The sequence below is a fragment of the Cellulomonas cellasea genome, assembly GCF_006538745.1.
In the GTDB taxonomy this organism is placed as follows: Bacteria; Actinomycetota; Actinomycetes; order Actinomycetales; family Cellulomonadaceae; genus Cellulomonas_A; species Cellulomonas_A cellasea.
In genome coordinates this window covers 55,105-268,421 of the sequence record NZ_BJLR01000013.1, presented here as the reverse complement: position 1 = coordinate 268,421, position 213,317 = coordinate 55,105, and the positions used below count along the sequence as shown (strand labels likewise).

General features: G+C 73.2%; 171 protein-coding genes, 3 tRNA genes and 1 pseudogene (1 of these 175 running past the window's edge). 86 read left to right on the top strand and 89 right to left on the bottom strand.

Going from position 1 to position 213,317, the window contains the following annotated elements:
* Positions 1 to 681, bottom strand: a 681-nt coding sequence (locus CCE01nite_RS06860) for a VWA domain-containing protein (RefSeq protein ID WP_246056354.1), incomplete at its 3' end; no start/stop codon positions are given.
* A 391-nt stretch (positions 682 to 1,072) separates the two neighbouring features.
* Between CCE01nite_RS06860 and CCE01nite_RS06855 the strand changes: the two genes are divergently transcribed.
* From CCE01nite_RS06855 to CCE01nite_RS06840, 4 genes are all read left to right on the top strand, one after another.
* Positions 1,073 to 2,179, top strand: a complete 1,107-nt coding sequence (locus CCE01nite_RS06855) for a phosphotransferase family protein (RefSeq protein ID WP_052103594.1) — start codon at positions 1,073 to 1,075, stop codon at positions 2,177 to 2,179.
* 11 nt (positions 2,180 to 2,190) lie between these two features.
* Positions 2,191 to 3,402 carry an acyl-CoA dehydrogenase family protein gene (locus CCE01nite_RS06850; protein WP_034626246.1) on the top strand — a complete coding sequence of 404 codons (1,212 nt, stop codon included), beginning with the start codon at positions 2,191 to 2,193 and terminating at the stop codon, positions 3,400 to 3,402.
* Positions 3,403 to 3,464: 62 nt separating this feature from the next.
* On the top strand, positions 3,465 to 5,069 hold the full coding sequence (locus CCE01nite_RS06845) for a long-chain-fatty-acid--CoA ligase (RefSeq protein WP_052103596.1): 1,605 nt from the start codon (positions 3,465 to 3,467) through the stop codon (positions 5,067 to 5,069).
* A gap of 28 nt (positions 5,070 to 5,097) precedes the next feature.
* Entirely contained in the window at positions 5,098 to 5,451 is a 354-nt protein-coding gene (locus tag CCE01nite_RS06840; protein WP_034626248.1) for a hypothetical protein, read from the top strand.
* Here CCE01nite_RS06840 and CCE01nite_RS06835 read toward each other — a convergent pair.
* Entirely contained in the window at positions 5,420 to 6,382 is a 963-nt protein-coding gene (locus CCE01nite_RS06835; protein ID WP_246056353.1) for a nucleotidyl transferase AbiEii/AbiGii toxin family protein, read from the bottom strand. The two genes, CCE01nite_RS06840 and CCE01nite_RS06835, sit on opposite strands and share 32 nt — an antisense overlap.
* Positions 6,379 to 7,446 carry a type IV toxin-antitoxin system AbiEi family antitoxin domain-containing protein gene (locus CCE01nite_RS06830; RefSeq protein WP_170223947.1) on the bottom strand — a complete coding sequence of 356 codons (1,068 nt, stop codon included), beginning with the start codon at positions 7,444 to 7,446 and terminating at the stop codon, positions 6,379 to 6,381. The genes CCE01nite_RS06835 and CCE01nite_RS06830 overlap by 4 nt, the downstream gene beginning before the upstream one ends.
* A 395-nt stretch (positions 7,447 to 7,841) precedes the next feature.
* On the opposite strand from CCE01nite_RS06830, the gene CCE01nite_RS06825 reads away from it, so the two are divergent.
* The 3 genes from CCE01nite_RS06825 (at position 7,842) to CCE01nite_RS21255 (ending at position 10,772) form a co-directional block, all read left to right on the top strand.
* Positions 7,842 to 9,047: a DUF418 domain-containing protein gene (locus CCE01nite_RS06825; RefSeq protein WP_084142498.1), complete on the top strand. Its 1,206-nt coding sequence runs from the start codon at positions 7,842 to 7,844 to the stop codon at positions 9,045 to 9,047.
* A 109-nt stretch (positions 9,048 to 9,156) separates the two neighbouring features.
* Positions 9,157 to 10,401, top strand: a complete 1,245-nt coding sequence (locus tag CCE01nite_RS06820; protein ID WP_052103601.1) for a low temperature requirement protein A — start codon at positions 9,157 to 9,159, stop codon at positions 10,399 to 10,401.
* Between the two features lie 5 nt (positions 10,402 to 10,406).
* Positions 10,407 to 10,772: a DUF2568 domain-containing protein gene (locus CCE01nite_RS21255; protein ID WP_170223946.1), complete on the top strand. Its 366-nt coding sequence runs from the start codon at positions 10,407 to 10,409 to the stop codon at positions 10,770 to 10,772.
* A 3-nt stretch (positions 10,773 to 10,775) separates the two neighbouring features.
* Here CCE01nite_RS21255 and CCE01nite_RS06810 read toward each other — a convergent pair whose 3' ends face one another.
* Positions 10,776 to 13,958 carry an efflux RND transporter permease subunit gene (locus CCE01nite_RS06810; RefSeq protein ID WP_052103609.1) on the bottom strand — a complete coding sequence of 1,061 codons (3,183 nt, stop codon included), beginning with the start codon at positions 13,956 to 13,958 and terminating at the stop codon, positions 10,776 to 10,778.
* A 150-nt stretch (positions 13,959 to 14,108) separates the two neighbouring features.
* Between CCE01nite_RS06810 and CCE01nite_RS06805 the strand changes: the two genes are divergently transcribed.
* Positions 14,109 to 14,576 carry a MarR family winged helix-turn-helix transcriptional regulator gene (locus CCE01nite_RS06805; RefSeq protein WP_052103614.1) on the top strand — a complete coding sequence of 156 codons (468 nt, stop codon included), beginning with the start codon at positions 14,109 to 14,111 and terminating at the stop codon, positions 14,574 to 14,576.
* Between the two features lie 68 nt (positions 14,577 to 14,644).
* Here CCE01nite_RS06805 and CCE01nite_RS06800 read toward each other — a convergent pair whose 3' ends face one another.
* The gene (locus CCE01nite_RS06800) at positions 14,645 to 15,769 is read right to left on the bottom strand and encodes a hypothetical protein (protein WP_141372106.1); all 1,125 of its coding nucleotides are present in this window, start codon (positions 15,767 to 15,769) and stop codon (positions 14,645 to 14,647) included.
* A gap of 79 nt (positions 15,770 to 15,848) precedes the next feature.
* A complete protein-coding gene (locus tag CCE01nite_RS06795) occupies positions 15,849 to 16,700 on the bottom strand; it encodes a helix-turn-helix transcriptional regulator (protein WP_034626250.1) in 852 nt (283 codons plus the stop codon).
* A 101-nt stretch (positions 16,701 to 16,801) separates the two neighbouring features.
* Between CCE01nite_RS06795 and CCE01nite_RS06790 the strand changes: the two genes are divergently transcribed.
* A complete protein-coding gene (locus CCE01nite_RS06790) occupies positions 16,802 to 17,584 on the top strand; it encodes an SDR family oxidoreductase (protein ID WP_034626253.1) in 783 nt (260 codons plus the stop codon).
* Positions 17,585 to 17,742: 158 nt separating this feature from the next.
* On the opposite strand, the gene CCE01nite_RS06785 is transcribed toward CCE01nite_RS06790, so the two are convergent.
* From CCE01nite_RS06785 to CCE01nite_RS06745, 9 genes are all read right to left on the bottom strand, one after another.
* Positions 17,743 to 18,363 (bottom strand): dihydrofolate reductase family protein, encoded by a 621-nt coding sequence (locus CCE01nite_RS06785; RefSeq protein ID WP_034626255.1) that lies wholly within the window; start codon positions 18,361 to 18,363, stop codon positions 17,743 to 17,745.
* Positions 18,364 to 18,566: 203 nt separating this feature from the next.
* The gene (locus tag CCE01nite_RS22365) at positions 18,567 to 20,549 is read right to left on the bottom strand and encodes a sigma-70 family RNA polymerase sigma factor (RefSeq protein ID WP_141372105.1); all 1,983 of its coding nucleotides are present in this window, start codon (positions 20,547 to 20,549) and stop codon (positions 18,567 to 18,569) included.
* A 182-nt stretch (positions 20,550 to 20,731) separates the two neighbouring features.
* On the bottom strand, positions 20,732 to 20,965 hold the full coding sequence (locus CCE01nite_RS06775) for a hypothetical protein (protein WP_141372104.1): 234 nt from the start codon (positions 20,963 to 20,965) through the stop codon (positions 20,732 to 20,734).
* A 47-nt stretch (positions 20,966 to 21,012) separates the two neighbouring features.
* Positions 21,013 to 23,142, bottom strand: coding sequence for a putative bifunctional diguanylate cyclase/phosphodiesterase (locus CCE01nite_RS06770; protein ID WP_141372103.1), 2,130 nt, complete (start codon positions 23,140 to 23,142; stop codon positions 21,013 to 21,015).
* Between the two features lie 239 nt (positions 23,143 to 23,381).
* Positions 23,382 to 24,680, bottom strand: coding sequence for an ABC transporter substrate-binding protein (locus CCE01nite_RS06765; RefSeq protein ID WP_141372102.1), 1,299 nt, complete (start codon positions 24,678 to 24,680; stop codon positions 23,382 to 23,384).
* Positions 24,681 to 24,685: 5 nt separating this feature from the next.
* Positions 24,686 to 25,858 carry an ABC transporter permease subunit gene (locus CCE01nite_RS06760; RefSeq protein WP_141372101.1) on the bottom strand — a complete coding sequence of 391 codons (1,173 nt, stop codon included), beginning with the start codon at positions 25,856 to 25,858 and terminating at the stop codon, positions 24,686 to 24,688.
* Positions 25,855 to 26,733 carry a branched-chain amino acid ABC transporter permease gene (locus tag CCE01nite_RS06755; protein WP_141372100.1) on the bottom strand — a complete coding sequence of 293 codons (879 nt, stop codon included), beginning with the start codon at positions 26,731 to 26,733 and terminating at the stop codon, positions 25,855 to 25,857. Before CCE01nite_RS06755 ends, CCE01nite_RS06760 begins: the two co-directional genes overlap by 4 nt.
* Complete coding sequence (locus tag CCE01nite_RS06750) at positions 26,733 to 27,449, bottom strand: ABC transporter ATP-binding protein (RefSeq protein WP_141372099.1); 717 nt, start codon at positions 27,447 to 27,449, stop codon at positions 26,733 to 26,735. The genes CCE01nite_RS06755 and CCE01nite_RS06750 overlap by 1 nt, the downstream gene beginning before the upstream one ends.
* Positions 27,446 to 28,318, bottom strand: a complete 873-nt coding sequence (locus CCE01nite_RS06745; protein ID WP_246056352.1) for an ABC transporter ATP-binding protein — start codon at positions 28,316 to 28,318, stop codon at positions 27,446 to 27,448. Before CCE01nite_RS06745 ends, CCE01nite_RS06750 begins: the two co-directional genes overlap by 4 nt.
* Positions 28,319 to 28,454: 136 nt before the next feature.
* Between CCE01nite_RS06745 and CCE01nite_RS21250 the strand changes: the two genes are divergently transcribed.
* Positions 28,455 to 28,937, top strand: coding sequence for a hypothetical protein (locus tag CCE01nite_RS21250; RefSeq protein ID WP_034634790.1), 483 nt, complete (start codon positions 28,455 to 28,457; stop codon positions 28,935 to 28,937).
* A gap of 144 nt (positions 28,938 to 29,081) precedes the next feature.
* Here the strand turns inward: CCE01nite_RS21250 and CCE01nite_RS06735 are convergent, their stop codons facing one another.
* Genes CCE01nite_RS06735 through CCE01nite_RS06720 form a run of 4 tightly spaced genes read right to left on the bottom strand, consistent with a single transcriptional unit; the run spans position 29,082 to position 32,222 of the window.
* Positions 29,082 to 29,813 carry a glucose 1-dehydrogenase gene (locus CCE01nite_RS06735; protein ID WP_034634788.1) on the bottom strand — a complete coding sequence of 244 codons (732 nt, stop codon included), beginning with the start codon at positions 29,811 to 29,813 and terminating at the stop codon, positions 29,082 to 29,084.
* Between the two features lie 30 nt (positions 29,814 to 29,843).
* On the bottom strand, positions 29,844 to 30,824 hold the full coding sequence (locus CCE01nite_RS06730) for an NADPH:quinone oxidoreductase family protein (RefSeq protein ID WP_034634786.1): 981 nt from the start codon (positions 30,822 to 30,824) through the stop codon (positions 29,844 to 29,846).
* A 5-nt stretch (positions 30,825 to 30,829) separates the two neighbouring features.
* Complete coding sequence (locus tag CCE01nite_RS06725) at positions 30,830 to 31,459, bottom strand: TetR/AcrR family transcriptional regulator (RefSeq protein WP_052104476.1); 630 nt, start codon at positions 31,457 to 31,459, stop codon at positions 30,830 to 30,832.
* 10 nt (positions 31,460 to 31,469) lie between these two features.
* Positions 31,470 to 32,222, bottom strand: a complete 753-nt coding sequence (locus tag CCE01nite_RS06720) for an SDR family oxidoreductase (RefSeq protein ID WP_034634784.1) — start codon at positions 32,220 to 32,222, stop codon at positions 31,470 to 31,472.
* A 373-nt stretch (positions 32,223 to 32,595) separates the two neighbouring features.
* Between CCE01nite_RS06720 and CCE01nite_RS06715 the strand changes: the two genes are divergently transcribed.
* Both CCE01nite_RS06715 and CCE01nite_RS06710 read left to right on the top strand, forming a co-directional pair.
* Positions 32,596 to 33,474 (top strand): oxygenase MpaB family protein, encoded by an 879-nt coding sequence (locus CCE01nite_RS06715; RefSeq protein ID WP_052104475.1) that lies wholly within the window; start codon positions 32,596 to 32,598, stop codon positions 33,472 to 33,474.
* 376 nt (positions 33,475 to 33,850) lie between these two features.
* Positions 33,851 to 35,146 (top strand): alkaline phosphatase, encoded by a 1,296-nt coding sequence (locus CCE01nite_RS06710; RefSeq protein ID WP_084142965.1) that lies wholly within the window; start codon positions 33,851 to 33,853, stop codon positions 35,144 to 35,146.
* Positions 35,147 to 35,158: 12 nt separating this feature from the next.
* Here CCE01nite_RS06710 and CCE01nite_RS06705 read toward each other — a convergent pair whose 3' ends face one another.
* From CCE01nite_RS06705 to CCE01nite_RS06680, 5 genes are all read right to left on the bottom strand, one after another.
* On the bottom strand, positions 35,159 to 36,799 hold the full coding sequence (locus CCE01nite_RS06705; protein WP_052104474.1) for an outer membrane protein assembly factor BamB family protein: 1,641 nt from the start codon (positions 36,797 to 36,799) through the stop codon (positions 35,159 to 35,161).
* An 81-nt stretch (positions 36,800 to 36,880) separates the two neighbouring features.
* On the bottom strand, positions 36,881 to 38,428 hold the full coding sequence (locus CCE01nite_RS06700; RefSeq protein WP_141372098.1) for an outer membrane protein assembly factor BamB family protein: 1,548 nt from the start codon (positions 38,426 to 38,428) through the stop codon (positions 36,881 to 36,883).
* A 170-nt stretch (positions 38,429 to 38,598) separates the two neighbouring features.
* Positions 38,599 to 41,349: a beta-glucosidase gene (locus tag CCE01nite_RS06695; RefSeq protein ID WP_141372097.1), complete on the bottom strand. Its 2,751-nt coding sequence runs from the start codon at positions 41,347 to 41,349 to the stop codon at positions 38,599 to 38,601.
* A 199-nt stretch (positions 41,350 to 41,548) separates the two neighbouring features.
* Positions 41,549 to 42,466 (bottom strand): hypothetical protein, encoded by a 918-nt coding sequence (locus CCE01nite_RS06690; RefSeq protein WP_170223945.1) that lies wholly within the window; start codon positions 42,464 to 42,466, stop codon positions 41,549 to 41,551.
* 152 nt (positions 42,467 to 42,618) lie between these two features.
* Positions 42,619 to 43,020 (bottom strand): SRPBCC family protein, encoded by a 402-nt coding sequence (locus tag CCE01nite_RS06680; protein ID WP_141372094.1) that lies wholly within the window; start codon positions 43,018 to 43,020, stop codon positions 42,619 to 42,621.
* A gap of 206 nt (positions 43,021 to 43,226) precedes the next feature.
* Between CCE01nite_RS06680 and CCE01nite_RS06675 the strand changes: the two genes are divergently transcribed.
* Positions 43,227 to 44,789, top strand: a complete 1,563-nt coding sequence (locus CCE01nite_RS06675) for a cellulose binding domain-containing protein (protein WP_174774682.1) — start codon at positions 43,227 to 43,229, stop codon at positions 44,787 to 44,789.
* Between the two features lie 130 nt (positions 44,790 to 44,919).
* Here the strand turns inward: CCE01nite_RS06675 and CCE01nite_RS06670 are convergent, their stop codons facing one another.
* The 3 genes from CCE01nite_RS06670 to CCE01nite_RS06660 all read right to left on the bottom strand — a co-directional run bounded on the left by CCE01nite_RS06670 (position 44,920) and on the right by CCE01nite_RS06660 (position 47,018).
* Entirely contained in the window at positions 44,920 to 45,285 is a 366-nt protein-coding gene (locus CCE01nite_RS06670; RefSeq protein WP_141372093.1) for a hypothetical protein, read from the bottom strand.
* Between the two features lies 1 nt (position 45,286).
* Positions 45,287 to 45,886: a hypothetical protein gene (locus CCE01nite_RS06665; RefSeq protein ID WP_034632820.1), complete on the bottom strand. Its 600-nt coding sequence runs from the start codon at positions 45,884 to 45,886 to the stop codon at positions 45,287 to 45,289.
* 82 nt (positions 45,887 to 45,968) lie between these two features.
* Positions 45,969 to 47,018: a spore photoproduct lyase family protein gene (locus tag CCE01nite_RS06660; protein ID WP_034632843.1), complete on the bottom strand. Its 1,050-nt coding sequence runs from the start codon at positions 47,016 to 47,018 to the stop codon at positions 45,969 to 45,971.
* Positions 47,019 to 47,184: 166 nt separating this feature from the next.
* Between CCE01nite_RS06660 and CCE01nite_RS22040 the strand changes: the two genes are divergently transcribed.
* The gene (locus CCE01nite_RS22040) at positions 47,185 to 47,589 is read left to right on the top strand and encodes a hypothetical protein (RefSeq protein ID WP_052104311.1); all 405 of its coding nucleotides are present in this window, start codon (positions 47,185 to 47,187) and stop codon (positions 47,587 to 47,589) included.
* A gap of 15 nt (positions 47,590 to 47,604) precedes the next feature.
* On the opposite strand, the gene CCE01nite_RS06655 is transcribed toward CCE01nite_RS22040, so the two are convergent.
* The gene (locus CCE01nite_RS06655; protein ID WP_034632837.1) at positions 47,605 to 48,486 is read right to left on the bottom strand and encodes an oxidoreductase; all 882 of its coding nucleotides are present in this window, start codon (positions 48,484 to 48,486) and stop codon (positions 47,605 to 47,607) included.
* Between the two features lie 189 nt (positions 48,487 to 48,675).
* Here CCE01nite_RS06655 and CCE01nite_RS06650 point away from each other — a divergent pair, with 189 nt between their 5' ends.
* Complete coding sequence (locus tag CCE01nite_RS06650) at positions 48,676 to 49,551, top strand: helix-turn-helix transcriptional regulator (RefSeq protein ID WP_034632817.1); 876 nt, start codon at positions 48,676 to 48,678, stop codon at positions 49,549 to 49,551.
* A gap of 123 nt (positions 49,552 to 49,674) precedes the next feature.
* Here CCE01nite_RS06650 and CCE01nite_RS06645 read toward each other — a convergent pair whose 3' ends face one another.
* Both CCE01nite_RS06645 and CCE01nite_RS06640 read right to left on the bottom strand, forming a co-directional pair.
* On the bottom strand, positions 49,675 to 50,154 hold the full coding sequence (locus CCE01nite_RS06645) for a hypothetical protein (protein ID WP_034632813.1): 480 nt from the start codon (positions 50,152 to 50,154) through the stop codon (positions 49,675 to 49,677).
* Positions 50,155 to 50,550: 396 nt separating this feature from the next.
* Positions 50,551 to 51,183: a magnetosome magnetite crystal formation protein family gene (locus tag CCE01nite_RS06640; protein ID WP_034632810.1), complete on the bottom strand. Its 633-nt coding sequence runs from the start codon at positions 51,181 to 51,183 to the stop codon at positions 50,551 to 50,553.
* A 248-nt stretch (positions 51,184 to 51,431) separates the two neighbouring features.
* Here CCE01nite_RS06640 and CCE01nite_RS06635 point away from each other — a divergent pair, with 248 nt between their 5' ends.
* Genes CCE01nite_RS06635 through CCE01nite_RS06625 form a run of 3 tightly spaced genes read left to right on the top strand, consistent with a single transcriptional unit; the run spans position 51,432 to position 53,932 of the window.
* Entirely contained in the window at positions 51,432 to 52,346 is a 915-nt protein-coding gene (locus tag CCE01nite_RS06635) for an ABC transporter ATP-binding protein (RefSeq protein ID WP_084142841.1), read from the top strand.
* Positions 52,347 to 52,348: 2 nt separating this feature from the next.
* Positions 52,349 to 53,113 (top strand): ABC transporter permease, encoded by a 765-nt coding sequence (locus tag CCE01nite_RS06630; protein ID WP_034632807.1) that lies wholly within the window; start codon positions 52,349 to 52,351, stop codon positions 53,111 to 53,113.
* Positions 53,114 to 53,128: 15 nt separating this feature from the next.
* The gene (locus CCE01nite_RS06625; protein WP_034632805.1) at positions 53,129 to 53,932 is read left to right on the top strand and encodes a MerR family transcriptional regulator; all 804 of its coding nucleotides are present in this window, start codon (positions 53,129 to 53,131) and stop codon (positions 53,930 to 53,932) included.
* Here the strand turns inward: CCE01nite_RS06625 and CCE01nite_RS06620 are convergent.
* Positions 53,895 to 54,527, bottom strand: a complete 633-nt coding sequence (locus CCE01nite_RS06620; RefSeq protein ID WP_084142840.1) for a VanZ family protein — start codon at positions 54,525 to 54,527, stop codon at positions 53,895 to 53,897. The two genes, CCE01nite_RS06625 and CCE01nite_RS06620, sit on opposite strands and share 38 nt — an antisense overlap.
* Positions 54,528 to 54,673: 146 nt before the next feature.
* Here CCE01nite_RS06620 and CCE01nite_RS06615 point away from each other — a divergent pair, with 146 nt between their 5' ends.
* Both CCE01nite_RS06615 and CCE01nite_RS06610 read left to right on the top strand, forming a co-directional pair.
* Positions 54,674 to 55,360 (top strand): response regulator transcription factor, encoded by a 687-nt coding sequence (locus CCE01nite_RS06615; protein ID WP_034632802.1) that lies wholly within the window; start codon positions 54,674 to 54,676, stop codon positions 55,358 to 55,360.
* Positions 55,353 to 56,435 (top strand): sensor histidine kinase, encoded by a 1,083-nt coding sequence (locus CCE01nite_RS06610; RefSeq protein WP_034632799.1) that lies wholly within the window; start codon positions 55,353 to 55,355, stop codon positions 56,433 to 56,435. Before CCE01nite_RS06615 ends, CCE01nite_RS06610 begins: the two co-directional genes overlap by 8 nt.
* A 58-nt stretch (positions 56,436 to 56,493) precedes the next feature.
* Here the strand turns inward: CCE01nite_RS06610 and CCE01nite_RS06605 are convergent, their stop codons facing one another.
* Entirely contained in the window at positions 56,494 to 57,780 is a 1,287-nt protein-coding gene (locus CCE01nite_RS06605) for a glycoside hydrolase family 3 N-terminal domain-containing protein (RefSeq protein WP_084142839.1), read from the bottom strand.
* 138 nt (positions 57,781 to 57,918) lie between these two features.
* Positions 57,919 to 58,509: an SUKH-4 family immunity protein gene (locus CCE01nite_RS06600; protein WP_034632795.1), complete on the bottom strand. Its 591-nt coding sequence runs from the start codon at positions 58,507 to 58,509 to the stop codon at positions 57,919 to 57,921.
* Between the two features lie 124 nt (positions 58,510 to 58,633).
* Between CCE01nite_RS06600 and CCE01nite_RS06595 the strand changes: the two genes are divergently transcribed.
* From CCE01nite_RS06595 to CCE01nite_RS06580, 4 genes are all read left to right on the top strand, one after another.
* Positions 58,634 to 59,713, top strand: a complete 1,080-nt coding sequence (locus CCE01nite_RS06595; protein WP_034632792.1) for a lytic polysaccharide monooxygenase — start codon at positions 58,634 to 58,636, stop codon at positions 59,711 to 59,713.
* Between the two features lie 179 nt (positions 59,714 to 59,892).
* Positions 59,893 to 60,903: a serine hydrolase domain-containing protein gene (locus tag CCE01nite_RS06590; RefSeq protein WP_034632790.1), complete on the top strand. Its 1,011-nt coding sequence runs from the start codon at positions 59,893 to 59,895 to the stop codon at positions 60,901 to 60,903.
* Between the two features lie 65 nt (positions 60,904 to 60,968).
* Entirely contained in the window at positions 60,969 to 61,310 is a 342-nt protein-coding gene (locus CCE01nite_RS06585) for an ArsR/SmtB family transcription factor (protein ID WP_034632787.1), read from the top strand.
* A gap of 3 nt (positions 61,311 to 61,313) precedes the next feature.
* The gene (locus tag CCE01nite_RS06580; protein WP_034632781.1) at positions 61,314 to 61,802 is read left to right on the top strand and encodes an SRPBCC family protein; all 489 of its coding nucleotides are present in this window, start codon (positions 61,314 to 61,316) and stop codon (positions 61,800 to 61,802) included.
* Positions 61,803 to 61,862: 60 nt separating this feature from the next.
* Here CCE01nite_RS06580 and CCE01nite_RS06575 read toward each other — a convergent pair whose 3' ends face one another.
* A complete protein-coding gene (locus CCE01nite_RS06575; RefSeq protein WP_170223943.1) occupies positions 61,863 to 63,023 on the bottom strand; it encodes an ALF repeat-containing protein in 1,161 nt (386 codons plus the stop codon).
* 285 nt (positions 63,024 to 63,308) lie between these two features.
* Between CCE01nite_RS06575 and CCE01nite_RS06570 the strand changes: the two genes are divergently transcribed.
* Positions 63,309 to 65,429: a family 43 glycosylhydrolase gene (locus CCE01nite_RS06570; protein WP_034634768.1), complete on the top strand. Its 2,121-nt coding sequence runs from the start codon at positions 63,309 to 63,311 to the stop codon at positions 65,427 to 65,429.
* A 135-nt stretch (positions 65,430 to 65,564) separates the two neighbouring features.
* Complete coding sequence (locus tag CCE01nite_RS06565) at positions 65,565 to 67,244, top strand: glycoside hydrolase family 27 protein (RefSeq protein ID WP_052104473.1); 1,680 nt, start codon at positions 65,565 to 65,567, stop codon at positions 67,242 to 67,244.
* Between the two features lie 133 nt (positions 67,245 to 67,377).
* Here CCE01nite_RS06565 and CCE01nite_RS06560 read toward each other — a convergent pair whose 3' ends face one another.
* Positions 67,378 to 67,851 carry a MarR family winged helix-turn-helix transcriptional regulator gene (locus tag CCE01nite_RS06560; protein WP_034634770.1) on the bottom strand — a complete coding sequence of 158 codons (474 nt, stop codon included), beginning with the start codon at positions 67,849 to 67,851 and terminating at the stop codon, positions 67,378 to 67,380.
* Between the two features lie 64 nt (positions 67,852 to 67,915).
* Here CCE01nite_RS06560 and CCE01nite_RS06555 point away from each other — a divergent pair, with 64 nt between their 5' ends.
* On the top strand, positions 67,916 to 68,830 hold the full coding sequence (locus tag CCE01nite_RS06555) for an alpha/beta fold hydrolase (protein WP_246056350.1): 915 nt from the start codon (positions 67,916 to 67,918) through the stop codon (positions 68,828 to 68,830).
* A gap of 130 nt (positions 68,831 to 68,960) precedes the next feature.
* On the opposite strand, the gene CCE01nite_RS06550 is transcribed toward CCE01nite_RS06555, so the two are convergent.
* Both CCE01nite_RS06550 and CCE01nite_RS06545 read right to left on the bottom strand, forming a co-directional pair.
* Entirely contained in the window at positions 68,961 to 69,683 is a 723-nt protein-coding gene (locus CCE01nite_RS06550; RefSeq protein WP_034634772.1) for a dienelactone hydrolase family protein, read from the bottom strand.
* Positions 69,684 to 69,965: 282 nt separating this feature from the next.
* Complete coding sequence (locus CCE01nite_RS06545) at positions 69,966 to 71,171, bottom strand: saccharopine dehydrogenase family protein (protein ID WP_034634774.1); 1,206 nt, start codon at positions 71,169 to 71,171, stop codon at positions 69,966 to 69,968.
* Between the two features lie 201 nt (positions 71,172 to 71,372).
* Between CCE01nite_RS06545 and CCE01nite_RS06540 the strand changes: the two genes are divergently transcribed.
* Positions 71,373 to 73,544: an ATP-binding protein gene (locus tag CCE01nite_RS06540; RefSeq protein WP_170223942.1), complete on the top strand. Its 2,172-nt coding sequence runs from the start codon at positions 71,373 to 71,375 to the stop codon at positions 73,542 to 73,544.
* On the opposite strand, the gene CCE01nite_RS06535 is transcribed toward CCE01nite_RS06540, so the two are convergent.
* Together CCE01nite_RS06535 and CCE01nite_RS06530 are read right to left on the bottom strand one after the other, a co-directional pair.
* Complete coding sequence (locus tag CCE01nite_RS06535) at positions 73,541 to 74,146, bottom strand: response regulator transcription factor (RefSeq protein ID WP_034624388.1); 606 nt, start codon at positions 74,144 to 74,146, stop codon at positions 73,541 to 73,543. The genes CCE01nite_RS06540 and CCE01nite_RS06535 overlap by 4 nt on opposite strands.
* The gene (locus CCE01nite_RS06530; protein WP_211254490.1) at positions 74,143 to 75,399 is read right to left on the bottom strand and encodes a sensor histidine kinase; all 1,257 of its coding nucleotides are present in this window, start codon (positions 75,397 to 75,399) and stop codon (positions 74,143 to 74,145) included. Before CCE01nite_RS06530 ends, CCE01nite_RS06535 begins: the two co-directional genes overlap by 4 nt.
* Before the next feature lie 109 nt (positions 75,400 to 75,508).
* Between CCE01nite_RS06530 and CCE01nite_RS06525 the strand changes: the two genes are divergently transcribed.
* On the top strand, positions 75,509 to 76,525 hold the full coding sequence (locus CCE01nite_RS06525; protein WP_141372090.1) for a hypothetical protein: 1,017 nt from the start codon (positions 75,509 to 75,511) through the stop codon (positions 76,523 to 76,525).
* A 69-nt stretch (positions 76,526 to 76,594) separates the two neighbouring features.
* On the opposite strand, the gene CCE01nite_RS06520 is transcribed toward CCE01nite_RS06525, so the two are convergent.
* The 6 genes from CCE01nite_RS06520 to CCE01nite_RS06495 all read right to left on the bottom strand — a co-directional run bounded on the left by CCE01nite_RS06520 (position 76,595) and on the right by CCE01nite_RS06495 (position 84,700).
* The gene (locus tag CCE01nite_RS06520) at positions 76,595 to 79,270 is read right to left on the bottom strand and encodes a glycoside hydrolase family 32 protein (RefSeq protein ID WP_052103294.1); all 2,676 of its coding nucleotides are present in this window, start codon (positions 79,268 to 79,270) and stop codon (positions 76,595 to 76,597) included.
* Between the two features lie 4 nt (positions 79,271 to 79,274).
* Entirely contained in the window at positions 79,275 to 80,267 is a 993-nt protein-coding gene (locus tag CCE01nite_RS06515) for a glycoside hydrolase family protein (RefSeq protein WP_052103296.1), read from the bottom strand.
* A 3-nt stretch (positions 80,268 to 80,270) separates the two neighbouring features.
* Positions 80,271 to 81,239, bottom strand: a complete 969-nt coding sequence (locus CCE01nite_RS06510; protein WP_084142390.1) for a carbohydrate ABC transporter permease — start codon at positions 81,237 to 81,239, stop codon at positions 80,271 to 80,273.
* Between the two features lies 1 nt (position 81,240).
* Positions 81,241 to 82,206, bottom strand: coding sequence for a carbohydrate ABC transporter permease (locus CCE01nite_RS06505; RefSeq protein WP_084142391.1), 966 nt, complete (start codon positions 82,204 to 82,206; stop codon positions 81,241 to 81,243).
* 64 nt (positions 82,207 to 82,270) lie between these two features.
* Positions 82,271 to 83,575 carry a sugar ABC transporter substrate-binding protein gene (locus tag CCE01nite_RS06500; RefSeq protein ID WP_034624389.1) on the bottom strand — a complete coding sequence of 435 codons (1,305 nt, stop codon included), beginning with the start codon at positions 83,573 to 83,575 and terminating at the stop codon, positions 82,271 to 82,273.
* A gap of 93 nt (positions 83,576 to 83,668) precedes the next feature.
* A complete protein-coding gene (locus CCE01nite_RS06495; RefSeq protein ID WP_034624391.1) occupies positions 83,669 to 84,700 on the bottom strand; it encodes a LacI family DNA-binding transcriptional regulator in 1,032 nt (343 codons plus the stop codon).
* Between the two features lie 264 nt (positions 84,701 to 84,964).
* Here CCE01nite_RS06495 and CCE01nite_RS06490 point away from each other — a divergent pair, with 264 nt between their 5' ends.
* Positions 84,965 to 86,335 carry an FAD-binding oxidoreductase gene (locus CCE01nite_RS06490; RefSeq protein ID WP_034624394.1) on the top strand — a complete coding sequence of 457 codons (1,371 nt, stop codon included), beginning with the start codon at positions 84,965 to 84,967 and terminating at the stop codon, positions 86,333 to 86,335.
* Here CCE01nite_RS06490 and CCE01nite_RS06485 read toward each other — a convergent pair.
* Entirely contained in the window at positions 86,322 to 87,182 is an 861-nt protein-coding gene (locus CCE01nite_RS06485; RefSeq protein WP_084142392.1) for a Gmad2 immunoglobulin-like domain-containing protein, read from the bottom strand. The genes CCE01nite_RS06490 and CCE01nite_RS06485 overlap by 14 nt on opposite strands.
* Before the next feature lie 446 nt (positions 87,183 to 87,628).
* Here CCE01nite_RS06485 and CCE01nite_RS06480 point away from each other — a divergent pair, with 446 nt between their 5' ends.
* Positions 87,629 to 88,228: a hypothetical protein gene (locus tag CCE01nite_RS06480; RefSeq protein ID WP_034624401.1), complete on the top strand. Its 600-nt coding sequence runs from the start codon at positions 87,629 to 87,631 to the stop codon at positions 88,226 to 88,228.
* Positions 88,229 to 88,409: 181 nt separating this feature from the next.
* Here CCE01nite_RS06480 and CCE01nite_RS06475 read toward each other — a convergent pair whose 3' ends face one another.
* Positions 88,410 to 89,384, bottom strand: a complete 975-nt coding sequence (locus CCE01nite_RS06475) for a helix-turn-helix domain-containing protein (protein WP_034624404.1) — start codon at positions 89,382 to 89,384, stop codon at positions 88,410 to 88,412.
* Between the two features lie 302 nt (positions 89,385 to 89,686).
* On the opposite strand from CCE01nite_RS06475, the gene CCE01nite_RS06470 reads away from it, so the two are divergent.
* Positions 89,687 to 90,499 (top strand): alpha/beta hydrolase, encoded by an 813-nt coding sequence (locus CCE01nite_RS06470; protein WP_034624407.1) that lies wholly within the window; start codon positions 89,687 to 89,689, stop codon positions 90,497 to 90,499.
* 140 nt (positions 90,500 to 90,639) lie between these two features.
* Here CCE01nite_RS06470 and CCE01nite_RS06465 read toward each other — a convergent pair whose 3' ends face one another.
* The gene (locus tag CCE01nite_RS06465) at positions 90,640 to 91,197 is read right to left on the bottom strand and encodes a TetR/AcrR family transcriptional regulator (protein WP_034624410.1); all 558 of its coding nucleotides are present in this window, start codon (positions 91,195 to 91,197) and stop codon (positions 90,640 to 90,642) included.
* Between the two features lie 105 nt (positions 91,198 to 91,302).
* Here CCE01nite_RS06465 and CCE01nite_RS06460 point away from each other — a divergent pair, with 105 nt between their 5' ends.
* On the top strand, positions 91,303 to 92,250 hold the full coding sequence (locus CCE01nite_RS06460; protein ID WP_034624412.1) for a ketopantoate reductase family protein: 948 nt from the start codon (positions 91,303 to 91,305) through the stop codon (positions 92,248 to 92,250).
* Between the two features lie 109 nt (positions 92,251 to 92,359).
* On the top strand, positions 92,360 to 93,541 hold the full coding sequence (locus tag CCE01nite_RS06455; protein WP_034624414.1) for a hypothetical protein: 1,182 nt from the start codon (positions 92,360 to 92,362) through the stop codon (positions 93,539 to 93,541).
* 40 nt (positions 93,542 to 93,581) lie between these two features.
* Here CCE01nite_RS06455 and CCE01nite_RS06450 read toward each other — a convergent pair whose 3' ends face one another.
* Positions 93,582 to 94,217: a hypothetical protein gene (locus CCE01nite_RS06450; protein ID WP_170223941.1), complete on the bottom strand. Its 636-nt coding sequence runs from the start codon at positions 94,215 to 94,217 to the stop codon at positions 93,582 to 93,584.
* A gap of 123 nt (positions 94,218 to 94,340) precedes the next feature.
* On the opposite strand from CCE01nite_RS06450, the gene CCE01nite_RS06445 reads away from it, so the two are divergent.
* Positions 94,341 to 95,096: a polyamine aminopropyltransferase gene (locus CCE01nite_RS06445; protein ID WP_034624418.1), complete on the top strand. Its 756-nt coding sequence runs from the start codon at positions 94,341 to 94,343 to the stop codon at positions 95,094 to 95,096.
* A 91-nt stretch (positions 95,097 to 95,187) separates the two neighbouring features.
* Here the strand turns inward: CCE01nite_RS06445 and CCE01nite_RS06440 are convergent, their stop codons facing one another.
* Both CCE01nite_RS06440 and CCE01nite_RS06435 read right to left on the bottom strand, forming a co-directional pair.
* On the bottom strand, positions 95,188 to 95,772 hold the full coding sequence (locus CCE01nite_RS06440) for a hypothetical protein (RefSeq protein WP_141372089.1): 585 nt from the start codon (positions 95,770 to 95,772) through the stop codon (positions 95,188 to 95,190).
* Positions 95,773 to 95,822: 50 nt separating this feature from the next.
* Positions 95,823 to 96,911 (bottom strand): OmpA family protein, encoded by a 1,089-nt coding sequence (locus CCE01nite_RS06435; protein ID WP_141372088.1) that lies wholly within the window; start codon positions 96,909 to 96,911, stop codon positions 95,823 to 95,825.
* 443 nt (positions 96,912 to 97,354) lie between these two features.
* Here CCE01nite_RS06435 and CCE01nite_RS06430 point away from each other — a divergent pair, with 443 nt between their 5' ends.
* From CCE01nite_RS06430 to CCE01nite_RS06375, 12 genes are all read left to right on the top strand, one after another.
* The gene (locus tag CCE01nite_RS06430; protein WP_141372087.1) at positions 97,355 to 101,605 is read left to right on the top strand and encodes a 3-keto-alpha-glucoside-1,2-lyase-like domain-containing protein; all 4,251 of its coding nucleotides are present in this window, start codon (positions 97,355 to 97,357) and stop codon (positions 101,603 to 101,605) included.
* A gap of 60 nt (positions 101,606 to 101,665) precedes the next feature.
* Positions 101,666 to 103,102, top strand: coding sequence for a DUF1996 domain-containing protein (locus tag CCE01nite_RS06425; RefSeq protein WP_084142393.1), 1,437 nt, complete (start codon positions 101,666 to 101,668; stop codon positions 103,100 to 103,102).
* Positions 103,103 to 103,247: 145 nt separating this feature from the next.
* A complete protein-coding gene (locus CCE01nite_RS06420; RefSeq protein ID WP_052103300.1) occupies positions 103,248 to 104,708 on the top strand; it encodes a DUF5956 family protein in 1,461 nt (486 codons plus the stop codon).
* A 398-nt stretch (positions 104,709 to 105,106) separates the two neighbouring features.
* Entirely contained in the window at positions 105,107 to 105,988 is an 882-nt protein-coding gene (locus CCE01nite_RS06415; protein ID WP_052103302.1) for a glycosyltransferase, read from the top strand.
* Positions 105,985 to 107,400, top strand: a complete 1,416-nt coding sequence (locus CCE01nite_RS06410) for an FAD-dependent oxidoreductase (protein ID WP_034624425.1) — start codon at positions 105,985 to 105,987, stop codon at positions 107,398 to 107,400. Before CCE01nite_RS06415 ends, CCE01nite_RS06410 begins: the two co-directional genes overlap by 4 nt.
* Positions 107,401 to 107,411: 11 nt before the next feature.
* Positions 107,412 to 108,233, top strand: a complete 822-nt coding sequence (locus CCE01nite_RS06405; protein WP_034624429.1) for a glycosyltransferase family 2 protein — start codon at positions 107,412 to 107,414, stop codon at positions 108,231 to 108,233.
* Positions 108,230 to 109,885: an FAD/NAD(P)-binding protein gene (locus CCE01nite_RS06400; protein WP_034624432.1), complete on the top strand. Its 1,656-nt coding sequence runs from the start codon at positions 108,230 to 108,232 to the stop codon at positions 109,883 to 109,885. Before CCE01nite_RS06405 ends, CCE01nite_RS06400 begins: the two co-directional genes overlap by 4 nt.
* Positions 109,886 to 109,908: 23 nt before the next feature.
* Positions 109,909 to 110,775 carry a polysaccharide deacetylase family protein gene (locus tag CCE01nite_RS06395; protein WP_169743969.1) on the top strand — a complete coding sequence of 289 codons (867 nt, stop codon included), beginning with the start codon at positions 109,909 to 109,911 and terminating at the stop codon, positions 110,773 to 110,775.
* On the top strand, positions 110,772 to 111,941 hold the full coding sequence (locus CCE01nite_RS06390; RefSeq protein WP_034624435.1) for an MFS transporter: 1,170 nt from the start codon (positions 110,772 to 110,774) through the stop codon (positions 111,939 to 111,941). The genes CCE01nite_RS06395 and CCE01nite_RS06390 overlap by 4 nt, the downstream gene beginning before the upstream one ends.
* A 64-nt stretch (positions 111,942 to 112,005) precedes the next feature.
* Complete coding sequence (locus tag CCE01nite_RS06385) at positions 112,006 to 112,491, top strand: RidA family protein (protein WP_246056349.1); 486 nt, start codon at positions 112,006 to 112,008, stop codon at positions 112,489 to 112,491.
* A gap of 468 nt (positions 112,492 to 112,959) precedes the next feature.
* The gene (locus tag CCE01nite_RS06380; protein WP_034624438.1) at positions 112,960 to 113,493 is read left to right on the top strand and encodes an RNA polymerase sigma factor; all 534 of its coding nucleotides are present in this window, start codon (positions 112,960 to 112,962) and stop codon (positions 113,491 to 113,493) included.
* Positions 113,490 to 114,752, top strand: a complete 1,263-nt coding sequence (locus CCE01nite_RS06375) for a hypothetical protein (RefSeq protein WP_034624440.1) — start codon at positions 113,490 to 113,492, stop codon at positions 114,750 to 114,752. Before CCE01nite_RS06380 ends, CCE01nite_RS06375 begins: the two co-directional genes overlap by 4 nt.
* Positions 114,753 to 115,298: 546 nt before the next feature.
* Here CCE01nite_RS06375 and CCE01nite_RS06370 read toward each other — a convergent pair.
* Both CCE01nite_RS06370 and CCE01nite_RS06365 read right to left on the bottom strand, forming a co-directional pair.
* On the bottom strand, positions 115,299 to 116,063 hold the full coding sequence (locus tag CCE01nite_RS06370; protein WP_034624442.1) for an SDR family NAD(P)-dependent oxidoreductase: 765 nt from the start codon (positions 116,061 to 116,063) through the stop codon (positions 115,299 to 115,301).
* A 43-nt stretch (positions 116,064 to 116,106) separates the two neighbouring features.
* Positions 116,107 to 116,952 carry an SDR family NAD(P)-dependent oxidoreductase gene (locus CCE01nite_RS06365; protein ID WP_034624444.1) on the bottom strand — a complete coding sequence of 282 codons (846 nt, stop codon included), beginning with the start codon at positions 116,950 to 116,952 and terminating at the stop codon, positions 116,107 to 116,109.
* 157 nt (positions 116,953 to 117,109) lie between these two features.
* On the opposite strand from CCE01nite_RS06365, the gene CCE01nite_RS06360 reads away from it, so the two are divergent.
* On the top strand, positions 117,110 to 118,039 hold the full coding sequence (locus CCE01nite_RS06360) for a helix-turn-helix transcriptional regulator (RefSeq protein WP_034624446.1): 930 nt from the start codon (positions 117,110 to 117,112) through the stop codon (positions 118,037 to 118,039).
* Between the two features lie 242 nt (positions 118,040 to 118,281).
* Here the strand turns inward: CCE01nite_RS06360 and CCE01nite_RS06355 are convergent, their stop codons facing one another.
* Entirely contained in the window at positions 118,282 to 119,250 is a 969-nt protein-coding gene (locus tag CCE01nite_RS06355; protein WP_034624448.1) for a zinc-binding dehydrogenase, read from the bottom strand.
* Positions 119,251 to 119,300: 50 nt separating this feature from the next.
* The gene (locus CCE01nite_RS06350; RefSeq protein ID WP_034624451.1) at positions 119,301 to 120,044 is read right to left on the bottom strand and encodes an NADPH-dependent F420 reductase; all 744 of its coding nucleotides are present in this window, start codon (positions 120,042 to 120,044) and stop codon (positions 119,301 to 119,303) included.
* 111 nt (positions 120,045 to 120,155) lie between these two features.
* On the opposite strand from CCE01nite_RS06350, the gene CCE01nite_RS06345 reads away from it, so the two are divergent.
* Positions 120,156 to 120,737: a TetR/AcrR family transcriptional regulator gene (locus CCE01nite_RS06345; protein ID WP_034624514.1), complete on the top strand. Its 582-nt coding sequence runs from the start codon at positions 120,156 to 120,158 to the stop codon at positions 120,735 to 120,737.
* Positions 120,738 to 120,917: 180 nt separating this feature from the next.
* On the opposite strand, the gene dnaB is transcribed toward CCE01nite_RS06345, so the two are convergent.
* On the bottom strand, positions 120,918 to 123,323 hold the full coding sequence (gene dnaB, locus CCE01nite_RS06340) for a replicative DNA helicase (RefSeq protein WP_052103304.1): 2,406 nt from the start codon (positions 123,321 to 123,323) through the stop codon (positions 120,918 to 120,920).
* A 345-nt stretch (positions 123,324 to 123,668) separates the two neighbouring features.
* Between dnaB and CCE01nite_RS06335 the strand changes: the two genes are divergently transcribed.
* Positions 123,669 to 124,991, top strand: a complete 1,323-nt coding sequence (locus tag CCE01nite_RS06335; RefSeq protein ID WP_034624453.1) for an MATE family efflux transporter — start codon at positions 123,669 to 123,671, stop codon at positions 124,989 to 124,991.
* Between the two features lie 125 nt (positions 124,992 to 125,116).
* On the opposite strand, the gene rplI is transcribed toward CCE01nite_RS06335, so the two are convergent.
* The 5 genes from rplI to CCE01nite_RS06310 form a co-directional block, all read right to left on the bottom strand.
* Entirely contained in the window at positions 125,117 to 125,566 is a 450-nt protein-coding gene (gene rplI / locus CCE01nite_RS06330; protein ID WP_034624455.1) for a 50S ribosomal protein L9, read from the bottom strand.
* A gap of 16 nt (positions 125,567 to 125,582) precedes the next feature.
* On the bottom strand, positions 125,583 to 125,819 hold the full coding sequence (gene rpsR, locus CCE01nite_RS06325) for a 30S ribosomal protein S18 (RefSeq protein ID WP_034624459.1): 237 nt from the start codon (positions 125,817 to 125,819) through the stop codon (positions 125,583 to 125,585).
* A 113-nt stretch (positions 125,820 to 125,932) separates the two neighbouring features.
* Entirely contained in the window at positions 125,933 to 126,469 is a 537-nt protein-coding gene (locus CCE01nite_RS06320; RefSeq protein WP_034624462.1) for a single-stranded DNA-binding protein, read from the bottom strand.
* Positions 126,470 to 126,561: 92 nt separating this feature from the next.
* The gene (gene rpsF, locus CCE01nite_RS06315) at positions 126,562 to 126,855 is read right to left on the bottom strand and encodes a 30S ribosomal protein S6 (protein WP_034624464.1); all 294 of its coding nucleotides are present in this window, start codon (positions 126,853 to 126,855) and stop codon (positions 126,562 to 126,564) included.
* Positions 126,856 to 127,228: 373 nt separating this feature from the next.
* Positions 127,229 to 129,724, bottom strand: a complete 2,496-nt coding sequence (locus CCE01nite_RS06310) for a penicillin-binding protein (protein WP_034624465.1) — start codon at positions 129,722 to 129,724, stop codon at positions 127,229 to 127,231.
* A gap of 373 nt (positions 129,725 to 130,097) precedes the next feature.
* On the opposite strand from CCE01nite_RS06310, the gene CCE01nite_RS06305 reads away from it, so the two are divergent.
* The 5 genes from CCE01nite_RS06305 (at position 130,098) to CCE01nite_RS06285 (ending at position 136,087) form a co-directional block, all read left to right on the top strand.
* Positions 130,098 to 130,757 (top strand): PadR family transcriptional regulator, encoded by a 660-nt coding sequence (locus tag CCE01nite_RS06305; RefSeq protein ID WP_034624518.1) that lies wholly within the window; start codon positions 130,098 to 130,100, stop codon positions 130,755 to 130,757.
* Positions 130,754 to 131,848, top strand: a complete 1,095-nt coding sequence (locus tag CCE01nite_RS06300) for an inositol-3-phosphate synthase (protein ID WP_034624467.1) — start codon at positions 130,754 to 130,756, stop codon at positions 131,846 to 131,848. The genes CCE01nite_RS06305 and CCE01nite_RS06300 overlap by 4 nt, the downstream gene beginning before the upstream one ends.
* A 187-nt stretch (positions 131,849 to 132,035) precedes the next feature.
* Entirely contained in the window at positions 132,036 to 132,554 is a 519-nt protein-coding gene (locus CCE01nite_RS06295; RefSeq protein WP_141372086.1) for a hypothetical protein, read from the top strand.
* 65 nt (positions 132,555 to 132,619) lie between these two features.
* The gene (locus CCE01nite_RS06290) at positions 132,620 to 133,942 is read left to right on the top strand and encodes an MFS transporter (RefSeq protein WP_034624471.1); all 1,323 of its coding nucleotides are present in this window, start codon (positions 132,620 to 132,622) and stop codon (positions 133,940 to 133,942) included.
* 9 nt (positions 133,943 to 133,951) lie between these two features.
* Positions 133,952 to 136,087: a SpoIIE family protein phosphatase gene (locus CCE01nite_RS06285; RefSeq protein WP_246056348.1), complete on the top strand. Its 2,136-nt coding sequence runs from the start codon at positions 133,952 to 133,954 to the stop codon at positions 136,085 to 136,087.
* A 91-nt stretch (positions 136,088 to 136,178) separates the two neighbouring features.
* Here CCE01nite_RS06285 and CCE01nite_RS06280 read toward each other — a convergent pair whose 3' ends face one another.
* Positions 136,179 to 137,663 (bottom strand): CCA tRNA nucleotidyltransferase, encoded by a 1,485-nt coding sequence (locus CCE01nite_RS06280; protein ID WP_034624476.1) that lies wholly within the window; start codon positions 137,661 to 137,663, stop codon positions 136,179 to 136,181.
* Positions 137,664 to 137,808: 145 nt separating this feature from the next.
* Between CCE01nite_RS06280 and CCE01nite_RS06275 the strand changes: the two genes are divergently transcribed.
* From CCE01nite_RS06275 to CCE01nite_RS06240, 8 genes are all read left to right on the top strand, one after another.
* Positions 137,809 to 138,354, top strand: coding sequence for an NUDIX hydrolase (locus CCE01nite_RS06275; RefSeq protein ID WP_084142399.1), 546 nt, complete (start codon positions 137,809 to 137,811; stop codon positions 138,352 to 138,354).
* Positions 138,351 to 140,618 (top strand): DUF6049 family protein, encoded by a 2,268-nt coding sequence (locus CCE01nite_RS06270; protein WP_034624480.1) that lies wholly within the window; start codon positions 138,351 to 138,353, stop codon positions 140,616 to 140,618. The genes CCE01nite_RS06275 and CCE01nite_RS06270 overlap by 4 nt, the downstream gene beginning before the upstream one ends.
* A complete protein-coding gene (murJ, locus tag CCE01nite_RS06265; protein ID WP_034624484.1) occupies positions 140,615 to 142,249 on the top strand; it encodes a murein biosynthesis integral membrane protein MurJ in 1,635 nt (544 codons plus the stop codon). The genes CCE01nite_RS06270 and murJ overlap by 4 nt, the downstream gene beginning before the upstream one ends.
* A gap of 61 nt (positions 142,250 to 142,310) precedes the next feature.
* The gene (locus CCE01nite_RS06260; protein ID WP_141372085.1) at positions 142,311 to 144,245 is read left to right on the top strand and encodes a protein kinase family protein; all 1,935 of its coding nucleotides are present in this window, start codon (positions 142,311 to 142,313) and stop codon (positions 144,243 to 144,245) included.
* A 154-nt stretch (positions 144,246 to 144,399) separates the two neighbouring features.
* Positions 144,400 to 145,395 (top strand): thioredoxin-disulfide reductase, encoded by a 996-nt coding sequence (gene trxB / locus CCE01nite_RS06255; RefSeq protein WP_034626512.1) that lies wholly within the window; start codon positions 144,400 to 144,402, stop codon positions 145,393 to 145,395.
* Positions 145,395 to 145,868 (top strand): thioredoxin, encoded by a 474-nt coding sequence (trxA, locus tag CCE01nite_RS06250; RefSeq protein ID WP_084142511.1) that lies wholly within the window; start codon positions 145,395 to 145,397, stop codon positions 145,866 to 145,868. The genes trxB and trxA overlap by 1 nt, the downstream gene beginning before the upstream one ends.
* Before the next feature lie 382 nt (positions 145,869 to 146,250).
* Positions 146,251 to 147,591: an aminotransferase-like domain-containing protein gene (locus CCE01nite_RS06245; RefSeq protein ID WP_034626510.1), complete on the top strand. Its 1,341-nt coding sequence runs from the start codon at positions 146,251 to 146,253 to the stop codon at positions 147,589 to 147,591.
* 334 nt (positions 147,592 to 147,925) lie between these two features.
* Positions 147,926 to 148,927 carry a D-alanine--D-alanine ligase family protein gene (locus CCE01nite_RS06240; protein WP_141372113.1) on the top strand — a complete coding sequence of 334 codons (1,002 nt, stop codon included), beginning with the start codon at positions 147,926 to 147,928 and terminating at the stop codon, positions 148,925 to 148,927.
* A 1,150-nt stretch (positions 148,928 to 150,077) separates the two neighbouring features.
* On the opposite strand, the gene CCE01nite_RS06235 is transcribed toward CCE01nite_RS06240, so the two are convergent.
* The 8 genes from CCE01nite_RS06235 to rpmH form a co-directional block, all read right to left on the bottom strand.
* Positions 150,078 to 151,364 (bottom strand): ParB/RepB/Spo0J family partition protein, encoded by a 1,287-nt coding sequence (locus CCE01nite_RS06235; RefSeq protein ID WP_034626508.1) that lies wholly within the window; start codon positions 151,362 to 151,364, stop codon positions 150,078 to 150,080.
* On the bottom strand, positions 151,361 to 153,610 hold the full coding sequence (locus CCE01nite_RS22595) for an AAA family ATPase (RefSeq protein WP_371861019.1): 2,250 nt from the start codon (positions 153,608 to 153,610) through the stop codon (positions 151,361 to 151,363). Before CCE01nite_RS22595 ends, CCE01nite_RS06235 begins: the two co-directional genes overlap by 4 nt.
* Entirely contained in the window at positions 153,558 to 154,238 is a 681-nt protein-coding gene (rsmG, locus tag CCE01nite_RS06225; protein WP_034626506.1) for a 16S rRNA (guanine(527)-N(7))-methyltransferase RsmG, read from the bottom strand. The genes CCE01nite_RS22595 and rsmG overlap by 53 nt, the downstream gene beginning before the upstream one ends.
* A gap of 3,055 nt (positions 154,239 to 157,293) precedes the next feature.
* A complete protein-coding gene (locus CCE01nite_RS06220) occupies positions 157,294 to 157,818 on the bottom strand; it encodes a Jag family protein (protein ID WP_034626504.1) in 525 nt (174 codons plus the stop codon).
* 40 nt (positions 157,819 to 157,858) lie between these two features.
* Positions 157,859 to 159,004 (bottom strand): membrane protein insertase YidC, encoded by a 1,146-nt coding sequence (gene yidC / locus CCE01nite_RS06215; RefSeq protein WP_034626500.1) that lies wholly within the window; start codon positions 159,002 to 159,004, stop codon positions 157,859 to 157,861.
* Positions 159,005 to 159,027: 23 nt separating this feature from the next.
* Positions 159,028 to 159,333, bottom strand: coding sequence for a membrane protein insertion efficiency factor YidD (gene yidD, locus CCE01nite_RS06210; protein WP_034626496.1), 306 nt, complete (start codon positions 159,331 to 159,333; stop codon positions 159,028 to 159,030).
* A 10-nt stretch (positions 159,334 to 159,343) separates the two neighbouring features.
* Positions 159,344 to 159,685 carry a ribonuclease P protein component gene (gene rnpA, locus CCE01nite_RS06205; protein ID WP_246056357.1) on the bottom strand — a complete coding sequence of 114 codons (342 nt, stop codon included), beginning with the start codon at positions 159,683 to 159,685 and terminating at the stop codon, positions 159,344 to 159,346.
* A gap of 31 nt (positions 159,686 to 159,716) precedes the next feature.
* Entirely contained in the window at positions 159,717 to 159,854 is a 138-nt protein-coding gene (gene rpmH, locus CCE01nite_RS06200; RefSeq protein ID WP_034225701.1) for a 50S ribosomal protein L34, read from the bottom strand.
* A gap of 655 nt (positions 159,855 to 160,509) precedes the next feature.
* Between rpmH and dnaA the strand changes: the two genes are divergently transcribed.
* The 12 genes and pseudogenes from dnaA to CCE01nite_RS06145 all read left to right on the top strand — a co-directional run bounded on the left by dnaA (position 160,510) and on the right by CCE01nite_RS06145 (position 174,455).
* Positions 160,510 to 161,967: a chromosomal replication initiator protein DnaA gene (gene dnaA, locus CCE01nite_RS06195; RefSeq protein WP_034626490.1), complete on the top strand. Its 1,458-nt coding sequence runs from the start codon at positions 160,510 to 160,512 to the stop codon at positions 161,965 to 161,967.
* Between the two features lie 844 nt (positions 161,968 to 162,811).
* The gene (dnaN, locus tag CCE01nite_RS06190; RefSeq protein WP_034626487.1) at positions 162,812 to 163,942 is read left to right on the top strand and encodes a DNA polymerase III subunit beta; all 1,131 of its coding nucleotides are present in this window, start codon (positions 162,812 to 162,814) and stop codon (positions 163,940 to 163,942) included.
* A 128-nt stretch (positions 163,943 to 164,070) separates the two neighbouring features.
* Positions 164,071 to 165,009 (top strand): annotated as a pseudogene (gene gnd / locus CCE01nite_RS06185) (phosphogluconate dehydrogenase (NAD(+)-dependent, decarboxylating)); the annotation flags it as partial.
* A 9-nt stretch (positions 165,010 to 165,018) separates the two neighbouring features.
* The gene (gene recF / locus CCE01nite_RS06180; protein ID WP_034626481.1) at positions 165,019 to 166,344 is read left to right on the top strand and encodes a DNA replication/repair protein RecF; all 1,326 of its coding nucleotides are present in this window, start codon (positions 165,019 to 165,021) and stop codon (positions 166,342 to 166,344) included.
* Positions 166,334 to 167,164, top strand: a complete 831-nt coding sequence (locus CCE01nite_RS22495; RefSeq protein ID WP_307722721.1) for a DciA family protein — start codon at positions 166,334 to 166,336, stop codon at positions 167,162 to 167,164. Before recF ends, CCE01nite_RS22495 begins: the two co-directional genes overlap by 11 nt.
* Positions 167,165 to 167,360: 196 nt before the next feature.
* Entirely contained in the window at positions 167,361 to 169,433 is a 2,073-nt protein-coding gene (gene gyrB, locus CCE01nite_RS06170; RefSeq protein ID WP_034626478.1) for a DNA topoisomerase (ATP-hydrolyzing) subunit B, read from the top strand.
* 87 nt (positions 169,434 to 169,520) lie between these two features.
* The gene (gyrA, locus tag CCE01nite_RS06165) at positions 169,521 to 172,133 is read left to right on the top strand and encodes a DNA gyrase subunit A (RefSeq protein ID WP_034626475.1); all 2,613 of its coding nucleotides are present in this window, start codon (positions 169,521 to 169,523) and stop codon (positions 172,131 to 172,133) included.
* A complete protein-coding gene (locus CCE01nite_RS06160) occupies positions 172,130 to 172,960 on the top strand; it encodes a DUF3566 domain-containing protein (protein ID WP_034626473.1) in 831 nt (276 codons plus the stop codon). The genes gyrA and CCE01nite_RS06160 overlap by 4 nt, the downstream gene beginning before the upstream one ends.
* 78 nt (positions 172,961 to 173,038) lie before the next feature.
* Positions 173,039 to 173,112 (top strand) — tRNA-Ile (locus CCE01nite_RS06155).
* 21 nt (positions 173,113 to 173,133) lie between these two features.
* Positions 173,134 to 173,253 (top strand): DLW-39 family protein, encoded by a 120-nt coding sequence (locus tag CCE01nite_RS21760; protein ID WP_211254522.1) that lies wholly within the window; start codon positions 173,134 to 173,136, stop codon positions 173,251 to 173,253.
* 44 nt (positions 173,254 to 173,297) lie between these two features.
* A tRNA-Ala gene (locus CCE01nite_RS06150) sits at positions 173,298 to 173,370 on the top strand.
* A 233-nt stretch (positions 173,371 to 173,603) separates the two neighbouring features.
* Complete coding sequence (locus CCE01nite_RS06145; RefSeq protein ID WP_052103652.1) at positions 173,604 to 174,455, top strand: neutral zinc metallopeptidase; 852 nt, start codon at positions 173,604 to 173,606, stop codon at positions 174,453 to 174,455.
* A gap of 154 nt (positions 174,456 to 174,609) precedes the next feature.
* On the opposite strand, the gene CCE01nite_RS06140 is transcribed toward CCE01nite_RS06145, so the two are convergent.
* The 3 genes from CCE01nite_RS06140 to CCE01nite_RS06130 all read right to left on the bottom strand — a co-directional run bounded on the left by CCE01nite_RS06140 (position 174,610) and on the right by CCE01nite_RS06130 (position 179,887).
* Positions 174,610 to 175,386, bottom strand: a complete 777-nt coding sequence (locus CCE01nite_RS06140) for a hypothetical protein (RefSeq protein WP_034626470.1) — start codon at positions 175,384 to 175,386, stop codon at positions 174,610 to 174,612.
* 230 nt (positions 175,387 to 175,616) lie between these two features.
* Complete coding sequence (locus tag CCE01nite_RS06135; protein ID WP_034626467.1) at positions 175,617 to 178,574, bottom strand: glycoside hydrolase family 9 protein; 2,958 nt, start codon at positions 178,572 to 178,574, stop codon at positions 175,617 to 175,619.
* 389 nt (positions 178,575 to 178,963) lie between these two features.
* Positions 178,964 to 179,887: a hypothetical protein gene (locus tag CCE01nite_RS06130; protein ID WP_174774681.1), complete on the bottom strand. Its 924-nt coding sequence runs from the start codon at positions 179,885 to 179,887 to the stop codon at positions 178,964 to 178,966.
* Positions 179,888 to 180,151: 264 nt separating this feature from the next.
* Between CCE01nite_RS06130 and CCE01nite_RS06125 the strand changes: the two genes are divergently transcribed.
* Both CCE01nite_RS06125 and CCE01nite_RS06120 read left to right on the top strand, forming a co-directional pair.
* Positions 180,152 to 180,691, top strand: coding sequence for a peptidylprolyl isomerase (locus tag CCE01nite_RS06125; RefSeq protein WP_034626517.1), 540 nt, complete (start codon positions 180,152 to 180,154; stop codon positions 180,689 to 180,691).
* A 17-nt stretch (positions 180,692 to 180,708) separates the two neighbouring features.
* The gene (locus CCE01nite_RS06120; RefSeq protein ID WP_052103648.1) at positions 180,709 to 181,572 is read left to right on the top strand and encodes a rhomboid family intramembrane serine protease; all 864 of its coding nucleotides are present in this window, start codon (positions 180,709 to 180,711) and stop codon (positions 181,570 to 181,572) included.
* A gap of 261 nt (positions 181,573 to 181,833) precedes the next feature.
* On the opposite strand, the gene CCE01nite_RS06115 is transcribed toward CCE01nite_RS06120, so the two are convergent.
* A complete protein-coding gene (locus CCE01nite_RS06115; RefSeq protein ID WP_034626463.1) occupies positions 181,834 to 182,079 on the bottom strand; it encodes a cell division protein CrgA in 246 nt (81 codons plus the stop codon).
* A gap of 101 nt (positions 182,080 to 182,180) precedes the next feature.
* Between CCE01nite_RS06115 and CCE01nite_RS06110 the strand changes: the two genes are divergently transcribed.
* The 4 genes from CCE01nite_RS06110 to CCE01nite_RS06100 are packed head-to-tail and all read left to right on the top strand — an operon-like array spanning position 182,181 to position 184,598.
* Positions 182,181 to 183,002: a DUF881 domain-containing protein gene (locus tag CCE01nite_RS06110; RefSeq protein WP_052103646.1), complete on the top strand. Its 822-nt coding sequence runs from the start codon at positions 182,181 to 182,183 to the stop codon at positions 183,000 to 183,002.
* Positions 182,999 to 183,805: a class E sortase gene (locus CCE01nite_RS06105; protein ID WP_034626461.1), complete on the top strand. Its 807-nt coding sequence runs from the start codon at positions 182,999 to 183,001 to the stop codon at positions 183,803 to 183,805. Before CCE01nite_RS06110 ends, CCE01nite_RS06105 begins: the two co-directional genes overlap by 4 nt.
* Positions 183,802 to 183,966, top strand: a complete 165-nt coding sequence (locus CCE01nite_RS21240; RefSeq protein WP_157464167.1) for a hypothetical protein — start codon at positions 183,802 to 183,804, stop codon at positions 183,964 to 183,966. Before CCE01nite_RS06105 ends, CCE01nite_RS21240 begins: the two co-directional genes overlap by 4 nt.
* Positions 183,963 to 184,598 carry an aminodeoxychorismate/anthranilate synthase component II gene (locus CCE01nite_RS06100; RefSeq protein WP_034626457.1) on the top strand — a complete coding sequence of 212 codons (636 nt, stop codon included), beginning with the start codon at positions 183,963 to 183,965 and terminating at the stop codon, positions 184,596 to 184,598. The genes CCE01nite_RS21240 and CCE01nite_RS06100 overlap by 4 nt, the downstream gene beginning before the upstream one ends.
* Positions 184,599 to 184,713: 115 nt before the next feature.
* Here CCE01nite_RS06100 and pknB read toward each other — a convergent pair whose 3' ends face one another.
* The 7 genes from pknB to CCE01nite_RS06065 are packed head-to-tail and all read right to left on the bottom strand — an operon-like array spanning position 184,714 to position 193,767.
* Positions 184,714 to 186,735, bottom strand: a complete 2,022-nt coding sequence (gene pknB, locus CCE01nite_RS06095) for a Stk1 family PASTA domain-containing Ser/Thr kinase (RefSeq protein WP_034626455.1) — start codon at positions 186,733 to 186,735, stop codon at positions 184,714 to 184,716.
* Positions 186,735 to 188,258 (bottom strand): serine/threonine-protein kinase, encoded by a 1,524-nt coding sequence (locus CCE01nite_RS06090; RefSeq protein ID WP_141372083.1) that lies wholly within the window; start codon positions 188,256 to 188,258, stop codon positions 186,735 to 186,737. Before CCE01nite_RS06090 ends, pknB begins: the two co-directional genes overlap by 1 nt.
* The gene (locus tag CCE01nite_RS06085) at positions 188,255 to 189,715 is read right to left on the bottom strand and encodes a peptidoglycan D,D-transpeptidase FtsI family protein (protein ID WP_034624609.1); all 1,461 of its coding nucleotides are present in this window, start codon (positions 189,713 to 189,715) and stop codon (positions 188,255 to 188,257) included. Before CCE01nite_RS06085 ends, CCE01nite_RS06090 begins: the two co-directional genes overlap by 4 nt.
* Positions 189,715 to 191,208, bottom strand: coding sequence for an FtsW/RodA/SpoVE family cell cycle protein (locus tag CCE01nite_RS06080; protein ID WP_034624605.1), 1,494 nt, complete (start codon positions 191,206 to 191,208; stop codon positions 189,715 to 189,717). Before CCE01nite_RS06080 ends, CCE01nite_RS06085 begins: the two co-directional genes overlap by 1 nt.
* Positions 191,208 to 192,518, bottom strand: coding sequence for a Stp1/IreP family PP2C-type Ser/Thr phosphatase (locus CCE01nite_RS22360; RefSeq protein ID WP_052103337.1), 1,311 nt, complete (start codon positions 192,516 to 192,518; stop codon positions 191,208 to 191,210). The genes CCE01nite_RS06080 and CCE01nite_RS22360 overlap by 1 nt, the downstream gene beginning before the upstream one ends.
* Before the next feature lie 7 nt (positions 192,519 to 192,525).
* Positions 192,526 to 193,047 (bottom strand): FHA domain-containing protein FhaB/FipA, encoded by a 522-nt coding sequence (locus tag CCE01nite_RS06070; RefSeq protein ID WP_034624603.1) that lies wholly within the window; start codon positions 193,045 to 193,047, stop codon positions 192,526 to 192,528.
* A 9-nt stretch (positions 193,048 to 193,056) separates the two neighbouring features.
* Complete coding sequence (locus CCE01nite_RS06065; protein WP_034624601.1) at positions 193,057 to 193,767, bottom strand: FHA domain-containing protein; 711 nt, start codon at positions 193,765 to 193,767, stop codon at positions 193,057 to 193,059.
* Positions 193,768 to 194,192: 425 nt separating this feature from the next.
* Between CCE01nite_RS06065 and CCE01nite_RS06060 the strand changes: the two genes are divergently transcribed.
* Both CCE01nite_RS06060 and CCE01nite_RS06055 read left to right on the top strand, forming a co-directional pair.
* Positions 194,193 to 194,275, top strand: a tRNA-Leu gene (locus CCE01nite_RS06060).
* 393 nt (positions 194,276 to 194,668) lie between these two features.
* Entirely contained in the window at positions 194,669 to 195,034 is a 366-nt protein-coding gene (locus CCE01nite_RS06055; protein WP_034624599.1) for a VOC family protein, read from the top strand.
* A 481-nt stretch (positions 195,035 to 195,515) separates the two neighbouring features.
* Here the strand turns inward: CCE01nite_RS06055 and drmB are convergent, their stop codons facing one another.
* From drmB to CCE01nite_RS06035, 4 genes are all read right to left on the bottom strand, one after another.
* Positions 195,516 to 197,324, bottom strand: coding sequence for an MrfA Zn-binding domain-containing protein (drmB, locus tag CCE01nite_RS06050; RefSeq protein ID WP_034624596.1), 1,809 nt, complete (start codon positions 197,322 to 197,324; stop codon positions 195,516 to 195,518).
* Positions 197,321 to 200,506 (bottom strand): helicase-related protein, encoded by a 3,186-nt coding sequence (locus CCE01nite_RS06045; protein ID WP_034624594.1) that lies wholly within the window; start codon positions 200,504 to 200,506, stop codon positions 197,321 to 197,323. The genes drmB and CCE01nite_RS06045 overlap by 4 nt, the downstream gene beginning before the upstream one ends.
* Complete coding sequence (locus tag CCE01nite_RS06040) at positions 200,503 to 205,260, bottom strand: DEAD/DEAH box helicase (RefSeq protein WP_141372082.1); 4,758 nt, start codon at positions 205,258 to 205,260, stop codon at positions 200,503 to 200,505. The genes CCE01nite_RS06045 and CCE01nite_RS06040 overlap by 4 nt, the downstream gene beginning before the upstream one ends.
* 1,096 nt (positions 205,261 to 206,356) lie before the next feature.
* Entirely contained in the window at positions 206,357 to 206,764 is a 408-nt protein-coding gene (locus CCE01nite_RS06035) for a very short patch repair endonuclease (RefSeq protein ID WP_034624634.1), read from the bottom strand.
* Between the two features lie 48 nt (positions 206,765 to 206,812).
* Between CCE01nite_RS06035 and CCE01nite_RS06030 the strand changes: the two genes are divergently transcribed.
* A complete protein-coding gene (locus CCE01nite_RS06030) occupies positions 206,813 to 207,736 on the top strand; it encodes a NaeI family type II restriction endonuclease (RefSeq protein WP_034624589.1) in 924 nt (307 codons plus the stop codon).
* Here CCE01nite_RS06030 and CCE01nite_RS06025 read toward each other — a convergent pair.
* Positions 207,699 to 208,865, bottom strand: coding sequence for a DNA cytosine methyltransferase (locus tag CCE01nite_RS06025; protein ID WP_211254495.1), 1,167 nt, complete (start codon positions 208,863 to 208,865; stop codon positions 207,699 to 207,701). The two genes, CCE01nite_RS06030 and CCE01nite_RS06025, sit on opposite strands and share 38 nt — an antisense overlap.
* A 924-nt stretch (positions 208,866 to 209,789) precedes the next feature.
* Positions 209,790 to 210,473: a M15 family metallopeptidase gene (locus tag CCE01nite_RS06020; protein WP_084142404.1), complete on the bottom strand. Its 684-nt coding sequence runs from the start codon at positions 210,471 to 210,473 to the stop codon at positions 209,790 to 209,792.
* Between the two features lie 116 nt (positions 210,474 to 210,589).
* Here CCE01nite_RS06020 and CCE01nite_RS06015 point away from each other — a divergent pair, with 116 nt between their 5' ends.
* The gene (locus tag CCE01nite_RS06015) at positions 210,590 to 211,258 is read left to right on the top strand and encodes a response regulator transcription factor (protein ID WP_034624585.1); all 669 of its coding nucleotides are present in this window, start codon (positions 210,590 to 210,592) and stop codon (positions 211,256 to 211,258) included.
* A 190-nt stretch (positions 211,259 to 211,448) separates the two neighbouring features.
* Positions 211,449 to 212,654, top strand: coding sequence for a sensor histidine kinase (locus CCE01nite_RS06010; RefSeq protein ID WP_052103335.1), 1,206 nt, complete (start codon positions 211,449 to 211,451; stop codon positions 212,652 to 212,654).
* Positions 212,655 to 212,757: 103 nt separating this feature from the next.
* Here the strand turns inward: CCE01nite_RS06010 and CCE01nite_RS06005 are convergent, their stop codons facing one another.
* Both CCE01nite_RS06005 and CCE01nite_RS06000 read right to left on the bottom strand, forming a co-directional pair.
* Positions 212,758 to 213,174 (bottom strand): hypothetical protein, encoded by a 417-nt coding sequence (locus tag CCE01nite_RS06005; protein WP_141372081.1) that lies wholly within the window; start codon positions 213,172 to 213,174, stop codon positions 212,758 to 212,760.
* Between the two features lie 38 nt (positions 213,175 to 213,212).
* Positions 213,213 to 213,317: the 3' portion of a hypothetical protein gene (locus CCE01nite_RS06000; RefSeq protein ID WP_141372080.1), read on the bottom strand. 222 nt of this gene lie beyond the right edge of the window; the window shows 105 of its 327 coding nt (coding positions 223–327); the start codon falls outside the window, past its right edge — the gene reads right to left on this strand; the stop codon is at positions 213,213 to 213,215.

Here is a 213,317-nt window from a genome sequence, read left to right as displayed (position 1 = left end):
CCCCCCCCCGGTGGACCCGCCGGCCTCGAGCCCGTCCAGGATCCCCACGAGCTCCTCGCGCCGGTCCCCGGGCACGGAGTCGGCGAGCACCTGCTCGTTGCCGGCGTAGGTCACGATCGAGACGGTGTCGTCCTCGTCGAGCTGCTCGACGAGCAGCTCGAACGAGTCGGCCAGCAGCGGCAGCTTGTTCGGCTCGTCCATCGAGCCGGACACGTCGAGCAGGAACACGACGTTGTTGCCCCGGCTGGTGGGCGTCGCGGCCGTGGCCTGCACACCGATCATGGCCAGCTGGTGGCCGGGCGCCCACGGCGCGTCCGCGACCTGGGTGGTGACCGTGAACGGGTCCGCAGCGCCCGGCTCCGGGGCCGGGTAGTCGTAGTCGAAGTAGTTGACGAGCTCCTCGATCCGGACCCCCTCCGGTGCGACCCCCTGACGCAGCTGGCGGCGCAGGTTGCTGTACGACGCGGTGTCGACGTCGGAGGCGAAGGTCGACAGGGGGCTCGTCGTCACGTCCTGGAACGGCTGCTCCGGGGAGTCGTCGTACTCCTCCTGGTCGTCCACCGGGGCGTCACGCCACTCCTCGGGAGGGACGGCGCCCTCGAAGGCGAGCTCCGGTCCGTAGGCGTCGCTGCTCGCGCCGTCCGCGCCGCAGGCAGCGAGCGCACCGACGACCGCGACCATGACCGCAGCGGAGAAGGCGCGGGTCGGCTTCCTCGTGCACCTGGTCGCTCGGGCGGGCCGTTCCGTGCGATTTCGGGATACCGGAAATGTACGGACGCGCATTCTGTCTCCTCTGTCGCTCGAGGACTGAAGCGTGACGTTCTCGCAGGTGGGTGGCCAGCACGGGACGGTCACACGAACGTCCCGTTCGGGTAACGGAGGTCCCGGTCGGATAACAGACGTCCCATTTCTGGTGACGGAAATCCCGTTCAGGTCACAGAAGGCCCGTGCGGGTAACGATGTGGGTTCGCCGGCACGCGGAGTCGGACGTGCGCTCCGTCATACCGACTGTCCGGTATGCTGCTCGGACCGTGGGCACCGACGCCCGCCCGAGCCGCGGAGGTGGTCGCCGGTGACCCAGCCCGTCCCGGACGCGCCCGCCGCCGTCCACACCCCGGTCCGCCCCGCCGCCGCACCGCCGCTCCCCGGGCTCGACGTCACCCGCCTCGACGCCTGGCTCCGCCGCACGCACCCCGACCTCGCGACCGACGAGCCCCTGCGCGCGACCCTGTTCGCCGGCGGCCGCAGCAACCTCACCTACCGGGTCGACGGCGCGCGCGTCCCGCTCGTGCTGCGCCGCCCGCCGCTCGGCCACGTGCAGGAGACCGCGCACGACATGGCCCGCGAGCACCGCGTGATCCACGCGCTCGGCGGCACCCGCGTCCCCGTGCCCGCGACCGTGGACCTCGTCGACGACGCCGACGGCAGCGCCGGGACCGGGACGCCCTTCTTCGTCATGGAGCGGGTCGACGGCGAGGCGATCTCCGACCCCGCGCAGAACGCCGCCTACTCCCCCGCCGAGCTCCGGGCCGTGAGCCTCGAGCTCGCGGAGCTGCTCGCCGAGCTGCACGCGCTCGACCCCGGCTCAGTCGGGCTCGCCGACCTCGGCCGCCCCGACGGCTACCTCGGTCGCCAGCTGCACCGCTGGGGTCGGCAGTACGACGGCTCACGCTCGCGCGACCTCCCCGCGCTCGACGCGCTCCAGGAGCGCCTGCGCGAGCACGTGCCCGAGACGGTCCGGACGGGGCTCGTGCACGGGGACTACCGGCTCGACAACGCGCTCGTCTCCCGGGCGGGCGGCGTGCACGTCGCCGCCGTGCTGGACTGGGAGATGGCCACCCTGGGCGACGCCGCCGTCGACCTCGGGATGCTCGGGCTGTACTGGGACATCCGCCGGATCGCGCCGCCCGACGGCCTGACCGCGAGCGCCGTCGACCCCGCCGCGGGCTACCCGGACTTCGCCGAGCTCGCCGACGCGTACGCCGCCCGGCTCGGCTCGTCGGTCCCGGACCTGTCCTGGTACCGCGCGTTCGCCGCGTACAAGCTCGCGGTGATCCTCGAGGGCGTGCACTTCCGGTTCCGCGCCGGCGAGACCGTGGGCGAGGGCTTCGACGCGATCGGCGCGATGGTCCTCCCGTTGGCCGGCGAGGGCCTCGCGCGCCTCGACGGCGCGAGCTGAGGGGGACGGACGTGGACTTCGCGTACGACGAGCGGACCCGGGACGTCCTGGCGCGCACGCGCACGTTCCTCGACGAGCACGTCCTGCCCGCCGAGCCGGTGCTCGACGCGCAGGTCGCCGCGACGCCGGGCGAGTGGGGCCTGCGCCCGGTGGTCCGCGAGCTCCAGGAGGTCGCCCGGGCACAGGGCCTGTGGAACCTGTTCCTGCCGGGGCCGCGCGGCGCCGGGCTGACGAACCTCCAGTACGCCCCCGTCGCCGAGGCGCTCGGTCGCAGCCCGCGCCTGGGCCCGGTCGCGACGAACTGCGCCGCGCCGGACACCGGCAACATGGAGCTCCTCGCCGAGTTCGGCACCCCCGAGCAGCAGGAGCGCTGGCTCGACCCGCTGCTCGCCGCGGAGACCCGCTCGGCGTTCTGCATGACCGAGCCCGGAGCCGCGTCGTCGGACGCGACGCAGATCGCGACGCGCATCCGCCGCGACGGCGACCACCTCGTCATCACGGGCCACAAGTGGTGGTCGACGGGCGCGATGAACCCGGGCGCGAGCCTGCTCGTCGTCATGGGCGCGACCGACCCCGACGCCCCGCGGCACCGGCAGCAGAGCATGGTGCTCGTCCCGCGCGACACCCCGGGCGTGCGCATCGTGCGGCCGCTGACGGTGCTCGGCTACGACGACCGGGACCACGGCGGGCACGCCGAGATCGCGTTCGAGGACGTGCGGGTCCCCGCGTCGGCGCTGCTCGGCGGCGAGGGCGACGGGTTCGCGATCGCGCAGGCGCGGCTCGGACCCGGGCGCATCCACCACTGCATGCGCGCGCTCGGCATGGCGGAGCGCGCGCTCGACCTGGTCCGCGAGCGCGCCGCGTCCCGCTCGCCGTTCGGCCGGCCGCTCGCCGAGCAGGGCGTCGTCCGGGAGTGGGCCGCGGAGTCGCGCATCCAGGTCGAGGCGCTGCGCCTGCTCGTGCTCAAGACGGCCTGGCTCATGGACACCGTCGGCAACCGCGCGGCGATGACCGAGATCCAGGCGATCAAGATCGCGGTCCCGCGCGCGGTGCAGCAGGTCGTGGACCGCGCGATCCAGGTCTTCGGCGCGGCCGGGCTCTCCGACGACCAGCCCCTCGCCGCGATGTACGCCGCGGCGCGCTCGCTGCGGATCGCCGACGGGCCCGACGAGGTCCACCTCTCCTCGCTCGGGAAGGCGGAGCTCCGACCCCGACCGGCATGACCGTCACCGCTCACCTGCACCGCTCGCCCCGCCGAAGTCACCGCACGCGAAGGGACCCCGAGATGACCGCCGAGCTCGACCCGATCCTCACCGGCCCCGGCCACGGCACGCTGTCCGTCGCCGCGATCCTCGCCGAGACCGCCCGCCGCCACCCCGACCGGGTCGCGTTCCACGTCGGCGACGCCGCGCTGACGTACGGCCCGCTGTGGGACCGCACCCGGGCCTACGCCGGGGCGCTGCGCGCACGCGGCGTCGGTCCGGGCGACCGCGTCGCCATGCTGGTCCCGAACGTGCCCGACTTCGCGCGCGTCTACTACGCGGTCCTGTCGCTGGGCGCGGTCGTCGTGCCCGTGCACCTGCTGTTCAAGGCCCAGGAGATCGAGTACGTGCTGGGCGACAGCGACGCGACGCTGCTCGTCGCCGCGGCCCCGATGCTCGGCGAGGCGCTGCCCGCTGCGGCGGCGGCCGGGGTCCCCGTCGTGACCGTCCTGGTGCCCGACGCGCACGTCGCCGCCGTCCCCGCGCCGCGCCTGGAGGACGAGGCCGACGCCGCCGACCCGGTCCGCACGTACGCGTCGGTCAACCCGCTCGCCCCGGCCACCGTCCTGTACACGAGCGGCACCACAGGCCGCCCCAAGGGCGCGGTCGCGTCGCACCTGGCCCTCGTCGAGCAGGTGCACGTCACGCTGCTCGACACCGCGGACATCCGGCCCGACGACGTCGTCTTCGGCGGCCTGCCGTTCTTCCACACGTTCGGCCAGTCCGCCGTGCTCAACACCGCGTTCCGCCGCGGCGCCGCGATCGTGCTGCTCCCCCGGTTCGACGCCGACGAGGCGCTCGCGCTGCTGGTCAAGCACCGCGCGACGGTGTTCACGGCCGTCCCGACGATGTTCCTCGGCATGGTGCAGGCCGCCGCCCGGACGACGGACCGGCCCCCGCTCAAGTACGCCGTCTCGGGCGGCGCCGCGCTGCCGGTCGCGCTGCTCGAGGCCTTCGCGCGCGAGTTCGGCGCCGAGGTGCACGAGGGCTACGGGCTGACCGAGACCGCGCCGACGGTGTCGTTCAACTACGTCGGGGAGCCCATCCGGCCCGGCACCGTCGGGCGGCCGCTGTGGGGCGTCGACGTGGAGATCGCCGACTCCGAGGTCGAGGGCCGCATCGAGCTGCTCGGCCCCGGCGAGCTCGGCGAGGTCGTCGTGCGCGGCCACAACCTGTTCAAGGGCTACCTCGGCAACCCGGAGGCGACCGCCGCGGCCGTCGTCGACGGCTGGTTCCGGACCGGCGACCTCGGCACCGTCGACGCCGAGGGCATCGTCACGATCGTCGACCGCAAGAAGGACATGATCGTCCGCAACGGCTACAACGTGTACCCGAGCGAGGTCGAGGACGCGATGGTGCGCCACCCCGCCGTCGCGCAGGCCGCGGTGTTCGGCGTCGAGGACGAGGCGCACGGCCAGGAGGTCCACGCCGCCGTCGTGCTCATGCCCGGCCGCACGGCGACCGCGCAGGAGATCGTCGACTTCACGCGCGAGCGGATCGCCGCCTACAAGTACCCGCGCGTCGTGCACCTCGTCGAGACGCTCCCGCTCGGCGGCTCGGGCAAGGTGCTCAAGCGCGAGCTCGTCGCGCAGTACTCGACGCCGGCCGGGGAGCGCGTCCCGGGCTGACCGCCGGGCCGGGCAGCCGTATGACGCCGTGACGTGGGATGCGCTCGAGCAGCAGATCAGGAAGGTCCTGGACAACGCTGAGCCGGCTGTCGCAGCGCTGGTGAGCGAGACCTTGTCGTGGGCGTCGGAACGAGACGTGCGCGTCAAGCGCAACAAGGCTATTCACGACGAATGGCCACTCACCGCGGAGGACGGGCTCTGGGTCACGCGGTTCAACAAGCGCTCCGGCGGGTTGACCGTGGTGGGCTCGCAGGAGCAGGCGTTCGGCGTGCTCGCGGAGACTGCGGAGCAACTCTCAGAGCTCGCCGGCAGGCTCGACGCCATCACTCGGTCGGTTGCGCGGTCACGGGTCACTCCTGCAGGGAGGGAGCTACCGAAGTGAGGGACGCCTCTGCGCTCTGCCGCCAGGCGAGGTCAGCCGCGATCCAGTGCTGCCCCGCGGCGGTCCCGTCGAGCGCGGGTGCCAGGAACCCTCCGACGAGCGCGGCCGCGTCAGCGAACGTGGTGAAGCCTGCGACCACGGGTGCATTACGGGCTTCGGGCGGGTAGCGACGTTCCCAGTCGGCTGGGGGCTCGAACACGGGGGCGCCCGGCAGGCCCCGGTGGGTCCACTCGCCATGGATGGCGGTGATGAGGGCTGACCCGTCGACGTCCTGGGAGCGGGCGAACACCACGAGGTCCACGAGGTCACGTGGTCGGCTGGACGAAGCGGCTCCGCGGGCGCCGTACGTGCCCATCGTCGCGCAGAGCTTGTCGGCGATGTGGTCGACCACCGGATACAGGCGCAGGGCAGGCGCCTCGATCCCTCGTACGTCGAGCACAAGGTCGGTGCGGATCTCCGGCGTCGTCGTCATGAGGGACCCCGTGACCAGGTCCACCCCGAAGCTCTGCTTCTTCGCGACCCCGACGTAGGCGTCGAAGTTGACCCGGCACCCGGCGACGCCGGGTTGCCCTGCACCTCCGAGGCTCCTCTCGACCTTCGTGACGACGAACCGGAAGTGGTCACCCAGGTCGGTGGCCGCGACGGCGCGGAGCGCTTGCACGGCCGCGTCGAGGTCAGCGAGCTCGTGGAGCAGGTCGACGTCGTTCGTGGTCCTGGCGTCGTGCACCCGAGCGAGCATCGCGGTGCCGCCCTTGAAGCACCCACGGGCCGGCGGGGTCGTGTGGAAGACGCGAGCGAGGAAGCGCCCGAACACGAACCGGCGGACGAGGGCGGCGCCGTCCACCCCGGTGTCCTTCGCGGTCACCTTCGCTCGTGAGGTCACCGCCGCCCACATGGCGGCGCCGGTCGCATACCCGTCGGTGGTCGTCACGTCGCACCGCCGGACCCTTCGGAGCGCGACGCGGCCTCTTCTGCTGCCTGGGTTGCCTGCCGGCCGACGTCGGATCCCAGCCACTGCTGCGCCGCTTTCACGGCAGGGGACTGGGTCGCCTGGAGCACCGAGCGGAACGCCGGAGTGTTCGTGATCGCGAGTGCGGACTGCAGCTGCGGACTGACGGCAGCCGCGATCTGGTCGTGGAGCGGCTTGAGGGTGATGTTGAAGAGCTCGGTCATCCCGAGGATCTTCCCGACGTCGATGCCGGCGAAGGTGTTGGCGGCGATCTTGTCCAGGCCGAACAGGCGGGCCGTGTCGATCTCCGGCATGAAGGACGCGGCGAGGTCGCTGAGAGCGCTGGCCCGTCCGGCGGCGACCAGCTCTCTTCCCTCGGCGCTGTCGGCGAGCATGCGAACGAGAGCAGTCCGACTGAGGCCGACGAGGTCGAGGAGATGCTCGACGAGCGCGCGCCCGTCCGGCTGGTCGTACCGGCGTGCTACCGGTTCGACCTGCTCGGTGAGGTCGTCCAGGTCGATGACGCCCCGACGTGCACCTTGGCCGACGATCTGTGCGACGTGGTCGAGGTCGTGGCCGTCGCGCAGGAGGTCGGCGACGGTCCGCTCCTCGGTCGTGGTGGGGAGGCCGTCGACGAGCGTGACGTCAGCGTCGGTGAGGGGCAGCCGGTGCAGGCGGACACCGCGCCGGGACTGCTTGCGGTGGGGGAGCGTGAGCTCGGGGGTGTCGTCGAGAAGGTCACCGAGCCCGTGCAGCCCTGCGGCGGACGTGTGCGAGGCGACCCCAGCCGCGACCGGGTCGGCGAGCCGTTCCTCTGCTGTGCGGGCCGGGTCGAGCGCGAGCCATGCCGCTCGCAGGGTCCGGTGCTCCGTGGGGGCGGCCGTGGTGGCGTACACACCGCGGTCGACGCGCTCGAGGACGCCTGCGTCGGCTAGACGCGCGAGCTGCAGCCGAGTGATCCCTTCGCGCTCGGCTTGGGCGGTGGTGACGAGCCCCCACTGCGCGCCTGCGATCTGAGAGACACTCGCCAGCACCTGGATGGTCACAGCCATACTTCGATTGTATCGCGCAGACGATACGAGTGAAGTAATAGCCGCGGCCCGCAGGACCCTGGGATGCTGCATTTGTCTCGACTGGGCGATACAAACGCAGCATCTGGTCAGCATCGCGACCTCTGAGCACCGCCGGGGTTGGCCCAACGCGCCGGCCTCAGAGTCATGTCGATCATGCCAGCGCGACGGTCGCCACCGTTCGCATCCGCGGTAGGCGTGCGCTGTCGACCGCCGACACCCTCGGGGGCCCTGGCGCCGGAGAGGTAGGCACCTCCGTCCGTCGACCTGGGTACGGCGCACCCCAGGCGTCATCAGAAGGACCGACGACCGGCAGCGGCCCGTCGCGACAGGGTCGTCGTGCCCGACACCCGGACCCCGGAGGTCTCCCGATGCCCACCGCCGTCGCCGTCCCCACGACCGCGCCCGCCCGGATCACGTCCCTGGACGTGCTGCGCGGCGTCGCGATCCTGGGCACGTTCGCCTCGAACGCCTGGCTGTTCGCCCACCCCGGGGGGCCCACCGCCTGGTTCGCCGAGGGCCCCTCGCCGGACGTCGTCGAGACGGCGCTCCGGACGCTCGCCAACGGCAAGTTCCTCGCCCTGCTGACGCTGCTGTTCGGCGTCGGCATCGAGCTGCAGTACCGCTCGGCGGTGCGCCGCGGCGCGCGCTGGCCGGGGCGGTACCCGGTGCGCGCGGCGATCCTGTTCGTCGAAGGGCTCGTGCACTACGTGCTCGTGTTCGAGTTCGACGTGCTCATGGGGTACGCCGTCGCGTCGCTGCTGGTGGCGTACCTCGTGGGGCGCAGCGACCGGGTGGTGCACGCGTGGATGGCGGTGGTCAGCGGGGTCTACCTCCTCGGCATCGCGGGCGTCACGGCGCTGCTGCTCGCGGTGCCGGGCGGGCCGGAGGTGCCGGAGCCGGCCGCGGTGTCCACGGCGAGCTGGTGGGCGCAGGTCCTCGTGCGCCTCGACGGCGCCGGGCTCTACCGCATCGAGCTCGTGCTGATCGTGCCGTCCGCCACGGTGCTGTTCCTCCTCGGGTCGCGGTTGGTGCGGGCGGGCGCGCTCGACGACACCCCGGCCGGCGCGCGGATCCGCCGACGCCTGATGCTGCTCGGCTTCGGGGTCGGTGCACCGCTGAACGGGCTGACCGCGTTCGCCGGCCCGGCCTGGCTGCTCGTCGACCGGTACGTCCTCCCCCCGCTGATCGCCCTCGGCCTGCTCGGGCTGATCACCGGCATCGTCCTGCGCAGCCGCGGTGGTGCACCGCGCCGCGCGGTCGCTGCCGTCGGCCGCACCGCGCTGTCCTGCTACGTGCTCCAGAACGTGCTGGCGAGCGTCCTCTGCTACGACTGGGGCCTCGGGCTGGCCACCCGGTTCGCCGACGCGCGGCCCTGGTGGGTCGTCGGCCTGTGGGCCGCGGTGTCGCTCGCGCTCGTGCTGTGCGCGAGCCTCTGGCTGCGGCGCTTCGAGCGCGGACCGCTCGAGCTGGTCGTGCAGCGGGTCTACGCCCGGCCGGCGCGGCTGGCGCCGTCACCCGCGCCGTCACCCGCCGGAGCGGGGCTCGCGGACGCGGTCCGGCAGAAGCACCGCTGACCGGTCGCCGCGCGCACCGGCAGCGTCCTCGGGGGTGATGCCCGACGTCCCGGCACCGCTACGTTGGGTCCGATTCGTCCCGATCCCCCCGAGGAAGACGGTGACCCGGATGGTCGAGGCAACGGCGCAGTCCGGCTGGTCGAGGTTCGCGCGGGTCCGCGGGACCGGCCCGGGCCACGGTGTCACGACGCTCGAGCTGTTCTTCGACCTGGTGTTCGTGTTCGGGTTCGTCCAGGTCACCCAGCTGCTGAGCGCCGACCCCACGGCGACCGGCGCCCTGCGCGGCCTCGTCGTGTTCGCGCTGCTGTGGTGGGTGTGGTGCTCGTACGCGTGGCTCGGCAACCAGGCGCAGGCCGACGAGGGCACCGTGCGCCTGACGATGCTGCTCGCGACCGGCGTCATGTTCGTCATGGCGCTGACCATCCCCGAGTCGTTCGTGGACCTGCCCGGAGGGCTCTTCGGGCCGCTCGTCTTCGCGGGCTGCTTCGCCGCCGTCCGGCTGCTCCACCTCGCGAGCTACCTCGTCGCAGCCGGGGACGACGCGGTCCTGCGCCGGCAGATCCTCACGACCGCGGTCCCCGTCGTCCTCGCGAGCGGGCTGCTCGCCGTCGGTGCGGCGCTCGGGCCGCCCGCGCAGACCTGGGTCTGGGCGCTGGCGCTCGTCGTCGACTACGTCGGGATCTGGGTGACGAACACCGCGGGCTGGCGCCTGCACAGCGCACGGCACTTCGCCGAGCGGTTCGGCCTCGTCGTCATCGTCGCCCTCGGCGAGTCGCTCGTGTCCATCGGCGTGGGCGTCGCGGAGCACGCCGTCTCGTGGCCGGTCATCGTCGGCTCGGCGTTCGGCATCACGGTCGTCGTCGCGATGTGGTGGCTGTACTTCGACGTCGCGACCCACGTCGGCGAGCACGCGCTCACGCACGCCGACGACGTGGGGCGCAGCCGGCTGGCGGCGGACGCCTACACGTACCTCCACTTCCCGATCGTCGGCTCCGTGCTGTTCGTGGCGCTCGGCCTGAAGAAGGCGATGAGCTACGTCTCGGACCCGGAGCACCACACGCTCACCGAGCCGCTGAGCGGGATGCCGCTGCTCAGCCTGTACGTGGGGGCGGCCGTCTACGTGGTCGGCCACGCCGCCTTCCTGCGGCGCACCGGAGGCCGCTGGGCGGTCCCGCACCTGGTCGCGGCCGCCGTCGTGCTGGCGCTGCTCCCGCTCGCGGCGCGCCTGCCCGCGCTCGCGGCGATGGCGCTCGTCGCGGTGGTCCTCGTCGGGCTCGTCGTGGTCGACCTCGCGAACCTCGGGCAGCGGCGCGACCAGATCCGCCACGGCCACGCGCCGGCTCCGGCGGACTGATCCCGGTGCCCGCGCCGAGGTCTCCCTCACCTGCCGACGTCGGCGCCCTCGCGGTGGCGGCGTTCGCGGGCGAGCTCGTCCTGCTCGTGCTCGTCGCCGTGTCCGGCTGGCGTGCAGGCGGCGGTGGGCTGCCGTCGGCTCTGCTCTCGGTGGCCCTCGTCGCAGCGGTCGTGACGGTCTGGGGGCTGTGGGTCGCGCCCCGCAGCCCGCGTCGGCTCGGCCGGTGGGGCCGCTGGGCGGTCGTCAGCGCCCTCGTGCTCGCGAACGTCGTGCTCGCGGCCGCGACGGAGGGGCCGGTCGTCCCGGCCGTCCTCCTCGCCGGGCCGATGTCGTGGCTCTTCAGCCGCCCGGAGCGCACCGAGCCCGCCTGAGCGCTACTCCCGCGCCCCCACGGTCGCGTCGGGCGCCGCCTCGTCCGACGCGGCCGCCGGGACGGCGTGCCGCCCCTGCCGCCGCGCCGCCCGCCGGTCCGCGCGCCGCTCCTTGCGCCGCTCGACGAGCACGTACAGCGCGGGGACGACGAGCAGCGTGAGCAGCGTCGAGGAGAGGAGCCCGCCGATCACGACGAGCGCGAGCGGCTTGCTGATGAACGCCCCGCCGCCCGTGAGCCCGAGGGCCATGGGCGTCAGCGCGAACACCGTCGCGAGCGCGGTCATGACGATCGGGCGCAGGCGCTTGCGGGCGCCCTCGCGCACGGCGTCGTCGAGCGACCGGCCGCGCTCGCGGTACTGGTTGATGAGGTCGATGAGCACGATCGCGTTCGACACGACGATGCCGACCAGCATCAGGGCCCCGATCAGCGCCGGGACGCCGAGCGGCGTGTCGCTGACCAGCAGCGCGACGATCGCACCGGTCGCGGCGAACGGCACCGAGACCAGCAGGATCAGCGGCTGCACGAGCGAGCCGAACGTCGCGACCATGACGACGTAGACGATCGCGATGGCGACGAGCAGCGCGAGCCCGAGGTCGGCGAACGCGTCCTGCTGCTGGCTCGCGACGCCCCCGACCTCGACGTCGACGCCCGCCGGGAGGTCGAGCCCGTCGACCGCGGCCTGGAGCTCACGGGTGAGCGAGCCGACGTCCTGCGTCGCCGGCGTGACCCGGACCGTCGCGGACCGCTCGCCGTCGACGCGCGTGACCGACGTCGGGACCCGCACGGCCTCGACCGCCGCGACGTCGGTCAGCGGCACGAGGCCCTGGGCCGACGGGACGACGAGCGCCTCGATCTCGGCGCGCGTCGCGGGCGCGGCTCCGGACGACACGACGACCTCGAGCGGGCCGTCGCCCAGGTCGAGCTCGCCGATCGGGCGCGCGGGGTTCATCGCCGCGGCGACCACGCCCGAGACGACGGTCTCCGAGAGCCCGAGCCCGGCGGCCGCCTCGCGGTCGACCGTGACCTGCAGGACCTCCTGCTCGCCGGCGAGGTCGTTCGCGACCTCGGCGGCGCCCTCGACGTCGCGGACCGCCTCGTGCACGGACTCCGCGGCCGCCGCGAGGTCGTCGCGGTCGGTCGCCCGGACGGCGATGTCGACCGTCGACGAGCCGAACCCGCCCTCGCTGCCCGCGACGTTGATCGCGGTCACGGGCGCCGCGACGAGCCCCTCGACGGCCGCGCGGACGTCGTCCTGCGCGGCCACGCCGTCGGCGTCGCCGTCGAGCGTGATCGCGAACGACGCGGACGGGGAGGTGCCGCCGCCGCTGAACGCCGCCGTCGCCGCGTCGCCGGTGCCGACGGTCGTCTGGACGCTCTCGATCGCGTCGACCCCGGCCAGGGCGTCCTCGACCTCGCGCGCCGCCGCGTCCTGCGCCGCGAGCGACGTGCCGACCTCGAACCGCTGCGTGACGGTGACGGTGTCCTGGCCGCTGTCGCCGATGAAGTTGGTCTCGAGGCGCGGCACGAGGCCGAGCGTCCCGACGAGCACGACGACGGCGACGCCGATCGTGACCCAGGGGCGGCGCAGCGCCGCGGCGAGCGACGGGACGTACGCGCGCTGCCACAGCCCCCGGCGCTCCTTCGCCTCGGCGGCCTCGCGCGCGCTCGCGGCGCCCACGTCCGTGCCGTCGACCCCGCCGTCGGCCGGTCGCGGCGAACGCACGAACCAGTACGCGAGCACCGGGACGATCGTGAGCGCGACGAGCAGTGACGCGAGCATCGCGATGGCCACGGTCACGGCGAACGGCTGGAACAGCTCGCCGACCATGCCGCCGACGAGCGCGATGGGCAGGAACACCGCGACGGTCGAGATGGTCGACGCGGCGATGGCGCCACCGACCTCGCGCACCGCGGTGAGGATCGCGGCGGTCTTCTCCTCGCCGTAGGACAGGTGCCGCTTGATGTTCTCGATGACGACGATCGCGTCGTCGACCACGCGCCCGATCGAGATCGTCAGGGCGCCGAGCGTGAGGATGTTGAGGCTGTACCCGGTCGCGTTCATGACGATGAACGTCACCGCGAGGGACAGCGGGATCGACACCGCGGAGACGAGCGTCGAGCGCAGCGACGCGAGGAACACGAGGATGACGACGACCGCGAACACGAGCCCGAGCCCGCCCTCGGTCGCGAGCCCCTCGATGGACTCCTCGATGAACGGCGCCTGGTCGAACACGACCGCGGTGCGCACGCCCTCGGCCTCGAGCGCGGGGCCCAGGTCCGCGAGCGCGTTCTGCACCGCGTGGGAGACGTCGACGGTGTTGCCGTCGGGGGTCTTGGTGATCGCGACGCCGAGCGCCGGGGAGCCGTCGAGCCGCGAGTACGACGTCGCGGCCTCGGGGGTCACCGTGACGGTGGCGACGTCGCCGAGCGTGCCGGCGCCGAGCGGGAGGGCCTCGAGGTCCTCGACGGACCCCAGCCGCGCGCCGGCCTGCACCGAGTAGGTCCGGTCGCCCTCGGTGAGCGTGCCGACGGGCAGGACGACGCCATAGTCGGCAAGCAGGTCGGCGACGGCGGTCGGGTCGACGCCCGCGACGGCGACGCGCGCGGCGTCGAGCTCGACGAGCACCTGGTCGGCGGTGCCGCCCGTGACGGCGACCGTGCGGACGCCTTCGATGTCCTCGAGCGCGGGGACGACGACGGTCTCGATCGTCGCGGCGAGCGCGCTCGTCCCGGACTCGCCGCCCGCGTCGGACGCCGCGGCGAGCTGGATCACGGGCAGGTCGTCGAGCGAGCCGGTGATGACGGTCGGCTCGACGTCCTCGGGGAGCTGGGTCTGCAGGCGCGAGATGGCGGTCTGCAGGCGCTGCGTCACGGCGTCCAGGTCGGTGCCGTACTCGAGCTCGATGGTGGTCAGGCCCAGCCCGGTCGAGGCGGTCGACGTGATCGCCTCGATGTCCGGGACCGCGCGGACGGCCGCCTCCACGGGCTCGATCACGCCCTGCTCGACGACCTCGGGTGAGGACCCCGGGTAGACCGAGACGACGACCGCGACGGGCAGCTGCAGCGAGGGGATGAGCTCCTGCTTGAGCTGGCCGACGCCGAGCACCCCGAAGACCGCGATGGCGAACGTCGCGAGCGCGACGACGGCGCGGTTCGCCAGGGACAGTCGAGCGAGACGGGACACGGGGGCCTCCGGGTCAGGGCGCAGCGGGCGGCTGCGGGGACGGCACGGCACGACGGACGGGTACGGGTGGCACTCGACCGCGCGGCATCCTCGGCGCGGTCGTTAGCCTAACGCGAAGGATCATCCCGGTGTTCCCGTAGCCTTCGGCCCATGACCGACGACCCGCGCGCGCACCTCGTGGAGCAGTTCGCGCAGGCGCACGCCGCGCTCGACGACGCGTTCCTCACCTCCCGCCTGCGCCCGCTGCTCGAGACCACGCTGACCGTCCAGCAGCTGCGCGCGCTCGGCCTCGTCGCGACCGGCGCCGCGACGACGACCCACGCGCTCGCCGAGGCGCTCGACGTCTCCGCCGCGACCGTCTCCGGCGTCGTCGACCGGCTCGTCGGCGCGGGCATGGTCGAGCGGCACGCCGACCCGCACGACGGCCGCGTCCGGGTGCTCGCCCCGACCGACGCCGGCACCGCGACGCTCCGCCACCTGCTGACCCTGCCGATGGACGCCGAGCTCCAGGTCCTCGCCGCGCTCGACGTCGACGACCTGGCGGCGCTCGTCCGCGGGATGTGGGCGCTCGCCGACGCGGCCCGCCGCTGCGTCCCGCAGGCCCCGCCCACCGCCTGACCCGCGTCCGACCGGGGCGCTCGCCCGGCGTCCGACCCTCCCGGCCGGCCGGCGATCCGGCCGCTCGCTCAGCGCTCACCGTCTCCCGGCCTGTCGGCGAGCACGTCGAGGCCCAGCCGCGTCGCGACCCCGCCGGCCAACCAGGCGAAGGCGTCGCTGGTGGGGTCGAGGTCCGCGCGGACCGCGTCCCGCCACTCGGGCCGGACGAGCACGTCGAGGTACTGCCGGGCGAGCACGGCCCGCTGCTCGGCGGTGCAGCTGCCGCCCTCCCTCCGGGGCTCGGCCGCCAGGTGGTCGGCGATCGCCGCGGCCTCGCAGTACCGGTCGACGGACGGGGCCTGCCGCGCGAGGTGAGCGGCGTGCGCGGCCAGGACGGCGGGAGCCGGCGGGTAGTGCTCCAGGGTGAGGCCCATGCCGCTGCAGCCGGCCATGATCCGCAGGAGCCGGCCGGTGTGGTCGATCAGGGCGTCGTCGACGTCCCCGCCGGTGATCGCCTCGTGCAGGTGCGCGGTGGTGGCGACCTCGCCGGCGAAGTAGCCGTTCAGGTAGTCGCCGTCGCACGAGCGGCGCAGCAGCCACGCCCGGGCGGCGGAGGACAGACCGTTGCGGCACAGCGCCTCGACGACGTACACCCGACCCCAGCCGGCGGCCCGTTCGGCCAACCACAGCAGCGCGTCGCCACCTCCTCGGCGGCGTCGCAGCGCTTCCGCAGCCAAGGGCCCGAACACGTTCGAGAGCAGGCCGATGGTCTGGATCAGGGGGATGTCGTCCTCGGCCCAGTCCGTCGCCAGGAGGGCGAGGCCCACGACGGCGGCGTTGCGGTCGGTGCTGTTCCGCACCAGCCAGCGGCCGGTCTGCTGCACCCGCTCCCGGTCCGCGCGCAGCGCCGCCGCGGCGACGTGGTCGTTGCGGTGGAGGGGGACGACGAGGTCGCGGAGGGCGTCGACGAGCTCGCTCGCGTGCGCGTCCGGGCGAGCGAAGTGGGCGTCGAGGACCGAGGCGACCTCGACGCCGTCGGCACGAGGGTCCCTCGTCCTTCGGGGGCGTTGCTGCGCCCGGTGACGCTCGTCGACCGGGAACGGCTCGCCGTCGCGCGGGAGGGGGCGGTCCGGGTTCTGCTCGTGCAGCCGCCGTGCGTGCTCGTACAGGGTGATCGGGGATCCGAGCGGTCGGGGCTCGGTCGGGGCGCTCACCGGCGGACGGAGGACTCGATTCCGTGGGTCATGGCCGCGATGCTGTCACTCCCCGGAGCACCCCGGCAAGGCGGCGCTGCTACCCCGCGCCGCCCGCGAACTCCTGCGTCCCGAGCACCCGGAGCAGCCGGAGCTTGCCCTCGGCCTCGCTGCGCGGCGCCGCGGTCAGCACGAGCAGGGTCTGCGAGCCGTCCTCGGTGAACAGCGCCTGGCAGTCCACCTCGATCGGCCCGACCTCCGGGTGGACCAGCACCTTGTGGTCCTCGAACCGGCGCGCGACCTCGTGCGCCTCCCACAGCCGCGCGAACTCGGGGCTCCGGCGGAGCAGCTCGCGCACGAGCTCGCCGGCCGGGGAGCCGGCCCCGGTCACCCCGTACGTCACCCGCAGCGACGCGACCTGCGCACGGCCCTGCCGGTCCCGGTCGCCCTCGGGGTAGTGCAGGCGCTCGGTGTCCGGGTGCACGAACCAGCGGTAGATCGCGCTCCGCTCCCAGCCGGTCAGGCCGTCGACGTCGCCGAGCAGGGCCCGCGCGAGGTCGTTCTGCACGAGCGTGCGCCCGAGAGCATCGAGCACGAGGGCCGGGGTGTCGGTGAGCCGGTCGAGCACGCGCAGCAGGCCGGGCGCCACGTAGTCCTCGGTCGCCGCACGGTCCGGCGGGCTGTGCCCCGCAACCCGGTACAGGTAGTCGCGCTCGTCGGGCGTGAGCCGCAGCGCCCGCGCGAGAGCGGCGAGGATCTGCGTGCTGGGCTGCGGTGCGCGCCGCTGCTCGAGGCGGGCGTAGTAGTCCGTCGACATCACCGCGAGCTGCGCGACCTCCTCGCGGCGCAGACCCGGGGCCCGGCGGCGCACGCCGGGGCCGAGGCCGACGTCACCGGGCCGGAGCGCCTCCCGGTGCCGCAGCAGGAAGTCGGCCAGGGCGTCGCGGTCCATCCGTGCAGTATCGACGCGGCGGCCGTGCCCCAGCCAGGGATCGCGGGTCCCCCGACGAGCGCTCCCTGGTGGGCCCGGGGCGCCCGGCGAAGACTCGGGTCATGGACATCACCGGAAACACCGTCTTCATCCCCGGCGCGACCAGCGGGATCGGCCTCGCCCTCGCGCTCGCCCTGCGGGCCAAGGGCAACGAGGTGATCATCGGCGGCCGCCGCACCGAGCTGCTCGCCGAGATCACCGCGGAGCACCCCGACCTGCACGCCTACGTCATCGACACCACGGACCCCGAGAGCGTCGCGACCGTCGCCCGGCAGGTCGTCGCCGAGCACCCCGACCTCAACGTGCTCATCCCGATGGCCGGGATCATGCGGGTCGAGGACTGGACGCACCCGGCGGGCTTCCTCGCGTCCGCGGAGCAGACCGTCACCACGAACCTGCTCGGCCCGATCCGGCTCATCGGCGCGTTCGTCGAGCACCTGCTCACGCGCCCGGCCGCGACGATCATGACCGTCTCCTCGGGCCTCGCGTTCACGCCGCTGCGGGCGACGCCGAGCTACAACGCGAGCAAGGCCGCGATCCACATGCTCAGCGAGTCGCTGCGGCTCCAGCTCGCCGGCACGAGCGTCCGCGTCGTCGAGCTCGAGCCGCCGGCGGTCGCGACGGACCTCCTGCCCGGGCAACGGGACAGCGCCATCGCGATGCCGCTCGACGAGTTCGTCGCGGAGGTGCTGCACCTCGTCGAGACGCAGCCCGACGCGACCGAGATCCAGGTCGAGAACGTCAAGTTCCTCCGCTACGGCGAGGCCCGGGGCGACTACGACCAGGTTGTCGCGGCGATCAACGCGCACGACCCGCACGGCAAGGCGGACGCCGGGGCGGCGTGACGCGGCGGCGGGACGCTCGACGGCTCGGCCGGGTGTGCGCGCACGCCCGGCCGAGCGTCCCGCGCCCTGAGCCACCCCGCCCCTGAGCCGCCCCCGGCGCGGTCCCGCGCCGGGCCGCCGCCCGAGCCGTCGCGCCGCGGCGTCCTCGAACGCTCCCGTCAGCTCTCGGCGCCGCCCGGGACCTTGTCCGTCACGTCCTCGTACTTCGCCGCGGCGGGCAGCTCGGCGGGCGCGTAGACCAGCCGCACGACGCCCGTCGGGAACACGTCCGAGCTCAGCAGGCGCAGCGGGTAGATCGCGTCGCCCTCGTCGAACAGGCGCTCGCCCTTGCGCGCGGCGACGGGGTGCACGAGCAGGCGCAGCTCGTCGACCAGGCCGGCCGCGAGGAGCTGCCGCACGACCGACACCGACCCCGGGATGACGACCTTGCCGACGCCCGGCTCGGCCTTGAGCGCGGTCACGGCCTCGACGAGGTCGCCCTGGACCTTCTCGACGTTGCGCCACCCGAGGTCGTGGCTGCCGCGCGTCGCGACGACCTTGCGGGTGTCGCCGAGCGTCTTCGCGAACCCCGCGTCCTCTCCGCCGGCGGCCTCCCGGTCGGGCCACGCGCCCGCGAAGCTGTCGTAGGTGACCCGGCCGAGGAGCAGCACGTCGGCACCCTCGTAGTCCTCGCCCACGGCGGCACCCATGCGCTCGTCGAAGTACGGGAAGTGCCACGCGGGGTCGATCTCCACGACGCCGTCGAGCGCGCTGAACAGGGTCGAGACGATGGTCGCCATCCGGGGTTCCTCCAGGTCACCTCGCGCCCGCACCGTGCGGACGCTCCCCCCATCAGACCGGACCGAGCGGCCGTCCTCATCGGTCGGGCCACGATCCGGTCGTCGGACGTGGGAGTGGGCGCCAACGCCGCCCGTCACGGGAGCGGCGCGGGTCGACCCCGCCGGTCATGCGACGGGTGAGGGCGCGCGGCTCCCGCCCGCCCTCAGCCCGCCGCGCGGTACGCCCGCCCGGCCTCGGTCGGCGTCGCGGCGTCGGTGTAGAGCCCGAACGCCGCGCTGTCCCCGACGGCCGGCAGCCCGAACCACGCGTACCGCTCGACGTAGGGCCGCGCCTCCATGCCGGCGGTCGAGCCCTCGATGAACGCGGCGAGCTGCGGCCCCGACGGGTAGCGCGGGCTGCCGCCGAAGTTCATCAGCCCGTACTCGGTGACCCAGACGGGCAGCCCGTAGCGCTCGTGCACGGCGTCGACGTACCCCAGGAAGTGCCCGACGGCGGCGTCGCTGAAGTCGGAGCCGTACCAGTGCAGCGTGATGAAGTCGACGCGCCGGCCCTCCGCGCGCGCGCCGGTCATGAACCGGTCGAGCCAGCCGCCCGGGGTGTCGCCGCCCCACGCGACCGCGGGGCTGCCGAGCCGCATGCCGGTGGCCTCGAGCCGAGGCCAGGCCGCGAGCGCCTCCTCGACGCTCATGGCCGACTGCTCCGCGAGGTCCGGCTCGTTGAAGCCCAGCAGCGTCGTGCCCTCGGACGCGGCCCGCGCGAGCGTCGCGTCGGTCACCGAGTCGCGCCCCCAGATCATCGGCACGAACTCGACGCCGTCCGGCCCGGGCATGCTCGCGTTCGACTCGGACCAGTTGTAGTACCAGCCCGCGCCGACGTCGCCGAGCGCCCCGCTGATGCCGTCGAACTGCCAGGTCGCGACGCCCTTCTTGGCCGACGCGGCGGCGACGGGCGCCGGCTCGGGGGCGGGCGGGTCGGGCTGCTCGACGGGCGGGGCCGGGGCCTCGACGGGCGGCTCGAGGACCGCGGGCGGGACGAGCGCGGGGTCGGGTGCGGGTGCGGTCGGCGTGGGCGCCGGCGCCGGGTCGCCCGGCACGGGGGTCGAGGTCGCCGCGACCACGGTCTCGGGGGCCGGCTCGCGCTGCCCGACGGCCACCGCGGTGCCGACCCCGGCGACGGCGGACGTGGTGAGCGCCGCCACGAGCACGCCGCGCCCGACGCGCGTCCCTGCGGCGATGGCGAGCTTGCCGGCGAGCCCGTGGCCCGACGCCGCGTGCGCCCCGGCGTTCGTCCCGGCGTGCCCGAGCGCGCCGCCCGCGGTCTGCCCGGGGACGTGCGCGAGCGCCGTGGCGTCGACCGGCGTCAGCACGGGTGCGACACCCGGTGCGACGGCGGGCAGGCCCGGGACCAGCCCGTCCCGCAGCGCCGCCAGCGCGAGCGGCACGGGGACGAGCCCGAGCCCCACGAGCAGCCGGTCGGCGGCGACGAGACCGTGCCACGCGGGCGCGCACTGCGGGCACTCGCGGGTGTGCCGCGCGACCCGCTTGCGCCACAGCGGCGCCGGGCGCCCGTCCCACCCGGCGGTGACCACGAGCAGGTCGGCGCACGGCGGCGTCGCGGCGAGGGCCCGGACCACGACGCGTGCGGTCTCGAGCTGACCCTTCATGCGTTGGACGCGGACGGCGGCGTGCGCCCGCGTCACGTCGAGCGCGTCGACGATCTCGTCGCGCGTGAGCTCGCCCGAGGCCTCGAGCCACCACAGCGACAGCAGCTCGCGGTCGTCCTCGTCGAGCCAGCGCGTCGCCTCCGCGGTCTCGCGGCGCTGGCCCGAGAGCTCGAGCCGCACGATCGCGAGGTCGGTGAAGTCGGCACCGGGGTCGCCGTCGGCCCCGTCGTCGGGCAGCGCGCCGGGGGCCGCCCCCTGCACGCGGTGCCGCTCGCGCACCTGCCGGACGGCGATCGCGACGAGCCACGACCGGAACGCCTCGGGGTCGCGCAGGTCACCGAGCCCCCGCAGCGCACGCAGCATCGTCTCCTGCACCACGTCGTCGACGTCCGCGTGCCCGCGCAGGGCCCGGCCGACGACGGAGTACACGAGCGGCAGGTACCCGGCGACGAGCCGGTCGACCGCGTCGGGGTCGCCGGCGCGCGCGGCGACGACCGTCGCGGTGTCCGGGGTGGGCTGCATGGCGGGGGACCTCTCCGTGGGGGCAGTCGATCATCGCGCGGGCCGGCGCGTGCACCGCCCACACGGAGGGAGACCACCCGGACGGGGGCGGATAACGGAAACGTCGTGCGGGTCGGTCTGCGCCGGTCCGCCGGGCCGGGGCCGGTCCTCTCCGGTCGTCCGGGCCCGTTCACGCCCCGCGGTCACCCCTCCTGCGGCACCGGCCCGTCGTCCTCCGCGCCCGTCCCGCGCCACGTCTGCCCGGCCAGCACGAGCAGCCACGCGCCCCCCGCCACGGCTCCCCACGACACGAGGCGCACCCCGCCCCACGTGAGGAAGCCGAGGAGGTCGTGCCCCCACTGCCCCTGCTGCGGCCGCCAGTACGCCAGCACCGTCGCGAGGAGCACCAGCAGCACTCCCCCGGCTCCCAGAACCACGGCCCGAACCCTGTTCCGTCCCCCTGTCATGCGCGCGAGTAGGCCGGTCAGCGCCACGACAGCGGGAACCGGCTCTCCCACGAGACGGACTCCGCGGGCTCGGGCCGGGCGAGCAGGAACCCGGTCGCGGCGTCGGCCCCCACGCCGGTGATCGCGTCGAGCTGCTCGGGGGTCTCGATGCCCTCCGCGATGACGTGCGCGCCGATCGAGTGGGCCAGGCGAACGATGCCGTCGACGACGGCCCGGCCCTTGGGGGTGCCGGTCGCGGTGACGAACGAGCGGTCGACCTTGATGACGTCGACGGGGGCCTGCGCGAGGCGTGAGAGCGAGCTGTAGCCGGTCCCGAAGTCGTCGATCGCGACGGCGACCCCGAGGCGGCGGACGGCCTCGAGGTGCGCGACGAGCCGGCTGTCGTCCATCGCCTGCTCGGTGACCTCGATGCCGAGGCGGTCGGCGGCGACGCCCGCCTCGTCGAGCCGCCGCGCGAGGAGGTCGGCCAGGCCGGGCAGCGCGAGCTGGCGCGGGGAGACGTTGACCCACACGCGCACGCCGGGCCGGTCGGACCAGCGGGCGATCTGCTCGACAGCGCGGGCCACGACCTGCGCCCCGAGCGCCACGATGAGCCCGGACTCCTCGGCCACGGGGATGAACGCGGCCGGGGGCACCAGGCCAGGACCGGGGCCGCTCCACCGCGCGAGCGCCTCGACGTGCGCGACGCCGGGGTGGGGCCCGAGCTCGAACGCCGGCTGGTAGTGCAGCACGAGACCGTCACCGGCGGTGAGCCCGCGCCGCAGCTCGAGCTCGGTCTCGACGCGCTGGACGGTCTGCTGGTGGAGGACCTCGTCGAACCACGTGAACCCGTCGCGCCCGCCGGCCTTGACCCGGTGCAGCGCGGCGTCGGCCTCGCGCAGCAGCGTGTCGATCTCGTCGGCCCTGGTCGCGTGCGCGAGCCCGATGCTCGTGGTGACCGGCAGGAGGGTGCTGCCGATGACGACGGGGTCGTCGCCGGACTCGACGATCCGGCGCGCGAGCGTCTCGGCCGCCGAGGCCGACGCCCCGGGGAGGACGACGACGAACTCGTCGCCGCCGAACCGCGCGAGCAGGTCCCGAGGGCCGATGAGCTCGCGCAGGCGGTCCGCGACGGCGCTGAGCACCTGGTCGCCGGCGACGTGGCCGAGCGTGTCGTTCACGAGCTTGAACCGGTCCAGGTCGATGAACAGCAGCACCAGCCCGGGGTCCGCGGACGCCGGGCCGTCGCCGAGCCGGCGGACCTCGCGCAGCAGCCCCCACCGGTTGAGCAGGCCGGTCACCGTGTCGTGCGTGGCGTGCTCGGTCAGCACGCGCTGCGCCTCCTCCGCCGCCGCGCGCGCCTCCTCGGCCGCGGCGCGGGCCGCCTGCTGCCGGATCAGCAGCTCCTCACGCTCCCGCTGCGCGGCGTGCCGCTCGACGATGTCCCGGAAGTACACGCACATGCCGCCGCTCGGGAGCCGGTGACCGCGCACCTCGCAGCGGATCTGGAGCGGCCCGTAGGAGCCCTCGAACTCGACGGGCTCGCCGGTCGCCATGACGTGCCGGTAGGACGTCTCGAGCGGCGAGCCGAGGAGCTGGGGGAAGACCTCCCAGAAGACGCGGCCGAGCACGTCGGCGCGCTCGACGCCCATGATCCGCTCTCCGTGCCGGTTGACGTAGGAGAACCGCCAGTCCTCGTCGAGCGCGAAGTAGCCCTCGCTGATCGTCTCGAGCAGGTCGATGACCGTGGTCGCGGCGCGGTGCACGTTCTCTGCCCGCGCGACGACCTCGGCGACGCGCGAGAGGTCCCGGAACAGCACGATCGCGGTGTCCTGGGACACGACGGCCGACGACAGGTCGACCGGGAACGTGGAGCCGTCGGCCCGGCGGGCGCGCAGCTCGCCCTGGAAGTACCCGTCGGCGTTGCGGGTCGCGATGGCCCTCTCCCAGCGCGAATCCTCCGGGTCGATCACGCCCGCGCGCCCGACCCGACGGAGCTCGGCCTCGGAGCGTCCGAGCATCCGGCAGGCCGCCGGGTTCGCGGTGAGGATGCCACCCGCCGGGTTCGTCAGGAGGAAGCCGTCACCGCTGCGCTCGTACAGCGCGGTGTACGCGGCGGCGTGCACGTGCCACGCCGGCGCACCCGCGCGCTCGTCGCTCCCGTCCACGGCAACGCCGGACACGTGACCCCCCAGTCATGTCCTCGGCGCGCCGGCCCCCCGGAACCGCGCCCCCGCGCGGGCGTCGCCTCGACGCCCCACGGCCGCAGGTGCGAGACCCCCGGCCCTCCAAGGATGCAGCACGCGAGCGCGGGACGTCCGCCGCAGCCGGTCCAGGGGCTGCGGCGGACGCCCGCCCGCCGGTCGGCTCGGGGCGCTCGGCGCGCTCCCGGGCACCCCGCGCCGGGTCAGGGCTGCGGGACGCCCTCGTCCTCGAGCGGCACCGGCTCGCCGTCGTGCGCGACGACCGGGCCGTCGCCGGTGTCGGTCGTCCAGGCGCTGCCGACGTAGTCCTGCATCCCGCCGTCGACCATGGTGATCCCGACGCCCCCGAACGCCTTGTGGCTGTCGGCCGAGAACTGCAGGGGCAGGATCCCGTTGCCGACGACGTCCCCGGACTCGAGCGCCTCGACGAGGCTCTCGCGCGTGGGGTCCTCGCCGGCCCGGGCCAGCGCCTCCGCGAACGTGTAGGCCACGGACATCCCGTAGACCGTGTTGCCCGTGAACGGCGCGCCGTCGTTGTACTCGTCGTTGACGCGGCGGAACAGCTCGACCCACGGGTCGTCGGCGCTGAACGGCAGGTAGTTCGTGCTGACGAAGCCCTGCAGCAGGGCCGGGCCGACGTCCTCGCCGAGGTAGCCGAGGAGCGTCGGGTAGTCGCCGCCCGAGGACGACGAGAGCCACTGCGCGCGGTAGCCCATCTTCGCGGCGGTCCCGAGCGCGAGCGCGGTGAAGCCGTTGACGGTCGCGAGGAAGTTCACGGTGCAGCCCGCGGCCTGCATCGCGCCGACCTGCGCGGTGACGTCCTGGTTCGAGACCGAGTAGGTCTGCGTGCTCGCGAGCTCCCCGAGGACGGTCGTCAGGCCCGTGGTGAAGTCGGTGCCGAAGTCGTCGTCCTGCCCGAGCACGCAGAACACCGCGTCGTCGTAGGTCTCCTGCGCGTGGTGGGCGAGGACCTTGGCCTCGGTGACGTAGTCGGCGTTGAACGCGAACGTCCACGGGTACGCCTCGGGGTCGTCCCACGCCGGGCTGCCCGACGCGACGAACAGGTCCGGCACGCCGTTCTCGTTGAGGTAGTCGACGACCGAGCCGTGCGTGGGCGTGCCGAGGCCGTTGACGAGCGCGAGCACCCCGTCCTCCTGCACGAGCTCCCGGACGACGGTCTGGGTGGTCGCCGGGTTGTAGGCGTCGTCCTTGACGACGTACTCGATCGTGCGGCCGTGGATGCCGCCCTGGTCGTTGAGGTAGTCGAAGTACGCGGAGGCGGCCGCGGAGATCGACGCGTAGCCGGCGGCGGCCGGGCCGGTCAGCGGCGTGTGCGTGCCGATCGTGACGGTCTCCCCGGCGACGCCGGGCGAGGCGGCGGGCGTGCTGCACGCCGTGAGCGACACGACCGCGACGAGCGCAAGGGTGCCGGCGGTGCGGGCCACGTGTGTGCGGGCCAGGTGCGTGCGCGCGGGGCGCGTGCGGGTGCGGAGCTGCGACATCGTCGTCATCCCTCGGTCGGTGTGCGGACGGGTTCTCTGGGGGTGCTGGGGGTGGGGGTCGGGGTCGCCGGGCGGGCGGGGGCGGACGGGTCGCCGGTCGGGGGTGCGGCGGCCGCACCCCCTCGGGAGGGACGGGTACGACGGCGGCCACCGGCGCCACCGGCGGCGCGACGGGCCCGGCGCCGGGCACGGGCGGCCGTGAGCGCGCCGGCGAGCCCGCCGGGTGCGCCCGCGACGAGCGCGATGAGCAGCACCCCGAACACGAGCGACGCGAGCGTCCCGTCGAGCCGCTGGACGACGGCGTCGGGCAGCGGGAGGGCGTCGGTCACGGTCCCGACGAGCCAGGGCAGGAGCACCACGAGCACCGCACCGAGCGCGGCGCCGAGCAGGCTCCCGAGGCCGCCGACGACGACCGCGACGAGCAGCAGCAGCGACAGCCCGAGCGGGAACGCCCCGGGCGAGACCGACTGCGTGACGAACACGAGCACCGAGCCGCCGAGCCCGGCCGTCACGGCGCTCGCCACGAACGCGAGCACCTTGACCCGCGCCGGCGCGATCCCGGCGAGCGCCGCGGCGACCTCGTCGTCCCGCACCGCGCGCATCCGCAGCCCGGCGCGGCCGTCGCGCAGCAGCACGAGCCCGGTGACGGCGACCGCCGCGACGGCGAGCGCGACCCACGCCTGCCACTGCTCGAGCGCGATCAGGCTGCGGAGCGGGGCGGGCACGCCGTCGAACGCGGTCCGCACGCCGCGGTCCCCCTGCAGCGCGGGCACGCTCGCCGCGACCGCGGGCACGGCGACGACGAGCGTGAGCGTGAGCCCGGCGAGGTACGGGCCGTGCAGCCGCGCCCCTGCGAGCCCGAGCAGCAGCCCGACGACGCCGGACACCACGACGGCCCCGACGATCCCGCCGAGGAAGCGGCCGACGCCGTCGACCCCCGCGCCGGTCAGCGCGTTCACGGTCAGCGCGTACCCGTAGCCGCCCGCGGCCATGAGCGCGGCGTGCCCGAGCGAGAGCTGCCCGCTGAGCCCGACGAGGACCGTGAGCCCGGCGGTCGCGCACAGGTACGCGGCGACGAGGGCCAGCTGGTAGTTGCGGAACGGGTCGAGCAGGAACGTCGCCCCGATCGCGAGCACGAGCCCGCCCGCGGCGAGCAGCAGCGTCCGGCGGGCGTTCACGCGCGCCTCGCCTCGGCCTGGGCGAACAGCCCCGACGGTCGCAGCAGCAGGACAGCCGCGAGCAGCCCGAGCACCGCGACCGGCGCGAGCGTCGCCCCGAGGTACCCGGTCACGACGCTCGTCACGACCCCGACCGTGAGCCCGCCGAGCAGCGCGCCGCCCGGCGAGTCGAGCCCGCCGACGACGGCGACGGTGAACGCCGAGACGAACAGCATGTCCGCCGCGTGCGGGTTGAGGCCGAGCTCGTTCGGCACGGCCAGCAGCGCGGCGAGCGACGCGGCCGACGCGGCGAGCACCCAGCCGACGGTCCGCATCCGCGCGACCCGCACGCCGAGCAGCCGGGACACCTCGGGCTCGAACGCCGCCGCGCGCAGCTGCAGCCCGAGCGACGTCTTCACGAACAGCAGCCGCAGCGCCCCGAGCAGCCCGAGCGCGACGACCACGACGAACAGGTCGTAGGGCGAGAGCAGCGGCACGCCGCCGACCTGCAGCGGGCGGTCGCTGAACGGCGGCTGCACGGGCTCGTGCTCCTGCCCGAACACGATGCCGAGCAGCGACTGCAGCACCACTACGAGCCCGATCGCGAGGATCACGCCCGAGAGCGGCGAGCGCGCCGACGCGAACCGCAGCACCCCGCGCTCGACGACGAACCCGAGCAGCCCGCCGGCGACGACGGTCGCGACGAGCCCCCACCACCAGCTCCCGGTGGCCCCGGTGACGGCGACGCCGACGTAGACGCCGACGACCGCCATCGCGCCCGCGGCGAAGTTGACGATCCGTGTGGCGCGCCAGATCAGCACGAGCGAGAGCGCGAACAGCGCGAGCACCGTGCCGCGGGCGACGCCGGTGCCGAGCAGGAACACGAGCCGGTCCATCAGAACCCCAGGTAGGCGTGTCGGAGGGTCTCGTCCTGCGCGAGCGCGGCCGCTGGGCGGTCCGCGACGACCTCGCCGAGCCCGAGGACGACGCCGCGGTCGGCGACGGACAGCGCGCCCGCGACGTTCTGCTCGGCGAGCAGCACGGTGAGGCCGGTGCGGTCGCACAGCTCGCGCAGGACCCGCATGATCTGCGCGACGACGAGCGGGGCGAGCCCGAGCGACGGCTCGTCGAGCAGCAGCACCCGCGGGCGGGCGACGAGCGCGCGGGCGATCGCGAGCATCTGCCGCTCGCCGCCCGAGAGCTGGTGGCCGAGGCTCGTGCGGCGCCGGGCGAGCGGCTCGAACAGCTCCTCCATCTCGGCGAGCGCCGCGCGCAGGTCCGCGGGGTCGCCCCGCCACAGCCCGCCGAGGCGCAGGTTCTCCTCGATGGTGAGCTCGGTGATGACGCCGCGCCCCTCCGGCACCTGAGCCAGCCCGGCACGCACGCGGTCCTCGACGCCGACGCGGGCGAGGTCGCGCCCGTGCAGGTGCACGGTCCCCGCGGTCGGCGTGAGCAGCCCCGACACGGTCCGCAGCAGCGTCGTCTTGCCCGCGCCGTTCCCGCCGACGAGCGCGACGACCGAGCCCTCGTCGACCTCGAACGAGACCCCGTGCAGCACGGGCGCCCCGCCGTGCCCGACGACGAGCCCGCGCAGGGCCAGCGCCGCGGTCACCGGGCCGTCACCTCGATCCCGAGGTACGCCGCCGTGACGGCCGGGTCGCGCCGGACGGCGTCGGGGCGCCCGTCGGCGATGACCCGCCCGAAGTCGAGCACGACCACCCGGTCGCACAGCTCCATGACGAAGTCGACGTGGTGCTCGACGAGCAGGACCGCGCAGCCCGTGGCGGCGACCCGGCGGACGGTCGCGTCGAGCTCGGCGATGTCGGCTGCACCCAGGCCGCCCGCGGGCTCGTCGAGCAGCAGCAGGCGGGGCTCGGCGACGAGGGCGCGGGCGAGCGCGACCCGCTTCTGCTCGGGGTAGGGCAGGGCGCCGACGGGGAGCGCGGCGCGGTCGGCGAGGTCGAGGTCGGCGAGGGCGCGCAGGGCGCGGCCGGCGGTGTCGTCGCGTCGGTCGGGGGTGCGGGCGTCGCGCTGGTCGGCGGTGCGGGCGTCGCCCGGGTCGGCGGTGCGGGCGGCGCCGGACCGGGGGGCGCGGGCCGGACCGTCGGGGCCGTGCGCGTGCGCCCCGCCGCGGGTCGCGAGCGCCCCGACCTCGACGTTCTCGAGCACGGTCAGGCCGGGGAACAGCCCGAGCCCCTGGAGCGTCCGGGCGACCCCCGCGGGCGCGAGGCCGGACGGGGTGCGCGGCGCGGGGCGGCCCGCGACCGTGACGGTCCCCGCGGTGGGCCGGACGAGCCCGCAGACCGCGTTGAACACCGTCGTCTTGCCCGCGCCGTTGGGCCCGATGAGCCCGACGACCTGGCCGTCCGCGACGTCGAGGTCCACGTCGGTGAGGGCGGCGAGCCCGCCGAAGCGCACGGTGAGGCCGCGCACCTGCAGTCGCATCGCACCCGCGTGGGCGGGCGTCTCCTGTCCGGGCATCGGCACTCCGTCGTGTCGGCGTGGCCCGACTGTACAACGGAAACCGACTAGACGGTATGTCCCCGATGGACCGTTTCCGAACCGTGACGCGACCGGCCCGCGCGTCGGTACGCTCGCGCCGACGACAGGAGCCGAGATGGACCGCCGCGAGCTCGCACCACACCTCGACGCGATGCTCGCCGCCCTGTCACCGGCGAGGTGGGTGCTCGTCGCCGGCACGCTGCTCGTCGCCGTGGCGCTCGTCGTGCCCGCGCTGCGGCTCGCTCGTGCGGGAGGCCGGCGTGGGGCGCTCGGCCGGGCCCTCGTCGCCGGGACCGCCGTCGCCGCGGTCGCGCTCGCCGCGTCGCTCGCCTGGTCGCAGCGCCGGGCGCAGGCCGCCGCCGCCGACGCGAGCTCCGCCGTCGTGACGTGGGTCGAGCGCACCGAGGGACTCCGCGTCACGGGCCCGTTCCGGGGCTGCGCCAACGACGTCCCGCCGCCGCACGCGCACCCCTGCCTGTCCGCGCTCGCGGTCGACGACCGGGGCGCCGAGCACCGGGTCGGGTTCCGCTGGTACCGGCTGCCGGACGGCGCCCTCGACGTCCAGGTCGAGGTGGACGGGGCGGCACCCCCGGGGTGAGCGGGCCGGGGCGGACCGGCGGACCGGGCCGGGCCGGGCCGCCCGGATCGGGGCGGGCCAGCCGGGCGGACTCCGTGCGGACTGTCGGCCAAGCCGGGCCGACTACCTTCGAACCGTCGGCCGAGCGGGGCCGGCCGGGTCGGTTCAGGCGTGCGGGACGCCCGCGATCATCCCGCCGTCGACCACGAGCTCCGTGCCCGTCACGTACGCGGACGCGTCGCCCGCGAGGAACAGCACGGCACCGACCAGGTCGGCGGGCACCGCGGGCCGCCCGAGCGGGATGCGCTGGAGCGTCACGTCGAGCCGCTCGGTCATCGGGGTCAGCACGAAGCCGGGGTGCACCGAGTTGACCCGGATGCCGTCCGCGCCGAGCTCGACCGCGAGCGACTTGGTCAGCCCCCGCACGCCGAACTTCGACGCCACGTAGCCGTGCAGGCCCGCGTCGCCGCGCATCCCCTCGACCGAAGAGATGTTGACGATCGAGCCCCTCCCGGCCGCCTTCATGACGGGCACGACCGCGCGTACGCCGAGGTAGGTGCCCGTGAGGTTGACCGCGATGACCGCGTCCCACTTCTCGCGCCCGTACCGCTCGATCCGCCCGGCGTTGGCGATGCCGGCGTTGTTGACCAGGACGTCGACCCCGCCGAGGCCGACGGCGACCTCGACCGCGGCGGCCCAGTCCTCCTCGGACGTGACGTCGAGGTGCACGAACCGCACGCGCTCCCCGAGCTCGTCCGCGAGCGCCGTGCCCTCGTCGTCGAGCAGGTCGCCGACGACGACCGTCGCCCCGCGCTCGTGCAGCGCGCGCACGTACGCGGCGCCGAGGCCGCGCGCCCCGCCGGAGACGAGGGCCACCCGTCCGTCGAGCTCGGTCATCGTCGTCTCCTCGCGGTCCGTGGTGGTCGGTCAGTCCCCGACGCGGACCACGAGCCGGCCCGTCGTGCCCCCGCCGGCGAGCCGGGACACCGCCTCGTCGGCCGACTCGAACGGCACCACGTCGCTGACCTGCGGCGACACCGCTCCACGGGCCGCGAGCGCCGTCAGCTCCTCGTGCGCGGCGGCCACGAGCTCGGGCCGGACGCGTGCGTACAGCCCCCAGTGCAGGCCGTGCACGGTGTAGTTCTTCACGAGCAGGTGCCCCGCGCGGACGTCCTGGATCGACCCGCCCGCGAAGCCGACGACGACGATCCGCCCCTCGAACGCGACGCACCGGGTCGACGCCGCGAACGCGTCCCCGCCGACCGGGTCGTAGACCACGTCGGCTCCCGCTCCCCCGGTCTCGGCGCGGACCACCTCGGCGACGTCCTGCGTGGACCGGTCCACGACGACGTCGGCGCCGGCCGCGCGCGCCGCGTCGGCCTTGGCTGCGCTGCCGACCACGCCGATCACGCGCGCCCCGGCCGCCGCCCCGAGCTGGACCGCGGCGGTGCCGACCCCGCCCGCGGCGGCGTGCACGAGCAGCGTCTCGCCGGACCGCAGCCCGGCCCGGCGGTGCAGCCCGAACCAGCCGGTCTGGTAGGCGATGGTGAACGCGGCGGCCTGGGCGTCGTCGAGCGCGTCCGGCGCCGGGAAGACCTCGGTCGCGTCGAGCACCGCGAGCTCCGCGAGCACCCCGATGCGCGAGCCGGTCACGCGCTGCCCGACGGCGACGTGCGTGACCCCCGCGCCGACCGCGAGCACCTCGCCGCACAGCTCGATGCCCGGCACGAACGGCAGCGGCGGGCGCACCTGGTACTCCCCGCGGGCGAGGAGCACGTCGGGGAAGTTGACCGCGACCGCGCGCACCCGCACGAGCACCTGCCCGTCGCCGGGCACCGGGTCGGGCAGGTCGACGAGCCGCAGGACGTCGGCCGGCTCGCCGTGGGCCGTCACGTGCCAGGCGCGCACGCCGGTCAGCCCTCGGCCGAGGCGGTCGACCCTGCGGCGGACGCGAGCGCCGACGCGGACGACGCCGCGATCGACACCAGGAACAGGTCGGTGAGCTGGTGAGCGAGCACGGTCTTGTCCTCCGGACCCTCGGGCTTGTACCAGTGCGACAGGTAGTGCACGTCGGAGAAGAAGTGCGCCACGAGCACCGCGACGGGGATGTCGGTGCGGTAGAGCCCCTCGGCCTGACCGCGCTCGACGATGCCCGCGAACGTGTCGTGGTACGCCCGGCGGCGCCGGGTGACCTCCTGCTGCCGCGGCGCGGAGAGCATGTGCGCGCTGCGGAAGAACACGGTGCCCTCGAGCAGGAAGTCGACGGAGGTCTCGATCACGTCGACGCACACGGCGCGCAGCGTCTCGGCCGTCGGCTCCCCGCGCGCGACGATCGCGGTCAGCCGCTCGGTCTGCAGCGACAGCAGCCGCTCGTAGATGCCGAAGAGCAGGTCGTCCTTCGACTGGAAGTAGTGGTACAGCGCGCCCTTGGTGACGCCCGCGGCCTCGACGACCTGCTGCACGGAGGTGTTGGCGTACCCCTGGGACGCGAAGAGCTCGACCGCCGCCCGGGTCACGTCGTCCACGACGCTCGTCTGCTTCATGCCGACATCCTCACCCCATCGGCGCCACGGAGGCGCCCCCGTCGACCACGAGCGTCTGCCCCGTCACCCAGGCGGCGTCGCCGGACAGCAGGAACGCGGCGGGACCGGCGACGTCGACGGGATCGCCGAGCCGCCCGAGCGGGTAGCGCGCGGCGACCTCGGCCTCCCGGCCCTCGTAGAGCGCGGCGCCGAGCTTGGTGCGGACGACGGCCGGGGCCACGGCGTTGACGCGGACCCGGGGCGCGAGCTCGACGGCGAGCTGCGCGGTGAGGTTCATGAGCGCGGCCTTCGAGACCCCGTAGAACGCGATGCCGGGGCTCGCGGAGAGCCCGGCGACCGACGCGGTGCTGAGCACCGACGCGCCCTCGCCCGACCCCAGCCCGGCGGCGACGGCGTCGCGCGTCCACTCGAGGGCCGCGACGACGTTGACGGCGAGGATCTTGTGGATCGCGGCCGGCTCGATCTCGAGCGCCGGGCCGTAGACCGGGTTGATGCCGGCGTTGTTGACGAGGTGGTCGATCCGGCCGAACCGCTCGACCGTCGCGGCGATCGTGGCGGCGCGGTGCTCCGGGTCGTCGGCCTTGCCCGCGACGCCGAGCGCCCGGTCGGCCCCGAGCGCGGCGACGGCCTCGTCGAGCGACTCCTGCTTGCGGCCGGTCAGCACGACCGACGCCCCCTCGGCGACGAGCCGCTCGGCGATCGCGAACCCGATCCCCCGGCTCGCGCCGGTGACCAGGGCGACCCTGCCCTCGAACCGCTGCATCGGTGCCCTTCCCGTCGCCGTCGCCACGGACAGACCGACCAGACGGTATGTCCGTGGCGAGAGTACACGACCGCAGTCACATCTGGCCGTGCAGATGCCCGAGGACCCGCTCGGCGCAGGGAGGCAGCCCGCTGAGCGGAGTCGCGCGCAGACGTCGCCTGACCGCCGAGCTCCGACCGTCCGGCCTTTGCAGCGCCCCTCGTCCACGCTCTCCGCACACGACCCACTCCCCTCGCTCGTCGCGCACCCGCGGGCCCGCCCGAGGGCCGACGTAGGGTGACGACCGGGCGCCGGACGGACGACGCCGCAGTCACGGGGGAGGCCGCGTGGGACGGACGAGCGCGCACGAGCGGAGACGCGGCGAGGAGCGCCCGTGCCGCCGCTGAGCACCTTCTTCCCCGCCGCACCCGAGCGCGGGCGGCCGGGCGACCCCGGGCTGTTCGGCCCCGGCTCCGCGGCGTGGCGCATCGGGCGTGAGCGGGTCCTGCTCGCCTCCGGCCCGGCCGCGCTGCTGCTCCAGGTGGCGCACCCGCTCGTCGCCGCCGGCGTCGCGGCGCACAGCGACTTCACCGGGGACCCGCTGACCCGGCTGCGGGGCACGCTCGACGCCGTCCTGACGGTGACGTTCGGGGACAGCGTGCAGGTGCGCGACGCCGCGCGGCACGTCGCCCTCCGCCACCGCGTCGTCCAGGGGACCCTGCCCGTCGCGACCGGTTCACTGCCTGCGGGCACGCCCTACCGCGCCGCGGACCGCGACCTCGGGCTGTGGGTGTTCGCGACCCTCGTGTGGACGTCCGTCGAGGTGACCGACGGCTTCGCGCGCCCGGTGAGCGGCGCGGAGCGGGACGCGTACTACCGGGACATGCGCCGCGTCGGGCACCACTTCGGCGTGCCCGACGCCGTGCTGCCCGACGACTACGCCGCGCTCGAGCGGTACGTCGAGGACCAGGTCGCGCACGTGCTCGCCGTCGGGCCGACCGCGTCCCGGCTCGCCGAGCAGATCCTGTCCCCCGACCCGCCGCTCGTCGCCGCGCCGGCCCGTCCGCTGCCCGCGCTGCTCGCCGCCGGCGTGCTGCCCGAGGCCGTGCGCGACGCGTACGGGCTCCCGTGGCGCCAGCGCGAGCGCCTCGTGTTCCGCGCCGCCCAGCACGCGACGCGGCGTGCGCTGCCGTTGCTCCCGGCGCGTCCCCGGTTCTGGCCGCACTACCTCGTCGCGACCGACCGCGTGCAGCCGGGCGACGACCGGACGTAGGGCAGGCGCCCGAGCGACGCGGCGTCGTCCCCGACCGGACGGCAGGCCAGGACCCCTCGCGAGGCCGTCGCGTCTCGCTGCGCCCGGCCGCGCCGGTGCAGCACGCCTCCCGAACGGGCACCGTCCACCCGCCCCGCCCGCAACGGTTGACCCCGGGCGCGCCGCGGGGTTGTGATCGAACCCAGGCCGCGCCGGTGCAGAGCCGCACCCGCGCGACCGCTCGTCGTGCCGTCGCCGCGCCCCGCGGGGAAGCAGCCCCCGCCGTGTCCAGCCGCGCCCCCGGCCGACCGACCGGCTCCGCAGGAGCCCTCGCGCGGCGGCCCGGCCGCCGCGCACACCACGGTGGACGGCGCAGGACGGCGGAAGGGTGCAGACGATGGCGACGAGGGGACGGGTGCTCGCGGGCGCCGCAGGGACGGCGGTGCTCGCGGTCGGGCTGGCGTCCGGGAGTCCGGGGGCCGCGACGGACCGCGGCTACCCCGGGCACGGCGACCAGCGGGTGCGGAACGTGATCCTCATGGTCGGTGACGGCCTGAGCATCGCGGCCCGCGACGCGACGCGGCTGGCGACCGTCGGGCAGGACGGGCAGCTCGCGATGGACACGCTCCGGTACGCGGGGTGGACCTACACCGACTCGGCGGACCCCGAGGACGCGGTGACCGACTCCGCGGCGGCCGCGACGGCGTTCGCCACCGGGGTGCGGACCTACAACGGGGCGGTCTCGGTCGACCTCGACGGCAACCCCGTGACGACCCTGCTCGAGCGCGCGAAGGCGCTGCGCAAGGCGACCGGCCTGGTCACGACCTCGCAGGTCACGGACGCGACGCCCGCGGCGTTCGGGGCGCACGTGCCGAACCGCTCGGACCAGTCCGAGATCGCGCGGCAGTACCTCGAGGAGTCGCGGCCCGACGTGATCCTCGGCGGCGGCGAGGACTGGTGGTACCCCGTGGGCGACGAGGGCGTGTTCGCGCCCGTGCCCGACGACGACCCGGCCGAGATCAGCAAGAGCACGATCGGCAACCTCGTCGAGCGCGCCCAGGACACCGGCTACACCTACGTGAGCTCGGCCGAGGAGCTCGCCGCCACGGACGCCGACCGCATCCTCGGGCTGTTCGCGAACGAGGAGATGTTCCAGCAGGAGCCCGAGGGGCAGGGCGACGTGTACGAGCCGCTCGTGCCGCTGGTGGACATGACCGCGAAGGCCCTCGACGTGCTGTCCCGCGACCGGCACGGCTTCTTCCTCGTCGTCGAGGAGGAGGCGATCGACGAGTTCGCGCACCAGAACAACGCGGAGCGCACGATCCAGGCCGGGCAGTCGCTCGACGAGACGGTGGCCCTCGCCCAGGAGTTCGCGGCGCACCACCGCGGGACGCTCGTGCTCGTCGTCGGCGACCACGAGACCGGCGGGCTGCACATCGAGAACGTCGACGCGGACGACGAGTCGGGCGACCCGGAGAACCCGAGCGCGGACGTCACGCAGAGCCTCGAGGACGGCCCGTTCGCGATCGCCGGGAGCGACCTGGAGTTCACGGTCGACTGGACCACCGGCAGCCACACCGGCGCCGCGACGCCGCTCACCGCGGAGGGCCCCGGCGCCGAGCGGCTCGCCCGGGCGCAGCACGCGACCGACGCGCACGACGTCGTCGCGGACCTCCTGCGCAGGCGGTGGTAGACCCCGGCGACGTCAGCCCAGCACGGACCAGTCGTCGTCCCCGTCGTTCAGGCCCACGACGTGCCCGCCGAGCGCGTGGGCTGTGCTGACGCTCGGGGGGAGCCCGGCCGCCCACAGCGGCCGCCCGTCGGCCAGCGCGTAGGCCTGCATCGTCGGCGCCTCGCCCGCCCGCTGACCGACGACCGCGAGCACGCGGCCGTCGGTCAGCAGCTGGGGGTTGGGCAGCGCCGCGAACCGGGGCGTGCGCGGGGTGCGCGCGGTGCTCCACAGCGTCGTGCCGTCGCTCAGGTCGACCGCGACGACGCCGGTGTCGACCGCCGCGACGTACAGCCTCCCGTCGAGGACGACCGCCTCCGAGAGGGGGAGGTCGGGGCGTGACCAGCGCGTGCGCCCGGTGCGCGTGTCCCATGCGTCGACGCCGCGCGTGTGGTCCGGCACGAGCAGCAGGTCGGGCTCGGAGCCGTCGTCGAGCCCGACCTGCAGCGGGAACCCGCCGGGCAGAGCCGTCCGGGTGCCGCCGTCGCGCAGGAGGTACGTCGTGCCGCCGCCGAGCCCGTGCCGCAGGACGTGCCCGCGGGCGCTGGTCACGAGCGTCCCGTCCGAGGCCTCGCTCTCCACCGTGCCCGCGCGCTCGTCCTCGGCGGTCCCCTCGCCCTCGCGCACGTCCGAGCCTGCGTGGGTCACCCGGACCGTCCCGAGGTCCTCGGCCGTGGGGCGGAAGGTCGCCACGACCGTCCCGTCGGCGTCGACGCGCGCGCCGCCCGCTCCCGCCTGGACGAGCACCACGTCCCCGACGCGCCCGAGCTGCGGCGCTCCCGTCCCGAGCACCGTCGCCCGGTCGCCGGAGGCCGTCCCGGGCTCGGTCTCGGTGGTCCACGCGACGTCACCGGACCTCGCGTCGCTGCCCCGGACCACGATGCTGTCGTCGTCCCGGACGCGGGCGGTCACGACGAGGTCGCCGAGCACCGCCATCCCCGTGCCGACCTCGTCGGGCGCCCGGCGCACGACCTCCCCGGTCGCCGCGTCGAGCACGACGAGCTCGGCGCGGTCGGCGGGCAGCGGGCCGTCGAGCAGCTCGCCCGGCTCGGCGGGGCGGTGCGCGGACGGGACGAGGCACACGAGCAGCGCGGGCCCCTCCTCGACCAGGTCGCACGGGACCCACACCGGGCCGGCCTCGACGCGGACGACGGGCTCGGGCTCACCGAGGGGGACCGCCCACGCGCGCTCGCCGGTGCGCGGGTCGAGCGCCACGGCCGTCGGCGTGCCCGCCTCGTCGAACCAGGCGCCGAGCCGCAGCCCGTCGACCTCGTGGTCCGCCCACAGCACGGTTACCTCGGCCTGGTCGGCACGCCACAGGACCTCCAGGTCCGGGGACAGCGGCGCGACGACGCCCGGGACGTCCGCGAACCGCGCGTAGAGCGCACGCTCGCGGGCGTCGAGCACGGCCTGGGTGCCCACGAGCCCCGCGGCGAGCGCGACGCCGGCGGCGACGACCGTGCGCGTGCGAACACGCCGGCGCGGCGACGGGGTGGTGACGGGCGCCGCCGGGGCGGATGCGTCAGGGTCGGACGCGGGAGGGGCGGACGCGGGACCGCCGGACGCGTCGGGCCCCTCCTCGACGAGCTCGACCTCGATGCGCGGCTCCCGGCCCACGGCGTCCCCCCTGCGTCGGTGCCGCGCCTCGACGCGTCGGCGACCCGGCCCACAGGCTCTCACCCGCGGGCACCGGGCACGTCAGCCCAGCACCGCTCGCTCCGGGGCGCCGCGTCCCCAGCCGATGACCACGCGGCCGGCCACGAGCACGCTCTGGACGTCCCCCGGCAGCTCGGCCGTCCACGCCAGCCGACCGTCGGAGAGCGTGAACGCCAGCACCACGGGCGGCCCGCTCACGCGCTGGCCGACGACCCCCAGCACGCGTCCGTCGGTCAGGAGGCTCACCGTCGACGACACCGCGAGCGACGACCCGGCGGGCGGCGCCTCGCTCCTCCAGCGCGTCGTCCCGTCGGCCGGGTCGAGCGCGACCGCGCCGCCGGCGTTCGCGACGTAGAGCGTGCCGTCGAGCATCGCCGCGCCGGAGTACGGCACGTCGGGCCGCGACCAGCGCAGGCGTGAGGTGCGGGCGTCCCAGCCGTCGAGGCCGTCGCCCGAGCGGCTCGGGAGGAGCAGCAGGTCCGGTTCGGTCCCGTCGTCGACGGAGAGCTGGTGCGGCGACCCGGCAGGCAGGGCGGTGCTGGTGCCGTCGTCGGCGAGCAGCTCGCCGGCGCCGCGACCGTCCGAGTGGCGCAGGACGTGGCCCCGCGCGACGGTGAGCGCCGCGTCCTCGTCCCCGTCCGTCACGGGCGCGTAGGTCGCCTCGACGGTCCCGTCGGCCGCGAGCCGGACGCCGCCGTCCCCGGCGTGCACGAGCACCGCGTCGCCGACCGGTGTGACGGCGGGCGCGCCGTCGCCGCCCAGCTCCGCGTCGGACGGCGTGGCGGTCCCGGGCGGGGTGGTGTGCGTCCACGCCTCGTCCCCCGAGCGGGCGTCGAGCGTCCGCACCGCGATGCTCGCGTCCGGCTCGACGCGGGCCGTGACCACGACGTCCCCGAGCGCGAGCAGCGTGGTGCCGACCTCCTCGGGGGCGCGGCGCACCACCGCGCCGTCGGACGCGTCGAGCACCACGAGCTCGGCGCGGCCCGGGACCGGAGCCGGCTCGTCGCCCTCGACCGACCCCTCGCGGGGCGTCGCCGGGCCGTACGCCGAGCCGACGAGGCACACGAGCAGCCCGTCGGACACGTCGCACGGCACCCGAGGCAGGATCAGGGTGTCGGCCAGCACGGGGTCCGCGTCGCCGAGGGGGACCGACCACACGATGTCGCCGGTCCGCGGGTCGAGGGCGACCGCCGACGGCGCGCCCGACTCGTCGAACCTGGCCCCGACCCCCAGGCCGCCGGCCTCCTGCAGCCCGCTCCACAGCACGTCCATCTGCTCGGGCCGGGGGCGCCACAGCACGCCGAGGTCCGGGGAGAGCGGCGCCACGACCCCGGGCACGTCGGCGAAGCGCGCGTCGGCCGCACGCTCGCGCGCGTCGAGCACGGCCTGCGTCCCGGCGAGCCCGGCCACCACGACGAGCACGCCGGCGACGAGCGTCCGGGGGCGCAACCAGGACGGCCGCCCGGCGCGGCGGGGGCGCGGCGCACGCGCGCCCTCGACGGACGCGCCGTCGGCGTCGGGCGGGGGCCCGAGAGCGTCGGACGGCGCGCCCTCGACCAGCTCGACCTCGACGTGCGGCTCCCGGCTCACGGCTCCCCCTCCGGCGCGGCAGCCCGGCGCGTCGGTGCGCCGGCGGTCCCGCCCGCACAGGCTCTCACCTGCGGCAGGACGTGCGGGACGCGTTCCGGGGTGCAGGACGGCCCGGCGCGCGCCGAGGGCGGCCGCCGCGACGTGCGACGACCGCCCCTCGACGGCCTGGCTCACGGCAGCAGCGCGCTGCCCCCGATCCGCAGCGAGCCGGTCAGCCGGACGTCCGTCGACGACGAGCCGACGTAGACCGGGATCGTGCCGCGCGGCGTCTGCCACCGGTCACGGTCGACGTCCCAGTACGACACCGACTCCGGGCTCAGCGTCACGGTGACCTGGCGCCGCTCCCCCGGCTGCAGGGTCACGGTCTCCCAGCCCGCGAGCACCTTCGGGGAGCTCTCGACCCGGCGGGTCGGCAGGTTGCCGACGTAGACCTGCACGGTCTCGGTGCCCGCGACGGTCCCGGTGTTGCGGACCGCGACGCGCACCCGCAGCTGCGCGCCGTCCCCGTCCTGCCCGCCGCCCGCGTTGATGCTCGTGCGCAGGTTGCGGTAGTCGAACGTCGTGTAGGACAGGCCGTGGCCGAACGGGTACTGCGGCTCGATGTCGAACTCCTCGTAGCCGCGGTAGCCGACGTAGATGCCCTCGGAGAACTGCTGGTCGAGCCCGTCGCCCGGGAACTGCTCGGGCGCGCTGACCGGCGTGCTCTCCTCGTCCACGGGCATCGTGACCGGCAGCTTCCCGGACGGGTTGACGTCGCCGAACAGGATGCCCGCGAGGGCGTTGCCCTGCTCCTGGCCGCCGAACCACGAGTGCACGATCGCCGGCACGCCGTCCTCCCAGTCGGACGTCTGGACGGCACCCCCGGTCGCGAGCACCACGACCGTGCGCGGGTTCGCCGCGGCGACCTGGCGGATGAGCTCGACCTGGCCGTTGGGCAGGTCGAGGTCCGGCTTGTCGCCGCCCTCGCTCGAGTAGTCGCGCACGACGACGACCGCCGCCTGCGAGCTGCGGGCGAGCGCCGCCGCCTCGAGCGCCTGCGGTGCGACGACCCCCTCGGGCGTCGTCCACCCGAGCTGGAAGACCGCACCGGCGTCGGTCCCGCCGGGGCCGTTGTTGACGAACTCGACGCGGAGGTCGCGTGCGACACCCGCCTCGAGGTCGACCGCGGCCGTCGTGGTCGTCGGCGCCGAGGAGCCTGACGGGGTCGCGGTGAGGACCGCCACGTCGTCGAGGTAGACCACGGCGCTGCCGGTGGTGGTGACCGCGAGCTCGTACGTCCCGGTCGTCGGCGCCGTGAGCTCACCCGTCCACCGGATCGAGGCCCCCATGTCGCGGGTCTGCACCGGGAAGTCCGGGGACTGCGAGTTGAAGCCCTCGAACAGGAAGAACCCGGCGTTGATCGCGGCGTACGGGTCGGTGCGGTCTGCGATGGTCTCGCCGGAGAAGTCCTGCGTGGAGAAGTACTCGGCGCGCAGGCCGGCGCCGTCGCCGAGCGCGGACGTGAGGAAGTCCGACGGGATCGGGTCGGGGCCCGGGATGAGCGACGCGGACGTGACGGGGTCGGCGCCCGCGACGTGCCGCACGTCGACCCCGGCGGCGACGCGGTCCTGGATGCCCTGCAGCGGGCTGACCGTGTAGGTGGGCTTCACGAGCGAGCTGCCCCCACCGGCGACGACCGAGTCGGCGTCCGCCCCGATCACCGCGATGGAGCCGACCGAGTCGGTCAGCGGCAGCGCGCCGCCGTCGTTCTTGAGCAGCACCATCGCGCGCTCGGCGACGAGCCGGGCGAACGCGCCGTGCTCCGCCTCGGGCAGCGGCTCGATCACCGGCGGGTGGTCGAACAGCCCCAGGCCGAACATCGGCCGCAGGATGCGCAGCACCGCGTCGTCCACGCGCGACTCGGGGACCTGCCCGGAGCGCACCGCGTCGAGCAGCGGACCGCAGAAGTAGCAGGTCCCGGGTCCGACGTCGGGGGTCGTGTTGCCCGGCATCTCCTGGTCGAGGCCCGCGTTCGCCGCCTGCACGGTGCTGTGGGTGGCGCCGTAGTCGCTCATGACCCAGCCCTGGAAGTCGAGCTGCTCCTTGAGGATCTGGTTGAGCAGCTCGTCGCTCTCGCACGCCCACACGCCGTTGACCTTGTTGAACGCGCACATCGCCGAGCCGGGGCGGCCCTGCTCGATGCCGATCGCGAACGGCCGCGTGTAGATCTCCTGGAGCGCGCGCTCCTCGACGACCGCGTTGCCGCCGGACAGGCGGTTCGTCTCCTGCGTGTAGACGTTGTAGTGCTTGATGTCCGCGACGACCGGGTGGGACTGGATGCCCCGGATGACCCCCGCGCCCATGGTCCCGGACAGCAGCGGGTCCTCCCCGAGCGCCTCGAACGCCCGCCCGGCCTGTGCGACGCGCGCGATGTCGACCGCGGGCGAGAGCAGCACGTTGTGCCCCGTGCGGAACGCCTCGTCGCCCTCGACGTCGCCGTACTGCTGCGCGAGGTCCCGGTCCCACGTCGCCGCGAGCGCGATCGGCGCGGGGAGCTGGGTGGCCTCCTGGTCGTTCACGTCCGGGTTGGCGATCCGCACGCCGGCGGGGCCGTCGGCCATGGTGAGCGCCGGGATGCCGAGGCGCTCGATCGGGCCGTTGTAGAACCCGTAGTAGTTGTTCAGCTCGCCGTGCATCATGTTGACCTTCTCGTCCAAGGTCATCTGACGCAGCAGGTCACGGGCCCGCTCGGTGTCCTCCTCGGACTCGTCCCACCACCACGTCGTGGGGAACGACTGCGGCTGGAGCCGCTCGGCGGTTGCGGCCTCGCGGTCGAGGTCGGGGGTGGCCGCGGACGCGGCTCCGGCGGAGACGACGAGGGCCGCCGCGGACAGGGTGACGACGACGCGCAGGCGCGCGGAACTGACTCGTGCAGGTGGCATGGACACACTCCCTCGGGTGCCGCCGCGGGAGCGTCGGGGCTCCGTTGCCCCGTTGCGTGGGACCCCGCGGCCCGGTCCAGTAGTTCACCCGTTCGGGCTAACGTCAAGGGACAAGTCGGGCACGTGACCAAGTTCGCGCCGGGCCGCGGAGCACCCCTCCGGAGTACCTCGGGAGCGGCTGTGCGGCCGCGTGCGAGGGTCAGCGGACGGCGGCGGAGCGCCCATGACGGACGCCGCCGGGGGCGCCCACGGACGCGGCGGGGACCGACGCGAGCGTGGCGGCCGAGGGCCGGGGCGCCCGCGCGTCGTCGTACACCCGGGGAGTGAGCCGGGTCGCGGCGCGCGGACCCAGGACCAGCCCGAGACCGAGACCGCGGAGCACGGCCGCGACGTCGTCGGCGTGCAGGGAGCCGTGACGCTCGAGCACGAGGTGCAGCCGGCCGTGCGACCGCTCGGCGCGGTGCAGCGCGAGGATCGTGGTCGACACGGGCACGTGCCGCGGGAACCGGGCCCGTGCGGCCGCGTCGTCCGCGTGCTCGAGGACGACGAGCCCGGACCCGTCCGGCCCGCCCAGCTCGGCGCGCAGCCCGTCCCCGCGCCAGTGCGCGGGTGCGTCCGGCGCGCCGGTGACGTGGTGCGACCGGTTGGCCGACGTGACGACCAGCGGTGCCCCGCCGACCGCGGCGTCGGCGGCCGCGAGGAACACCTGCGACGGGCACGCGTCGCCCGGCACGATCACCTGGGTCGTCGTCGTCCCGCGGTCCGGCGCGGTCAGCCCCGCGGGGACGTGCGCCGCGGCGGGCCCGCGGAACCCGAACGGGCCGAGCGCCCCGAACGCGTCGACGAGCTCGCGCACCAGGGCCGCGGGCACGGATGCCGGCAGCGCCGCGAGGTCGAACGCGTCGAGGACGCGCCCGGTCGGCGCGGTGACGCTGCCGGTCTGGCCGGGCGGACGGCCCTTGAGCGCGTTGAGCCGGCGGACCGCGTCACCGCGTGCGGTCAGCGCGTAGATCCCCCCGAAGCCGTGCGCGACGGGCAGCCCCGCGGCGAGCAGCGCGGCTGCGTGGTGGGCGTCGTCGGGGCGGTCGAGGACGAGGCGGACGGGGTCGTCGGGCACGGGGGCCTCCTGGGGTCGAGCAGGAGGACCACCCGGGGACCGGGCAGATACCGGCGCCGCGCGGGCGGCCGTGGAGCTGACCGACACCTGCCAGCACGCCACCGACGTCGGCGACGTCCACGGTCCGCGCCTGACGGAGCAGCAGCCGCAGGTCAGTCCCGCGCGCCCTCGAGGACCTGCCGGAGCTGCTCGAGGTCCTGGCGCACCGCCGCCACGTCGCGCTCGAGGTCCGCGTCGGACATGACCGGCGACCGGCGGACGGTGAAGACGACCTCGCAGCCGTCGCCGTCCGCGAGCGCCCGCAGCGGGACGTGCACGATCTCCCCGGAGGGCGTCACGACGTCGTGGTCGAGGACCCCGAGGTCGTTGGGCGGCGTGAACGTGATCTGCGCGCGCCCGCCGGGCGTCTCGACGAACCACCGGCCGTCCTCCTCGACGACGTCCCCGCCCAGGCCGGGCGCCCACCGGGGCAGGTTCGCCGGGTCGGAGACGAACGCGTAGACGTCGGGCACGGACCGGTCGATGTGCACGCTGAGGTGCCGGGACTCCGTCATGCGCCGATCGTGCCCCTGGGCACCCACGCGCGTCGACGCCCCGCGAGGACCGGGTGCCGGCGACGGCGTCCCGACTCGATCATCGAAACGCTTCGCATGTACGCGGCAGCCCCCTGACCAGGTACGAAGGGAACCCCGAGCGGCGCACCGGCGCCCGGATCACGAGCCGCGCGCGGGCTGCCCTCCGCGCGCCGAGAGGAGACGACGTGCGCCCTGCACGTGCCACCGTCGCGCTGACGGCCCTGCTGGCCCTGTGGGGCACGGCCGCGCTGCTCCCCGGGTCGGCCGTCGCCGCCCCGACCGTCGCGCCGTCGCCCGACGTCCGGACGACCACCCACACCGCCGGCCGGGTCACGCCCCGCGACGGCGCGCTGGCGTTCAGCTGGCCCGGCGTCTACCTCGAGGGCCGCTTCCGCGGCACCGGCGTCGGGATCGTGCTCGACGACCCGGCCGCCGACTACGACGTCGCGATCGACGGGCGCACCGTCCAGACGCTCCGGGCGCCGGTCACCGGGACCCGCTGGATCGAGGGGCTCACGGACGGCACGCACACCGTGCGGGTCGTGAAGCGCAGCGAGAGCCCGTGGGCGACGAGCACGTTCGGCGGCTTCGTCGCCGCACCCGGCGGCCAGGTCCTGACGGCGCCGGGCGACCGCGAGCTGCAGCTCGAGTTCCTCGGCGACTCCTACACCGCGGGCTACGGCAACGAGTCGACCACCCGCGAGTGCACCGGCGACCAGGTCAACCGGACGACCAACGCCGACCTCAGCTTCGGGGCGATCGCCGCACGCGGGCTCGGCGCCGACTACCAGCTCAACGCGTTCTCGGGCCGCGGGATGGTCCGCAACTACGGCGGCGGCGAGGCCGGCACGAGCTACCGCACGTACGCCGACCGCGCGCTCCTGGCCACGGGGGGCGACGTGTGGGACCGGCCCGCCGGCTGGACGCCCGAGGCCGTCGTGATCGGGCTCGGCATCAACGACTTCTCGACGCCCGTCGGCTCGGGCGAGCAGTGGACCACCGAGTCGCTGCGCACCGCGTACGTCACCGCGTACCACGGCTTCCTCGACAAGCTGCGGGCGGCGTACGGCCCCGACACGTTCCTCGTCGTGAGCGCGACCCCGTCGGGCGGCAGCGCGCAGGCCGAGCTCACCGAGCAGGTCGTCCGCGAGCGCAACGCGCGCGGGGACGACCGGGTGCGCCGCTGGTTCTACGGCGCCCAGGGCCTCGACTACCTCGGCTGCCACTGGCACCCTTCGCTCGCCGACCACCGGGTGATCGCGCGGGAGCTGACGACGTTCCTCGGCACGCTCCCGCTCGGCGGCGGCCCCACGCCCACGCCCACGCCCACGCCCACGCCGACGCCGACCCCCACGCCCACCCCGTCGGTCACGCCCACGCCCACGCCGACGCCGACCCCCACGCCCACCCCGTCGGTCACGCCCACGCCCACCCCGACTCCGACCACCGCACCCGGCGGGTGCACCGCGACCCTCACGGTCGGCTCGGCGTGGCCCGGCGGATACCAGGCGTCGGTGCAGGTCACGGCCGGTCGCGCCGTGATCAGCCGGTGGGGGACGACGTTCGCGCTGCCGTCGGGCGGCTCGGTCGCGACCTCCTGGTCGAGCGACCTCACGACGTCGGGCGGCACCGTGACCGCGCGGAACGCGGGCTGGAACGGCGCGCTCGGCGCGGGTGCGTCGACGAGCTTCGGCTTCATCGGCACGGGCGCGGCGCCGACCGGTCCGGTGACGTGCACGGCCGGCTGACGCCCCGCCGCACCTGAGCGGGCCAGACGTGCGGCCGCCGGCCCGACGCCCTCGTGGCGCGGGCCCGCGGTCGCACGTCCGGCGTGTGGTGCCGCTCGGGCGTCGTCGCCGCGACCCCGGCGCCGCCGGCTCACGCCCCCGGCAGCATCCGCAGCACGGACTCCCCGACCGACCCGAGCCACCCGCCGATCGTGCGCAGCGGCGTCACGAGCGCCGCGCCGGCGGTCGCGAGCGCACCGGCGCGCTCGAGCGTCCCGGTGAGCCGCTCGGTCGCCCGGGCGACGCGCTGCGGGTCCGGGGCGCCGGGCGCGAGGCCGTCCTCGATCTCGTCGACGTCGGCCCGCACGGCTGCGGACGTCGCGGGGTCGAGCGCGAGGCCCGTCACCGCCGCACGCAGCTCGCTCGCGGCGCGCCGCGGGTCCGGGGAGCCCTGCAGGTAGACGTCGCGGTCGGCGTTGATGATGACCTTGGCCTTCTGGTCGCGCACGTTCACCATGTCAGCGGCCTCCCCACGCGGACGTCTCGTCCCACCACGGCGGCCGCACCGGCGGCGGCTCCGGGTGCTCGCGGTCGACCCGGTGCCGCTTGGCCGTCGCGACGACGTGCAGCACGCCCCCGACGATCATCACGAGCACGCCGAGCGCCGCGAGCCCCCAGCCGAGCAGGCCGAGCGGCACGCCGAGGACCGGTGGGCCGAACGGCGACGTCATGTCGGGGAACGTCGTGTCGGGGAGCGTCGTCAGGTCCGTGAACGTCGTCAGGTCCGGGTACGTCGTCGGGCCCGAGGACACCTGCTCCAGGGCCTGCGCGCCGTCGGCCAGGAAGCGGAGGATCCCGTAGGCGAACGCGCCGAAGCCGACGAGGAACATCGTGAAGCCGACGCCCACGAGCCCGCGGGCGCGCGTCCGGGTGGCGGCCACGTCGCGCAGGAAGCTGCGGCGCTGCTGCACGACGGTGTGGACGTACTGGCGGTAGCTCTGGTCCAGGTAGGCGTCGCGGTCGGCGTTGAGGATGTAGCCGGCCGACTGGTCGCGGATCCCCGGGCCGGGCGGGTACGCCGGCGGGGGTGGTCGGCGCCTGTCGCTGGGCTGGGTCATGGTCGTGCCCCTCCTCCCGGTCGTGCTGACGGGAGGAGGACGTGCGTCGCGAGCCGCTGATACGGGATTCGCGGAGGGTGGGTCAGAACGCGTACCGCACCCGGCACGACGGGAGCCGCTCGGCGATCAGGTCCGTGAGCGCCGCGACGTACCGGCCCTTGTCGCCCGTGCGGTAGCGCACGTTCCAGCCGCCCGTCTCCGAGCGCTTGGGCTGCTGCAGGTCCGGCCGCCACAGCACCTGCTCGGCCTTGGGGTGCCAGCCGAGGTTGACCTCGTGGAGCGCCTGGTTGTGCGTGAGCATGATGACCTCGCACGCGAGCTGGGCCTTGGCCTTGGCGCCGATCCCGGCCTCGACCTGGTCGAGCAGCTCGGCCCAGTCGGCGAGCCAGCCGTCGTGCACGATCACGGGGCTGAAGTTGAGGTGCACCTCGTACCCGGCCTCGACGAAGTCGTCGATCGCGGCGATCCGCTCGGCGACCCGCGAGGTCCGGACGTCGACGAGGCGCGCGACCCGGTCGGGCATGAGCGAGAACCGCACGCGTGTGCGGCCGCGCGGGTCCCAGTCGAGCAGGTCGCGGTTCACGTGCTTCGTCGCGAACGACGCCTTCGCGGTCGGCAGGCCGCGGAACAGGTCGACGAGGTCGCGCACGTTGTCGCTGACGGTCGCGTCGACCGAGCAGTCGCTGTTCTCCCCGATGTCGTAGACCCACGCCTGCGGGTCGCACTGGTTCGGCTCGGCCTTGACGCCCTGCCGGGCGACGTGGCGCGCGAGGTACCCGGTGATCCGGTCGATGTTCGCGAACACCGTGATCGGGTTGCTGTAGCCCTTGCGCCGGGGGACGTAGCAGTACGCGCACGCCATCGCGCAGCCGTTCGCGGTCGAGGGCGCGACGAAGTCCGACGAGCGCCCGTTCGGCCTCGCGGCGAGCGACTTCTTGACCCCGAGGACGAGCGCCTCGGTCTTGATCCGCACCCAGCGGTCGACGTTGGCCTCGTCGCCGTGCAGCTCCGGGATGTTCCAGTGCGAGGCGACCTCGACGCGCTCGGCGTCGGGCCAGCGCGCGAGCACCTCGCGCCCGCGGGGCAGCTCGGCGGCCTCGGGCTCGACGTAGATCCGACGGACGTCGAGCAGCGGGCGCGGGCGGGACGGGGTCGGTGTCGCGGCGGGTGCCGCCGGCGGGGCCGCTGCGGCGGTGCGGGCGGGGGCGTCGGGGCGGTGAGCGGACGGGGTCGGTGTCGTCACACCGGTACAACGCCCCGAGGTCTGCGGGGCGTCCGCGCACCGGCCCCTCAGGGGTGTGAACCCCGTCACCGGCGCCCGGGCGCGCTGCTCCGGATCACCCGCGAAAACCCGTGCCCGCGGGCTGCGCGTCGGCCACACTCCCTCCGGTGAGCAGGTCACCCGCGCGAGCCCCCGACGACGTGCGGGCGGAGCTGCCTGGCTGCAGGCCCGGACCCCGCCGGACCACCACGACAAGCAGCTGGACCTCGGCATCCGGCGGGACCTCGTCGGCTCCGCGGACCGGGTGCTCCTCGTCGACGACTGGGTGGCCACCGGGGGCCAGGCCCTCGGTGCACGAGCCCTCGTGGAGCAGGCGGACGCGACGTGGCTCGGGCTGGCGGTGCTGGTCGACGGCCTGACCGAGCCCGCGGTCCGGCGCCGGCTCGGCGTGCGGTCGCTGCTCCACATCCGCGAGCTGTGACCGCGCGCCTCGCGCTCAGAGGTACCGCACCCCCGTGAGCCGCTCGGCGGCCTCCCACAGCCCGCGTCCCAGCGCCGGGTCCGCCGCCTCGCGCCCGAGCCGCGCCTCGGCGACCTGGCCGCGCGTCTCCCACGGTCCCGCCGGGCCGAAGAACTGCCCGCCGCGCACCCCCGGCGCGGTCGCGGCGTGCAGCTGCGGCAGCGCGCCCTGCTCGACCCGCTGGGTCACGAGCAGGCCCGCCGCGGCGATCAGCCGCCCGAGCCGGGGCCGGTGCTCCCACGCGCGCGGGGTCAGGTTGGTGCGCGTCAGGCCGGGGTGCGCGAGCACGCTCGCGACCGGCGACCCGGCCGCGCGCAGCCGGCGGTCGAGCTCGAGGCCGAACAGCGTCGTCGCGAGCTTCGACCGGCCGTACGCGGGTGCGGGCCGGTAGTCGCGCTCGTACTGGAGGTCGTCGAGATCGAGGTGCGCCGTCCTGTGGGTGATCGAGCTGAGGCTCACGACCCGCGCACCCCGCCCCGCCGTGAGGGCGTCGAGCAGCAGCCCGGTGAGGGCGAAGTGGCCCAGCATGTTGGTCGCGAGCTGCAGCTCGAAGCCGTCGACGGACGTGCGGCGTGGCCCGAGCAGCACCGCCCCGGCGTTGTTGACGAGCAGGTCGATCGCCGGGTGGTCCGCGACGAGCCCCGCGGCGAACGTGCGCACCGAGTCGAGGGACGCGAGGTCGACCTCGCGCACCTCGACGTCGCCGGCCATCCGGCGCGCGACCTCGTGCCCGGCGGCGGTGCGGCGGACGGCGAGCACGACGCGGGCGCCGTGGCGCGCGAGCTCGGTGGCGGTGACGAGGCCGAGACCCGAGGTGGCTCCCGTCACGACGGCGACGCGGCCGTGCTGGTCGGGCATGCGGTCAGGCGTGCGGTCGGGCCCAGGGTGGGGTGTGCGGTCGGCGGTCGGTGCGGTCATGTGCTGCTCCCGGTGCGGTCGTGGTGGGACCGCCGACGCTAGGAGCGGCGCGCGCGGGTTCCGTCGTCCCCGGCTCCCTAGGTCTGCGAGACCTCCCCTGCCCGTACGGACAGGTCGCACACTGGCGGGATGACCCAGCCGCACGCCCGCGAGCTCGGCGACTTCCTGCGCGCCCGCCGCGGCCGGCTCCAGCCGCGCGACGTGGGCCTCGAGCCGGGCGGGCGGCGCAAGGTCACCGGGCTGCGGCGCGAGGAGCTCGCGCTGCTGGCGGGGCTGAGCACCGACTACTACCAGCGCATGGAGCAGGGCCGCGAGGTGCGGCCGTCGGACGACGTCCTCGACGCCCTGGCGGGAGCGCTCGCGCTGGACGACGAGGAGCGCCGGCACCTGTTCGCCCTGGCCCGGGCCGCGCGCCGGCCGGTGGCGCCGCGCGTCGACCACGGCCCCGAGCAGGTGCCCGAGGGCACGCGCCGGCTGCTGCGCGCCCTGGCCACCCCGGCGCTCGTGCTGGGCCGGCACCTCGACCTGCTCGACTGGAACGCCCACGCGGAGGCGCTGCTCGGCGACCCCGCCGGGCTCCCGGCCGACCGGCTCAACATGCTCCTGCTCATGTTCGACGACACGCGCACCGGCGACCGCACGTGCGCCGACTGGGAGCGGCAGGCGCTCGACTACATCGGGATGATGCACGCCGCCGTGGCGGCCGACCCGACCCACCCGCGCGCGACGGCGGTGGTCGGCGAGCTGACGATCCGCAGCGCCGAGTTCCGGCGGCTGTGGGCCCGGCACGACGTGCGGGAGTCGGTCAGCGGGACCAAGACGTTCCGGCTGCCCGAGGTCGGCGACGTCGTCCTGCACTGGGACACGTACCCGCTGCCGGGCAGCCCCGGGCCGGTGGTGCTGGTGTTCACCGCGGAACCCGGCAGCGCGGACGCGGACCGCCTCGACCTGCTGGCGTCCCTGCACGCGACCCGCTCGGCGCACCCGAGGAAGCACGTGCCCTAGCGGCCCGACGAGCAGGCACGCGCGCCGGCGGTCCGGCGAGCAGGCACGTGCCCTGGCCGCTCGACCTCGAGGCGGGTGACCGGCTGAGGCCACCGGACCGGCGGGCGGGCGGGCGGCCCGACCTCAGGCCGGTGGGTGGTCGGCCGGGAACCGGCGGGCGTGCTCGGCGGCGACCTTCCGGACCTCGTCCGCGAAGGCACCGGCGTAGGCGCCGAACCCCTTGTCCGGCTCGGCCATGAGGTCGTCGAGCACCTGCCGCAGCGGGGCGTGCCCGTACCCGGAGACGACCATCGTGCGGAACAGCCCGCTCCACAGGTCCCCGCACTCGCGCGGCGCGAGCTGCGGCACGAACCACTCGTCGAAGGCGTGGTGCCAGTAGCTCTCGCGGGCGAGCCGCAGCGGTGCGCCGGGGTCGTCCGCGCCCCGGAGGTCCCCGAGCTCGCGGTAGATGTCCCGGAACCCGTCGCGGAGGTTGAGGAAGATCGCCACCCGCGCGATCTCGCGGGACCGTCGGTCGCTCCGGACGGCCACGGCCACGGCGACGAGCGCCGTGAGCGCCGACAGGCCACCGGACGCCGCGGCGACGACCTCGACGACCGTCATGACCGGCTCCCCTCCCCCCGCAGCACCGCTGCGTGCGTCGCCCGGCGGTCAGCGCCGCGCAAGCAGCGCCGGGCGGTCAGCGCCGGGTGGCGCGGCGCCCGTGCGGCGATCCTCGTCGCCGCGCACCGCCGCCGCACGCACCGTCGGGCACGCGTGCGGCCCTCCCCCGGTGTCCCTTCGGGCAGGCCGGACGACGTCGCGTCGCGCGCGCCGGAGCGCCACGTTGCGGAGTGCCGGAAGCGTCGGGCCGGGGGCGTGGCGTCGGGCCAGCAGCGTGTGGTCGGGCCACCAGCGTTGGCCCGGGCCAGCAGCGTGAGGTCGGGCCAGCAGCGTGGGCCCGGGCCGGGAGCCTGGGCGGGGCCTGGGCCTGGGCGCAGGCCGGGGCGCGAGGTCGGGTTAGGAGCGGGGCTCCGCGGCGCGGAAGAACGGGATCGCCGGCGGCGCGTAGACCTGGCCGCGAGCCGTGCGCGTCAGGCCGAGGACCGTGACCACGAGGTGCGCGACGCTGAGCACGAGCACGGGCGTGAGGAACAGGACCTGCCACGGCGTCGCGTCCGGGTCGGGCGTCTCGGGCTGGGTCGCGACGATCACGGCCACCGTCAGGGCGACGCTCAGGACGACACCGAGCGCGTACGTGAGCCCCCAGTTCGCGGCCCGGCGGGCGTTCTCGGCGGCGAGCGCCGACCGCCGCCGCTGACCGGGGTAGACCGCGGCCATGGCGATCCCGGCGATCACCGCGCTGACGACCGGGATGGGCAGCCACGCGAGCAGGCCCACGAGGTAGGAGGTCCGCCCGGTCGCCCTCGGGTCGCCGTGCCCCGGGTGCCCGTAGCCGGGCGCGCCGGGGCCGGAGGGGGCAGAGCCGGGCACCGGGGGGCCGGGCACCGCGGCACCGGGCGCGAGGATGCCCGCGTCGCGCAGCGCGACGTCGGCCTCCTCGGCCGAGTACCCCTGCCGCAGCAGCTCGTCGCGGAGCTGCTGCTCCTCGCGGGTGGGCGGACGGGACGGCGAGCTGGGCTGGTCGGTCACGCCGCGGAGCCTAACCACACACTCGCGTGCGCGCGGCGAGCGCCCGCGCCCGGGAGGCCCGGGTCGAGGGCGCTGAGCCGCCGACGCACGTCGCCGGGCACCACGCGGGCACCCGCATCCGGCGCTCCGGGAGAACTTCGTGATCCGTCCCGCACGGCCCTTGACCTTGACGCAGGGTCAACCCTCGACGCTGGTCGCACAGGCCCCCACCGGGGGCGCGGAGCACGACGGAAGGGCGGCGGACAGCCATGTCCCCAGAACGCAAGAAGGTGGTCCACGCGGTCGAGCGCACCGCGGCGGCGGGCGGCGGGCGGTCCACGTCGGCCCGGCCGGCAGACGGTCCGGCGATCCGCGTCGCGGATCTGCACAAGGCGTACGGCGACCACGCGGTGCTGCGGGGCGTCGACCTCGAGGTGGCGCGCGGCAGCATCGTCGCGCTGCTCGGGTCCAACGGGGCGGGCAAGACGACGCTCGTGCGGATCCTCGCGACGCTGCTGCGCGCCGACGCCGGCACGGCCGTCGTGCACGGCTTCGACGTCGCGACGCAGGCGGCGCAGGTGCGCGGGTCGTTCAGCCTGACCGGTCAGTTCGCGGCCGTCGACGAGATCCTCAGCGGGCGCGAGAACCTCGTGCTCGTCGCGCGGCTGCGGCACCAGGACGACCCGGCCGCCGTCGCGGACGAGCTGCTCACCCGCTTCGGGCTCACCGAGGCCGCGGCCCGCCGGGTCGCCACGTACTCCGGCGGCATGCGCCGGCGGCTCGACATCGCGATGAGCCTCATCGGCGACCCGCCGGTGATCTTCCTCGACGAGCCGACGACGGGGCTCGACCCCGAGGCGCGCGTCGAGGTCTGGCAGTCCGTGCGGCGGCTCGCGGAGGGCGGCACCACGGTGCTGCTCACGACGCAGTACCTCGAGGAGGCCGAGCAGCTCGCCGACCGCATCGCGATCCTGCACGAGGGCCGGATCATCGCGGACGGGACGCTCGCCGAGCTCAAGCGGCTGCTCCCGCCGGCCCGGGTCGAGTACGTCGAGAAGCAGCCGACGCTCGAGGAGGTCTTCCTCGCGGTCGTCGGGAACGGCACCACCCACGGCACCACCCACGACGGCGCCCCGCGCGCCGCGACCGACCCGACCGGCACCACGAGCCCCCGGAGGAGCTGACCATGACCACCACCCACGTCCTCGCGGACACCGCCGTCCTCACCGGGCGCACGCTGCGGCACGTCACGCGCAGCATCGACACGATCGTCACGACCGCGGTCACGCCGATCGCGATGCTGCTGCTGTTCGTCTACGTCCTCGGCGGCGCGATCCGGACCGGTTCCGAGTCGTACGTGACGTACCTGCTGCCGGGCATCCTCGTGATCACGATCGCGTCGGGCGTCGCGTACACCGCGTTCCGGCTGTTCACGGACGTGAAGAGCGGGATGTTCGAGCGGTTCCAGTCGATGCCGATCGCGCGGTCGGGGGCCCTGTGGGCGCACGTCCTGACGTCGCTCGTCGCGAACCTGATCTCGCTCGCGCTCGTCGTCGGCGTCGCGCTGCTCATCGGGTTCCGCTCCGGGGCGGACGTCCTCGCGTGGCTCGCCGTCGTCGGCATCCTCGTCGTGCTCACGCTCGCCCTGACCTGGGTCGCCGTGATCGCTGGGCTGACCGCGTCGTCGGTCGAGGGCGCCAGCGCGTTCTCCTACCCGCTGATCTTCGTGCCGTTCATCAGCTCGGCGTTCGTGCCGACCGAGTCGATGCCCGGACCGGTCCGCTGGTTCGCGGAGAACCAGCCCGTGACGTCGATCGTCGACACGATCCGTGCGCTGCTCGCGCAGGAGCCGGTCGGCACCGACATCGTGGTCGCGCTCGCGTGGTGCGTCGGGGTGCTCCTCGTGGCGCAGCTGGCCGCGATGGCGACCTACCGCCGCAGGGCCGCCTGAGGCAGCCTGGGTCCCGTGCTCACGATCAGCCAGCTCGCCTCGTACGCCGGGGTCACGGTCCGGGCGGTGCGCCACTACCACCAGATCGGGCTGCTGCCCGAGCCGGCACGGGACCGGTCGGGCTACCGCACGTACGACGCCGCGGCGGTGGTCCGGCTCATCCGGATCCACACCCTGGCCGACTCGGGCGTCCCCCTGGCGCGGGTCCAGGAGCTCCTCGACGCCGGGCCGGACGAGTTCGCGGCGGGGGTCCGGGCGATCGACCGGGAGCTGCGGGCCGAGGTCCGGCGGCTGCAGGCGACCCGGCAGCGGCTCACGAGGCTCGCCGCCGGGGACCACCTGGCGCTCCCGCCGTGCGTCGTCGACTACCTCGACCGGGTGCGCGCGCTGGGGGTCGACGAGGCGTACGTCGAGCTGGAGCGCGACAGCTGGATCATGGTCGCCGCCCAGGTGCCCGACCAGATCGACGCGATCATGGCCCTGAAGAACGTCGAGCTCGACGACCCCGACATGGTGCGGTTCTACCAGCTCATCGGCGGCGCCCTCGACTGGTCCCCGGACGACCCGCGGGTCGTCGAGGTCGCCGACGTCCTGGAGCGCCTCATGGTCCGCGCGGTCGCGGAGGGCAACGTCGGGGCCGACGACTTCGACGACCAGTTCGTCGACTTCCTCGACTCGACGATGCGCACGGCCGCGCCTGCTGCCCAGCGGCTCGTCGAGATCCTGCGCGAGCGCGGCTGGGGCGGCTGGACCCGCATCGAGCGCGTGCCCGCGGACCGGCTCACCCCGTCGCCGGCGGGACCCGGTCCGCTGCCGTAGCCGCGCCGCGGGTGCGCGGGGGCAGGTCGTCCTCCCCCGGCGGGCCGAAGCGCATCGGGGACGCGATGACCGCCGCACCCGCGAGCAGCGCGAGCACGGTCCCGGCCGCGCAGACCCGCACCAGCACGGCGCCGGTCCTCGCCCCGAGCCGGCGCCGGGCCCGGGTCAGCACGCCGAGTCCGGCCAGGCCCCCGGCGGTGTTGACGACGAGGTCCGTCACGTCGGCGCTGCCGACGGCCAGGGCGTACTGCGCGACCTCCAGGCCCACGCTCGTCGCGGCGACGACGCCGGCGACCCGCCACCACCGCCACGCGGGCGCGAGCAGCCCGAGGTACAGGCCGAGCGGCACGAAGATCAGCGCGTTGAGCACGACCTCGGGGGGCTCGCTCGGGCCTGCGTCGGCTGTGGCGGCGAACGGGACCAGCTTGAGCACGCGCATGGCGTCCGCTCCCACCCACGGGACCTCGAGCTTCCACAGCACGGTCCAGGCGAGCAGGACGAGGTAGACGCCGAACAGGGCGACCAGCGCGACGGGGACGGTCCGCGCCGGTGCGGACGTGCCGTCGTGGTGGGCCCGCGAGGTGGTGGTCGTCATGAGGTGGTGGGTGTCCGTCCTGGTCGAGAGGCGTGCGCCGGTCGCGTCGCCCCGGCGGCCCCGCCAGGCAACCCGGCCGCGTGTTGCCCGGGGGTTCGCGGATCCGCATACGCCCGCGATACGGGCCCGCTCGTAGCATCGAGGGTGTGCGCGTGCTGATCGTGGAGGACGAGCCGTACCTGGCCGAGGCCGTCCGCGACGCCCTGCGCCTCGAGGCGATCGCCGCGGACGTCGCCGGCGACGGGGACGCCGCCCTCGAGCTGCTCGCCGTGCACGCGTACGACGTCGCCGTGCTCGACCGCGACATCCCCGGGCCGTCGGGCGACGAGGTCGCCGCGCGGATCGTCGCCTCGGGCAGCGGCACCGCCATCCTCATGCTCACCGCCGCGGACCGGCTCGACGACAAGGCGTCGGGATTCGAGCTCGGGGCCGACGACTACCTCACCAAACCCTTCGAGCTGCGGGAGCTCGTGCTCCGGCTCCGGGCGCTCGACCGCCGGCGCACCCGACCGCGGCCGCCGGTGCGCGAGCTCGCCGGCCTGCGCGTGGACCCGTTCCGCCGGGAGGTCTACCGCGACGGCCGCTACGTCGCGCTCACCCGCAAGCAGTTCGCGGTGCTCGACGTCCTCGTCGCCGCCGAGGGCGGGGTCATCAGCGCCGAGGAGCTCCTCGCGCGCGCGTGGGACGAGAACGCCGACCCGTTCACCAACGCCGTGCGCATCACGGTGTCGACGCTGCGCAAGCGGCTCGGCGCGCCCTGGATCGTCGCGACCGTGCCCGGCGTGGGGTACCGGATCGACACCCCGCCGCCCGGCGGCCCAGGCGATGGCTAGGGCGCCCGGACCGAGCGTGCGCCTGCAGCTCACGCTCAGCTACGCCGGCTTCCTCGTGCTGGCCGGTGCCGTGCTGCTCACGCTCGTCTGGCTGTTCCTGCGCGTGCCCACGTTCCGGGCGATCGGCGGCTTCGCGCCGTCCCACCCGATGCTGCTGCGCGAGTTCCTCCCGGCCGCCGGCGTCGTGCTGACGTTCCTGCTCGTCGTCGGGCTCGTGGGCGGGTGGCTGCTCGCCGGGCGGATGCTGGCTCCGCTGGCCCGGATCACCGCGGCGACCCGCCGGGCCGCGGGCGGCTCGCTGTCCCACCGGATCGCGCTCGAGGGACGCCAGGACGAGCTGCGCGAGCTCGCCGACGCGTTCGACGCGATGCTCGCGCAGGTCGAGGAGCAGGTCGCCGAGCAGCGCAGGTTCGCCGCCAACGCCTCCCACGAGCTGCGCACGCCGCTCGCCGTCTCGCAGGCGCTCCTCGAGGTGGCCCGCGACGACCCCGGCCAGGACACCGGCGAGCTCCTGGACCGGCTCCGCGCCGTCAACGGCCGGGCGATCGACCTCACCGAGGCGCTCCTGCTGCTCAGCCGCGCCGACCAGCGCTCGTTCGCCCGCGAGCGCGTCGACCTCTCGCTCCTGGCCGAGCAGGCCGCCGAGACGCTCCTGCCCCTCGCCGAGCAGCGCGGCATCACCCTGGAGACGTCCGGCGACGTCGCCCCGACGGTCGGCTCGCCGGCGCTGCTGCTGCAGCTCACGACGAACCTCGTGCACAACGCGATCGTCCACAACCTCCCCCACGGCGGCAGCGTCGAGGTCCGCACCACGGCGCGTCCGGGCTGGACGACGCTCACGGTCGAGAGCACCGGGGACCTGCTCGAGCCGGGCGTCGTCGCGACGCTCACCGAGCCGTTCCAGCGCGGCACGGGCCGAGTCCGGGCCGACGACGCGGGCGTGGGCCTCGGCCTCGCGATCGTCGCGAGCATCGCGCGCGCCCACGGCGGCGGGCTCGTCCTCAGCCCGCGCGCCGCGGGCGGGCTGCGGGTCGCGGTGCGGCTGCCGTCGGCGCCGGGCGCGACGGCGGCGTGACGCGCGACCCCACGACCGGTGCCGGACGACGGCGCCCAGCCCTCGGCCGGCCCGGGTGTCAGAACCGTGAGACAGCCGGGAGCTCGACGTCGAGGCAGGACATCGCTACCGGGTCCCCGCCCGCGAGCGCCGTGACCCGCGCGGCGGCCTCGGAGAGCCGCGCCTCGGGGAGCCGGCCGGTGCGCACCGCGTCGACGAGCGCGTCCCGCATCGCCGCCGCGTGGCGCCCGTCGGTCGTGAGCACGGCGTCCGCACCGGCGCCGACGGCCTCGACCGCGGCCACCGGGAAGTCCCACCGCAGGTTGACCGCGCCCATGCCGACCGAGTCGGTGATCGCGACGCCCTCGAAGCCCATGTCCCGCAGCAGCGCGTAGGCGCGCGGGCTCAGGGACGCCGGCCGGTCGGGGTCCAGCGCCGCGTACTGCAGGTGGTTGAGCATGATCACGGGCGCCCCCGCGTCGATCGCGCGCTGGAACGGCAGCAGGTCGGTCGCCGCGAGCTCGTCGACGGTCGCGGTCACGAGCGAGGACGTCTCGTGCGAGTCGACCGTCGAGCGCCCGTGCCCGGGGAAGTGCTTCATGGTCGGCGTGACGCCCGCGTCGGCGAGGCCCGCGGCGTACGCGAGCCCGTAGTCGGCGGCCGCGGCCGGGTCCGCGCTGAACGACCGGTCGCCGATGACTCCCCCGGCCGGGCCGGCGTCGAGGTCGAGCACGGGTGCCAGGTCGAGATCGACGCCGACCCCCGCGAGCGCCGCCCCGGTCTCGGCGGCACGGGCGCGCACGGCCTCGGGGGTCTCGCGCTGCGCCATGCGCCGCGGCGACGGGCCCTCGCCGACGACGTCCCGCATGAGCGCGACGCGGCCGGACTCCTCGTCGGTCGAGACGAGCAGCGGCCGGCCCGCGGCGGTGCGCAGCCCGGCCGACAGGGCCGCGACCTGCGTCGCCGTGCCGACGTTGCTCTCGGAGAGGAACACGCCGCCGACGCCGAGGCCGACGACCTCCTGCGCGAGCGGGTCGGCGGCGGTTCGCACGCCGGGCAGCCCGACGACGAGGGTCGCCGCGGCGCGCTGCTCGAGCGGCGCGGGGGTGCAGGTCGGCGTGGGCTCGGGGGTCGGCGTCGGCGACGGCGACGCAGCGACCGGGTCGGAAGCCGAGGTCACGACGGGTGCGTCGGTGCGGTCGGCGAGCGCGGCCGCGCCCACGGAGCCCGCCCCGAGGCAGGCGACCGCGAGGCCCGCGAGCGCCACGGCCCGCACGCGACCGGCCCACCGGGAGGGACGCGCGTGCCGCGGCGCGGCGTTGCCGGGGACCGGGACCGGTCCTGCGGGGGTGGGGGGTGGCGTCACCGGGGCAGGCTATGTCGGGCTCCGGCGGGCGGCCTCCCGAGCGGAGCACCGTCACCTGCGCGGGTGGGCACACCACCCGATCGTGCGCGGGTTCGTCGCGCAGGGGTTCGTCAGGCAGGGTTCGTCACACAGCGGTCGTCAGATCATGAGGAGCTCGTCCACGACCCCCGGCCACCACCAGCCGTCGGCGAGCGCCTGCGGGTCGGCTCGGCGCATGGTCTCCCGCTGCTCCGCCACGAGCGCCTCGTACGCGCCGCGACTCACCAGGCCGCTGTCCACCGCGTCCATCCGCTCCTGCACCGCGTCCACGCACACCAGGAACCGGAGGTACCGCTCGAGGTCCGTGTTGACGGCCGTCAGCTCACCGCTCTCGTGCCAGGCGAGCACACGCTCGTCCGGCACGACGAGCAGGGCATGCTCGTCGTTCCACACCCGGCCCACGAGCACCGCCCCCGCCGCCTCGGGAGGCAGCGCACCCGGGGCACGCGACGGGCTCGCCGCCGTGAACAGGACGGGCACGCCGTCGGGCAGCCCGAGCTCGCGCAGCACGCGGCTCGCCACCGGGGGCAGCCCCAGTGCGCTCACCACCGGGTCCGGGTAGGTCGTGAGCCGCGGCCCGGGCCACTGCCGCTCGAGCTCGTCGCGCGTGACCCGGGACGCCGCCTCCTGATTGCCGTCCATCTGCGTCTCCCCCACCTGCGTCTCACCCCCGAGGAAGAGCCGGAACATGCGGGACACCGTGCCGCGGGCCGGCGCGGGGCCTCGAGTGCCGAAGCGTTTCATCGCTTGCCGCGTCCTGCCGCCGGTCACAGGGTGCTCGTACGTTCGCTCAGCCCTGTCCCGGAGGGGGACCATGTCACGCTCACCATTCCGCCGCATCGCCGCGGCCGCGAGCACGCTCGCGCTCGGTGCCGCCCTCGTGGCCGGCGCCGCCGTCCTCGCCTCGCCGGCCTCGGCCCACGGCGCCGTGTCCGACCCGCCCACCCGCATCTACGGGTGCTGGGACCGCTGGAAGTCCAACCACGCGGACCCCGCGATGCAGACGCAGGACCCCGCATGCTGGGACGCCTGGCGGGCGAACCCGAACGCCATGTGGAACTGGAACGGCATCTTCCGTGAGGGCGTCGCGGGCCGGCACGAGCAGGTCATCCCCGACGGCAAGCTCTGCTCGGCGGGCAACCCGATCTACGCGGCCGCCGACACCCCCGGTGCCTGGCGCACGACCCCGAAGCCGTACGACTTCCGGCTCACCGTGACCGACCCGTCCAACCACGGCGCCGACTACCTCAAGATCTACGTGACCAAGCAGGGGTACGACGCCACGACCGAGCCGCTCACGTGGTCGGACCTCGAGCTCGTCAAGACGACCGGCCGGTACGGCACCACGAGCCCGTACGTCACGGACGTGAGCATCCCGCGCGACCGCCGCGGCCACCACGTGGTCTACACGATCTGGCAGGCCAGCCACCTCGACCAGCCGTACTACCAGTGCAGCGACGTGACGTTCGGCGGCGACACCTCCACGCCGACGCCGACGCCGACCGTGACGGCCACGCCGACGCCCACGCCGACCGTGACGTCGACCCCGACGCCGACCACCACCCCGACGCCCACGCCCACCGCGACGGGCACCGGCGGCTGCACCGCGGCGTACACCAAGCGCGGTGAGTGGACCGGCGGGTTCAGCAGCGAGGTCCGGGTCACCGCGGGCGCCGCCGCGATCCGCGGCTGGGAGGTCGCGCTGACGTGGCCCGACGGCCAGCGCATCACGAACGTGTGGAGCGCGAGCGGGTCGACGACCGGGTCGACGACGACGGTGCGGAACGAGAGCTACAACGGCAGCCTCGCTGCCGGCGCCACGGCGAGCTTCGGCTTCAACGGCTCGTGGACGGGCAGCAACGGCAGCCCCGCCGTGACCTGCACCGCGTTCTGACCCCCGGGTCCACAGCGCACCACGCACCACGCACGACGAGGGCCGCACGTCCGGACGGACGTGCGGCCCTCGTGCGTGTGCACACGGACCGGCCGCGGCGAGCGACGCGTCGAGGGCGTGGGCCCACGCCGAGAGCGAACTCGTCACCACGCCCCCGGGCGCCGACCCAGGATGACCCCATGACGACCCGCCCGGAACCGCGCACCGACCACCCCCTCCCCGACGACGCGCTCGCCGACCGCGTCCGGCGCCTGCTCGGGAGGCGCCACCCGGTCGTCGGCGTCGCGGCCGTCACGCCCGGCGGCACGTCGACCGCGCTGCTCGGTGCCGCGCCGGACGCGGACCTCGAGATCGGGTCGGTCTCGAAGGGCGTGACCGGGCTGCTGTACGTCGACGCGCTCGACCGCGGCGAGGTGTCGGCGTCCACGACGCTGGGCGACCACCTCGACCTGGGCGGGTCGGCGGTCGGCGCCGTGCGGCTCGCCGACCTCGCGACGCACCGCTCGGGGCTGCCGCGTCTCGCCCCGGGGACCCACGTGCTCCGGCGCAGCGTCGCGCTGTGGCGGCACGGCACGAACCCCTACGGCGAGACGCTCGACGAGCTCCTCGACTCCGTCCGGCCCGTGGTGCCCGGCGCGCCGCGGCCGCGCTACTCGAACCTCGGGTTCGCGCTGCTCGGGCACGCGGTGGCGGCGGCCGCGGGCACGTCGTACCCGGACCTGCTGCGCACGCGGGTCGCGGAGCCGCTGGCCCTCGACCCGTTCTACGTCGCGCGCACGCCCGACGAGCTGCGCCCCGAGGCCCTGCTCGGGCGCAGCCGTCGCGGGAAGGCCCAGGAGGCGTGGACCGGCGAGGGGATCGCCCCGGCGGGCGGCATCCGCTCCTCGCTGGACGCGGCGGCCCGGCTGACCGCGGCGCTGCTCGACGGCTCGGCGCCCGGGCTGCGGGCGCTGGACCCCGTCGCTCCCCTGGGGCGCGGCGCGCAGGTCGGAGCGGCGTGGGTGACGCTCGACATGCGCGGGCGCACCGTCACCTGGCACAACGGCGGCACCGGCGGCTTCCGGTCGTGGCTCGGGCTCGACCGGGCGGCCGGCACGGGCGTCGTCGTCATCGCGGCCACGGCGGTGTCGGTCGACCGGGCCGGGTTCGCGCTGCTCGCCGAGCTGGCCACGCCCGCGGACCGGGCCTGACCTCCGCGGGCGCGTCGTCCCGCGGCGGCCCTTGACGCATTCCCATATAGGCATACGATTGCCGGGTGGCCCGAGCAGCGACGACCTCCGACGTGTTCAACGCGATCGCCGAGCCGCAGCGCCGCGAGATCCTCGCGCTGCTGCGGACCGGCGAGCGGCCGGTGACGGAGCTGGCGCAGGAGCTGGGGCTCACCCAGCCGGGTGCGTCCAAGCACCTGCGGGTGCTGCGGGAGGTGGGCCTCGTGCGGGACCGCAAGGAAGGCAAGCACCGCGTCTACGGGCTCGACGCCCGCGGGCTGCGACCGGTCCACGAGTGGAGCGGCGGGTTCGCGCAGTTCTGGAACGAGAGCTTCGACCGGCTGGACGCGTACGTGCAGGACCTCGAGCAGCAGCACCAGGAGGAGTGAGCGATGTCGACGACAGAGCACGGAACACCGACCACGACCGCGACGGCCGACCGCGAGGTCGTCGTCTCCCGCACGATCGACGCCCCGCGCGAGCGGGTGTTCGAGGCGTTCACCGAGGTCCGGCACCTGACGCAGTGGTGGGGACCGGACGGGTTCACCACGACCACGCGCGCGTTCGAGTTCCGCGTCGGCGGGGAGTGGGACTTCACGATGCGTGGACCGGACGGGACGGTCTACCCCGAGTGGATCTCCTGGACCGAGATCACCGCGCCGGAGCGCATCGCGTTCGTGCACGGCGAGTCCGCCGACGACGCGAAGGCGTTCGAGACGGTCCTCACGTTCGCACCCGACGGCGCCGGCACCCGGATCCGGATGCACACCGTGTTCCCGACCCGGGAGCAGCGCGACGAGGCGGTCGAGAAGTACCACGCGATCGAGGGCGGGCAGCAGACCCTGGGCAACCTGGCCGCCTACGTCGCCAGCGGCGGCTGACGCGGAGGCGGCCGCGGGTCCGGTCCCGCGGCCGCCGTGCGCTGGTGGTGCCGACCGGGCTCAGGCCTGGCGGCGCCGGCGCGCCAGGACGACCAGCCCGGCGCCGACGGCGAGCGCACCCGCGCCGAGCGCCGCGACGGGCACCGCGGTCGACGTGCCCGTGGCGGCGAGCACCCGCGCCGAGCGCCCGGTCCCGGCGGCGCGCGGTGCCGCGGTGCGAGCGGCTGCGGCCTGCGCCTCGGCCGGTGCGGGAGCGGCCGGCGCTGCGGCTGCCGGTGCTGCCGGTGCGGGTGCGGCCGGTGCTGCGGGAGCCGGCGCCCCGGCAGCGGCTCCCGCCTGCGCGTCGAGCGCGCGGGCGGCGTGCTGGCCGGTCACGAGGAACTCGCGCAGCTCGGCGGGCGTGCCGGCGAGCGCCGCCTGCGTCGCCGCGTACAGCGCCGGGCTCGTGACCGGGTCGATGCCGGCGAGGATTCGCGCGGCCGCCAGGCGGTCGTCCAGGGCGCGCGCCGCGTGCTGGCCGGTCACGAGGAACTCACGCAGCTCGGCGGGCGTGCCGGCGAGCGCCGCCTGCGTCGCCGCGTACAGCGTCGGGCTGGTGGCCGGGTCGATCTCGGCGAGGATCCGAGCCCCCGCGAGGCGGTCGTCGAGGGCGCGCGCCGCGTGCTGGCCGGTCAGCAGGAACTCACGCAGCTCGGCGGCCGTGCCGGCGAGCGCCGCCCGCGTCGCCGCGTACAGCGTCGGGCTGGTGCCCTCCTCGATGCTGCCGAGGATCCGCGCGGCCTCGATCCGGTCGTCGACGCGCCGCGCCGCCTCCAGGCCCGTCGAGAGGAACTCGGAGAGCGCGCGGGGGTCGGGGTCGTCCAGGGCGGCCTGCGCGTTGCGCGAGACGGCGGGACCGGCGCCCACGAGGACGCGTGCGACCCGCAGGCGCTCGTCGGCGTACCACGCGGCCCTGTGGCCGCCGTCGACGAAGGCGCGCAGCTCCTCGTCCGTCCCCGCCAGGGCCTTCGTCGCAGCCGCCCGCGTCGCGGGGCCGTCCGTGGTCGCGGCCAGGACCTCGGCCCAGGCGCGGTACTCCGCGTCGGACGACCCGTCGAACCCCGCCTCGACGAACGCCCGGAGGTCGGCGACCGGATCGGCCGCGGCGGGCAACGCCCCTGCTCCGAGCCCCGCCACCATCAGCGTCACGGCCACGCACAGCGAGCGAATCAGGTTCCGCACCAGCACACACTCCTCGTCATCCGAACGGTCGGGTCGGCAGCACGGCGTCCACGACGACGGATCAAGCCCCCGAGGGCGGACCATATCGGTTGCGAGCCGTTCTGCGAGGTTCGTCCACCCCGTGCGGTGGTGGTCGCCCCTCCGCCCGGGCACCCCTGCTGCGCGTCTTAATCGTTTGCACCGGTGAAGAACGTCGCAGACTCGTGCCACAGTGACCGGGTCGCGGCCGTTGTGAACGCTCACACGGGCTCGGCACCAGCCTCGTGACGGCCCCAGGAGACGGCGATGCGCGACGACCGCGACCAGCACCCCAGCCACCACCGGGGCCGCGCGCCCTCGCGCCGGGCCCGCGCTCGACGGCGCTGGGCCGCCTTCTGCCTCGCGGTCAGCACGGCCGTCGTCGGGCTCGCGGTGGCCGTGTCGCCCCCGGCTGCGGCGATCACCGTCGACACGACCGCGACCTACGTGCTCGTCAACCGCAACAGCGGCAAGGCGCTCGACGTCTTCAACTTCGCGACGAGCGACGGCGCCCGGATCACCCAGTGGACCCGGGGCGACGGCGTCAACCAGCGGTGGCAGCTCGTCAGCTCCGGCGACGGGTACTACCGGGTCCGGTCCCTGCACTCGGGCAAGGTCCTCGACGTCTCGGGCCGGTCGCTCGCCGACGGCGGACCGGTCGTGCAGTGGGCCGACACCAACGGCACGAACCAGCAGTGGCGGCTCCAGGACACCACCGACGGCTACGTCACGCTGGTCAACCGCAACAGCGGCAAGGCGCTCGAGGTCCAGGGTGCCTCGACGGCAGACGGGGGGAACGTCGTGCAGTACGCGAACTGGGGCGGGACCAACCAGCAGTGGCTCCTCGCCCGCGTCGGGACGTCCACCCCGACCCCCACGACGCCCCCGACGGGGACCTTCACCAACCCCGTCGTCTGGCAGGACTTCGCCGACGGCGACATCATCCGCGTCGGCGACGCCTACTACTACTCGGCGTCGACCATGCACTACTCGCCCGGTGCGCCCGTCCTGCGGTCGTACAACCTGGTCGACTGGGAGTACGCCGGCCACTCGGTGCCCCGCCTCGACTTCGACGACGCCGGGTACGACCTCACCGGCGGGCGCAAGTACGTCAAGGGCATCTGGGCGTCCACGCTCGGCTACCGCCCGAGCAACCGCACGTACTACTGGATCGGCTGCACGGAGTTCAACCGCACGTACGTGTACACCGCGTCGGCGGTCGACGGGACGTGGACCAAGAAGGCCCGGCTCAACCAGTGCTACTACGACGCGGGCCTGCTCGTGGACACCGACGACACGATGTACGTCGCGTACGGCAACGGCACGATCAGCGTCGCCCAGCTCAACGCCGACGGCACCGCCCAGGTCCGCGCGCAGCAGGTCTTCCAGACCCCGGCGAGCGTCGGGACCCTCGAGGGCGCCCGGTTCTACAAGCGCGGCGGCTACTACTACATCTGGCTGACCCGGCCCGCGAACGGCCAGTACGTGCTGCGGTCGACCTCGCCGTTCGGCCCGTACGAGATGCGGCAGGTGCTCCTCGACCTGCCGGGCCCGATCCCCGGCGGCGGCGTGCCGCACCAGGGCGGGCTCGTCCAGACGCAGGCCGGCGACTGGTGGTACATGGCGTTCACCGACGCGTACCCCGGCGGCCGGATGCCGACGCTCGCCCCGATCACCTGGAGCGCCGACGGCTGGCCGTCCGTGCAGACGGTCAACGGGCGCTGGGGGGCGACGTACCCGCGGCCGGTCATCGCGACCACCCGGACGGTCGCCCCGATGACGGGCCGGGACACCTTCGCCGGCCCCGCGCTCGGCCACCGGTGGGAGTGGAACCACAACCCCGACACGAGCCGGTTCAGCGTCGGGAACGGGCTGCGGCTGCAGACGGCCACGGTCACGAATGACCTGTACGCCGCGCGCAACACCCTCACGCACCGCATCCAGGGCCCGTCGTCGACGGCGACGATCGAGCTCGACGTCTCGGCGATGGCCGACGGTGACCGGTCGGGCCTCGCGATGCTGCGGCAGTCGTCGGCGTGGATCGGGGTGGTCCGCTCGGGCGGCACGAGCCGGGTCGTGATGACGGACGGGCTGAGCATGAACAGCTCGTGGGCGACCACCGGGACCGGGGTCGAGCGCGCGTCGGCCGCCCTGTCCGGCGGGCGGGTCTGGCTCCGTGCGACGGCGGACATCCGGCCGGGCTCGGGGCGGACGGCGACGTTCTCCTACAGCACCGACGGGACCACGTTCGTCCCGCTCGGGCCCCCTTTCGTCCTCAACAACGAGTGGCAGTTCTTCATGGGCTACCGGTTCGGGATCTTCAACCACGCGACCCGCGCGCTGGGTGGCGCCGTGACCGTCCGCAGCTTCGACCTCACCACGCCCTGACCGCGCCCTGACGCGGCCGTCGCCGACCGCACGCACCCACACGTCCGCACGCACCCACACGTCCGCACGCACCCGCACGACCGCGCGCTCCTGCCCGAGCGCGCGTCACCGCCCGACTGCACAAGGGAGTGCACGATGTCCTCTCCGACCGTCCGTCGCTGGGCCGCGGCCTGCGTGGCGACCCTGTCCCTCCTGACCGCCGGCCTCGCCGTCGGAGCCGGCCCCGCGTCCGCCGTCGGCCCCGCGCCCGCCGCCGCTCCACCGCCCACCGTCGAGGAGCCCGCGCCGCTGCCGCCGCTGGGGTGGAACAGCTGGAACACGTTCTACTGCGGCATCGACGAGGGGATGGTGCGCCAGACCGCGGACGCCATGGTGAGCAGCGGGATGGCCGCGGCCGGGTACCAGTACGTCGTGGTCGACGACTGCTGGATGCGCGACACCCGCGACGCGAGCGGCAACCTCCAGGTCCGGGCCGACCGGTTCCCGTCGGGCATGAAGGCGCTGGGCGACTACATCCACGGCAAGGGCCTCAAGTTCGGGATCTACCACGCGCCGCGCGAGAAGACCTGCGACCAGTACTTCGGCAACCGGCCCGGCACCTCGTCGAACGGCTACGAGACGCGGGACGCCAATCTCTTCGCCTCGTGGGGCGTCGACTACGTCAAGCACGACTGGTGCGATCCGCGCGGCTCGGTCACCGAGCAGGCGACGCTGTTCGCGCGGTTCGGCTCCGCCCTCAAGGCGACCGGCCGCCCGATCGTCTACTCGATCAACCCGAACAGCGCGCACTCCAACACCGCGCCGACCTACCCGGGCTGGGGCTCCTTCGCGGACATGTGGCGGACGTCCGAGGACCTGGACGACGCGTGGTCGACGGGCTGCGCGCCGACGGCCGACTGCTTCGTGGGCATCACCGAGGCGCTCGACATCATCGAGCCGATGCGCGAGTGGACGCGGCCGGGGCAGTACAACGACCCGGACATGCTCATGGTGGGCGTGCGCGGCAGCCTGAACCCGACGGAGAACCGGGCGCACATGACGATGTGGGCGATGCTCAGCGCCCCGCTGATCGCCGGCAACGACCTGCGGAACATGACCGCCGACGTGCGCGCGGTGCTGACGAACCGCGACGTGCTGGCGATCGACCAGGACCCGCTCGTCCGGCAGGCCGACCGCGTGCGCGACGACGGCGAGGCCGAGGTCTGGGCCAAGCCGCTCGCCGACGGCTCGGTCGCGGTCGCGCTGCTCAACCGGGGCGGCGGGGCGCGGTCGATCTCGACGACTCTCGGGCAGGTCGGCCTCGGCTCCGGCACGCACACCTACCGCGAGCTGTGGACCGGCGCGACGGGGACGACCGCGGGGTCGCTCTCGGCCCAGGTCCCCGCGCACGGGGCCGCGCTCTACCGGGTCACGCCCGGCGGCGTCGTGACGCCCCCGACCGGGAGCACGCTCGTCAGCGCCGCGTCGGGCCGCTGCCTCGACGTCCCCGCGAGCGCGACCGCGAACGGCACGGGCCTCGTGATCTGGGACTGCGGCACGGGCGCGAACCAGCAGTGGACCGAGAGCGCCGGCACCCTGCGCTCGCTGGGCAAGTGCCTCGACGCCCCGCCGAGCGCGGTGGCCGGGACGCGCGTGCAGCTGTGGGACTGCAACGGCGGCACGAACCAGCAGTGGACGGCGCAGGGCGACGGGACGATCCGCGGCGTGCGGTCCGGGCTGTGCCTCGACGTGGACCGCAACCTGACCGCCAACAACACCGCCGTGCTGCTGTGGCACTGCTCGGGAGCCGCGAACCAGCGCTGGTCGCGACGGTAGGCGCGCTCCTGCCGGGGCCGGGGTCCGCGAGCGCTGCGGCCCCGGCTCTGCTCGGCGGCGGCCCGCGCGCGCTCGGCACGAGCCGGTCCGCCCGGCCCCTCCAGGGGCACCGGTGGACCGCCGTGGGGCAGGTCTACGCGTCCGGGTCAGCCGCGTCCCAGCCGGGCCGGTCGATGCGGATCGCGTCGTCGCCGACGAGCTGCCGCAGCGTGCCCTCGAGCGCCGCGACCGACGCCGCGCCGACCTGCCGCTCCCACCGCTCACGGAGCTCGGCGAAGACCGCCTCCCCCTCGCGCATCAGGGCCTGCCCGTGCTCGGTGACGCGCAGGCGCATCCGGCGCCCGTCGTCGGGGTCGGGCTCGCGCGCGACGTAGCCGCGCGTCTCGAGGGCGGCGATCGTCTTGGCTGCCGCCTGCTTGGTGACCGACATCGCGCGGCCGAGCTCGGAGGCGCTGTCCGCGCCGGTGAGGATCGCCCGGAGGGCGAAGTCGTGCACGGGCCGGACGTCCTCGTGGCCGCGTCCCGCGAGCTCGGTCTGGGCCTGGTCCGCCATCGCCCGGAAGCCGGCGAGCAGGAGCAGCGCCAGGTCGGCGCCCGATCGCGACATGGGGCCAGCCTAGTCACGCACTTGACATGGACAACCTAGGTGTCTAGCTTGATGGACAACCTAGATGTCCACCTTGGAGGCCACCATGCCCGTCGTCACCCCCGCCGGCGCGACCGTCCCCGGCGTGACCCACCACCTCACCGAGGTCAACGGCACGCGGCTCCACCACGTCTCGGCCGGGACCACCGGCTCGCCGATCCTCCTGGTGCACGGGTGGCCGGAGACCTGGTGGGCCTTCCGGAAGCTGATCCCGCTGCTGGCGGGCACCCACCGCGTGCACGCCCTCGACCTGCGCGGCTTCGGCGACTCCAGCACCGACGGCACCGAGGTCGGCGAGCACGTCGCCGCCGAGGACCTGCACCGCCTCGTCGAGCACCTGGGCGAGGGTCCCGTGCACCTCGTGGTCCAGGACATCAGCGGCGGGGTGGGGTTCCGGTTCACGGCGACCCACCCCGAGGACGTGCTGAGCCTGACCGCCGTGGAGTCGACGCTCGCCGGGTACGGGCTCGAGGCGCTCGCCGACGTGAACGCCCACGGCTCCTGGCACGTCGGGTTCCTCGGCGCGCCCGGCATCCCGTCCCTGCTGCTCCCGGGCCGCGAGCGGGAGCTCCTCGCCGGCTGGGCGTACCCGCTGATGAACGGGACCGAGGGCGCCGTCACCGACGACGACCTCGACGAGCTCGTGCGCACCTACGCGCGCCCGGGTGCCTGGCGCGGCACCGAAGGCCTCTACCAGAGCCTCTTCGCCGACGACGGCGCCACCCGGGCGCTCGCGCAGGCCCGCCCGCTCGCCGTCCCGGTGCTCGCCGTCGACGGCGTCAACCACCCCGCGACCGCGACGACGTTCCGCCAGGTCAGCACGGGCGAGGTCGACGCCGTGCACGTCGAGGGCGTCGGGCACCTCGTCGCGCAGGAGGCCCCGGAGGCGCTCGCCGCGGCGATCCTCGACCACACCGCACGGGTCGACGAGCGGCGCTGAGGGGGGCAGACGGGCGCGCGGACGGCGCGAGGTCCCGTCCCCCGCGGTGACGTCCGTGACGTCGCCCGGGCACGGCACCGGCGGGGGACCGCAACCGCCCGCCAGGGCCGCGCACCGCGTCGACCTCCGCTCAGCGCAGGTGCCGGTCGAGGAACCGGCACGTGTCCTCCAGCTCGAACGCCGGGGTGCCGAGGTGCCCTCCCCGGTTGGCGTGCAGCGTCTTCTCCGTGCTGCCGAACGCGTCGAACAGGTCCAGCGCGCGCTGGCGGGGGTTGCCCTCGTCGTCCCACTGCAGCAGGAGGAGCAGCGGGACGGTGACCTGCCGGGCGTGCTCCCGCTGGGCGCGGGGGACGTGGCCGCCGGCGAACAGACCGAGCGCCGCGATGCGTGGCTCGGCCACGGCGAGCCGGATGCCGAGGGCCGCCCACCCGGTGAACCCGACCGGCCCGTCGATCTCGGGGAGCCGGAGCAGGGCGTCCACGGTGGCCGTCCAGTCGGGGACCGCCGCGTCGACGAGCGCGCCGACCAGCGTCTCGAGGATCTCGTCGACCGGCTCGCCGGCCTGCATCGCCCGGCGCAGGTCGGCGCCGGCCCGCTCGACGGCGGCGGGACCGGGCCGGTCGCCGGAGCCCGGCCCGTCCACGGACGCGACGGCGTAGCCGTGCACCCCCGCGGTGTACCGGGCCCGGGCGACGAGCCGGGCGTCCGACCGGGGCAGGCCGTTGTTGTGCGCCATCAGGATCAGCGGCGCGGGCGTGGTCCGGGGCGTCCAGAGGGTCCCGGGGATGTCGCCGAGGGAGAAGTCGCGTGCGAGGACGCCGTCGTCGTGGCGCTGCTCAGAGGTGAAGCGCATGGTCGTGCCTTTCGGGAGCGCTGGGGTGGCGCTCCCGGACGACCTGTCGTCCGACCGTGATCCTGACGGGGAGCACCCTTGTCGACACTGCGTCCACGGGTACCACCTCCTCGTCCTGCCGCACGGCTCTCGGACCGTAGCGGCGGTCGGGGTCGGGCCGCCAGCGCTTTCCGCTCGACCGGCGCGGGTACCGAAGGCCGGCCGCTGCTCACCGTCGCGGCCGCGGGGTGAGGTTCGTGCGCGGCGGCCGCCCGGGCGCTCGCCGCCCGGGCGGCCCCGGCCTCACACCACGTGCCGGTCGGCGGCGCCCTGGGTCGTGAAGGTCAGGCCGGCGTGCGCCGCGAGCCGGTCCTCGAGCCACTCGCCGAGCAGCGCGCCGGGGGTCCAGAACCCGCCGCCCGCACCGGGCTCCGCGGCACCGACGAGGAGCCCCCTCGCGACCTCGAGCACGATGCGCGACGTCGAGCCGTACCCGGGGTCGCCCTGCGCGGTGACGACCGACGTGAGCCGCCGGCCGTCCGGCGCCGAGCCGGTCAGCAGCACCGTGTAGGCGCCGGCGTCGCGCGCGGCGGCGTCGGGCCCCTCGCCGGGGAGCCGCGGCGGCGCGTCCACCAGGCCGGCCATCATCCCGGCGATCGCGGTCGCGGTGGCCTCGCCGACGGGGCCGGGCCCGGCGAGCATCATCTCGTCGTAGGTGAGGTCACCCCACGCCTGCCCGCGCAGCGCGTTCGACCAGTGCAGGTTCCACACGTTGATCGGCGCGAGGACCCACGGCGCGACCCACATGCCGAGCGCGTCGTCGTGCGCCGGCTCGGCGCTGAGCGGACCCTGCGTGCCCGCGTACCCGCTCGGCAGCACGAGCCCGCGGGCGTCACCGTCCGCGCGCGCCGCCTCCACCTCGGCCGCGAGGCTCGCCAGGGTGCCGCCCGAGAAGCCGGCGTCACCCTCGACGAGCACGCGGCAGGACAGCGCCGGCAGCGGCGACCCCCAGCGGGCGTGCGCCTCCCGCTGCAGCACCTGCGCCGCGAGCTCGAACGGCACCGAGTCGAACCCGGCCGAGAGCACGAGGCGGGCGCCGGTCGACCGCGCGGTCGCGTCGTGCTCGGCGATCATCCGCCGGGCCCAGCGCGGTTCGCCGGACAGGTCGACGTAGTCGACGCCGTGCGCCGCGCAGGCCGCGACGAGCGCCGAGCCGTGCCGGCCGTACGGGCCGACGACGCTGAGCACGAGCCGGGTGCCGCGCACGAGCGCCTCGACCGAGCGCGGGTCGTCGGCGTCGGCCACGAGCAGCGGGGTGTCGGCGGGCAGCCCGGCGTCGTCGCGGACCCGCGCGAGGCGGTCCCGGTCACGGCCCGCGAGCGCCCAGCGACCCGCGCTCGTGCCCGCGGCGTGCTGCGCAGCGAGGTGGCCCGCGAGGATCTGCCCGACGTAGCCCGTGGCACCCCACAGGACGGCGTCGTGCTCCGGTGCGGCGGTCGTCTCGGTCATGCGTCTCCCCGACGTTCGGTGGTCCCGCGCGGCGCTCGCCGGCGGGTGGTGGCCGGGCCCGTGGCGGGCGGCCGGCGTTGCACCCCGACCGTGCCGCGGCCGGGTGCTCGCCCGCCAGGGTGTGGGGCTGCCGTCCGCTGCTCACCCCTGCTCACGGGTGCTCACCCGGCGATAGGGTCGGCGGCGTCGAAGGGGGTCCGCGTGCCCGACGAGCCCGTCACCAGGTCCGCGTCGCAGCAGGCCGGCCCGCTGCTCGACCGTCCGCCCACCGCGCCGTCCGGGCAGCGGCTCGCGCAGCGGCTCGACGCCGCGCGGGAGCGGGCCTTCGTCGGTCGCGAGCACGAGCAGCGGGTGCTGGCCGAGGCGCTGGCCGGCGGCCCCGACGCGCCGCGGGTCGTGCACGTCCACGGGCCGGGCGGCATCGGCAAGTCCACGCTGCTGCGCCGCTTCGTCGCCCGGGCGCGCGCGGCCGGCCGGCCGGTCGTCGAGCTCGACGCGCGCTCCGTCGGGCCGTCCGCCGCCGCGCTCGAGGACACCGGGGCCCGTGCGCTGGTCGACCCGCGGTGCGTGCTGGTCGTCGACTCGCTCGAGCACGGCCCGTGGCTCGAGGCGTGGCTGCGCGAGCGGTTCCTCCCCCGGCTGCCCGACGACGTCCTCGTCGTGCTCGCCGGCCGCACGCCGCCCGACGTCGAGTGGCGCGTCGACCCGGGCTGGGCCGGCGCCGTGACCGCCCTCGCGCTCGGCCCGCTGGGGCCGGGGACGTCGGCGGCGCTGCTCACCGCCGCCGGACTGGACGAGGCCGGGCACGGCGCCGTGCTCGGGTTCGCCGGCGGCAACCCCCTGGTGCTCTCGCTCGCGGCGGCCGTCGTCCGGGGCGCGGAGTCGCAGCCGCAGGAGTGGCGCCCGTCGGGCGACGTGCTCGCGATGCTGCTCGCGCGGCTCGTCGGGGAGGTGCCCTCGCCCGCGCACCGGCGCGCGCTCGAGGTCAGCGCGCAGGCGTACACGACGACGGAGGACCTGCTGCGCGCGACGCTGCCCGACGAGGACGCGCACGCGCTGTTCGCCTGGCTGCGCGGCCTGCCGTTCGTGGAGGCGGTGCCGCACGGCCTCCACCCGCACGACGCGGTGCGCGAGGCGCTCGCCGAGGACCTGCGCTGGCGGGACCCCGAGGCGTTCGGTGCGGTCCGCGACCGGCTGACCCAGGCCCTGCTGCGCCGCCTCCGGGCCGTCGACGAGCGCGCGGCGATCAGCGTCGTCGGCGAGCTGCTCTTCCCGTTCCGGCCCGACGGCGACCCGAGCTGGCAGCGCGAGGGCGAGGTGCGGTCCGGCCCGCTGACCGAGGCCGACGTCCCGGCGGTGCTGCGGCTCGCGGCGACCGCCGAGGGGCCGGAGTCGGCCGCGATCGCCGCGCACTGGGTCGCGCGCGAGCCGCAGGCGTTCCGCGTGTACCGGTGGCCGGGGTCGGACGAGCCCGTCGCGTTCTCCGCGCGCTTGCACCTGGACGCTCCCCGGACCGACGACCTGGCCGTCGACCCGGTCGTCGCCGCCGCCTGGGAGCACGTGGCGACGACGGGCGGTCTACGGCCCGGCGAGCACGTCGCGGTGACGCGGTTCGCGGTGCACCCGGAGCGCTACCAGCAGCCCTCGGCGGTCATGAGCCTCGTCCTGTGGGAGACGGTCGCCGACATCTCGCGCTCGACCGGGCTCGCGCACTGCTTCTGCGTGTACCGGGACGCGGAGACCTGGGGGCCGGTGTGCCGGTACTGGGACCTCGCCGACGTGGGCGCCCGGCCCGTCGTCGGCGCCGACGCGTACGCGCTCTACGTGCACGACTGGCGCCACGTGCCGTTCGCCCCCTGGATCGAGCTGATCATGAGCCCGCTGCCGGAGCGCGACGCCGTCGAGCGCCCGCGGCCCGAGCCGCGCCCGGTGCTCGCGCGCGCGGACTTCGACGCCGCCGTGCGCGACGCGCTCCGGGGCTGGCGGCGACGCGACGCGCTCGCGTCGACCCCGCTGCTGCGCACCCGGCTCGTGCCGCCGGGCGCGACCGACCCGCAGGCGGCGCTGCGGGCGGTGCTGCACGCCACGCTCGGCGCGCTCCGGGCCGACGAGGCCGGCCGGCGCGGGTACGACGCCGTCAGCGCGCTGCACCTCGCGGGGGCGCCGACGCAGGAGTCGGCCGCCCGGCGCCTCGGCGTCCCGTTCAGCACGTTCCGGCGCCACCTCGCGCTCGGCGTCCGGCGGCTGTGCGACGCGCTGTGGGAGCTCGAGGTGCACGGGCTGCAGCACGTGACCGGCGACGCGCACACGCCGGTCCCGGCGAGCGGTGACCGCGGGAGCCGGCCTGACCGCGAGAGCCGGCCGAACCGCTAGAGCCAGCCGAACCGCTCGGCCGTCCGGACCGCCTCCGCGCGGGTGGCCGCGTCGAGCTTCGTCTGGGCGGCGAGCAGGTAGTTGCGCACCGTGCCTGGCGCCAGGTGGGCCCGCTGGGCGATGACCGACGCGGGCAGGTCGAACGCGGCGAGGCGCAGCACCTCGAGCTCGCGGGGGCTGAGCGGGCACGGCGGGGCGCTGAGCGCGTCGGCGGCCAGGCCCGGGTCGACGTACCGCTCGCCGGCGTGGACGGTCCGCAGCACTCCCGCGAGCGTCGCGCCCGACGTGCCCTTGGTGACGAACCCCCGCGCGCCCGACTCGAGCGCGCGGCGCAGGTGCGCCGGTCGGCCGCGGCCGGTGAGGACGACGACGCGGCACCCGGGCAGCGCGCGCGTGATCTCCGCGGCGACGCCCACGCCGTCGAGCCCCGGCATCTCGAGGTCGACGAGCGCGACGTCCGGACGGTGCGCGAGCGCGGCGGCGACCGCGGCCGGGCCGTCGGCGGCCTGCGCGACGACGTCGAGGTCGGGCTCGAGCGCGAGCAGCGCGGCGACGGCGGAGCGGATCAGCTCCTCGTCGTCGGCGATCAGGACGCGGATCACGAGGCCGCGCCCTCCGCGGTCGCGGACGCACCGTCGGGCAGCGGCGCGCCGTCGGGCACCGGCGCAGCGACCGGCACCGGCACGCTCGCCCGGAGGAGGAACTCGTCCCCGAGCCGCTCGACGCGCAGCCGCCCGCCGGCGTCCGCGAGCCGGGCCGCCACGCCGTCGAGCCCCGAGCTGTGCGCGTCGGCCCCCCGCGCGTCGACGCCGTCGTTGCGGACGGTCAGCACGGCGGTCGCGTGGTCCTCCCCGCCCGGGGCACCGGCCTCGACGCCGACCTCGACCCGGCACCACGTCGCGCGGCTGTGCCGCAGCACGTTGGTCACGGCCTCGCGCAGCACGGGCGCGAGGCGGGCCGCCGCGTCGGGCGGCACGTCCGCGGCCTCCCCGACGACCGTGCACCGCACGCCCGCCGAGTCGAGCACCTGACGCACGGCCGCGACCTCCTCGTGCAGGTCCACCGAGCGGTAGGCGTGCACGGCCTGGCGCACCTCCGCGAGCGCCGTCGTGGCGAGCCGCTGGATCTGCCCGGCCTCGTCCCGGACGGCGGGGTCGCCCGCGGGCAGGCGGGCGACGAGCTCGGCCTTGAGCGCGATGACGGTGAGGCTGTGCCCGAGCACGTCGTGCACGTCGCGCGCGAACCGCAGCCGCTCCTCCCCCGCGGCGAGGCGCGCGCGGGCGTCGCGGCCGGCGTCGGCGTCGAGCAGGAGCGCCCACATCCACACCGGCGCCCAGTTGACCGCCGCGACGGACAGGCCGATGCCGCCGGTCACGACGAGCGCCTGCACGGCCGAGCCGCCGACGAGCCCGGCCACCACGACGCTCGCCGCGGAGCAGACCGAGGCCACGACGACGACCCACCGCCACGTCACGAGCAGCGGCGCGATGCCGACGACGCCCGCGCCGACCCACGCCCACGTCGCCCACCGCCCGGCGGCGACGGGTGCGACCAGCGCGAGCGACGCCACGGCCGTCCCGGCGAGGGCGAGCGTCCAGGCCCGGCGGGTGCCGGCCGTCGTCCCCGGCGTCACGGCACCGTGCACCGCACCGGCCGACGCCACGGTGAATGCCCCGATCCCGAGCGCACCGAGCCCGGCCCACAGCGGCCGCGACTCCTCGAGCAGGCCGATCCCGGGCATGACGAGGCTCGTGCACACCGTGGTCGCGAGCCACACGAGCACGAGCGCCCGCGCGCGGCCCAGCCGGCGGTCGCGCGGAGCGGCCGACCAGGGCGACGCGGCGACGGTGCTCACACGCGTGATGCTAGGCGCGAGGGGCGCACGGCGGACCCGTGCGGTCCGCACCGGATCCGGTGCGCCGGGCCCGGGGCCCGCGGGCGCGCTCCGGGCCGAGCGTGGCTCCATGACCACGACACACGCACCGACCTCCGCACCCAGCCCGCACACGTCCGCCCAGGGCGCGTCCGACCCGCACGCACCCACGCGGCCCGCACCCACCCAGCACGCGCCCGCCCACGACGCGGCTGCCCAGCACACGCCCACGCAGCACGCACCCACGCGGCCCGCACCCACGCAGCACCGCACCGCGACGACCCCGCCACGCCCTCCCCGCGGGCCGGCCGCGACGTTCGCCCGCCATCTCGGCGGCATGGCCGTGGCCATGCTCCTCGGGATGCTCCTGCTCGCCCCCGTCGCGACGGCCCTCGCCGGCGCGGCCGGGTGGGACCTCGCCGCGGCCGGCCCGGAGGCCCCGGCGCTCGTCATGGCGACGACCATGACCCTCGGCATGGCCGTCTGGATGGTGCACCGCGGGCACGGTGCCCGCGCCGTCGGCGAGATGTCGGCGGCGATGGTCCTGCCGTTCGCGGCCGGCCTCGTCCCGTACTGGGCGGGGCTGGTGTCCGCGGCCGACGCGCTCGTCGTCGGGCACCTCCTGATGCTCCCCGCGATGGCGGCCGTGATGCTCGTGCGCCGGGCGGAGTACACGGGCGGGCACGTGCACGCCCCGGCGCGCACGGCGGCGTGGCGAGCGGTCGAGGCCGTCGCGCACCGCTGGCCGACGCTCCTCGCGCTCGGCCTGACCTTCGACTCGTGGCTGCGCCCCGGCATCCCCCCTGCGTGGATGCTCGCCGTGCTCGGCGCGGAGTACCTGGTGATCGGGGCGGTGCGCCGCGAGCTCCACCTCGACCGGCTGCTCGCGGCGCACGTCGCCGGGTTCGTCGTCTACCTCGGGCTCGCCGCCGTCGCGGCCACCGCACCGGTCGCGGTCGCCGGGCCCGTCGTCGCCGCCGGGTGGCTCCTGCACGTCGCGTGGGACGTCGCCCTGCACCGGGCGGACCGGGTCACCTGGCGCTGGTTCGCCGAGGCGTGCATCGTGATCGACCTCGTCGTCGGGGTGACGGTCCTGCTGGCTCTGTGACCTGGCGCGACGGCGGCCCGGACCTGCTCGGTCCGGGCCGCCGCCGTGCGTGCGTCGCGCGCCGTCAGGTCACGGTTGCGCGGGCGGGGCCGCACTGCCGCTGGGCGCCGGCGTGGGGTGCGTGCCGGTCCAGCTCGAGGCCAGGTGCCACACCTTCATGTCGGTGAGGCGTGCGCGCCCGCCGGTCGAGAACAGCTCGACGCCGTCGCTGCCGCGGGCGGGCAGCACGAGGTCGGTGATCGCGACCTGCCCCTCGCCTGCGAACACCTCGACCGAGGACCGGTCGACCAGCACCCGGAGCGTGACGTTCCCGTACGCGTCGGGCTCGAGGGGTGCGCGCTCGATGCTGGGGAACGCCGGGCTGAACCCGACGGCGCCGGAGCGCGTGCGGTCGACGTACAGCTCGCTGCGCTCGACGTCGTAGCCGATCACGGTCTGCTCCCCGTCACCGACCCGCACGTGCAGGCCGAACTGCTCCGCGTCGCCCGGGCGGAACGTCGCCTGGATCTCGAGCTGGTCGCCCGAGGCCCGCTCCGTGACCGGCGTGACGCCGGGCTCCAGGGTGGTGCGCTTCACCGGGACCGCGCGGTTCCGCAGGGACCGGAGCTCGGGGACCGGGGTGGACCGCAGGCGCGGCTGCCCGTCGGTCGTGACGAGGGTCAGGTCGCGCGGCACCGACATGGCGCTGCGCCACGGGTCGGTCGGGACGGCGTTGGCGTACTGCCAGTTGCTCATCCAGCCGATCATGACGCGGCGGTCGTCGGGCAGGCCGTTGAAGGTGACGCCGGCGTAGAAGTCCCGCCCGCGGTCGAGCCAGTGCGCCCGCTGGGTCGCGGAGAGCGCCGGCTCGTCGGCGAACGTGAACTGGTCGGCCAGGACGTGGCCCCAGCCGCCGGTGCTGTTGTCGACGAGCTGGATCCGGACGTCCTGCCCGACGAGGTCGCGCACGTCCCAGCCGGTCCAGTCGAGCGTCTCGCTGCTGGGGCCGGTGGCGGTGCGCACGACCTCGTCGCCGACGAGCAGGTTGACCGACGTCTCGACCGACACGGGGTGCGACGCCTCGGGCGAGAACATGACGTGGTCGACCAGGACGTGCCCCCACCCGCTCGTGTTGTTGTCGACCACCTGGATCTGCGCCTGCTTGCCGACCAGCTCCGACACGTCCCACGCGACCCAGTTCAGGGCCTCGCTGTCCTGCCCGGTCGCGCTCTGCACGACCTCGCCGTCGACCACGAGGTTCACGGCCGTGGCGTCGGTGCCGTCCCCGGTGTACGGGTGGTAGCCGCCGCCGACGAGCAGGTTGATGAAGCCCTGCTCGATGGTGAACGTCGGTGAGGTGACGGTGCCCGTGGCCGCGTCGTGGTCGGTGAACGTGTTGACCAGCCGCTCGCCCTGGTACCCGCTGACGGCCTGCTGGTCACCGATCGTCCCCGGGCGCGGGCCGTCGCCGGCGAAGTCGCCGGTGGCCGTCCAGCCCTCGCCCCACGTGCTGCCCTCGAAGTCCGCGAGCACCGTGCCGGGCGGCAGCGTCGGGTCGAGCGTGGTCCCCTCGACGCGCGGGTGCGTCCCGCCGCCGACGAGGAAGTTGAGGTAGTCGCCGGTCACCGTGACCTCCGGGGACGTGAGGGTCCCCCGGGAGCCGTCGCCGCCATGGAAGCTGTTGGCGAGCTGCGCGCCCTCGAACCCGGCGACGCCGGCCTGCCCGGGCAGGTCGCCCGTGCTGGGGGCGTCACCGAACGCGGTGCCGGTCGCGGTCCAGTCGCCGTACGTCGCGCCCTCGAAGCCCTCGAGGACCGTGCCCGCCGGCGGGGTGTAGGTCGGCGGGTCGTCGGACGTGAAGGTGGTCCCGTCGAAGTCGCCGACGAAGTACTGCGTGCCCGAGCCGCCGGCGATGCCGCCGGGGTTGAGGCTCACGACCATGACCCACTTCACGTTGCCCGGGTCGCCGTCCACGGCGAGCGGGAACAGGTCGGGGCACTCCCACGCACCCCCGACGGCGCCGGCCGGGCCGAAGTCGCTGAGGTGCGTCCACTCCGTGAGGTTCGTCGACCCGTAGATCGCGACCTTGTGCTCCGGGGCCCGGACGACGACCATCCGCCACTCCTGCGTGGGCTCGTGCCAGAACACCTTCGGGTCGCGGAAGTCGCGCGAGCCGATGTCCAGCACCGGGTTCCCGTCGTGCTTGGTCCAGGTCTTCCCGTCGTCGGTGCTGTACGCGAGGGACTGGGCCTGGATGCCCGGCAGCGTGGGGTGCATCAGCGTGTACGCGCTCGTGTAGACCGCGACGAGCGGCGGGTCCTCCGCGGTGCCGAAGCCCGAGGTGTTGCCGTGGTCGACGACGACCGACCCCGAGAAGATGTCCTCGATCGGCTGCCCCTGCTCGTCGAAGCCCTGGCCGATCGCGACCGGCTGCTCGGTCCAGTGCACGAGGTCGGGCGACGTCGCGTGCCCCCAGCTCATGTTGCCCCACGTGTTCCCGAACGGGTTGTGCTGGAAGAACAGGTGGTAGACGCCCTCGTGGTAGACGAGCCCGTTGGGGTCGTTGAGCCAGTTCTCCTGCGCGCTGAAGTGGTACTGCGGGCGCAGGTCCTGGTCGTACGCCGCGGGCGGTCCCGGTCGCGACGCGGCGGCCGGAGCTCCCGGGGTCAGCGCCGCGGCGAACGCGACGGCGGAGGCGACGGCGAGCAGCCGTCGTCCGGTGCGACGGCGTGGAGCCGCCTCGGTGTGCTGGTCCTTGCGGTGCATGGTTCTACTCCCCCGTGAGCCGGTGGCGCGCGTGCGGCGCCATGCCGGAGCTGATGTCGTACCCGGCGAGCACGAGCCGTTCGCCGTCCCAGGTGACGGGCACCGGGTCCCCGATGCCGCCGACGAAGGCGCCGTCGTCGTCCTCGTTGCGGAACGCCAGGAGGTTCCACCGCCCGGCGCGGTCCTCGACGAGGCGCCCCGCGTACCAGCGGTGGTCGGTCAGCCGGGTGGCGCGCCCGACGTCGAACGGCCCGGTGGGCGAGTCGACCGGCAGGCTCCAGATCCCGCCGCGGTCGTCGGTCGCCCGCCGCCCGTCCGACAGCTCCGCCCCCAGGCAGCTGAACAGCAGCACGAGCCGGCCCTCGACCTCGGCGAGCTGGAGCACCTCGAGCTGGCCGAAGCCGGTGTCCGGGGCGCTCAGCGGCGCCCGGACGTCCCAGCGGTCGAGGTCGGTCGACACGGCGTGCCCGACGACCCCGCGCCCGCGCGGCTCCCCGTCGCGGGCCCGGGCGGTGAGCAGCATGTGCCACTCGTCGCCCGACCGGAACACCCAGGGGTCCCGCCAGGTCTCGTTGTCCCAGGCCGAGTCGCCGAGCCGCTCGTACCAGGTGGGGTCGGCCTCCAGGACCGGGGCGCCGGCGTCCCGGGTCCAGGTCAGCAGGTCGCGGGACCGCGCCACGGAGATGCGCTGGACCTCGGGCCGGGCGCGGCTGCACCCGGTGTAGAAGAGGCGCCAGTCGCCGTCGGGGCCGCGCAGCACCGACCCGGTCCAGATGGCCAGGTCGTCGAACGCGGGCCCGTCGGACGGGACGAACGCGTCGGCGAGCTCCGTCCAGGTGTGCAGGTCGTCGGAGACCGCGTGCCCCACGCTCGCCCGCAGGTGGCGACGGTCGGGGTCGATCAGGGCCCGGGAGGCCTTGAGGTAGAAGGCGTGGAACTGCCGTCCGTCGTCGACGAACCACATGTCCCAGGTCCAGGCGTCAGGGAGGAGGTGCATCGCTCAGCCCTTCACGCCGCTGGACGCGATCGAGCTGATGAACGACCGCTGGAACGCCAGGAACAGGGCCAGCACCGGGAGGGTGATCATCGACGCGTACGCCATGATCTGGCCCCACGAGACGTTGAGCTGGAAGAAGTACTGGATGCCGACCATGACCGGCCGCAGGTCCTCGGTCTGCACGACCATGAGCGGCCAGAGGTAGGAGTTCCACGCCGGCAGGAACGTGAGGATCGCGACGGTCGCGATCGCCGGCCCGGACAGCGGCATGATCACCCGGCGGTAGATGCTGAACCACCCCGCGCCGTCCATGCGGGCCGCCTCGTCGAGGTCCTTCGGGATGCTCGAGAAGTACTGGTAGAAGAGGTAGATCGAGAACGCGTTCGCGACGAACGGCAGGATCTGGACGCGGTAGGTGTCGAGCCAGCCGCTGGTCAGGGCCAGGGAGAACCCGTTGAGCTCGAGCCACGGGAGCTTGTTGACCCACCAGACGAGCGGCAGGGCGAGCGTCTCGAACGGCACGATCAGCGTCGCGATGATGGCGGTCAGCACGAGCTGCTGGCCGCGCCAGCGCAGCCGCGACAGGGCGAACGCCGCCATCGAGTTCACGACGAGCCCGAGCACGACGGTCACCGCGGCGATGCCGACGGAGTTCAGCAGGAACCGCGCGAACGGCACCCGCTCGAAGACCCCGGCGTAGTTCTCGAGCGTCAGGGGCCCGACGGGCAGGAACGCCCGCCAGCTCCCCAGGTCCGCGAAGATCCGCAGGTCCGGCTTGAGCGAGGACACGAACAGGAACAGCAGCGGCAGGGCGAACACCAGCGCGAGCAGCACGCGCAGGACCAGCACGCCGACGGTCGCGCGGCGCGAGCGGGCCCGCTTGCCGGCACGGGTGGGCACGGGCACGACGCGGGCGGCGCGCACGGCGCCCGCGGCGGGGACGGCTCCCGCGGTGGGGACGGTGGCGGTCATCTCAGACCTTCTCCCGGGTCAGGTAGCGCTGGACGGCGGCCACGACGAGCACCAGGACGAAGAACACCAGGGAGATCGCCGACGCGTAGCCGGTCGCGAGCTGCTGGTAGCCGGTGCGCACGGCCATGAACACGACCGTGGTCGTCGAGTCGAGCGGGCCGCCCTGGGTCATCACGCTGATCTGCGTGAACAGGCTGAGCGCCGCGATCGTGATGGTGATGAGGACGAACGTGCGGGTCGCCACGAGGCTCGGCCAGGTGATCCAGCGGAACCTCGCCCAGCCCGTCGCGCCGTCCAGCGCGCCCGCCTCGTACAGCTCCGCGGGGATGGTCTGCAGGCCCGAGAGCCAGATGAGCATGTGGAACCCGACCGCCTGCCAGACCGACATCACGATGATCGCGCCGAGCGCGGTGCGCGGGTCGTTGAGCCAGTCGATCGGCGTGTAGTGACCGAACGACGCGATCGAGATCAGCCGGTTGAGCAGGCCGTCCTCCTGGTAGAGGAACCGCCACAGCAGCGAGACCACGACCATCGAGGTCACGACGGGCACGAAGTAGATGGTCCGGAAGAAGGTCGTCCCGCGGACCTTCGCGTTGACCAGCAGCGCGAGCCCGAGGGCGAGCCCGGCCTGCACCGGGACGACGACCAGGGCGAAGACGAGGGTGTTGCGCAGCGACGCCCAGAAGACGGGGTCCTGGCTCAGGTTGACGAAGTTGTCGAGACCGACGAACCGGGCCGGGCGCGGGGAGATGAGGCGGGCGTTGGTGAAGGCCAGCGCGAACGCGAGGCCCACGGGGACGACCAGGAAGGTCGTGAGCAGGAGGCCGGCGGGGCCGACCATCCACGAGGCGGTCCGGGCCTCGTGCGACCGCCCGGAGGTGGCGCGGCGGTCGCCGCGGTGGAGCAGGCCGCGGCGCGGGCGGGTCGCGAGGACGCGGCCGGGCGCGACGGAGCTGGGGGTGACCATGGGAGTCCTGTCCCTGGGCCGTGCCCAGGCGTGCCGGGACGTGCCGGCACGCCGGGCGCCGGCGTCAGAAGGCGTAGTCGTCGTTCTGCCGGATGTCGTTGTCGATGTCGGCCGCGGCCTGGTCGAGGATCTGCTGGACGTCGCCGCCGGAGAGGATGTCCGAGACGGCCTTCTGGAACGTCGAGGAGATGAACGGGTACGCCGGGGTCACGGGGCGCACGAGCGCGAAGTCCTTCGCCATGTCGCGGAAGACGGCCGCCTTGCCGCCCTCGGCGTAGTCGGGCATCGCCGCCGCGGCCTCGTCGGTCGCGGGGATGACGCCCAGGGTGTCGGCGAGCTCGACCACGTAGTCGCTCTGGAGCGCGAACTCGAGGTAGGCCTGCGCCGCGGCGGGGTCGGAGCAGCCCGAGGTCATGCCCCACTGCCAGGACCCGCCGCCGATCTTCGGGCCCTCGCCGAGGTCCGGCGGCGGCAGGACGACGGCGTCGTCGCCGAACGCCTCGGTCACCGTCGGGTTGGCCCAGCTGCCCGAGTACAGGATGGCGCTCTGGCCGTTGACGAAGTCGGCGGTCGCGTCGCTCCCCGACCGCGCCGACATGTAGCCGTCGTCGACGAGGTGCTGCATCCACTCGCCCCACGCGACCGCCTCGGGCCCGTTGAGCACGCCCTCGGCGCTCGTGTACGTCTCGCGGTCGACGAGGTCCCCGCCGAAGCTCTGCAGGAACGGCGAGTACGCGTACGGCAGCCACTCCCCCGTCCCGCCCGTGCCCAGGTCGAGCGGGTACGGGAACTGGCCGGTGGCCTTGAGGTCCGCCAGCACGTCGTCGAGCTCCTGCTCGGTCCACGGCTCGTCCATCGTCGGGATCCGCGCCCCGACCGACTCCAGGACCGACCGCTTGCTGTACATCGCGAGCGCGACGTCGTAGTGGCCGTACGTGTAGACCTGCCCGTCGACGGTGCCGACGGTGCTCTCGAGCTGGCCGTCGAACGTCCCCTCGGGCAGGTCGAGCGGCGCGAGGTACCCGGCCCAGGCCCAGTTCGGGACGTTCGGCGCGTCGATGTCGACGATGCACGGGAGCTTCTTCGCCGACGCGGCGGCGACCACGGCGTCGTTGTAGGACGCCTGCGGGAACGACTGCAGCTCGACCGTGTACTCGTCCTGGCTCGCGTTGAAGTCGGCGACGATCTGCTCGTCGATCGCGAGCTCGGCGTCGTTGCCGCCGTTGTGGGTCCACAGGGTGATCGAGCCGTCACCCGACCCGCCCGACCCGCCGGCGCCGCCCGAGCCGCCGGAGCACGCCGCCAGGGTCGCGGCGCCGGTGACAACTATGCTGGCCGCCACGAGGCGACGGATGGTGTTGCGAGACACGAGTTCCTCCAGATCACTGCTGTGGATCGACGGTGGTCCTCGAGGGCGCGCTGCAACGCACCCTCGTGGTGATCGGTGTCGCCTCTCCGGGTGCTACCGGAGAGGCGACGTCACCGACGCCCGGTGCACGACCGGGCCTCGGAGGTGGGCGGTGCGCCGCGGCGGCGCCTGGCCGTCGGGTGCGTCGACGAGCGTGTACAGCTGCTCGGCAGCCCAGGCGCCCATCTCGTGGTGGGGCAGGGCGATCGTGGTCAGGCCCGGCGCGACCGACTCCGCGAGCAGCTCGACGTTGTCGAAGCCGATGACCGAGAGGTCCTCGGGCACGCGCAGGCCCAGGTCGGCCGCCGCCAGGTAGACGCCCAGCGCGACCTGGTCGTTGAACCCGAACACCGCGGTCGGCCGGTCGGGCCGGTCGAGCAGCTCGCGCGCGACGGGACGTGCCGCGACCGCCCGGGGCTCGGAGCGCACGACGGGGACCGCGCTCGCGGGGAGCCCCGCCTCGGCGCACCGGGCGAGGAAGCCGGCGGGGCGCTCGGCGCTCGCGGGGATCTCGTCGGCGTCGTTCACCATCGCCAGGCGGCGGTGCCCGGCCGCGAGCAGGACCTCGGCGGCGTCCCACCCGCCGGCGAACTCGTCGGGAGCGACCCAGGAGACGTCCTCGTCCGGGCACTCGGCGTTGAGCACGACCACGGGGACGCCCGCGAGCTCGGGCGGCAGCTCGACGACCCGGTGGTACATCGCGGCGTAGAGGATGCCGTCGACGCGCCGGTCGAGCAGCGCCCGGATCTCGCGGCGCTCGAGCTCCCGGTCGTAGCCCGAGTTGGTGAGCAGGACGATGTTGTCGCGGGCGCGGGCGACGTCCTGCGCGCCCTGGATGAGCTGCCCGGCGAACGGCGAGGTGGCGATCTCGTCGGACACGAAGCCGATCGACTGCGACCGCTGGGTGCGCAGCGTGCGTGCCGCGGCGTTCGCCGCGTAGCCGAGCTGCTCGGCGGCCTCACGGACACGGTGCCGCGTGTGCTCGGGGATCCGGCGGCCGGGCACCTTGTTGAGGACGAGCGACACGGTCGTCGTCGAGACGCCCGCCGCTTCCGCGACGTCCTTGATCGTGATGCGCCGTTGCATGAGATCCCCGAGGCTTGGTCAATCGTTTATCCGAGTGGTCAAACGATGTACCGGATGTCCGGGGATGTCAACAGTCGGCACGGACCGATCGCCCGGACCCTCGGCCGTCGGCGCGCGCGCCGAACGCCGGGCACCCTGGCTCCGCCCTCCGGCGCCAGCGCGCGAGGGCCCCGCCGACGCCGGTCGTTGCCCGATCGCGTGGTCCGGCGGCGACCGGTCCCCCGGAGCCTTGGCAGCCTCCCCGGCCCTCGCCAGAGTGGTGCCATGACCACCACCGCCGGACTGCCCGCCACCTTCGACGGCGACGTCCTCGTCCCCGGCTCGCCCGGGTACGACGCCGCGCGCACCGTCTGGAACGGCGCCGTCGACCGCCGCCCCGCGTACGTCGTCCGGTGCGCCGGCAGCGACGACGTCCGCACCGCCGTGCGGGTCGCGCGCGAGCTCGGCCTGCCGCTCGGCGTGCGCGGCGGCGGGCACAGCGCCGCGGGCTGGGCGGTGCCGGACGGCGGGCTCATGATCGACCTGACCCCGCTGCGGGGCGTGCGCGTCGACCCCGGCGCCCGCACGGCGCACGTGGGGGGCGGGGCGCTGCTCGGGTCGCTCGACGCCGCCGCGCAGGAGCACGGGCTCGCGACGACGGCGGGGATCGTCTCGCACACCGGCATCGGCGGGCTCGCGCTCGGGGGCGGCGTCGGCTGGCTGGCCCGGCAGGTCGGGCTGACCTGCGACAACGCGCTCGGGTACGAGGTCGTGACCGCCGAGGGCGAGCTGGTCCGCGCGACGCCCGACGAGCACCCCGACCTGTTCTGGGCGCTGCGCGGCGGCGGCGGCAACTTCGGCGTCGTGACGCGCTTCGACCTCGCGCTGCACGACACCGGCACACAGGCGCTCACCGCCGAGGTCGACCTCGACCCCGCGCGCGGGCTCGACGCGCTCCGGGCCTGGCTGACGCGGGCGCACGACGCCCCGCGGCGCGCGACCCTCTACGCGGAGGTGCGCGCCGGCGGACCGCTCACGCTCGCCCTCGTCTGGGTCGGCCCGCCCGACGAGGCGGCGCCGCTCGTCGCCGAGCTCGACGGGCTGGCGGGGCTCGGCGGGCGCGACGGGCTCAGCGGGCTCGACGCCGCGCCGGCCCGCCGGGTCACGCCGCTGAGCTACCTCGACCTGCAGCGGCGGTCCGACGTCGGCGCGGCGCACGGCTACCGGCGCTACGCGAAGAGCCACTACGTCCGGGAGCTGCCCGACCCGGCGCTCGAGGCGTTCCTCGCCCACACCGAGGCCGACGTGGGCGCCGCGAGCCTCGTCGCGTACGGCGGCGCGATCGCCAACGTCGACCCCGCGGCCACGTCGTTCGCGCACCGCGACGTGCGGTTCGAGTACGGCGTCGGCGCTCGCTGGGAGGACCCCGCCGACGACGAGCGGCACTCCGCGACGTGCCGACGGCTCGCCGCGACGATCGAGCCGTGGAGCGTCGGGGTGTACGTCAACGCGCTCGGCGCCGAGGGCACCGCGGGGGTGCGCCGGGCGTACGGCGCGACGACCTACGCGCGCCTCGGCCGGGTCAAGGCGGCGTGGGACCCGGAGAACGTCTTCCGGCTGAACCAGAACATCCCGCCGCTCGTCAGGACACCGTGATCGCCTTGCTGTCGCTCATCGGGGTGCCGCCCTCGCCGCCGGACTCGTCCGACTCGCTGATCACGACCGTGTACTCCCCCGGCGGCAGCTCGAGCACGAACTCGTACGGCGCGAAGACCTGACCCTCGGCCGTCGTCGTGAAGCCCGCCTGGACCTCGGCGCCCGCGGCGTCGAGCACCGACCACAGCAGGTTCGCCTCGAACACCGCAGCGTCGCCGCGGACCGTCACGGGCGACGTCACGGTCGCGCCGTGCTGCGGCTCGTCGATCTGCACCAGGAGACGCACGTCGAGCGGGTCGGCGCGCGTGACGGGCTCGTCCCACACGACCGCACCCCAGAGCTCGCCGGCCGGCTCGCCCTCGATCGTCAGCAGCACCGGCAGGGAGTCGTCGCCGGCGGCGTCGGCCGCGGTGTGCACCAGCTGCTGGACCATCAGGGCGGCACCCGCCGAGCCGATGCTCGCGGTGCGGGCGTCCTCGCTGAGGTCGACCGACAGCACGCCCCCGGCGACGTCGACGCCGAGCACGGTCGTGGCGGGGTTCCACGGCGTGGAGTAGTCGGGGTCGGTCGGCCCGGCGATCATCTGCTCCACCGCGAGCCGGACGGCGTCGTCCCCGCCTGCGGCAGCCGCCTCCCGCGCCAGCCGGAGCCCGGAACGGGTGTCGAGGAGGTAGTAGACGTCGGCGTCCGAGGGGGCGACGGTCGGCTCCTGCGTCGGCTCGGCCGTCGGTGCGGTGGTCGTCGGCTCCGTGGGCCCGGACGTCGGCTCCCCGCCGGGGTCGTCCGCGCACCCGGCGAGCAGGAGGAGCGGGAGCAGCACGACCACGAGTGATCCGGTGCGGCGCATCTCAGGGCCTCTCCGTGACGACCACAGCCTGCTCCCACGGTCCCACTCGCCGGGGCACGAAGCCAGAGCGGCACGAGGGCTGTCGATGCCGGGCGCAGCCCCCTCCTCCGACGCCCCCTCCGTGGCCGCGCACCCGGCAGCGGCCGGCGTGACAGCGAGGGGCCCGTGCGCGCACCCGGCTGCCGACGCGCGGGCCGCGGTGGACAGTGCGGCAGCGGTGGACAGTGCGGCAGCGGTGGCCAGTGCGGCGGCGGGTGCGGCAGCGGCGGCCGGGCGCGTTCATGTGGTGCCGCCCTTCCCGCGTGTCGCGACCGCCCGCGGTCTAGGGTGGCGAGCGCTCGGCCGGCCGCACCCGACGTCGGCGGACACCGTCAGGCGGCACTCCCCGTCCGGTCCCCGGGACACGGTCGGGACGCGCCGACACCCACGAGCTCCCCGGAGGACCGATGAAGCCCCTCACGAGCACCAGCTCCCCCCGTCGCGCGGCCGCGCTGGGGGTCGTCGCGGTCACGCTCACGGTCGGGGCGGGCGGGGTCGCCTACGCGCTCGCGAACGCCGACCGGCCGCCCGCCGAGATCACGGCGGGCGACGCCGCGCCGCCGGCGGAGGACGTGGCCCGCCCGACGGGCGACCCGACGCCGGCGGACGTGGTCCCGGCGACCGACGTCGTCGCGGGGGCGGACGAGTACACGCAGGAGCGGTCCGACGCGTTCTGGGGTGCGGGCTACTACATGGAGGACGCGGACGCGCTCGCCCAGCTGTGGGACGTCGAGCTCCTCGAGGCCAAGGGGCGGGCGGGGCAGCTGCTGCTCGACGGGCAGCCCGTGCCGGTCGCGCCGGGCTCGTCGCTCGACCTGACGGATCCCGCCGTCATCGCCGGGCTGCAGCTCGAGGCGTACTGGGACGCGGGCTACACCGGCGAGGACGGCGTCGCGCTCGCGGCTCTGTGGGACGTCGAGGTCGGCGAGGCGAAGGCCACCGCGGGCAAGATGCTTCGCGACGGGCAGCCGCTCCCGATCGGCCCGAGCGGCACCCCGGTCTCCTGACCCTCCGCCTCGGCCGGCACTCCACCAACAGGTCCGTCCAGCGCGGCGAGCGGAGGAGGCGCGCCCGCTCGAGCTGGTCCGGGCGGGAGCAGCGGCAGCCCGTCGTCGCGTCGACCCGCGCCGGCGCCGGCGTGCCGAGCGTGTGCACGGACAGGCGGGAGCGGGCAGGCCCTCGGTGCGGTCAGGCGTCGCCGGCCTCGGAGCGCGCGATGCTGCGCCAGTCCCGCGGGGTGAGCCCGTAGGCCACCTTGAAGCGACGCGTGAAGTGCGCGGGGTCGCGGAACCCCCAGCGGCGGGCGATCGAGGCGATCGGGACCTCGACGTCCGAGGCCCGGGCGAGCTCCTCGTGCGCGCCCGCCAGGCGGCGGCCGATGATCCACTGCTCGAGGCTGAAGTCCGCGGCGGCACAGACCCGGAACAGGTGCCGCTCGGAGATGTTGTGCGCCCGCGCGACCGTGGCAGGCGTCAGGTCCCCGTCGCGCAGGTGCTGCTGGACGTACGCCCGGATCTGGACGAGCAGCGTCGCCGCCATCGTGCTCCGCTCGAACCGGACGTCGTGCGCGGCGGACGCGAGCAGGGCACGCAGCAGCTCGACCGAGGCACTGGCAACGCCGGCGGCGGCCGGGTCGGCCGTGACCGCGTCGGTGCTGCGCGCCAGGCCGAGCAGGTGCCGCTGGAACAAGCCGTACAGCGGGCTGGTCCTGAGCTGGCGCGAGGCGGTGCGGACGAGGTGTGCCGGCAGCCCCACCTGCTCGGCGGGGACGGAGATGCAGAACGCCGAGCCCAGCCCGCGCCACGCGTAGTCGTACGGCTTCGTCAGGTCGACGCAGATCAGGCCACCGACCCCCGCGCGGACGTCGGGGTCGGCGTCGTCGTAGTGGATCAGCGACCGGCCGGCCTCCTGGACGGCGATGGCGACCCGGCCGTCGGGGTCGGCCCGGAGGTGACGGCTCTCCCGGGTCATGCGCATCCCGGAGGCCTCGTTGCGCCACACGTCCAGGTCGCCCAGCCGCCACGCCTCGATCCGCGTGAAGACTCGCTCCGGGCCGTCGTCGTAGCGGACCTCGCAGGGAGCGGTCGTGCCCTCCAACGCAGCCGAGATCGCCGGCAGCCGCTCGTTGGTCGCGACGGTCCGCGTGTCCAGCAGCACCACCATGCCGCCCGCCCTTTCCACCGGGGCCGCACGCGGGTCGTACGGCCAAGGGAGTTCGCGCGTTCCGCGGAGGGAGCCGGCCCCTGGCTTGTCCGTGGCTGCCCACAGCAGGTCTGTCACCGACCGGAGCACGGCCGACGCCCCCAGCGAGACCAGTGTGGACCCCGTCGGGGCCCGGCGGAACGTGGTCGGGCGTCCGTCCCCCGACGTCGTCAGCCACGGTCCGTCCGGCACCGAGCCCGACCGCCCGCACACGACCCGCTCACCCCCGTCGACGCACCCACCGCCCGAGAGAGGAACCGATCATGACCACCATCGTGCTCGTGCACGGCCTGTGGATGACCCCCCGCAGCTGGCGCGGCTGGAAGGACCGGTTCGAGGCCGCGGGCCACACCGTCCTCGTCCCTGCCTATCCCGGCCTCGAGATCGAGGTCGAGGCGCTGCGCGAGAACCCGGAGGTGATCGCCCGGCTCACGGTGCCCGAGACCCTCGACCACCTCTCCGCGCAGATCGAGGCGCTGCCCGAGCCGCCGATCCTCATGGGCCACTCCTTCGGCGGCACCCTCACCCAGCTGCTCCTCGCCCGCGGCCTAGGCTCGGCGGCCGTCGTCGTCGACTCCGCACCGACCGAGGGCGTGCGCGTGACCCCGCTGTCGCAGGCACGGTCGCTGTTCCCGGCGCTGAAGAACCCCGCGAACTTCCACCGCGCCGTCGGTTTCACGCCGGAGGAGTTCCACTACGCCTTCGCGAACACGCTCTCGCGCGAGGACTCCGACGCCGTCTGGCGCGAGTTCGCCATCCCGGCACCGGGGAACTGGGTGTGGGCCTACGGCCTCATCGCGAACTTCAAGCCGGGCAGGCAGGAGACCTGGGTCGACTACGACGCCGACCGCGCACCGCTGCTGTTCATCGGCGGGGAGAAGGACCACATCATGCCGCCGTCGGTGAACAGGTCCAACGCCAAGCACTACGCGAGGTCGCCCGCCGTGACCGACTACCACGAGTTCCCCGGGCGCTCGCACTGGATCTGCGCCGAGCCAGGCTGGGAGGAGGTCGCGGACTACGCCCTGGCGTGGGCGCTCGAGCACGCCCGCACGGCTCCGGTCCCGGCGCCCTAGGCGACCCAGCGACGCCGGTCCCCGGTTCGACGAGCCGCGCGTGCGCGTGACGCGAACCGGGGGCCGGTGGTCGTCGTGGGGCTCGACGAGCTGCGGAGGCTCGACGCCCGCACCGGTCCGACGACTGACGCTCGCCTGCCTCAGACGCTGCGCAGGCCGTCGACGATCAGCCGCACGACGCCGTCCGACTCCTCCCGCCGCTCGGACCGGACCGAGGCGGTGCTGATGCCGTGCAGGGCCAGCATCACCGTGCCCGCGGAGACGTCTGCCCGGAGGACGCCTGCCTCGGCGCCCTGGCGGAGCAGCGCAGCCACGGCACGTTCCAGCGCCGCGCCGTCGTCCGTGAAGGCGTCGCTGTCGTGCTCGGCCACCGCGAGGAACGTGCGCCCGAGGCCGCGCTGGGCGTACATGTGGTCGACCATCTCGTGCAGGAACGTCGAGAGAGCGCGGTCGGCAGGCAGGGTCGCGGCGAGGTGGGTCACCCGGTCGCGCAGTGCGGACACCTCCGCATGGAACACCGCGGCGACGAGGGCCTCGCGGCTCGGGAAGTGGCGATACAGCGTCCCGGCCCCGACGCCGGCGCGTCGGGCGACGTCCTCGAACGGGACCTGCGTCCCCTCGGCCGCGAAGATCTCCCGGGCGGCCGCGATCAGCGCCTCGCGGTTGCGCTGCGCGTCCGCGCGGAGCGGCTTGCTCATCAGTACCTTCCCGTTGACAGGTGGAGATCGTCTCCGTATGTTAGTGGAGACGCTCTCCGCTTGCTCCCTCGGAGGAGACCGCCCCCTCGACGGTACGGAGACGCTGTGAAGATCGCCATGGTCGGCCGAGGCGTGATCGCCTCCCTCTACGGGTGGGCCCTGGACGATGCGGGCCACGACGTCGAGCACCTGGTCCGCCCGGGACGCGCCGCGACGTACGTCGACCCCGTGGCTCTCGACGTGATCGACGCCCGCCGCACGGGCCGGTCGACCCGCGTCGTCGAGAGCTGGAGGCCCCGGTACCGAGAGACGCTGACGCCCGAGGACGGCTGCGAGCTCGTCGTGCTCAGCGTGCCGCACCACCAGGTCGGCGAGGCCACGGAGTTCCTGGCGCCCCGCATCGGCGACGCGACGGTGCTGATGTTCAGCAACCTCTGGCAGGACCCGACCTCCGCCGCGGAGCCCCTGCCCGCCGCCCAGGTCGTGTGGGGGTTCCCCCAGGCCGGAGGAAGTTTCGACAGCGCGGGCACCCTGCAGGGGGTGCTCCTGCCGGCCCCGATCTTCGGGCAGCTCTCCACTCCACCGACGACGCGCGACGCGACGGTCCGCGACACGTTCCGCACCGCCGGCTTCCGGATCCGGGAGCAGGACGACCTGCGCGGGTGGCTGCTGCTGCACACGGTCGTCGACGCCGCCCTGTACTCGCAGGCCCTCCCCCTCGGCTCGCTGGCCGACCTCGTCGGTGACACGGCCCGCCTGCGACGCGCCCTCCTCACCGTGCGGGAGCTGCTCCCCGTGCTCGAGGCCCGGGGCGTCGACCTCGGGAGGCACCGACGGACGACGCTCCCCTTCTCCGTCCCGCTGCTCTCCGCGCTCGCGATGTCGATCGTCACCCGGCACGTCCCCGTGGCGCGCCGCGCGCTCGAGGCGCACTCCGACCCGAACGCGACGGAACCGCGGGTCGTCTGCCGGGACGTCCTCACGGAAGCCCGACGCCTCGACATCCCCACGCCCCGTCTGGCCGCCGCGGAACCGTGGTTCGCCCTCGCCTGACCGCCGTGGAGCACCGGCGGCAGCGGTCGGCCTTTCGGGCACCCGGACGTGCCCTCGGGGCTGCGCGGCCGCCGACGTGGGGCGACGCGGCGTCCTGCACCGTCGGACGATGGGGCCCCTGTCGCACAGGACCGACTCGTCGAGGAGCGAGACCGGCGCCCTCGCCGACGGACGACGATCGACCGGTGGCGACCGGACGAGCGCCGACGTGGGCGCGCGCGGCCTGCTGGCCCTGCAGCGTCGCGCCGGCAACGCCGCGGTCAGCGCCCTCGTCCGCGGGACCGGGTCCGGCGACGGGACCGGCACGAGGTTCGACGCCGCGCTGACGCAGCCCCGCACGGCTGAGCCGCACGACAGCCGGCGCGCGCCGCCGCCGGTGCAACGACAGGAGCCCGGCGCCGCCACGGAGGAGTCCCCGACGGGCGTCGCCGACCAGCCCGGGGTGCCCGAGGGCTGGATGGTGCTGCCCTTCCCCATGGCGACGTGGCACGAGATCTCCCGGGGCACGCAGCTGAGCCGGGAGGAGACGGAGCGGCGGCGCAGGCTCCTGGAGCAGTCGGCGATCAAGGTGGCGCCCAGCTATCCGTGGGCCGCCGCGATGCTCCTGAGATGGCTCGCGGGAACCGCGAAGGAGCAGCTGCTGAACCTGACCCCGGAGCAGCTGCTGCGGGACGACTCCGGGTTCCCGGCCGCGGTGCGGACGTCGATCCGTGACGTGCTGCGCAAGGGCGTGGCGGCTCGCCTCGACGAGTCCCATCCCGAGCACGTCGCACCGGACCAGCGGGAGCTGCACCTGCGCGGCACGGGATCGTTCGACTTCATCGGGCCCGGCCAGAGCCCGTCGTCCCTGTCCATGTTCCAGAAGGACCTGTCGATCGCGCTCGGCGGCGTGAGCTACACGATCGACGCGCACGTCGCGCTGCGGTGGACGAACGGCACGCTGACGTCGGCGCACGTCACCGCCGCGCAGATCTCCATCGTCGACCACTACGACTTCAACCTCGACGACCTCGCGATGGTGCCGCTGCCCCCGGGGACGTCGATGCCGGCCGACCTCGCCGTAGCTCCGCTGCCGCCCGGCCTGAGCCTGCAGGACCTCCCGCTACCCGAGGAGGTCGTGCAGACGACCATCTCCTTCCAGGGGCAGGAGTGGATCGTCGTCAAGGACGCGTGGCTGTCCGACATCGCGGTCTCGGGCGGGGCGGTGAACTACCCGGTGCGCATCGAGGCGTTCGCCATCCCACCGGGGTTGTTCGACCCGTTCGTCGTCTCCGGGGCTGCGGTCGAGTAGCGCGGCGTGGTCACCGGTCCGCCGCACGACCCGGCCGCGGTCAGGTCAGGCACTGACCCAGACGCTGCCCGCCCACGCTCGCCCCGGCGACGCCGGTGATCCTCCGCGGCCCGGTGTTCTCGTGGCAGACGAGGTGGTGCGCGACGTGCAGGTCGCCCAGGTCGATGCTGTGCTCGTTGCGCTCCAGCAGCACCGACCCGCCGACGCTCGTCCGGCACGGGTGGGTGCCCTCGACCCCCAGCCGGGCGTAGTCGGTGAGCGCGGTGACGCGCAGGTCGCCCACGACCGTCGTGCGGCACACCAGGACGTCCCCCGCGCCGTCGGCCGTGAGCCCGCTGAGGAACGCCGAGTCGTGCACGACCAGACGCCCGCCCCGAGCGGTCACCGGCCCGATCAGGGTGCTCGCGCGCAACCGGGTCATCTCCTGGGTCTCGACGTCGTACACGCCGCCGACCCGGGCGTAGCGCAGGCTCACCAGGTCCGCACGGCCGGTGACGCTGCCGCGCACGGTCGACGCCGCCGCGGAGAGCGACACTCCCGGGAGGTCCTCGCCCCAGCCGTCACCCAGGAACACGTCACCGTGCACGTCGGTGTCGGACATGCTCACGGGCCCCCGCGCGCGCACGTTCCCCTGCACGACCGAGCCGTCCATCGTCAGGCGGGCGCCGCGATGCACCGAGACCCACCCGGCGACGCGCCACACCGCTCACGGTCCACCCCCGTAGCCGAGCCCTGCGTCATTCTCCGCCCGCAGGTGACGACGACGTCAGCGACCACCGCTCCCGCCTAGGCTGACCGGATGCCCGAGCAACCAGCACGACGTCCGCGCGTGGAGGAGCTCGCCTGGGAGCCGACGCCGATGGGCGAGATCAGCCTGCGCCGGCGCCGGGACCCGGTGACCGGAGCCGACGTGCTCGAGATCAAGCTCGGCGACGAGTTCCTCATGTCGAGCATGTTCACGGTGGCCGAGGAGGAGCTCGCGCGGCTCGGGCTGGCGATGACAGGGACGTCCGCCGAGGGCGGCGCGGCTCCGCTCGACGTCGTCGTCGGCGGCCTCGGGCTCGGGTACACCGCGCTCACCGTGCTCGAGGACGCGCGCGTCGGCTCGCTCGTCGTCGTCGACGCGCTCGCCGAGGTGATCGGCTGGCACCGCGCCGGGCTGATCCCCGCCGGCACCGTGCTCACCGCCGACCCGCGGTGCCGCCTCGTGCACGCCGACTTCTTCGCCGCCCTCGCGTCGGTCGACGGCCTGGACCCCGACGCGCCCGGCCGCCGGTGGGACGCCGTCCTGGTCGACATCGACCACTCGCCCCGCCACGTGCTCAACCCCAGCCACGCGAGCTTCTACACGCCCGCCGGGCTGCAGCGGCTGCGCGGGCACCTCAAGCCCGGCGGCGTGTTCGCGCTGTGGTCCAACGACCCGCCGGACGAGCCGTACCTGGAGCTCCTCCGCACCCTGCTGGTCGACGTCCGGGCGGACGTCGTCACCTTCCCGAACCCCCTCCAGGACCGGGACGCCACCAACACGGTCTACCTCGGGCGCGCGCCGGTCTGATCCCGACGGGCCACGGCCGGTGCCGTCCGCGTCATCGGCCGGCGCGCCGTGCGAGCGGTGCACGCGCGGGACAGGACGCCCGCACGCGGGCTCACTCCCGGTCGACGGGAAGCTCCTCGATGAGCGGGAACCCGGCGAGCTCGAGGTCGACCGCGCGGGTCGCCGGGTCGAGCGCCGGGAACGACGCGGTGAAGAGGAACGGGACGGCGGCGTCGACCTGCTCGGACAGGTCCGAGCACAGGCACTCGACGGTCCCCCCAGGGTCGGTGCTCAGCGCCGCGAGGGTGGGCTGGTACCGGATGTCCTCCGTGGGGACCTGCAGGGCCAGCCCCCGCACGTCGTCCGCGAGGCGGACGTCCGGGCTCAGGTACGTGCCCGGCACCTGCAGGGTCCCGTCGCCGAGGTACGTCAGACGCAGCACGAGAGTCGTCGCCTGGTCGTCCGCCGAGATGTCGACGACGTCGAAGCGCGTCGGCGTCGGGACCGTCTGGTAGGCGAGCTCGCCCTCGACCGAGCGGAGCACCTCGTCGTCCTCCTGCGCGGAGACCGCCTCGATGAGCTCGGTGGCGGTCCAGTCCGAGGTCTCGGCGTCGCTGTCGACCGACGGCGTGTCGTCCGGCGAGGGGGTGTCGTCCCCGGTGCACCCCGAGACGAGGAGAACGGTCGCGAGGACCACCGCCGCGCTCCACGGGGCGCGGCGTGCAGCACGCGTCTGCCGGATGCCGGTCACTGGCCACCGCCCTTCAGCGTGTACACGACGGTCACGCGTCGGTTGGCCTGCTTGCCCTCGTCGGTGTCGTTGGAGGCGACGGGCTCCGACTCGCCCTTGCCGGCGCTCACGAACGTCACACCTCCGCCGGACGCGGGCTCGAGCGACTCGCGCACCGCCAGGGCGCGGTTCTCGGAGAGCGTCTGGTTGAACTCGTCGGTCCCGTCGGCGTCCGTGTGCCCGGTCACGACCACCTCACCGGTCCCGCGTGCGGCGATGTCCGCCGCGAGACCGGCCAGCACGGTCTGGGCCGGCGAGCCCGGGTCCGTGGCGCCCGTCGCGAACAGCACGTTGGTGTCCAGGGTCACCGCGACGTCCCGCGGGCTCTCCTGCGCCTGGGCGATCGCCTGGAGGTCACCGGAGCGACGCAGCAGCGTCCACGTCACGGCGGCCGGGTCCGCGGCGGCCAGCTCGGCACCCTCGGGCAGCCTCGGCCAGCCCGCACCGAGCAGCGGCGCCGGCTCGTCGCTCACGGGCTCCAGGGCGCCGTCCTCGACCGGGACGCCGGGCACGATCGTCCCCGACGGCATCCGCACCTGCACCGTCGTCGTGGTCGGGGGCAGTGCGGGGAACACGGCCCAGCCGACGACGAGCGCGCCCGGGTCGGTCGACAGGTCCCGGGTCGCGGTCGCGAACGTCGAGTCGACGTCCCGCAACGGGCTGTACATCGTGGTGGACGCGACGTCGACGAGGCCGATCTCCGTGGCGTACGCGGCGTCGTCGGGGCTCGCGCTCTCGAACACGCTCTCGGCGAGGAGGTCCTCGTCGGCGTCCGGCGCGAGACCGAGGGAGTAGTAGACGGCCGTACCCCCCTCGACGCGACGAACGCCGTGCACGAAGCCGACGACCTCGGGGCTCCGCGGGTCCCACCCCTTGCGGAACGTGAAGGAGCCCAGGACCGGCACGTCCTGCCCGTCGACCACGACGACACCCGAGGGGACGCTCTCACCGGGCTCGTTCGCCGCCGTCGCCGGCAGGGCCGCCGTGAGGAGTGCGCCGGCGAGCGCGAGCACGCCCGCCCGCCTCACCACACCGTGAACCGTCATGGACTCCCCTGCCTCTGGTTGTGTGCCCGGCCGCGGCGCCCGGGCGAGACCGCCCGAGACCTCGCTGGGGAGCGCGCCGTCGCCGTCGCGTCGTGAAGGAGCTCAAGGCCCATGCCCTGGAGTCGTGCTCGGTGCGGCGTCCTCCGCCGGGCGCCGTGAGGAACCACGGTCCCGGTCGCACATCCACTGTAGGCGCCCTCCGCCCAGACCATCCCGCGATATATGCGGACCTACGGGTAGATGTCGAAACCCAAATGACGACTTTTGCTTGACGCTCGACAGAAGACGTCCCTACGGTCAACCCATGGTCAACGGCGACCCACCGGAAGCTCCAGGTGCCCTGCTGCTGCAGGACGCTCCCTGCCGCGGCGGCGCAGACGCCTGAGGCGAGGGCCACCTCGCACCCGCACGTCCCCAGGACGACCACCCTTCAAGGAGGAAGAGTGCGACCACGAACAGCTCGACGCCCGAAGGCCCTCGCGGCCCTGCTGGGCCTGTCCCTGCTCGGTTCGGCGGTGACGGCGACAGCCCTGCCGGCGGCCGCAGCCGACGACGACCTGCCGCCCCAGCAGCCGGGCGTCACCCTGCGGACCTACGCCCTGGGGGTGGCGCAGCAGTCGATCTGCCAGATCCGGCCCGGCACGACCCCGAACGTCGACAAGCACATGGCGACCATTGACTGGACGACGCCCGAGGAGTTCGGCGCCGCGGACAACTTCCGCTCGGACGTGATCGCCACCCTGCACACCCCCGTCGCCGGGGAGCACACCTTTCGCCTGACCAGCGACGACGGGTCCAGGCTCGTCGTCGACGACCAGCTCGTGGTCGACCACGACGGCTTGCACGAGGCGATCCCCCAGGACGGCGTGATCACGCTGGCCGCCGGCCACCACGACCTGCTGGTGGAGTACTTCGAGGCCGGCTTCGACCAGGGCCTGCGCCTGGAGTGGCGCACGCCGGACTCGGACGAGTTCGTCGTCGTGCCGTCGTCGGCCCTGAGCACGGACCGGGACGTCGTGCGCGTGACCGCGCCCGGGACCAAGTCCTGCGCGGGCGACAAGGACACCCCGGGGGACGGGCTGCGGCTGGACGCCGTCCACCCGAACTACACGCTCACCGACCTGCTGCCGGACGGCTTCGAGCCCATGGTGTCGGCGCTCGACTGGACCGACGAGGGCGACCTCGTGGTCGTCACCGCCGGTTCCGTGAGCCCGAGCGGACCGGTGCCGGACCCGGAGCCGGGCGAGGTGTTCGTGCTCAGCGGCGTGACCGGTGAGACCGACGCCGAGCAGGTGACCGTGACCAAGGTGGCCACCGGGCTGCTCAACCCCATGGGCGTGGCCGCCGTCGACGGGTCCCTCTACGTCTCGGAGCGGGACCGGCTCACCGAGCTCACCCCGGACACGGACGGCGACGGCCTGCTCGAGCACCGCACGGTCGCCGAGTGGCCGTACGGCGGCAACTTTCACGAGTTCGCCTTCGGGCTCCTCCACGACGACGACTACTTCTACGTGACGCTGTCGGTCGCGATCGACAACGGCGGCGCGACGACGGACCCGCAGCTCGCCGAGAACCGCGGGACGAGCATCCGGGTCGACCGGGAGACGGGCGACATCCATTACGTCGCCGGAGGTCTGCGGACCCCGAACGGGCTCGGCTGGGGTCCGCAGGGGGAGCTGTTCGTCATGGACAACCAGGGCGCCTGGCTGCCGTCGTCGAAGCTGCTCCACATCGAGCAGGACCGGTTCTTCCACCACTACACGAACCCGGCGGGACCGTTCGACGGGAACCCGGTGACCAAGCCGGTGCTGTGGCTGCCCCAGAACGAGATCTCGAACTCGCCGAGCAACCCCGTGCTGCTCGAGGAGGGGCCGTTCGCCGGTCAGATGCTCTTCGGTGACGTCACCTACGGCGGGCTGCAGCGGGCGTTCCTCGAGGAGGTCGAGGGCGAGTACCAGGGAGCAGCGTTCCGCCACACGGCCGGTCTCCAGGCCGGCGTGAACCGGACCGTCGTCGGCCCCGACGGTGCCGTCTACGTCGGCGGGATCGGCGAGGCGGGCAACTGGAGCGAGTCGGGCAAGCTCGACTACGGGCTGCAGAAGCTCACCCCGAACGGGACGAACGCCTTCGACATGGTCTCGATGAGCGTCACGGAGGACGGCTTCGACGTCCGCTACACCCAGCCGCTGTCGGAGGGCACGGCGCAGCGGATCACGCAGGACGCCGAGGCCGGCTACGACGTGCACCAGTGGCGCTACGTGCCCACGCAGCAGTACGGCGGCCCGAAGATCGACGAGGAGGTGCTGCTGGTCACCGGCGCGGAGGTGTCCGAGGACAGGCGGACCGTCCGCCTGACCGTCGACGGCCTCAAGCCGGACCGCGTCGTGCACCTGCGTTCGCCGCGGCCGTTCACCGACGCCGACGGTGACGAGCTCTGGAGCACGGAGGCGTGGTACACGCTCAACGCCATCCCCGGCTACGTGGCTCCGGACGACCTCGGCTACCACGAGGCCGAGGAGGCGCAGATGCTCGGCGGCGCCTCCATCGCGATGGACCACAGCGGCTACTCCGGCTCCGGGTTCACCGCCGGTCTCCAGGCCCCAGGCGCCTCCGTGACCTTCACGACCCAGGTCGACGAGGCCGGGACCGTCCCGGTCCACCTGCGGTACGCCAACGGGCCGAACCCGTTCCAGGGCACCAAGCGCATGTCGCTGCACGTCAACGGCGTCGAGGTCGACCCGGTGGAGTTCCCGAGCACCGGGGACTGGAAGACGTGGCGGACCCTGACCCGCGAGCTGGACCTCCGTGCGGGATCCAACACCATCTCCTTGCGCTACGAGGAGGGCGACGACGGGAACGTCAACCTCGACGTCCTGCGGGTCGGTGCGGACCCGGACATCTGCGCACCGGACGCGCCCGAGGACGGCTACACCGCACTCTTCGACGGCACGCTGGCGAGCCTCGACGGCTGGCGCATGGCCGGGCCCGGTGGCTTCGGCCGGCAGGCCGACTGCACGCTGCGCACCCAGGGCGGCCTGGGCCTGCTCTGGTACACGGCGCAGGAGTTCGGCGAGTACACGCTCAAGCTCGACTGGAAGCTCGTGAAGGACGACAACGGCGGCGTGTTCGTCGGCTTCCCGAACCCGGGGAACGACCCGTGGGTCGCCGTCGAGCAGGGGTACGAGATCCAGATCGACGCGAGCGACGAGGCGGACCGCACGACGGGCGCCATCTACACCTTCCAGGGCGCGGACCCCGCCGCGGTCGCCCGAGCGCTCAAGCCGGTGGGGCAGTGGAACGCCTACGAGATCGAGGTGGCGGGCGACACGATCCGCGTGCACCTCAACGGTGTGCTCGTCAACGAGTTCACCAGCACCGACCCGGCGCGTGACCTGTCCTCGGGCTTCGTCGGCCTGCAGAACCACGGTGCCGGCGAGGCGGTCTCCTACCGGGACGTGCGGATCCGCAGCACGTCCTCGTCCGGCACGTACGAGCTCGAGGACGGTGAGCTCGACGGCGGGGCGCAGGTGGGCACGGAGCACCCCGGGTACTCCGGCTCCGGCTACGTGCAGGGCTTCGGCGGCCTCGGGGCGGGTGTGACCACGACGGTGGACGTCGACGCCGCGGGCACGTACCCGGTGACGCTCCGCTACGCGAACGGCCCGCACCCGTTCGCCGGACCGAAGACCGTCTCCCTGCACGTCGACGGCACCGATCTCGGGCAGGTCACCCTGCCGAGCACCGGGGAGTGGTCGGTGTGGTCGAGCGTGACGGTCGACGTCCCTCTGCAGGAGGGCGGGAACACCGTGACCCTGCGCCACGAGGACGGGGACGACGGGAACGTCAACCTCGACCGGCTGCGGGTCGGCGAGGTGGTCGCGGCCTCACCGCCCGTCACGACGGCGACGGTGAGCCCCGAGCCGGTGGACGGGTGGCACACGGCCGAGCCGACGGTGACGCTCGCCGCAGAGGACGCCGACGGCGTCGCGTCGACGCAGTACCGGCTCGACGACGGTGACTGGCTCACCTACGAGGGGCCGTTCGCGGTCCCCGGTGAGGGTGAGCGCACCGTCTCCTTCCGCTCGACGGACACGCGCGGTGCCGTCGAGGAGCCGTCGATCGTGGTCGTCGCGGTGGACACGGTGGCACCCCAGGTGGCCTTCTCCGGCAACGCCGGGAGCTACACGGTCGACCAGCGGATCACCATCGGCTGCGCGGCGACCGACCCGGAGCCCGGGTCGGGAATCGCCTCGACCACGTGCGCCGACGTGCAGGTCCCGGCCTGGACCTACGGCCTCGGCACCCGCACGCTCACCGCCTCGGCCACCGACGTCGCAGGGAACGTGGGCGAGGGCGCCACCGAGGTGTCGGTCACGGTCACCTTCCGGTCGCTGCGGTCGCTCGTGAACACCTTCAGCGACCGCTGGGTCACCACAGCGGTGATCAACAGCACGCTGGTGCGGGCCGAGCACACGCGGAACGCCACCGCACGCAGGATGCTCCTGACCGGCGTCGAGCGGCACATCGCGCAGCAGGTCGGCAAGGCGTTCACCGTCGAGGAGGCGGAGGTGCTCACCCCCTGGTGGCGGCGCTGCGCTGAGGACTCGGCGCGAGGAGCCCGGGACCGGGCTCCGGGCTCCTCCGCCGACCTCGTCCTCCCGCGACTCTGCGGCACCTCCTCCTCCGGCCATTGAGAGAGCGCTCTCTGACGCGTACGGTGCGATACGCCCGTTTGGTCCGATCTTGGAGGAACCGTGAACAGCAGACACCAGCGGACGGCAGCGTCGCCGACCGCAGCAGGACGCGCCCCGACGTCACGGGGACGCCGCGCGGTCGCCGCCCTGATCCTCGCCGCCGCCGGCGCGCTCGCCGTGACCGTCGGACCGCTCAGCGCAGCATCCGCAGCGGAGACCGTCACGGTCCAGGCGGAGTCGTACGGTGCCGAGTCGGGCGCCCGGACCGAGAGCACGGGCGACACGGGCGGCGGCAGGAACGTCGGCTGGCTCGCCGACGGTGACTGGCTGCGGTACGACAACGTCGACCTCGGGCTGACGGGCGCGCACAAGGCCACCCTGCGCCTGGCCTCGGCGAGCAGCGCCGGCGGCACCGTGGAGCTGCGTGCGGACTCACGCACGGGCCCCCTGCTGGGAACGTTCGCCGTCTCGTCCACGGGCGGATGGCAGACGTGGACGACGAAGACGGCGAGCTCGATGACGATGGCCACCGGCGCGCACACCGTCTACCTCGTCCTGCGCAGCCCTCAGGCCGGCGACTTCGTGAACCTCAACTGGTTTACGGTCACCGCTGACGAGTCGCACACCATGCCCCCGATGCCGACGGCGGGCTGGATCCCCGTCGACGCCGCGAAGCAGGCCGCTGACACCGCGGCGTTCTTCGCCCTCACGCCCAAGCCGATCACCAACGACCCGGTGCGGGTCCCCGAGTTCCACGCCCTGTGCCAGGTGAGCCACCACCTCAACGACGACCCGATCGTCGTCCCGAACCAGCCCGGCGCCTCGCACAACCACACCTTCATCGGCGCCACGACCACCGACGCGTTCTCGACGTTCGACTCCCTCAAGGCCGGCGGCACGAACTGCAACCCGGTCGAGGACAAGTCGGCCTACTGGGTCCCGACCCTCTACTCGAACGGCAAGGCCGTGGACCCCGTCGGCGGGGTCATCGTCTACTACGGGTCGAGCCTGAAGGACCCGAGCCGGGTCCAGCCGTTCCCCGAGGGCTTCCGGATGATCGCCGGCAACGCCAAGCAGCAGACGGACACCCCGGACAAGCAGGGCAACCACTTCTGGTGCGCGGGCATCGGCGGGGCCACCGGCCGGACCGCGGACGGCGTCATGCCGATCTGCGCGCCCACCGCCCAGCTCACCTACCAGCTGGTCTTCCCTCAGTGCTGGGACGGCAAGCACCTCGACAGCCCGGACCACAAGGCCCACGTCGCGCACCCGGTCGCGGGAGCCTGCCCGACGACCCACCCGGTCCCGATCCCGCACCTGTCGTTCGTCTTCTCCTACCCGCACGGCATGGACACGACGAACGTCACGCTCGCCTCGGGGTCGACGTTCTCGATGCACGGTGACTTCTTCAACGCCTGGGAGCCGGCAGCCCAGGCGCAGCGGGTGCGGACCTGCATCAACCAGTCCGCGAAGTGCAACGCGGCGGGCGGCTTCTGACCCCGCCGTGAGCCTCGGGACCCGGTCCGGCCACGGGCCGGGCCGGGTCCTCCGGCGCGCTCAGCACGCAGGCCGAGCAGCACGACGAACGTGGCGACTCCCGCGGCGCTGCCCTGCCGGCCATCGGTCACGCGCTGCTGACAGCATGGGTGCCGTGCAGACGATGGGGAGCCTGCCCGGCGCCGACCCGTGGGGCCACGACGAGCCCCCCGCGGTCGACCCGGCCACCGTGCCGCCGCTGCCCCCGCGCCTGGCTGAGCTGGCCGCGCTGGCCGGGCCACGTCCTCGTCGCGCGGATGATCGGTGGCCCGAGGCCCGCGAGCTGCCCGAGGTCCAGCGGCTCGAGGCCGACGGATGGCAGGTGCTCGAGCCGGCGCCGCTGCTGGCCTGCCTGCCGGCCCTCTGGCCGCGTGCCTCGCGGTGCTGGGTCCCCGACCGGTTGCCGCGGGTCGTGCTCGAGCAGCGCACGAGCGAGCGGGCAGGGGGGCCGGTGACGGTCCGCCCCCCGACGGACGCCGAGATCGCGGTCGACGACGAGCACGCGGACCACTGCGCGCGGATCGCCGGCCTGCCGGCACCGCCCCGGCGTCGGATCTGGCTGCTGCGGTCCCCGTGGCCCGAGGCTCTTCCGCTTCCTTGGCTCCTGCGTGCACTTCAGGACATCGGTTGGGCCGCCGCTGGTCCCACGCCCACGGCGGACCCGCTCGCCCCGGTGGCGGCGCGGCTGCTCGCCGACACGTCCCCGGTCGGCGCCGACCGCATCCTCGCCGAGTGGCAGGGGCCGGCAGCCGCGGCGGCCGCCGCCTGGCGGGGGGTGGCCGACCGGCCGGCCGAGCACGTCGAGCTGGCTCTCGTCGGGGCCGTTCCCGAGCTGGTGACGGCGGTTCGAGCCGCCCTCGGTCGTGCCGGCCTCCCGGAGGCGGACGCCGTCCGCCTGCTCCTGGCTACCGACCCGACGACCCGTGCGCCGGCGTGGGTGCCGCTGCTCCGCGAGGGCCTCACCACGGTCGAGGAGCTGACAGCCGACCCGACCTGGTGGGACCCGGCCGACGCTGCACCCGTGCTCCGTGCGGGCTGGACCGTGCGCGACCTGGCGGACCTGCCCGAGACAGGCTTCGACTGGGACCCGATCGGGTGGCGAGCCGCGGGCGTCACCGCGCGCACGCTGTGCCGACTGATCCGGCGCCGCCCGGCGATGCGCCCGCACGAGCTCCTGCCGTGGACGGCAGCCGACCTCGAACCCGATCTCGTCGCCGACGTGCTGGACGCCGACCCCGTCACCCAGCCGCACGAGTGGCTCGCGTACGGCGCGGGCGGGCTGGGGCCGGAGGTCGCCCTGGACTGGCTGGCCCACGGGTTCGATGCCGCGCAGGCCGTCGCGTGGGCGGCGAGGGGCGTCGTCCCCGCCGAGGCACGGGTGTGGCGGTCGAAGGGCCTGGGTCCGGCCGACGTGCCGTCGGCCGCCGGCGAGGACGACGTCGTGCTGCCCGAGGGTTCCTGGGTGTCGATGGGAGGGTGCGACCGTCGCTCCCGGACCTGGTCCGTGACCGACCCGCCGGGCACCCGAGGCCGCGTCGCGGACGGCCACGGGCGCCTGGACCACTGACCGGAGCCCGCGCGTCAGCGGGACGGCGGACCGCGTTGCCTTGCTGGTGTGCGCTCGGTGTCCGTCCACTGCCGACGGTGCGCGTCCGGAGGAGCGACGACTGCGTGACGAGCGAACCGGCCGTCGTCCGGGATCGGACGAGGTGACCACCCCGTGGACGCACGATTCGTCTGTTTTGTGCCCCCTGGCACTATCGCGGAGCCAGGGGGGTGTCAGTCGATGACGACGAACACAGCACGGAGCACGACCGCACGACGACGTGCGGCGCACCGGTCGAGGTGCAGGGACCAGGACCGGGGCCGCGTGGTCTGACGGGTCCCGAGCGCAGCAGTGCCGAGCGCGGGAGACCACCGGACACCCGGCACGGGCCGAGATCCGATCGAGCCACGGAAGCGTGTATGACACACAGCAGTGCGCCCAGCGCCACGGTGATCGTGCCGACCTTCAACCGAGCAGACCTCCTTCGCCTGACGCTGACGTCGCTGTCGGCGCAGTCACGGAGCGACTTCGAGGTCATCGTCGTGGACGACGGATCGACCGACCGGACGAGGGCGGTGGTCGACGAGTTCACCCGTGCGCTACGCCTGACGTACGTGTTCCAGCCGGACGAGGGATTTCGGGTGGCGCGCGCACGGAACTTGGGGATACGCCTCGCGGATTCGCCGATCTGCGTCTTCGTCGACTCCGGCGTCGTCATGCACCGCACGTCGGTCGACCGACACGTCGAGGTCCAGGCGGGCGAGGACGTGGTCGTCGGGCGGCTCCTCGGGTTCAGCCAGGACAACTCCTCCGAGGAGGAGCTCGTCAGGCTCTGGACGAGCCTCGGCGAGGGGTCTCGCTTCTCCCACCTCGAGGGTCGCGAAGACTTCCAGGATCCCCGGGACCACTGCCTCTCGTCCCTCGACGTGCCCTTCGGCTCGTGGCCGGCACCCTGGGCGCTCTTCTGGACCGCGAACGCCTCTGCGCCGACGCAGATGGTGCTCGAGGCCGGCGGGTTCGACGAGGCCTACACGTCGTGGGGCGTCGAGGACGTGGATCTCGGGTACCGACTCCACCGCAGCGGCGCGAGATACCGGTGGGCGCACGATGCGGTGGGCTTCCATCACCCCCACGACAAGCCGCAGCACAGCAGGCGGGTCTCCGCCGACTCGAATCGCCACTACTTCGCCTCGAAGTTCCCGGGCGACACAGCCGTACAGCTGCTGACGACGCACCGCGCGGTGTGCCTGAACCACGTGCTGCTGGGCGAGCTTCCATCCATGCAGGGGGTCAGAACATGAGCACGGCTGCACACAGCACGATCGATCACGACGGGGTCGTCCTCGTCGGGACCGGCGCGGTGAACCTCGTGACAGGGATCCGGCTCAGCCGGCTCGGCGTCCCCCTGCTCATGGTCGACGCCGGACCGGATCCCCGCCTCCCCGGACCCCGCTCCCAGGCGTGCACCATGGGCGGGTGCGACGGTCGGATCGTCTCCTTGAACGAGTCTCGCCACCACTTCCTGAAGCCCACCCAGGACATGGGGTGCACGCAGTTCGATCGGACGATCGCCGACGGCGGATGGCTCGGCGTGCCCCCCCAACGGCTGCGCGACAGCGACCGGGAGTGGATCGCGAAGTTCCGTGACGTGTCGCCGCTGGACTACCGCCGGCTCAACGACCACCTGATCGGCTGCAACCGGCACGGGCTTGCACGTTGGCGCCAGCTCATCTCGGAGCTCCCCGACCTGTTCGAGGGCATCACGGTCGAGCGCCTCCTGCGCGTGTACCTGAACCCGGCTGCCCATGCCGCCGGTGTCGAGGGCGAGCGTGCCATCGGAGCCTTCATCAGCGAGCTGTCGGCCGACGAGATCGACGCGGAGCTCGGGGCGATGGCCGAGTACGGCTCGCGCTCCTACCTCGGCGCGATCCGGGTCCAGGGGTTCGGGATCAACGTGCACGGATTCGTGTGCAGGTCCCTCTCTCGCCTGGAGCAGTCCGGCACACGGTTCATCTGGAACACCGAGGTCGCCGAGGTCGCCATGACGCCGGGGGGAGAGTTCAGCGGCCTGGTGACCGGTGACGGTTCGAGGATCTCCGGTACCCACGTGGTGATCTCGCCCGGCGTACCGCGCCCGAACACGCTCCTGGGGATGCCGAGCCGCGAGCTGCTGGCGGGCGTGGCAGGGGGGTGGCTGACCCTGCCGAACGACGGTCGGCGCCTCGAGACGCCCATCAAGCTGACGAGGGACGGGTTCGCGGCGGACGAGTCGAGCGCCGGCGCGAACATCATCCCGGGTCGAGCGCCCGACGGGTCGCCGGTCATCCACATCAGCTCCGGTCACGCCTATGTCGGCGCAGACCTGGAGCTCCTCGAACCCGAGTGGCAGGCCGACCTGGCGCGCGTCCTGCACGACACGGCGCGCCAGCTCTTCCCGGGCCAGTACGCCACGGGTCGGGAGCGGGGCCTCGTCGTGCCCGGCCGGCTCTCGCGGGTCTGCGTACGACCGTGGACGCCGTCGTGCGCGGGAGTCTTCGATGACCAGGCGGAAGGGCCGGGGGGCCGCCTGCTCGTCACCGGTGGTCACAACACGGGCGGGTTCGCCCAGGCGCCGGCCGTCGCGGACGCGGTGTCGGAGTGGATCGACGGTTCCGAGACGTCCGTGCGCGACTCCTACTTCCCCCGCGCTGACGTCGCGGTCGGCGCGCGGTGAGGGGGCGGCTGGTGCCCACCATCTCCACCGTCGTCGTCAACTACAACAACGGGGACTACATCAGACGCTGCGTCGAGAGCTTCCTGTCGCAGACGCGGCCACCGGACGAGATCGTGATCGTCGACGACGCCTCGACGGATGGCTCCCTCGACGAGATCGCGATGCTGGAGCGCGAGCATCCGGAGGTGCGGGTCGTGCGGCACCCCGTGAACACCGGCGTCTCGCAGACTCGCATCGACGGGATCAGGGTGTCGCAGGGCGACCTGCTCAACTACATCGACAGCGACGACTACGTCCAGTGCGACACGAAGCTGCAGGAGGAGCTCGAGCTCCACCAGTACTACGTGTCCCGTCTCGGCAGAGAGGTCGTCGCCTTCTCGGACGTGCACATCGCCGACGGGTCGGGCTCCGTGGTGTCCCGCTTCCGTGACATCCGACCGGTCCGAGAGGGAAGCATCCTCGACGGGCTCATCACCCGGACGTGCCTGGTCCCCCAGAACTTCCTGCTCAGCCGGCGCGTCTACGACGCGGCCGGCGGTCACGACCCGACGCTCCCCTTCTACGAGAACTGGGACCTCAAGCTGCGGCTGAGCGCTCAGGTGGAGTACGCCTTCACGGGCGTACCGGGCTTCGTCTACCGCCGGCACGGGCACGGCCTGTCCAACGCCGCCGTCGAGCGGCACCAGGAATGGGTCGGGAGGATCGCTCGGCGCAACCTGCCGCTGGTCCCTGCTGCACGGCGGGCTCTCGTCGAGGCCGACATCGAGAGGATGGTCCACGAGCTCCCGCTCGAGCTCGCCTTCATCAACCGGCATCTCGAGGCCGCGTCGTGAGTGCGGTACGCCTCACGATCGTGGGGTGCGGCCCCTGGGGGCTCATGGTTCTCGACCGGATCATCGAGCGGTGGAGAGCACCCGAGCCTGGCATCCCTCGCCTGGAGATCTCCGTCGTCGAACCGAGCAGGCCGGGCGGAGGCGTGTATCGCGGGACGCCCGAGTACCTGCTCCTCAACACCGCGGCAGGGGACATCGACATCCTCGGCGGCGCGGCGACGGGCGCAGCGGGGGCGTACACGTTCCTCGAGTTCCTCCACCACCGGGAGTACCGCGTCAGCGGTGTCCGGGCACCCGAGTCACGGGACTACCTCCCCCGCGTGTGGCTGAGCGACTACCTCGAGTGGACGTACGACGCGCTCGTCGACGACCTGCCCGACGGTGTCACGGTGACGCACGTGCCCGAGCGCGTGCTGACGATGGACGCTCAGCCGTCGGGCGTCGCGCTCGCGCTCTCCGGCGGCGCCGTCCTCCGCTCCGACTTCGTGTTCATCACCGTCGGCGTCCCGCCGGCGCGGCTGGACCTGTCGCTGGCCGGGCCGGGCGAGCCCGTGATCCTGGCCGGCATGGGCCTGACGGCGATCGACGCGATCATCGAGCTCACCGTGGGCCGCGGAGGGCGTTTCGAGGCCAGTGACGCGTCCGGAGAGCTGGTCTACCACCGCAGCGGCGCCGAGCCGGTCATCCACCAGTTCTCGCGGAACGGGTTCTTCCCGCTCTGCAGGCCCACGGCGCCGCTGCGTGACCTCGAGGGATGGGACGCGACGCTCCAGGTGCCGGCCGCCGAGGAGGGCGCCCGGTCCGTCGAGCTCCTCACCGCCGTGCTTCCCGCGCTGATGACGAAGATGGCCGAGGCCGAGTGCTGGGACGCCGCCGAGCCGACGGAGTGCGCCGCAACGGCCGCCTCCCCGCGGCTGCTCCACGACGACATCGAGCGTGCGCCGACGTTGCACGAGTCGTCCGAGGCCTATGAGGCGTCGGTGCGCGACACGCTGGCTGCAGACCTGATGGAGTGCTCGCTGCCCGTGCTGCCCCCACGTCGACGGGGGATCGAGAGCATGAAGCTCCTCCGGGACGAGGTCAGGCGACTCTGCGACTTCGACCGGCTCGCGCCCGAGAGCCACGTGGCCCTGCTCCGTTCCGTTCTTCCTCTGTTCTACCGGTACACGGTGGGTCCCCCCGCGTCACGCGGCCAGGAGCTGCTCGCGCTGCAACGATCCGGCGTCCTGCGCCACACGGTGGGTCCGAGTCCGAGGGTCGAGCGTGGGTCAGCAGGCTTTCGGGTCGTCTCGACGACGCTCAGGAAACCAGCAGCCGTCGCCGCTGAGCTCTACTACGACGCGTTCCTGCCGTCGCCCGGCACGGGAGAGCTCCCGGGGTTCCTCGCGGACGCCGTCCGCCGGGGCCAGGCCTGCGTCAGGCTGAGCGCCGGAAGGCCGGTAGGGATCGCGGTCGACTCCCGGTTCCACCCGAAGGGTCCCGAGGGAGGCGTGACCGACAACGTGTTCTACCTCGGCGGCCTGACGGAGGGGTCGAGGCACTTCAACTTCTACATCCCGTCGCCCGGTTTCCGAGCGCGCGCCTACACAGATGCGGACCGGTGCGTGGACGACGTCATGGCAAGCCTTCTCACCGAGGCACGGTCGGCATGAGGCACGGCAGACGGGTGGTCCTGATGCTGCACAGCGTGGTGCCCGACCTCGAGCTGAGGGCGCGGCTGATCCGCCGGCCCCGTCAGGAGATCGGCGAGAGCGAGCTCCTCCGGCTCATCAGCGACGCCCGGGGGGCCGGATGGAACCTGGTGTCCCTGGGTGAGCTCCTCGACGACCCGTCGTCGCCGGGCGACCGCCTGGCCCTCACCTTCGACGACGGGTACCGCGACTTCTACGACCACGCGTGGCCGACGCTCCGGTCCGAGCACGCGCCGTACTCGCTCTTCGTCACCTCGGGCTACCCGGACCGCACGCTGTTCCACGTGAGCCTGGTGGTCGAGGACCTGGTGAAGACGCACCGCGAGATCGACCTCCGCCTCCCCGACGGGTCCCGGACCATCAGCTGTGACGACCCGGTCCAGGCTGCGAGGTCGATCAACGACCTGCTGTGGGCGGCCGGACTCGAGTCGGCCGACGGCGCGCTGGCCCGCTACCGAGAGAGCGTGACCGACTACGGCCTCACCTGGGACCACCTGCACGAGATCGCGTCCGACCCGCTGGCGACGATCGGGGGCCACACCGTCTCCCATCCGTTCCTCGACCTCATCGACGTCGAGCAGTGCGCGAGCGAGGTCGAGTCGAACAGAGAACGGCTCAGGTTCGTCCTCGGCGTTCCTGTCGACCTCTTCGCCTACCCGTTCGGCAGGCACACGGACGCCGTGGTCGACTCCGTGCGAGCGGCGGGCTACCGGGCCGCGGTGACGACCCAGGGTAGAGACGTCGCCGCGGACGACTCCTGGCTCCTCGTCCCTCGACTCTGCGTCGAGTCCGGGAAGTCGTTCGGCGATCTCGTCGACGGGCCAGCGGGCGCGCCCGGGACGCCCAGGTGAGGGACGACGGCCGCGGAGGGCTGAAGCGGCTGCTCGTACCGGTCTACGGTCCCGCCGCGCTGGCGATGGCGAGCCTGGGTGTCGTCACACCGATCCTCGCCCTGCTCGCGATCGATCGTGGAGCCACGCCCGCGCACGCCGCTCTCGTGGTCGGGATGCTCAGTGTCGGCGGATTCGTCGGCGCTCTGCCCAGCGCGGTCGTCGTCTCACGGCTCGGGGACCGTCGGTCGCTGGCCGTGGCACTGCTGATCGAGACGGTGGCGATCGTCGCCATCTCCGCCGTGCGGTCGCCTCAAGCCATGCTTGCCGCCGCGTTCGTGATGGGCCTCGCGGGTGCCGTCGTCGCCGTGGCACGGCAGAGCTACCTCGCCATCATGGTCCCGATGAAGATCCGCGGTCGGGCGTTGGCCCTGCTGGGAGGGGTCTTCCGGGGTGGATCGCTCGTCGGTGCCCTGCTCGCAGCCGGGCTCCTCACCGTCGTGTCGATGGAGTGGACGTTGCTGGTGGCGGCGGCGCTCTCCGGTGCCGCGGCGGTCGCGACCTACGTCTTCGTGCTTCCCGGAGAAGCGTCTCGCGCGGACCCCGGGTCGAAGGTCACCCTGTGGCAACCGGGTTTCGGACGAGCGTTCTCGACCCTGGGAGTGGGCGGCGCACTGGTGATGCTGGTGCGCTCGTCGCGGGACGCGCTGCTCCCGATCTGGGGCAGTGAGCTGGGGCTGTCCGAGAGCGTCGTGAGCCTCGTGTTCGCCGTCTCGTCGGCTGTCGACCTGAGCCTGTTCTACGTCGCCGGGATCGTGATGGACCGGTATGGCCGCAGGGCTGCTGTGGTCCCCGCGATGATCATCATGGGCGTCTCGCTCCTGTGCCTGCCGCTCGGTGGGAGCCTGGCATGGGTGCTGACTGTCGCGGTGCTGCTGGGGCTCGGGAACGGGCTCTCGTCGGGAGCCGTCATGACGATCGGGGTCGACGCTGCGCCCGAGACAGCGCGGGCGGCCTTCCTCGCCGGGTGGCGCCTCGTCACGGGCATCGGTCAGTCGTCCGGCCCGATGGTGGTAGCGGGTGTCGTCGGTGTCGCGACGGCGGGTGCTGCGGCCAGCTCGGTGGGGGTGCTCGGCCTCGGGGGTGCGCTCTGGCTCTGGCGCTGGTTGCCTGGTCGACAGTCATGAGGCCACACCAGAGACCTCGGACCGCGTCTCGGCACCGGTCGCCGGCCGGGCGCACCGTCCGTCCATGTCGCAACGGAGCAAGGAGCCGACGATGAGCTGGTCCGCCGAGGCTCGTCTGAACGAGCTGGGGATCGTCCTGCCGGACGTCAGCGCACCGCAGGGCGCGTACACGAACTGCGTGCAGGTGGGATCGCTGCTCTTCGTCGCAGGCAAGGGGCCGAGCGACCCGCACACCGCGGGGAAGCTCGGCCGCGAGCACACGACCGCCGACGGGATGGCACTGGCTCGGGACGTCGGCCTGGAGGTGCTCGCCGTGGTGCGCGAGTTCCTCGGCTCGCTGGACCGCGTCACACGGGTGGTGCGGGTCCAGGCGTTCGTGAACGCGACCGAGGACTACGCGGAGCACCACCTCGTGCTCGATGGGTTGTCCACGCTCTTCGTCGACGTCTTCGGCGACGCGGGTGTCCATACCCGGTCGGTCCTGGGCGCGGTCTCGCTGCGAGGCGGTCTGCCGATCGTCACCGAGTGCCTCTTCGAGGTCGCCGGGTAGGCGCATGCCACGGGCCCTGGTGGGGGGCGGCTGGACGCGCGCCTCCATCTGCATCGAGTGGCTCACCCTGGGGGTCGGACCCGGTCTCGACCCACGCGGGCGCTGACGTCCGTCATCAGGCCCTGACGTACCGAGCGCACCTTCGGCACGCCGCTGCTGTCGGGGGGTCAGCGTGCGAGATGCACCACCGGGCGACGTGCGGCCGGGTCGGCGACCGGCTCGTGACGGCGTCGTCCCGTCACCCTCGGTCCCGTGGGAGGACGGCCCTCGTGGCCACAGCAGCGCACGCTCACCTGGTCCCGCGACGGGCTCGTCGGCACGCAGCCGGAGGGCGGGGCCGTCCATCCCCATGGGTTTGACCGCACATCTCCGGTCGATACTTGGGGCCTGCCGAGCCGTCCGAACGGGCGACCAACGATTCGCCGTACCTCGTCGTCCTGGACTACGAGACTCGGGAGTGGAGGGCCGATGGCGGCGTGGGAAGAGGTGCTCGACGACCTGGTGCAGGTCCGCGGGCACGCGCTCGCCCAGTACGCGGCGCTCCTGACGGGCAGCCGTGCGGAGGCGGAGGACCTGCTGCAGGAGGCGCTGGTGCGCTGCTTCGGCCAGGTCCGACCGCTGCGGGACGTCGTCGCCGCCGAGACGTACGTGCGGCGCGCGATCTTGAACGTCTTCCTCGACGGGCACCGGCGCCGTGAGCGCTGGACCGGCGTGCGGCACCTGATCGCCCGGCCCGAGCAGGTCGAGTCGCCCGAGGCTGCTGCTGCCGACCGGGTCAGCGTCGAGTCGGCGCTCGCCTCGTTGCGGCCCCGGCTGCGTGCGTGCGTCGTCCTGCGCTTCTACGACGACCTCACCGTCCCGGAGATCGCGCGGCGGCTCGGCCTCGCCGAGGGCACCGTCAAGCGCTACCTGTCCGACGCCGTCGGGCGGCTCGAGGACGTCCTGGGTCCGGTGTCCAGCTCGGAGCGTCCCGACACGGTCGACATCAAGGAGGCCCGATGACCATCGACCTGAGCGCCGCCCTGCACGACCTGGTGGACGGTCACCATCCCGACGGTCCGCCGCCGGTCGACGTCCCGCGGGTGCGGTCGCGCGCCCGTCGGCGTCGTGCGGTGCACGTCGGTGCCGTGGGAGCCGTGGGGGTGGGCACCGCGGGTGCCGTCGCCTTCGGCGCGATGTACGTCACCGGCACCCGAGACGCCAGCATCGTCCTGCCCGCCGACCCCTCGACGGCACCAGGTGACGCCGCCACCCTTGACTCCCCCGTCATCTTGCCCTCCGATCCTTCGGCGGCGCCCGGTGAGTGCGGATCGAACATCGCACCGCTGCTGGGCACCCCTGACCCGACGCTCGGCATGCGCGCGTCAGTGTGGTCCGACCCATCAGCGCAGTCGAGGGAGAGGTCGGTGCCGCAGCCGCGTCCGCTCGGCGCGTTCGCATCGAGCAGGGTGCACCTGGACGTCGTGAGCTCCCTGCCGGAGGACGGCGCAGGTCCGCCGTCGACCGAGCTCTCGTCCATGCAGGACACACTCGCGATGGTCGAGCAGGCGTACTCCGACCGGCTCGCAGAGCGCGACGCCGGTGAGGCGGTCAAGCAGAGCGTGCTCGACGATCTCGCCGGGGCGGTAGAAAGCCTCCGGACGTCGGTCGAGCAGCGGCTCGCGGCAGGCGAGGAGAGTGCCCCACCGACCGCCCTGGCACGGGTGCGCGTGCTCGTCACCCACGACGACCGGGTGGTTGCCACGGCGACCCTGCCGCGAGAGCGTCAGTCGAATGCAGACGCCGCGTGGGACCGGACACCGAGCGGGCTGCTGCGCGAGACGGTCATTCTGGACCTGGTCACCTGCACGATCGACGGGGTCGGCGGCGAGCTGCTGCCGACCGGCACGTACGGCGCTCTCGTCGTGCGCGACGGCGAACCGCTCACCGGCCTGACCGGCCCCTGGACGATCGTCGTCCCGCCGCAGGTCGCCGTGTCCGGCCTGCCCGGCGACTTTCCCACCGACGTGGTTCCCATGCCGCCGGGTCGGCTCCTGTCGGTCTCCGGTGACGCGGCGACCGGGTGGGAGGTCCAGATCAGCGTCGAAGGGCTCGACCGGTTGAACGCGGCGGCGGCCCTGCTGACCGACGTCGACGGCGCGGAGGAGGAGGCTCTTGATCCGCTCGGCGCCACGGTGATCGTGCCCGGGTGGTCCGTCCATGTCGTGCCCGCGTCGGCCGACGGGCAGATGACGCTGTCCTACCGAGTCACGCCGGACTGACGCGGCAGGTCGCTCCAGTCCGACCTATCGTTTCCGCGTCCTGTGCGTCCTCTGCCCGACGACGGATACGGGCTGCACGTGGCGGTGGGAACTGCCCTACGCATTCACCATTCAGGTGGACGGAAGACACGCCCTAGCTGGACCCGAGGACAGCGCTGGGCTCTCTGGGACATCGCCTGGCGAGCATGCCCGGCGTCGTGGATGGTGCGGAACGGTCGACGCTCGAACACGCACTGACCTGACGGCTCTCGGTGAAGGAGCGGCAGCACAGCGACGGCTGCTCCGGGCGGCGAGCACCGCGGGCTCGTTTGTCAGGACTCCGTATTTGATGTTTACGGTGCGGATCTTCAAAGTAGGCCGCGTCTCGACAGTGTCAGTAGTCAGACTATCGGTGCCGTTTAGTCGAACTATCTTGCATCTCGACAACTGTCGAGATGCGGGACAGATTGACCGCGCGTGAGCAGCCGATCTTGTCCGGGAGCCACCTTGCTGAGGCCGGCCAGCAAACTACGTGCGGGCGTCGCCCTCGCAGCTGTGCGACGCGGGTCAGACCTGCTGGTCGGTCGGCATGACCCACAGCTCGCTGATGGAGACGTGCCGCGGCCTGGTGACCATGTAGGCGATGCCGTCGGCGACGTCCTGCGGGTCGAGGACCTCGGTGGTGGCGTGGAAGTGGTCGATCTCCTCGCGCACCGTGCCGGTGTTGTGGGACATGAGCTCGGTGCTGACGCCCCCGGGCTCGAGGACTCCGACACGCACGTGCCGCTTGGTGACCTCCTGACGCAGCGCCTCGGTGAAGCCGTTCACGCCGAACTTGGTCAGGTTGTAGACGCCGAAGCCGTTGGTGGCGACGCGACCGGCGATGGAGCTGATGTTCACGATGTCTGCGACCTGCCGGTCACCGTCGGCCGCGGCCGCCAGCAGGTGCGGCAGCGCGGCGTGGGTGGTGTAGAGCAGTCCCTGGGTGTTGATCGCGATCATCCGGTCCCACTGGTCGGGGTCCGCGCCTGCGACGGGCCCGAGCAGCATCAGCCCGGCGTTGTTCACCAGGACGTCGAGGCGGCCGAGCTGCTCGACGGTCTGCTGCACGGCCGCCTCGGCCTGGGCGCGGTCGCTGATGTCGGCTCGCACGACCAGGGCGGTGCCGCCGGTCTGCTGGATGGTGGCGGCGAGCGCCTCGAGGCGGTCGCGGCGGCGTGCGACCAGCGCGACGGCGGCGCCGTCCTCGGCGAGCCGGCGGGCGGTGGCCTCGCCGATGCCGCTGCTGGCGCCGGTGACGAGTGCGACGGTGCCGGTGAGCTTCGGTGTCATGGCTACTGCTCCTCCTGCGTTCTGGTGCTGGGTCGCCCGGCTGTCAGGCGTCGTCGTGGGCGAGGCTGACGGACAGGTCGCGGTGCGCGGCGGCCTGGGTGAGCAGCAGGTTGGCCTTCTGCTCGAAGAGCGCCACGGCGTCCGCGCCGGCGGCGAACCGGGCCGGCGGCTCGTCGAGGGCGACTAGCCGGACGAGGGCGCGCGCGAGCTTGGCGGGGTCACCGCCCTGCGTGCCGTCCATCCCCTTCCACGCTTCGAGGGTCTGGCGGGCGCGCTCGGCGTAGTCCTCGATCGAGGGGGCGGCGTACTGCGTGGACTGAGGGCTGAGAAGCTCGGTGCGGAAGAACCCGGGCTCGACCAGCATCGTCGTGATGCCGAACGGGGCGACCTCGGGGGCGAGGGCCTCCATGAAGCCCTCGACGCCGAATTTGGAGGCGGCGTAGGCGCTGGTGAACTCCACCGGTGAGGCGATGCCCGCGGTCGAGGAGATCGTCATCACGAGGCCGGAGCGCTGCGCGCGCAGCTGCGGCAGGGCGGCGCGGGTGACGTTCACCGGCCCGAACAGGGTCGTCTCGATCTGGGAGCGGAACGCCTCGGGCGTCATCTCCTCGAAGAAGCCCGCCTGGAAGCTGCCGGCGTTGTTCACCACGACGTCCAGGCGGCCGAACCGCTGCACGGCCGCGGCGACGGCGGCCTGGGCGGCGGCGGGGTCGGTGACGTCGAGGTCGACGGCGAGCAGGTCCTGGTGCTCGCCGACGGCTGCGGTCACCGCGGCGGCGTCTCGGGCCGTGCCGACGACGGCGTGCCCGGCGGCCAGGGCCGCCTTCGCGATGTCGACGCCGAGGCCGCGGCCGGCGCCGGTGATGAGCCAGACGTTCTTCTCCGTCATGTCCAAGTCCTTCGTCCGTGGTGGGGGTGGTCGACCGCCCTGTGGGGCCGGCGACATCACCACGGAACCAGGCGTCACCAGGCGCGTGGGAGACCCTGCGAGAGGGGTACTGACAGGGACCCCCGCGCCGCCTCGAGCCGCCCGTACAGTCGAGGACATGGCCGGGAACGAGCACCGCGACGTCCGCAGCGACGTGCGTGCACAGATCCGCGAGTTCCTCTCCACCCGCCGTGCACGCATCAGCCCCGAGCAGGCCGGGCTCCCCGTCTACGGCGGCGACCGGCGCCGCGTCCCCGGGCTGCGCCGCTCGGAGGTCGCGAGCCTGGCCGGGATCTCCCCGGAGTACATGACCAAGCTCGAGCGCGGCGACGCCACCGGTGTCTCCGACAGCGTCATCGAAGGACTTGTGCACGCCCTGCAGCTCGACGACGCCGAGCGGGCGCACCTGGAGGACCTGCTGCGCACCGCCGGCAGCACCCGCGCGCCCCGGCGCCGGCCCGCCAGCCAGCGAGTCCGACCCACCGTCCAGCGGATCCTCGACTCAATGGCCGGTACCCCGGCGTTCGCACTCAACGGGCGGCTCGACGTGCTCACCGCCAACCGCCTCGGGGCTGCCCTGTACGCACCGGTCCTCGCCGACCCGGTACACCCGGCCAACACCGCCCGGTTCGTGTTCCTCGACCCCGGCGCGAGCGCCTTCTTCCGCGACTACGACCGCGCCGCCAACGACACCGTCGCCCTGCTACGCGCCGAGGCCGGCCGCGACCCCTACAACCGCGACCTCACCGACCTCATCGGCCAGCTGTCCACCCGCAGCGAGGACTTCCGCCACCGCTGGGCCGCGCACAACGTCCGCATCCACACCAGCGGCATCAAGCTCCTGCACCACCCCGTCGTCGGCGACCTCGACCTGCCCTTCGAGTCCTTCCCCCTGCCCGCCGACCCCGGCCAGAGCCTGCTCGTCTACACCGCCGAGCGAGGATCGCCCACCCAGGACGCGCTGCAACTACTCGCAAGCTGGGCCGCGACCGCCGGCCACACCATGCACGACGCGGAACACAGAGCAGCGACCCCGAAGGGCGACTGACAGGCACGCGCGGCGCTCCAGCGGGGACTCACGTGCGTTGCTCACGCGCTGACTCACGTGCGTTGGGGTCGTACCTGAAGTATCCGGGCCCGATCTTCAAACCATCGTGCATCTCGTGTCGAGATGCACGACTGATGGACCGCCGGTGAGCGTCGCAGGTTGACCGGTGGTGGCCCTACGAGCGAGTCAGTCAAGGTGCGGCCCCGGGCCGTGGGCTACGTGGATGCCTGCACATGGGCGGGCTAGGTGAGGGTCACCACGGTCTGGCCGGAGGCGTCCGCGGCACGTCGAGCCATCGCCTCCGGGACGTCCGTGAACGCGTGCACGGCGTGCACGGGCGGGTCGATCCGGCCGGTGGCCAGCATGGCGGCGAGAGCCTCGAGGGTGTCGGTCCGCTCGGCGTCGTCACGGAAGGAGGACAGGGTGCCGATGACGGCGTAGTCCCGGGACAGCAGGTCCTGCCCGTCGGGGCGGGCCGGCGTGCCGCTCGCGAAGCCCACGATCAGGACGCGCGCGCCCGAGCGGGCGAGGACCGTGGTCGCCTGGGTGTACGCGTCCCCGCCGACGGTGTCGTAGACGACGTCGACACCCCGCCCGCCGGTCAGCTCGGCGATGGCGGCGGCCGCGGTGGGATCGGCGAGGTCGACGACGAGGTCCGCGCCCTGCTCCTCGCAGAACCGCGCTTTCGCCTGCGTGCGGGCGGTCGCGATGACGGTCGCCCCGAGAGCCTTGCCGACCTGGATCGCCGCGGAGCCGGTGCGGCCGGCCCCACCGACGACCAGCAGCACCTCCCCTGCCCGCATGCCGGCGCGGTGGTGCAGCCCGATGTGCGCGACGTGGAACGACCCGACGAACCCCACGGCCTGCTCGATGCTGAGCCCGTCCATGACCGGCATCGCGCTCCAGCCAGGCACGAGCGCGAACTCGGCCAGGCCGCCGGTCAGGGCGCCGCCGACGACCTGCGTCCCGGGCGCGTAGGGGAAGCCGTCGGTGGCCTGCTCGACGATGCCGACGACCTCCTGCCCGGGCGTGACGGGCGGTGCCGGGACCAGCGGGTACTCACCGCGGAGCATCATCAGGTCGGGCAGCGCCAGGCTCGCGGCGAGCACCCGAACCAACGCCTCCCCCGGCCCCGGCGTAGGTACGGGCACGTCCTCCAGGCGGAGCACCCGCTCGACCTCTCCGAACTCCGCCGCCTGCCACCGCTTCATCGCACGACCGCCTTCGTCTGGTTTCCCCATGGTGCGCACGTCCCCGCGGCTCAGAAGAGCAGCCGGGTGGAAGCGAGCTGGAAGTCCGGGCCGGGCAGGGTGCCGTCGGGCTCGGCCCGCTCGAGGAGGATCTCCATCATCAGGTCGCGCCGGCGGGCCGCGCGGGCCGCGTCGGCCGCCGCGAGGGCCGCGGGCAGCTGCTCCGCGGTCAGATCCGTCGTGTACGCGGGGGTGCCCGGCTGCTGGCGCCAGGAATCCGCAATCACGCCGGCGTCGAACGCGTCGAACCCGGTCTGCTCCACGAGCTCCATCCCGACCTCGCGCTGGGCGTCGTCGTCGGCCGCCACCGGCAGTGCGATGCGCCCCGGGGCGCCCACCGGCGTGGCCTTGTCCGCGAACGACGCCGTCGTGATGGTGTTCCACACCTTGACGAGCGGGCGCCGGTACTGCGCCTGCACCCACGCGCTCTCGTTCTGCCCGGCACCCAGGCCCTCGATGACCCCGTCACGGTGCGGGAAGTAGTTCGAGGTGTCCAGGACGACCGCCCCCGACGGCGCCTTCGCCACGAGGTCGGCCACGGTGGGGATCTGCCCGAGGTTGACCGACACGATCACCACGTCCGCACCCGCGGTCGCGTCGGCCGCCCACACAGCCCGGGCTCCCGTGCTCAGGGCTGCTGCTGGGACGGTCTCGGGGGCCCGGGAGTTCGCGATCGAGACGTCGTGGCAGACGCGGGCCAGCCGCCGGGCGAGGATCGTCCCGATGTTGCCCGCTCCGATGATGCCGATCCGCATGAGAGCCCTTCGTGGTGTGTCGCGTGCGACGTACGGAGATAAAGGGAGATAGTCTCCTCTTGTCTCCCACGCTAGGGAGACACTCTCCGCTTGTCAAAGGAAGCCCGTGTGATGACGAGCACGACCGGCGCCGCCCGCCCTCCGCGCGCGGACGCGCGGCGCAACCGCGACCGGATCCTGCAGGTCGCCGAGCAGCACTTCAGCGAGCACGGGGTCACCGGGTCTCTCGACCAGATCGCCAAGAGCGCAGGCATCGGGCCCGGCACTCTCTACCGCCACTTCCCCAACCGGGCAGCGCTCCTGGCAGCGCTTCTCGCCGAGCGCGAGGACCACCTCACCCGCGAGCTCGACGACATCGCCGCGAGCTCCAGCGACGCGGCCACCTCGCTGCAGCGGTGGCTCACCGCCCTGGTCGAGTGGGCCAGCGCCTTCGACGGCCTGCCTGGCCCCCTGCGCGATGCCGTGTCCGAGGAAGCCTCCCCCCTCGCCCTGACCTGCCAGGGCTACATCACCACCACCGACACGTTCCTGGCCGCCGCCCAGCGCGAGGGCAGCGCCCGCAGCGACGTACGCGCACGCGACCTCTTCCTCGCCACGCTCGCGATCGCCTGGGTCGGCGCCGCCGCCATGGCCGACGAGTCCTCCCGCCCAGGGATCAACGCCCTGATTCACACCGGGTGGGCGACCCGGTAGCCCCACGCCGCAGACGGCGCCGGTCCCCGCAGTAAGGGTGCCGCTCCACTCACGACCCATCGGCGCGCGCCCCACGTGTCATTCGTTCAGCGGCTGTATCGGATGAAGTTGTCGCGGATTTTCAAAGTACGGGGGAACTCGACACTTGCATCTCGACGACTGCACGTCGGCGCTGTATACCTAAGCCTGCATGTCCACGAATCGTGAGTAATGCCCCTGGAAAGCGACCGTGATCGTGTCGGTAGGACCATTTCTGTGCTTCGCAACAATGAGGTCGGCCTCACCAGCTCGAGGTGATTCCTTCTCATATGCATCCTCACGATGCAAAAGTATCACCATATCGGCGTCCTGCTCGATGGAGCCAGATTCGCGAAGGTCGCTCATCGCCGGTCGCTTGTCCGTGCGCTGCTCAGGCCCACGGTTCAGCTGGGAGATCGCGATGACCGGGACCTCGAGCTCCTTGGCGAGCAGCTTGAGCGCACGCGAGAACTCTGAGACCTCCTGCTGGCGGGACTCGACGCGCTTGCCCGACGACATGAGCTGGAGGTAGTCGATCACGACGAGCTTGAGGTCGTGGCGCTGCTTGAGCCGCCGGCACTTGGCGCGGATCTCCATGAGCGACATGTTGGGCGAGTCGTCGATGAACAGCGGCGCCTCGGAGATCTTGCCCATCGTGGCCGCGAGCTTCTGCCAGTCGTCCTCGCCCATCTGGCCGGTGCGCATCTTCTGCAGGTGGATGCGCGCCTCGGCGGACAGCAGACGCATCGTGATCTCGTTGCGGCTCATCTCGAGCGAGAACACGACGGCGGCCTGGTTGTGCTTGATCGCGGCCGACCGCACGATGTCGATGCCGAGCGTCGAGTTGTGGGTGGGGATCATCGACCGGCTGGCGAGGTACAGGTGCTCCGGGTGGTCGATCTCGACGCAGCGGACCGGGACGCTCTCGATCGGCTCGACGGAGACGATCATGCGCTGGCGCAACCGTGGGGTCGACGGCCGCCGGCGCTCCTTGTGGACGAGGCGCTTGCGCTCGAGCGCGAACACGTCGTCGTCCGTCGTGAAGGTGATCGTGAACGCGGTGGACGACTCTGCGCTCCGACCGCGGACGGTGCGCGTCGACCAGCCGGTCCGGTACCCCAGCGAGTGCACGAGCTCGCGGACGTCCTCGGCGAGCCGGCGGCTGGTGACCGTGAACTGCGGGCTCCCGGTCGGGTTGACGGTGCCGTCGGTGTCGAGCAGCCCGGCCAGCAGCTCGCGGCGCTGCGCCTCGCTCGCCCGCAGGTACGTCGCGGGGATGTGCTTGTTCCCGAGGACGCCGAGCCCGCGCAGCAGGCGCACGATGCCCTCGTCGCCTGCCGGAAGGCCGAGCGTGTAGACCCGCGCGGCTCCGTCGGTGACCCCCGTCTGCTGCGCGACCAGCCCTCGTCCCTCGATCCGCATCGCGATCTCCGGGTCCGCCGACGTGAAACGGGCCGATGCTGAGTGGCCGTCACCCAGCCACACGCCCAGCGCGTACGGGTCGACCGGCAGGTCGGCGTCCGGGAGCGCGAGCGGGGCGGCGGTCTCGACGGAGTGGTTCGCTCGGCCGTCGGCCGTGACGCAGCGGACGGTCGCGGCGAGCTCCTGGGTGGTCCGCACGGCGGCCGGGGCTCCTCCGGGCAGCCGCCGCTCAGCCCGCGTCCGGGTCGCCCACTCGTGCTGCGCGTCCGCGACGATCGTCGTCCCGTCGTCGAACGTGACCCGGTAGCACGGGCGCCCGGACATGACCGGGGTCGCTGCGACGACGGTCGTGCGGGTGCCGTCGGCGGCGAGCAGCTCGTCGCCGACCTGCACCTCACCCATCGTCGTCCAGCCGGTCGGCGTGGGCAGCGGGGTGTCGAGCGCGAGCGCCTTCCCGATTGCCGGACGCGCGGCGATGACGATCATCTGCCCCGGGTGCAGCCCGTTGGTCAGCCGGTCGAGGTCCGCGAACCCCGTGGGCACGCCGATCATGCCCTCGCCGCGGTGGCCGGCGGCCTCGATCTCGTCGACCGTGCCGCCGATGACCTCGCCGAGGCGGTGGTAGTCCTCGGTGGTCCGGCGCTCGGTGACGGCGTAGACCTCGGCCTGGGCGTTGTTGACGATCTCGTCGACGTCGCCGCCGTCGGTCGCGTACCCGAGCTGGACGATGCGGGTCCCGGCCTCGACGAGGCGGCGCAGCACGGCACGCTCGCGCACGATGCGCGCGTAGTACCCGGCGTTGGCCGCGGTGGGGACCGCCGAGATGAGCGTGTGCAGGTAGGGAGCCCCGCCGATGCGGGTCATGTCGCCGCGCTTGGTCAGCTCGTCGGCGACCGTGACGGCGTCGGCCGGCTCGCCGCGGCCGTACAGGTCGAGGATCGCGTCGTAGATGGCCTCGTGCGCCGGGCGGTAGAAGTCGGTGCCGCGCAGCTGCTCGACGACGTCGGCGATCGCGTCCTTCGACAGCATCATGCCGCCGAGGACGCTCTGCTCCGCGGCGACGTCCTGCGGCGGGGTCCGGTCGTAGCCGCCTCCAGCGCGCACGCCGTCCGACGGCGCGCCGTACTCGAGCTCCTCGATCGTCACAGACTTCCCCCGACTCCACCGCGCACGTTGTCGAACATGTGTTCTATCAGGAGATACTGACAAGCTCCTGCGTCGTCCCTCTCGGACGCCCCCGGGAGCATCATCGCCCGCGCCGTACGCGAGGCTAAGGTGCTGCCTCCGGACACGCCAAGAACGCCGTCCACAGGGCCTGGGGACAACCGGACGGCGCTTGTGGACCCCCCTCACGACACTGTGCACAGGTCGTGGACAGGCCTGTGGACAATGGGGAAAGACCGCCGGTAAGACGCCTCTCACCGGCGCGGACGCCGTGCACCGGTGTGGACAAGGAGAAAGTTGGCCAGGAGTTCACAGGGTGGACGTTCCGTGTCCAGCCTCGACCGGCAGGTCCTCGCGCTCGCCGTCCCCGCCCTCGGCGCGCTCGTCGCGGAGCCCCTGTTCGTGCTGGTCGACTCGGCCGTCGTCGGGCACCTCGGGACGCCCGAGCTCGCCGGGCTGGCGCTCGCGTCGACCGTCCTCGTCACCGTCGTCGGGCTCTGCGTCTTCCTCGCGTACGCGACGACCGCCGCCGTCGCCCGGCACCTCGGCGCCGGCGACCGGGTCGCCGCGCTCCGGCTCGGCATCGACGGGATGTGGCTCGCCGCGGGGCTCGGCGTCGTGCTTGCGCCCGCCCTGGCGGGCGCCGCGCCGTGGGCGGTCGAGGCGCTCGGGGCCGACGGGCCCGTCGCCGGGCACGCCGTCACCTACCTGCGCTGGTCCGCGCCAGGGCTCCCGGGGATGCTGCTCGTCCTCGCCGCGACCGGCGCGCTGCGCGGGCTCCTCGACACCCGCACGCCGCTCGTCGTCGCCGCGTCCGGAGCGGTCGCCAACGCGGTCCTCAACGTCGTCCTCGTGTACGGCGTCGGGATGGGGATCGCCGGGTCGGGGCTCGGGACGGCCGTCGCGCAGCTCGGCATGGCGGCGGTGCTCGTCGTGGTCGTCCTGCGCGGAGCCCGGGCCGTCGGCGCTCCCCTGTCCCCCGCGGCCGCCGGGATCCTCGCGCAGGCCCGCGCCGGCGCCCCGCTGCTCGTGCGGACCGTCTCCCTGCGGCTCGCGATCCTGCTGACCGTGTGGGTCGCGACCGGGCTCGGGCCCGTGGTGCTCGCCGGGCACCAGGTCGTCAACGCGGTCTGGGGGCTCACCGCCTTCGCGCTCGACGCGCTCGCCATCGCGGCGCAGGCGCTCGTCGGGCACGCGCTCGGGAGCCGTGACCTGGGCCGGGTCCGGGCCGTGCTGCGCCGGACCGTCACCTGGGGCGTCGCGGCGGGCGTGGTGCTGGGCGTCGTCATCGCGCTGGCCGCCCCGCTGCTCGCCCGGCCGTTCACCTCGGATCCCGCCGTGCGCGACGCGGTCGTCGCCGGGCTCGTCGTCGCTGCCGCCGCCCTCCCCCTCGCCGGCTGGGTCTTCGTGCTCGACGGCGTCCTGATCGGCGCCGGTGACGGGCGGTACCTCGCCTGGGCCGGGCTGTGGACCGTGGCCGCTTACGTGCCGTGCGCCCTCGCCGTGCGCGCCTGGGCCCCCGACGGCGCGCTCGGGCTGGCGTGGCTGTGGATCGCGTTCGGGGGCGTCTTCATGCTGGCGCGGGCCGCGACGACGGCGCTCCGGGCGCGCGGCACGGCGTGGATGGTCGACGGCCCGACGCCGCGCTGACACCGGCGGTCGCCCGCGTCCGCCCCCTCGCGCCCGACGCGGCGCGCCGGTCTGCCACCGTGCCCACGACGCACGAGGCCGGCACCCCTCAGGGGCACCGGCCTCGTGTCACGCGTCCGAGCAGGTCAGGCAGCGACGACCTTGACGGTCACCGTGGCCGAGACCTCGGCGTGCAGGCGGACCTGCACCTTGTACTCGCCGGTCGCCTTGATGGGCTGACCGATCTCGATCTTGCGCTTGTCGACCGTCTGGGCGCCGTTCGCCTTGACCGCGTCCGCGATCTCCGCGGTCGTGATCGCACCGAACAGACGGCCCGACTCGCCGGCCTTCGCGGTGACGACGACGGGCTTCGACTGCAGCGAGTCGCGCACCGCCTGGGCACCCTCGAGGCTCTCGATCTCGCGCGCCTTGCGAGCCTTGCGGATCGCGGTGATCTCCTTCTCGGCGCCCTTGGTCCAGGGCGTCGCGAGGGAACGGGGCACGAGGTAGTTACGGGCGTACCCGTCCTTCACCTCGACGACGTCACCCGGGGCACCGAGACCGGTGACCTCGTGGGTCAGGATGAGCTTGGCCATGAGTGTCGCCTCCTTCTCAGCGTGCCGACGACGAGTACGGCAGGAGTGCCATCTCGCGGGCGTTCTTGACGGCGCGTGCGATCGCACGCTGCTCCTGGACGGACACACCGGTCACTCGGCGCGCGCGGATCTTCCCGCGGTCCGAGATGAACTTGCGCAGCAGCGCAGTGTCCTTGTAGTCGACGACGTCGATCTTCGCCGCCTTGAGCGGGTTCATCTTCTTCTTGGGCTTGCGGACAACGGCCTTGGCCATCGTGGTGCTCCTTCTCACGTACCTGGAGCCCGGGGAGTTGCCATGCCCCGGGATGGGTGTGTCAGTGGTGCTGGGCCGGTGGGCCGCCGGAGGGCGGCCCGGTGGGGCTCAGGTCAGAACGGGGGCTCGTCGGAGAACGACCCACCAGAGGCGCCGCCGGGGGCCGGCGTGGCCCACGGGTCGTCCTGCTGCTGGTTGCCGCCACCGCCGCCGCCGTAACCGCCGCCGCCCCCGTTGAAGCCGCCACCGCCGCCCCCGCCGAAGCCACCGCCGCCGCCACCCGAGCGCTGGGCCCGGGTGACCTTCGCGGTCGCGTAGCGGAGGGACGGGCCGACCTCGTCGACCTGCATCTCGTACACCGTGCGCTTCTCGCCCTCGCGGGTCTCGTAGGAGCGCTGCACGAGACGGCCCTGCACGATGACGCGGGTCCCCTTGGTCAGGGACTCCGCGACGCTCTCCGCCGCCTCACGCCACACCGAGCAGCGCAGGAACAGCGTGTCGCCGTCCTTCCACTCGTTGGACTGGCGGTCGAACGTGCGAGGGGTCGAGGCCACGGTGAAGTTCGCCACGGCCGCACCCGAGGGGGTGAAGCGCAGCTCGGGGTCCCCGGTCAGGTTCCCTACCACCGTGATGACGGTCTCACCAGCCATGCCAGCTCCTTGTGACGTCAGTTCGTCGGGGAGCTCGTCGCGGAGCTCGCCGTGGGGTCAGTGGTGCGCACCGTACTCGCGCGGTCCGACGCTCAGGCGTCGGCGCGGAGCACCTTGGTGCGCAGGACGACCTCGTTGAGGCCCAGCTGGCGGTCGAGCTCCTTGGCGGTCGCGGGCGACGCCGTGAAGTCGACGACCGCGTAGATGCCCTCGGACTTCTTCTGGATGTCGTACGCCAGGCGGCGACGGCCCCAGATGTCGACCTTGTCCACGGTCCCACCGTCGTTCTTGATGACGGTCAGGTACTTGTCGAGCGACGGAGCGACGGTGCGCTCCTCGATCTCGGGGTCGAGGATGATCATGATCTCGTACTGACGCAGGCTCATACCCACCTCCTCTGGTCTCGGCGGCCACGGTCTGTCCGTGGCAGGAGGGTCCTCATGCGTCGCGGCACCTCGACGCGGACCCGGAGGTCCGTGGGGTGGTGCCGCACACCGTGCCCGGGTCCCGCGTCGATCGGCGACGGCAACCCAGTGGCACAGCAACGGTCCAGCCTACCGGGTGCGGGGCCGGGACCGAAATCTCGGGTCGCCCGGGCTGCAGGCGCGACGACGTGCGGTGGGACGCCAGCGGGACCGCGGTCGCACCACGAGCGCGCCCGAGGACGCGACTGCGAGCAGGGACCCAACCGGGAGCGGGGACGCGAGCGGGGCCGGGCACGACGTGCGTGCCCGGCCCCGTTGTCCTCGCTGCGACGCGCTACCCGCCGTTGCCACCGCCGCCCGCGCCACCGCCCGCGCCACCGGCACCTCCCGCGCCGTCAACGGGCGGCGTGGGCTGCGTCGGCGTCGGCTGCGGCTGCTGCGTCTGCGTCGGCGCCGGGGTCGGCGTCGGCTTCTTCGCCGGGCCGGTCGAGACGACGATCGCGACGGCCGAGCCCTTGTTCAGCATCGTCCCGCCGCCCGGGCTCGCGCTGATCACGCGGCCCGCCGCGACCGTCTCCGACGGCTGCTGGGAGACCGCCGGCGAGAGCCCCGCGTTGACCACCGCGGCCTCGGCGTCCGCCTGCGTCTTGCCCTCGAGGCCGCCCGGCACCGCGACCTGCGACTCGGCCGGGGGCTGGGTCTCGACGGGCGCCTCGGTCTCCGTCGCCGTCGCGGTCGGCGTGGGCTTCTTGCCGACGTTCGCGCGCTTCGGGAACGGCTTGACCTCGGCGTACGGCGGCTGCTGGAAGACGGCGCTCATGTAGTTGGCCCACAGCGCCGACGGCCACGATCCGCCCGTGATCTGCTTGATCGCGCGGCCGCGGGAGTCCACCCCGAACGGGGTGATCCTGACCGGGTCGCTCATGTTCTCGCCGACCTGGCTGAACGCGACGGCGGTCGCGACCTGCGGCGTGAACCCGACGAACCACGCGGACAGGTTGTCCGACGACGTGCCGGTCTTGCCGGCGATCGGGCGTCCGAGCGGCTTGACGTACGTCTCGCCCGAGCCCTTCTCGACGACCTGCGTCATGGCGTACGTCGTGTCGGCCATGACCTCGGGCGCGAAGATCTGCTTCGGCTCGTCGGTGCCCCCGCGGTAGGCGACGGTGTCCGGGTCGTTGACGTAGCGCGCCTCCCGGACGATGAACGGCTTGTGGTAGACGCCGCCCGAGGCGATCGTCGCGTACGCGGACGCCATGTCGATCGGGTGCACGGCGTCGGGCCCGAGCACGTTCGACGGCTTGTCGACGAGGTCGGTCGTGATGCCGGCGCGCTTCGCCGTCTCCGCGGTCTTCAGCGGCGTGACGAGGTCGTTGAGCTGCGCGTAGACCGTGTTCACCGAGTCGGCAGTGGCGTCCGCGAGGTTCATCTCGGGCAGCGACGTCTCGCCGAAGTTGATGATCTCCTCCTCCGGCCCCCACGAGTCGAGCTTGAGCGGGCTCGCGCCGGAGAACCGGGTCTCGAGGCTGATGCCCTGCTCGAGGGCGGCGATGAGCGTGAACGGCTTGAACGTCGAGCCGGCCTGCGCCTTGTCGCGCGTCACGCGGTTGATCTGGTCCGTCAGGAAGTCCCGGCCGCCGTACATCGCGACGATGGCGCCGTCGCGGGTGTCGAGCGAGACGATGCCCATCTTGAAGTGCTCGATGTCCGGCGTTCCGCCGGCGAGCGAGCCGTCCCAGACGGTGTCGGCGTTCGCCTGGACGGACGCCTGGAGCGGCTGCTGGATCGTCGTGACGATCTTCAGACCACCGCGGTAGAGGATGCCCTCGGTGATGCCCTTGGCCTCGAGCTCGTCCTTGACGGCCTCGAGGATGTACCCGCTGGGTCCGGCGTAGGTGTCGGAGCGCACGTACGGCAGGGCCCCCGGGAAGACGGCGGCGGCGCGCTCCTCGGCGGTGATGTGGCCGTCCTCGACCATGAGGTCGAGCACGCGCTGCCAGCGCTGCTCCGCCTTGTCGGCGGCCTTCGCGGGGTCCCAGTTGTTCGGCGACGGGATGATCCCGGCGAGCAGCGCGGCCTCGGAGAGCGTGAGCTCGGCGGCGTTCTTCTGGAAGTACGCCTGCGCGGCGGTCTGGATGCCGTAGGAGTCGCGGCCGAAGTAGATGGTGTTGAGGTAGCGCTCGAGGATCTCGGGCTTCTCCTCGGCCTGCGCGATCTTGACCGCGAGCAGCGTCTCGCGCGCCTTGCCGAGGTAGTCCGACGTCGTCTTGCCCGTGTAGTACCGCTCGACGTACTGCTGGGTGAGGGTCGAGGCGCCCTGGGTGTCGCCGCCGCGCACGTTGTTCCACAGCGCACGCACGATGCCGCGCGGCGAGATCCCGCTGTTCTCCCAGAAGGTGCGGTCCTCGGAGGCGATCACGGCGTTGCCCACGTACTCGGGGAGCGTCGAGAGGTCGACGAGCTCGCGCTTCTGCTCGGCGAACGTCGCGATGGGCTCGCCCGCCGCGCCCTCCGGCGAGCCCTCGGGCGGCGCGTAGTAGACGGTCGACGCCTGGAAGGTCGCGTCGTCGGCGGGGTCCGGGATCTTCGTGACGGCGTACGCCGCGACGAGCGCGCCGAGCCCGAGGAAGCCGACGGTGAGGAACGAGCCGAGCACGAAGCGCCACGACGGGAGCCACCGGTGCAGGCCCTCGTAGCCCGAGCGCGGGTAGTCGAAGAACCGGCGCCGTCCCTCGGCCCGACCCTCAGTCCGGCCCGCGACGGGTGCCGAGGCGACGCGCGTCGCACGGCGCCGCGACGGCGCCGGGGCTCTCCGGTTGCTGCTCGCCAACGCACTGCCTTCCTGCCGGGGACTCGGGGTGCGGCCCCACGGGCACGCGAGTGCCGGGCGGACCGCCGCCCCAGTATGGACGACCCTCCTGGACGCGGCGCCTGTTCGATGTCCGGTCTTCACCTCATGCGCACTCGATCCGCGCGTCGTGCCTGCGTGTCGCACAGCGGGCGCGTGATGCGGCTCACGGCGGGCCGCGGGTGCGGGCCGGGCGCGCCGCGCGCTGGTCGGCAGGGACGACCCGGTGCGCGTCGACCGCGCTTCTGGTTGCCGCGAGGCATCACCGCGACGTACTGTGCGGATGTATCAGTTCGATACATCGATTCCCGGCAACGTCAGCGGGATCGGCCAGGACGAGCCCGAGGAGGTGCACGTGCGCGGACGTACCGACGTCCTCGAGCCGGCCATCCTCGGCCTGCTCCACGAGGCGCCCATGCACGGCTACGAGCTGCGCAAGCGCCTCAACCTCGTCCTCGGCTCGTTCCGGGCGCTGTCCTACGGCTCGCTCTACCCGTGCCTGAAGTCGCTCGTCGCCCGCGGCTGGATCGCCGGCACCGAGTCGGCCGACGCCCCGCCGCACGCGCTCTCGGGCAAGCGGGCGCGGATCGTCTACCAGCTCACGGCGGACGGCAAGGAGCACTTCCAGCAGATCCTCGCGTCGTCGGGCCCGTCGGCGTGGGAGGACGAGAACTTCGACGTCCGGTTCGCGTTCTTCGCGCAGACCGACGCCGAGACGCGGCTGCGGATCCTCGAGGGACGGCGCAGCCGGCTCACCGAGCGCCTCGAGACGGTCCGCCAGTCGTTCGCCCGGACCCGGGCCCGCATGGACGAGTACACGCTCGAGCTCCAGCGGCACGGTCTCGAGCAGGTCGAGCGCGAGGTGCGCTGGCTCGACGACCTCATCGACAACGAGCGCGGCCTGCGCCGCGCCCGTCCCTCAGGTGCTGGCCACCCGGCCGTCACCGACATCCAGATAGCTGTCGACGGCGCCTCGGGCACCCCGGCACAGACAACCGAGAAGGAGCGAGGATGACCTCCATCCGCGTCGCCATCGTCGGCGTCGGCAACTGCGCCGCGTCGCTCGTCCAGGGCGTGCACTTCTACGCCGACGCCGACCCGAGCGCCCGCGTGCCGGGCCTCATGCACGTGCAGTTCGGGCCGTACCACGTGCGTGACATCGAGTTCGTCGCCGCGTTCGACGTCGACGCGAAGAAGGTCGGCTTCGACCTGTCGGAGGCGATCGGCGCCTCGGAGAACAACACCATCAAGATCGCCGACGTCCCGCCGCTCGGCGTGACCGTCCAGCGCGGCGTCACGAACGACGGCCTCGGCAAGTACTACCGCGAGACGATCGAGGAGTCGGACGCCGAGCCCGTCGACATCGTCGCCGCGCTGCGCGAGGCCCAGGCCGACGTGCTCGTCTGCTACCTGCCCGTCGGGTCCGAGGTCGCCGCGAAGTACTACGCCGAGTGCGCGATCGAGGCCGGCGTCGCGTTCGTCAACGCGCTGCCCGTCTTCATCGCGTCCGACCCGGAGTGGGCCGCGAAGTTCGAGGCCGCCGGTGTCCCGATCGTCGGCGACGACATCAAGTCGCAGGTCGGCGCGACCATCACGCACCGCGTGCTCGCGAAGCTGTTCGAGGACCGCGGCGTCGTGCTGGACCGCACGTACCAGCTCAACGTCGGCGGCAACATGGACTTCAAGAACATGCTCGAGCGTGACCGCCTCGAGTCGAAGAAGCTCTCCAAGACGCAGGCCGTGACCTCCAACATCGACGAGGGCCCCCTCGCCGGCAAGAAGGAGGACCGCAACGTCCACATCGGCCCGTCGGACTACGTCGCGTGGCTCGACGACCGCAAGTGGGCGTACGTGCGCCTCGAGGGCCGCGCGTTCGGCGAGGTCCCCCTGAACCTCGAGTACAAGCTCGAGGTCTGGGACTCCCCGAACTCGGCCGGCATCATCATCGACGCCGTGCGCGCCGCGAAGATCGCCAAGGACCGCGGCATCGGCGGCCCCATCCTGTCCGCGTCGACGTACTTCATGAAGTCGCCGCCGGTCCAGATGGAGGACACGAAGGGCCGCGCGCAGCTCGAGGCCTTCATCCGCGGCGACGTCGAGCGCTGAGGCACCGCATAACATGACGGCGAAGGGGTCCGGGTCCAGCACCCGGGCCCCTTCGTCGTCCGTGCACCACGACGACGAGGGACACGTGCCGACGCCGCCGACCGCACGGGGAGGAGACCCGGCGAGCGCGTGGACCAGGTCCGCGCTCCCCCGGCTCGCACGCGCCGCGTCCGCTGCCCTGACGGCGGTGAGCCTCGTGACGCTCGCGGTCTCCGCGTCCCTGCTCGGTGTCGGCTCCGGGGCGCTCCGGCACGTCGACCCGCAGGCGGGTGCCGCCCTCGTGTTCCCGGTCGCGGAGAGCGCCGCCACGGTCGTCGGCATCCTGGCGTCCCTCGCGCTCGCCGCCGCGGCCTGCCCCGGGCTCACGACCCGGTGGTCTCCGCCGCGTCGTGGTGCCCAGGCCGCGGGGGGCGTGGTCGTCGCCCTCGGGACCTGGCTCGGTCATGCCGTCTCGCGCGCACTGTCCACCGGCTACACCGACACGCCCTGCCGGTACGACGGGTGCTGGCCCTCGACGCCCCAGACGCTCGCCGCCGCGGCCCCCACCGTGCTCCTGGGCGTCGCCATGGTCGTGGTGGCCTGCCTCCCGTGGCCCTGGGCGGTCCGCCGGTGGGCGCCCGTGCTCACGTGGGTGGTCCTCCTCGGGGTGCAGCGCGCCCTGTGGGAGCCGGTCCTGCTGCCGCTGTTCGTCGGCCCGCCGCCGTGACGAGCCGCACGCCTGCCCAGGACGTCGCGGTCCGGGCAGCCCGTCGCGGTCGATAGCCTGACCCGATGCGCGTGATCGGCGAGCTCCGCCAGCTCCTGCGGCTCCCCGGCTTCCGCCGCCTCTTCGCCGTCCGCCTCACGAGCCAGACCTCCGACGGCATGTTCCAGGTCGGCCTCGCGACGCTGTTCTTCTTCTCCCCCGAGAGCGCGAGCACCGCGACGGGGGTCGCCACCGCGTTCGCCGTCCTGCTGCTGCCGTTCACGGTCGTCGGGCCGTGGGCCGGGGTGCTGCTCGACCGGTGGCGGCGCCGGCAGGTGCTGCTCGTCGGCAACCTCGTGCGCGTCGGGCTGACGCTGACCATCGCGGTCCTCATGGCGTCGACCGGCGTCGGGCCGCCCGTGTACGTGCTGGCGCTCGTGACGCTCTCGCTCAACCGCTTCCTGCTCTCGGCACTGTCGGCGTCGCTCCCCCGCGTCGTCGACGGCCCGCTGCTGCTCACCGCGAACTCGCTGACCCCGACGCTCGGGGCGGCCGCCGCGGGCGTGGGCGGCGGGGTCGGCCTCGTGCTCGGGCTCGTCCTCCCGGCGGGCCGCACGCAGGACGTCGGGGCGCTCGTGCTCGCCGCGCTGCTCATGGCGACGGCGTCGGCCCTCGCGCTGCGCCTGGGCCGCGACCAGCTCGGGCCCGACGAGCGCGCGGCCGGCGAAGAGCTGCGGCGCGCGCTCGGGATGCTCGCGCGCGGGCTCGTCGCGGGCGCCCGCCACCTCGTCGCCCGGCGCACGCCGGCCCTCGCCCTCGGCGTCATGGCGGTGCACCGGTTCCTCTACGGCGCGACGTTCATCGCGAGCATCCTCATCGCGCGGAACCTGCTCTCCGACCCGGCCGACGCGGACGCCGGGCTGCGGACGTTCGGGACGGTGCTCGCCGCCTCGGCCGTCGGCTTCGCGCTCGCCGTCGTGCTGACCCCGGTGCTGAGCCCGCGCACCGGCCCGCAGGCGTGGATCGTGCTGTGCCTCGCCGGCGCGGCGCTGAGCCAGCTCCTGCTGACGGTCACGGTCGAGCGGTGGGCGGTCCTCGTCGGCGCCGGCGCGCTCGGTCTCGCGGCCCAGGGCGCCAAGATCGCGGTCGACACGATCGTCCAGCGCGACACCGCCGACGCGTTCCGCGGCCGTGCGTTCTCGCTCTACGACGTCCTCTACAACGCGGCGTTCGTGGGCGCCGCCGCGCTGGCCGCCGCGACGCTCCCGGACACCGGCTGGTCGCGCGTCGTGTTCGCCGCGCTCGCCGTCGCGTACGCGCTGGCGGCCGTGCTCTACCGGGTCGCGTCGGCGCGGGCCGCGACGGACGTCACCCGCGCCCCGCTGTCGTCGCGGGCCGCTGAACTTTAAAGTTCTCCCGTGCAGCTGGACGACCATGCCCTGAGCGCGAGCGCGCCGCGGACCGCGGACCCACGCGCCACCGCGGTGCTCCCCCCGATCGTGCGGGACAAGCCGGCCGCCACGTTGCTCGTGGACGTCGAGCGCGGCACGGTCGTCTTCGCGAACCGCCTCGCCGTCGAGCTGGCGCCCGGGCTGCACCTGCCCGTGTCGCTGCACGACTGGTCGCTCGAGGCGGGCCTCGTGACCCCCGACGGAGCACCGCTCGGTGCGGGCGAGTTCTCGCTCGCCGACCTGGCCGCCGGTCGCCCCGCGCGGGGCGTCGCGGTGACCGCGGCGCGGCGCTCCGACGAGTCGGCCGCGCGCGAGGCGATGTGGGTCGTCGGTGTCCCGCTCACCGACGCGCCGGCGCCGCTGACCCGGCAGTCGCTCGTGATCCTCCTCCCGGTGCGCGAGGAGGAGGCGCTGCGCGCGCTCCAGGACCGCGCCGGCGACCTGCACGCCCGGGCGGCGATGGCGAGCGAGCTGTCGTTCACGATCTCCGACCCGCACGAGCCCGACGACCCGCTCGTCTGGGTCAACCCGGCGTTCGAGCGCGTCACGGGGTACAGCTCGAGGGACTCCGTCGGCCGCAACTGCCGGTTCCTGCAGGGGCCCGACACCGACCGGGCGACCATCGACCGCCTGCGCGAGGCACTGCGCCGCGGCGAGACGTTCGCCGAGACGATCCTCAACTACCGCAAGGACGGCACGCCGTTCTGGAACCAGGTCGTGATCAGCCCGGTCCTCGACGCGGACGGGGTCATCACGCACCACGTCGGCATCCAGGCCGACGTCACCGAGCGCGTCGAGCTCGAGCGCGCGCGCGACGAGGCGCTCGACGAGGCGCGGGTCACGAGCGAGCGCCTGCAGCTCCTCGCGGAGGTCGTCGACGCCCTCGCGCACCACCTCGACTACGGCGACGCGGTCGACGCGCTCGCCGACGTGGCCGTGCCGGCCCTCGCGACGTGGGGCTTCGTGACCGTCACGACCGACGCCGGGCGGATCGAGCGGATCCACATCGCCACGACGCACCCCGAGTCGTCCGCCGCCGCGCGGATCCTCGAGACCGAGGACATCTCGTGGCTGACCCGGTCGCCGAGCGTCGCCGCGGCCCTGTCGAGCGAGTCCGGGTACGTCGCCGCGCCGTTCCCGGTCGACGTCGCGAACCTCCCCGAGCGCACGACCCCGCGCCAGCTCGACGCGCTGCAGGAGCTCGGGCTCGGCAGCGCGCTCGTCGTCCCGCTGCGCGCCCGCGACCGCGTCATCGGCGTGCTGTGCCTCGTGCACGAGTCGGTCGACGGCTTCCCGCGCGCGGTCGTCGACACCGCCGCGCACCTCGGCCAGCGCGCCGGGCTCGCGCTCGACAACGTGCGGCTCTACCTCCGCGAGCGCGAGGCCGCGCTGACGCTGCAGCACTCGCTGCTGCCCGAGATCCCCGAGGTCGAGGGCCTCGACATCGCCGCGTCCTACGTCCCGGCGGTGCACCGCGCGCAGGTCGGCGGCGACTGGTTCGACGTGCTGCCGCTGCCCGACGGCGCGCTCGGGCTCGCGGTCGGTGACGTCGTCGGGCACGACCTGCGCGCCGCCGCGTCGATGGGTCAGCTGCGGTCCGTGCTGCGCTCGTACGCGTGGAGCGGGGAGCACGCCGGCCGGGTCGTCGCGCACCTCGACGAGCTCGTGCGCGGGCTCGGCATGGCCGACATCTCGACGTGCGTGTACCTGCGGCTCGAGGTGACCGACGAGGGCGCCGACGGCACGCGACGGCTCACGTACAGCCGCGCCGGGCACCCGACGCCGCTGCTCCGGCTGCCCGACGGCGAGGTCGTCGCGCTGTCCGGTGCGCTCTCGACGCCGATCGGCGTCACGACGCTCGGGGAGCCCGCGCCGCAGGCCGAGCAGCTCATGCCGCGCGGCTCGGTGCTCGTCGTCTACTCCGACGGGCTCGTCGAGCGGCGCGACCGCTCGCTGCGCGAGGGCATCGCGGAGCTGACCCGGACGTTCGCCGAGGTGCCTGCGGGCGCGAGCGCGGCCGAGATCCGTGACGAGCTCGTCGAGCGGCTCGTGTCCGAGCGCCAGGAGGACGACGTGTGCCTGCTGGTGGTCCGCATCCCCTGACGGACCGCCGGACCGGACGGGACCGCCGGACCGGACGGGACCGGGCCGAGGCACTGGCGATCCGGGCCGGTCCACGGCGGTCCAGGTCGGGTCAGCCCTCCTGCGCCGACCACCACGCGAGCAGCTCCGCGCGCGCGGTCTCGTGGTCGAGCGGGCCGCGCTCCATGCGCAGCTCGAGCAGGTGCTTGTACGCCTTCCCGACCGTCGGCCCCGGCGGGATGCCGAGGATCTCCATGATCGCGGCGCCGTCGAGGTCCGGCCGGATCGAGGCGAGCTCCTCCTGCTCGCGCAGGCGCGCGATGCGGACCTCGAGGTCGTCGTACGCGCGGGACAGCCGCTCGGCCTTGCGGCGGTTGCGGGTCGTGCAGTCGGAGCGCGTGAGCCGGTGCAGGCGGTCGAGCAGCGGGCCGGCGTCGGTCACGTAGCGCCGCACCGCCGAGTCGGTCCACGCGCCCTCGCCGTACCCGTGGAACCGCAGGTGCAGCTCGGTGAGCCGGGAGACCGCCTGCACGGTCGCCTTGTCGAAGCGCAGGGCCTTGAGCCGGCGGGCCACGAGCTTCGCGCCGACCACCTCGTGGTGGTGGAAGCTCACGCCGCCGCCGTCCTCGAACCGGCGCGTCGCGGGCTTGCCGATGTCGTGCAGCAGCGCCGCGAGCCGCAGCACCAGGTCGGGGCCGGGCACCGGGCCGGTCGGGGCGTCGTGCGTGCCGGTCTCGAGGGCGATCGCCTGCTCGAGGACGATCAGCGAGTGCTCGTACACGTCCTTGTGGCGGTGGTGCTCGTCGATCTCGAGGCGCAGCGCGGGCAGCTCGGGCAGGACGTGGTCGGCGAGCCCGGTCGCGACGAGCACCTCGAGCCCCTCGCGGGGGGACGGCGAGAGCAGCAGCTTGGTCAGCTCGTCGCGCACGCGCTCGGCCGAGACGATCGTGATGCGCTCCGCCATGTCCTCGATCGCCGCGAGCGCGTCGTCGTCCACGGTGAAGCCGAGCTGGGCGGCGAAGCGCGCGGCGCGCATCATGCGCAGCGGGTCGTCGTCGAACGACTGCCGCGCGGCCACCGGAGTCCGCAGCGTGCGGCGCGCGAGGTCGGCGAGCCCGTCGAACGGGTCGACGAACGTGAGCTCGGGGACGCGCACCGCCATGGAGTTGACCGTGAAGTCGCGCCGCGACAGGTCACCGTCGAGCGTGTCGCCGAACACGACCTCGGGCTTGCGCGACGCGGGGTCGTACGCGTCGGTGCGGTACGTCGTGACCTCGACGACGACGTCAGCTCCGCCTCGGCGGCGCCCGTGCCGGCGCGCGCCGATCGTGCCGAACGCCTTGCCGATGTCCCAGTGCGCGTCGCCCCACGCGGCGAGCAGCGCGATCGTCTCGTCGGGCGTCGCGGACGTCGCGAAGTCGAGGTCGTTGCTGACCCGGCCCAGGAACGCGTCGCGCACGGGCCCGCCGACGAGCGCGAGCTCGTGGCCGGCGGCGCGGAAGACCTCCCCGAGCTCGAGCGCGTCCGGCGCGAGGTCCGCGAGGACGGTGAGCGCGCGGCGCTGGAGCTGGAGCAGGTCGGTGGGGTCGGTGGGCACGACGCCCAAGCCTGCCAGATCGGTCGCCGGGCCGTGGGTGAGGGCCGGCGCCGCGCGGGGGCGGGGCACCGCGCCGGGCTGGGGCGGGCCAGGCCGTCGGCCCGAGGGTGAAGGACGGGCGGGGTGAAGTCGTTACAGTGTCGACATGCCGAGCCCTGCGCGTCCTGATGGCGTACCCACGCCACCGGGCGGGCACGCGCTCCGGATCGAGCTGCGGAGCGCGTCCGTCCGCCCTGCGCCCCCCGTCCTGCCCGTCGTCGAGGAGACCAGCGCGGGCGGGCTCGTCGTGAGCACGGTGGACGGCGTCCACCACGCCGCGGTCATCGCGCGCCGCAACCGCGCCGGGCGGCTCGAGTGGTGCCTGCCCAAGGGGCATCTCGAGGGCGTCGAGACCCCCGAGGAGGCCGCCGTCCGCGAGATCGCGGAGGAGACGGGGATCGTCGGGCAGGTGCTGCGCCGGCTCGGCGTCATCGACTACTGGTTCACCGGCGACGACCGGCGCGTGCACAAGGTCGTGCACCACTTCCTGCTCGGTGCGGTCGGCGGTGAGCTGACCGTCGAGGGCGACCCGGACGGCGAGGCGGAGGACGTCGAGTGGGTCGCGGTGACCGACCTGCCCGGACGCCTCGCCTACCCGAACGAGCGTCGGCTCGCCGAGGCGGCCCACGTCGTGCTCACCAGCCAGGCATGAGCGCAGCGCCCTCCCGCCGCGCGGCCGACGCGCGCCCGGCCCGCGTCCGGCCCGTCTCCGCGGCGGCACCGCCCGACGCCCGCAGGACCCCGCGCGCCCGGCTGCTCGCGCGCTCCGCCGGCCTGCTCGCGGTGCTCGCCCCGCTCGTCGGCGTCACGCCCTCCCCCGCGGCCGCGGCACCCGCGACCGACGAGCTGCCCGTGGCCGTCGACGTCACCGCGGTCACCCCGCAGGTGCTCGCGCCCGGGCAGGACCTGCGCGTGACCGTGACCGTGCGCAACGACGGCGACACCGAGCTCGCGAACCCGAGCGCCGTGCTCCGGCTGAGCCGCACGCGGCCCGGGACGAGCGCCGAGCTCGACGCCTGGGTCGACGCCGAGGCCCGGGCGAGCGCAGGCAGCGCCGTCGGGCGGCCCGCGCCGCTCGGTGCACCGCTCGCGCCGGGTGCGTCGGCCGAGGTCGCGTTCGACGTGCCCGCGGCGTCGGTCGGCCTGCTCGACACCCCCGACGCCTGGGGCCCGCGCGGCCTCGCCGTCGAGCTCGTCGACGGGCGCCGGCGCGTGGGGATCGAGCGCACGTTCCTGCTGTGGCTGCCCGACTCGGAGGACCTGCCGCACACGCGGCTCAGCGTGCTCGTCCCGCTGGTGGCGTCCGCGCCCGGCGGGGGGACGGCGTCGGCGACGAGCGCGCAGGTGCCGGCCCCGACGGCGACCGAGGGCGGCGAGGAGGCCGCGACCGACGAGCCCACCCCCGAGCCGACCGAGGAGCCCGCGCCCGACGAGCCCGTCCAGCCCGAGGACACCGCGCTCGAGGCGCAGACCGGTCCCGAGGGCCGGCTGCGCGCGCTGCTGACCGCGAGCGGCGCGAGCACCGGCGTGTCCTGGGCCCTCGACCCGGCACTCGTCGCGCGCGCGTCCGACGCCGGCCCGCAGTCCGCCGCGTGGCTCGAGGAGCTCCGCACCACCGCCGAGGGGCGCGACGTCCTGGCGCTGCCGTGGGCCGATCCCGACCTCGCGGCGCTCGCGCACGCCGACCGGCCCGACCTGCTCACGGCGGCCCTCGCGTCGTCGTCCGCGGCGCGCCCGCTGGTCAGCGAGGGGGTCACGCCCGTGCAGTGGGCCGCCGACGACGTCCCCGACCTGCGCACCGCGGCGCTCGCCGCCGGCACCGACGTGCCCTCGCTCGTCGTCGGTCCCGGCGCGCTCACCCCGGAGCGCACCACGTCGACGACGGCCGGCCCGGTCACGACCGTGACGACCGACGCCGGACCCGTGGCCGCGCTCGTGCCCGACCCCACGCTGAGCGCCCTGCTGACCGACCCCGCGCGGCTCCAGCCCGGGGCCACCGCGGCGACGCTCGCACAGCGGCTGCTCGCCGAGACGGCCGTCGTCGCGCACGAGGAGCGCGAGACCGTGCCGCACGTGCTCGCGACCGTCCCGCGCGACTGGACCCCGGACACCGCGCTCGTGACCGCCGCGCTCGACGCGCTCGACGCCGCGCCGTGGGTGCGCCTCGCCCCCGCGAGCGACCTGCTCGACGCGGCCCCCGACACGAGCGACCGCGAGCCGCTCCCGGACGTGAGCCGCGCCCCCGGCGAGCTCTCGGCTGCGACGGTCAACGCGCTCGGCGACGCCCGCAACGCGGCCGTCGCGTTCGCCGCGGTGCTCGAGGACCCCGACGCGCACCTCGAAGGGCTCGACCGCGAGGTGCTCCGGCCGCTGTCCGTCGCGTGGCGCGCCGACGACGAGGGCCGCCGGGACGTCGTCCGGACCGCGCTCGCCGACGCGACCGCCCGGCGATCGGGGCTGAGCGTCGTGCTGAGCGACCGGTTCAGGATGATCTCGAGCACGAGCCAGATCCACCTCGCGCTGCGCAGCACGCTCGACCAGCGTGCGACGGTCCGGATCGAGATGCGCCCGCGCAAGGCCTGCCTCGAGGTGGGCGACGCGCCGACCGCGACCGTCGAGCCCGGCGCCGAGCAGACCGTCGTGGTCGAGGTGAGCGCCAGCGCGAACTGCGACGTGCTCGTCGACGTGTTCGCGCTCGCGCCCGACGGCACCTCGGTCGCCACGGCCGGCCGCTTCGACGCGCACGTGTCGCCGACCATCGAGAACGTCGGGACGGCCGTCGTCGGCGCGCTCCTCGCGCTCGCGCTGCTGGTCGGCATCGTGAAGACCGTGCGCCGCGGCCAGACGGCCCGGCGCGGAGCCCGGCTCGCGGCGCAGGCCGTGCCCGGCGACGAGAGCGAGACGACCCCCGCATGACCGCCGCCCCCACCAAGCCGTCCGGGCTGGGCCGCTCGACGATGCTCATGGCGACCGGCACCGCCGCGTCGCGCGTCCTGGGACTCGTGCGCAACAGCGCGCTCGTCGCGACGATCGGCCTGCTCGGCTCCGCGGCCAACGCGTTCGGCGCCGCGAACAAGCTGCCGAGCATCCTGTACCTGCTCATCGCGGGCGGGGCGCTCAACGCGGTCCTCGTCCCCGAGGTGGTGCGCGCGTACCGCCGGGCCGACGGTCACGTGTACGTCGACAAGCTGCTCACGCTGGGCATCGTCGGGCTCGCGGGCCTGACGCTCGCGCTGACGGCCGCGGTCCCGGTGCTCACGTTCCTCTACGCCGACTTCCCCGACCCCGAGGTGCAGCGCCTCACGGTCGCGCTCGCGTACTGGTGCGTGCCCCAGGTGTTCTTCTACGGGCTCTACGCGCTGCTCGGGCAGATCCTCAACGCGCGCGGCAGCTTCGGGCCGTTCATGTGGGCGCCCGTCGTCAACAACGTCGTCGCGATCGCCGGGCTCGTGGTGTTCGTCGCGCTGTGGGGCTCCCGCGTGCCGCCCGAGGGCCAGGCCGGCGACGTGTCGTGGTGGGGCGCCGAGCAGATCGCGGTGCTCGCGGGGACAGCGACGCTGGGTGTCGTCGCGCAGGCGCTCGTGCTCGTCGTGCCGCTGTACCGCAGCGGCTTCCGGTACCGGCCGCGCTGGGGGCTGCGGGGGTCCGGGCTGGGGACGGCCGGGCGCGTCGCGCTGTGGACGTTCCTCGGGCTCGTCCTCGGGCAGGTCGGCGTGCTCGTCGTCACCCGGGTGACGACCGCGGCGGGCACCGGCGACACCGCGGGCAACGTCGTCTACGACAATGCGTTCCTCATCTTCATGCTGCCGCACTCGCTCGTCACGGTGTCGCTCATGACGGCGCTGTTCACGCGGCTGTCGGCGAAGGCCGCGGCGGACGACACGGCCGGCGTGCGCGCCGACCTGAGCCTTGGCCTGCGCACCGTCGGGCTGTTCACGGTGCTCGCGACGACCGGGATCGCGGTCCTCGCCTACCCGCTCGTGCGCGCGATCTTCCCGAGCCTGCGCAGCGGGCCGGCGTCCGACCTCACGACCGTCGTCGTCACGATGGTCGCCGGGCTCGTCGCGTTCGGCGTGTGGTCGCTGTCCCAGCGCGTGTACTACGCGTACCAGGACGCGCGGTCGATGATCCCGATCCAGGTCGCGATGATGCTCGTCGTGGTCGGCGGGACGCTGCTCGGGCAGGCGGTGCTCGGCCGTGAGCTGTGGGTGGCCGCCGCGGGCGTGTCCATGACGGTCTCCTACGTGCTCGGCGCCGTCGCGGCGCTCGTCGTGAACCGCCGGCGGCTCGGCGGGCTCGACGGCCGGCACGTGCTCGTCACGCACGCCAAGGCGGTCGCCGCCGCGCTCGTCGCCGCCGGAGCGGGCGCGCTCGTCGTCCGCCTGCTCGGGCCCGTCGGCTCCGCGATCGACGCGGTGGTCATGTGCGTCGCCGGGGGCGCCGTGATCGCCGGCGTGTACGTCGCGCTGCTCCTCGCGCTGCGCGTGCGCGAGCTCGAGACCCTCGCCGGTCCGCTGCTGCGACGCATACGCCGCACCCGCGCCTGACGCCCCGACTAGCATGGGGGTCCGGCAGTCGCCGGAGTGAACCGTCGCCGGGAGGACTCGCGTGGAGGACGTCGTCGGACGTGGCACCGTGCTGGCCGGGCGCTACCGCGTCCTGCAGCTCGTGGGCTCGGACCTGCCGGGGGCGAGCTCGTGGCAGGCGACCGACCAGATCCTCGACCGCCCGGTGCGCGTGCGCGTGCTCGAGCAGGGGAACGTCGCGCAGGCGCTCGACGCCGCCCGGCGGGCCGCCCTCGTGTCCGACCCGCGCCTCGTGCGCGTGCTCGACGTCGGGACGCACCAGGGCTCGATCAGCTACGTGGTCACCGAGCAGGTCACGGGCCCCTCGCTGAGCGACCTGCTCGCGCGCGGGCCCCTCTCCGCCGACCAGGCCCGGGCCGTCGTCGGTGAGGCCGCCGCCGCGCTCGAGGTCGCCCGCCGGCGCGGGGTCCACCACCTCGCGCTGCGCCCGACCGTGCTGCACGTGACGCCCGAGGACCGCGTGCTGCTCACCGGCCTCGCGCTCGACGGCGCCCTGCTCGGCCAGGGGCTCGGCGACGCGCGCAGCACCACGCGCGCCGACACCGTCGGCCTCGTCCGGCTCCTCTACGCCGCCCTCACGGGCCGCTGGCCCACGCTCGACGGCGAGATCGTGCCGTCCGACACGCTCCCCGCGGCCCCCGTGCGCGACGGGCTGCTCGTCCCGCCCGCCGACCTCGTGCGCGGCATCCCCGCGGACCTCGACACGCTGTGCGCCGTGACGCTCGGCCCGCACGAGGACGGCCCGCACAGCCCCGCCGAGCTCGTGCGTGAGCTCGAGCCGTGGGGCGAGATCCGCACGATCGGCCTCGGCGAGGTGCTCGCCGCCGCCGCGACCGCTCCCCTCGAGGAGCAGCTCACGCCCGCCGCGCCGCCCGAGACCCGGCCGGTGCAGGTCCAGCGCCAGTCGGTCCGGTCCGCGTTCGACGAGCAGGCCCCCGCCGGCACCGGCCGCCCCGGGACCCCGCCGCCGGCGCACCCACGCGGCGGCCCGGCGTTCGCGCAGTCCGCGCCCGCGGCCACGCGCCCGATGCTGCCGACACCGCCACCGCCGCCGCCGGCCCCCGCCGTCGCCGAGACCGTCGTCGCCGCGGGTCCGCCCACGACCGTCGGTCCCCCGCCGGTGCAGCGCCAGCCCGCCGCCCCCGCCCGGCAGCAGGCCGCGCCGACGCAGCGCACGCCGGCCCGCCCGCAGGCCGGCCCCTACGACCAGGCGGCACCCTCCTTCGCGGTCGGCTTCGGTGCGCACGACGACGAGCCCGACGTCTTCGACATCTCCGGGGACGACGACGGCGAGGTCGCGGAGCGCCGCTTCGACCCGACCAAGATCGTGCTGCTCGTCGTCGCGATCGTGGTCGTCATCGGGGTCGTCATCGCGTTCAACGCGCTGCGCAGCCCCGTCGGCGGGACCGAGGCCGCCACCTCCCCGAGCGCGTCCGAGACCGCCGCGGCACCGCCCGCCGAGGGCGACCAGCCCGCGGAGGAGGAGCCCGCGGACGAGGCCCCCGCCGACCCCGCGCCGCCCGCCGGTGCCGCCCCGACGATCGCGGGCGCCACGAGCGTCGACCCGTCCGACAGCGACGGCGAGCACGAGGAGGCCGTGTCCCTCGCGTTCGACGGCGACCCCGCGTCGTTCTGGTACACGCAGACCTACAACCGCCCCGAGTTCGGCGGCCTCAAGCCGGGCGTCGGCTACGTGATCACGCTCGCGGGTCCCTCGACGGTCTCCGGCGTGACGCTGAAGACGAACCAGAGCGGGGGGAACGTCGAGGTCCGCGCGACCGACGCCGCGAACCCCGGCGGCGGCACCGTGCTGGCGTCCGGGCCCGTCGCGCCCGACACCGTCTTCACGTTCCCGGAGCCCGTCGAGACCGGCTCGATCGTGCTGTGGTTCACGTCGCTGCCGCAGGCCGTCGACGGCAAGTACCGCGTCGAGGTCACCGAGCTCGCGCTGTCCTGACCGCGCGCCTGCGGGCCGGCGTGGCGGGCCCGCGGTGCTCGCCCTGCGCGAGCTCCGCGGGGCGTCCGCCATGCGGATGGGGGTCGGTCGCCCGGGAACAGATCCGCCCTAGGATCGGTTCACCGAGCACCGTCCCCGACCCGAGGAATCCCACGTGACCGAGCAGTCTGCCCCGCGCGACCTGATCATCGTCGGCTCCGGCCCCGCCGGATACACCGCCGCGATCTACGCGGCCCGCGCCGGCCTGGCCCCGCTCGTCATCGCCGGGTCCGTGACCGCCGGCGGGGCGCTGATGAACACCACCGAGGTCGAGAACTTCCCCGGCTTCCCCGACGGGGTCCAGGGCCCCGAGCTCATGGAGAACCTGCAGAAGCAGGCCGAGAAGTTCGGCGCCGAGGTCCTCTGGGACGATGTCGTGTCCGTCGAGCTGCGCGGCGCCACCAAGACCGTCGTCACCGGCGGCGGGGAGACGTTCACCGCGCGCGCCGTCGTCCTGGCGACCGGGTCCGCGTACCGCGAGCTCGGGCTCGAGGACGAGAAGCGCCTGTCCGGGCGCGGGGTGTCCTGGTGCGCGACGTGCGACGGGTTCTTCTTCCGCGACCAGGAGATCATCGTCGTCGGCGGCGGCGACTCCGCCGTCGAGGAGGCCACCTTCCTCACGCGCTTCGGCAAGCGCGTCACGATGGTCCACCGCCGGGACAAGCTCCGCGCCTCCAAGATCATGGCCGACCGCGCCGCGAACGACCCCAAGATCGAGTTCGCGTGGAACAGCGAGATCGTCGCCATCCACGGCGACGCCAAGGTGAGCGGCGTGACCCTGCGCGACACCGTGACCGGCGAGACCCGCGAGCACCCCGCGACCGGCGTCTTCGTCGCCATCGGCCACGTCCCGCGCACCGAGCTCCTGCACGGGCAGGTCCAGCTCGACGAGAACGGGTACATCGTCGTCCAGGGCCGCTCGACCCTCACCAACCTCGAGGGCGTCTTCGCGTGCGGCGACGCCGTCGACCACACCTACCGTCAGGCGATCACCGCCGCCGGCTCGGGCTGCGCGGCCGCGCTCGACGCCCAGCACTACCTCACCGGGCTCGGCGACGTCGGCACCGAGGGCCCCGTCTCCCCCGAGGCCGACGTCCTCCAGGAGGCGTGATGACCGACATCCACGTGACCGACGCGACCTTCGAGGCCGAGGTGCTCGGTTCCGACGTGCCCGTGCTCGTCGACTTCTGGGCCGCCTGGTGCGGCCCCTGCCGCATGGTCGCGCCCGTGCTCGCCGAGCTCGCGCAGGAGTACGACGGCAGGGTCAAGATCGTGAAGGTCGACACCGAGGCGAACCCTGTCGTCGTCGGCCAGTACGGCGTGGTGTCGATCCCGCTGCTGAACGTGTACGTGGGCGGCGAGCTCGTGCGGTCGCTGGCGGGGGCTCGGCCGAAGCAGATCATCGCCCAGGAGATCGAGGGCGTGCTCGCGGAGATCGGCGGTGCGTCGGGTGCCGAGGTCGGTGCGGGCGGGGCCGGTGCGGCCGAGGTCGGTGCGGGCGGGGCTGCCGCGGTGGCCGACGACGCTCGTGGCGCGGGTGCGCCGGCTGCTCCCGGGCCGTCGGCGGTCTCGGCACAGGCGTAGCGGTCGTTCGGCTGCGCCGTTCTCGGGCGCGGACTCCACTCAGCCCCCGGGCGCGCAGGGATGCGTGCACGGGGGCTGAGTCGCGTGCGGGCTGAGTCGTGCGCGCGGTGGGTCGTGCGCGCGATACGACGGATGTGGGCTGGGTCGCGCGTGGGGCTGGGTCGCGCGTGGGGCTGGGTCGCGCGTGGGGCTGGGTCGCGCGTGGGGCTGGGTCGCGCGTGGGGCTGGGTCGCGCGTGGCCTGGGTCGCGTGTGTGCGGCTGACTCGTTCGTGGCCGTGTCGTCCCGTCGCCCCTCGCGGCGCTCACCAGCGGGGCGACACGGCCGGGTGAGGTCGCCGGACGCACCGGCTGACCACCTGCGCTGCGTGCGACACTCGGAGGATGAGCCAGCACACCCCCTCCGGCGGCACGACGTCGGGTACCACTCCGACGACCGCCGCAGGGACGCGGCTCGACCCGTGGCTCGGCGCCTACGCCGACCGCACGCACGGCATGCGCGCCTCGGAGATCCGCGCGCTGTTCGCCGTCGCCAACCGTCCCGAGGTCGTCTCGCTCGCCGGCGGCATGCCGAACCTCGACGGTCTGCCCCTCGACGTCATCGCCGACGTCGCGCAGCGCGTCGTCGCGACCCGCGGCAGGACGGCGCTCCAGTACGGCTCGGGTCAGGGCGACGAGACGCTCCGCGAGCAGATCCTCGACGTCATGCGGCTCGAGGGCATCCACGCGCACCCCGACGACGTCGTGGTCACGACCGGGTCGCAACAAGCCCTCGATCTTGTGACGCGCCTTTTCGTCAATCCCGGCGACGTCATCGTCGCCGAGGCGCCGAGCTATGTCGGGGCCCTCGGGGTGTTCCGGGCGTACCAGGCGGACGTCGTGCACGTCCCGCTCGACGTCGACGGGCTCGTGCCGGCCGCGCTCGAGGAGACGCTCACCCGGCTCGCGGCCGAGGGCCGGCGGGTCAAGCTCCTGTACACGGTCCCGAACTTCCACAACCCGGCCGGCGTGACGCTCTCCGCGGAGCGTCGCCCGCAGATCCTCGAGATCTGCCGACGCCACGGCGTGCTCGTGCTCGAGGACAACCCGTACGGCCTGCTCGGCTTCGACGGCGACCCGATCCCGGCGATGCGCTCGCTCGACGAGGACGGCGTGATCTACCTCGGTTCGTTCTCCAAGACGTTCGCCCCGGGGTACCGCGTCGGCTGGGCGGTCGCGCCGCACGCGGTGCGCGAGAAGCTGGTGCTCGCCTCGGAGTCCGCGATCCTCTGCCCGTCGAACGCATCCCAGCTCGCCATCAGCGCCTACCTCTCGACCTGCGACTGGCGGGGTCAGATCAAGGCGTTCCGCGAGATGTACCGCGAGCGTCGCGACGCGATGATGGGCGCGCTCGCCGAGCACCTGCCCGACGCGACCTGGACGGTGCCCGACGGCGGGTTCTACACCTGGGTCCGCCTGCCCGACGGGCTCGACGCCAAGGCCATGCTGCCGCGCGCGGTGACCGCGCGGGTGGCGTACGTCCCCGGCACCGCGTTCTACGCCGACGGCCAGGGCAGCGACCAGATGCGACTGTCGTTCTGCTACCCGACGCCCGAGCGCATCCGCGAGGGTGTGCGTCGGCTCGCCGGGGTCGTCGCCGGCGAGTCGGAGCTCGTCTCGCTGTTCGGCGCCGGGCTCGGCGTGGCGCGGGGTGACGTTCAGGCGCCCGGTCCGGACGTCAGCTGAGCGGTCCGGGACAGAGGCTTCGGGCGGTGACGGGTGAGCTGTCGGCGTCGCCGGCCCTCGCGACCCAGCCGACCCGTGGGTCTCTGCGAGTTGCCATGCGCGCCGCCGCGAACGCGGTCTCGGGATCCCACAGCGCGGCGACCGCTCCGTCTCCGCGCGACGGAACGGGTGCCGTCGGCGGTCGGTCCTGCGTGTGCCGCGCGGCTCCTGTGCGCCGCCTGCGGACGGACGATCCTGCGCCCGCACGACGCCTCGACCACGTGACCAGCATGCGCGCCCCGCTCGACCACGGACCCACACCTCACCACCACGGAGCCCCGACCACGTGACCGACCTGCCCGCCCCCAGCTCCCCGCGCATCGTCATCCTGGCCGGAGGCCTGTCCCACGAGCGAGACGTCTCGCTGCGCTCCGGCCGACGGGTCGCCGGGGCGCTCCGGTCGACGGGAGCCGACGTCACCGTCCACGACGTCGACGCCGACCTCGTGCCGGCGCTGCTCGACGCCCAGCCCGACCTCGTGTGGCCGCTCCTGCACGGGGCCAGCGGAGAGGACGGCTCCGTCCGCGACGTCCTCGCGCTCCTCGGGCTGCCCACCGTCGGCACGGGTCCCCGCGAGAGCCGCGTGGCCTGGAGCAAGCCCATCGCGAAGACGGTCGTCGCCCGTGCGGGGATCAGCACGCCGGACTTCGTCACCCTGCCCCAGAGCCTGTTCCGCGAGCTCGGAGCCTCGCGGGTCCTCGACGCCGTGACCGCGCGTCTGGGTCTGCCGCTCGTCGTGAAGCCGTCGCGGGGCGGTTCGGCGCTCGGTGTCAGCCTCGTGACCGAGGCGGCCTCGCTCCCCCGCGCCATGGTGCAGTGCTTCGCTTACGGGGACACCGCTCTCATCGAGCAGGCGGTCCTGGGGACGGAGCTCGCCGTGAGCGTCGTCGACCTCGGCGATGGCCTCCAAGCCCTCCCCGCGGTCGAGATCGTGACCGACGGGCCCTACGACTACGACGCGCGCTACAACCCGGGACGCACCGAGTACTTCGCGCCCGCCCGCCTCACCCCTGACGTGGCGGGGCGTGCTGGTGCCGTGGCCGTTGCCGCTCACGAGGCGCTCGGCCTCCGTCACCTCTCGCGCACCGACCTCATCGTGCGGCCGGACGGATCCGTCGCGTTCCTCGAGGTCAACGTCGCGCCCGGCATGACGGAGACCTCGCTGCTCCCCCAGTCGGCGGAGGCCGCCGGGCACGAGCTCGGCGCGCTGTACCGGGCTCTCGTCGAGACGGCCCTCCGCGACGCCCGTTCCGTCCAGACCGACAGCGACGACTCGACGACCCAGCGCGAGCGCTAGGTCCGTCCGGGCCGACTGCGGCAGCTCGGCGCGTCCCTCCGTCGTGGAGCGGTGTCGCCGACACCACGTCCCGGCGCCAGCGTGAAACGTAGCCGCGATCAGGTGACCGCGCGGCCCGCATGCCGACCCTGCCGATCGCAGCCGCCCGCGGCGTTGGCGACGTTGAGGTGACTGGGTGAGGCGACTACGTGAGGCGATTGCGTCAGGCGGCTGGCTTGGGCGACCGCGGATTTCGGACGGGCCGTCCCTCGTCCCGACGGCTACGTCGCGCGCGTCAGTTTCACGTGAAACAGACGTTCGGGGTCACCCGCCACGGGCCGCGCGCGCGATGTGGTCATCGCCAAGCCGGCCGCGTGGGTCAGAGGCAGCCTGCCTGCGGAAGGCGGAGATGCGCGGGAGCGCAGCCGATCCGGAGTCACACCGGTGGCGTTCGGACGGCGCACTGTCAGAGATCCAGGCCGTTGCCGGGTCCGTGGAATTACTTCTGTTGCTCGGCACGATCTCCCCGGGCTCCCACGTTGCGTCGAGCCCCCCGCGGAGCAGGAACGCAGCGTCGGCCTCTGCAGGTCAGGCTGGGCCGTCACTGGCTATCCGGGAACGGCGGTCCCACGCCGCCGACCCCGTGGCCTGCCCGCTCCCGTCCACCGCGCAACGTGGCCGTCGTTCGAGAAGATGCCGCTGGTGCCGAGATCGGTCGTCCGTGGATTCCCCACATGCCGCTCGTCGCCCGACCAACACGACGAGCCGCATCTCCCCGGCGGGCCGCCGCCAGGCCAGCACGACTCCGAGGACCCCTCACCTCGGGCGCGCAGGAGTCGTCGCGCGCGTCGTGCCTGGGGGGAGCATCGATGGTCGGCCGTCGCGCGTCGCGCGTCGTCCAGCCGTGCAGCCGTGCAGCCGTGCGGCCGTGCGGCCGTGCGCAGGGAGCGTCGCGCGCCTCCCGCAGCGCCGACCCCAATCCACCAGCCTGCCCGGGGTGTCGATGAGGTCCTGAGCGACGAAGGGGTCCGCAGTCGAACCGACTGACGACTGACGACTGACGAGCATCGACCACTCTCGTCCGCCGGGCGTCGTTCCACGTGAAACGACGCCCTGCACCGACGCATTGCCGATCGCCCGTTCACGCCTTGCCGTGAACCAGCGACACCTATCAGGGCTTGAGCAGGCCCGGGTCCTCCGGGGCCAAGCTCTCCAGGATCCGGTTCAGGTCCTGCACCGACGCGAACTCGACGGTAAGTCTCCCTCGAGCCTTCCCGAGGTTGATCTTGACCCGAGTCTCGAAGCGGTCGGACAGCCGAGAAGCGAGCTCGTCGAGCGCCTCGTTCCGCTCCCCCGCCTTCGGTCGACGCCGGGCGGCCGGCCCTTCGGCGTCGCCGCCGAGCGCGACGATCTCTTCGACGGCGCGAACGGACAGGCCCTCGGAGACGATGCGCTGCGCGAGGCGCTCGATCGCGGCTCCGTCGGCGAGTCCCAGCAGCGCACGCGCGTGACCTGCGGAGATGACGCCGGCGGCGACGCGTCGCTGCACGAGCGGAGGCAGGCGCAGGAGCCGGAGCGTGTTCGAGATCTGGGGGCGGGACCGATGGATCCGGGTCGCCAGCTCCTCGTGCGTGCAACCGAAGTCGTCGAGGAGCTGCTGGTACGCCGCCGCTTCTTCGAGCGGGTTCAGCTGGGAACGGTGCAGGTTCTCGAGCAGGGCGTCCCGGAGCAGGTCGCTGTCCTCGGTGTCCCGCACGATCGCGGGGATGACGGACATCCCCGCGGCCTGGGTGGCCCTCCAGCGGCGCTCGCCCATGATGAGCTCGTACTGGCCGTCGCCCGCGGGGCGAACGACGACGGGCTGCAGCACCCCGACCTCGCGGATCGACGCGACGAGCTCCTCGAGCGCCTCCTCCTCGAAGACCGTGCGCGGCTGCCGAGGGTTGGCACGGATCGACTCGACCGGCAGCTCCGCGAACCGCGCCCCCGGAACCGGGACCAGATCCTCTGTCGGGCCGGCCGGGCGACGACCCGTCCTGCTCGGTGCGCTCTCCGCGTCCGCGACCCCCGAGGGCGCACCGTCGTCCGCTCCCGAGACCACAGCGTCGGCGTTGGACTCCGTACTGGCCGACGCTTGGGGAGATGTGGCGGGGAACGCGCCAGGGACCTCGACCGACGGGACCCCGTCCGACGGGATCCCGTCCGACGAGGCTCCGTCCGTCCCCTCGTCGAGATCCGTCGCCACGGCCGCGGGCGTTGTTGCGACGGGCGTCGTTCCACGTGAAACAGGACGCGTCACAGGGTCGGGCGGAAGGTCCGCGTCCGCCGGCGCGCTCCCCCGGTTGTCCGGGAAGAACACGTCCACGGGACGTTGAGCGTCTGACGTCCGCTGTCCGTCCAGGCCGTTAGGAATGAGGGCGCCGAGGCCTCGCCCCAGCCCGCGCCGCTTCTCGCTCACTTGTCCTCCTGGTCGTGGTGTACATCGCCGCGTGCACCGGCGAGCGCCTCGGCCGCAGCGTCGCGACCCTCCGACTGCTGCTCGTGGTCGTTCGCGGTGCCCGGTGCCGGGCGATCGTTCGGGGTGATGTCTCCGCCGGGAGCGGCCACGACGGCGCGCTCCGCGAGCTCCCGTGCAGCCTCCAGGTACGCAAGCGCGCCTGTGGACCCGGGGTCGTACGTCATGACGGTCTGTCCGTAGCTCGGCGCCTCCGAGATTCGCACCGAGCGAGGAACGGACGTGCGCAGAGTCGTCTCCGGGAAGTGCTCGCGGACCTCCTGAGCGACCTGCTGAGCCAGGTTCGTTCGCGCGTCATACATGGTCAGGAGGATGGTCGAGACGTGCAGGTCCGGGTTGAGGTGGGCCTGGATGAGCTGGATCGTCTTGAGGAGCTGGCTGAGGCCCTCCAGCGCGTAGTACTCGCACTGGATCGGGATGAGCACCTCGCGACCGACGACGAAAGCGTTGACGGTGAGCAGCCCCAGGCTCGGGGGGCAGTCGACGAAGACGTAGTCGATCGGCTCCTGCCCAGCCTCGATCCGGCCCTTGAGATAGGCATCCAGGGCGGACCGGAGTCGCGTCTCGCGCGCAACCATCGAGACGAGCTCGATCTCTGCACCGGACAAGTCGATGGTCGCCGCCAAGCACCACAGTCGGGGAACGTCAGGACTCTCCTGCACCGCCTCAACCATGGGGGCGCCCTCAACGAGGACCTCGTAGATGGACGGCGTGCCAGCACGGTGTTCGATGCCCAGCGCGGTGGACGCGTTGCCTTGGGGATCGTTGTCCAGCACCAGCACGTTCAGCCCCGCCTGAGCCAGCGCGGCCGCCATGTTGACGGTTGTAGTCGTCTTCCCGACGCCACCCTTCTGATTCGCGACGGTGATGACGCGCGTCGACGCGGGCCGCGGGAACTTCCTCCCCCGCAGCTGGATGCGTCGGCGCGCGTCCTCCTGGATCTGCGCCATGAGGGGCGTGTCCTCGCCGACGTCAGGGAGGCTCTGCACGAGAGCGTCCCTGTGGAGCTCGTCGGCGTCACCGCTCGGGGCGCCCGCGGAGGGAGCGTCCTGAGCCAGCTTGGCCACCGGGTGGAGGCCGGAGGCAGCACCGTCCGCCCTGTCCAGAGCAGCCTCGCCGTCGGCCGTCACAACCGCCACACCGTCGTTCATCTGCTCACGTGCTTCTGCGCTGTCCGGCGCGTCGTCAAGGATCCCGTGGACGTGATCGGGCTTCGGCGTTGCGAGGGCATCAGCCGGAGGCGGCGGGATGTCGGAGGACACCGGAGAGGGCGTGAACCCGAACTCAGACCCGAGGTCCGTGGCGGACTCGCTCGACACGATGAAAGCGTCGTCCGACGCCGCGTCGTCGTCGCGCAACGGCACCAGCGACCCAGAGCCGGGCACCGCCGGTCCCGTGACCTCGGCGCTGCTGGCGTTGACGCCCTCGAGTCCCGCAGCCGCGACTGGGGTGATGATGCCCCCAGGACGGGTCGCGTGGTCGGCGCCGGGGACGGGCGGTCCCTCGCCGCCGCGACCATCCTCGCCTTCGGGACGGCTCACCTCCGCACGGTCTCCGTGTGACGGAATCTCAGCGAAGGCGGACGTGGATTCACGTGAAACCAGGGGGTCCGAATCGTCGACCGTCTCGCTGGACGCGGCCGGCGACGCCTCGTCCGAGCCTTCGACAGAAGTGCCCACGGCGCTATCGCGCGCGAGCGGTGATGTTGTCGGGGCTAGGTGCTCGGTGGGGAGCCTCGGGGAAAAGGCGGATCCTTCCGACGCACTCGCGGAAGGCACGTCGACAGCCTCGACACGCGGATCCGACCCGTCATCCTCCGCGGGATGGTCGTCCGGTGCCGAGATGAAGCCGTCTTCGCCATGGGGTCCGGCAGCCGTCCCGTCCCGTTGCCCCTCTGACACCACCACAGGTGGCCACGTTTGCCCGGTGACCCCATCTCGATGTGTCGCCGTTTCACGTGAAACGTCAGTGCGATCGAGACGCGGCAGCTCAGCCGTGCCTGCCTCCGGGGCGTCGTCCTCAGCGGGGACGGAGACATCGAGGGCGCCAGCCGCTGGAGTGACTCCCGGGGCGGGCACCCACGAGTCGATGTCCGGGCTCGCCGGCACTGCGATCGGATCCTGGCGCCGCTTCTTCCTACCGAACACCGCGAACAGCCTCCCGAACGACGCGAACCACTGTGGTCTCATCGACACCGTCAATCGTGTGAGCCGCATGGATGGATGCCTGGCCGCCCCCAAGGCGCCTGCCGGCCTTCTCGGCTGCCTGCACCTCGTCCGATGCGCGAGCGCCCTTGAGCGCGACAAGCACTCCCCCACTGCCGAGGAGGGGGAAGGCCCATCGGTAGAGCCGGTCAAGAGGCGCTACGGCTCGAGCCGTGACCGCGTCGGCGGTCAAGCTGCCGTGCACGTCCTCCGCTCGGGCGCGCGTGACCGTCGCGTTCGGCAGACCGAGCTCGCTCACGACCTCGCCCAGCCAGGCACAGCGCCGTTCCATCGGCTCGAGCAGGACGACTTCGGCCTCGGGCAGCATCGCTGCCACGACGACGCCCGGCAGACCCGCGCCCGAGCCAAGGTCGACGATCCGTCCCGACGTCGGCAGGAACGGGACGACGGCCGCCGAGTTCAGCAGGTGGCGCTCCCACAGCCGGCTGACCTCACGGGGCCCCACGAGGCCGCGAAGAACACCCTCGTCCGCGAGCATGTCGCGGAAGCGACGGACGGCGCCCCAGGAGCTCCCGAAGAACGTGGGAAGGCGAGGGTCTCCGTCGAGGGGGTCGGGCAGAACAGGTACCTCTTCCGTCTCGGCTCCGCTCATGCACCTCGCCCCAGCTCTCAAGGGGCGTGATGCCCCGTCCGCTCGAGGTCGACCGACCCCGTCACCACACCTGGTGCGCCGCCCACCGTACCGTCTGAACGATGCCGCCCCGGTGTGCCACCCCGCCGCCTGTGCAGGACGCCGCGCATCCCTGAACCGAAGCACCGTCGACGCCGTTCGCGATAGCCGCGCCCGAGAGGCCACGACGCATATCAGGCCCAAAAGGCTCAGTGGCCGCGAGGCGCGGAAGAGAGGGAGCGCTTCGCTCGGATGCGCAGCCGAGCCCGTACGACTGAGCGGTTCGCTCGGCGCGCGCGCTACCCGGCTGCAGAACGAGGAGCGTTCGTCGGGCACGCATTGCCCCTGCGGAACGAGGCGATCTCCTCGGGCGCGCATCGCCCCTACAGAACGCGGCGACCTCCTCGGCCTCGCATCGCCCCTACAGAACGCGGCGACCTCCTCGGGCGCGCATCGCCCCTGCAGAAGAGAGGGTGCTCGAGGTTCGACGCGGAACCTGCGGCTAGGCGGAGCGGTCGGCGTTTCGCTCGTCCGATCTCGCGACCGCGCGCCGGCCAGTCTCGCGCAGGTCCGGTCCGGAGACGGGGGTCTATCCGTCGCGGGATCCTGCCCAGGCGCACCGCGGGGACGACCATGCAGAGGTTCGCTCCATCCGTGTCCGCGGCGGCGCCTCCGACGCGCTCCACACCTGGACGTGTCACGAACAAGCGATGCACCGCACGGCTGCGCTTCGCCGCGGCCTTCACGTCCCGCCGGTCCGCCGTCCGCGGGGGTGTTCGGCCCCGAACTCAGATCCTACCTCCGTGCTCGTCTGACCCGGCCTCGGAACTCGACCCTCCGCGGCCGCAACATGCGCGCTCGGTCTGCGACGCGGCATGCCGTCACCACCCTGCCCCTCCGACAAAGCGCGATGCTTTCGGTCTCCGACCGGGAACGCCTGACGTTCAGTGATGCGACAGAGCGCGACCCCACGTCGGCATGCCAGTGCTCCAGCCCTTCGCTCGCCGCCCTTCCGCTCTGCTGCCTCGGGTGCAGGGCGTCTGCAGTCTCTGACTCCGCGGTGCTCCGGATCGGCGGTGCTGCCCGTTTCACGGGTCCGGCCGTCGATGTCGCGGCACCAGAGTCCGCAGGCCACTAGACGGTCGCGGTCTCTGCGAGTCCGCGTCGAACTGATGTGCTGAGCTGATGTCAATGCCGCCGACTCGTTCGCGCGGCCCTGTCTCCCGCAGGTGGCTCACCGCCATCAGACACCCACCGACCTCGTCCGTTCCACGTGAAACAACAGGAAGGCTGTACGCGCATGCGCGCGACGCGCAGCCCGGTGCCACCTCGGCCCACTGCACCTGGAGGCGACCTCGTGGCACGAGGAATTTCCCACGGCCACGGGTTGCCTTGTTGGACGCCGCAAAGGTGCGCAGGCGTCGGGCGGCCGCGCGTAGGCGAGGTGGGCCAGCCGTACCGCCACGGTGTTCCACGTGAAACGCAGCCACGTCCGCGCCCTAGCGAGACGGAACGGGCCTCCCCACCTCTCACCGGGGTCAGCGCCCCGACGTCTTCGCGACAGAGCGGAGCCCATGGATTCCGCCTCGTGGACTCCGACCCACCACCTTTGGCGGGGGGAGCTGACCCAACGAGGGACGCGGAGCCAACGCGGTGAGCCTCGCCTTCTCGCCGGTCTATGGCCGTATTCGCAACTCCCGGTCCATCCGAGACGGTGAGGCATACGCCACGACAGACTCCTTCTGCGGTTCCGAACCCTTCGGCCAGACGCAATCGAGCTGCCAGGACTCGTGGTTCGTGCGAATCCCAACGTCGATAGGCGCCACCGCGACCTCGTCACCCGCGCGCCGCCGTCTTGCCCTCGGCTGGCGGCGGGCAGAAGACCGCACGGTCTGGCCTCGGGACGGTTGCGAACCGCACATCCGGAAGTGCTGGTGATCGCTGCGCGACATCGACGTCACCGGCAGATCGCCGTACGACGTCGGCCGACGCCAAGCAGCACGCCCCAGGACATCGCCACCGATCGGGGATGTCGAGGTCGGCTCTTGCGTCTTCGGGAGAGGTTCCCCTGCGCGCTCCGACGTCACATGTCCAGTCCGCTTCGGAGGATCCGCGGGAGCACCCCGCAAGGTCGCTGCAGTCCTCGTGCGTGCGGCAACGCCTGCAGCCAGTCCGTTTCACGTGAAACTGCTTCCGCGCTCCGTTCTGGCCGGAGCCCTCACGACGGCAGATCGCAGCCTCTGCAGCGGTTGAGATGGTCGTTTCACGTGAAACGGGCAGCAGAACCGCCCCAGCCCGGGACACAAACCGCGGGAGCGAGCCATCAGGTCTGCCGAAACTCAGCCCGTCGCGTCGACGTCGGTCCGTGTACCGCTCTCGGCGCCCGAACCACCGCACGTACAGGGGATGAGGACACATCACGACACACGGACGCGGTTGGCCGCCTGGACGGAACTCTTGGACCCCTCCACACGCAGCGGGTGGCGAGGTGCGGGTGCGGCGCGACGATCGCAACCTTGCGCATCCCAGCGATGGCCTCGAGGGACCTTCTGTGCTCATCGCGAGTCAGACCGAGGCACCGGCGATGTCGTCGAATCTGCGCCAGCGTCGCGTGCCCCGACGCCAGGACTCGTCTCACCATGGTTGATCTGACGAGAGCCGCGACCGCCCGTACTCGCCGGGACGGCAGCGCACTGCCCTGCGGCTAGCCAGTCTGCCGCTCAACGTGCCGTGCGTCCGTCCTCGAGCGAGCGCGACACGCACAGAGGACGCCTCCAGACCCAGCAGTCGACGCACTCAGTGCCTGCAGCTCAGCACAAGGCCATGCCGGCGGGCCTGGATGCCCGCATACATGCATCCAGCCACGCGTGGGATCTCAGGGACGCGGACGCCCCGGCGCAGCGTCCCTCACCCGGCCTCAACCCCCAACCACCCCGACGGTCCGACAGCCCGAACGAGAATCACCCACCCAAGACGCACCAAGGGCGGCCGATCCGCAATCGGCCGCCCTCGAGGCACTGCAGAAGAGACTGCGAGATCAGGACGCCCTGATGACCACGTGCCGCGCAGGCTCGACCCCGTCGGAGTCGCTCACGAGCCCGGCGGCGGCGACGGCGTCGTGCACGACCTTCCGCTCGAAGGGGTTCATCGGCTCGAGCGCGACGTCGGCGCCGGTCTCCTTGACGCGCGCGATCGCCTCGTCGGCGACCTTGATGAGTTCGGTGCGACGAGCGGCGCGGTACCCGGCGACGTCGAGCATGAGCCGGCTCCGCTCCCCCGTCTTGGCCTGCACCGCGAGGCGCGTGAGCTCCTGGAGGGCGTCGAGCACCTCTCCGTCCTCGCCGGCGAGGCGCTGGAGCGCCCGCTCGGAGCCGCCTTCGGCGATGATCTCGACGGCTGCTCGGCCGTGGTCGACGTCGATGTCGATGTCCCCGTCGAGGTCGGCGATGTCGAGGAGCTCCTCGAGGTAGTCGGCGGCGATCTCGCCCTCTTCCTCGAGTCGCGAGGACGGGACCTCCTCGGGCGCGGGCGGCGTGCTGGGCTGCTCGGTTGCAGGCGTCATCGGTGCTCCTCGGGAGTCGGCTCGGTGCCGGGGGTGAGCGTTACTTCTTGGGCTTGGTCGTGCTTACGCGCTTCGCGGGCGGTTCGTCGGGACCGTCGTCGGCCGCGGAGGCCGCCGCTCCGCCGGGTGCCGCCGCGGCGCCGCTGGCTGCACCGTTCGTGCCGCCGGCCGCCGTCGCACCGGCCGCCGTCGCACCTGCCGCACCGGCCGGGCGGGCCTTCGCGCGGTCCTTGCGCTTGGGCTGCGTGCGCTGACCGGGTCGCGGCTTCTCGTCGAGCACCGTGGTCGGCGTCTCCTCGATCTGCAGCGTGCCGCCCTTCGTGGCGGCCTTGCGCGCGCGACGCTCCTTGAGCGCGATCTCGGCCTGCGACCCGGGGGCCGGCATGCGTCGGATCGTGTAGAACTGCTGGCCCATCGACCACAGGTTCGTGGTGGTCCAGTAGATGAGGACACCGATCGGGAAGTTGACGCCCGACACCGCGAAGATGATCGGCATCAAGTAGAGGAGCATCTTCTGCTGCTGCGCCATGGGGCCCTGGAGGGCGGCCGGCGGCATGTTCTTCATCGTCAGCTGGCGCTGCGTGAGGAAGGTCGTCGCGGACATCGCGAGGATCAGCAGGACGGTGACGACCTTGACCTGGATGTCGTCGGACCCGAGGAAGGTGCCGGAGAGCGGCGCCCCGAAGATCGTGGCGGACTCGGCCTGGCCGGCGAGCTGCGCGGTGAGGGGGCCGATCGTGGCCTTCGGGTTCTCGGCGTTCGGGTACGTGCCGTCGGCCAGCGGGCCGAGGGAGTACAGCACGCGGAACAGCGCGAAGAAGATCGGCGACTGCGCGAGGATCGGCAGGCAGGACGCGAACGGGTTGGTCCCGTGCTTGCGGTACAGCTCCATCGTCTCGCGGCTCATCGCCTCACGGGACGCGGGGTCGGTCTTGCCCTTGTACTTCTTCTGGATCGCCTGCATCTCGGGCGCGAGCAGCTGCATGCCGCGCGAGGCCTTGATCTGCTTGAAGAAGAGCGGGATGAGCAGGATCCGCATGACGATGACGAGGCCGACGATCGACAGCGCCCACGCCGCACCGGACTCCTCGTCGAGCCCGGCCTTCGTCAGCAGCGAGTGGAACTGGACCATGATCCAGGCCACCGCGACCATGATCGGGTAGAGCAGGCCGTCGAACCACGACATGTGGCAGAGCTCCTTGCTGGGGGTCAGTGCGCGGCGTGGGCCGTGCGAGGAGTGCGAGGCCGGTGAGCCGCTGCTGGCGGAACGTCGTCGACGCCCCCGGGGTTCCAGGGGTGGCACCGCAGGACGCGTCGGACGGCGAGCCACGTACCGCGGACCGCCCCGTGCCGGGTGATCGCGACGACCGCGTACTGCGAGCACGACGGGTAGAACCGGCACGTCGGGGGCGTGAGCGGCGAGATGACGGTCTGGTAGACCCGGACGAGTCCGACGAGGACGAGCCCGGGCAGCCGCGCGAGCAGCCGGAGGGCCTGCCGAGGTCGCCAGGTCATGGGATGTCTCTCAGGCGCCGGCGCGCTGGCGGGCCCGCTTGGCGGCGACCCTGAGCGCGATGTCGAGGTCCTCGCCGAGCGACGCGTAGTCGCGCACCGCCGCGGGCGGCAGCGCCCGGACGACGACGCCCGCGTCCGCCGGCATGGTCGCGAGCCGCTCACGCACGAGCGCGCGCAGCCGGCGCTTGACCCGGTTGCGCGTCACGGCGTTGCCGATGCCCTTGGACACGACGAGACCGACCACCGGACCAGGTCCGGGGTCGGTCTCAGTCACGAGGTGCACGACGAGCGACTCACGTCCGCCACGCGCACCGCGGCGCACCGCCCGCTCGAACTCGGCGGGACGGCGCATCCGGTGCGCGGCAGGCAGCACCGGAGAGGCGTCAGGCCGAGAGCTCCGTGCGACCCTTGCGCCGACGAGCGGCGAGGATCGCACGGCCCGCACGCGTCCGCATGCGCAGACGGAAGCCGTGCGTCTTGGCGCGGCGCCGGTTGTTCGGCTGGAAGGTCCGCTTGCTCACGAGGGTCTCCAAGTACTTCGGGGCAATGATCACGCGCAGCGCGCACGACCAGGTCAGGGTGCCGAGCTCGACTGCTCCGGGGTCGACACGCGCGAGCGTGTCCGGCGTCATGGCGCGCCAGCAGGAGCCATCAGGAAGGGCTGCACAACGTTACGCCGCGCCGGCCGTAGGGGTCAAATGGCAGGCAGCGCGAAGCGCCGCACCGAACTCTCGCACGACCACCGACCTCCGCGCGCGTGACCTCCGCCACCACTGCGCCACCGTCGACGCCCTTCCGGCGCCCCGACCGGTCCACCGGAACGGACCCCCCGGCGAGCGCCCCAGCACAGGACGAGGCCCGGCACCCTGCCACCCCCAGCCCCGCACGAGGCGGCGCGACACGCGGGCGACGAGGTTTCTCACCCCCTCACCCTCCCGGAGGGTGAGAACCGGCGGCTAGTATCGTGCGTCGTCACGACGGTCCGCGGTCGCTCGCGAGCTCGGCCGAGCCGTTCGTCCACCCGTCGGCAGGCGCAGGACCCCGTGCCACCGCCGCCGCCTCCGCCCCCGCCGCGGGGCCATTCGGCGCACCGCACACAGGCTGTGGACAAAGGTGTGGATCATCGGGTGACCGTGCGAGACTCACGGCCACGACAACGGGCAGCGAGGGTAGGACGTGTCACCACAGGACGAGCAGCTGACCCGTGTCTGGACCGACGCCGTCGTGGAGCTCGAGCAGAGCCCCGACATCACGCCGCGGCAGCTCGCCTTCGTGAAGCTCGCGAAGCCGCTGGGCCTCCTCGACGGGACGATGCTCCTGGCGGTCGGCAACGACCTGACCAAGGAGTACCTCGAGACCCGGGTCCGGACCGAGGTCGTGAGCGCCCTGTCGTCGGCGCTCGGCCGCGAGGCGCGCTTCGCGATCACGGTCGACGCCGACCTGGCCCCGATCGACGGTGACGGCCCGCAGCTGCGCCCGCTCCCCCCGGTGGTCACCGAGCACAGCCCGGTGCGGGGCTCGGACCACCACGACGAGGACGACGAGCCGGCCCGCGAGCCGTTCCGCCCGTCGTCGCGCCGCCCGGTCCCCCCGACGGAGCCGGCGCGCCTGAACCCCAAGTACCTGTTCGAGACGTTCGTCATCGGCTCGTCGAACAGGTTCGCGCACGCGGCCGCGGTCGCCGTCGCCGAGGCCCCCGCGAAGGCCTACAACCCGTTGTTCATCTACGGCGACTCGGGGCTGGGCAAGACGCACCTGCTGCACGCGATCGGCCACTACGCGCAGAACCTCTACCCGAGCGTGCGCGTGCGCTACGTGAACTCCGAGGAGTTCACCAACGACTTCATCAACTCGATCCGCGACGACAAGGCCGGTGCGTTCCAGCGCCGCTACCGCGAGGTCGACGTGCTCCTCATCGACGACATCCAGTTCCTGCAGGGCAAGGAACAGACGATGGAGGAGTTCTTCCACACGTTCAACACGCTGCACAACGCGAACAAGCAGGTCGTGATCACGTCCGACCTGCCGCCCAAGCAGCTCAACGGCTTCGAGGACCGCATGCGGTCGCGGTTCGAGTGGGGCCTCATCACCGACGTCCAGCCGCCGGACCTCGAGACCCGCATCGCGATCCTGCGCAAGAAGGCCGGCAGCGAGAAGCTCCAGGCGCCCGACGACGTGCTCGAGTACATCGCCTCGAAGATCTCGACGAACATCCGTGAGCTCGAGGGTGCGCTGATCCGGGTCACGGCGTTCGCGAACCTCAACCGGCAGCAGGTCGACCTGTCGCTCGCGGAGATCGTCCTGAAGGACCTGATCACGGACGACAACACCGCGGAGATCACCGCGACGCAGGTCATCGGGCAGACGGCCGCGTACTTCGGCCTGAGCATCGACGACCTGTGCGGCTCGTCGCGCTCACGCGTGCTGGTGACGGCCCGGCAGATCGCGATGTACCTGTGCCGCGAGCTCACGGACCTGTCGCTGCCCAAGATCGGCCAGGCGTTCGGCGGCCGCGACCACACGACGGTGATGCACGCGAACCGCAAGATCCGCGAGCTCATGGCGGAGCGTCGCTCGATCTACAACCAGGTCACCGAGCTGACGAACCGGATCAAGCAGCAGAACCGCGGCTGACCCGCCGAGGACGTCGTGGAGGGCCGGAGGACACCTGTCCCCGGCCCTTCGTGCTGTCTCCACGCCGGCCCTGCCCCGTGCCTCCACGTCGGCCCGCCCCCGACCCTCCGCACCGCCGCGTCCCGTCCCGCACCGCGCGTTGTCCACACCCCCGGCACGTCCCCCGTCCGGCCTGATCACGCGCGTCTTCCGAACACCCGAGGCCCGCATCCACACCCCATCCACAGACCTGGGGACGCCGTCGGCGCGACCACGAACGAGGCATGGGACGAATGTTCACACCTGTGCACACACCTGTGGATGACGGTGGACGACACGCACAGCGCATGTGGACGACACACCCTGTTCCCGTGGACGACGCCGTGACGAAGTTTCCCGTCCACCGCGGCAGCCCGCTGTCCACGGGTCCGACCCACACTCCGTGCACACCTCCACAACCACACTGACCTGCGGAAACGGCTCTCATCCACAAAGTGCACAGACGCTATGACGATGACGACTCATCTTCAGCGGAGAAATCCACACACCTTCGAAGACCTCTCGAGCCGATCGACCGACCGAGGGCGCCGAGCAGGACCGGCCGGGACGGGCACCACCCGCCGAGGAGCGCAGGACGACGGCCGAGGACTGACCCGTGACGGCGTCCACAGTCCGGTACCGGCCACATCGCCACTCGCGTAGTCTTCCGAGCAACCCGTGCTCCCGCACCGCAGCCAAGGCGTCCCCTCGCATGTCGTCCCGCGGCGCTGCTCCTCACGAGCGCGGGTTCGCAGCGCCTGCGGCTCGACCGCCGTGGGCCGGCGGGTCACCGGCGTCCGGCGACCCAGGACCGAGAGGGTGGGGCATGAAGTTCCGCGTCGACCGTGACGTTCTCGCCGAAGCAGTCACGTGGACGGCTCGCAGCCTGCCGACCCGCCCCCCGGTCCCGGTGCTCGCGGGCGTGCGCATCGAGGCCGACGCCTCGGGCACGCTCCAGCTCTCGAGCTTCGACTACGAGGTCTCGGCCCGCTCGGAGATCGCGGCCGACGTGAGCGAGCCCGGCACGGTCCTGGTCTCGGGCCGCCTGCTCGCGGAGATATCCCGCGCGCTGCCGGCCAAGCCCGTCGACGTCGTGCTCGAGGGCACCAAGGTCACCGTGACGTGCGGCGCGAGCCGGTTCACGCTCCTGACGATGCCCGTCGAGGACTACCCCGCGCTGCCCGCGATGCCCGCCGTCACGGGTACGGTCGAGGGCGACGCCCTGACCCACGCGGTCGCGCAGGTGACGATCGCCGCGAGCCGCGACGACACGCTCCCGCTGCTGACGGGCGTCCGGATGGAGATCGAGGGCGAGAAGATCACGCTCCTCGCGACCGACCGCTACCGCCTCGCGCTCCGCGAGCTCACCTGGACGCCGGCGTCGCCGGACATCTCGACGGTCGCGCTCGTGCGGGCCCGCACGCTCTCCGACGCCGCGAAGTCGCTCGGCTCGTCGAGCTCGGTCAACGTCGCGCTCGCGACCGGCCAGGGCGTCGACCTCATCGGCTTCGAGGCCGGCGGCCGCCACACGACGTCGCTCCTCGTCGACGGCGACTACCCCGCGGTCCGGCGCCTGTTCCCGGACGAGACCCCCATCCACGCCGTCGTGCTCACGCAGACCCTCGCGGACGCCGCCAAGCGCGTCGCGCTCGTCGCGGAGCGCAACACCCCGATCCGGCTGTCGTTCACCGAGGGCCAGGTCGTGCTCGACGCCGGCCAGGGCGACGACGCGCAGGCGTCCGAGGCGCTCGAGGCGACGCTCGTCGGCGACGACATCTCGGTCGCGTTCAACCCGCAGTTCCTGCTCGACGGCCTGGGCGCGCTCACGACGCCGTTCGTGCGGATGTCGTTCACGCACCCGAACAAGCCGGTCGAGTTCACGGGGCAGGAGTCGCTCGACGGCGACGACCTGCAGGAGTACCGCTACCTGCTCGTGCCGATCCGGTTCGCGAGCTGACGTCCCCCGCACCCCGGCGGGTCCACGGCCGTCCCGCGCCGTCGTCCCGCCCCTGACGCGGCCGCGTCCCGGACGCACGACGGCGGCACCTCCGCCCGGTCGCGGACCCGCACGACGAACGAGAGGCTGACCCCATGCACATCGGACTGGTCGGGCTGGGCAAGATGGGTGCCAACATGCGCGAGCGCCTGCGCGCGGGCGGCATCGAGGTCACGGGGTACGACCGCAACCCCGACGTCTCGGACGTCGCGTCGCTCGCGGACCTCGTCGCGGCGATGCCGCAGGGCGAGCGCATCGTGTGGGTCATGGTCCCCTCGGGCGGACCGACGCGGGCGGTCATCGACGAGCTGGGCGGGCTGCTCGGCGCGGGCGACCTGGTGATCGAGGGCGGCAACTCCCACTACGCCGAGGACGCGGTGCACGCCGCCGCCCTCGCGGAGAAGGGCGTCAACTACGTCGACGTCGGTGTCTCCGGTGGCGTCTGGGGCCGCGAGAACGGCTACGGGCTCATGGTCGGCGGCGACGAGGCGCAGGTGAAGCGCCTGCTCCCGGTGTTCGACGTGCTGCGCCCCGAGGGGCCGCGCGAGGAGGGCTTCGTGCACGCCGGCGCGGTCGGTGCCGGGCACTACGCGAAGATGGTGCACAACGGCATCGAGTACGGCCTCATGCAGGCGTACGCCGAGGGCTACGAGCTGCTCGAGGCCAAGGACATCGTCACGGACGTCCCCGGCACGCTCAAGGCGTGGACGCGCGGGACCGTCGTGCGGTCCTGGCTGCTGGACCTGCTGGTCAAGGCGCTCGAGGAGGACACCGAGCTCGCCGGGATCGACGACTGGGTCGAGGACTCGGGCGAGGGCCGCTGGACGGTCGACGAGGCGATCGACGCCGCCGTCCCGCTCCCGGTGATCTCCGCGGCGCTATTCGCGCGGTTCGCGTCGCGTCAGGGTGCCTCTCCCGCGATGAAGGCCGTCGCCGCGCTGCGTCAGCAGTTCGGTGGGCACGCCGTGCGCGCGGCGGGCCAGCACGTCGCCCCGGAGACCCCGGGCGGCGTCACCTCGGCCGGCTAGCCCCACCCGATGTATGTCGCGCACCTCTCGCTGACCGACTTCCGCTCCTACCCGCACGTCGAGCTCCCGCTCGAGCCGGGCATCACGGCGCTCGTCGGACCGAACGGCCAGGGCAAGACGAACCTGGTCGAGGCGATCGGCTACGTCGCGACGCTCGGAAGCCATCGCGTGCCGTCCGACGCGGCGCTCGTGCGTGCCGGTGCCTCGCGGGCCGTGGTGCGCACCCGCATCGTCCGGGAGGCCGACGCCGCGACGGGGGCGTCGGAGCGCACGAGCCTCGTCGAGATCGAGGTCACGCCGGGCAAGGCCAACCGGGCGCGGGTCAACGGTGGTGCGCCGGGGCGGGCGCGGGACGTGCTCGGGCTGCTGCGGACCGTGCTGTTCGCGCCCGAGGACCTCGCGCTCGTCAAGGGCGACCCTGACGGCCGCCGCCGGTTCCTCGACGAGCTCGCGGTCCTCGTGACCCCGCGGCTCGCGGGCGTGCTGGCCGACTACGACCGCGTCCTGCGCCAGCGCAGCGCGCTGCTGAAGTCGGCGGCGCAGGCGGTGCGCGGCTCGCGCGGGAGCGCGGACCTGCGGACGCTCGACGTGTGGGACGCGAAGCTCGCGCAGGCGGGCGCGCAGGTCATCGTCGCGCGGCTCGCGATCGTCGCGGCGATGGGTCCGCACGTCGCGCGCGCGTACGAGCAGGTCAGCTCGGGTCAAGGGGCGGCGGTCGTGACGTACCGCTCGACGCTCGACGCGGCGCTCGAGGAGTCCGACGGCCGCGACGCGCGCGGCAGCCGCAGCACCGGTCCGCAGGCCGCCGGCTCCCCCGGCGCGGGCTCCCCCGGCGCGGACGCCTCAATGGCCTCGAGCACGCCCGTCCCCACCCCCGAGCTCGTCGAGGCCCAGCTCCTCGAGGCCATGGGCCGCCTGCGCCCCAAGGAGATCGAGCGTGGCGTGTGCCTCGTCGGCCCGCACCGCGACGACCTCGTGCTCACGCTCGGCGGCCTGCCGGCGAAGGGGTACGCGAGCCACGGCGAGTCCTGGTCGTTCGCGCTCGCGCTGCGCCTCGCGTCCTACACGCTCCTGACCCAGGGACCGGACGAGACCCCGTCGTCCACGGGTGTGGACAACCTGTGGACAACTGGCTGGGGCGACGACGGCGAGCCCGTGCTCCTGCTCGACGACGTGTTCGCCGAGCTCGACACGAAGCGCCGGAACCGGCTCGCGGACCTCGTGGCCCCGGCCCGTCAGGTGATCATCACGGCCGCGGTCGCCGGCGACGTCCCCGAACAGCTCGCGGGCGCGCGCGTCGACGTCATGGCCGGTGAGGTCTCGCGTGTCCTCTGAGGGCCCGCGCACGGGAGGCACGGACGGCGGCCCCGGACCGCAGGGGCCGGACCCGCTGTGGACCGGGCCCGTCCCCGGGCTCCCCGCGGGGCGCGGCGACGACCTGTTCTCGGCGGGCGACGAGCCGGTGCGTCGTCGTCGTCGCTCCCCCACCCCCCGACCGCCGGCAGACGAGGACCCGCCCCAGCCGTCCGACCCTGCGGCACCTCGGCAGACCGACGAGGACGGCACCCCCTGGGTCGAGAAGCCGTTCGAGGCGGACGACGTGCTCCCCGAGCCGGCTCCCCCGAAGGCGCCCGACGGCGTCCCGATCGGCGAGCTCGTCCAGCTCACTCCTCCGGCGCTCGTCGCCCGCGAGGCGCTCAACCGCGCGAAGGCCGCGGCCCGGGCGCGCGGCTTCCGCCCAGGTCAGGAGCCTCGTCGCCGTCCGCTGGACCCGCCGCGGGGCTCGGCCGGCAAGGACGCACGGGACCCGCAGACGGTCGGCGACACGCTCGCGCGGCTGCTGCGCGACCGCGGCTGGGTGCAGGACGTGTCGGTCGGCGGGGTCATCGGCCGGTGGCGCGAGGTCGTGGGCGACCAGATCGCCGACCACTGCGAGCCGGAGACGTTCCAGGACGGCGTCCTGACGGTCCGCACCGACTCGACGGCGTGGGCGACGCAGGTCCGCCTGCTCGTCCCGCGGCTCCTGCTCCGGCTCGCGGACGACGTCGGGGAGGGCGTCGTGCGCGAGGTCCGGGTCGTCGGGCCGTCGGGTCCGGGGTTCGGGCGCGGACCCCGGTCGGTCCCCGGACGCGGCCCACGCGACACCTGGGGATGAGCGCCCGCGACACCCCGGGGTGAGGTCCGCTCAGACCGGGGGTCCAGGCTCGTCCGCCAGGTAGACTGTGGAGGTCATTCCTGGCGCGTCTGCGCCCGGAACTCCAGCGTCGTGGAGTGATCCGCCCTCGATCCGCCCTCCGGGGCGTCAGCGGCACCTCCGCGCGCGTGCGAGACCTTGAGGAGCACCACCGCCCGTGGCCGAGCAGAGCAGCACCGCCGGAACCAGCACACCCGACGGCACCACCCCCGCATCGTCCAACGGCGGTTACGACGCGAGCGCCATCACCGTCCTCGAGGGTCTCGAGGCCGTCCGCAAGCGCCCGGGCATGTACATCGGCTCGACGGGCGCGCGCGGCCTGCACCACCTGGTGTCCGAGGTCGTCGACAACTCGGTCGACGAGGCGCTCGCCGGCTACTGCGACCACATCGAGGTCACGCTCCTCGCGGACGGCGGCGTGCGCGTCGTCGACAACGGCCGCGGCATCCCCGTCGCGATCCACCCGACCGAGGGCCGGCCGACGGTCGAGGTCGTCATGACGATCCTGCACGCGGGCGGCAAGTTCGGCGGCGCGGGCTACGCGGTCTCGGGCGGCCTGCACGGCGTCGGCATCTCGGTCGTCAACGCGCTGTCCACGCGCGTGGAGACGGTCGTCAAGCGCGACGGGTTCGTGTGGGAGCAGTCGTTCCACGACGGCGGCAAGCCCAACGGCGAGCTCCGCCAGAAGGAGGCGACCGACGAGACGGGCACGTCGCAGACCTTCTGGGCGGACCCGGCGATCTTCGAGACGGTCGAGTACGACTTCGAGACGCTGCGCGCACGGTTCCAGCAGATGGCGTTCCTCAACAAGGGCCTGCAGATCTCCCTGACCGACGAGCGCCCCGCGCACACCGGCACGGCCGACGAGATCACCGACGCCCCGGACACCGAGGAGGCGCCGGACGCCGCCAAGGAGACGTCCGCGGGCCGCACCGTCACGTACAAGTACGACGACGGCCTCGTCGACTACGTCAAGCACCTGAACTCGGCGAAGAAGGTCGAGGTCGTGCACCCGGAGATCATCGACTTCGAGTCCGAGGACACCGAGCGCCGCCTGTCGCTCGAGATCGCGATGCAGTGGACCAACGCCTACTCCGAGTCGGTGCACACGTACGCGAACACGATCACGACGACCGACGGCGGCACGCACGAGGAGGGCTTCCGGGCGGCGATGACCTCGCTCATCAACCGCTACGCGAAGGAGAAGGGGATCCTCAAGGAGAAGGACGAGAACCTCACGGGCGAGGACATCCGCGAGGGCCTCACGGCCGTCATCTCCATCAAGCTCGGCGAGCCGCAGTTCGAGGGCCAGACGAAGGCCAAGCTCGGCAACACCGAGGCCAAGGCGTTCGTGCAGCGCGTCGTCAACGAGCGGCTCGGCGACTGGCTCGACTCGCACCCGACCGAGGCCCGTGACGTCATCCGCAAGTCGATCCAGGCCGCCACGGCGCGCATGGCGGCCCGCAAGGCGCGCGAGGCGACCCGGCGCAAGGGGTTGCTGGAGTCGGGCGGGATGCCCGGCAAGCTGCGCGACTGCCAGTCGAACAACCCCGCCGAGTGCGAGGTCTTCATCGTCGAGGGCGACTCGGCCGGCGGCTCGGCGGTCCGTGGCCGCAACCCGCGCACGCAGGCGATCCTCCCGATCCGCGGCAAGATCCTCAACGTCGAGCGGGCCCGCCTGGACAAGGCGCTCGCGAACCAGGAGGTCCAGGCGCTCATCACAGCGTTCGGGACCGGCATCGGCGAGGACTTCGACCTCGCGAAGCTCCGGTACCACAAGATCGTGCTCATGGCCGACGCCGACGTCGACGGCCAGCACATCTGCACGCTGCTGCTGACGCTGCTCTTCCGCTACATGCCGGACCTGATCAAGCAGGGGCACGTGTTCCTCGCGCAGCCGCCGCTGTACCGGATCAAGTGGTCGAACGCGCCGCACGACTACGTGTACTCGGACCGTGAGCGCGACCAGTACCTCAAGGACGGCCAGGCCTCGGGCAAGCGGATCCCGAAGGACAACGCGATCCAGCGCTACAAGGGTCTGGGCGAGATGGACTACTCGGAGCTGTGGGAGACCACGATGTCGCCCGAGCACCGCACGCTCCTGCAGGTCAACCTCGACGAGGCCGCAGCCGCCGACGAGATCTTCTCGGTGCTCATGGGTGAGGACGTCGAGGCCCGGCGCTCCTTCATCCAGCGCAACGCGAGGGACGTGCGGTTCCTCGACATCTGAGCGGCGCCCCGCACGAGCGCCCACCCCGCACGCCCTGGACTGAGCAGCACCTGAGCAGCACCGAGCCTGAACAAGAGGACCGAACCGTTGACTGACAACTTCGCCGGCGCCGAGCACGGGAACATCGACCAGGTCGACCTGCAGCTCGAGATGCAGCGGTCCTACCTGGACTACGCGATGTCCGTGATCGTCGGACGCGCGCTCCCCGACGTGCGCGACGGCCTCAAGCCGGTGCACCGCCGCGTCCTGTACGCGATGTACGACGGCGGCTACCGCCCCGACCGGCAGTTCTCGAAGTGCAGCCGCGTCGTCGGCGACGTCATGGGCAAGTTCCACCCGCACGGCGACACGTCGATCTACGACGCGCTGGTCCGCCTCGTGCAGGACTGGTCGATGCGGTACCCGCTCGTGTGGGGCCAGGGGAACTTCGGCTCGCCCGGCAACGACCCGGCCGCCGCGCCGCGGTACACCGAGTGCAAGATGGCGCCGCTGTCGATGGAGATGGTCCGCGACATCGACGAGGACACCGTCGACTTCCAGGACAACTACGACGGCCGCACCCAGGAGCCGTCGGTCCTGCCCTCGCGCTTCCCGAACCTGCTGGTCAACGGCTCGGCGGGCATCGCGGTCGGCATGGCGACGAACATCCCGTCGCACAACCTGCGCGAGGTCGCCGACGGCGTGCAGTGGCACCTGGACCACCCGGACGCGTCGAACGAGGAGCTGCTCGACGCGCTGCTCGAGCGGATCAAGGGCCCGGACTTCCCGACGGGCGCGACGATCCTCGGCCGCCGCGGCATCGAGGAGGCGTACCGCACGGGGCGCGGCTCGATCACGATGCGCGCGGTCGTGCAGGTCGAGGAGATCCAGAACCGGATCTGCCTCGTCGTCACCGAGCTGCCGTATCAGGTGAACCCCGACAACCTGGCCCTGAAGATCGCGGACCTGGTCAAGGACGGCCGGATCACCGGCATCGCCGACATCCGCGACGAGACGTCGGGCCGCACGGGCCAGCGCCTCGTGATCGTGCTCAAGCGCGACGCGGTCGCCAAGGTCGTGCTCAACAACCTCTACAAGCACACGCAGCTGCAGGACACGTTCGGCGCGAACATGCTCGCGCTGGTCGACGGGGTCCCGCGCACGCTGAGCATCGACGCGTTCGTCCGGCACTGGACGTCCCACCAGCTCGAGGTCATCGTCCGGCGCACGAAGTACCGCCTGCGCCAGGCCGAGGAGCGCATCCACATCTACCGCGGCCTGCTGAAGGCGCTCGACGCGCTCGACGAGGTCATCGCGCTCATCCGCCGCTCCCCCGACGCCGACGAGGCGCGCACGGGCCTGATGGACATGCTCGAGATCGACGAGGTCCAGGCGAACGCGATCCTCGCGATGCAGCTGCGCCGGCTCGCCGCCCTGGAGCGCCAGAACATCCTCGACGAGCACGCGCGCCTCGAGGCCGTCATCGCCGAGCTCAACGACATCCTCGCCTCGGACGTCCGCCAGCGGATGATCGTGAAGGAGGAGCTCGCCGAGATCGTCGCGAAGAGCGGCGACGACCGCCGCACGAAGATCCTCCCGTTCGACGGCGAGGTCTCGATCGAGGACCTCATCGCCGAGGAGGAGATGGTCGTCACGATCACCCGCGGCGGCTACGCGAAGCGCACGCGCAGCGACAACTACCGGGCGCAGCGCCGCGGCGGCAAGGGAGTGCGCGGTGCGCAGCTCCGCGAGGACGACATCGTCGACCACTTCTTCGTCACGACGACGCACCACTGGCTGCTGTTCTTCACGAACCTGGGCCGCGTGTACCGGGCGAAGGCGTACGAGCTGCCCGAGGGCGGCCGCGACGCGAAGGGCCAGCACGTCGCGAACCTGCTCGCGTTCCAGCCCGGCGAGAAGATCGCCCAGGTGCTCGACATCCGCGACTACGAGCAGGCCGAGTACCTGGTCCTCGCGACCAAGCGCGGCCTGGTCAAGAAGACGCGCCTGTCGGAGTACGACTCGAACCGCTCGGGCGGCGTCATCGCGATCAACCTGCGCGAGGACGACGAGGGCAACCCCGACGAGCTCGTGTCGGCGCGCATCGTCGACTCGACCGACGACCTCATCCTCGTCTCGCGCAAGGGCCAGTCGATCCGCTTCACGGCGACCGACGACGCGATGCGCCCGATGGGCCGCGCGACCTCGGGCGTCACGGGGATGAAGTTCCGCTCCGACGACGAGCTGCTCGCGATGGACGTCGTGACCGACGACGCGTTCCTGTTCACGGTCACCGAGGGCGGCATCGCGAAGCGCACCGCGCTCACGACGGAGAACTACCGGGTCCAGGGCCGCGGCGGTCTCGGGATCAAGGTCGCGAACCTCCCGGAGGCGAACGGCGACCTGGTCGGCGCCCTCGTGACGGACCCCGAGGACGAGGTCCTCGTCATCATGGAGCGCGGCAAGATCGTGCGCTCCGCGACGTCGGAGGTCAACGCCACCGGCCGCGCGACGCAGGGTGTGATCTTCGCCAAGCCGGACGCGAACGACAGGATCATCGCGGTCGCCCGCAACATCGAGCGTCACCTGGCTGACGATGCGGGTACCGTGGACGACGAGAACGAGTCGGGGGACGCCGTCGCGGCGGACCCTGACGCCACTACGCAGGGCGGGTCGGACGCACCGACCGCCGCGGAGACATCCGCGCAGGAGGATGCATGAGCAGCGAGTCCGCCCCTCCGTCGATCCCGCCGCGCAAGCGGCCGACGGCACCGGCGACCCGCCCGTCGTCGTCCACGCCCCCGCTGAGGCCGGCCGGGTCGTCGGCCGTCGACACCGAGGCGCCGCCCGCGCCCGGTGCGGCGTACGCGGACGCGCCGGAGCGTGAGCCCGTCGACACGCCGGCACCGCGCGCCGAGGAGCGTCCGGCGGCCTCGTCGGCCCGGACGTCGGCGACGCCTCCCCCGCCCGCCGACCCCGAGGAGCCGTCGCCGCTGCAGGTCGCGGTCGGCTCCGTCGCGTCGTCCCTCAAGAAGGCCGCTGCGAAGACCCAGGCCGCGCTCGCGTCGGCCGCCCACCCGCGCGCCGAGGAGCGGACCATGAGTGCCACGGCGACGGGCGCCCAGCGGACGGTCAACGGCCAGCTGCCCCGCCCCGCGACCGGCAGCATGAAGGCCGTCCCCGGAGCACCGCGCCGGGTGCGCCTCGCGCTCTCGCGGGTCGACCCGTGGTCGGTCATGAAGCTCGCGTTCCTGCTCTCGGTCGCGATCGGCATCATGATCGTCGTCGCCGCGGCCGTCGTGTGGCTCACGCTCGACGGCATGCAGGTCTTCGCCAAGGCCGACTCGCTCGTGCGCGAGGTCCTCGGCGCTGAGAGCCCGGTGAACATCCTCGAGTACGTCGAGTTCCAGCGGATCGTCTCGGCCGCCACGCTCGTCGCGGTCATCGACGTCTTCCTCATCACCGCGCTCTCGACGATCGGCGCGTTCCTCTACAACCTCACGGCCGCGCTGGTCGGCGGGGTGCACCTCACGCTGACGGACGAGTGAGCGGAACCCGGTTTGGGCCGGGTGCCGCGCTGCGGTAGTCTCATCCGGCGCACCCCGTCCTCGTGACGGTGCGCGCACGGGCCTATAGCTCAGACGGTTAGAGCGCTTCCCTGATAAGGAAGAGGTCACAGGTTCAAGTCCTGTTAGGCCCACTCCCGACCCGTGGGGGATCCATGAAGAAGGTGCTTCTCCTCGCGGCCGTCGCCGCCGCCGGGTTCTACGCCTGGCAGCGGTACACGCAGGACCGCGACGAGCGGGACCTGTGGGCCGAGGTCACGGACACCTTCGAGTAGTCCTCCCCCGCGGCAGCCGGACCCCGGTCCGGTGGTTCCACCCAGGGGCCATGGCGCAATTGGTAGCGCACCTGCTTTGCAAGCAGGGGGTTAGGGGTTCGAGTCCCCTTGGCTCCACCGCTGGTCGCAGGCCCTTTCCGCCCGTCGGAGAGGGCCTGTGCTGCGTCACGTGGGCTTCCCTTCGCAGCGGCAGGCATGAACGCTCTCCTCGACGCGCAGGTATCGCGCGGATACCCCCCGCGTCCCCCTCGGGGGGCGTCGCAGCACTCCCTGGGGCAGACTCCCGGTGAGACTCCCGCGTCTTCGGGGCAGCCCTTCCCGCTTGCGCACACCCGCCCCTGGAGGTTCCTGTGCCTACCCTCTCCCGTCTGCGGCCGGTCGTGGTGGTCGTCGCCGTTGCCCTCGCCCTCACGGGGTGCGGATTCGACACCACCGTCGGGGACGGCACGAACCGTGCCCGAGCGCAGGAGATCCTCGACGAGATCCAGGCCGCCGTCGAGGAGGCGCAGGCCGAGAACTCCGCGGAGACCGGCGACTTCGGTGAGGACCCGCCGGCGGAGACGGGGGCGATCCGGACCGACACCAACACCGCCTTCGTGTACGAGGACTACCAGGCGACCCTCGAGGGGGTCATCGCCTCGTTGGACGAGTTCTGGGCTCGTGAGCTCCCCGCCACCTTCCAGGCCGAGTACACCCGTCCCACCCGGTTCGTGTACTACCGCCCCGAGCAGGAGGCCGGGCCCCGGTGCGGCGACGAGGCGGCCCCGGCCCAGAACGCGTTCTACTGCCCAGCCGGGGACTTCATCGCCTGGGACGAGTCGGGTCTGATGATTCCGTACTACGTCTCCTCCGGTGACTTCGCCGCGGCGTTCGTCCTCGCCCACGAGTACGGTCACGCCATGCAGTTCCGCCTTCCCGAGCAGGAGCAGCTGGGGGTCCTCCGGGAGCTCCAGGCGGACTGCTTCGCCGGCGCATGGGCGAGGGACGTGCAGGAGCAGGGCCTGCTGGAGGCCGGCGACCTCGACGAGGCGACGCTGGCGGTCTTCTCCGTCCGTGACGTCCCCGGCACCCCGTTCACCGACCCCCGGGCGCACGGCTCGGGCTTCGAGCGCACCCGGGCCTTCGCTGACGGCTACGAGGGTGGCGCCGGCACGTGCTACCCCGCTCCGGCGGAGGACTGGGTCGTCGAGGCCCAGCAGTAGTCACCGCCCAGGTGCAGGTCGGCTGACACCGGGACCGCCCGTGCTGATCCTGGCCTCCGATCCGAGCGGCGTCCCGCGTGCCCGTCGGGCCGGGCGTGGCCGCCGCGTCCGATGCTGGACTGCGGTGACAGTCATCACTCTGGACCGGGATGGCTCAGGCTCGTCGCCAGCCGTAGGGCTCCAGCACGACCGGCAGCTCCGCGAGACCGTCGTCGTACGGGTGGACCGGCTCACGCAGCCAGTCCGACTTCCGACGGTCCCAGATCCCCACCCCGGTCCGCGTGAACACGAGCGCCACGTCACCGGCGGGCCGGCGGTCGCGGGGCCGCACGAGGTCCGGCAGCGCCAGGTCGGAGGCGTCCACCGCGTACAGCGCCCCGGGGATCTCGGACTCGTGTATCGCGTCCCAGTAGGGATCGTTGCGCCGGGGAACGAGTGTCAGCACCCGCAGGAGATCTCGCATCGTGTCCTGCGCGAACAGGTGCCGGACCGTTAGGACGGCGCGCAACGCTGCTGGGTCGACCGCGGCGAAGGGCGCCACCCATGCCGCCAGTGCCTGAGCCGCTCCCATCCGCCAGTCCTCGCCCCAGCGAAAGACGTTGTCGGCCTCGAACTCCTCGGGCTCGCCGTCCTCGGACCCGCCGGCCGCGACGCCGTGCAGCTCGCCGTCGAGCATGAAGGCCACGCGCCAGTGGGCGCTCGACTCGACGCCCAGACCCAGCACCGGCCCGCCGACCTCGTCCGCGATCTGCCGCACCGGCGGGACGATGCCTGCTCCGTAGAACCCCTGCGGGGTGTAGCACTGCCACCCGTCCGGGCGGGACCAGCTCATGCTCTCGTCCGGCTCAGCACTGTCCAGCGCGCGGTTCACCGCGAGCCCCGTCAGCGGCCTGCCCCACTGCGCGACGACGCTGGTGATCGAGAACCCCATGAGGTGAAGGCAACCACAGATCGGAGGCGGCGCGAGGGACGTCCTCTCGCTCCTTGCGGGGTGCGCTCGCCGGCGTGCGCGTGCGGGACCCGGCGCCTGCGCTTGTCCCGACCGCCTCCCGTGACGGATGCTCACACCACGGAGGGCCGCTCCCGGGGGTGAGTCCCGGGAGCGGCCCTCCGCTGTGTGCTGCCGCCCGCGCCGGCGTGATCCTGGCGCGGACGCCAGGTCTAGCCGACGGTGCAGGCCGCGCCGTTGACCGTGAAGGCGGTCGGGGCGACGTGCGTGCCGGTGAGCGTGCCGTTGAAGCCGACCTCGATCGAGGAACCGGCGGCGAGCGGGCCGTTCCAGGCGGCGTTCTTGGCGGTGACGGCGGTGCCGGTCTGCGACCAGGTCGCGCTCCAGCCCTGCGTGACGGTCTGCCCGGCGGGCATCGCGAACGCGAGCGTCCACGAGCTGAGCGCCGAGGTTCCCGTGTTGGTGAGGCGCACCGCACCGGTGAAGCCGGAGCCCCACGTGTTCGCGGTGTACTTCACGCTGCACGACGACGGCGGCGGCGTGGTGGTGCCGTTCGTGGTCGTGAACGACACCGGCGCGCTCCACGCCGAGACGTTGCCCGCGCCGTCCTTGGCCCGCACGGCGTACTGGTACGCCGTCGACGCCGTGAGGCCGGTCAGGGCGTGCGTCGGTCCGGTGGAGGACCCCACGACGGTCGTCGCCGTCCCGGAGACCCGGCCGATGTCGTAGCCGGCGACGCCGCTGACGTGGTCCTGACCGTTGGTCGGGTCGCTCGAGGCGGTCCAGGACAGGGTGGCGCCGGTGGCGGTCACGCCGGCCGCGGTGACCGCGGTCGGCACGGTCGGGGCTGTCGTGTCGGGGCCCGGGTCGACGATGACGCCCGTCGTCCGGAACGTCACGGCGGTGCTGCGCGCCGAGACGTTGCCCGCGGTGTCCTTCGCGGCGACCGCGTAGGTGTACGCGGTGTCGGGGGTCAGGCCGGTGAGCGCGTAGCTGGGCGTGGTGGTGGTCGCGACGCGCGTGGCCGTCGTCCCCTGCACCCGGTACACCTCGTAGCCGGCGAGCCCGCTGCCGCCCGTGTCCGTGGACGGGGTCCACGAGAGCGTCGCGGACGTGCCGGTGACCGACGACGCGACGGGCGTGCCGGGGACCGACGGCGCCGTGGTGTCGGGGTCGGGCCCGACGACGTCGCCGGGCTCGGTGCCCCAGATCAGCGTGCCGCCCTCGTACAGCGTGATGGCCTTCGTCTTGACCGGGTCGGCCGTGCCTGAGGCGAGGCCGGCGAACGACGGGTCGTTGGCCGCGTTCCACGTCGTGCCGCCCGCGACCCGGAACTGGATCTCGGCGCGGTGCTGCGACTGGCCGCCGGGGTAGATGTTGCGCCCGGTGCAGTCGATCTCGGCGTAGTACAGCGAGCCGCCCGCGGCGACGACGGACGGCGGGTTCGTCCCGCACTCCGTGTAGTTCGTCGTGACCTTGATGTTCGACGCCTGCTCGTCAGGGTCGAGCGTGAACCAGTAGCGCAGCTTCGCGCTCGTCAGGCTGCGCGCCGGGAAGGCGGACTGGTTGCGGATGATGGCCTTGACCTCGGTGAACGTGCCGGTCTGCGGCTGGTTGAGCTTGGCCTCGACGAAGAACTGGTCGCCGTCGGGCGCCTCGGCCGTCGGGAAGCTCGCGAGCGGCGTGCCGCCGTACTCCTCGACGAGCCGCGCGAGCGCGCTGGTGAAGCCGGCGTTGTAGTCGGTCGCGACCTCGTTGGCGACGTAGTCCCCGCGGTCGTCGGTGTAGGCGTCGTTCGCGGTGCCGGGGCCGCCGACGAGCGCGCCGTACAGCGTGTGGCGCGTCTTGACCGGGTTGGTCAGCGAGTCGAGCCACGAGCCGTGCGCGGTGCGGTGGTGCGGGTTCTGCGGCGGGTTCGCGCCGAAGCCGACGACGTAGCTGGACTTGCGCGGGTTGTCGCCGAGCGCGTAGTTGATCTGCCGGACGCCGAAGTCGTGGTACCGCGCCTTGCGGGTCGCGTCGGTGATCCAGTCGGAGTAGACGAGCGCGACGAACGACGTGTTCGCGGCGTACCGGAGCGAGCCCCAGGTGTCGAGCACGGCCTGCCCGCCCGGCGAGTAGTTGACCTTGGCGCCGTTGACGCCGACGGTCCAGTAGTCGAGCCAGCGGTTCGCGTCGTCGACGTACTTCTGCTTGCCGGTCTCCATCGCGAGCAGCGCGTACGCGGCGTAGGACTTGTCGTCCCACGCGACGGTCCACTTGTAGCTGCGCGTCGTCGTCTGGTTCTCGACGCCGAGCCCGTCGTACTCCTTCTCGGCCTTGGCGAGGTAGCTCGCGTCACCGGTGGCCTTGTAGAGCCAGTACGCGCCCCACACGAGCTCGTCCTGGTACCCGGACCACGACTTGTAGTACGACGCGGCGTCGGTGACGCAGTCGGAGTACTTGCCGCGGTACGTGTCGGCGAACGAGTACAGCTGCTTGGCGTGCGTGAGGAGCTTCGCGGAGTACGTCGGGTCGTCGGTCTTGAACACGATCGACGCGGCGGCGAGGGACGCGGCGGTCTCCCCCGCGGCGTCGGACCCCGGGCAGGCCGCGGTGATCTTGTAGGCCGGCCGCGGCATGGTCATGACCTCGGCGGGGCCCCACCACTTGTGGTCGTCCGTGCCGTTGCCGACCTGGACGTAGAGCTCGTTGGGCGCGGTGTGGGCCTTGACGAAGTAGTCGTTGACCCAGCGCAGGTTGTCCTTGATCTCGTCGAGCTGCCCCGCCTTGGTGTACCCGGCAGGGCTCTCGAGGGCACCCCACGCGAGCATCGTCGACGTGAACGCCATCGGCAGCCCGAACTTCACGTGGTCGCCCGCGTCGTACCAGCCGCCGGTGAGGTCCTTGCCCACGTCGGAGCCGTCCGCGAGCCCGGAGTCGCCGCGCCAGGAGACGCGGTTGCTCGCGGGCAGGTCGCCCGAGCGCTGCGCCTCGTAGAAGAACATCGACTTCTGCAGCGCCTCGGCGTAGTTGAAGTCGGGGGCGGCGGCCGCCGTCGAGGTGAGCATCGGTGCGACGAGCGCACCTGCGGCGAGCGCGACGGTGGCGGAGCCGGCGACCACGGCGCGGCGACGCCGGCCGCGTGGCGCTGGGGCCGGGGCGTCGTGCGCCGGGGCGAGGCGAGACATGGGATCCCTTTCTTCGGCACTGGAGAAACGGGTGGGCACGTCGTCGTGCCCGGTCCGGCGGGATCCGCGCCGCCCTCTCTCCACGCCCGCGCGTGAACGCCACCCGGAGCTCTTCGCGGGCGGTCCGCCTCGGGCATCGTCCGGAGACGGCGACGACGGCGTCAACCGCCTAATCGATTAGCCGAACGCTCACCTGCGTCGGCGTCGCGGTGCGGCCGCCCGAGCGTAGCGGCGAGGGCCCCGGACACGCCCGGGACGACGCGGGACGTGCGCGGACATGCCACGACCCGGCCCGCGGTGCTGCAGGGCCGGGTCGTGGACCGGTCAGCCTGGGACGGCCGGCGTGGCCGTCCCGATGCCGCCGGGATCGTGCGTCGGGCGGTGCGGGGTCAGAGGGTCCCGCGGTCCGTCCGGTCCTCGTCGCTCGTGCGCTCGGGTGCCGTCTCGACCACCGGGTCGGGGGCCTCGCCCACCGGCACGATCGGCGCGACGGCCGTCGTGTCAGGCAGCTCCTCGTCCGTTGCGAACGGCGAGTCGGGCTTCTTCGACGCCGAGCGGCGCGTGGTCGCCTTCTTGGTGGCCTCGCTGACCTTCTCGGTCAGGTCCTCGCGCGCCTCGGTGACCTTCTCGGCCGCACGCTGCGCCGCCTCGCGGCTCTTCGCGACGGTCACGCCCGCCGCCTCGCCCACGGCCTCCGCGGCGCCGCCCACGCGGTCCGAGAGGTCCTCACGTGCGTCGTGCGCCCGGGTGCGCAGGCCGTTGCTCGACGTGTCCGCCGACGTCGGCTCCCAGGGCTCGGCCCACGGGTCGGTCTGCGCGCGCGAGCGCGTCCACGCGGCGAACGCCGCACCCGCGCCGGCGACGCCCGCGAGGATCCAGAACACCTTGGCGCCGCGATGCGACTTCTGCGGTGCGGTGGCGACGGCGGCCTTGTCGGCGATCGCGCCGGCCTTGACGGCCGCGGCGTTCACGGCCGCGACGACGCTCGGGATGAGCTCGTCGACGAGCTTGTCGTGCGCCGAGTCGATCGCGGGCGACGCGGCCCCGGCGGCACGCTCGACGCGCGGGACGGCGGCCTTGAGGCTCTCCCGGTACAGGTGCTCGACGCGCGGCACGAGCCACTCGAGCGCGGCCTCGGCCTTGGGCGTCCCCCACTCCTTCGCGTGGGCGGCGACGCCGGCGGCCTGGCCGGCTGCTTCCGCGGCCTGGACCTTCGCGGCGGCGGCGAGCACGGCGGCCCTCTCTGCGGCCTGGAGCTTGAGCTTCTCCGTGTCTACGGAGTCGAGATTCGGGCGTCGGATGGCGAAGGTCATGTCCACTCCCCGGTTCTGCGGCTGGTCGGCTGCGTTTGCCCCACACTCTGCCACCAGACCGGTCGACACGCAGGTCCCGGGCACGAACGGGCGCCGCGGCGTCGTCGTCCTGGCCTGGGTGTTCGCCGCCGGCGTACCCCTCGGCCCTCCCCCGGTCGCTGCCCGGGTCAGCGCCCGGTCGACGCCCCGCCGGCCCGCTCGCAGCCGCCCGGTGGCCGCCGACCTCCCCGCGCACGCGCGGCGCTGCGTGGGAAGATGGGCGGCATGTTCGCGACTCTGCACACGACCGCCGGTGACATCCGGATCGAGCTCTTCCCGAACCACGCGCCGAAGACGGTGGAGAACTTCACCGGCCTCGCGACCGGGAGCAAGGCCTGGAAGGACCCGCGCACCGGCGCGGAGAGCAGCGCCCCGCTGTACGACGGCGTCGTCTTCCACCGCGTGATCCCGGGCTTCATGATCCAGGGCGGCGACCCGCTGGGCACCGGCACGGGCGGCCCGGGCTACAGCTTCGACGACGAGATCCACCCCGAGCTCCAGTTCGGCGAGCCGTACCTGCTCGCGATGGCGAACGCCGGCCTGCGCCGCGACCCGATCACGGGCAAGGCCGGTGGCACCAACGGCTCGCAGTTCTTCGTCACGGTCGTCCCGACGCCGCACCTCAACGGCAAGCACACCATCTTCGGCAAGGTGGCCGACGACGCGAGCCGCACCGTCGTCGACACGATCGCCGCGACGCCCACGGGCCGCGGCGACCGCCCGGTCGAGGACGTCGTCATCAGCTCGGTCACGATCGAGGACTGAGCGGTCCTGATCACCGCATGAGCGCCGACCAGCCTGCCGCTGCGCCCACCGGACCGCCCGAGGGTCCGCCCGTCTGCCCGCGCCACCCGGACCGCGTGTCCTACGTGCGCTGCCAGCGGTGCGGCCGCCCCACGTGCCCGGAGTGCCAGCGGCAGGCTGCTGTCGGCGTGCAGTGCGTCGACTGCGTCGCGGAGGCCGCGCGCGCCGCGCCGGCGAACCGGACGGTCTTCGGCGGCACGGTCCGTGCGGGCCGCCCGGTCGTGACGATCGGCATCATCGCCGCGTGCGTCGTGAGCTTCCTGCTCCAGCAGGTCGACCCGACGTGGACGCTGCGCTGGGGGTTCTGGCCGGCGGGCGGCGAGCTCGAGCCGTGGCGGTTCCTCACCGTCGCGTTCCTGCACTCGCCGACGGGCGTCATCCACATCGTCTTCAACATGCTCGCGCTGTGGATGGTCGGGCCGTTCCTCGAGCAGGCCCTGGGCCGGGCCCGGTTCGCCGCCCTGTACGGCCTGAGCGCCGTCGCGGGGTCCGTGGGCGTGCTGCTGCTCGCGTCGCCGCTCGAGGATTCCTGGGTGACGCTCACCGTCGGTGCCTCGGGCGCCGTGTTCGGGCTGTTCGGCGCTGTGTTCGTGGTGATGCGCCGGATGCGACGGGACGTCCGCAGCATCGCGGTCGTGATCGGGCTCAACATCGTCATCGGGTTCGTGGTGCCGAACATCGCCTGGCAGGCCCACCTCGGCGGGCTCGTCGCCGGCGCGGCCCTCGCGGCGGCGTTCGCCTACGCCCCGAAGGAGCGGCGCGGCGCCGTCGCGGTCGGTGCGACGGTGCTGCTCGGGCTGCTGCTCGTCCTTCTGGCGGTCGGCAAGTACGCCCTGGTTTGACCGATTTCCCCAACGTTCCGCACAGGTGGTGAATTACACGCGTGTAGTTGTCCACAGAGATGTCCACCGCTGGGGACGAAGAATGCGCCAGCGCAGGTCAGAGCGCTGCAGACGTCCCATGATCAGGCTCGTGCCTGTGGGTGGAGCGCTTGTCGGCGCGGACGAAACGGGCACACCGGCGGGACGGCAGCACAGCGCGGTGGACGCGCGGGCCGTGCCGGTGCACCGCGGCCGCACCCGGCCTCGAGGGCCGGGCGGGGCTCAGCGCCAGCGCGTCGTGAGCGAGAAGCCCGCGAGGATCAGGGCGAAGCCGATCGCGAGGTTCCACTGCCCGATGCCCGGGACGGGGTACTCCGAACGCATGATGTAGGTGACGACGATCCACACGAGGCCGAGGATCATCAGGCCGAGCATCACGGGCACGAGCCACGGCGGGCTCACCTTCGGGCCGCTCGCGGCGGGCGGAGGCGTGTAGCCCTCCTTCTTGCGGTTCTTCGACTCGGGCACGGCTGCTCCTGTTCCAGCGGTACGGCAGGCCGGGGCACGTCGGCACCGACCCGCCAGAATGTGGCTTAGCGTAGTGGCGAGATCGCCGGAGAGGAGCACGCGTGCCCGACCACCCGCACCGTGCTGCCCGTGCCGCGCGCGGCACCCTGTCCGTCGCGCTCGTCCTCGCCCTGGCGGGGGCCCTGTTCGCGGCGAACGCGCGGCTGGCCCGGACGACGGGGGAGCGGCACCCGCAGGACCTCGCCGGGCTCGTGGAGGTCGAGGAGCGCCGGCTCGGCGTCCTGCTCGACGAGGTCGCGACGCTGCGCTCCGACGTCGAGCGCCTCACGGCCGCGCAGGCCGAGCTCGACGGGATCGTGATCGAGCCCCTCGCCCCGGCCGAGGAGCTCGAGGCGGGGCTCGTGCCCGTGACCGGACCGGGGCTCGTCGTCGAGCTCGAGGACGCACCCGCGGACGCCCCGCGCCCCACGTCGGTCCGCCCCGACGACCTCGTCGTGCACCAGCAGGACCTGCAGGCCGTCATCAACGCGCTGTGGGCGGGCGGCGCCGAGGCGATGGGCCTCATGGACCAGCGCGTCATCTCGACGAGCGCGTTCCAGTGCATCGGCAACGTCCTCTCGCTGCACGGCCAGCCGTACTCGCCGCCGTACGTCGTGCGGGCGGTCGGCGACCCGGCCGCGCTGCGCCGCGCGCTCTACGCGTCCCCGGAGATCCAGAACTACCTGCGCTACGTCGACGCGGTCGGCCTCGGCTGGTCGGTGACCGTCGCACCCGAGCCGCTGACGCTGCCCGCGTACGAGGGCGCGACCGAGCTCGAGTACGCGCGCGTCCCCGAGGGCACCGAGGTGCTGCCCGGGCTGCCCGACGAGGGCGGGACCGCGGCGGCGCGGGACACGGCCCGCCGGACGGGCGGGTCGGCGTGAGCGTCGCGACGCCGACCCGGTCGAACCCCCGGCACAGCCGGTCGAGCACGTCGTCGCGCGGCCACACCACGGCGTTCGGGATCCTCGGCGTCCTGGGTGAGCTGCTCATCACCGTGGGCGTGCTGCTGCTCGCGTTCCTCGTCTGGCAGCTGTGGTGGACCGACGTCGTCGGCAACCGCGCGCAGGCGGAGATCGTGCAGGAGCTCGACTGGGACGTCGCCCCGACGGCCCCCACGCCGGACGCGACCGAGGGACCGACCGAGCCCGTCGGCCCCGTCGTCGCCGCGCCGCGCCGCGACGAGCCGCCCGTGGCCGCCGAGCCCGACCACGCGACGACGTTCGCGACGATCCGGGTCCCGCGGTGGGCGGGGGAGCCCGAGCGCCCGATCAGCCAGGGCGTCGAGCGCGAGAGCGTGCTCGACGTGCTCGGCATCGGCCACTACCCGGGGACCGCGATGCCCGGCGCCGTCGGGAACTTCGCGATGGCCGGCCACCGCACGACGTACGCCAAGCCGTTCAACCGCGTCGCCGAGCTCCAGACCGGCGACCCGCTCGTGGTCCGCACCGCCGAAACCTGGTACGTGTACCGCGTGACGTCGACCGAGGTCGTGACGCCCGCGCAGACGGAGGTCGTCGCCCCCGTCCCCGGCGACCCGGGCGCCGCGCCGACCGAGCGCTTCATCACCCTGACCACGTGCCACCCGATGTTCTCCGCCCGCGAGCGGTTCATCGTGCACGGCACCCTCGACTACTGGGCGCCCGTCGCGGACGGCATCCCGGCCGAGCTCGTCGGAGGCGCATGATGTACGGGTGGCTGTGGCGGCACCTGCCGGGCCCGGCGCCCGTGCGGGCCGCGATCCTGACGGTCGCGGCGCTGGCCGTGCTCGCCGCGTGCTTCCTGTGGGTGTTCCCGGCGATCGCGCCGTTCATGCCGTTCAACGACACGACTGTGGGTGAGGGATGACCAGGATCCTGGTGGTCGACAACTACGACTCGTTCGTCTTCACGATCGTGGGCTACCTGAACCAGCTCGGCGCCGAGACGGTCGTCGTGCGCAACGACGCCGTCCCGCCGGTCGACGAGCGTGCCGGGTTCGACGGCGTGCTCATCTCGCCCGGACCGGGCACCCCCGCGGAGGCCGGCGCGAGCATGCAGGTCATCCGGGACTGCGCGGAGAGCGAGACGCCGATGCTCGGGGTCTGTCTCGGGCACCAGGCGCTCGGCGAGGTCTTCGGCGGCACCGTCACGCACGCACCGGAGCTCATGCACGGCAAGACGAGCCTCGTCGAGCACGACGGCGCGGGCGTGCTCGCCGGGCTCCCGACGCCGTTCACCGCGACCCGGTACCACTCGCTCGCGGTCGTCGACGGGACGGTCAGCGACGAGCTCGAGGTCACGGCCGAGGTCGGGTCGGCGCACGGGCGCGTCGTCATGGGGCTGCAGCACCGCACGCTGCCGCTGCACGGCGTGCAGTTCCACCCCGAGAGCGTCCTGACCGAGGGCGGGCACCGGCTGCTGGCGAACTGGCTGGCGGTGTGCGGGGACGCCGACGCCGTCGCGCGGTCCGAGGGGCTGCACCCGCTCGTGCGGTCGTAGGACCGGGTCGCCGCCCGGCACGGTGCCGCGCGCGGCTCCGCCCGACACGGCACCGACGACGAAGGCTCCGTCCCCTCGCGGGGCGGAGCCTTCGTCGTGTGCTGAGCGCCCTCGGTCAGGGGTTCACCGGCACCGTCACGGACGGGTTCGGGTTCGGCTGACCGCCGCGCGGACCCCGCGAGACGTCGACGACGACGACCTGGCCCGGCTCGACCTCGTCGCCCTGCGTCGGGTCGGTCTTGATGACCGAGTCCTTCGGCTGGTCGCTGTCGACGTCGCGGCGCTGCGGCTGGAGGCCCAGACCGGACAGCGTGCGGCTCACCTGGTCCCACGACTGACCGACGAGGCCCTCGGGGACGAGCAGGGCGGTCGGGGCGACGGCCACCTCGAGGCGCACCGACGAGTTCTGCGGGACGAGGTCGCCCGCGGCCCGGCTCTGGCTCACGACCGTGCCCGGGGGCTGCTCGTTCGTCTCCTTCTCGGCGGTCGTGGAACTCAGGCTGAGGTCGGCGAGAGCCTTCTCCGCGTCGGCCTGCGGCAGCCCGACGAGCTCGGGGACGACGACGTTGCCGCTCGCGATGAACACGGTGACGGCGGACCCGGCCTTCGCCGACGTGTTGGCCGCGGGCTCGGTCTTGGTGACCCGGTCCTTGGCGTGCGAGGCGCTGTCCTCGGGCGTGATCGTGCCGACGGTCAGACCGGCGGCCTCGATCTGCGTGCGCGCCGCGTCCTGCGTCAGGCCGGTGACGTCCGGGACCGTGGCGGTGTCGGGGCCGGTCGAGACCTGCACGGTCACCGTGGAGCCCTTGGGTGCCTCCCTCCCGCTGGCCGGCGTGCTCGAGACGACGTTGCCCTCGGCGACGGTGTCGGACTCGACCTCCTCCTGGTCCCAGAGGAAACCGGCGCCCTCGATCTCGACCTTGGCCTGCGGCGCGGGCATGTCGACGATCGCGGGGACGGCGACCATCTCCGGCCCGTCGTTGTTCGCCGCGTTCGCCGCGATGAGCGCGATGATCCCGGCGACCGCGAGCACCGCGACCGCGATGAGCGTCCACATGAGCCAGCGCTTGTTCTTCGGCTCGTCGTCCTCGGCGGCGGCACCGGTCGCCGCACCCGTGGGGGGCAGCACGCTCGTGCCCGGGCCGGTGGGCGCCCAGGGCGCGGGCCCGGACGGCATCAGCTGGGTCGTCGCGGGGCCGGCGGCGCCGAAGACCTGCGTCGCGTCGTCGTTCGCGCCGGCGGGCACGAGCGCGCCGACCGGGGGAGCGCCCACGTGGCCCCCGCGCGCGGCGGCCTCGAGGTCGGAGCGGAACTCGGCGGCCGTCGAGTAGCGCGAGTCGCGCTCCTTGGCGAGGGCCTTGAGCGTGATCCGGTCGAGCGAGTCGGGGACGTCCGCGGCGAACATGCTCGGCGCCGGGGCGGCCTCGCGGACGTGCTGGTACGCCACGGCGACGGGGGAGTCGCCCACGAACGGCGGGCGCCCGGTCAGCAGCTCGAAGAGCAGGCAGCCCGTCGAGTACAGGTCGGAGCGCGTGTCGACCGTCTCACCGCGCGCCTGCTCAGGGGACAGGTACTGCGCGGTGCCGATGACCGCCTGCGTCTGCGTCATGGTCGCCGCGGAGTCCGCGACGGCGCGCGCGATGCCGAAGTCCATGACCTTGACCGCGCCGGTCGGGGTCAGCATGACGTTCGCGGGCTTGATGTCGCGGTGCACGATGCCCGCGTGGTGGGAGTACTCGAGCGCCGACAGGACGCCGGCCGTGATCTCGACGGCCTCCTCGATGGGGACCGCGTTGCCGTCGCGCAGGATGTCGCGGACCGTGTGGCCCTCGACGTACTCCATGACGATGAACGGCACGTGCGCGACGACGCCCGACGGCTCGGTGACGAGGTCCTCGCCGGTGTCGTAGACCGCGACGACCGCCGGGTGGTTGAGCGACGCGGCGGCCTGCGCCTCGCGGCGGAACCGTGCCTGGAACGAGGGGTCGCGTGCGAGGTCCGAGCGCAGCACCTTGATCGCCACGGTCCGGCCGAGCCGCGTGTCGTGGCCGATGTGCACCTCGGCCATGCCGCCGCGACCGATCAGCTCACCGACCTCGTACCGTCCACCGAGGATCCGGGATCCGTCGTCCACCACTAGGCGTCCTTCGCTGTCGTCGTCCACGTGCCTGCTGCCCTGTCGGCAACCCGCGCACGTTCCGTGATCATCCCATCGAGGCCGTCCCGGAGAGCGTATCCGGGGCGGACGGCCGCCGTGGGGGTGCCGGCGTCCGCGTCGGTCCCGGTCGCCGGGGCCCGCGGGACCGTCGTCGTGATCGTCCTCGTCGTGCCGGTCGCGCCCAGCGCGGGCTCGCCCGGGGGAGAGCCGCCCTCGGCGCCGGTGAGCCTATCGGCCAGGGCCGCCCCCAGGAGCGCGACGACCAGCAGGACCAGCGCGACGAGCGGCCAGGTCAGCCGGCCGAGCTTCCCGAGGCGGTTCCCGGTGGTCGTCGACGTGATCCACCCGGCGCGGGTCGGCGCCCGGTGGGTGCCGGCGGTGCGGCGGACCTCGGTCGCGTCCCGCAGCTCGCGGCGCGGCGGGTAGGACGGCGGGTGGCCGTCGTCGTCCGCGGGGTGGCCGTGCGGCGCGGGCGGGATCGACGCGGGCGCGGCGGGGGACTTCGCGACGGCGGGCTTGGCGGCGGCGGGCTTGGCGGCGGCGGGCGGCGGGGCGGCGCGCCGGGGCCCGGGCTGCTGCGTGGGCGGCACGACGCGCACGTCGGCGCCGGGCGCGATCATCGTCGTCCCGCCGCGGCCCGAGGAGCGGCGGGCGGGGACGACGACGGCGACGCCGGTCGCGGGCGTGCGCTCGACCATCTCGTCGAGGATGCGCGCGAGCTGCGCGGCCGACGGCGGGCGGTCGCGCGGGTCCTTCGCGAGCAGGCTCAGGACGATGCCGGCGAGCCGCTTGTCGATCGCAGCCGGCAGTGGGGGCACGGGCGCGTTGACGTGCGCGACGGCGATGTCGACCGCCGTCGGGCCTGTGAACGGGCGCTTCCCGGCGAGCGCCTCGTACGCGACGATCCCGAGCGAGTACAGGTCGGAGTGGGGCGTCGCGGGCTGCCCGACGGCCTGCTCGGGGGAGAGGTACTGCGCGGTGCCCATGACCATGCCGGTCGCGGTCATCGGCACCTGGTTCGTCGCGAGCGACACCCCGAAGTCGGTGATCTTCACGCGCCCGCCGCGCCCGAGCAGGATGTTGCCGGGCTTGACGTCGCGGTGCACCACGCCGGCGTCGTGCGCGTGGTGCAGCGCGCGGGCGGTCTGCGCGAGGATCGGCAGCAGCTTGCGCGGGGGCAGCACGGGCTCACGCTCGAGCAGGTCGCTCATGGGCTCGCCGAGCACGAGCTCGATGACGAGGAACGCGGAGCCCTCCTGCTCGCCGTAGTCGTAGAGCTGCGCGATGTTCTGGTGGGACAGCGCCGCGGAGTTGCGGGCCTCGGTGCGGAACCGGGACAGGAAGTTGGGGTCGCCCGCGAACTCCTCGCGGAGCACCTTGATCGCGACGTCGCGCGCGAGCGACTCGTCGTGCGCGACCCACACCTCGCCCATGCCGCCGACCGCGATCTCCCGCACGAGGCGGTACCGCTGACCGAGCACGACACCCGCTGCTGCCCTCACTGGCCCAGCACCGCCTCGATGACGGCCTTCGCGACGGGCGCAGCGACCTTGCCGCCGGTCGCCTCGTTGCCGACCGCGCCGCCGTTCTCGACGACCACGGCGACGGCGACGCGCGGGGCGTCGGCCGGGGCGAACGCGGTGAACCACGCGTGCGGCGACTCCTCCTCGCGACCCGTCTGCGCGGTGCCCGTCTTGCCCGCGACCTGCACGCCGGAGATCTGGGCGGCCTTGCCGGAGCCGTTCTGCACGACGCCCACCATCATGTCGCGCAGCGCGGCGGCGGTCGTCGGGGAGACGGCCTGCGACAGCCGGCGCGGGTCCGCCTCGCGGACGACGTCGAGGTCGGCCGTGCGGACCGTCTGCACGAGGTACGGCGTCATGAGCTCGCCCTCGTTCGCGATCGCGGCGGAGACCATGGCCATCTGCAGCGGGGTCGCGCGGACCGAGTACTGCCCGAGCGCCGAGAACGCGGTGTTGGGCGCGTTGACCTCGTCGGGGAACTCGCTCGGCTCGACCCGGATCGGCACGGACAGCTCGTCGTTGCCGAAGCCGAACCTCTCGGACTGCTCGCGCAGCGCGTCCGCCCCGAGCTCGAGCCCGAGCTGCGCGAACGCGGTGTTGCACGAGACCCGCAGCGCGTCGGCGAGCGTCGTCTGACCGCCCGAGCCGCACGACGAGCCGCCGTAGTTCTTGACGGTCGCGCTGGTCTGGGGGAGGGGCAGCTCGTCGGGTGCCGTGAGCACCGACTCGGGGGTCGCGCGCCCCGACTCGAGCGCGGCCGCCGCCGTGATGAGCTTGAACGTCGAGCCCGGCGGGTAGGTCGGGCCCTGGAGCGCCTTGTTCTCGAGCGGGTCGCCCTCGGCCCCGAGCAGCGCCTGGTACGCGGCGTTCGCCGCGGCGGAGTCGTGCGTGGTGAGCTGGTTCGGGTCGTAGGACGGCTTCGAGACGAGCGCGAGGATCGCCCCGGTCGTCGGGTCGAGCGCGACGACCGCGCCGCGCTGGTCCCCGAGCGCGTCCCACGCCGCCTGCTGCGCCGCGGGGTTGATCGTGAGCTCGATCGACGACCCCTGCGGCTGCTTGCCCGTGATGAGGTCCTGCAGGCGCGAGAGGAACAGCGAGTCGGCCTGGCCGTTGAGCACGTCGTTCTCGGCCTGCTCGAGCATCGTCCCGCGGTGCACGATCGAGTAGAAGCCGGTCACGGGCGCGTAGAGCTCGCCGTTCGCGTAGCTGCGCTGGTACTTGAACGCGTCGTCGACCGGGGCGGACGACGCGATCGCCTCGCCGCCGACGACGATCGGTCCGCGGGCCCGGCCGAACTCGCGGTACAGCGTCCGGACGTTGCGGCCGTCGTTGTTGAGCGCGTCGGCCTGCACGAACTGGACCCAGGTGGCGCCGCCCATGAGGACGACGAACATGGCGACGACGACGGTCGCGAGGCGGCGCAGCGGGGTGTTCATCAGCGCACCCCCCCGGGGCCGGCGATGCGCTCGGTCGGGTCGGCGCTGGGTTCCGGCTCGCCCTCGCGGCGCGGCGCACCGGCGCGCGAGGAGCCGGGCGTGCGCACGGGCAGCGGCGCGGTCGTGGTGCCGGGCGGGGGACCGGTGACGAGGTCCGGGGCCGGGCGGCGCGCGTCGTCGGAGATCCGCAGGAGGAGCGCGACGATGATCCAGTTCGCGAGCAGCGAGGAGCCGCCGTACGCGAGGAACGGGGTCGTCAGGCCGGTCAGCGGGATGATCCGCGTGATGCCGCCGACGACGATGAAGCACTGGAACGCGACGACGAACGCGAGACCGCCGGCGAGCAGCTTGCCGAAGCCGTCGCGCACCCCGATCGCCGTGCGCAGGCCGCGCTCCGCGAGCACGAGGTAGCACAGCAGGATCGCGAGCAGCCCGGTCAGGCCGATCTCCTCGCCGAGGGACGCGACGATGAAGTCCGACTCCGCGTACGGCACGAGGTCAGGGCGCCCCTTGCCCCAGCCGGTGCCGAACAGCCCGCCGCCCGCGAGCCCGAACAGCCCACCGACGAGCTGCCCCGAGCCGCCGGGGGCGCGGTTGTAGATCTCCGGGTCGAGCGCGTTGAGCCACACGTCGAACCGCGCGGCCACGTGCCCGAAGGTCGTCGCCGCGAGCGCCGCGCCGCCGAGGAACAGCCCGAGGCCGATGACGACCCAGCTCGTGCGCTCCGTCGCGAGGTAGAGCATCGCGACGAACAGCCCGAAGAACAGCAGCGACGTCCCGAGGTCGCGCTCGAGCACGAGGACGCTGATCGACACCGCCCACGCGAGCACGAGGGGCCCGAGGTCGCGGATGCGCGGGAGCTGCAGGCCGAGGATCTTGGGCCCGGCGAGCGCGAGCGTGTCGCGGTTCGTGACGAGGTAGCCCGCGAAGAACACCGCGAGCACGAGCTTGCCGATCTCGGCCGGCTGCAGCGAGAAGCCGCCGAGCCGGATCCAGATGCGCGCGCCGTTGATCTCGACGCCGAGGCCCGGCACGAGCGGCAGCACGATGAGCAGGAGGCCGACGACCATCGCCGTGTACGTGTAGCGGCGCAGCGTGCGGTGGTCGCGCAGCACGACGAGCACCCCGGCGGCCAGCAGCAGCGCGAACGTCGTCCAGCCGAGCTGCCGCGTCGCGAAGTCCTGCTCACGCCCGCGCGCGACCATCCCGAGGTCGATGCGGTAGATCATCGCGAGCCCGATGCCGTTGAGCGCGATCGCCACCGGCAGGATCACGGGGTCCGCGTACGGCGCGCGCCAGCGCAGCACCACGTGCAGGCCCAGCGCGAGCGCCGCCATCCCGACGCCGTAGCCGACGACGTTCCCCGGGAGCTCCCCGGTCACGCCGAGGCCCGTGAGCGCGTACGCGGCGAGGCCGATGAGCAGGGCGGGCACGAGCAGCGCGAGCTCGACGCCGCGCCCCGGGCGCACCCGATGCGGCTGGATCGTGGCCATCAGTCCGTCGCCGCGTTCTCACGAGCGGACTGCTCGAGCAGCTGGACCCGGTGCCGGGCGTCGTCGAGCGAGTCGGACTGGATGTTCTGGTCGAGGCGCTCGCGGACGTACGGCGGCAGGTCGTCGATGCGCGCGTCGCCGCGCTCCTCGACGGTCGAGAGCGTGATCGGGCCGATGTTCTGCGGGATCCCGCGGTAGATCACCACGTCCCCGCCCTCGGCGCCGACGAAGTACTGCGTCTGCGTCCACTGGTACCCGAGGTAGCCCGCGACGCCGAGCACCGCGAGCAGCAGCAGCGACAGGAACCAGGCGAGCACCTTGACGCGGCGGCGCCGGCGCGGGTCCACCTCGTCGGTGTCGTCGTCCTCGTCGCCGGCCGCGCCCGCCGGGAGCAGGAGGCCCGCGGGGTCGGAGTCGTCGTCCGCGTCGGTGCCCGCCGCCTGCGCGGCGGCCACCTTCTTCGCGAGCGTCGCGGCGCGCGCCGAGGGGCTGTCCGCCGCGGCCGTCGGGCGGTGGCGGGAGGTGGCCGCCGAGCCCACGACGCTCGCCGCGGTCGTCGGTCCGCCGCCGTCCGGCACGTCGTCGAGCTCGACGACGTCCGCGACCACGACCGTGACGTTGTCGCCGCCGCCCGCCCGCAGCGCGAGCTGCACGAGCCGGTCCGCGCAGACGTCGACGTCCTGCAGGCCCATCAGCGTCTCGGCGATGGTGTCGGCGCTCACGAAGCCCGAGAGCCCGTCGGAGCACAGCAGCCAGCGGTCGCCCGGGCGCGCCTCGCGCACCGACAGGTCCGGTGCGACGTCCGGGTCGAAGTCGCCGAGCACCCGCATGACGACCGAGCGCTGCGGGTGGTGCTCGGCCTCCTCGGGCGTGATCTTGCCGGTGTTCACGAGGTGCTGGACGAACGTGTGGTCGGTCGTGACCTGGCTCAGCACGCCGTCGCGCAGCAGGTAGCCGCGCGAGTCGCCGAGGTGGACCATCGCGAGCTTGTTGCCCGCGCGCAGGATCGCCGTGACGGTCGTCCCCATGCCGCTCAGCTCGGGGTCGGCCTGCGTGCGCGCCACGATCTCGTCGCGCGCCGCGTCCAGGGCGTGCTCGAGCTCGTCGAGCGCGTCGTCGGGCCCGTGCGACTCCCCGTCGAGCGGGGCGAACGCCGCGACCGCGACCGACGACGCGACGTCGCCGCCCGCGTGCCCGCCCATGCCGTCCGCGACGACCAGCAGGTGAGGTCCGGCGTAGGCGGAGTCCTGGTTGTTGGACCGGACGAGGCCCACGTCGGACCGTGCGGCGTACCGCAGCGCGATGCTCACGGCGGCGCTACCTCTGCAGCTCGAGGACGCTCTGACCCACGCGGACCTGCGCCCCCGGGGTCACGGGCGTCGGCTGCTCGACCTTTGTGTCACCCAGGAACGTGCCGTTCGTCGACCCCAGGTCCTCGACGAACCAGCCGCCGTCCTGCGGGAAGATCCGGGCGTGCCGGGACGACGAGTAGTCGTCGTCGAGCACGAGCGTGCACGACGGCGCGCGGCCGATCAGGACCGACGACGCGCCGAGCGGGATCGTCGTGCCGCGCAGGGGGCCCTCGGTCACGACGAGGCGGGTGGGAGCGCTCTTGGCCGGCTTGGCCGGGCGGGGCTGCTGGCCCTTCGCCGGCGACTTGGGCGACGGCGGTGCCGCCTGGCCGGGGGTCACGGAGGCCGGGCCCTTGGGGCGTCCCCGACGGTCCACGATCTTCGTGCCGTACAGGTCGCGGCGCAGCACCCCGATCGCCGAGGCCACGAAGAGCCACAGCAGGACGAGATAGCCGAGCCGCAGGAGGGTGATCGTCAGCTCAGACATACCGGCCGTTCACTCGTCCCGGTCATCGGACGCGCCCGTCCAGAACATGATGCGCGTGCGCCCGATCGTCAGGGTGTTGCCGTCGAGGAGCGTGGCCGCCGGGACCTGGTGGCCCTCGACGTACAGCCCGTTCGTGGACCCGAGGTCGCTCGCGACGACCCCGTCCGGCCCGACGCGGATCTCCAGGTGCCGGCGGGACACGCCCGGGTCGTCGACGATGATGTCCGCCTCCGAGCCGCGGCCGATCACCGTGACCGGGCCCGTGAGCAGGTAGCGCTGGCCGTCGATGTCGACGAGCGGGTGCCGCGTGCTCGGGGTCGCCGCCGCCGATGCGGGCGCGACAGCGCCGCGCACGGTCGCGCTGCGGATCCGGAACCGGCCTGTCTCCAGGTCGTCGTGCTCGCTGAACTGGACGGTGACCGGCCCGACGAAGGCGTAGCGCTGGCTCGCCGCATGGTCCGTCACGTTGGCCGCGAGCTCGTCGGCCAGCGCCTCCGCACCCCACGCGTCGACCTGCGCGTGGTCGTCGGGGGAGAGCTCGATCGTGAACTCGTTCGGCACCACGGTGCGGTCCCGGTCCACGACGGCCGCGCGGTCGTCCACCTCGCGGCGCAGGGCGCTCGCGAGCTCGACCGGCTTGACCTCGCTGCGGAACGCCTTGGCGAAGGCGTTGTTCACGACTCGTTCCACGCCGTGCTCGAACTTGTCGAGGATGCCCACGCCCTCACCTCCCTCGTGCGTCGGTTGTGCCTGTGGTTCTGGCGGCTTGCTGGGTGCCGGGTCGGTGGTGCTCGCGTCCGTGGGGGGTGCGCGGGCGGGGCCGGATCCGGTATCGGCCTTGATCGTATCCGCGGTGGGGGCCTCGGGGCGGGTTCGTGGGGCTGATCCTGTCGAGTCGTTCGGGATCTGGGGGGTGGATGTGGTGATGGGGGCGTGTTCGTGAGGTTGGTCGGGGGGTGTGGGGGTGGGTCGGCTGGGGTGTCGTCGCGGGCCGCGTGGCGAGAGCCCGGTGTGGGTGCGGCAAGGGAGCCAGCCTGGCAGGCCGACGACATCGGCGGCCTCTCGCGGTCGTGGTGAGAAGCTGGGCCGGGGTGCCGCAGCGTGGTGCCGAGGCGTCGCCAGACCGTGATAACGTTCTGCGGCGCGCGCGAGTGGCGGAACGGCAGACGCGCTGGCTTCAGGTGCCAGTGTCCGAAAGGGCGTGGGGGTTCAAATCCCCCCTCGCGCACAGGTGACAGATGGGCGGTTCCCGAAAGGGACGCCCTGGTAGTACTGAAACTCCCGGTCAGGGTTCTCTGGCCGGGAGTTTTGGCGTTGTGGCGTCGACGGGTGGCCTTCTTGAGGCGCTCGCGCACGGCTCAGAGGGGCAACTTCACATCCGTGGCGTGCAGTGCGGGCATGCTGACGCCGGCGATCGTGCGGTGGCGTCGTCAGGCAGTTGCTGACGCGAGGCGGTGCGGGGCCTGGCGTGGGCCTAGTGGCGCCTGGAGCCCTGCCGCGGTCCCCGTTCGCGGCTGGCTCCGCGGTTCCGGTCCCGCGATCCCCAGCCGGCAGTCCCGCCCCCCGCCCTCCGTCGGGCCGCTCGGGCGCTCGTGTCCGACCCTGCTCGTAGCGTCCGTGCATGGAGCCACGACCCACCGCCCTCGGGCTCGTCGTCGCCGACATGCGCGCGAGCGTTGCCTTCTACCGCCGCCTCGGTGTCGCGTTCCCGTCGGACACCGACGACCACGAGGAGGCACAGCTCTCCTCGTGGCCGCGCCCCATGCTCGATACCGAGTCCTCCCTAGTGACGTACGTCCCCGGCCGGCGGCGTCCGACCGGCGGTAGCGCACGCGCCTCGCTCGCGTTCGAGCTCGGCACCTCGGCTGAGGTCGACACCCTCCACGCCGAGCTCGTCGCCACGGGCGTGTGGAGCACCGTGAAGCCGTGGGACGCCGTCTGGGGGCACCGGTGGGCGTCCGTGGTCAACCCCGACGGCGCTTGCTGACGCGCCGGGACGGCACCCGGGCCCGGCACGTCGGCCACGACGGGCCACACGTCGAAGATCGGTGCGGTTCCCCAAGCCAAGTCTGAAGCGCCGCTCTGTTGCGACTCCGCGTGAGGCGCACGAAGGGCCGTTGGTGCCCCATGTGGCCGTGTCATCTGATAGCGCTTCGGGCCGGACCCGGAAGAGCCACCTTGGTAGTTCTTAAGTTTATCGCGCGAACCGTCGCCAGCACGGCGAGGTCGTAGACACCGGGATACACGTCCATCCGGGGTGAACAAGGGCTCCGTGAGTGGGTTGCTCAGCAGCGTCGTGGCGAGATTTGTAAGTCCGATCTGGCCACTGCCTTCTGGCGCGCCTGGACATCGGCAGCGTCGTGCACGGTGGCGCCGAGGTTCCTGTCGGGACCGGGCGGCTGAAGAGCCGCTCGAGGTGGTTGCGACCAAGAGAAAACTGTCCATGTCCCGCTATTCCTGGAATCTCCCTATTGTGGTCGACACGAAGACCGGGCGACCGCATCCATGACCTCCTTGAGGAGGCCTTGTGTCGTCTCGTTGCCAACGAGGAGAACGCGGTCAAGCAGCAGGTTCGATCCCTCACACGACGTCTCCGAAGCGAGAAGACACGAATGGCAGGCCGCAAGGTTGAGACCATCAAGGCTCTGGGGGGCCGACTCCGAGCACACCGGATCGTTCGAGCACCAGTTGAGGTGTTCTGCGGCCCGGGCCAGCGCGGTGCCCATGCGGTCGTGCTCGCCCTCACGGACGAGGCCACCGAGAGTTCCCTCTTCATCACTAGACGTCGTATAGATGAAGACGCCGTAGTCGCCGTTCGCCTCGCAGTACACGCGCTCGCGGAGCGAGGCGGCTGAGTACCCGGATGTGAACGAGAACTCGCGCAGCAGGGCGTGGGCCAAAGTGTGGAGGGCGACGTACTGGGCAGAGAAGGGATGCAGTCGGTTCGCGAATCGAGATTTGGTGAACGTCTTTGCGAGCTTTCCTGAACGGGCAACGACGCCGCGGGCGGACGCCCACGCATCGACCGCCATTGGGTTTAGCCGCAGGAATATTCCCTCGCCGAAACCCTCCGACGCCGGGAGCCACGAGGCCTCCTCCCCCGTGTTCGTGACGGAGGGGACTAGGCGGGCGTCGGGACGGTATCGCTTGAACCCGAGCGCGGCCCGTACCTCGCGAAGTCGGTCGACGAGGATCACACTGTCGAATAGTGAGGCCAGCGCCTGCTCGACGACGTCGTCCGAGGCGAGATCGAGAGTCATGGCTCGCGTCTTGAAGTTTGCTTCGTCGGCCTTGTCGTGGGCCGCCGCACGGAACGCTTGGAACTCTTCCGCAAGCAGAACGCCGTGGGTGCGTTGTGGGTCAGGTTCGTCGCCACGCGCTCCGCGCGCCGCCTCCATCACTGCGGCGACATCGACGGCGTGGCTCTGTGTTGCGAGGTCGTCCGCAATCGTCTTCGCCAGTCCAGGGGCGTACGGCTGGTCGAACGTCTCTTTGAGCCCCAGGAAAAGCGGGTGCTGTGAGATTAGATCCATCACACCAAGCACGACGCCGGACATCGAGGGGATGTCGATCGCCGCTTCACTCTCGCCATAGTGAAAACTCGTCGCACCGCGCTGCACGACCTCGAGCTGGCTCTCGCACTGGCCCCACGTGGATTCCCACGGTTGGATGCCGCGGCACGAAAGTCCCTCGCGGGTGAGCACATCTGCTCGCAGGTCGCCAAAAGTTCGACGCGTTCGACAAGCATCGCAGTAGACCTCGAGCCCGGAGAGTCCCTGGGATCCGCCCCGAACCTGCTGGAAGCGCAGATGCGTCGCGTCAGTACATATCACTCCGTCTTTGGCCGCACGGTGCACCCAGTCGACCCAAGGCACGTCAGTCGCGTGGCTGCGTTCGCGACACACGACGACAAAACGCATGGGGACCAGGCGGCCGGAGTCGTGGGGACATATGGGTGCAGCGCCCTGCTCCTCCTTGGGGCCCCACTTGATCATGCGCCGACACGTTTGGCAAAAGAGCCAGGCGGGAAATCGAACTACCTTGATCGCAATTGACTTCGGGTCATCGGGGTCTTCCGCTGCGGGTGGGCTGTAGAACCTCTGGACGCCGAGCCGGGAGGAGAGCCGCTCGCACTCGATCTCGGGCAGCAAGCTGCGCTTCGGCCAGTACTCCGCAGTCTGAGTCACGAACGATTCGCCGAGGATATCGACGATCGCTCCGGGACTGAACGGCGAAATTAGCTGAGCGACGGTGACCTGAAGGATGCGCCTGCTCATGCTTTCTCTCCGATCGGCCGGATGCGCACGGACTTGTCGACCGACCGCATCGAGTGCATCGTCGCCCAGCCCTGGCCCGTATCCCCGAAGTTCTTGAGGAGTCGCTCTTTCGGGTCTCGTCGCGATTCGTATCTCAAGGGCAGCCCCTTGTCCTTCGCTCTCATGCTCCAGTCCGCCGCCGCCGCGCGCAGCTCAAGCTCGACCGCTTTGGCCTCCCGCGGGTCAGCAATCGCGATGTGATCGACGAGCAGGCCGATTGCCTTCTTCACCTGGATCGACTCTGAGTCGAACAGGGCTGCATCATCGTTGCCGCTCCATCCGATCGCGTGCCTCGCGATTATGACGAGGGCCGACCGGAGTGCTCGACGCCGGGCTTGGAGCGCCCACGGCGTAACCGAGGTGGGCTCGACGAACCGGTAGAACGATCCATGGAAGTTCCTGAAAGACTCAAACGTCGAACGGTCGCGCGCCTTGCCTGATCGGTAGAGGGCCAGGACGATGCCCGGCACCTTGTCACGTCCGACGCGACTAGTCGCCTGGATGTACTCGGCCGTTGTCTTTGGCTGCCCGTTGACAAGCATGAGTCCGAGCCGAGATACGTCGATACCGACCGAAAGGATGTTGGTCGCAGCGATCGCATCGATTGCGCCTTCCTCATCGGCGCGCGTCTCGAGACGCTCCAATGTTTCGACGAGTTCGTGAGAACTCACGTTGCTCGTGAGCTCGAATACGCCGTCGGGCGAGAGCGTTCGTTCGACGAGCCCCCGCTCGTGCTCGCGCTGCAAGTTGTCCCGGACGTCGTCACGCAGAATAGTCACGGTCCGGCCGAGCTCACGCAGGCTGTTGTGGTAGAGGACGAGAGTCCAATACGCGTCTCGCTCGGCCGGGGTGAGCTCGACCGAGTCGGCCGCGGCGAGGAGCCGGCCGGATGCCTGACCGACGGCCCATGCTTGCGGGAACGCCTGCGGCATGAGCCCAACGTAGAGACGGCCTGGCGCCGCAGTGTCGAGCTTGGCGAAATAGCTGTCGTCAGCGCCGACGCCCGCGGGGGGAAAGACGTCTACCTGCGAGGCCATGAGCCCTCGCACCTGCTCGTCGGCAGACCGGATGGTTGCGGTCGAGGCGACGATCTTCGGCTTGGATCCACGCCAGCTGAGAAGCGCTCGGACCGCAGCCTCGTAGATGCCGACGATGGTCCCGAGTGGCCCGGAGATAAGGTGGAGTTCGTCCTGGATGACAAGAGTCGGTGGATCGTAGGGCGTATTGTCCAGGCCAAAAAGCGAGCCGCCATCGCGAATCCACGCTAACCGCGCGAATTTGTCGACGGTCGCGACGACGATCGTCGGTGGGTTCTCGTAAATCGACTGGTCGACGACCTGGAGCGGCAGGGCCTCGGCAAACGGGCAGACCTCCGAGACGCAGCGCACCACGAACGAGTGCTTCGTCGCCCGGAAGCCGTACTTCTCTGCGCGGTTCGAGCGTCGCGCAGGAAGCAAGGGGGTGCCGCACCACGGGCAAACGCGGACCTGGAATGGGCTCTGCGGTGTCTGCTGGTTCATAACGTCATCTAGTTGCTTCTGCGCAGAGGAATAGGTGCCCGGCGTCGTCGAGTTCCCGAGCAGCAACCCGATGCTGAAGGGTGCCGTGCCGTTCAGCGGTTCGCCATCGCGGCGGAGCAGTTCGAGGGCACAAACTAGTCGCGCGGCGCGCTGAAACTGCTGCGCAGTGAGCAGACGCATCGTGTAGCGGGTGATGACGGCGGTGCCGCCGCCCGCGTGCCCGCGGGCGAGCCGGCGACGAACCACCTCGACCGCCGCGAGGCCGAGGTATGCCTCGGTCTTGCCACCACCAGTGGGGAACCAGATGAGGTCAACGAGTTCGCGGTCGTCGTGCTCCTCCTCAACGGTCGAGCGCAGGGCGAGCAGGATGAAAGCCAACTGGAACGGGCGCCATGCCGGTTCGGGGTTCTTGGGGCTCGCGGCCTGCATCCGCATGGCGAGGTTCGCGATGCGGAACGCTTTGCGAACCTGCTCGTCGGACGCCAGCAGATCGATACCTTCACGGATGCGTGCCATCGCGGTGTACTGACGGTCGACGATGGCCTTCGCGACGTGCAGTTGGTCGGGCCGGGCGCTCTCGGCTATGCTCCTCTGCTTCGCCGCCCATGCCGCGTAGCCCGACGTAGTGGCGATCAGCCTCTCGCGGAGCAGATCTGGGGCGACACGCTCGTCGGCCAGCCAACTCATCTTGAGCGTGTCGTCGACGATTTCGAGCCGCTTGACGGGCGGCACGGTCTCCGTGGGAAGGGAGTCGGTTTCGATCTTCTGAACCGGCCGGTCCGCTCCCCATGTGCCCGCTACGCCGTGACCGACGGCGTAACTGGTGTGCTGCTGGTAGCGGTAGTCGAGCTCACGGTCCTCGTCGCTGGCGTTGACGACGACGCTGCCCGGGTAGGGGCGGATCTCACCCGTGACCACCTCGATGGAAAAGCTAGCTTGAAACAGAACGTCCGCCATCTCGCGCTTCGCGCGGCCGAGGGGAACCTTTGCCGCGTTCGACAGGGCGACGGTGACGATGGGTTCGTCCCGCTGAGGCCGTGAGCGCCACTGCAAGCGAGCACGTCCGTCCCACAGCACGTGGGTGCCCGTGCTACCGGTCGTGACGGAGACCGCGGTCTCCGGCAGCGGCACGCGCCGCCACGCCTCACGACTGGGTAGAGCAGCAGCCTGATTTGCGACATGGGCCTCGACGTCCGACTGGTCGGACTGCACGTTCACGGTCTCGTCGCCGTCTTCTGCGACCTCGATGCACTCGTACCGCGCTGCGCGCACTCGAACTATGAACTCGTCGGCGTCATGGATGAAGGAGAGCCCGAGCGACGACGGCGCCCAGCCGGTCGCCGCGGTCAGGCCCCCGAGGTCGTCGTCATCAACGACCCCGTCCTCGCCTTCGAAGGGATCGATCGAATCTTCTCCCTCGTCGAGTGGAGTCTCGCTCGGGAGCAGGTCCTCATCGAGAGTCTCCGGAGGAAGGCCTTCCCCTACCTCAGCGGGAAAGAGCATTCCGGTGAGGTACGCGTAGACCGGGCCGCCTTCGATGACCTCGTTGTCGTCACCATTCTTTGGCCCGATGAAGTTGTTGCGAAGGTACTCGATGTATGAAGCCTGGCCGGAAGAGGTCACTTGGCTCCGACCCCCTTCTTGGTCCAGAGGTAGTCGAACTCGGTGTAGGCGAGTTCTCTGTCAAACTGCTCGAAAGTGTCGACCACGTTGACGATGAGGCACTCCTCCGTTCCGCCATTCTTCGGCCCTCGAAGACCACGTCCAACCATTTGAACGTATCGATTGGGAGAGAATGTCGGGCGGGCGATGTAGAGCGCACGCACCTTGGGTGCGTCGAAGCCCTGGGTGAGCAGGTCGCAATTCACCAAGACCTTGGTCCTGCCGTGCTTGAAGCTTTCGATCTTGCGCCGGCGTTCCTGCCCTCTCATCTTTCCGTCCACGGCCTCGGCCGGGCGGTCGAGAGACCGAAGCAGTGCAGCGGTCACGTGCGCCGACACAACGGACGGCGTGAACACAAGAATCGGCCACTCGGGGTCCTGACGCAGGATGTGATCGACGAGAAGTTGGGTGCGGTCGAGGTTGGAGCCGAGTTTGTCGAGGATGGCTCGGGAGACGTCGTCCCACGCGACCGCTCCGGTCTTGCCTATCGTCGGGTCGTCGGAGATCTTCACGTTCGAGTCGAGGAGTTGGTGCTCGACGTTCGAAAGGACCCGCATTTCACGCAGCTGCTCGATCGGCTTCGCTGGATCGAGCGCGTCGAGACGCCGGTCCCCGAAACGCTGAGCAAAGAGCCTGTTGACCTCTGGGTTGGTGCCTCGGTAGGGCGTCGCGGTGAGGCCGAGCAGCGGGCGCGCGGTGTGCGATCCCCGGCGCTGATCGATGCCGAGCCAGTCGAGGAGCTTGGTGTACCGCTGAGATCCAGCCCGGTGGGCCTCGTCGATGACCACGAGCTTGGCGTCCTGCAGCCAGCGGTGGGCTTGTCTGTTGACTGTGCTGTCAATCATCTGTGCGAGCTTGGCGTCGGTCGCGACGACGACCTGAAGCTCCTGGAGGGACTCATCCGCCTCATGGCTGTCCCAGTAGCGCGTGATCTCGAGTGGGCGCTCGTCTCCGATGGCACGCCAGACCTCGGTCCAAGTGACGATCGCCTGTTCGCATAGTTCCTCGGACTGCGCAATCCAAAGGACGGGCGCGGCAAGCTCGTCGTCCCGGAGCATCCGAGCGATCGACTCGGTTGTCACACGGGTCTTTCCAGCGCCCGTCGGCAGGTAGAGAAGTCCCCTGCGGTGATCGCCGTCCTTTTCGCGAATGAGAACTAGCTCACGAATCTGGCTGAGCAGGTCTTTTTGAAAGTCGTGGAGCGGTTCGAGCTCAACCTTACCCGGAACGATGTCGACTGTGGGTGCCTTCTTCTCCCGGATGCCCGCGAATGCCCGAGCGAATCCCAGGTTGGTGACGAACGCGTCGGCCTCTGAGGATCCGTCCCAGGCGCGCGGAACCGCAAGTTCCCTGGCAGCGATCGCGCCCTTGAGCCGCCGTAGCGAGTCATTGCCGTAGGTGCTGAGGAAGAGATCGGCGACGGCCGATTCGGGCTGCTGGCCCTGCTTTCCCTCGATGATGTCGAGGAGACCATCAGGAAGGTTCGCGACCAAGCCAGCACGTCCGACGAGCACCAGGAGCTTCGCGCTCTCGGTCGGCGCGGCCTGGACCCTCTGGACGAGAGCGTTCTTGCGCATACGCTCGTCTCTTGCGATGACGCCCTCGGCGTCGGTTCGCGTGAGCCCGAGCCGCAGCAGCCTGCTGACCTCCACGAGCGCGTCGACGTCCGATAGGTCGGCATCGACAAGCACGGTGTGCCCGTCCACGTGTCCGCTGAGTCGCTGCTCGCGAGAGCCGGTGGGGCTCGTGGTACGTCGGACGATAGAGCTGCACCGACGCAGCATCACGTCGTCGACCGTGGACCCCGACGGAAGCACTCGGCCGAGCGTCGGGTACACGTCAGGGACCGGAACTGCATCGCCGACGGCGTCCCAGTCGGTTGAGCGTGCGATGACGTCAGCGGCTGTCTGCACACCCCACGCGTTCGAGAGCACCGCGTCCCACGGACCCGACGGAATGTACCGAAGCCCATGTGAGGTCAGGTCTTCGAGCTCGTCAGATGCCGCAATGACGACCTGATTGATAGGAGTGACCTGCACTAGATTGCTGCGAATCTCGAGCGCAGGAATGGCAGCCACCCCAGCAAGTTCGGGGCGAGCGGCCGCCACGCCCAGAACGCTTCCAAGAAGCTCCTCGCTGCCGAGGACGTATCCGCCGCGCTCCAGGAACTCCCTCAGGATCGCAGTGGGGATCTGGTCTAGCCGGCTCGGCAGCGTCAAGTGCCCTGCGAACGACTCACGGAGAACCGGAAGCAGGTCGCCGTACTCGATCAGCGCCCTGGCGAGGACATCCTTCGACTTCCTCGCCCCCCAGGTACTATCGAATAGCCCGTACTGCCTAACGCACCACGTCTCGACCGCATCGAAGTCGGCCTTCAGCGGCAGATGCGCACCGCGGACGTCCACCAAGACGCTGATCTGCTGCTGGGGCATGGCCGTACAGATGAGTGCTGTGAGACGCGCCCGAGCTAGGTCGGCCTCCGACGTCCGGATCTGAGCGAGTTCCTTCAGGATATCGAGCGGTCCGGAGCCCTGGCGGGCCCCGAAGCGGACGCTAGCCCGAACGTTCCGCCCGTACTCTGGTGCTAGCTCCCTCTCAAGCCGCGCCCGCATTGCGGCCCGGTACTCCTCGAACACCGCGCCCTCGTGCACAGGCCAGTCCTCGACGACACCGGAGAGGCAACCCGCAAGCCCCAAGAGGTCGCTGCGCCCCATCACGCCAGGCAGGTCCACGTGGCGCTCGGGCAAGCCAGGGACCTGGCTCGCATCGCGGAAGACCTGCGACGCAGGCTTCCACGTCCCAGCCGTCGTTGGCACGCGGATCTCGATCCTGCGCTGTCGGATGCTCTCGATCGCGGTCCGCGCTGCGACGGGCGATGCCTGAGCGAGCAGCTCCCAGAAGTGCTTCCAATCACCATCGAGCCAAGCGGTATTCGCGGCCATCGCCGCGGCGATGGCAACCTGGTCGCGCGAGACCTCGTGGACGCCGAGGCGTAGAAGCTTGCCCCTGATCACAGGGTCTGAGGCGAACGTCGGTGCGACAAGCTGCACGTTGGGGCTGGGCACGCCCTCTACCGGGAGCAGGATCTTGTCGAGGTCCGAGATTCGCGCCATAGAGCCGCTTCCGAGGGGAACAACGAGGGCTCCGGTGAACTGGCGCCAGATCTGCTCCTGCTGTTCCTTGAGCTTCAGGAAGATAGTCAGTGCCGCGTCGACGGCCTCGCGCGTGCGCGGCGCTGCCGCTTCTGCAAGCCACGCGGCGGGCGCGATCGGCGTCGCCGAAAGCTTCCCGTCCTCGTCGGACAGCAGCTGGGTAAGGCGCGCAGCGCGCGTCGGAGTCTGGTAACAGGACCAGTGAGGCGTGTCGATTGCCTCTGTGGCTTCAGACCAAAGGCGAATCGCCTCGGCGGGCAGCGCGAACGATCGGTCGCCATTCGCGTTCGCAACGAAAGGCGCGCGCACCCTTGCAGGGCTGCGCATCTCTCCCGAGGCGGTCGGGATGAGCTGGTGTCGGCGAGCAAGCCGAGGCACCCGCCCGGACATGTAGGCGTCGGCGGCTGAACGTACCTCACGGCCACGCGCGGGCAGCACATCGAAGTGCTTGGCCGGATCCGTCGTTGTCGACTCGAGCGTCGCCGCGTCGATGAGCAACTCGGCGGCGACCTCGAGCATCTCACCATTGAGCTCGCTTCTCGGGAGGAGCGATGTTCGGTCGTCGTTCACCTGCCACGGCGCATTGAAGATGCCCTGAGCTGTGGTTTTGTCCAGGAGCGGGAACCAGGCCCAGAACTCGCCGTCCTCGCGCCGCGATTGGCCCACAGGGAGCGCATACGACACCCGAACGCGGTCGCGGTGGAATAGTCCGGGAAGGTTGGCTTTGACCCCCCGCGAGATGTCATGTTCGCGGTGGAGCACTCGCCACACTCCATCGTCCCCATCGGGGGTATTGAGCGTGACTAACCCGGCGTCGAGGTCCACGGTCTTTCGGTACGACCGAGAGACGACCTCTCCGCGCTCCCCGAGCGAGATCACGACTTGGTTGAGCCGGTCCGGGAAGAGTAGGTACCGGTAGTCGAAGCCCTTGAGCCGCTCGCGCAGTCGGACCCCGCCGCGCACAAGAGGAAGCCGAACGATCGTCGTCGCCCACTCCATCATCTCGGCCACATTGGGGTCCTCTGCGGCGGACGCTCGGGCGTCGATGACGCTCGGCACACGCAGCGTCGGAACCCGCGCGGGACGGTAGGGCAGGTCAGAGAACAGTTCCGCAGCCTCCGGCTCGTTGAATCCAAAGGAGACGGTCCGGCTGAGGATCTGGGGGTGGTCTGTAACGCCGAGTACCGACTTGAATCCGAGGCCAAACCGGCCGATCTGCTCGTCTCTTTTCGGACTGAGGAACGCGCCCGTGACGGCCCGGACTCCTGCGGCCGCGAAAGGCTCGCCCTCGTTTGCGCAGTACAGCGTGCTGTTAGCCAGCCGGAACTCGACACGTCCGGGCTCGACAAGTCGATCGATGGCGTTCTGAAGGAGCTCCTCGATCTGGCGTTCGCCGTAGCCACCCGCCTGGAAGTTGTCCTCCATGCCCACGTGTTCCTCGAGGAGGTCAGGGTCGTTGGTGTAGTTCGCGATCGTGATTCGCTGTCGCTCTCGCACCTGCTCCTGCAACTCAAGATCCGGCGTACCCCACACCTTCGGCAGACCTCCGTGACTGCCTGCCACTGTCGGCAGGCTACCTATTTCTCGCCAGGCTAGCGGGGGCACCGAGACGGACCGAGCTCAAGCCACAAGCAGATGGTGACGATGCGCGAATTTCACCCGGAGCCTGCGCTCGTCTCGGCACGCCAGAGGACGGGCCGCCTCTGGTCCGGTTGACTCCTGGCCAGCGGGGACGTGGTCCTCGCTGGAACGATCAGGATCGTGCCAGTCGCATACCCACCGGGGTTCCGGCGTGACGTGATCGCGGTCGCCGCGGCGAGCGGTCCCGGGCGCAGGTCGCCCCCAGCTTCCGAATCCCCAAGTCCTGCCTGGTGAGGGGGTTGGCGATCCCCGCCCACGACGACGCTCGGGCTCGGGGAGCCACGGGCCCGACCCAGCGCCCCGCGATCACGACGAGGTCGCGAGCTGCGTCGCCGGCTCAAGCAGGTTGAGCAGGTCGACCAAGAGAACGAGATCCCGCGCCGGGTGACGGTCCACGCCCCCGGGACGTCCTCCCAAGGAAGATCTACCCGCTGGTCGGAGCGCTTGCCTCCGACGGGATTCCCGTCGGAGGCACCTGGCGGGTCTTCGGGTTCTCCAACCAGCCGTGTTACGCGTGGCGTGCACACCCCGTGACCGACCGGGACTGGGACGACGCGCACCTGATCAACGCCGCGATCGCGTCCATCACGACGACCCGGAGTTCGGCTGCCGGTTCATCGCCGACGGGCGAGCGCTCGAGGCATTACGGCAGGCGGCGGGACCGTGGGTCACTCCGACCGCAGGTCCCGCCACCGCCAGGGCCTGCCGCTCGCGGTCGTCACCTCGATCGAGCAGACTCGCCACCGCGGACGCCGCGAGGTCCGCCTCGGACGCCTGAGACCCGTCGAGTACGAGAAACGGTTCCAAGCTGGGCACGCGGCTTGAATGGTCCCACCGAAACGGGTTAAGCAAGTTCGGGACAGTCTCGTGTCATAGGATCTCGACGCCTAAGTCGTCGCTGGAGTCCGACGTGTCGCGTTTCATGTTCTTGCGGGATCCGGCGAACGTCCTTAGCGAAGGCAGCGGCAAGGGGATCACGGTAGAGGCCTTGCGCGTTCAGGCTCGGAGAGATGGCGGATCAGTCCGCACGCACGTTGTCCAGAGCGGCCTCGATCATGTCGGCTGCAGCTGACGCCGGGACGTGCTCCCAGATCCGCATGACTTGCCACCCCGCAGCTGCAAGGTCCGCGTCGGATTGGCGGTCGCGCGCTACATTCCGTGCGAGCTTCTCGGCCCACCACTCGGCGTTCGCCTTGGGTCGTGTCGCATGTTGGGGGCACGAGTGCCAAAAGCACCCGTCGATGAAGACGGCGATCTTCGGCCCAGGGAACACAACGTCTACGCGCCGTCGGCCCGGCAGCACCGCCCGCTGGACGAAGTATCGACGTCCGCGCTTATGGAGTTCGCGGCGAACTGCCAGCTCGGCAGCGGTGTCGCGGTTCCGCACCCGTGCCATTCGAGAGCTGGTCGCCGCGTTCGTCTCCATGGCCGCCATGGTCCTCGAGCATCAGGCCGATCCGCTACCGTCCGTCCCGTGACCGATCTCGCGCTCAAGCCCGCACTTCCACTGCCGGGTCACATCTGTACGCCGGATCCGCGGCCCGGCCGGACTCGGGAGCCGCACGAGATCCTTGCTCCCGAGTACGACGACGAGCTCGAGCAGGTCCACGCGTGGTTGGCACCGTCCGCCGTCGAGCGCGCGTTCACGCAAGCCGTCGACGACGCGATCAAGTACGTCCTGGACGGGTCCCGCACGGGCCGGTTCGACCTCATGAGCCCCGATGTCGACTCAGACGAACGAGCATCGGTCGGCACGAAGCTGCAGTACCGGATCATCAATGAGCTGAAGCTCGTGAAGGAGCCGCCTCTCGACACCACTATCCTTGGAGTTCCGGTCGAACTGAAGGCAACCGTGCGGAAAAATTGGATGATCCCGACGGAGGGCCAGTGTGAAGTTTGTCTGCTCGTCCAAGTCGATGCGGCTGGCGCTCGGCACCGCGCCTTCCTCATGAGGACGCATCGAGCGTGGCTTCGCGGCGGCGCCAACAAGGACGGAAAGCGCGGAATCGTCAGTGCAGCGCTTGCGCTCTATGCCCTGCCCGTTCTCGACTGGACGCCGCTTCCGCCCGAGCCGCTCAAACGGCTCTCCCCGCCTCAGCGCGACGTAGTATTCGCCCCGCGCGTCGGTCAGACCGAGCGCCTGACGGCGCTGTTCGGGTACTTGCCCGACGTCGTCGTGCCGCGGTCTTCGATCGAGACCGTGTGCGCCGGCAACCGGGACCCCATGCGCCGCGCTCGCCAAGCGAAGCCCGTCGTCGCGGCACGACACGGTCTCACGCTCTTATGCGGCACGTGGCGGGACGACCTCGAGCTCGCTGCTTCGCGCGGGTTCGACATCTCCGGCGACGCGTGGGTAGCGCTCACGCCAGCGGCACTCGAGCGTCGAGGAACGGCTTGATTTGACGTGCGATTGCACGAGCCAGCCCGCTGGGGACCGCGTTCCCGATCTGCCGCGCGATCTGTATCTTCGTTCCCACCCACTTGTAGTCCTTCGGAAAGTCCTGAATCAACGACGCCTCGTAGTGCGTGATCACACGGTCGACGGAGCGCATCGGGTCGCCTTGGATTTTCCCCTCGTAGCCGTGGTCCTGAATCCTCGCCCGCTCCCACTGCGGGTGCAGATACTGGCCCTTCTCTGGCTTATAGAACTCAGTGCGGATGGTCACAGAGGGCGCGTCCCAGCGACCCCTTCCCATGACATCGGTGGTGCCGGTGGGCTTGTCCTGCCAGCAACGAGGCTGCAGTTCGTACGGAAGGTCGAACCTGCCACCGCCGGGAGGAACGAACGAGTATCGTTGAAGACTCTCCGGTCGCGGGTTCCGTTTGATGTGGAGGTCGAGCTCCGTGAACGGACCAGGCATCGTGTCACCATCAAATTCGCACCTGCGGTCCGTGCCGCTAGGTAGCTCGGTAGACGCAGGGTCGGCGGGCAAGTGGCCGATTACGTCACGCAACGTGCGCCAGGGCTTGAGTCCGCTGCCAAGCGCGGGCTTCTGGGCATGCGTCGGTGCTGGCATCTCGATGTGGCCGATCCTGGAACCGACAATGATGGTTCGCTTTCGTCGTTGAGCGACACCGTAGTCCGCGGCATTCAGCACGGCCGTGGTGAGCTCGTAATCCTGGAGAGCGCCACGCTCCCTCTCAGAAAGCAGCATCTGGAACTCGGGGCTCTTCGAGAATCTGTCCACATTCTCGATCACGAAGACCTCTGGCTTAGCGGCGCCGACGAAGCGCAAATACTCCCGCCACAACTGATTACGGGGGTCGTTGATCTCCTTGAGACCGAGGTTGCTGAAGCCTTGGCATGGCGGCCCACCGATAATCACACGTGCCCGCGGAATCTCTTCGGTCGGCACCTCGGCGATGTCGCCCGCGATGACGTGATCATCCCCGAAGTTCGCCGCGTACGTCGCGGCGGCCGCCTTGTCCCACTCGACGGCAAGCAGGGGCTCGAACCCCTCCTCGACGAACCCCTGCGTCATGCCACCGCAGCCTGCGAAGAGGTCGATCATCGGGATGCCGGTCATGGGGGTGATCGTACGGGGACGGTCCGACACTGTGTGTCGGGCTCGCGCGAGCGGACGGGTTCGCAGCCGTCGGGCACCGCGTTGGGGTGAGCGACCATCGGAGGCATATGGGACGTCGGGTCTGCTGCCAGGTCGGGTCCGGTGGTTCGGGCTTCTCACGAGAAGAGGTCGGCACCATGCCGACGCCGTCTCCAGCCGAGGTCCCGAACCCGAGCGTGAAGGGGGACTCGGTCCGGACGGGTTCCCAGGGTGCGAGGAAGGCGCGGGTGGCGTGCAGGACGTCGACGAGCGCTTCGACGTCGACGAGGTAGATCTGGGGGGTCACGCGCCCCCCGGGCAGGGCAACGGAAACGCCGGAGCGGGCGGCTCGTGCACGTCGGCGTTCCCCCGTGCGGAGTCCGTCGCTGGTCGAGGCAGACCGCCAGTACATCGTCGAGGGCGACGTCTACCAGGTATGCATGTCGCAGCGCTCCCAGACGCCGTTCGCGATCAATCCGGCGCCCTTCTTCGCCACGTGGCCGCGGGCGACCACCAAGAGCTCTTGGTTGCGCGTCTCCGGCCCCGCATCCGCCGGTCGTCAGATGGGCAGACCGAGACGTGAGCGACCGCTACACCTGTCGCTCGTCCGAGGCCCTCGGGACGTGACGCATCTCGCCGACCTCCACGCCGCTCTCGGCGACACAGGGTCCGCAGATCGCACCGATCTCGGGGTCCGTGTCCATGAACGCGAGGCTCACGGGAGAGACCCACACGAGGCACCCGCAGTCCGCGAGGATTGCCTGCGCGGACCTGGTCGGTTGAGGCAGGTCGGCCCTCATGCACAGGACGAGATGCTGCTCCGGCTCCTCCACGACGCGAGACCCTAGCGCCGCCGGGGGAGGCTGGGGACGGCCCGGAGCCACGAGCACCGAACGAGGGACTCACTCACCCCGCGTCCGGCAGCTGCTCCGGGCACTCCCCGCCCGGCTCCGTCGCGAGCTCGAAGTGCCACATCTCGTTGGCGTACGTCTGGCACAGCCCGTACTCCGCCCCGTGCCGCACCACCCAGTCAGCGCCGTCCGTCGGCCCGATGTCCACCGCGTCGCCGGTGACGTGACTCGACCCCTCGGGCGTCGCGACAAAGCGCCGGGCCTCCGCGAGCGAGCCGTGCTTGCGCACGGCGTCGTCGAGCAGGTCCTGCTGCATGGCGGCGGTGCGCAGGCCGGACGTGACCCAGAGGTCGACGCCGCGGTCGTGCGCGTCGCGGGCGACCGCCTGCACGGCTGCCCGCAGGTCCGGGTGGAGGCCGGCGATCGCCGGGTGGGTGTCGTCGAACGGGTCGATGTGCGTTTCGCGCAGCCGCGCGTCGTCGGAGCCCTCCAGCACCTCCAGCGTGCCCAGCAGGGAGGCGGACGTGGTGGCGGCCGCGCCCGGCACCAGGGCGAGCAGGCTCGGCGCGGCTGCGGCCGCGCTGGCGAGGACCCCGACGGCGACGAGCGCGAGCACGGCGAGCCGGGTCGGGACCGGGCGGCGCGCCGGACTAGGGCGCGGCGCGCGAGGACGGGGCGGCACGGGACGGTGCGGGTCGGGACGGTGCGGGTCGAGGCGGTGCGGGTCGTGGGTCGTCATACCGCCCACCTCACGCGCACGGGTGTTGCCGGGGCGTCGGGCAAATCGCAGACGCTTTCCATAGGCGCCGCTGCCTAGACTCGCCCGGTCCGTCGTCGAGGTGACCGGAGGTCGCGATGCGCGTGCTGGTCGTCGAGGACGAGCGGTACCTGGGGGAGGCCGTGCAGACGGCGCTGCGCCGCGAGGCCCTCGCCGTCGACCTCGCCGACGACGGGGAGCAGGCGCTCGAGCGGTTCTCGCACACCGCGTACGACGTCCTCGTCCTCGACCGCGACCTGCCGGGGGTGCACGGCGACGAGGTGTGCCGGCGGGTGGTCGCGGCCGGGCTCGGGACGCGGGTGCTGATGCTGACGGCCGCGGGGACGCTCGACGACAAGTCGCGCGGGTTCGGGCTCGGGGCCGACGACTACCTGACCAAGCCGTTCGCGATGCAGGAGCTCGTGCTCCGTGTGCGCGCGCTCGGCCGGCGTCCGGCGTCGGGACCGCCCGTCGTCGAGCTGGCCGGGCTGCGGCTCGACGCGTTCCGGCGCGAGGTGTTCCGCGCCGGGCAGTACGTGCGGCTGAGCCGCAAGCAGTTCGCGGTGCTGGAGGTGCTCGTCGGGGCGGGCGGGGGAGTCGTCAGCGCCGAGGAGCTGCTCGCGCGGGCGTGCGACGAGAACGCGGACCCGTTCACCAACGCCGTGCGCATCACGATCTCTGACCTGCGCAAGCGGCTCGGCGAGCCGTGGGTCATTCACACCGTGCCGGGCGTCGGGTACCGGGTCGGCGAGCCGGGGGAGTCGTGACCGGGCGCGCTGGCGGACGAGTCGACGGCGCGCTCGCCGAGGGTGATGCCGCGAAGCCCCGGCAGACCACCCGATGCCCGCGTTGCGGGGTCGTGACGGCGCGGCCCGGCGGCGTGCCCGACGACGCGCGTGCTGCGGACGCCCCCTGTGCCCCCGAGGCGTATGGAGCGACCCGGGTTCTGGGGAAGTCGTGACCACGCGGCCCGGCGGTCCGCCCGACGGCGCTCGGGCCGGCCTGCGCACGAGCGCGCGGCTGCGGCTCACCGTCAGCTACGTCGCGTTCCTGCTCGTCGCCGGCCTGGTGATGTCCGTGTGCATCTGGGCCGTCCTGCGGTTCGTGCCGAACTACCCGCTGACGGCGGCGAACCCGAGGGACCTCGACAGCCCCATCGCGTCGCGCGGGGAGATCCTCGACGCCGTCGTCCAGGCGTGCGCGGTGGCGCTCGCGGTCCTCACGGTGGTCGGGTCGGTCGGCGGGTGGTGGCTGGCCAGGCGGGTGCTGACGCCGCTGCAGCACCTCAACGCCGCGGCCCGGGCCGCCGCGGACGGCGACCTGAGCCGGCGCGTCGGGTCGCAGGGGTCCCGGCGCGACGAGTTCACCGACCTGGCCGACACGTTCGACTCGATGCTCGACCGGCTCGAGCGCGACCTGCACGCGCAGCGGCGGTTCGCGGCGAACGCGTCGCACGAGCTGCGCACGCCGCTCGCGGTGATGCGGGCGATGGTCGACGTCGCGCGGGAGGACCCCGACGACGTCGACCTGCCCGTGCTGCTGCAGCGCCTCGACGAGACGACGCAGCGCGCGACGAACCTGGTCACGGCCCTGCTCGACCTCGCGGCGCTCGACCGCGGCGCCGTCGGGCACCGGCTCGTCGACCTCGACGTGCTCGTGGCCGACGCGGTCGACGACCTCATGCCCGAGGCGCGCAGCCGCGGCGTCACGGTCACCGCGGGGATCGACCGCGCGACGGTGCTCGGGGACGAGACGCTGCTGCTCCGGGCCGTCGACAACCTGCTCCGCAACGCCGTCCGGCACAACCGTCCGGAGGGCGGGCGGGTCGTGGTCACGCTCGGCGGCGGCGGCGGCGGGGGTGACCGTGACGGTGACGGGCGGGTGCGGTTCCGCGTCGAGAACGACGGCGCGCGCGTCGACGTCGACGCGCTCCGGCTCGCGGTCGAGCCGTTCACGCGCCGGGTCGACGTCGTGGGCGTGAACGCCGCGGGGTCGGGCACAGGCGACGGGTCGACCCGCTCGCACGGACTGGGACTGCCGCTCACCGAGCGGATCGTCACCGTGCACGGTGGGTCGCTCCTCCTCGTGCCCCGGCCCGAGGGGGGTGTGGTGGCCACGGTCACGCTGCCAGCGGAGGGCGCGAGCCGGGTCAGGGAGGCCTGAGCCGGCTCGGCGCCCAGGCCGGGGACTCGATCGCGGGATCCGGTGGGCACGCACGGACCGAGGTCGGGTGAGGGAGCGCCGCTGCCGTCGCCGGACGAGTCGATCACGGCTCCTGGGCAGCCGCTGCAGGCTCGAGCACCGTGGCCGCCGGACGACCACGCACGCGCCACGTCAGTGCGGCGCTCGCCGCGAGCGCGACCCAGACCGCAGGGCTCGCCAGGCCGCGCGCGAAGAGCAGCGGGACGGAGAGCAGCGACTGCCCCTCGGCCGTCCCCGTGTACGGGCCGTCGGTGATCCCCAGCAGCATGCAGACGATCAGAACCGTGACGAGGCCCAGCCCGAAGCTGCTGCCCGAGCGGGTCAGCAGAAGCACCGTTGCGCCCGAGGTGACGACGAGGAGCGTCAGCGCCAGGAAAGACGTCTGGCCCGACGCCAGGCGCTGGTCGTGAGCGCCCGTGGCGACCGACAGGACGACGAACCACACGAGTCCCGTGGCCGACCCTCCGAGGAGACGGCTCATCGTCGGTCTCACCTCCGCTCGGCGAGGTCGGGTGGTGCTCACGGGCAGAGGTTGTAGTGCCGGAAGGAGATGTGCGAGTACCGGTACGCGGCACTGCCGCACGGGTAGGTGAGGTAGAGGTAGCGCGTAGTCCCGGGAGCCGT

Bases quoted from the DNA above. Each gene is read 5' to 3' on its own strand.
- CCE01nite_RS06680 (WP_141372094.1), bottom strand. From the start codon at position 43,020: ATGACGGAGTCCCGGCACCTCAGCGTGCACATCGACCGGTCCGTGCCC.
- CCE01nite_RS06415 (WP_052103302.1), top strand. From the start codon at position 105,107: ATGACACACAGCAGTGCGCCCAGCGCCACGGTGATCGTGCCGACCTTC.
- CCE01nite_RS06610 (WP_034632799.1), top strand. From the start codon at position 55,353: ATGGCTAGGGCGCCCGGACCGAGCGTGCGCCTGCAGCTCACGCTCAGC.
- rnpA (WP_246056357.1), bottom strand. From the start codon at position 159,685: ATGCGCCGTCCCGCCGAGTTCGAGCGGGCGGTGCGCCGCGGTGCGCGT.
- CCE01nite_RS06790 (WP_034626253.1), top strand. From the start codon at position 16,802: ATGGACATCACCGGAAACACCGTCTTCATCCCCGGCGCGACCAGCGGG.
- CCE01nite_RS06395 (WP_169743969.1), top strand. From the start codon at position 109,909: ATGCTGCACAGCGTGGTGCCCGACCTCGAGCTGAGGGCGCGGCTGATC.
- CCE01nite_RS06665 (WP_034632820.1), bottom strand. From the start codon at position 45,886: ATGACCCAGCCCAGCGACAGGCGCCGACCACCCCCGCCGGCGTACCCG.
- rsmG (WP_034626506.1), bottom strand. From the start codon at position 154,238: ATGAGCGGAGCCGAGACGGAAGAGGTACCTGTTCTGCCCGACCCCCTC.
- CCE01nite_RS06420 (WP_052103300.1), top strand. From the start codon at position 103,248: ATGGGTGCCGTGCAGACGATGGGGAGCCTGCCCGGCGCCGACCCGTGG.
- CCE01nite_RS06160 (WP_034626473.1), top strand. From the start codon at position 172,130: ATGAGCAGCGAGTCCGCCCCTCCGTCGATCCCGCCGCGCAAGCGGCCG.
- CCE01nite_RS06720 (WP_034634784.1), bottom strand. From the start codon at position 32,222: ATGCAGCGGTTCGAGGGCAGGGTCGCCCTGGTCACCGGCGCGAGCCGG.
- CCE01nite_RS06070 (WP_034624603.1), bottom strand. From the start codon at position 193,047: ATGTCTGAGCTGACGATCACCCTCCTGCGGCTCGGCTATCTCGTCCTG.
- CCE01nite_RS06550 (WP_034634772.1), bottom strand. From the start codon at position 69,683: ATGCGCTTCACCTCTGAGCAGCGCCACGACGACGGCGTCCTCGCACGC.
- CCE01nite_RS06120 (WP_052103648.1), top strand. From the start codon at position 180,709: ATGAGCGCCGACCAGCCTGCCGCTGCGCCCACCGGACCGCCCGAGGGT.
- CCE01nite_RS06515 (WP_052103296.1), bottom strand. From the start codon at position 80,267: ATGCACCTCCTCCCTGACGCCTGGACCTGGGACATGTGGTTCGTCGAC.
- CCE01nite_RS06795 (WP_034626250.1), bottom strand. From the start codon at position 16,700: ATGGACCGCGACGCCCTGGCCGACTTCCTGCTGCGGCACCGGGAGGCG.
- CCE01nite_RS06465 (WP_034624410.1), bottom strand. From the start codon at position 91,197: ATGAGCAAGCCGCTCCGCGCGGACGCGCAGCGCAACCGCGAGGCGCTG.
- trxA (WP_084142511.1), top strand. From the start codon at position 145,395: ATGACCGACATCCACGTGACCGACGCGACCTTCGAGGCCGAGGTGCTC.
- CCE01nite_RS06380 (WP_034624438.1), top strand. From the start codon at position 112,960: ATGGCGGCGTGGGAAGAGGTGCTCGACGACCTGGTGCAGGTCCGCGGG.
- murJ (WP_034624484.1), top strand. From the start codon at position 140,615: ATGACCGCCGCCCCCACCAAGCCGTCCGGGCTGGGCCGCTCGACGATG.
- CCE01nite_RS06480 (WP_034624401.1), top strand. From the start codon at position 87,629: ATGAAGCCCCTCACGAGCACCAGCTCCCCCCGTCGCGCGGCCGCGCTG.
- CCE01nite_RS06555 (WP_246056350.1), top strand. From the start codon at position 67,916: ATGTCCACCTTGGAGGCCACCATGCCCGTCGTCACCCCCGCCGGCGCG.
- yidC (WP_034626500.1), bottom strand. From the start codon at position 159,004: ATGTCGTGGTTCGACGGCCTGCTCTACCCGATCATGGTCGCGGTGGCC.
- CCE01nite_RS06845 (WP_052103596.1), top strand. From the start codon at position 3,465: ATGACCGCCGAGCTCGACCCGATCCTCACCGGCCCCGGCCACGGCACG.
- CCE01nite_RS06035 (WP_034624634.1), bottom strand. From the start codon at position 206,764: ATGGAGACGAACGCGGCGACCAGCTCTCGAATGGCACGGGTGCGGAAC.
- CCE01nite_RS06355 (WP_034624448.1), bottom strand. From the start codon at position 119,250: ATGAAGCGGTGGCAGGCGGCGGAGTTCGGAGAGGTCGAGCGGGTGCTC.
- CCE01nite_RS06495 (WP_034624391.1), bottom strand. From the start codon at position 84,700: ATGCAACGGCGCATCACGATCAAGGACGTCGCGGAAGCGGCGGGCGTC.
- CCE01nite_RS06565 (WP_052104473.1), top strand. From the start codon at position 65,565: ATGTCCTCTCCGACCGTCCGTCGCTGGGCCGCGGCCTGCGTGGCGACC.
- CCE01nite_RS06650 (WP_034632817.1), top strand. From the start codon at position 48,676: ATGACCCAGCCGCACGCCCGCGAGCTCGGCGACTTCCTGCGCGCCCGC.
- CCE01nite_RS06270 (WP_034624480.1), top strand. From the start codon at position 138,351: ATGAGCGCAGCGCCCTCCCGCCGCGCGGCCGACGCGCGCCCGGCCCGC.
- CCE01nite_RS06220 (WP_034626504.1), bottom strand. From the start codon at position 157,818: ATGACGCCTGCAACCGAGCAGCCCAGCACGCCGCCCGCGCCCGAGGAG.
- CCE01nite_RS06455 (WP_034624414.1), top strand. From the start codon at position 92,360: ATGGGGCCCCTGTCGCACAGGACCGACTCGTCGAGGAGCGAGACCGGC.
- CCE01nite_RS06520 (WP_052103294.1), bottom strand. From the start codon at position 79,270: ATGCACCGCAAGGACCAGCACACCGAGGCGGCTCCACGCCGTCGCACC.
- CCE01nite_RS06135 (WP_034626467.1), bottom strand. From the start codon at position 178,574: ATGTCTCGCCTCGCCCCGGCGCACGACGCCCCGGCCCCAGCGCCACGC.
- CCE01nite_RS06490 (WP_034624394.1), top strand. From the start codon at position 84,965: ATGACCACCACCGCCGGACTGCCCGCCACCTTCGACGGCGACGTCCTC.
- CCE01nite_RS06600 (WP_034632795.1), bottom strand. From the start codon at position 58,509: ATGTTCCGGCTCTTCCTCGGGGGTGAGACGCAGGTGGGGGAGACGCAG.
- CCE01nite_RS06020 (WP_084142404.1), bottom strand. From the start codon at position 210,473: ATGACGACCCACGACCCGCACCGCCTCGACCCGCACCGTCCCGACCCG.
- CCE01nite_RS06765 (WP_141372102.1), bottom strand. From the start codon at position 24,680: ATGTCGCAGCTCCGCACCCGCACGCGCCCCGCGCGCACGCACCTGGCC.
- CCE01nite_RS06470 (WP_034624407.1), top strand. From the start codon at position 89,687: ATGACCACCATCGTGCTCGTGCACGGCCTGTGGATGACCCCCCGCAGC.
- CCE01nite_RS06410 (WP_034624425.1), top strand. From the start codon at position 105,985: ATGAGCACGGCTGCACACAGCACGATCGATCACGACGGGGTCGTCCTC.
- CCE01nite_RS06570 (WP_034634768.1), top strand. From the start codon at position 63,309: ATGCGCGACGACCGCGACCAGCACCCCAGCCACCACCGGGGCCGCGCG.
- CCE01nite_RS06125 (WP_034626517.1), top strand. From the start codon at position 180,152: ATGTTCGCGACTCTGCACACGACCGCCGGTGACATCCGGATCGAGCTC.
- rplI (WP_034624455.1), bottom strand. From the start codon at position 125,566: ATGGCCAAGCTCATCCTGACCCACGAGGTCACCGGTCTCGGTGCCCCG.
- CCE01nite_RS06635 (WP_084142841.1), top strand. From the start codon at position 51,432: ATGTCCCCAGAACGCAAGAAGGTGGTCCACGCGGTCGAGCGCACCGCG.
- CCE01nite_RS22365 (WP_141372105.1), bottom strand. From the start codon at position 20,549: ATGCAGCCCACCCCGGACACCGCGACGGTCGTCGCCGCGCGCGCCGGC.
- CCE01nite_RS06055 (WP_034624599.1), top strand. From the start codon at position 194,669: ATGGAGCCACGACCCACCGCCCTCGGGCTCGTCGTCGCCGACATGCGC.
- CCE01nite_RS06140 (WP_034626470.1), bottom strand. From the start codon at position 175,386: ATGGGGTTCTCGATCACCAGCGTCGTCGCGCAGTGGGGCAGGCCGCTG.
- CCE01nite_RS21240 (WP_157464167.1), top strand. From the start codon at position 183,802: ATGATGTACGGGTGGCTGTGGCGGCACCTGCCGGGCCCGGCGCCCGTG.
- CCE01nite_RS06345 (WP_034624514.1), top strand. From the start codon at position 120,156: ATGACGAGCACGACCGGCGCCGCCCGCCCTCCGCGCGCGGACGCGCGG.
- CCE01nite_RS06435 (WP_141372088.1), bottom strand. From the start codon at position 96,911: ATGACGGTTCACGGTGTGGTGAGGCGGGCGGGCGTGCTCGCGCTCGCC.
- CCE01nite_RS06505 (WP_084142391.1), bottom strand. From the start codon at position 82,206: ATGGTCACCCCCAGCTCCGTCGCGCCCGGCCGCGTCCTCGCGACCCGC.
- CCE01nite_RS06370 (WP_034624442.1), bottom strand. From the start codon at position 116,063: ATGACACCGAAGCTCACCGGCACCGTCGCACTCGTCACCGGCGCCAGC.
- CCE01nite_RS06590 (WP_034632790.1), top strand. From the start codon at position 59,893: ATGACGACCCGCCCGGAACCGCGCACCGACCACCCCCTCCCCGACGAC.
- CCE01nite_RS06580 (WP_034632781.1), top strand. From the start codon at position 61,314: ATGTCGACGACAGAGCACGGAACACCGACCACGACCGCGACGGCCGAC.
- CCE01nite_RS06085 (WP_034624609.1), bottom strand. From the start codon at position 189,715: ATGAACACCCCGCTGCGCCGCCTCGCGACCGTCGTCGTCGCCATGTTC.
- CCE01nite_RS06620 (WP_084142840.1), bottom strand. From the start codon at position 54,527: ATGACGACCACCACCTCGCGGGCCCACCACGACGGCACGTCCGCACCG.
- CCE01nite_RS06735 (WP_034634788.1), bottom strand. From the start codon at position 29,813: ATGACCGAGCTCGACGGACGGGTGGCCCTCGTCTCCGGCGGGGCGCGC.
- CCE01nite_RS06130 (WP_174774681.1), bottom strand. From the start codon at position 179,887: ATGACCTTCGCCATCCGACGCCCGAATCTCGACTCCGTAGACACGGAG.
- CCE01nite_RS06785 (WP_034626255.1), bottom strand. From the start codon at position 18,363: ATGGCGACCATCGTCTCGACCCTGTTCAGCGCGCTCGACGGCGTCGTG.
- yidD (WP_034626496.1), bottom strand. From the start codon at position 159,333: ATGACCTGGCGACCTCGGCAGGCCCTCCGGCTGCTCGCGCGGCTGCCC.
- CCE01nite_RS06525 (WP_141372090.1), top strand. From the start codon at position 75,509: ATGACCACGACACACGCACCGACCTCCGCACCCAGCCCGCACACGTCC.
- CCE01nite_RS06025 (WP_211254495.1), bottom strand. From the start codon at position 208,865: ATGACCGGCATCCCGATGATCGACCTCTTCGCAGGCTGCGGTGGCATG.
- CCE01nite_RS06475 (WP_034624404.1), bottom strand. From the start codon at position 89,384: ATGGTGGTGCTGCTGGACACGCGGACCGTCGCGACCAACGAGCGGCTG.
- CCE01nite_RS06805 (WP_052103614.1), top strand. From the start codon at position 14,109: ATGACCGACGACCCGCGCGCGCACCTCGTGGAGCAGTTCGCGCAGGCG.
- CCE01nite_RS06710 (WP_084142965.1), top strand. From the start codon at position 33,851: ATGGCGACGAGGGGACGGGTGCTCGCGGGCGCCGCAGGGACGGCGGTG.
- CCE01nite_RS06365 (WP_034624444.1), bottom strand. From the start codon at position 116,952: ATGACGGAGAAGAACGTCTGGCTCATCACCGGCGCCGGCCGCGGCCTC.
- CCE01nite_RS06485 (WP_084142392.1), bottom strand. From the start codon at position 87,182: ATGCGCCGCACCGGATCACTCGTGGTCGTGCTGCTCCCGCTCCTCCTG.
- CCE01nite_RS06300 (WP_034624467.1), top strand. From the start codon at position 130,754: ATGACCTCCATCCGCGTCGCCATCGTCGGCGTCGGCAACTGCGCCGCG.
- CCE01nite_RS06275 (WP_084142399.1), top strand. From the start codon at position 137,809: ATGCCGAGCCCTGCGCGTCCTGATGGCGTACCCACGCCACCGGGCGGG.
- CCE01nite_RS21760 (WP_211254522.1), top strand. From the start codon at position 173,134: ATGAAGAAGGTGCTTCTCCTCGCGGCCGTCGCCGCCGCCGGGTTCTAC.
- CCE01nite_RS06445 (WP_034624418.1), top strand. From the start codon at position 94,341: ATGCCCGAGCAACCAGCACGACGTCCGCGCGTGGAGGAGCTCGCCTGG.
- CCE01nite_RS06670 (WP_141372093.1), bottom strand. From the start codon at position 45,285: ATGGTGAACGTGCGCGACCAGAAGGCCAAGGTCATCATCAACGCCGAC.
- CCE01nite_RS06655 (WP_034632837.1), bottom strand. From the start codon at position 48,486: ATGCCCGACCAGCACGGCCGCGTCGCCGTCGTGACGGGAGCCACCTCG.
- CCE01nite_RS06015 (WP_034624585.1), top strand. From the start codon at position 210,590: ATGCGCGTGCTGGTCGTCGAGGACGAGCGGTACCTGGGGGAGGCCGTG.
- CCE01nite_RS06630 (WP_034632807.1), top strand. From the start codon at position 52,349: ATGACCACCACCCACGTCCTCGCGGACACCGCCGTCCTCACCGGGCGC.
- CCE01nite_RS06645 (WP_034632813.1), bottom strand. From the start codon at position 50,154: ATGACGGTCGTCGAGGTCGTCGCCGCGGCGTCCGGTGGCCTGTCGGCG.
- dnaN (WP_034626487.1), top strand. From the start codon at position 162,812: ATGAAGTTCCGCGTCGACCGTGACGTTCTCGCCGAAGCAGTCACGTGG.
- CCE01nite_RS06745 (WP_246056352.1), bottom strand. From the start codon at position 28,318: ATGCCCGGACAGGAGACGCCCGCCCACGCGGGTGCGATGCGACTGCAG.
- rpsF (WP_034624464.1), bottom strand. From the start codon at position 126,855: ATGAGCCTGCGTCAGTACGAGATCATGATCATCCTCGACCCCGAGATC.
- CCE01nite_RS06545 (WP_034634774.1), bottom strand. From the start codon at position 71,171: ATGACCGAGACGACCGCCGCACCGGAGCACGACGCCGTCCTGTGGGGT.
- CCE01nite_RS06820 (WP_052103601.1), top strand. From the start codon at position 9,157: ATGGTCGAGGCAACGGCGCAGTCCGGCTGGTCGAGGTTCGCGCGGGTC.
- CCE01nite_RS06725 (WP_052104476.1), bottom strand. From the start codon at position 31,459: ATGAAGCAGACGAGCGTCGTGGACGACGTGACCCGGGCGGCGGTCGAG.
- CCE01nite_RS06825 (WP_084142498.1), top strand. From the start codon at position 7,842: ATGCCCACCGCCGTCGCCGTCCCCACGACCGCGCCCGCCCGGATCACG.
- CCE01nite_RS06350 (WP_034624451.1), bottom strand. From the start codon at position 120,044: ATGCGGATCGGCATCATCGGAGCGGGCAACATCGGGACGATCCTCGCC.
- CCE01nite_RS06755 (WP_141372100.1), bottom strand. From the start codon at position 26,733: ATGGACCGGCTCGTGTTCCTGCTCGGCACCGGCGTCGCCCGCGGCACG.
- CCE01nite_RS06595 (WP_034632792.1), top strand. From the start codon at position 58,634: ATGTCACGCTCACCATTCCGCCGCATCGCCGCGGCCGCGAGCACGCTC.
- CCE01nite_RS06005 (WP_141372081.1), bottom strand. From the start codon at position 213,174: ATGAGCCGTCTCCTCGGAGGGTCGGCCACGGGACTCGTGTGGTTCGTC.
- CCE01nite_RS06360 (WP_034624446.1), top strand. From the start codon at position 117,110: ATGGCCGGGAACGAGCACCGCGACGTCCGCAGCGACGTGCGTGCACAG.
- CCE01nite_RS06320 (WP_034624462.1), bottom strand. From the start codon at position 126,469: ATGGCTGGTGAGACCGTCATCACGGTGGTAGGGAACCTGACCGGGGAC.
- recF (WP_034626481.1), top strand. From the start codon at position 165,019: ATGTATGTCGCGCACCTCTCGCTGACCGACTTCCGCTCCTACCCGCAC.
- CCE01nite_RS06695 (WP_141372097.1), bottom strand. From the start codon at position 41,349: ATGCCACCTGCACGAGTCAGTTCCGCGCGCCTGCGCGTCGTCGTCACC.
- CCE01nite_RS06080 (WP_034624605.1), bottom strand. From the start codon at position 191,208: ATGGCCACGATCCAGCCGCATCGGGTGCGCCCGGGGCGCGGCGTCGAG.
- drmB (WP_034624596.1), bottom strand. From the start codon at position 197,324: ATGAGCAGGCGCATCCTTCAGGTCACCGTCGCTCAGCTAATTTCGCCG.
- CCE01nite_RS06385 (WP_246056349.1), top strand. From the start codon at position 112,006: ATGTCGCAACGGAGCAAGGAGCCGACGATGAGCTGGTCCGCCGAGGCT.
- CCE01nite_RS06245 (WP_034626510.1), top strand. From the start codon at position 146,251: ATGAGCCAGCACACCCCCTCCGGCGGCACGACGTCGGGTACCACTCCG.
- CCE01nite_RS22595 (WP_371861019.1), bottom strand. From the start codon at position 153,610: ATGAGACCACAGTGGTTCGCGTCGTTCGGGAGGCTGTTCGCGGTGTTC.
- rpsR (WP_034624459.1), bottom strand. From the start codon at position 125,819: ATGGCCAAGGCCGTTGTCCGCAAGCCCAAGAAGAAGATGAACCCGCTC.
- CCE01nite_RS21250 (WP_034634790.1), top strand. From the start codon at position 28,455: ATGGACCGCCGCGAGCTCGCACCACACCTCGACGCGATGCTCGCCGCC.
- CCE01nite_RS06290 (WP_034624471.1), top strand. From the start codon at position 132,620: ATGCGCGTGATCGGCGAGCTCCGCCAGCTCCTGCGGCTCCCCGGCTTC.
- CCE01nite_RS06375 (WP_034624440.1), top strand. From the start codon at position 113,490: ATGACCATCGACCTGAGCGCCGCCCTGCACGACCTGGTGGACGGTCAC.
- CCE01nite_RS06510 (WP_084142390.1), bottom strand. From the start codon at position 81,239: ATGACCGCCACCGTCCCCACCGCGGGAGCCGTCCCCGCCGCGGGCGCC.
- CCE01nite_RS06560 (WP_034634770.1), bottom strand. From the start codon at position 67,851: ATGTCGCGATCGGGCGCCGACCTGGCGCTGCTCCTGCTCGCCGGCTTC.
- CCE01nite_RS06100 (WP_034626457.1), top strand. From the start codon at position 183,963: ATGACCAGGATCCTGGTGGTCGACAACTACGACTCGTTCGTCTTCACG.